Raw genomic sequence first — 227,663 nt, forward strand, 5'->3', positions numbered from 1 at the left:
CCCGACTCGAACGCCACGCGCAGCGGCTTGTTCGGTCCGAGCAGATGCTTCTGGCCGATGACCTCGTCGATGGTGCGCGGACGCAGTCGTTCGGCGAGGGGGACGTTGGCACGGGTTTCTTCAAACATGACGTTTTCGCGATAATGTCGGCTAAGTGACGCTGCGGCGAGGTTGCAATTGAGCTTGCAATGCGTGCTGCACGGCCTGCGCGCTGTTCGCGCCCTCAAACCGCGCCGCCGCGCCAGCCCTGCATTATGACAGCCGGCGCCGCCGCGCGAGGCACGGCCGGGCCAGTGGCGCGCGGCAAAGGTCGCCGTGAAACCGGGCCGGGCAAAGCGCCGGACGAGACACACGCGAGACACAGGCGAGACACACCACGCGCACGACGCGTCAGCCAGACAGCCGCGCCGCGCGTTGAAAAGCCAGCGCGCGCCGCCTGCCGGCCAGCACGACACCAGACATACGACACAGAGGACACGCTTTCCCATGACTCAAGACCCGCAAGCCGGCGCCGGCTCGACCTACGCGCCCAACGTGCCCGTGCCCGACGCGCGCCGCCAGTTCCGCACCGGCGACGCCTTCGCGCTGTGGTTCTCGCTCGGCATCGGCCTGCTGGTCGCGCAGGCGGGCGCCCTGCTCGTGCCCGGCCTCTCGCTGCCGCACGCGCTGCTCGCCATCGGCATCGGCAGCGTGATCGGCGTGGTGCTGCTCGCGCTCGCGGGCGTGATCGGCACCGACACCGGCCTCGCGGCCATGTCCTCGCTGCGCCCGACGCTCGGCATTCGCGGCGCGTCGATTCCGGCCGTCATCAACATGGTGCAGCTCGTGGGCTGGGGCTCGTTCGAGATCATCGTGATGCGCGATTCCGCCGACGCGCTCGCCAAACAGGCCTTCGGCCTCTCGATGCCGCTCGTCTGGACCGTGATCTTCGGTCTGCTGGCGACGCTGCTCGCAATCAGCGGTCCGCTCTCGTTCGTGCGCCGCTTCCTGCGCACGTGGGGCATCTGGCTGCTGCTCGCGGGCGCGGCGTGGCTCACGTGGAGCCTGCTCGCCCAGCACGACATCCACGCGCTGATGCAGCGTCCCGGCACGGGCGAGATGCCGTTCGGCAGCGCGATCGACCTCGTGGTGGCGATGCCGCTTTCGTGGCTGCCGCTGATCGCCGACTACACGCGTTTCGGCCGCAAGGCGGGTGAAACCTTCCGTGGCACGCTGTTCGGCTATGGCATCGCGAACCTGTGGTTCTACGCGCTCGGCGCGATCTACGGCCTCGCGGCGGGCGGCGGCGACGCGCTGCTGACCACGGCGCTCGCGCAGGCGGGCGGCGGTCTCGCGCTGCTGCTGGTGCTGATCGACGAAATCGACAACGCCTTCGCCGACATCCACTCGGCGGCCGTCTCGACCGGCACGTTCTGGACGCGCGGCAGCGTGCCCTGGCTGTCGGCGGCATTCGGCGCGATCTGCACGCTGATCGGCCTCGTGGTGCCGATGGCGAAGTACGAGAACTTCCTGCTGTTCATCGGCTCGGTGTTCGCGCCGCTGTTCGGCGTGGTGCTCGCCGATCACTTCATCGTGCGCCGCCGCCGCATCGACGCCAATGCGCTCGCCGATCTGAACGGCACGTATGGCTATTCGGGCGGCTGGCACGTGAGCGCGTTCATTGCGTGGGCGCTCGGCATCGGCGCGTATCACGCGCTCAATCAATGGCTGCCGAACCTGGGCGCGACGCTGCCCGCGCTCGTCGTGGGCGCGCTGTGCTATCTCGTGCTCGCGGGACGCCGACGCGCGGCTTACGCATAACGCCCGGCCCAACGCCCGCACCATAAAAAAACGCCACGCTTCGCAGCGTGGCGTTTTTGTTTTCAGCCCTTGAAAAGCGGCTTATTCGCAGTGGCCGCAGCCGCCGTGCGAGTGATCATGACCATGCGCGTGACCATGATCGTCGGTCGGCAGATGTTGCGCGGCCTGCGCCGTGATGCCCAGGCGCGACAGCAGCTTGCGGTCGGCTTCCGCCTGCGGGTTGCTCGTCGTCAGCAGTTGATCGCCGTAGAAAATCGAGTTCGCGCCCGCCATGAAGCACAGCGCCTGAAGCGCGTCGTCCATCTGCTCGCGGCCCGCCGAGAGACGCACCATCGCCGTCGGCATGGTGATGCGCGCGATCGCAATCGTGCGCACGAATTCGAACGGATCGATCGGCTCGGTGCCTTCGAGCGGCGTGCCCGTCACCTGCACCAGATTGTTGATGGGCACCGACTCCGGATACGGCTCCATGTTCGCGAGCTGCGCGATCAGGCCCGCGCGTTCGCGGCGCGATTCGCCCATGCCGACGATGCCGCCGCAACACACGTTGATGCCCGCGTCGCGCACGCGTTCGAGCGTCTCCAGACGGTCCTCGTAGGTGCGCGTCGAGATGATCTTGCCGTAGTACTCCGGCGAGGTGTCGAGGTTGTGGTTGTAGTAGTCGAGGCCCGCGTCGGCGAGCGCCTTCGCCTGGTGATCTTCGAGCATGCCGAGCGTCACGCAGGTTTCGAGGCCCATCGCCTTCACGCCGCGAATCATGTCCTTGATCGGCTCGAGATGGCGGTCCTTCGGATTGCGCCACGCCGCGCCCATGCAGAAGCGCGTCGCGCCGTTCGACTTGGCCACGCGTGCGGCGTCGAGCACGGCGTCGACGGCCATCAGCTTGCCGGCTTCGAGTTCGGTTTCGTAATGCGACGACTGCGGGCAGTACGCGCAATCTTCCTCGCAGCCGCCGGTCTTGATCGACAGCAGCGTGGAAAGCTGCACGGCGTTCGCGTCGAAATGCTCGCGGTGCACTTGCTGCGCGCGGAACATCAGGTCGTTGAAGGGCAGCTCGTAGAGCGCGGCGACGTCGGCGACCTTCCAGCGCGCGGCGGCTTCGGCGGCGGCGTGGGCGCTCGGCGCGGTGGCCTTGAGCGAAGTGATGTCGATGTGGGTTTGCGTCATGATGTCGGCGTCCTTGGTGACGTTTTGACTGTTGTAGCGGGACACGCGCTTATTGCGCGCTTATTGCGCGCTCATTGCCGCAGGTTGCGGCGCCAGCGCGGCGAGCTGTGCGAGCAGCGTGTCGATGTTCAGGTGTTCGGCGGCATCGTCGGCGCTCGCGCCGCGCATGTGCGGCACGACGCCCAGCAGCGGCGCGCCGAACTGGGCGGCGAGTCGCGTGCGCAATGCGTCGATGTTTTCTTCGGGGAACGTCATGTTCGGGTCGATGCGGTTGGCGACCCAGCCCGCGAGCTTGAGCCCGCGCGCGGCCACGGCTTCGGCGGTCAGCAGCGCGTGGCTGATGCAGCCGAGCCGCATGCCGACCACGAGCACGACCGGCAGATCCAGCGCGACCGCGAGATCGGCGGTGTCCTGCTCGTCGGTGAGCGGCACGCAAAAGCCGCCCACGCCTTCGACCACGACGGCGTCGGCGCGCGTGCACGCCTCGCGATGGCTGTCGACGATGCGCGCCATGTCGAGCGTCACGCCTTCGAGCGCGGCGGCGATGTGCGGCGCGGCCGGTTCCTTGAGCAGGAACGGCGTGCGGATCTCCGGCGGCAGCAGCACGCTCGCGGCGGCGTCGAGCTGATCGGCGTCTTCGTTGTGCCAGACGCCGTCGCGCTCATACGCGCCCGCGGCGATCGGCTTGAGCGCCGTGGCGCGCAGGCCCGCGTGCGTGAGACCGCGCAGGATCGCGGCGCTCACGAAGGTCTTGCCGATTTCCGTGTCGGTGCCGGTGACGAAAAGCGAAACGGTCGAGGCGTTCATGCGTGGTGCTCCAGGGCCGCGCGGCTCGCTTGCTCCAGCGCGGTGTTCAGACGATCGAGGTCGGCGTCCGAATGCGCGGCCGACAACGAAATACGCAGACGCGACGTGCCCTCGGGCACGGTTGGCGGACGGATCGCGGGCACCCAGAGGCCGTCGCGTTCGAGTTCCGCCTGCAGCGCGAGCGTGGCGTCGTTCGCGCCGATCACGAGCGGCTGCACGGCCGTCATCGAATCGACGGGCAGCCAGCAGGTCTGCTTGAGCATCGCGCGCGTGCGCCCGATCAGATGATTCAGATGCGCGCGGCGCGCATCGCCCTCTTCCCCGCCGATGATGCGCAGGCTCGCGGACACTGCATGCGCCACCGACGGCGACGACGCCGTCGTGAAGATATACGGACGCGCGCGCTGCACGAGCCATTCGATCACGGTGGCGTGCGCGCAGACGAACGCGCCCGACACGCCCGCGGCCTTGCCGAGCGTGCCGACCATCACGAGCTGCGGCGAGCGCAGCGCGGCTTCGGCGATCGCGCCGCGGCCTTGCGGACCGAGCACGCCGAAACCATGCGCGTCGTCGACCACGAGCCAGGCGTCGTGCCGTTCCGCGAGTTCGACCAGACGCGCGAGCGGCGCGACGTCGCCGTCCATGCTGAACACGGTGTCGCTCACGATCAGCTTCACGTTCGCGTCGGAGGCGTCGAGCATCGCGCCCAGCGCGTCGGTGTCGTTGTGCGGATAGATCTGGATCTCGGCGCGCGACAGGCGTGCGCCGTCGATCAGCGAGGCGTGGTTGAGCGCGTCGGAAAAGATCGTCGTGCCGCGGCCCGCGAGCGCGGTCAGCACGCCGAGATTCGCCATATAGCCGGTGCTGAAGTACAGCGCGCGCGGCGCGTCGACGAAACCGCCCACGAACGCGGCGAGATCGTCTTCGAGCTGCGCGTGCGCGCGCGAGTGGCCGCCGAGCAGATGCGAGCCGCCGCTGCCCGCGCCGTAGCGCTGCGCGCCTTCGGCCAGCGCGGCGACGAGTTGCGGATGCGCGGCGAGGCCCAGATAGTCGTTGCTCGCGAAGCCGATGGTCTCGCGGCCGTCGACCGTCATGTGCGCGTCGCACGGCGTGTCGATGGTGCGGCGGCGGCGGCGCAGGCCGCGCGCGTCGAGTTCGCGCAGGCCCTGTTCGAGCGTGTCGAGAAGCGGCATTACAGATCCTCCGCGACGGTCGCGTCGAACGTTTCGCGCGTGCGTTCGGCGAGATGCGCCTGCGTCTGCGCGTCGAGAATGTACGGCGGCATCACGTAGACCGTGGTGCCGATCGGACGCAGCAGCAGTTCGCGCTGCAACGCGTGCTCGAAGAAGCGGCGCGAGAAGGTGCGCGCGCGCGCGGGATCGTCGAGCTTCACGTCGAACGCGAGAATCGTGCCGCACTGACGCATATCGCGCACGAGCGGATGCGCTTCGAGCGGCGCGAACGCGTCGCGCAGTTGCTGCGATTTCTGCGCGTTCGTGGCGAGCACGTTGTCGCGCTCGAACAGATCGAGCGTCGCGAGCGCGGCGCGGCACGCGAGCGGATTGCCCGTGTACGAATGCGAATGCAGGAAGCCGCGCGTGGTGTCGTCGTCGTAGAAAGCGGCGTAGATCTCGTCGCGCGACAGCACGATCGAAAGCGGCAGATAACCGCCGCTGATGCCCTTCGAGAGCGTCAGCAGATCGGGCCAGATGCCCGCCTGTTCGCATGCGAAGAACGTGCCGGTGCGCCCGCACCCGACGGCGATTTCATCGGCGATCAGATGCACGTCGAAGCGGTCGCAGAGCGCGCGCAGGCCTTGCAGATAGAGCGGATCGTGCATCGCCATGCCGGCGGCGCACTGCACGAGTGGCTCGACGATCAGCGCGGCGATGCGGCCTTCGCGCTCGGCGAACAGGCGCTCGACGTCGGCGAGCGCGCGGCGCGCGACATCGGCGGCACTCTCGCCTTCGCGGGCCGTGCGCGCGTCCGGCGACGCCACCACGTGCGCGTGTGTCAGCAGCGGATCGTAAGCATCCCTGAAGAGTTTCACATCGGTCACGCCGAGCGCGCCGATCGTCTCGCCGTGATAGCTGTTGGCGAGGCAGACGAATTCGCGCTTGTCGATCGCGCCCCGATTGCGCCACGCGTGGAAGCTCATCTTCAGCGCGATCTCGACCGCCGACGCGCCATCCGAGGCGAAGAACGCATGGCCGAGCGCGCCGCCCGTGAGCGCGCTCAGGCGCTCGGCGAGTTCGACCGCCGGTTCGTGCGTGCAGCCCGCGAGCATCACGTGCTCAAGCGTATCCAGCTGCGCTTTGAGCGCGGCGTTGATGTCCGGATTGGCGTGGCCGAACAGGTTGACCCACCACGAACTGATGGCGTCGAGGTAGCGGCGGCCTTCGTGGTCGTAGAGCCACGGGCCTTCGCCACGCGAGACGGCGACGAGCGGCAGGCGCTCGTGGTGCTTCATCTGGGTGCACGGATGCCAGACGGCGCGCAGACTGCGCGCGATCCACGCATCGTTGGCAGTGCCTTGATGGAATGGGGTTGCGGAATTCAAGTACGGCTCCAGGGTACGACAGCGGGACCGAGATTAGCGCGTTCGCCCGCGCAATGCACTACCCCTCAAAACCCCGCCAGGCAAGGCTTCTAGCGGGGTTCGACGCGGTTCGCGACATCTGCGGCGGGATCGTTCTAAAAGCCCGTAAATGACCGTAGATGACGACGGCAAAGTCATGCGCGCTTATGCAAAAAAATCCGGGCGCGCGCGAGCGCAGTCGCGCGCTCCAACCAGGCGAAAGCGGGATTTTTTAGGGCGACATCGAAAGAGGCGACGTTGAGGTCCGCCGGCGCCGGAAAAAAAACGGGCGGCCTCGCGGGCCGCCCGATCCGGAACACACTGCAAACTGGGGAATGGCCCGCGCGCGCTGTCTGAGCGTTACGTGCAGGACTCAGCGGCTCGCGAGCGAATGCGACGGCTCGGCGGCGTTGTCCGTGGCGTTGGCGGCGACGGCATGCGCGTCGCCGCTGTCGTTCTGCGCCGTGGCGGCGGTGTCGTTCGCCCACACCACGTTGCCGTTGACCGCGTAGAGGCGGCACGGATCGCTGCTGTGCTGCTGGCAGTTCGCGACGGCGACGGCCATCGGGTTGTCGCCGCCTTCGGCCCACGACCACGCACCCGAGTCGGACACCGCGAACGCGCGGCTCGGATACTGCTTGAGGAAGTTGCGATAGCCGTCGCGGCCGGCCTGATCGAGGAACGGCACCGCGCCCACCGCGTCGATCGACGCATAGCCGCTCGCCTGCGGCGCGGCGGCCGTCGCCACGCGATACTGCACGGACGTGGGCATGCCCTGCTCGGCGAGGAAGGATTCGACCTTCGGCCACCAGACCTGCACGCCGTCGCGGTCGCCCACGAGGCGGTGCGCGTCGTTCTTGTACGCGCCGAAATCGATCAGCTTCGCGCTCGCCACGCTGCCGTTCTCGCTCGCCTGCGCCGTGCGGAAGGCCGCGAACATCTTCGTGACGAGGTCGGGCGACCACACGGAGTCGTTGTCGCCGTAGAGCCAGAGCGAGGCCACGCGGGCCTTGCCGCCGTAGTCGCCGAACGCCTGGGTCAGGTTGCCCTGCCAGCCGGTGCACGCGTCCTGGCGCAGACCGCCCGAGAAGTTGATGAGCGCGCGCACGCCTTTCGCGGCTTCGGTGCCGTAAGCCATGGTGGCGAGGCCGCCGTGCGAGGTGCCCGCGACCACGATATGGTTCGCGTCGACGAAAGGCTGCTTCGACATGTAATCGACCGCCGTGGCGACGTCCGACGCCTGGCCCATGCCGTTGCTCGCGACGTCGCAGCCGTCCTGTTCGTAGGTGCCGCCCGAACCGGCGAAGCCGCGGCGGTTCGGCGCGACGACCACGTAGCCGCGACGCACGAATTCGCGCGCGAACGACATCGGATCGCTGCGCGCCTGCAGACGCGGATCGCCTTGAATCTTGCCGTGATTGAACACCACCATCGGGAACGGGCCGGGACCTTCCGGGCGATACACGGTGGTTTCCAGCGTCACGCCGGGCTCGTCGACGACGGGGATCTGGATGATCTGCGCGTTCATGTCGGCGTGGACGACGGGGAGATACGCGTCGTCGAGCGCGAGGCGCGCCACTTTGGCGTTGCCGAGCGGGCCGCCCGCATTGGCGTGCTGAGCGGTCGTGGACGAGGGCGAAGGCGTGGCAGAGAGCGCCGATGTCGCATCGGCCAGCGAGGCGGCGTGAGCGTTCGACAGCGCGACCGACAGCACGCACGCCGTGCCGGTCACTGCCCATCCGGTAAGAAGCTTCCTGAACGCCATCTGCTGCACCTGCCCGCGAAAATTCCCGCCGTCAATCTGACTACCCGAGCGACTCACCCGCGACCTGCCCGCTTGCGCGAGACACAACAGGACACCGCTGCGCGTGGCCGGAGCCTTAAGCGCGTTCGTGACCCGTCGCGGGGAAGAAAACCGATCGGAAAACCTGTGCGGCACCGTTCTGTTGTCGACCAGACCCGCCGCCAGCGTTCGCCCGGGATGCCACGGCGAAGCGTCGAAAAAGTGCTTTTTCAACATTCGCTTACGTGGCGGACGAACACCGTGATTGCATCCTCGCACGACAAATAATTGTTGTGCAATTCAGTAGTAACCCGGCATAAGGCATGCCAGCGGCGCGCAAGCCTTGCTGCGCGGCGGCTGCGGGAATTTCGGCCGGTTTGCGGCGCGATGGAATAAAAAAATTTCGGGAAATTTCGCGTCGCGCGGCGCCAACAATCGCGTCGTTTTTACGTAAGTGCCTGTTTGCAAACGCGATATTTCAGGCGCTATGGCGCCGTCCTTGCCTGTCGGCGGATGCGCGGGCTGTCAGCGCCGGTCAGCGGAATTCATGCATCGGAGACGTCGCCGTCGACGTAGCGCCAACGGCCGTCCTCGCCGCGCGTGAAACGGCTCAGTTCATGCAGACGATGGCCGCGTCCGCCGCTCTTGTAGCGCGCGACGAATTCGACGCGCGCGTGCGTCTCGTCGACAGGCTCGTGACGTTTGATCGCCAGGCCAAGCCAGCGCGACGCGTCGGGCGCCTCGGCGTTGGCGTCGAGATCGGCGGGACAGGTCGCCGGGTCCCAGCTCGCGCGCAGCCAGGCGGTATCGCCGAGCACGTAGGCCGTGTAGCGCGAGCGCATCAGTTCGAGCGCCGTGGCGGGCAACTCGCCGCCGTCGATGAAGCGGCCGCAGCAGGCCGCGTAGCGCGGCGGCTTCGCGCCTGCCTTGAGGTTCGGCGCGGCACCGCCGCAAGGACAGTCGAGCGGACGCGCGGCGCGCGGGGAATCAGCGGTCATCGGGAAACATCCGTGGACGAAAACGAAAACAAAAACGCACCAAAGCAAAAGGCCGCTTCGCGCGGGCAAAGCGGCCTTTCGCATTTTTACCTGAACGGCGCGCCGCTCACCAGCATTCGCTGGCACGCACCGGTACTCGCCCGCACTTACCAGTCGAGCTCGGTGCCGTCGTACTGGAAGAAGCGTCCGTTGAAGACATCGCGCGCGGCGGCCGCTTCGGCCACCACTTCGCGCATGCCGGCCACGCTCGCGGCGGCGTCGATGGCTGCCTGCGCGCCGCCCATGTCCGTGCGCACCCAGCCCGGATGCAGTGCGACGCAGGTGGCGCGGCGCGTCTGCAGCGAGGTGATCTTCAGGACGTCGTTGAGCGCCGCTTTGCTCGCGCGATAGAGCCAGCCGGTCGTGCCGGTCGTCTGCGCGATGCTGCCCATGCGGCTCGACAGCACGCCGAGCACGCCATGCGCCGCATCGACGAGCGGCAGCAGGATCGGGATCAGTTGCATCGGCCCGCGCACGTTGGTGTTCATCACGTATTCGAAATCTTCGGCGGTGATCGCTTCCACGCCTTCGGTGCGCGGACCGTAGACGCCCGAGACGATCAGCGCCACATCGATCCGTTCGCCATCGAGCTTCCAGCCGAGCGCGGCGATGTCCTCGGGCTTCGCGATATCGACCGGATAAGTCTGCGCACCGAGCGCACGCAGGTCCGCGAGCGCGGTTTCGGAACGCGCCGTGGCCAGCACGCGCCAGCCGGCCCTGGCATATTGACGCGCGAATTCGAGACCCAGACCTCGCGACGCACCCACGATCAACGCTGTTTTCATCTCGTCACCTTCTCTCGTGTGCCGCGGCCTTTGCTGAAGCGCCGCGTGCGGGTGATGCCGCGCGCCGCCTCCCTGCGGCGCGCGTTCTGGCGTCAGCCTACAGGAGTTCGACGCCCATTGCCGTGGCTTCGCCCCCGCCGATGCACAGGCTCGCGACGCCGCGCGTCTTGCCGCGCGCGCGCAACGCACCGATCAGCGTCACGAGAATGCGCGCGCCCGACGCGCCGATCGGGTGGCCCAGCGCGCACGCACCGCCGTTCACGTTGACCTTCTCGTGCGGCAGATCGTGCGCCTTCATCGCGGCCATCGTGACCACGGCGAAGGCTTCGTTGATCTCGTAAAGATCGACGTCGGCGGCCTTCCAGCCGGTCTTTTCGAAGAGCTTCGCGATTGCGCCGACGGGCGCCGTGGTGAACTTCGACGGTTCCTGCGCGAAGGTCGTATGGCCGGTGACGCGCGCGAGCGGCGTGACGCCGAGGCGCTTCGCCGTCGACGCGCGCATCATCACGAGCGCGGCCGCGCCATCCGAAATCGACGACGAATTCGCCGCCGTCACGGTACCGGTCTTGCTGAACGCGGGCTTGAGCGTGGGGATCTTGTCGGGATTGGCCTTGAACGGCTGCTCGTCGCGCTCGACGAGCGTCTCGCCCGCGCGCGTGGCCACCTTCACCGGCGCGATTTCCCACGCGAACGCGCCGTCCTCGTTGGCGCGTTTCGCGCGCCTGAGCGACTCGATCGCGAACGCGTCCTGGCTCTCGCGCGAAAAGCCGTGCTCGCCCGCGCATTCCTCGGCGAAGGTGCCCATCAGGCGGCCTTTGTCGTAGGCGTCTTCGAGACCGTCGAGGAACATATGATCGAGCACCTGACCGTGGCCCATGCGCATGCCCGCGCGCGCCTTCGGCAGCAGATACGGCGCGTTGCTCATGCTCTCCATGCCGCCCGCGACGATCACGTCGGCGGAACCCGCCAGCAGCATGTCGTGGGCGAACATCGCCGCGCGCATGCCCGAGCCGCACATCTTGTTGACGGTGGTCGCGCCCGCCGCGAGTGGCAACCCGGCACCGAGCGACGCCTGGCGCGCCGGCGCCTGGCCCTGCCCCGCGGGCAGCACGCAGCCCATCACCACTTCGTCGATCTGCTCGGGCTTGAGGCCCGCGCGTTCGAGCGCGCCCGCTATCGCCGCCGCGCCCAGTTGCGGCGCCGTGAGCGAGGCGAAATCGCCCTGAAATCCGGCCATCGGCGTGCGCGCGGCCGCCACGATCACGACGGGGTCCTGTTGCGTCTCACTCATGTCTGTCTCCTGGGTTGAATGTCTCGATACGCTGATCAAGCGCGATCAGGCCGCGCACGCGGCGGCGTCGCTGCTGCCGGATGCGCATTCGAACAGTTGCGGATAGCGCGCGCGAAACCGAGCGCTCGCTTCGTACGGCAGGCAATCGGGCACCTCGCCCGCGAGCAGGCGCGACTTGCTGTCCTGCCACAGCGCCGGCTCGAAAAAATCGGCGTGATGCTCGAGGAAATAGCGCCGCACGCGCGGGTCGCCGAGCAGGAACGTGCGATACGTCTCCGGAAAAATATCGCGCGGACCGACCGGATACCACGGCTCGTCCGATAGTTCGTCTTCCTCATGACGCGGCGGCGGTACTGCGCGCACGTTGCAGTCGGTCAGATACTCGATCTCGTCGTAGTCGTAGAACACCACGCGACCGTGACGCGTCACGCCGAAATTCTTGTAGAGCATGTCGCCCGGAAAGATATTCGCGCGGATCAGATCCTTCACCGCGTTGCCGTATTCGCGGATGCCGTGCTCCACGTCCTCATCGCTGCCGTTCTGCAGCCAGAGATTCAGCGGCACCATGCGCCGCTCGATATACAGATGGCGAATGACGAGCTGGTCGCCCTCGTACTCGATCATCGACGGCGCGAGCGTTTCGAGTTCGCGCAGCAGCGCGTCGTCCAGCCGCGCGAGCGGCAGCGCGACGCTCGAATATTCGAGCGTATCGGCGAGCCGCCCGAGCCGGTCGTGACGCTTCACGAGCTGGTACTTCGCCTCGACCTGCTCGCGCGTGGTTTCCTTCGGCGCGGGAAAGCTGTCCTTGATGACCTTGAACACATACGGATACGAAGGCAGCGTGAACACGATCATCACCATGCCGCGGATGCCGGGCGCGACGATGAAACGGTCGCTCGAATGCCGCAGGTGTTGCAGCAGATCGCGATAGAACAGGTTTTTGCCCTGCTTTTGCAGGCCCAGCGACGTGTAGATCTCGCCCTTGGCCTTGCGCGGCATGATGCTGCGCAGAAACTCCACATAGGCCGACGGCACTTCCATGTCGACGAGAAAATACGAGTGCGCAAAGCTCATCATGATGAGCACGTCGTCGGTGCGCAGGAGCGCGGTGTCGAGCGCGAGCCGCCCGTCGCCGACATGACGGATCGGCACGACGAACGGCACGAGCGCGTCGCCGTTGATGATGCGCCCGACGATATACGCGGCCTGATTGCGGAAAAACAGCGAGGCCAGCACGTGAATCTGGAAGTTCGCTTTCGGCTCGACGTCGCCGAAGGTTTCGCGCATCGCGCGCATCGTGCATTCGACGTCGCGGCGCAGATCCTCGAACGGCGTGTCGAGCTGAAAATTCGTGACGATGCGTTCGAGCGTGCCGGCGAGGCCGTCTTTCAGCGGGTAATACGCGCGATACGTGGGCTTGGCGGCGGGTTCGTCGTTCTCGATGTACTCGGTCGAGATCGCGGGGCGCACGAAGATGAACGCGTTGTTGAAGTACGAACGATGCAGGATCTTGCAGCACACCGAGTTGAAGAACGTCTCGGCGCATTCGGGTTGCCGGTGCGTGGTGAGCAGGCCGATGTAGTGCAGCTTGATCTGCTCCCAGACATCGTCGTCGATATGTTCGGCGTCGTATTCGTCTTCGATCGTCACCACGCATTCGCGCACGCGCTCGTCGTAGGACGCGATGCGTTCGCGCGCGAGCTGCTGCAAACCCTGCCAGTCGCGCGCCTCGAAACACGCGCGCGCCCGCGCCGCCGCCGCACAGAAGCTGCGGTAGTGCCGATCGAAACCGTCGAGCAGGGTCTGCGCGACGTCGTAACCGATCTGCGACGAGAGCAGCTTGGGAAAATGTCTCATGGCGCGCTCGGTTCGGGGCGGACGATGCGGTCGACGCTCGGGCCGGCGCGGCTTACCGGTTCGCCGCCGCGGCGTTCTTTTCGAGCAGCACGCGCGCCTGCGCCTCGTACTGGGCGAGATCTTCGAGCGTGGCGTCGAGGTCGGCGCGCTGGCGTTCGAGGATCTCGCGATGGCGCACCACCGTGTCGAGAAAAGCCTGAAGCTGCGGGAGCGTGTCGGTCGGCGACTCGTAGAGATCGAGCAGCGCGCGGATTTCGTTGAGCGTGAAGCCGAGGCGCTTGCCGCGCAAGGTCAGCTTCAGGCGCGTGCGGTCGCGTCCGGAAAACACACGCTTGAGCCCGCTCGCGCCTTCGCGGCTGGGCGCCAGCAGGCCCTGGTCCTCGTAGAAACGGATCGCGCGCGGCGTCACGTCGAATTCGCGGGCGAGTTCGGTAATCGTGTAATGGGTCATGACTGGTGGGCGCCTCTGGCCGCCGGCCGGGTGCGTCGGCAAGGCGGCGTGTTCGTCGTTAGAATCGACGTTTACGTTATCGTCAACCTTCAGGTTTCGCAACCTTGCCGCGACGGCGAGAACCGCTCGCGAGCTGCCCGTGACAGACTCGCGCCGGGTCGGAGCGTCGACATTGTTCCGCGTACCGGAACACTCTCCCGGATTCTCTGCACAAATACCGCAATGCGGCGACAATGTGGAACGGACGGCGCTCGCCCGACGCCGCACCGCGCCGACTCGCACACATAAAAGACAGGAGTTGAGACCCCCATGAATGCGCTCGAACACCAGCTCGATTACCCCTTCAAGGACACGCTGCCCGAACCGGGCCACGCCTTCGAGGTCGCGCCCGGCGTGAAGTGGCTGCGCATGCCGCTGCCGTTCGCGCTCGATCACATCAATCTCTGGCTGCTGCGCGACGAGATCGACGGCCAGCAAGGCTGGACCGTGGTCGATTGCGGCATCACCAACGACACCATCAAGGCGCACTGGGAGCAGGTGTTCGAAAGTCAGCTCGACGGCCTGCCGGTGCTGCGCGTGATCGTCACGCACTGCCATCCGGACCATATCGGCCTCGCGCACTGGATCTGCGCGGGCGGCGACAAGGCGCGCTGGGACGTGCGCCTGTGGACCACGCTCGGCGAATACATGAGCGCGTGCGTGCTGGCCTCGGGCAACGGCTCGAACGCGGGCGGCGAAGGCGCGGCGCGCCATTTCGCGCGTCACGGCGTGAAGGACGAAGCGGCGCTCGACCAGTTGCGCAACCGCCGCAGCTATTACGCGAACCTCGTGCCGGCGCTGCCGGCGCAATACCGCCGTCTGCGCGAAGCCGACACCGTGTCGATCGGCGGGCGCGACTGGCGCGTCGTGACGGGCTTTGGCCATTCGCCCGAGCATTGCGCGCTGCTGTGCGAAGAGATCGGCGTGCTGATTTCCGGCGACATGGTGCTGCCGCGCATTTCCACGAATGTGTCCGTGTTCGATATGGAGCCGGAAGGCAATCCGCTCGGTCTCTACCTCGAATCGCTGGGCCGTTACGAGACGATGGCCGAAGACACGCTCGTGCTGCCCTCGCACGGCAAGCCGTTTCGCGGCGTGCGCACGCGCATCGGGCAACTGCGCGAGCATCACGACGCGCGTCTGGCCGAAGTGATGGAAGCCTGCGCGAGCGCGCCGCAAAGCGCGGCCGACATCGTCCCGCTGATGTTCAAGCGCGCACTCGACATCCACCAGATGACGTTCGCGATGGGCGAGGCGCTCGCGCATCTGCATCTGCTGTGGCTCGCGGGCAAGCTCACGCGCAGGACGGGCGAGGACGGCGTGATCCGCTTTTCGGCTTGATCGCGATGTGATCCTCTGCGAACGCGAATAAAAAAGGGCGGCTCATGCGAGCCGCCCTTTTTCGTTGCCATGCGCCTGGTGGCGCGGCAAAACTCAGTTGCCGCCGCCCGTGATCAGGTCGGCGCCCTTCGGACGCACGAACTTGAACGTCGACGCCGGCAGCGACGGGTTCTTCTCGATGTTGGAGAACGTGAGCAGCGTCACGTTGCCGAACACGTCGTGCAGTTCCATCGCTTCGAGATTGCCGTCGCGAAAGCCAATGCCCACGCTCTTGAACTGCGTGTCCTTCGACTTCGGAATCAGCTCCAGCCAGTCGATGCCGTTCTTCACGCCCGCGTCGGAAAGCGTGAAGTTCTTGTCGAGGTCGTTGCTGCCGAACAGGATGGCCGCCGGGCTCGCGCCGAGCGCGCCGCCGAGCTTGCGCTCGGTGACCTGGTTCAGGTCCTTGTCGTAGACGTAGAGGTTGTCGCCGTCCGATTGGAGTTGCTGCTGATACGGCTTTTCGTAATTCCAGATGAACTTGCCGGGACGCGAGAACACGAACGTGCCGCTCGACGTCTTGGCGTTGAGCGTGGCCGTGGCAACGGCGTCGCTCGTGCTCTTCGCGTTCGACGGCGCCTTGAGTTCGCGCTGCACGAAGCTGCCGCGCGCGGCGTGAACCTGCGAAACGAATTGCTTGAGCTGGTCGGTGCCGCCCGCGTAGGCGTGCGAGGCCATCGCGAGCGATGCGCCCAGCGCGACGGCGAGCGCGCGACCGGCGCGCGCGAATGTCAAACGAGTCGGTTGTCCTGCGAAAAACTGCATCTATCGTTCTCCAGTAGCGAAATGGATAGCGTGAAGGGCCGGTCGGCCTTTAGTCGGCGTCGCGCGTGGGCGCGAGAATCTCGCGATTGCCGCTCGACGACATCGACGAAACGAGTCCCGACTGCTCCATCTGTTCGAGCAGCCGCGCTGCCCGGTTATAGCCGATGCGCAGATGACGCTGCACGAGCGAGATCGACGCACGCTTGTTCTTGATGACCACCTCGACGGCCTGATCGTAGAGCGGATCGGACTCGTCGCCGGTGCCCGAAGCGGACGCCGAACCTTCGTCGCCCTCGCCCGCCACGCCGCCTTCGAGAATGCCCTCGATATAGTTCGGCTCGCCCTGCTCCTTGAGCTTGTCGACGACGCGATGCACCTCGTCGTCGGCGACGAATGCGCCGTGCACGCGCACCGGCAGGCCCGAGCCCGGCGGCAGATAGAGCATATCGCCCATGCCGAGCAGCGACTCCGCGCCCATCTGGTCGAGAATCGTGCGCGAGTCGATCTTCGACGACACCTGGAAGGCCATCCGCGTGGGCACGTTCGCCTTGATCAGCCCGGTGATGACGTCCACCGAAGGACGCTGCGTGGCGAGAATCAGGTGGATGCCGGCCGCGCGCGCCTTCTGCGCGATCCGCGCGATCAGTTCCTCGACCTTCTTGCCGACCACCATCATCAGGTCCGCGAGTTCGTCGATCACCACGACGATGTGCGGCAGCTTCTGGCACGGTTCCGGGTCGTCCGGCGTGAGGCTGAACGGGTTCGGAATCTTTTCCTCGCGCTTGTTCGCCTCTTCGATCTTGTTGTTGTAGCCCGCGAGATTGCGCACGCCCAGCTTGCTCATGAGCTTGTAGCGGCGCTCCATCTCGGCGACGGTCCAGTTCAGCGCGTTGCCGGCCTGGCGCATGTCGGTCACGACCGGACAGAGCAGATGCGGAATGCCTTCGTAGACGCTCATTTCGAGCATCTTCGGATCGATCAGGATCATGCGCACCTGTTCCGCGCTCGCCTTGTAGAGCAGCGAGAGGATCATCGCGTTGATGCCGACCGACTTGCCCGAGCCGGTCGTGCCGGCCACCAGCAAGTGCGGCATCTTGCCGAGATCGGCGCACACCGGCTTGCCGCCGATGTCCTTGCCGAGGCCCATGGTGAGCGCAGAAGGCGCGTCCGCGTAGACCGCCGAGCCGAGAATTTCCGACAGGCGCACGGTCTGGCGGCGCGAGTTCGGCAGTTCGAGCGCCATGCAGTTCTTGCCCGGAATCGTTTCGACCACGCGGATCGACACGAGCGAGAGCGAACGCGCGAGATCCTTGGCCAGATTGACGATCTGGCTGCCCTTCACGCCCGTGGCGGGCTCGATCTCGTAACGCGTGACGACGGGGCCCGGATAGGCGGCCACCACGGCCACGTCCACGCCGAAGTCCTTGAGCTTCTTCTCGATCAGGCGCGAGGTGAATTCGAGCGTGTCGTCGGAGATGGTTTCCTGGGTGGCGGGCGCGGCGTCGAGCAGCGAGATCGGCGGCAGCGTGGAGTCGCCCGGCAGATCGGTGAAGAGCGGCACCTGGCGCTCCTTCTCCACGCGCTCCGAGCGCTGCGGCGTGACCACGGGCGGCACGATCGTGACCGGCTCGTGCTCCTCGATCTTGACGCGGCCGCGCTCGACCTTGCCTTCGCGCTTGACGGCGGCAGCCTCGCCGAGCTTGCGGTCGCTGCGTTCCTCGCGGCGCAGCTTGGCGAGCGTGACGGCATTGATCAGCGCCTCGCCGACTTTCTCGGCCACCGAGAGCCACGAGAAACGGAAATACAGTGACAGACCGATGGCCAGCGCGATCAGCATCGCGAGCGTGCCGCCGGTGAAGCCGAGCGCGTTCGAGACCGCGCGGGCGACCGCGCCGCCCACGACGCCGCCGGGCGTCTGCGGCAATTGGACCTTGAGCGACCACATGCGCAGCGCCTCGATGCCGCAGCTCGACAGCATGACGAGCACGAACGCGAAGCCTTCGGCGACCCAGCTGATGTCGCGCGGTTTCTCGTCGTCATCGTCGCGCAGGGTTTCGTGGCGCGTGATGCGGCGGTAGTTCGCCGAAATCAGCCGCCCGAGCAGCACCAGCCACCAGTAGGCGGACAGGCCGAACAGCAGCAGCAGGATGTCCGAGGTGCGCGCGCCGACGCGCCCCGCCCAGTTCGAGATGTGGTCGACCTGGGCGGCGTGGGTCCAGCTCGGATCGTGGCGGCTGTAGCTGATGAGCGCCATCAGCAGGAACACGCCGAGCGCGACCTGCAGGATCCAGCGGATTTCGGTGAAAAGGCGCGACATGCGATGCGGCAATGCCTGCGCCTGCGCGGTAAAAGGTGCTTTGGCCATTGAATCCTGGTGATTCTCGATGCTTTGGCGTACCGGGCGCGCCGACAGGGGCGGCGGCGCGGACGCCGTCGTCCGATCCGGCCTATTGTAAACGCGATGTTTGAGCCCCGGCGGCGCGACGCTGTAAATGAGGGTAACTGACAACGCCGACCCGACGGCCGGCCGCCTCGCCTGGCCCCAAGGCTATCGCGCCGATCAGAAAGCTTCATGAAGCGGCGAACCGCCCCGACCTTTATAATTGCGGGCTGATGCCCAACTTACCTGCGTAAGCCCCGCCGCAACACCGGCGGCCGACCGCAAATCCGGCAGCAGCGCGGCGCCCCGCAACACGCGCCACGCAGCGCCCTCAACGGAATTCGATCATGTCCGCAACCAAACACGCCAAAGTCCTGATTCTCGGTTCCGGCCCCGCCGGCTACACGGCAGCCGTCTACGCCGCGCGCGCGAACCTCTCGCCGCTGCTCGTCACCGGCCTCGCCCAGGGCGGCCAGCTCATGACCACGACCGATGTGGAAAACTGGCCCGCGGACCCGAACGGCGTGCAAGGCCCCGAGCTGATGCAGCGCTTCCTGGAGCACGCGGAGCGCTTCAACACGGAAATCGTGTTCGATCACATCCACACGGCCAAGCTCGACGAAAAGCCCATCCGTCTGATCGGCGACTCGGGCGAGTACACCTGCGACTCGCTGATCATCGCGACCGGCGCGTCGGCGCAATACCTCGGCCTGCCGAGCGAAGAACTGTTCATGGGCCGCGGCGTCTCCGCCTGCGCAACCTGCGACGGCTTCTTCTACCGTAACCAGCACGTCGCCGTGATCGGCGGCGGCAACACGGCCGTCGAAGAAGCGCTGTACCTCTCGGGCATCGCGAAGAAGGTCACCGTGATCCACCGCCGCGACAAGTTCCGCGCCGAGCCGATCCTGATCGACCGTCTGCTGGAGAAGGAAAAGGAAGGCGTCGTCGACATCAAGTGGGACACCGTGCTCGACGAAGTGAAGGGCAACGAAGGCGGCGTGAACGGTCTGCGCATCAAGAACGTGAAGACCGGCGAAACCACCGACCTCGACCTGCAAGGCGTGTTCGTGGCGATCGGCCACAAGCCGAACACCGACATCTTCGAAGGCCAGCTCGAGATGAAGAACGGCTACATCATCACGAACGGCGGCCTGAACGGCAACGCCACCGGCACGAGCGTGGCCGGCGTGTTCGCGGCCGGCGACGTGCAGGATCACGTCTACCGCCAGGCCATCACCAGCGCGGGCACGGGCTGCATGGCCGCGCTCGACGCGCAGCGCTATCTCGAGACCATCAACGAGATCGCCCAGCCGCACGTGATGAGCGCCGAAGCCGACCGCTAAGTTGTCACCAAGGTTGTCCAGCGGCGTCATGTCGCTAAAATAGTGCCCGTCAGCCCGACGGCGCACCCAACGGGGGCCGCGGCCAGTCAGCCGGCGGCCCTTGTTTTTTGTCCCGTTTTTCTGGCGCTCCGCGTGAGCGCCCCGGCGTGCGCCGCTTCGGCCGTGCGTCCGTCGCTTTATCGTTGCCATCGAGCGCCTTTCGCCATGCCCAAGAACGTGCCCCATCCGGGCGAGCCCAAGCGCCCCGCCACGCCCCGTCCCGCCGCCGCGCCCGCGCCGGTGGCGAGCGATGCCTCACCCGACGCCTCCAAGACGCAGACCGGCTTCGCCGGCCTCGGCAGCCTGCGCGATGCGCTCAAGGTGCAGACGCGCCAGCGCGAGCAGCAACGCGTCGCCGTTCAGGCCGCGCGTGTAGAAGCCGCCGCGGACAGCGATCTCTTCCGCCGCGAGATCGGCCAGATCGCGCCGCTCAAGCAGCCGCCGCGCGCGCAGCCGCGCCGCAGCTCGCCCGTGCCGCTGCCGCTGCAAACCCAGCGCGACGAACAGGCCGTGCTGCACGAAGCCATCTCCGACGAGTTCGACCCCGAAGCCTTTCTCGACACCGACGACACGCTCTACTACCACCGCCCCGGCATCAGCGAGGAAGTGGTGAAGAAGCTGCGCCGCGGCACGTGGATCGTCCAGGCGCAGCTCGACCTGCACGGCATGCGCCGCGAGGAAGCGCGCGAGGCGCTGCAGGCGTTCATCCGCGAAGCCGGCAAGCGCGGGCTGCGCTGCGTGCGCGTGATTCATGGCAAGGGGCTGGGCTCGGCCGGCAAGGAGCCGGTGCTCAAGGGCAAGGTGCGCGCGTGGCTGGTACAGAAGGAAGAAGTGATTGCGTTCTGTCAGGCACGGCCGCACGACGGCGGCGCGGGCGCGGTGCTCGTGCTTTTGCAGCCGCATGGCGCCGGGCACGCGCATCATCATCCGCACGCCGGGTAGGCTGATCGATAGGCGCATGGCGGCGATGCCGCGCCCTACGCCATCCGGCTAGCTGTTGCGCGCGAGCGCGTTTCGTTATGGTCATCGGCGTGTCCGACCGATCCGCAACGTAACGCCACGCCACGCCGCAATGACCGCCAACGGCCTTCACGCCACCTCACGTCAACTCGTCTACGCGCTGCCCATTCTGATGGGCGGCGTGGAATACCTGTTGCGCGTCGCGCTCGGCCAGAGCGACAGCGACGCCTTCTTTCCCAGCTCGCTCGCGGCGGGCGGCATCGCCTTGTTCATCGCGTTGACGGATCTGACGTCGCTATCGGCATCCGAAACCGGCGCGGTGTCCGGCCGCCGCGGCTGGCTCGATCAACGGCTGGCTCAGGCGGGCGTCTGGGCCGCTGTCATCGGCACGGCCGGGTGGCTTTATCTTGTTTTAGCTTCGTTGAGCGAATCGGTAAAAGCCGTCATTCCCTCTCATCCATTCTGGTGGGCGATCGCCTACTATGGCGCAGGCGTAGTGCTGAACGAATGGAAAGCGAGAGCCACATGACCGATATTTTCCTGGGATACCTGAGAGAGTTTGGCGCCTTCGACACGTTGATGGCCGCCATCTGGGTCTTCGCGCGCGTCATGGGGCGCATCGCCGACTTCGACAAGGCCATCCGGCTGCGCGCGCGGCTGCAGCGCACGCTCGCGAGCGCCGACTCGCCCGCGAATGCCGAACTCGTCACGCTGCTCGCGCAACTCGCCGAACTCGAAGGCGCCTACACGCTTTCCAAAGCCACTGGCCGCAAGCTTCGGCAAATCGCGCAAAGCCATCGCGCTTACACCGCGCGACTCAGCGAAGGACTGCCCAGCACGTTTCATGAAATCGTCGAACGGCCGTTTATCGTGACCAGCTAGCCATCCAAAGAAAAAAGCCTCACGCGCATGCCACGCGTGAGGCTTTGTATCGGCGCTGCGGTAATGCTGTAGTCGCAGCGCCCCCGGGCAGCCGTACCGCTTTAAGCGATACGCTCTTCCGTCTTCGGGTCGAACAGCACCGCCTTCGAAACGTCGAACAGCAGGTCCATGTTATTGAGCGGCTGCGGATTCGCACCCGGGTGCACGCGGCTCACCACGCGCTTGCCGTTCACCTGCGCGAACACCAGCGTGTCCGGGCCGGTCGGCTCGATCACGTCCACCTTCACGGTGTGGCGTTGCAGTTCGTGACCGTGACCGTCGTGCGAGCTGCGCGCGTCGGTAATACGCTCCGGGCGCAGGCCCAGCACCACTTCCTGGCCAATGTAGCTGCGCAGCTTGTTCGCTTCGAACGGCAGGTTCAGCACGTTGCGCGCCACGCCCGTGTCGAGTTCGAGGCCCACGCCCGAGCCCTGCTCCACCAGCTTGCCGTTGATGAAGTTCATCGGCGGCGCGCCGATGAAGCCGGCCACGAACAGGTTCGAAGGCGAATCGTAGATGTCCTGGGGCGCGCCGAACTGCTGAACGATGCCGTCCTTCATCACCGCAATGCGGTCGCCGAGCGTCATGGCTTCGATCTGATCGTGCGTCACGTAGACGATCGTCTTGCCCACGCGCTGGTGCAGCAGCTTGATTTCCGAACGCATCTCGATACGCAGCTTGGCGTCGAGGTTCGACAGCGGCTCGTCGAACAGGAACATGATCGGGTCGCGCGCCAGTGCACGGCCCATCGCCACGCGCTGACGCTGGCCGCCCGAGAGCTGGCCCGGCTTGCGGTCGAGCAGATGCTGGATCTGCAGCATGTTCGACACGCGGTCGACGATCTGTGTCTGCTCGGCCTTCGGCACCTTGCGGATGTTCAGGCCGAACGAGATGTTCTCGCGCACCGTCATCGACGGATAGAGCGCGTACGACTGGAACACCATCGCAATGTCGCGATCCTTCGGCGAGAGGTTGTTCACCACCTTGCCGTCCATGCAGATCTCGCCCTTGGTCACGGTTTCGAGACCCGCGATCATGTTGAGCAGCGTCGATTTCCCGCAGCCCGAGCCGCCGACCAGAATCAGGAACTGGCCGTCTTCGATATCGATATTCACGCCCTTGAGGACGGGCACCCCGTTCGGGTAGGTCTTGTAGACGTCGCGAATGGAAAGGCTTGCCATGCTATGAATCCTTTTGATCACTGCGCGCTATCGCGCATGAGACCAGGGCCGGCGCCATCGCGCCCGCCCTGACCGACAGGTTTAACCCTTCACCGCGCCCGCCGTGAGACCGCGCACGAAGTAGCGGCCGGCGATCACGTAGACGAGCAGCGTGGGCAGCGCGGCGATGATCGCACCGGCCATGTCGACGTTGTATTCCTTCACGCCCGTGGAGGTGTTCACGAGATTGTTCAGCGCCACCGTGATCGGCATCGAATCGACGCCCGAGAACACGATACCGAACAGGAAGTCGTTCCAGATCTGCGTGAATTGCCAGATCAGGCACACCATGAAGATCGGCAGCGACAGCGGCATCATGATGCGCGTGAAAATCATGAAGAAACCGGCGCCGTCGATGCGCGCGGCCTTCACGAGTTCGGCCGGCACGCTCACGTAGAAGTTGCGGAAGAACATCGTGGTGAACGCGATGCCGTACACGACGTGCACCAGCACCAGCCCGCCGATCGTGTTCGACAGGCCGAAGAAGCCTTCGAGACGCGCCATCGGCAGCAGGATCGCCTGGAACGGAATGAAGCAGCCGACCAGCAGCATGGTGAACAGCGCGTCGGCGCCGCGAAAGCGCCAGTGCGTGAGCACGTAGCCATTGAACGCCCCGATGATCGACGAGATCAGCACGGCCGGAATCACCATCTTCACGGAGTTCATGAAGAACGGCTGCATGCCGTCGCAACGCACGCCCGTGCAGGCCTCGCTCCACGCCTTGACCCACGGCGCGAAGGTCGGGCTGGTCGGCAGCGTCAGCATGTTGCCCGTGTGGATCTGGTCGAGCGACTTGAACGACGTCGACAGCATCACGTACAGCGGGAACAGGAAGTACAACGCGAACAGGATCAGCGCCGCGTACACGAACACGCGGCTCAGCTTCATCTTAGGCTGCATTGCGCGTGCTCCTCGATTCCAGATACATCAGCGGCACGAGCACGGCCACGACGGTGGCGAGCATCATCATCGACGAGGCTGCGCCTACGCCGAGTTGCCCGCGGTTGAACGAAAACGTGTACATGAAGATGGCCGGCAGCGACGACGACGTGCCCGGACCGCCCGCGGTCAGCGCGACGACGAGGTCGAACGTCTTGATCGTGATGTGGCACAGGATCAGCAGCACCGAGAAGAACACCGGACGCATGCTCGGAATCACGATCCTGCGATAGATCGTGGGCAGCGTCGCGCCATCCACCTGGGCGGCCTTGAAGATTTCGCTGTCGACGCCGCGCAGGCCCGCGAGGAACAGCGCCATGCAAAAGCCCGTCGATTGCCAGACCGCGGCCACGACGATACAGAAGATGGCCTTGTCCGGGTCGTTGAGCCAGTCGAGCTGGAAGCTCGTCCAGCCCCACTGGTGCAGCACCTGCTGCAGACCCATGTCGGGATTGAAGATCCACTGCCATGCCGTCCCCGTCACGATGTACGAGAGCGCCATCGGATAGAGGAACACCGCGCGCAGCGCGCCTTCCTGGCGGATCTGCTGATCGAGCAGGATGGCGAGGAACAGGCCGAGTGCGACGCAGATGGCGATGAACGGAATGCCGAACCACGCGAGGTTCTGCGCCGATGTCCACCAGACGTCGTTGGCGAACAGTTCGCGGTAGCGTTCGAGGCCCGCGAAGTCGTAGCGCGGCATCAGTCGCGAATTCGACAGCGACAGATAGCCGGTGATCAGAATGAAGCCGTAGACGAAAACGATGCTGATCAGAATGCTGGGCGAAAGCACCAGCTTCGGGATCCAGCGGTCTGCGAGCGCCGCCATCGGCGACGCGCGGCGGGTAGCAGGCGTGGCCGCCTTGCCGTTGCCGCTAAGAGAAGCAGTCACTGCGCAACTCCTGTTACGGTGCGAAAGCGCGCGGGCTTTCACACGATGATGGGGTTCGGGCTGAACCGTCATGTCCAGGGTGTGCCACGCGGGCACACCCTGCTTGCTTCAGGACAGCCAGATGCGGCTGTCGTGCGCCTTTACTTCGTCTTCGCAGCCTTCGCGAGCGCTTCCACCGCGCTCTTCGAATCCTGGTTCGAGTTCATGAACTTCGTGACGACGTCGGTGATCGCGCCGGCCGTTGCGTCGGCTTGCGCCATGCCGTGTGCGAGCGACGGCACGTAGCCGCCGGCCTTGATGGCCGTCTGCTCATCCGCGTACGACTGCTTGCCGCAATCGTCGAACTTGCTCATATCCACGCCCAGACGGACCGGAATCGAACCCTTGTACAGGCTGAACTGCTCCTGGAACGCCGGGCTCATGATGGTCTTCGCGAGCGCGAGCTGGCCCGGCGTCGCCGCCTTCTGGCCCTTCTGCTGGAAGAACACGAACGAGTCGACGTTGAAGGTGTAGGCCTTCGAGGTGCCCGGCACCGGTGCGCAGATGTAGTCCGCGCCCGGCTTCTTGTTCGCGTTCGCGAACTCGCCCTTGGCCCAGTCGCCCATGAACTGCATGCCGGCCTTGCCGTTGATGACCATCGCCGTGGCGAGGTTCCAGTCGCGGCCCGTGCGGCCGTTATCCATGTACGACTCGATCTTGCGGACCGTGTCGAACACGCCGACCATCTGCGCCGACGTCAGCGTCTTCTGGTCCAGATCGACGATGGCCTTCTTGTAGAAGTCCGCGCCTTGCGAGAGAACCACGTCTTCCCACAGCGTCAGGTCTTGCCACGGCTGGCCGCCGGCTGCGACCGGCTGGATGCCCGCGGCCTTCAGCTTGTCGGCGACGGCGAAGAATTCCGGCCAGGTCGTCGGAGCCTTGGCGCCGACCTTGTCGAGCGCGGCCTTGTTGATCCACACCCAGTTCACGCGGTGCACCGAGAACGGTGCGGCGACATAGTGGCCGTCCGCGTGCATGATCTTGTCGATCTGCGGCGGCAGGTTGGCCTTCCAGTCACCCGCGACCGAGTCGATCGGGGCGAGCACGCCCTGTTCCGCCCATTCCTGGATCAGCGGGCCCTTGATCTGGGCCGCGCTCGGCGCGTTACCCGAAATCACCTGGGTCTTCAGCGCGGTCATCGCAGCTGCGCCCGCGCCGCCGGCCACCGCGAAGTCCTTCCACGTGTAGCCCTGCTTCTGCATGTCGTCCTTGAGCACGCCGACGGCCTTCGACTCGCCGCCCGACGTCCACCAGTGCAGCACTTCGATCGACTCGGCCGCCTGTGCCGTAGCCACGCCGCCCATCAGACCTGCGGCGCACAGGGCGCCCATGATCGCTCGGAATTTCATTGCTTATCTCCTCCAGACACCTGAACAAAAAACGGTTGGCCCCTGATGTCGCCAGGGTGCGTGTGGTTCAAACAGGCTTAAAACAGGCAAAACACGGGACGGACGGGCGCCGGAGTACCGCGCGCGCGTATTGTCTTTAGATGCGCGCGGGCCGCGGGCCGGTGTCCGGCCGCTGGACGCTCAAGAGATGAGTGGTTCGGATTGCAAAGACTGTCTCCTCTTTTGATTTTCACCGGCCGCGTCGCAGGGTTGGCGTGCGCGGCCAGTCGAGGCGCCGCACGCGTCACGCGGCCGAACATCCCACGGCCAGGCGTCTGTTGCCGCGCCCGGCTCGTACATGGACGAATCCATTGTCCGTTAACATGAGGGACGTTCCGTCCGCCCGCGAAAAACTGCTGTGCAAAACCACCGCAAACGCGCCGCAAACCCACATCGCGCCGCGCTTCCCAGCACTTTTTTCATCGAATGAACGTTACCTCTTGATTTGGATTGTAGTTAAACTACAATTCAGTGTCAAAAAAAATTTTATCGGACTACGGCCGCTCGACGGAGCCCGCCCGGCATGCCGCCGGCGCCCGCTTCACCCTTGTTCCGCGGCCCCCTCTGGACTGTGACGGAGACTATGCAATTCCCTACCGATTCGGGTTTCACGTTCGTGCTCTTCGGCGCCACCGGCGACCTGGCGATGCGCAAGATCCTGCCGGCGCTGTTCGAGGCGCACCGCTCGGGCATGCTCGGCGAGTCGGGCAAGATCGTGGGCGTCGCGCGCCATGAGGACGACCGCGCCCACTACCTTCAGTGGGTCGAGGAACACGTCAAGCCGCACGTCTCGAAGAACGGTCTGGACGAAGCCGCGTGGGCGAGCTTCCTCGAACGCATCGCCTACGTAAAGCTCGACCTCTCGCGCGCCGAAGACTTCACGCATCTGCGCGACGGCATCGCCGCGCTGCCCGGCATCCGCGTGTTCTATCTGGCCACGGGCCCGTCGCTGTTCGTGCCGATCTGCCGCGCGCTCGCCGCCGTGGGCCTGAACGAAAACGCGCGCATCGTGCTGGAAAAGCCGCTCGGTTACGACCTGAAGTCGTCGAATGCGATTAACGACGCGGTCGGCGAAATCTTCGCGGAAGAACAGATCTATCGCATCGACCACTATCTCGGCAAGGAGCCGGTGCAGAACCTGCTCGCGCTGCGTTTCGGCAATGCGCTGTTCGAACCGCTGTGGCGCCGCGAATGGGTCGAGAGCATCCAGATCACGATCGCCGAGGAACTGGGCGTGGAAGCGCGCGGCGACTTCTACGACAACACCGGCGCGCTGCGCGACATGGTGCAGAACCACTTGTTGCAGCTGCTTTCGATCGTTGCGATGGAGCCGCCGCATTCGATGGATTCCGACTCGGTGCGCGACGAAAAGCTGCGCGTGTTGCGCGCGCTCAAGCCCATCGATCCGAACGAGATCCAGAAGATGGCCGTGCGCGGCCAATATCACGCGGGGGTCATCCGCGGCACGCCGGTGCCGGCCTACGCGACCGAGAAAGGCGTGAAGCCCGACAGCCACACGGAAACCTTCGTGGCGCTCAAGGTCGAGATCGAAAACTGGCGCTGGGCGGGCGTGCCCTTCTTCCTGCGCACCGGCAAGCGTCTGGCCGACCGCGTCGCGGAGATCGTCGTGAACTTCCGTCCGGTGCCGCATTCGGCGCTCGGTCCCACGGCGCTGCGCCCCGGTTCGAACCGCCTCGTGATCCGCCTGCAGCCGAACGAAACGATCCGTCTGTACTGCCTCGCCAAGCAGCCTGGCGAAGGCATGAATCTCGCGAGCGTGCATCTGGATCTCGCGTTCGACCAGTTCTTCCGCGAAGGTCAGATGGAGGCGTATCAGCGTTTGCTGCTCGACGTGATCAACGGGCGCCTCGCGCTGTTCGTGCGCCGCGACGAGCAGGAAGCCGCATGGAAATGGGTCGAGCCGATCCTCAACGAGTGGACCGCGTCCACGCGCGCGCCCAAGCCGTACGCGGCGGGCACGTGGGGACCGGCGGCCGCGAGCGCGATGCTGGCGCAGCACGGCACCTGCTGGCTCGAGGAAGAGAATTGAGGCGAGTGAATTGAGGCAAGAGAATCGACGCGCGCGGCGCGGCCTTGCCGGGCCACGCGCAGGCAGGAACGCACAGATGAATGACCCCGCAGACCTACAAAAAAGCAGCCTGGAGGAGAAGTGATCGAGCTTCACGTATTCGACGACCCGCGCGTCCAATCCGACGCGCTGGCGCGAGCCGTGGGCGACGCGCTACATGCGTCGCTCAGCGCTCTGCAAGCGGCGCCCGGCACCGGTGCGCGCCGGGCGACGCTCGCTGTCTCGGGCGGCACGAGTCCGCGTCCGTTTCTCGAGACCCTGTCGACGCATCGCTTCGACTGGTCGCACATCGACGTCACGCTCGTGGACGACCGCTGGGTGCCGGAAACCGATTCGGCCAGTAACGCGCGCCTCGCGCACGAAACCCTGCTGAAGAACGAAGCCGCCAGCGCGCGCTTCCTGCCGCTCGTCGACGTGTCGCAGGATCTCGACGCGCACGTGGCCGCGCTCAACGCCGATCCGCAACGTCTGCTGCCCAACGTCGCCGTGCTCGGCATGGGCGAGGACGGCCACACGGCCTCGATCTTCGCCGACGCGCCCGAGTGGCACGAAGCCATCACCACGGCGCGCCCGTTCGTGGCCGTGCATCCGCAGGCCGCACCGCACGCGCGCATCTCGTGGTCGATGCAGGCGCTGCGCCAGGTGGACCGCCTGTTCCTGCTGATCGCGGGACAGCGCAAACTCGACGTGCTGCAGCAAGCAGCCGCGACAGAACAGAAAAACGCCATTTCGAAACTGGCGAACGACAAGGGAGTGAGACTCGATGTCTACTGGTGCGCCTAACAAATCCGCCCCTGGCGCGGGCCAGCACGCCGACGGAGCGCGGCTGCTCGCCGATATCGGCGGAACCAACGCGCGCTTCGCGCTGGAAACGGCTCCGGGCGAGATCGGCCAGGTGCGCGTCTATCCGTGCGCGCAGTATCCGGGCGTCGCCGAGGTCATCCAGCAATACCTGAAGGACACGAAGATCGGCCGCGTGAATCATGCGGCCATCGCCATCGCGAATCCGGTCGACGGCGACCAGGTGCGCATGACCAATCACGACTGGACCTTCTCGATCGAAGCCACCCGCCGTGCGCTCGGCTTCGACACGCTGCTGGTCGTGAACGACTTCACCGCGCTCGCGATGGCGCTGCCGGGTCTGACCGACGCGCAGCGCGTGCAGGTCGGCGGCGGCCAGCGTCGTCAGAACAGCGTGATTGGCCTGCTCGGTCCGGGCACGGGCCTTGGCGTCTCGGGCCTGATTCCCGCCGACGACCGCTGGATCGCGCTCGGCAGCGAAGGCGGTCACGCGAGCTTTTCGCCGCAGGACGAGCGCGAAGATGTCGTGCTGCAGTTCGCGCGCAAGAAGTGGCCACACGTGTCGTTCGAACGCGTGTGCGCGGGTCCCGGCATCGAGCTGATCTATCGTGCGCTCGCCGCGCGCGACAAGAAGAAAGTAGCCGCCGAACTCGACACGGCGGACGTCGTCACGCGCGCGCTCGAAGGCGACGAACTCGCGCTCGAAACGGTCGAGTGCTTCTGCGGCATTCTCGGCAGCTTCGCGGGCAACATCGCGATGACGCTGGGCTCGCTAGGCGGCATCTATATCGGCGGCGGCGTGGTGCCGCGTCTGGGCGAGCTGTTCATGCGCTCGTCGTTCCGCCAGCGCTTCGAGGCGAAGGGCCGCTTCGACACCTATCTCGCGAACGTGCCCACTTACGTGATCACGGCGGAATACCCGGCGTTTCTGGGCGTTTCCGCGATTCTCGCCGAGCAGTTGTCGAACCGCGCGGGCGGCGGCTCGTCGGCCGTGTTCGAGCGCATCCGCCAGATGCGCGACGCGCTCACGCCGGCCGAGCGCCGCGTGGCCGATCTCGCGCTGAATCATCCGCGCTCGATCATCAACGATCCGATCGTCGATATCGCGCGCAAGGCCGACGTGAGCCAGCCGACCGTGATCCGCTTCTGCCGCTCGCTGGGCTGCCAGGGTCTGTCCGATTTCAAGCTCAAGCTCGCGACCGGTCTGACCGGCACGATTCCGGTGAGCCACAGCCAGGTGCATCTGGGCGATACGGCGACGGACTTCGGCGCGAAGGTGCTCGACAACACCGTCTCGGCGATCCTGCAACTGCGCGAGCATCTGAATTTCGAGCACGTCGAACAGGCCATTTCACTGCTCAACGGCGCGCGCCGCATCGAGTTCTACGGGCTCGGCAACTCGCACATCGTCGCGCAGGACGCGCACTACAAGTTCTTCCGCTTCGGCATCCCGACCATTGCGTACGGCGATCTGTACATGCAGGCGGCGTCGGCGGCGCTACTCGGCAAGGGTGACGTGATCGTGGCCGTGTCGAAGTCGGGGCGCGCACCCGAACTGCTGCGCGTACTCGACGTGGCGATGCAGGCCGGCGCGAAGGTGATCGCGATCACGTCGAGCAACACGCCGCTCGCCAAGCGCGCGACCGTGGCGCTCGAAACCGATCACATCGAGATGCGCGAGTCGCAGCTTTCGATGATCTCGCGCATCCTGCATCTGCTGATGATCGACATTCTCGCGGTGGGCGTGGCGATTCGCCGTGCCTCGCCCGATAACGAGGTCAGCAGCACGGTGGCGCAGGCGCGCGAACACGCGGACGACGATGCGTCGGCGGTGCTCGACTGGCTCAGTCACGGGGCCTCGTCGTCGCCGCGCGAGTAATCGGCGCGGCCGGCGTGAATCGCGCACGCGCGCAGTGACGCGTAACAGTGACGTGCCACAGTGACGGGTAGCGAGCGCGATCGAAACAAAACGGGACGTCCATGGACGTCCCGTTTTGTTTTGCGGCTGTCTTACTTTCGAGCTTTTCGCAGCTTTCCGGCTTTCCACCTCTCCGGCACGCTCACACGCACCCGGTCCGCAGACGCAGGGGCTGTTAGTTGCGATTGTCCAACCTGATCGGCAACACGATCACTCCGCCGCCACACCCGGCGCAGGATGCGCGTGCCACTTCACGACGAGGCGGCGTCCGACCCACGTCAGCGCGCCGCACACGCCGATCGTGCAACCCATGCCGAACGGCGACACGCCCGGAAACCAGCCGACCACCGCGCTCGCCAGCGCGCCGAGCCCGAGCTGTGCCGCGCCGAACACGGCAGCCGCCGCGCCCGCGTTCTGCGGATAGCGGTACATCAGATCGGTCGCGCAGTTCGCGCCGAGCAAACCCACCACGCTGACCACGAAGAACAGGCCGGTCACGATCGACCACAGCCCGCCCCACCCCGTCACGCACATCAGCGTGACGAAGAACGACGCGACGACGCTCACCATCGACGCGATCGACACCATGCGCAGCGTGCCCATGCGACCGATGAACCGCGTGTTGAGGAAGTTGCCGAGCATGATGCCGAACACGTTCACGCCGAAGAACAGGCCGTAGTGCTGCGGCGAAACGTGGAAGTACTCGATATAGACGAAGGGCGTCGCCGAGATATAGGTGAACATCGACGCGAACGCCATGCCGCCGCACAGCATGTGCCCCCAGACGAGCGGATCGCGCAGCAGACGTCCGTACGCCGCGAACGAGCGCAGCACGGCGGCGCTTTCGCGCTTCTCGGGCGGCCAGGTTTCGGGCACGCGCAGCCACGCGGCCACCGCGCAGACCACGCCGAACAGCGTCAGCGCGACGAACACCACGCGCCAGCCGCCGATCAGCAGCAACTGTCCGCCGATCAGCGGCGCGAGCAGCGGCCCGACCGACGTGACGATGGCGACCATCGAAAGCACCTTGGCGGCGTCCGACGGCGCGTGGGCGTCGCGGGCGATCGCGCGCGCCAGCACCGAGGCCGCGCCCGCGCCGAGCGCCTGCAGGAAGCGCACGATGGTCAGCGAGCCGATCGAGAACGAGAGCCAGCACGCGACGCTCGCGAGCGTGAAGAGCGCGATGCCGCCGAGTAGCACGGGGCGGCGGCCGTAGGCGTCGGAGACCGGGCCGTACAGCAGCATGCCGATCGAGAAACCGGCCATGAAACTCGTGAGCGTGGCCGCCGCGGCGGAGGCCGTCACGCCGAACGACTGCGCGATGGCGGGCAGGCTCGGCAGGTACATGTCGGTGGCGAGCGGGCCGCAGGCGGCGAGCGCGCCGAGCAACAGGATCAACCGGCCATCGGGCCGGCTTCGCGTGGAATGGGACATGGGATCTGGCTGAAGCGGACCGCGCGCGTGGACGCGGTTTCGGTGTCATGGGCCGCGAGGTCCGACGTCGGCGCCGCGGCGGAGCACGCACGGGGCATGCGCTGAACGACGCGAAATCGACGTAAAAAACGGACGAATCAAACAGCGACGGAGCCGAAGCATTGTAACCGAGCCGCCATTCGCGGCCCTTTCCGTGACTTTCACGCGCCTTTCGTTCGCTTGCCTCGCGCCCGCTTGCTCGCGCTTTTCCGCCGATTGCCGTGCGCGATATCGCGGCCACGCCGCGCGAGCTTGCGCTAAGCTGCGCGCTTTGCGGGCGGCGCGGCGCCCGTCGTTGCGACGACATCGACGCTCGCCACGCCGTCCGCGTCCGCATGCTGTCTTTCTCTCTTCGCCGTCTATGACTGCCTTTCTGCTGATCTGGAGCCCCAAAAAGTGGCCCTGGCCCGAACTGCCCGACTTCGCGCGCCGCGTGCAGGCGGGCGAGGCCGTCGCCGATACCTGGGGCTGCGGCTTCGCGCGCGGCATCCGGCCCGGCGACCGCGTGTTCCTGCACCGCGTCGCGAGCGAGCCGCGCGGACTGTTCGGTTCGGGCTACGTGACGCGCGCGCCCTACGAGGTGCCCGATCCGGCGTACAAGCGCGGTTACCGGCTGTGCATCGACTTCGTCTACGACTGGCTCGTCGATGCCCACGAGCAGGTGGCGATCGGGCGCGACGCGCTGCGCGTGCATCCGTTTTCCGTGCAGACGTGGGATGCGCAAAGTTCGGGCACGGTCATCAAGCCGGTCGCCGAGGGACCGCTCGAAAAGCGCTGGGCCGAGCTGACCGGCAAACGGCCGATGCCCCCGACGGCCATCGCGGCGATGCACGCGTATGAGGCCTCACAAGCAGCGACGCAAAAACCGGCGCGCCTGACGGCGGCGAACGAGCGCCGCGCCGAATTGACGCAATCCGCCGCGCCACGCACCCGCTCACGCCAACCCCGCGCGCCCCGCACCACGCCGCGCCGCACGCCTTCGCGCTAGCGTTCCGCCGCGCGCCAGGCGCTGCCGCGCAGTGCCGCCGAGCCCCGCGCAGTCGCGCCCGCGCCACCCCGGCCGCGGTTCCGGCCCCCGGCCCGTTCGGCGCGACTCCGGTACAATTTCGGGAGAACCGCCCCCTCGCCCGCGCCGCGCGTGACGCATGCCACGCCCGCGACGCCGCCGGGGTCCGTCGACGACGCGCGAGACCACCCGGCCGCGCGATCCGCGCTCTACCACTCTCGCAGGTCCAGCACCCATGTCCAACACCACGAACCAGGCTCTCTTCGAACGCGCCCAGCGCACCATTCCGGGCGGCGTGAACTCGCCCGTGCGCGCATTCCGCTCGGTCGGCGGCACGCCGCGCTTCGTCGAGCGCGCACAAGGCGCGTATTTCTGGGATGCCGAAGGCAAGCGCTACATCGACTACATCGGTTCGTGGGGTCCGATGATCGTCGGCCACGTCCATCCTGAAGTGCTCGAAGCCGTGCAGCGCGTGCTCGCCAACGGCTTCTCGTTCGGCGCGCCGACCGAGGCCGAGATCGAGATCGCCGAGGAAATCTGCAAGATCGTGCCGTCGATGGAACAGGTGCGCATGGTGTCGAGCGGCACGGAAGCGACCATGAGCGCGCTGCGTCTCGCACGCGGCTTCACGAAGCGCGACCGCATCGTCAAGTTCGAAGGCTGCTACCACGGCCACGCCGACAGCCTGCTCGTGAAAGCCGGCTCGGGCCTGCTGACGTTCGGCAACCCCACATCGGCGGGCGTGCCGGTCGATACCGCGAAGCACACCACCGTGCTCGAATACAACAACGTCGCCGCGCTCGAAGAAGCGTTCAAGGCGTTCGGCGACGAGATCGCCGCCGTGATCATCGAGCCGGTCGCGGGCAACATGAACCTCGTGAAGGCCACGCCGGAATTCATCCACACGCTGCGCGCCCTGACGGCGAAGCACGGCAGCGTGCTGATTTTCGACGAAGTGATGTGCGGTTTCCGCGTCGGTCTGCGCGGCGCGCAGGCGCTCTACGGCGTGGAAGCCGACCTCGTCTGTCTGGGCAAGGTCATCGGCGGCGGCATGCCGGCGGCGGCGTTCGGCGGTCGTCGCGAAATCATGGATCACCTCGCGCCCAACGGCACCGTCTACCAGGCGGGCACGCTCTCGGGCAACCCGATCGCCGTCGCGGCGGGCCTGAAGACGCTGCAACTGATTCAGGCGCCCGGCTTCTACGAAGACCTGAGCGCGAAGACCGCGCGTCTCGCGCAAGGTCTCACGCAGGCCGCGCGCGAAGCGAACGTGCCGTTCGTCGCCGATTCCGTGGGCGCCATGTTCGGCCTCTATTTCGCCGAGAAGGTGCCCGGCAGCTTCGCCGAAGTCACGAAGAGCGACGTCGCGCGCTTCAACCGCTTCTTCCATCAGATGCTGGACGCGGGCGTGTACTTCGCGCCGTCGGCGTACGAAGCGGGCTTCGTGTCGAGTGTGCACGACGACGCGATCCTCGACGAAACGATTGCCGCCGCGCGCCGCGCCTTCGCCGCCGAAGCCGCGGCGAAGTAAGCGCCGCGCACGCGCCGACGCATAGGCCGACACACTAGCCGACGCACAAGCGACCACCCAGCCGAAGGCGGGGCGCACGCCCCGCCCGTCCAACCGACCGCCGCCGCGGAGAAAGCACGACGATGTTCTCGCAAGCCGATTTCGTCCACATGGAACGCGCGCTCGCCCTCGCGACGCGCGGCCTTTACACCACCGATCCGAACCCGCGCGTCGGCTGCGTGCTGGTCAAGGACGGCGCGGTGATCGGCGAAGGATTCACGCAGCCCGCCGGTTTCGATCACGCCGAAATCCAGGCGATGAAGGACGCCCGCACGCGCGGCCACGATCTGCGCGGCGCGACCGCCTATGTGACGCTCGAACCGTGCAGTCATTTCGGCCGCACGCCGCCGTGCGCGAATGCGCTGATCGAAGCGAAAGTCGCGCGCGTGATCGCGGCGATGGAAGATCCGAATCCGCTCGTGTCCGGGCGCGGCCTCTCGATCCTGCGCGACGCGGGCATCGACGTGCGCTGCGGCCTGCTCGCGAAGGAAGCGCGCGAGCTGAACATCGGTTTCGTCTCGCGCATGACGCGCAAGCGTCCGTGGGTGCGCATGAAAGTGGCCGCAACGCTCGACGGCCGCACCGGTCTGCCCTCGGGCGAAAGCCAGTGGATCACGGGCGAAGCCGCGCGCGCCGACGGTCACGCCTGGCGCGCGCGCGCCTCGGCCATTCTCACGGGCATCGGCACCGTGAAGGAAGACGATCCGCGCATGACCGTGCGCGCGATCGACACGCCGCGCCAACCCAAACGCGTGCTGATCGACAGCCGCCTCGACGCCTCGCCGCTCTCGCAGATCTTCGTGGGCGCGCCCACGCTCGTGTTCTGCTCGAAGCTCGACGCCGCCACCGAGGAACGCGCCGACGCGTTGCGCGCGCGCGGCGCGGAAATCGTCGCGCTCGGCAACGAGCACGGCAAGGTCGATCTGCCCGCGATGCTCACGGAACTCGCAGCGCGCGGCGTCAACGAGCTGCACGTGGAAGCGGGCTACAAGCTCAACGGATCGCTGCTGCGCGAAGGTTGCGTCGACGAACTGCTCGTCTATCTCGCGCCCTCGCTGCTCGGCACGCAGTCGCTCGGCATGGCCGATCTGGCCGCGCCCGCCTCGCTCGATGCGCGCACGCGTCTCGCGTTCCATAGCGTCGAGCGCGTCGGCGACGACCTGCGCGTGCTCGCGCGCGTCGTGCAACCCGAAGCGCACGACGAGCACGGCGAACCGGACACGCAGGACGCACAAGAAGGCGACGCATCATGATTCTCCCGAACACCCTGAACGAACAGCTAGAGGACAGCCAGATGTTTACCGGAATCGTCGCGGCCGTGGGCCGTATCGAATCGATCAAGCCGCTCGGCGGCGAAGCCGACGCGGGCGTGCGCCTGCGCGTCAACGCAGGCGGCCTCGGCCTCGACGACGTGCAGCTCGGCGACAGCATCGCCATCCAGGGCGCCTGCATGACCGTCATCGACAAATCGGCGACCACGTTCGACGTCGACGTGTCGCGCGAAAGCCTGAACCGCACCGTCGGTCTCGCCGACACGGGCGAAGTGAATCTGGAAAAGGCGCTGCGCGCGCACGACCGGCTCGGCGGCCACATCGTCTCGGGCCACGTGGACGGCCTCGGCACGGTCACGCGCTTCGCGCCCGTGGGCGAGTCGCACGAGCTGCGCATTCTCGCGCCCGTCGAGATCGGCCGCTACCTCGCCTACAAGGGCTCGGTCACCGTGAACGGCGTGAGCCTGACCGTGAATTCGGTCGACGATCGCGCGGACGGCTGCGAGTTCTCGATCAACCTGATCCCGCACACGGTGGAAGTCACCACGCTCAAGCATCTCGCGGCAGGCACGAAAGTAAATCTGGAGATCGATCTGATCGCGCGCTATGTGGAGCGCATGCTCTCGGCGGGCGTGTCGGCCAAGCCTTCAGCCTGAGGTAGATCGGCTCGATTCCGACACATTCGCGCACCACGACGGCGCGCGAATGTGTCGTGAATGCCACGACGAAAGCGCCCGCGCAAATGGGCCAGCAGAAATTCAGTAGCGCTGATAAACTTCATACCTTACTCGCACGTGCCGTCCGGCGCGTTGCGGTTTTCTCACCCGACTTCGAACAAGGAGGCAAAGATGGCAACGATTGAGTCCACTGCCGTGATGCTGCGAGTTCGGGTGATGTCGTCTCGCGCGACCCTCCTGCTTCCCGCACTGCCGTAGTCCGGCGCAATTCGCGCGGCCCGATTCCGCCGCGCCGTTTTTTCCGCGATTCAGCCTGTTTGCGTCCGGCTTTCAAGCCGGCGCGCGAGACGTTTTTCTCCGCGTCATCCGCTGCTCTTCGCGCTGGCTGCTTTGCGCCGCCCTTTTTCGCATTCTCGATGAAGTCTTCGCGCCACCCGGCACGAAGCGCCATCCCATGGCTGACCAAGACAATCAAAAAGTGACCGGCGGACAGACGTTCCGCCACGTACTCGGCTTCACGTTCCGGCACTGGATGCTCCAGCCGCTGCGCGTGAGCGCCGTCGCGCTGACCGCGCTGCTTGGCGCACTCGCCGACGTGTTCACGCCGCATTACGCGGGCCAGCTCGTCGACGCCCTCGCGCACGACGCCGCGGGCAGCAACGCCGCCGCGTGGCACGGGGCCGTCTTCGCGTTCTGGGCGCTCACCGCACTCGGACTTGGCGGCACGCTGATGCGCCAGGCCGCGTTCCAGAACATCATCGTCCTCACGCTGAAGATGATGAGCGGCGTCGCCACGCACGCCTTCCATCGCGTGCAGCGCTTCTCGACCGACTGGCACGCGAACAGCTTCGCGGGCTCGACCGTGCGCAAGATCACGCGCGGCATGTGGGCGCTCGATCTGCTCAACGACACGCTGCTCGTCGCGCTGTTTCCGTCGCTCGTGATGCTGGTCGGCTCGACCGCCCTGCTCGCGCTCCAGTGGCACGTGATGGGCCTCGTGGTCGGCCTCGGCTCGGCGATCTATCTGGCGATCACCGTGTCGCTCTCGCTGTTCTACGTCGCGCCGTCCGCGCGGCTCGCGAACCAGTGGGACACGAAGATGGGCGGCGCGCTCGCGGATGCGATCTCCTGCAACGCCGTCGTGAAGGCCTTCGGTGCGGAGACGCGCGAAGAGTCGCGGCTCGCGCGCGTGATCGCCAAGTGGGACAGCCGCACGCGCCGCACGTGGCGACGCGGCACTTTCAACGGCGGCGTGCAGGGCGCGCTGCTGGTGGCGATGCAGGCCGCCATTCTCGGCGCGGCGCTGCTGCTGTGGGCGCGCGGCCTCGCGAGCGTCGGCGACATCACGTTCGCGCTCACGCTGTTCTTCCTGCTGAAAGGCTATCTGCGCGACGTCGGCATGCACGTGCGCAATCTGCAACGTTCGGTCAACGACATGGAAGAACTCGTGATGCTCGATACGGAGCCGCTCGGCATCGAGGATGCACCCGGCGCACCGCCGATCGTGATCGACCGCGGCGACATCCGCTTCGAGAACATGACGTTCCGCTACGGCGCGCAGAACGCCGCGCTCTATTCGAACCTGACGCTGCGCATCGCGCCGGGCGAGCGTGTGGGCCTCGTCGGCCACTCGGGCTCCGGTAAAACGACGCTGATCAAGCTGATCCAGCGGCTCTACGACGTCTCGGAAGGCCGCATCACGATCGACGATCAGGACATCGCGCGCGTGCAGCAGGCCTCGCTGCGCTCGCAGATCGCCATCGTGCAGCAGGAACCGGTGCTGTTCCACCGCTCGCTCGCGGAGAACATCGCTTACGCGCGGCCGGGCGCGACGCACGCCGAGATCGTCCACGCCGCGCAGCAGGCGAGCGCGCACGATTTCATCATGGCGCTGCCGAACGGCTATGACACGCTGGTCGGCGAACGCGGCGTGAAGCTGTCGGGCGGCGAGCGTCAGCGCGTGGCGATCGCGCGCGCGTTCCTCGCGAATGCGCCGATCCTGATCTTCGACGAAGCCACGTCGAGCCTCGACAGCGAAAGCGAGCTGCTGATCCAGCAGGCCATGGAGCGGCTGATGGTCGGCCGCACGACCGTGGTGGTGGCGCACCGCCTTTCGACCGTGCGTGCGCTCGACCGGCTGCTGGTGCTGGAGCGCGGCCGCATTGTGGAGGAAGGCACGCACGATGCGCTCGTGCGGCGCGAAAACGGCCTGTATCGCCGGCTGTTCGAGCGCCAGGCGCTGGAGCTCACGAAGGGTCTCGCCGACGACGTGTTGCTGCGTTAAGCGTTTGCTCGACGGAGCGCGCCGTGTGTGTCACGGGGTCGCGGAGTCACGGCGCGGCGGCGCGCGCGTGCGGCTGGATGTTCGCGAGAATGTCGGCGAGCGCCTCGCGCGCGCACTCGGTGTCGTAGTGCGCCTGCAGCTCCATCCAGCTGCGCGCGTCGGTACCGAAATAGACCGCGAGCCGCACGGCCGTGTCGGCCGTGATGGCGCGCTTGCCGAGCACGATCTCGTTGATGCGCCGCGGCGGCACGCCGATAGCCTTGGCCAGCGCGTACTGGCTCACGCCGAGCGGCTTGAGCCAGTCCTCGTTGAGAATTTCGCCAGGCGTAGCGAGCGGGACTTCACGCGTCATGTTGATGTTCCTCAGTGATAGTCGACGATGCGGACCTGCGACGCTTCGCCCTGCGCGAAATCGAAACCGATGCGCCACTGCGCGTTGACGCGAATGCTGTACGACCCCGCCAGGTTGCCGTTGAACGGCTCCAGCCGGTGGCCGGGCGATGCGCGCAAAAACGACAGCGTGGTGGCGGCGTGGACTTGCTGGAGCTTGCGCACGGCCACCGTTTCGATGGCGGCGAAGCGCGGAATCCGGCGCCCGGCGAAAAGCGCTGCGGTGTCCCGACAGGCAAACGATGTAATGGCCATGATAGTAACGCCTTGCGTTAATAACGTCAAACGTTACCATTGTCGCGACGGCGCCACGCTGCGACCAGCTAGCCGTTCGGCCAATGCCTGCGCGAGCCTGATCCAGACGGGGCCGGGCGCCGGCAGCGCCAGCGCAGGCCCGCCCGCACCGCCCGGCGCCCCAAAACCCGTCGCGTCGTCCCCGTTCAGGGCGACGCGCCCGCCCGCGTGGCGTAAAATGTGCGCTTTCCAGCCAGATTCCCAACATGACGCTCTCCTCCACCCTTGAAATCATTGCCGAGCTCAAAGCCGGCAAGATGGTGATCCTCGTCGACGAAGAAGACCGGGAGAACGAGGGCGACCTCGTCATCGCAGCGGAATTCGTCACGCCGGAAGCCATCAACTTCATGGCGAAGTACGGCCGTGGGCTGATTTGTCTTACGCTCACGCAGGAACGCTGCAAGCTGCTCAACCTGCCGCTGATGACCCAACGCAACGGCACGCAATACGGCACGGCGTTCACGGTGAGCATCGAGGCGGCGGAAGGCGTCACCACGGGCATTTCGGCGGCCGACCGCGCGCGCACGATCCGCGCGGCCGTCGCGCACGACGCGAAGGCCGAGCACATCGTGCAGCCGGGCCATGTGTTCCCGATCATGGCCCAGCCGGGCGGCGTGCTCGTGCGCGCCGGCCACACGGAAGCGGGCTGCGACTTTACGGCGCTCGCGGGCCTCACGCCCGCCTCGGTCATCTGCGAAGTGATCAACGACGACGGCACGATGGCGCGCCTGCCCGACCTCATGGAGTTCGCGCAGGAGCACGGCATCAAGATCGGCACCATCGCCGACCTGATCCACTATCGCAGCCGCACGGAATCGATCGTCGAGCGCGTGGCCGAGCGCACCATGCAGACGGCACACGGCGCGTTCCGCGCGATCATGTACGTCGACCAGCCCACGGGCACGCCGCACATCGCGCTGGTGCGCGGCACGCCGAAGCCGGACATTGACACGCCGGTGCGCGTGCACGAGCCGCTGTCGATGCTCGATCTGCTGGAAACGGGCTCGTCCACGCATTCGTGGACGCTCGACGCCGCCATGCGCGAGATCGCCGAGCGCGATCTCGGCGTGATCGTCATGCTCAACTGCGGCGAGAGCAAGGAACATCTGGTCGACGTCTTCAAGGCGTTCGACCAGAAAGAGCGCGCGGAGGCGCTCGCACGCCGGCCGGTGGACTTCAAGACCTACGGCATCGGCGCGCAGATCCTGCGCGAACTCGGCGTGGGACGCATGCAGGTGCTTTCGAAGCCGCGCCGCCTCGGCAGCATGTCGGGCTACGGTCTCGAAGTCACCGGCTTCGTGCCCATGCCGGGCAGCAGCACGGAAGCGCCCTGCCCGCCGGAAACGGCCGACCGCGCCGCGCCATAAGCGCGGCTCGCATCCCTTCACGCGTCACCACGCTCAATCGAACCTACGGATACCACATGGAAATCGGACAATACCAACCGAACCTGGACGGCGACGGACTGCGCATCGGCATCGTCCAGTCGCGCTTCAATGAACCCGTCTGCAACGGCCTCGCCGACGCCTGCATCGAAGAACTCGAACGCCTCGGCGTCACGGGCGAAGACGTGCTGCTCGTCACCGTGCCGGGCGCACTGGAAATCCCGCTCGCGCTGCAAAAGCTCGCGGAAAGCGGCCAGTTCGACGCCCTGATCGCGCTCGGCGCGGTCGTGCGCGGCGAAACCTACCACTTCGAACTCGTTTCGAACGAAAGCGGCTCGGGTATCTCGCGCATCGCGCTGGACTTCGGCGTGCCGGTCGCGAACGCCGTCCTCACGACGGAAAACGACGAGCAGGCAGTCGCGCGCATGACCGAAAAGGGTCGTGACGCCGCGCGCGTCGCAGTGGAAATGGCGAACCTGACGGTGGCGCTGGAACAACTCGACGGCGGCGACGACGACGAGGACGAGGAAGACGAAGAGGAACAGCAATGAAGAGCGCGCGCCGCCGCTCCCGCGAACTGGCCACGCAGGGGTTGTATCAGTGGCTGCTGTCGGGGGTGCCCTCCGGCGAGATCGACGCGCAATTGCGCGGTTCGCAAGGCTACGACAAGGCCGACCACGAACATCTGGACGCCATCCTGCACGGCGTGATCCGCGAGTCGGAGGAACTCTCCGCTTTCGTCGCGCCGTGTCTGGACCGTCCGATCGAGCAGCTTTCGCCGGTCGAACGCGCGGTGCTGCTCGTGGCGACCTACGAGTTCAAGCATCACGTCGACATCCCCTATCGCGTCGTCATCAACGAAGCGGTCGAGCTCACCAAGACGTTTGGCGGCTCGGACGGCTACAAGTACGTGAACGGCGTGCTGGACAAGGTGGCGGCGCAACTGCGCGCCACCGAAATCCAGTCGGCCCGCAAGTCGTAAAAGTCGTCTCGCGGCGAGGCGTGGCGCGCGCCGCCGGAGTTTCCGGCAGCGCCGCCCGCCACACGCCGCGCTGTCTGCAAGTACTGGAATCACCCGCATGAACACCGTTGCCGAACCGCTGCTGCGGCTTGCCGCGCGCGTCGACGAGATCCAGCCGTTCTACGTCATGGAACTGGCGAAGGAAGCTGCGCAGCTCGAACGCGCCGGACGCGACATCATCCACATGGGTATCGGCGAGCCGGATTTCACGGCGCCCGAGCCTGTCGTCGAAGCGGCCGCGGCCGCGCTGCGCCGCGGCGTCACGCAATACACCAGCGCGCTCGGTCTGCACGCGCTGCGCGAATCGATCGCCGCGCATTATCAGCACGCTTATGGTCTGAGCGTCGATCCGGCACGGATCGTCGTGACGGCGGGCGCGTCGGCGGCGTTGCTGCTCGCCTGCACGGCGCTCGTCGACCGCGACGACGAAGTGCTGATGCCCGACCCGAGCTATCCGTGCAACCGCCATTTCGTGGCGGCCGCGGAAGGCAAGCCCGTGCTCGTGCCGAGCGGCCCCGACGCGCGCTTCCAGCTGACGGCCGCCGACGTCGAGCGTCTGTGGACCTCGCGCACGCGCGGCGTGCTGCTCGCTTCGCCGTCGAATCCCACCGGCACCTCGATCGAACCCGCCGAACTCGAACGCATCGTGAAAACGGTGCGCGCACGCGGCGGCTTCACGATCGTCGACGAGATCTATCAGGGCCTGAGCTATGACGCGCCGCCCGTCTCCGCCCTCTCTTTCGGCGACGACGTGGTCACGGTCAACAGCTTTTCGAAGTACTTCAACATGACCGGCTGGCGTCTGGGCTGGCTCGTCGTGCCGCCCACGCTGGTCGGCGCGTTCGAGAAACTTGCGCAGAACCTGTTCATCTGCGCCTCGACGCTCGCCCAGCACGCGGCGCTCGCCTGCTTCGAGCCCGACACGCTATCCATCTACGAAGCGCGCCGGCTGGAGTTCAAGCGCCGCCGCGACTTCATCGCGCCTGCGCTGGAATCGCTCGGTTTCACGGTGCCCGTGATGCCGGACGGCGCGTTCTACGTCTATGCCGACTGCACGAACGTCAATCATGCGGCCGCCGGCGACAGCGACGCGCTCACGCGCGCGATGCTGCACGACGCGGGAACGGTGATGGTGCCGGGCATGGACTTCGGCGTGGCCGCACCGCGTCAATATGTGCGTCTGTCTTATGCCACCGCGTACGAGCGGCTCGAGGAAGCGGTCGAGCGCCTGCACACGTTCTTCGGGCGCTGATCCGCGAAATCCGTAGACAGAAGATCTGAGCAAAATGTGAGCAGCAATGGAAAAAGGCACCCGAGGGTGCCTTTTTCGTTTTGTCCGGTCTTTCTCTTGCTGGCTGGAGCTTGGTGAAGCCGCCGGAGACTCGGCCTAAGCGCCGAGTTCAGGCTGAGCGTGCTTCTGGGCCGCCGTGGCGCTGGCGTCGTCCTGTTCGGACGAGCCCTTCACCGAGGTCTTTTCGACCATGGCGTGCTCGCCGTCGAGCGTCACGTGCAGACGCTTGTCGCCGTTGATGCTCGCCACCTTTTGCGGCGCAGGCGAGCTGGCCGTGGTGGTGACGGGCGCCTGCGGCGCGTTGATCGGCACGTTGCGGCCACGGGCCACGTCGCGCAGACGCACCCGCTCGGCCATGACCTTGGCGCCATAGCCGCCGTCGTCCTGCGAGGTCGAACCGACGTACAGACGCAGACCACCCGGCAGCGAACCGCCGCGCGCGATGCAGTCCTTCAACACCAGCGCGCCGACCTTGATGTTCGCGAGCGGATCGAGCGCCGCGCTCTGGCCGCCGAAGTACTGGAACTTGTCCGAGTGCACTTTCGACATGACCTGCATCAGGCCCTGCGCGCCCACGCCACTTTCGGCGTAAGGATTGAAGCCCGACTCGATGGCCATGACCGCGAGCAGCAGCAGCGGATCGAGACCCACTTCGTGCCCCGTGTCGAACGCCGCCTTGACGAGTTCGCCGACCGGCTCCTGCGCCACGCGATAGCGGCGCGAGATATAAGTCGCGACGAGCGCCTGTTCGCGCGCCGACACCAGCACGCGGTCGTCGCGTGCGTCGGGCGTGATGCGCTGCGACGGAATCATGCGCGCCAGCGAGCCCACGCTCGGCAGCGAACGCGGATCGAGGCCGTTGAGCGTGACCGCGTCGAGCGTGGCCATGCCGCCGCTCGAGACGCTATTGGTCACGTGCGCGACCGCGCCGTTCGAACCGGCAGGCGAGACGCTCGCGAGCGCCGCGCTGTTTGCGCCGTTATCGGGCACGAGTGCGGTCGGCAGGTTCGCGCCGTCGGCGGACTCGCCTTCTTCATTGGCGGGAGCGCCGGAAGGCGTGAACGACGGCAGCGGATTGCCCTGCAGCAGGCGTGCGGGACCGGCCTGCACGGCAGCGGTGACGAAGGGCATCATGCGCGCGGCCAGCGTACCGCGCCACGTGGGCAGCAGCCAGATGGCGAGCGCGAGCAGGACGGCGCAACCGCCCACAATGCTAAACAGGTGATGGCTAAGACGCGTGCCACGCCGCAGCAGCGCACGCAGGCCAAGAGCGAGACGCTCGTCGGCGCGCCACCACGATAACCAGGTATTCATCTACAGATCTCCCCATGTTGCATGATCCGGCGACCGAAGTCGGCGCGAGGCCGATGGCCAATCGCAGGATCAAGACGGCGCGCGCCCTGGCTGGTGCGGCAGCGACGTCGGGAAAAACGGCAACAAAGTACGCCGTTGGTGGAGCTCCTCCGGTACAGCGGGCACGCCTTGGGCGCGCATGGGAGCTCTCACGCGAACAGCCGGCGCGAAGGCGCGCCAGCGAGGACAACCAATCTAGACCGTGGGAAGCCGTGCAGGGAGTCGGCTAAACGGCGACGCGTTGCGTCTGAAGGACCGGGACGGTGGTTAAAAATTGCAAGCCCTGCAACCAGTGTGGACGGATTCTAGCAGGGATTTATAGACCGTCAACACTATAGAATGTCAAAGTTATAACTAATTGTAATAATGAACACCGTTCAATTCGTCAAGAACCGCGCGCCACGCGCTTCTCCAGCCAGTTGGCCGATCGGCTGACAGCGTGCGTCAGCTAACACAGGTAAAATCGACAATCGTTTTGCCCCTGCACTCGCCGCGCGCTGCGGCTCCGACCCTATCCTGATGAAATACAAAGACTTGCGCGACTTCGTCGGTCGCCTGGAGACGCTCGGCGAACTGCGCCGCGTACCGCAGGCCGTCTCTCCGGTACTGGAAATGACCGAGCTGTGCGACCGCGTACTGCGCGCCGGCGGCCCCGCCCTGTTATTCGAGAGCCGCGCGACCCATGCGTTCCCCGTTCTGGGCAATCTTTTCGGCACGCCGCGCCGCGTCGCGCTCGGCATGGGCATCGACGCGCCCGAGAGCGCCGGTGACGGCGCCGCGCTGGAGTCGCTGCGCGACGTGGGCCGCCTGCTCTCCGCGCTCAAGGAACCCGAGCCGCCGCGCGGCCTGAAAGACGCGGGCAAACTGCTCACGCTCGCCAAGGCCGTCTGGGACATGGCGCCGAAAACCGTGAGCGCGCCGCCCTGCCAGGAAATCGTCTGGGAAGGCAACGACGTCGATCTCGCGAAGCTGCCGATCCAGACCTGCTGGCCCGGCGACGCCGGTCCGCTCATCACGTGGGGCCTGACGGTCACGCGCGGCCCGAACAAGACGCGCCAGAACCTGGGCATCTACCGCCAGCAGCTCATCGGCCGCAACAAGCTGATCATGCGCTGGCTCGCGCATCGCGGCGGCGCGCTCGACTTCCGCGAATTCGCGTTACGCAATCCTGGCAAACCGTATCCCGTGGCCGTCGTGCTCGGCGCCGATCCGGCGACGATCCTCGGCGCGGTCACGCCGGTGCCCGACACGCTCTCCGAATACCAGTTCGCCGGACTGCTGCGCGGCGGCCGCACCGAACTCGCGAAGTGCCTGACGCCTGGTGTCGAGTCGTTGCAGGTGCCCGCGCGCGCGGAAATCGTGCTCGAAGGTTTCATCTATCCGCAAGAGGGCGCTCCGGCGCCCGCGCCCGCAGGCGCGCCGCCGCGTCCCTCGAAGAGTGCGAGCGCCGCTTACGAGCACGCGCTCGAAGGGCCCTACGGCGATCACACGGGTTACTACAACGAGCAGGAATGGTTTCCCGTTTTCACGGTCGAGCGCATCACCATGCGCCGCGACGCGATCTATCACTCTACGTATACAGGCAAGCCGCCCGACGAACCCGCCGTGCTCGGCGTCGCGCTCAATGAAGTGTTCGTGCCGCTGCTGCAAAAGCAGTTTCCCGAGATCACCGACTTCTATCTGCCGCCCGAGGGCTGCAGCTATCGCATGGCGATCGTGCAGATGAAGAAGAGCTATCCGGGGCACGCGAAGCGCGTGATGTTCGGCGTGTGGAGCTTCCTGCGGCAGTTCATGTATACGAAGTTCATCGTGGTCGTCGACGATGACGTGGATATTCGCGACTGGAAGGAAGTGATCTGGGCGATCACCACGCGCATCGATCCGGCGCGCGATACGGTGCTTGTCGAAAACACGCCGATCGACTATCTCGATTTCGCGTCGCCGATCGCGGGGCTCGGCTCGAAAATGGGCCTCGACGCCACCAATAAATGGCCCGGCGAAACGAACCGCGAGTGGGGCCGCGCAATCGAAATGACGCAGGACGTGAAGACGCGCGTCGATCGTCTTTACGAAGAGCTGGGGCTCGGCGGCGCGTGAAAAACCGCCGGCGATTCACGCGCGACAACGTGTGAATCGCAGCATGAATCGCTGCATGATCCGCGCTCGAGCCGCGCTTGCATCATCCGCGAGCCGCACCGCGACTTGCGTGACGTATGCCGCGCACGCGGCATGCATCTATATATAGAGTGCGCGCGCAACGCAGCGCCCGCGCGCCGACCTTGAAACGCGACGCCGACCGACGCCGCGCCTGACGCGCCGCAGCCCCACCCGGCCGCGGCGACTTCAACCCGAGGAGACACGAAGATGAGCCAGTCCGCATCCGAACGCCTGACCCAGCTGAAGGATCCCGCACTCTTCAAGACGCGCGCCTGGATCGACGGCGAATGGAGCGGCGGCGGCGCGACGTTCGCCGTGCTCGATCCCGCCGACAACGGCGAAATCGCGCGCGTGCCCGACTTCGGCGCCGACGAAGCGCGCCGCGCGGTCAACGCCGCGAACGCCGCGCTGCCCGCGTGGCGCGCGAAGACCGGCAAGGAGCGCGCGGCCGTGCTGCGCCGCTGGTTCGACCTCGTCATCGAACACGCCGACGACCTCGCCGCCATCATGACCGCCGAGCAAGGCAAGCCGCTCGCCGAAGCGCGCGGCGAAGTGCTGTACGGCGCCTCGTTTCTCGAATGGTTCGCCGAAGAAGCGAAGCGCGTGAACGGCGACGTGCTCGCGAGTCCCGCGAGCGACCGCAAGCTCGTCGTGCTCAAGCAGCCGATCGGCGTATGCGCCTCGATCACGCCCTGGAATTTCCCGATCGCGATGATCACGCGCAAGGTCGCGCCCGCGATCGCGGCGGGCTGCACGATCGTCGTGAAACCGGCCGAGCAGACGCCGCTGTGCGCGCTCGCGCTCGCCGAACTCGCGCAGCGCGCGGGCGTGCCGAAGGGCGTCTTCAACGTGATCACGGCCGACTCGGCGAACTCGATCGAAGTCGGCAAGGCGCTCTGCGAAAGCGATATCGTGCGTCATCTCTCGTTCACGGGATCGACGCCGGTCGGCCGCATTCTCATGCAGCAATGCGCGCCCACGGTGAAGAAAGTCGCGCTCGAACTCGGGGGCCACGCGCCCTTCATCGTGTTCGACGACGCCGATCTGGACGCCGCCGTTCAGGGCGCCGTGATCTCGAAATATCGCAACGCGGGCCAGACCTGCGTCTGCACCAACCGCTTCTACGTGCACGACAAGGTCTACGACGCGTTCGTCGACAAGCTCGCGGACGCTTCGCGCAAGATCAAGGTGGGCAACGGTTTCGAGGCGGGCGTGAGCCAGGGCCCGTTGATCGACGACGACGCCGTGGCCAAGGTCGCGCAGCATATCGACGACGCCACCTCGAAAGGCGCGAAACTCGTCGCCGGCGGCAAGGTCACGGAGGGCCGCTACGTCGAGCCGACCGTGCTCGCCGACGTCACGCGCGACATGCTGATCGCGCGCGAGGAAACCTTCGGCCCGGTCGCCGCCGTGTTCCGCTTCAGCGAGGAAGCCGAGGTCATCGCGCTCGCCAACGACACCGAATTCGGCCTCGCCTCGTACTTCTACAGCCGCGATCTCGGCCGCGTGTGGCGCGTGGCCGAAGCGCTCGAGTACGGCATGGTCGGCATCAACACGGGGCTGATCTCGAACGAAGTCGCGCCGTTCGGCGGCGTGAAGCAATCGGGACTCGGGCGCGAAGGCTCGAAGTACGGCATCGACGAATACGTCGAGCTGAAGTATCTGTGCATGGGCGTTTGAGCACGCGCTTCAAGCACAGGATGAGTACGTAATCTCGCTACGATCCGCCCGGCGTCCACGATGCGCCGGGCGCGCAGTACACCGCGCATCACGTGCGGTCGAACGACAACAACAACGGTTTTATGCCTCATTTTTCCCTGCTTTCCGACGGCTTTTTCCTTTCGCTGTCGCTCTGTCTCGACATCGGTCTCGTCAACGTCGCGATCATCTCGCTTACGCTTTCGCACGGCTTCCGGCCGGGCTTCTGGCTCGGGCTCGGCTCGTGTTTCGGCGATCTGATCTACGCCGCGCTCGCGCTCGCGGGCATGGCGGCGCTGCTGCAATTCGAATCGGTGCGCTGGGTCGTCTGGATCGGCGGCGCGGCCATCTTGCTGATGCTCACGTGGAAGATGGCGCGCGAGGCGCTCAACCCGGCTGCCGCGCCGCCCGTCGAGGGCGAAGCCGACAGCACCGCGCCGCGGCCCGATCCGTGGCGCAGCTTCGCGCGCGGCGTGCTGCTCGCCGTGTCGTCGCCGAGCGCGATTCTGTGGTTCGCGGCCGTGGGCGGCGCGCTGATCGCCAAGTCGGGCGCAACGAGCGGCGCCTCGGCGGCCGTGTTTCTGTCGGGCTTCTTTCTCGGCGGCCTGGGCTGGACGCTGTTCCTATGCGGCCTCGCGAGCCACGGGCGCAAGCGCGCCGGCACGGGCTTGCTGCGCGCGTGTCACGTGCTGTCGGCGCTGCTGTTCGCGTATTTTTCCTACAGCGTGATCGTGCACGGCTATCGCGATCTGATCGTGCCGCACGCGTCGTAGAACCGCAGACGCGACGCGCGGACGCAATCAGGCGTCACCAATGCAAACGGCGCAACGCGGCGTGAGCCGGCGTTGCGCCGTTGTGTGGTCAGTAACGACCTGAAAGCGTGCTGAATGGCCGCTTCAGTTGGCCATTTTAGTGTCGATACCAGCCGCCGTGGTAGCCACGATAGCCGCGGTAGTATCCGCCGCCGTGATGCCAGTACGGACGGCCATAGTAGCCATATCCAGGATAGCCGCCGACCACCACGGCGGGCGGCGGTGCGTAGACCACCGGCGGCGGTGCGTAGACGACAGGCGGGGGCGGCGGAGCGTACACCGGGGCGGCGTACACCGGATACGCCGGCGCAACAGGAATCCCGATCCCGATGCCCACCGAAACGTGCGCCTGGGCAGCACTGACGAACCCCACACCCAGCGCAGCGGCAACGATAAACGATACGGTCTTTTTCACTTCTCTTCTCCTGGCGGGCGACGAGAGCGTCGCTCCACATGACGGGCACTGCCCACAGAAGAACTGTATCGAAAACGTATTGCGTCAAAGGTAGCCATTTGTTGCAAATTGCAATTGCGGATAAGGAGGTCCTGGTGCGCGATCAAGGTATGAACGCGTATTTCGTCCTAAGAAAGCGCCTTGGCGCGCGGCATCGGGGCTTGCACGCCTTCGGGCGCCGTCGTCCGGTCAGACTTACCTGAATCGACGATCGTGCGCTGCGCGCCCCGGTAATGTTTGATTACAAATTGGCTGGCGACGCTAACGGCTCTCCAACCGCCGATGACTGCCCAAAACGACGATGCCCGGTCCGAAGACCGGGCATCGTCATGCATCGAAAACAGGACGCAACTGGGCGCATGGCGCCGCAGCCGCTCTATCCGACTTTCACGTAGGTGAATTCGCGTGAGACATTCGGCGGAACGTACGCGCCGCTGATCTGCACGCGTGGCGTGAGACGCTTCTTCTGATCCCACCAGCGACGACGCTGATAAGGCGTGAGAAATCGCAGATGCTTTCTGTAAGAGAAGATGCTCATTGTGAACTCCCGAATCGGACAACTGCCAGAACACAGCCAAATTGCGCGACAGCTACAGCTAAACCGGAGTCATTGAAGACAGTGTGCACAGGTTTGCGAACCGTGACCGCAGTGTTGCGAGATAGCCGCAGTCGTTGCACATATCGCCGGGGATCTGTTCGTCGCGTTCACCCCGTGCTGCATCGCGCCGTGCACGCCTGTCCTGACAGCAGGTTGCGTGCCACGTTCGAGTCCAATTCGGGTCTTTCTCTTACGGTGCCGTCGCGCCTTGCCGCTTTGCGGCCTGTCACGCCAATCAGGCTGCGTCGATGCGCCAGTTTTAACCGCCCTTGGCGGATTGTTTCGTACGAAAGCGAACATTGCGTGGCGCGTTACCGTCAGCCCACTGTAGCCGTTTACGCCGAACGTCGTCGGTATCGTGCTCGTAGAACGTAGGAAGCCGGTGCGCGCGGCCTCCGCGCCCGCATACTGACAAACCGTCAGCCGTGGTAATGTGGCAACGGCGCGCAGGTGCCATCCGCCAGGCGCGCGCTTCGGGATTCATCGACGAGAACGCACAATGATCAAAGTCAGCATCCTCTACCCGTTCCGCGAGGGCGGGCGCTTCGACAGCGAGTACTACGCCACGCATCACATGCCGCTCGCGGCACGCCTCTTCGGGGACGCGTGCAAGGGCTGGTCGATCGATATCGGCATCAACGCGGGGCCGCCGGGCACGCCGCCGCCGTATGTCGCGATCGGCCACTTCCTGTTCGAAACGCTGGACGCTTTTTACGAGGTGTTCAAGCAGCACAACAAGACGCTCGTCGACGATATTCCCAACTACTTCGACGGCGGTAATGGCACGATTCTGATCAGCGAAATCAAGGTTTCGGTCTGATCCGCGCGGCGGCCACACGCTCAGCGACCACCCGCTTGCGCCGCCCTTCGTTAATCCTCAAAAGAAGGAAACACCTCCGATGTTCGGCGATATCGCCCGCTTTCTGCTCAATACGATCTTTACGTTGTTCGGCGCCGCGCTGCTGATGCGCGCGTGGCTGCAATTTGTCCGTGTGCCGCCCTACAACCCGGTGACGCACGCGATCCAGCAAGCGACCAACTGGCTCGTCATGCCGCTGCGCCGCGTGATTCCGGGGGTGCGCGGCATCGACTGGGCCAGCATTGTCGCGGCGCTGATCGCCGCTGTCGTCTTCGTGCTGCTGATGGTCTGGCTCGCGGGCATCGATCCGCTCGGCCTGCTGCCCACGCTGCTGATCGTCGCGGTGCTCACGCTCGTCAAATGGGCGCTCAACCTGGTGATCTGGGTGACGATCCTGATGGCGCTGCTGTCGTGGCTCAATCCGCGCTCGCCGGCCATGCCCGTGCTGCTGCAGGTCACGGCGCCGTTCCTGAATCCGCTGCGCCGCATCCTGCCGAACTTCGGCGGACTCGACCTTTCGCCGATCCTGCTGTTCGTGATCGTGCAGGTGCTGCTGATGGTGGTCACGCGCGCGGCCGTCTCGCTCACGATGTTCGGGATTTGATCCACGCCGTTCCCGCGGCATCCGCCAGCGGGGCGCAATTGCGCTCCGGGGCGGATTCCGCGTAAAATGGCGCGCTCTGCGGGTGTCGTATAATGGTTATTACCCCAGCTTCCCAAGCTGGAGACGTGGGTTCGATTCCCATCGCCCGCTCCACGTTTTCCGAAGTTTTCTGTTGTTTTCGCATGTTCTCGCGCTTCGACTGAATGCGCGACTGAAAGCACAACGCACAGTCCACGGGCAAACCGCCCGGTCAGCCTGACCATCCCCCAAGACGTTCCCGGCGCTAACATGCGCGGCGCATATCGCGCTCGACGCATGCGGATTCCGCTTCGTTTTTATCCGCGCAAACGGTTGCGCAGTCTCGATTTCGGGCTTTCCGAACCGATCAAGCCGCAGACCTGACTTGCGGACTTAACTGCGGCCTCGCCGCGCGATGCGCTAGCATCACGCCTTGTCCACCCTGCGATGGATCCGCGATTTACCCTGCGCGACGCGCGCGGGCCAGCAACGATGCAACGATTTTTCATGTCCCGCCGCAGCGCCATTGCGCTGATCGTCCAGGCGCGCACCGCCGCGCTGGCTCACCACGAAGACCGCCTGCCGGCCGAAGTCGAGCGGCAGCAGGCGCTGGCCGGCGACCTCACGCGTCTGCTATTCGACGTGCGCGCCGGCCGCGTCAGCGAATTCGAACTCAAGGCGTCGTCGATGCACGTCACCGTGGCCTCGGACTGAGCACGCGCAGCCGCCGTTCCGGGCGGCGGAAGGCCGAAGCCGCGCTGCTATAATGCGCGGCGGCTTCGCACCGGGCGCCGCAAGACGCCCCGCCGCCCGACGTCCGGTCCAGCGAGCGCACGCGCGCCGCGCGTCCGGCGCAGAATGAACGAACCGCGTGAACGACGTGCGCGAACGAAGCGCGCCGCCCGAACATCGACGCTCGAACATCGCCTGTTACCCGCCGCCACGGTTGACCTGCGCGCCGCGACATTCGCCGCGCGAGGCGACCGATCGCGGCATCGAGCGCCGCGACACCCGCTGCCCTCACCTGCCCGTCCTCAAAGATGAACCACGAATCCAACGACGCAGCCCGCCCCGGCTGCACGCCGCCCGCCGAAGCGGACGAATCCGCCACGAAGCTGCCGCAGCACACGCCGACGCCCGACGGCGCCCATGACGACGCGCCCGCCATCGCAGCCGATGAAGACGGCGACGAAGGTGCCGACGAAGGTGCCGACGAAAGCGGCGAAGAAAGCGGCGAAGGCCTGCACCGCCGCCGCATCCGCAGCTTTGTCACGCGCGCCGGCCGCGTCTCGACGGGCCAGCGCCGCGCGCTCGACGAACTCGGTCCGCGCTACGTCGTGCCGTACACGCCCGCCCCCGCCGACTGGGACGCCACCTTCGGCCGCCACGCGCCGCGCGTGCTGGAAATCGGCTTCGGCATGGGCGCGAGCACGGCGGAAATTGCCGCGCTGCGTTCCGGCGATGACTTCCTCGGCGTCGAAGTCCACGAACCGGGCGTGGGCGCGCTGCTCAAGCTGATCGGCGAGCAGGAACTGACGAACATCCGCATCATCCAGCATGACGCCGTCGAGGTGCTCGAGCAGATGATCGCGCCCGACAGCCTCGACGGCGTGCACATCTTCTTCCCCGATCCGTGGCACAAGGCGCGCCATCACAAGCGCCGCCTGATTCAGCCGAAGTTCGTGCAGTTGCTCATCTCGCGCATGAAGCCCGGCGCGTATCTGCATTGCGCGACCGATTGGCAGAACTACGCCGAGCAGATGCTCGAAGTGCTCAGCGCCGAGCCCGCACTCGAAAACACGGCCGCCGATTACGCGCCGCGCCCCGACTATCGTCCGGTGACGAAGTTCGAGCGTCGCGGCCTGCGTCTCGGCCATGGCGTGTGGGATCTGGTGTTCAAGCGCCGCGCGGCCTGATCCGCCGGACACGCGCGATTTTTCTCGCGCAAATAAAAACGGGCACCCGAGGGTGCCCGTTTTTCATCGCGAGTGCGCCGCGCTCAATTCCAGTCGAGACCGCCGCCATAGCCGATCAGCAGAATCACGAGACCGAACGCAATGCGATACCACGCGAAGGCCGTGAAATCGTGCGAGGCGACATAGCGCAGCAGCCAGCGCACGCAGGCGAACGCGCTCACGAACGCGGCCAGAAAACCGACGCCGAAGAGGCCGAGCCAGTCGACCGACAAGGTCTGCCACGTCTTGTGCAGTTCGTAGAGCGTCGCGCCGAAAATCACCGGAATCGCGAGAAAGAACGAGAACTCGGTGGCGACGCGCCGTTCGAGACCGAACAGCATCGCGCCGATGATGGTCGAGCCCGAGCGCGACATGCCGGGAATCAGCGCGAAGCATTGCGCACAGCCGACCTTGAACGCGTCGAGCACGGTGATTTCGTCGAGGGAGTTCACGCGCGCGGGCGTCGCGGTGCTTGCCGTGGTCGCCCCGCTCGCGCCGTCCGCTGCGGCGACGCTCAAGCGCCCACCCGAAGCCGCCGCCGCGCGCCGCCGCCCTTCCACCCACAGAATGATCACGCCGCCCGCGACGAGCGCGAACGCCACCGGCACGGGCGAGAACAGCATCGACTTGATCGCCTTCTCGAACATCAGGCCGAGCACGACGGCCGGAATGGTCGCCACGATCACGTTGAGCGCGAAGCGGCGCGCGTCCGGCCGCGAAGGCAGACCGACGACGACGCTGCCGATCTTGCGGCGGAATTCCCAGCACACGGCGAGGATGGCGCCGAACTGGATCACCACGTCGAAGGTCTTTTCGAACTCGCCGTCGAAGCCGAGCACGCTGCCCACCACGATCAGGTGGCCGGTGCTCGACACCGGCAGAAACTCCGTGAGTCCCTCGACGATGCCCAGAATCAGGGCCTTGCAGGTTATCAGCCAGTCCATCCGTTCTCCTCGCCATTGAGTGCGCCGGACGGGCCGCCAGTCGAATTGTCGAAGCGCGCCCGCCGACGGCTGTGCGGCGGGCGTTTCGTCGCTTATTTCTCGACGATCTGCACGCGTATGCCGTTTGTAAGGATGGTGATTGTACCGGGTTCGTAGTTCACCCCGGCAAACTGGAGTTGATCCGGCTTGAAGGTGTAGACCGGATAGTTGGTCAGCAACTGCGTCGCCGCCAGCGCGGCCACCGCATTGACCTGCTGCGCGTAGCCGGCGGCGTTGCCCTGCATGTCGACGCTGTCGACCGACGGCGCGCGCAGCAGCACCGAGCGGCTCGCCGCGTCATAGACCATTTCGCTCGACAGCGTGAACGCGCCGTCGACCGGCTGCTGCATCAGCGGGCTGGCCAGATGCGCGTCGACACGAATGGCGACGCGGTTGCGGTCCGGCAGCAAGGTCACGACCGGATTCGTCAGCGCAACCTCGAAAAGCTGCTGCACCGAACGGTGATACGGGAACTTGCGCTGCACCGCTTCCTGCACCTGCTCGCGCGAAAACGTGTAGTGATCGGGGATGAACGGAAAGGTGCCGGTCGCGCAGGCGCCGAGCGACATGGCCGCGCCGGCAGCGGCGCAGGCCACAAGCAGAAAGGCTCGCCGCGTGGCGCGCGCGGCGCCGGGCGTGGAGGACGGGGCGCGCGGCGCGCGTCGGATCATGCGAAATCTCCTTGAGAGACGACTGGGTAACGGCTGGGTAACGGCGGGGTTACGACTGATACATCGCGCAGTCGTGACGGCATTCAGTGCGCGCCGGGCTGCGTGGCCGCTTCGAGCTGCGCGATCCAGACCAGCGCCTGTTCGCGCGTGTCGCCGCACATGTCCGCCTGCGGTTGCAGCCCGGAGCAGCAGGCGGGGCGCAGCGGCGAACCGAAGATCCGGCACTGCAGATCGTCGTCGAGCTGGATACAGGGCACGCCCGCCGGCTTGCCTTGGGGCATCCCCGGAATCGGGCTCGAAATGGACGGCGCGATACAGCATGCGCCACAACCGGGGCGGCACGCATGTTCGGACGGGGTGACGACAAGACCTGCGCTCAACTCGAATTCCTGAATTTCATAACTGTACGGGGCCAAAGCAAGGAAAACCGGCCGGAAAATCGTGTTCGCATTGTGCCATCGCAAGCTGCGACCTTTTTACACAAACGTCGGCGACGGCGCCCTCTTACACTGGATTCATCCGGCGCTGTAAGACGCCCCTCCGGGGACGCCATCCGGCGCGTCATACCCACGAGAATCTCGCATGAGCGACGCCGACCTGCTCTTCCGCCCCGACCTGCTCGCCAAATACGGCGCAAACGGCCCTCGGTATACGTCCTATCCGACCGCACTTCAGTTCCGCGACGATTTCAATCTCGACGATTACCGCCACGCCGCCGAAGATCCCGGCGCGACCGACACCGACCTCTCGCTCTACTTCCACATCCCCTTCTGCGACACCGTCTGCTTCTATTGCGGCTGCAACAAGGTTGCGACGAAAAACCGCGCCCGCGCGAAACCGTACCTGAAGCAACTGGTGCGCGAGATCGAAATGCAGGCCGCGCTGTTCGACACCAAACGCCCGGTCTCGCAGTTACATTGGGGCGGCGGCACGCCCACTTTCCTCTCGCTCGACGAAATGAGCGCGCTGATGGCCGCCACGCGCGAGCACTTCGCGCTGCGTCCGGACAGCGAAGGCGAATATTCGATCGAGATCGATCCGCGCGAAGCCTCGGCGCGGACCGTCGCGCACCTGCGCCAGCTCGGCTTCAATCGCCTGAGCCTCGGCGTGCAGGATTTCGATCCGATCGTGCAGGAAGCGGTCAATCGCGTGCAGCCGCTCGACATGACCGTCAACGTGATGAACGCCGCACGCGAGCACGGCTTCGAGTCGATCAGCGTCGACCTGATCTACGGTCTGCCGCACCAGACCGTGCAAAGCTTCCGGCGCACGCTCGACACCATTCTGATGCTCGCGCCCGACCGCCTGTCGGTGTTCGGTTATGCGCACATGCCGCAGCTCTTCAAGATGCAGCGGCAGATCGACGCCGCCGCGCTGCCCACGCCCGCCACGCGGCTCGCGCTGCTGCAACTCGTGGTCGAGCAGCTCACCGACGCGGGCTATGTCTACATCGGCATGGATCACTTCGCGCTGCCCACCGACGAACTCGCCCGCGCCCAGGCAACGCGCACGCTGCATCGTAATTTCCAGGGCTACAGCACGCGTGCGGACTGCGATCTGATCGGTTTCGGCGCTTCCTCGATCGGCAAGGTCGGCGACGTCTACGCGCAGAACGCCAAAGAGCTGCCGGCTTACGGCGCGGCCATCGACGCCGGCCGGCTGGCGATCTCGCGCGGCATCCGCCTCAGCGCCGACGACCGCCTGCGCCGCGACATCATCACCGAGCTGATGTGCAATCTGGAACTGCGTTTCGACGAATTCGAGGCCGCTTACGGCGTGCGCTTCCTGAGTGCCTTCGCGCCCGAACTGGAGCGCCTGCGCGGCTTCGAGGCCGACGGTCTGGTGGCGCGCAGCTCGAACCGGCTCGACGTGCTGCCCGCCGGGCGCATGTTCGTGCGCAACATCGCGATGGTGTTCGACCACTATCTGGGCACGCAGCCGATGGAGCGGTTTTCGCGCACGGTTTGAGGGCGATCTTGCCGCGCCTGACTACGCCTCACGTCAGCAAGTTGCCTGCGGCGCCGATTTGCGTCATAATTTACGGCTACTTCGCGTGTCTGTCCTGCAGACCCCCGAAAACTGCCTCGGTGGTGAAATTGGTAGACGCGCCGGACTCAAAATCCGGTTCCGAAAGGAGTGCCGGTTCGATTCCGGCCCGAGGCACCAGAATCCACGCACAAAGCCCCGCTCTCGCGGGGCTTTGTCGTTTCTGCGGCGGCGCGTTCAGCGCAGATTCGTCTGCGCCAGTTCCACGACCTCGTCGCCACGGCCGCTCAGCACCGCGCGCAGCATGTACAGACTGAAGCCCTTCGCCTGCGCCCATTGCAGCTTGGGCGGCATCGCGAGCTCGTGCTTCGTCGTCACCACGTCGACGAGCGCCGGGCCGTCGTGCGAGAACGCCGCGCGCAGCGCGTCGTCGAGCGCTTCCGAGGTTTCCACGCGCACGCTGAAAATCCCCGCGCCCCTGGCGATATCGGCGAAATTGGTCGCGATGAGATCCGTGCCCGTCTCCAGATAGCCGCCCGCCTTCATCTCCATTGCCACGAACCCGAGCGAGCTGTTGTTCAGGACAACGATCTTGATCGGCAAATCGAGCTGGCGCGCGGAAAGAATATCGCCCATCAGCATCGAGAGGCCGCCGTCGCCGGACAGCGAAATCACCTGGCGTCCGGCGTGCGCGGCCTGCGCGCCGAGCGCCTGCGGCATCGCGTTCGCCATCGAGCCGTGATTGAACGAGCCGTGCAGACGGCGGCGTCCGTTCATCGTCAGATAGCGCGCGGCCCAGAGCGTGGGCGTGCCGACATCGACGGCGAAGATCGCATCGGGCTCGGCGAGCGCATCGACGCGCGCGGCCACGTATTGCGGATGCAGCGGCTTGCCCGCGGGCGCCGGACGCGCGAGGTCGTCGAGACTCTTGCGCGCGTCGGCGTAATGCGCGCGCGCGCGCTCGAGAAAGCGGCGATCGGTCTTGCGCGTGAGCTTCGGCGCGAGCGCCCGCAAGGTCTCGCGCACATCGCCGACGAGGCCGAGCGTGAGCGGCGCGCGCTTGCCGAGCGCCGCGGCGTCGCGGTCGATCTGCACGATGTTCGCGTCGGCGGGATAGAAGTTCCGATACGGGAAGTCGGTGCCCAGCATCACCAGCGTGTCGCACGACATCATCGCGTGATAGCCCGAGCTGAAGCCAATCAGCCCGGTCATGCCCACGTCGAACGGGTTATCCCATTCGACGTATTGCTTGCCGCGCAGCGCATGCACGGTCGGTGCGCCGAGCGCATCGGCGAACGCCACCACTTCGTCGTGCGCGCCCTTGCAGCCGCTGCCGCACAGCAGCGTGACGGCGTCCGAGCGATTGAGCAGATCGGCGAGCCGGTCGATGTCCGCCGACGAGGGCAGCGTCGCGGGCCGCGACGTCTGCGCCCAGGTCGGATCCTCCTCGGGCGCGTCGAGCAGCGCCACGTCGCCCGGCAGCACGATCACCGCGACGCCCTTCTGGTCGATCGCCGTGCGCAGCGCCGTGTCGAGCACGCGGGGAAACTGCGAGGCGTTCGTCACGAGTTCGACGTAGTGCGCGCATTCGCGGAACAGTTCGGTCGGATGCGTTTCCTGAAAGTAGCCGAGGCCGATTTCCGTCGACGGAATGTGCGCGGCGATCGCGAGCACGGGCGCGCGGTTGCGGTGCGCGTCGTAGAGTCCGTTGATCAGATGCAGGTTGCCGGGACCGCAACTGCCCGCGCAGACCGCGAGCCGGCCGGTCGCGGCGGCTTCGGCGCCGGCCGCGAAGGCGGCCACTTCCTCGTGACGCGTGTGCATCCAGCGGATCGTGCCGAGTTTGCGCAAGCTGGCCGACAGCCCGTTCAGGCTGTCGCCGGTGACGCCCCAGATGCGTTCCACGCCGACTGCTTCGAGTGTCTTCGCCAGATGATCCGCGATCGTCTTCGCCATACTGTCCTCCGTATCGGTTGCCGCGCGCAGCGGCCAGCGCGCGGTGCCGGGCGCGCTACGCTCGAGAAAAGGGGGAATGTGAACGGGCCACGGAGGCCGCCGCGCGTGGCGCGACGCGTACCGGTTCATCGCGGTACGTTACGCCATCCGCGCAAAACACGTCGTTAAGCGAACAGCATCGCAAGCGAATTCGACAGTGGCTGCAAGGCGGTCGTCATCTTCGGGACCGCGTGAGAAAACGGCGCAGCGGCGCGCAGTCGCTAAAATGCTGCGGTTTGCAGCAGCCCTCAGCCGTTTTCCGCCGCCAGCGTCACGTCATGAATCTCGAAAGCATTCTCTTCACCCAGGGCTTCGGCTCGCGCCGCCAGTGCCGCTCGCTCGTCGCGGAAGGACGCGTCGCCGTCGCGGGCGCGCCGTGCGACGACCCGGGCGCCGACTTCGACACCGAAGGGCTCGTGTTCAGCGTCGACGGCGCCGAATGGCCGTTCCACGCGCAGGCGTATGTCGTGCTGAACAAGCCCGCGGGCTACGAATGCTCGCGCGATCCGCAGCATCATCTGAGCGTGTTTCACCTGCTGCCGCCGCCATTCGCCGCGCGCAACGTGCAGTGCGTGGGCCGGCTCGATCAGGACACGACCGGCCTCCTGCTGCTCTCCGACGACGGCCAGTTCGTGCACGCCTTCACGTCGCCGAAGCGCAAGGTGCCGAAGCTCTACATCGCGACCACGAAGCACCCGATCGACGACACGCAGTTGAACGCGCTGCGCGAAGGCGTGCTGCTGCACGGCGAGCGCGAGCCCAGCGCGGCGGTCTCGGCGCAGGCGCGCGGCGAGCACACGCTCGAACTGAGCGTGCTCGAAGGCAAATATCACCAGGTCAAGCGCATGGTGGCGGCGGCCGGCAACCGCGTGGAGGCGCTGCATCGCGAGCGGATCGGCGGCTACGCGCTGCCCGACGATCTCGCGCCGGGCACCTGGCGCTGGCTCGATGCCGCCGCGCTCGACGCACTGCGCAACAAGGGGTAAACCACAGGCGCGCCCGCGCCGCCCCGCCGCTCGGAGCGTTGCCCCGCATGGGCGCGCGAAACGGCCCCTTTTTTGCCGCGCCGCAGCATGCTGTTGCTGACAAAGCGCCCTATACTCGTTTAAACAACGATTACAAGTTGCAAGGAGGGGGCATCATGATCATCAACGGCACATACGACATTCCAATCGTGTTGATGCTTTTCGTGGGACTGGGGGCGATCCTGATCGGTGGCCTGCTGGCGTGGATGCATTTGCGGCATCGCTATCATCCGAACCTGATCGGCGCGCTGATCGGCGCCCTGTTCTGCTTCCTCCTGCTCGAGGCGCTGCCGGCCATCACGTGAACGGCACGCTTGCGCCATGCCGCCCGCCCGCTCACGGGCGCGGCGGTAGCGTGCGCAGGAACGCATCCACGTCGGGGTAACGCAGGCGCACGCGCAATTCGCGCTTCAGGCGCGCATTGTCGAGCCGCCGCGACTCCCGCATGAACGAGAGCAGGACCGGATCGAGCTCGCGCTCCGCCTGCGCGCGGCTGACGCGCGGCGCTCGCGCGAGGCCGAACGCATCGGCGACCCGGTCGAAATACGTCCCCATTTTCATTTCGCTATCGTCCGACGCGTGGATCACACGCGCCGAGCGTCCGTGCGTGGCGAGCCGCAGCATGATGGCCGCCAGATCGTCGGCGTGGATGTGGCTCGTGTAGACGTCGTCGGCGTCGAGCAGCGCCGGCGTGCGTTTCTCCAGCCGGGCGAGCGGCAGGCGCGTGGCCGCGTAAATGCCCGGAATGCGCGCGATGGTGGCGCTCAGCGCGCCGCGCGCCGTCGCCCGCCGCAGCAGCCGCTCGGCGGCCACGCGTCGCTTGGCGCGGGCGTTCGCGGGCCGCGGAGCGCGGGTTTCGTCGATGCGCGCGCCGCCGCAATCGCCGTAAACACCGGTCGTGCTCGCGTACACCAGCCGGGGCCGCGCAGGGGTCGCGCGAGAGGCTCGCCCGGTACGCTCGGGTACAATGGAGGTCGCTTGTCCGGCCGTTGCGGGCCGCGCCGCGGAACGTCGCCGCGCCTTGAGCGCCGCGATCAGGCGCCGCGTGCGCAGGTCGCCATCGCCGTCTTTCGGAGGCGGCGCGAGGTGCAGCACGACGTCCGCCAGCCCGGCAAGGCGCGCAAGACTCGCGCGTGCGTCCAGGTCGCCCGCCACGGGCGTGGCACCCGCGGCACGCAGGATGTCGGCGCGCTCGGCGCGACGCGCGAGCGCAAACACACGCGGGCGTGCGGGCCGCGCACGCAACTGGTCGACACAGCGCAGACCGACGTCGCCGCTGCCGACGATGAGAATGCGCGCACGGCGCAGATTTCGTGTGGCAATCATGGTGGAACCATTTTAGCCGCCGAGGCACGGATGCGAGGGCACCGCCCCACCCCACGCTCCGGATTACCGATCACAGACTGGCTTTCTCGAACATGGCATTCAACGTAACGCTCAAGCAAAGCGGCCGGACCTTCCAGGTCGAACCCGACGAACCCATCCTCAACGCGGCGCTGCGTCAAGGCGTCGGCTTGCCCTACGGCTGCAAGAACGGCGCCTGCGGCTCGTGCAAGGGCACGGTCTGCAGCGGCGACGTCGAGCAGCGCGCGCACGCGGCGTCGGCGCTGTCGAATGACGAGCGCACGCGCGGCATGGCGCTGTTCTGCTGCGCGACGGCGCAGACCGACCTCGAAATCGACATCCGCGAAGTAGCGGGCGTCGGCGACATGCAGGTGCGCAAGCTGCCCACCCGCATCGCCGCGATCGAGCGCAAGGCCGACGACGTCATCGTGCTCAGGCTGCAACTGCCCGCCAACGAGCGCCTCCAGTATCTGGCCGGCCAGTACCTCGAATTCATCCTCAAGGACGGCACGCGCCGCTGCTACTCGATGGCGAGCGCCCCGCACGAGGAAGGTCCGCTGGAACTGCACATCCGCCACATGCCCGGCGGCAAGTTCACCGACCACGTCTTCACGCAGATGAAAGAGCGCGACATCCTGCGCTTCGAAGCGCCGCTCGGCACCTTCTTCCTGCGCGAGGATTCGGACAAGCCCATCGTGCTGCTCGCGTCGGGCACCGGCTTCGCGCCGCTCAAGGCGATCGTCGAGCACGCGGTTCACAAGAACCTGAACCGCCCGATGACGCTCTACTGGGGCGCGCGCCAGAAGAAGGACCTGTATCTGCTGGAACTCGCCGAGCAGTGGGCGAAGGACATCCCGAACTTCCGCTTCGTGCCGGTGCTCTCCGAGCCCGCCGCGGAGGACGCCTGGACCGGCCGCACGGGCTTCGTGCACCGCGCCGTGATCGAGGATCTGGCCGATCTGTCCGGCCATCAGGTCTACGCGTGCGGCGCGCCGGTGATGGTCGAGTCGGCGCAGCGCGATTTCACGCAGCATCACGGCCTGCCCGAAGACGAGTTCTACGCGGACTCGTTCACGAGCGCCGCCGACCTCGCGAATCCGGTCTAAACGCCTGCCGATGCGCGCGTAACGGCTCGTTGCGCGCGCAATTCCGCGCAATCCGGCCCAATCCCGCGGGTCCGGCGGCCCGCCGCCGCGGCCGCCGTCACGAAAAATTCTTCGGCCGATCGGCGAGATTCGGCACATTGATGGTTTACATCGCCGTTCGGCTTGTCGTATTCTTGCGCCCATGAACCGCCTCCTGTCCGCTCTCCGACGTCGCCGCTCGCCCCACCTTTAGGGCCTGGCTTAGTTACGGACGCGCGTTGCATCGTTCAACGCACAGGAAAGTTCGAATCACGAAAGCCACGGCCAGTCCGTGGCTTTTTGTTTTTCTGCCGTTCCATTCACCTGTTCTCAACCCTTTTTGCAGCCCCAGCGCGGAGCCCGTTGCCATGAATTTTTCCGAGTACCCGATCGAGTCGCTGATGTACATCACCAACCGGCCCGAAATCGTTTTCACGCATGGCAAGGGGTCGTGGCTCTACGACAACGAAGGCAAGCGCTATCTCGACTTCATTCAGGGCTGGGCGGTCAACAGCCTCGGCCACTGCAACGACGGCATGATCGAAGCGATGGACAAGCAGGCGCGCCTGCTCATCAATCCGTCGCCGGCCTTCTACAACGAGCCGATGGCGCGTCTCGCGGGCCTGCTCACCGAGCATAGCTGCTTCGACAAGGTGTTCTTCGCCAACAGCGGCGCCGAAGCCAACGAAGGCGCGATCAAGCTCGCGCGCAAGTGGGGCAAAAAGCATCGCGACGGCGCGTTCGAGATCATCACTTTCGACCACAGCTTCCACGGCCGCACGATCGCGACGATGTCGGCGAGCGGCAAGCCGGGCTGGGACACGATCTACGCACCGCAGGTGCCGGGTTTCCCGAAGGCCGATCTGAACGACATCGCGTCGGTCGAGAAGCTCATCAACGCGAAGACGGTCGCCGTGATGCTCGAGCCGATCCAGGGCGAAGGCGGCGTGATCCCCGCTACGCGCGAATTCATGCAGCAGTTGCGCGCGCTCACGCAAAAGCACGGCATCCTGCTGATCGTCGATGAAGTGCAGACCGGCTGCGGCCGCGCGGGCACGCTGTTCGCCTACGAACTGTCGAACATCGAGCCGGACATCATGACGCTCGGCAAGGGCATCGGCGGCGGCGTGCCGCTCGCGGCGCTGCTCGCGAAAAAGGACGTCTGCGTGTTCGAAGCCGGCGATCAGGGCGGCACCTACAACGGCAATCCGGTGATGACGGCCGCCGGCTACTCGGTGATCTCGCAACTGGTCGCGCCGGGCTTCCTCGAAGGCGTGCGCGCGCGCGGCGAATATCTGCGCGAAAAGCTGCTCGAACTGTCGGCGGAACGCGGCTTCGAGGGCGAGCGCGGCGAAGGTCTGCTACGCGCGCTGATGCTCGGCAAGGACATCGGCCCGGCGATCGTCGACAAGGCGCGCGACATGCAGCCCGACGGCCTGCTGCTGAACGCGGCGCGCCCGAATCTGCTGCGCTTCATGCCGGCGCTGAACGTGACGACCGAGGAAATCGACCAGATGATGGCGATGCTGCGCACCATCCTCGACTCGCTGTAAATACACGCAGCCCAGCACGGAGCCCATGCGATGACCGTCACGATCCGCGCCTTCGCCGAAGCCGACACCGAAGCGGTGCTCGCGCTCTGGCGCGAGGCGTTTCCCGAGTACAACGATGCGAGCCGTCCGCATCGCGATCCGCGCCGCTCGATCGCGAACAAGCTCGGCACGCAGCCGGAGCTGTTCTTCGTGGCCATCCGGCGCGACGGCGAGGCAGACGGCGCGCTCGTCGGCTCGGCGATGGCGGGTTACGACGGACATCGCGGCTGGCTGTATTCGGTCGCGGTCGCGCCCGAGGCGCGTCGTCTCGGCCTCGGCACGCGGCTCGTGCGGCACGCCGAAAGCGCGCTGGCCGCGATGGGCTGCCTGAAGCTCAACCTTCAGGTGCTCACCGACAAGCCCGAGGTGCTCGCGTTCTACGACCGCCTCGGCTATCGCGCCGACGCCGTGATCAGTCTCGGCAAGCGTCTTGCCGTGCAGGAGTCCGAAGCGCTCGCCTGAGTACTGCTGAGGTCGCCGTCAGGACTGCCTTCGGCACAAAGAAAAAGCCGCATGGGTTTCGCAACCCATGCGGCTTTTGTCTTATCGGCGCCCGCGCGGAGCGCGTTCGTTCACTCGCCCACTTACTCGCCGAGATACGCCGCGCGCACCTTCGGATCGTCGAGCATCTGCTTGGCTTCGCCTTCCATCGTCACGAGACCGGAGTCCATCACGTAGCCGCGATTCGCCGCCTGCAGCGCGAGACGCGCGTTCTGCTCGACCAGCAGCACCGTGATGCCTTCCGACGAGATCGTGCGCACCACTTCGAAGATCTTCTCGACCATGATCGGCGAGAGACCCATCGACGGCTCGTCGAGCAACAGCAGCTTCGGACGGCTGATGATCGCGCGCGCCATCGCCAGCATCTGCTGCTCGCCGCCCGAGAGCGTGCCCGCGAGCTGCGTGGCGCGTTCCTTCAGGCGCGGGAAGAAGCCGAACATGCGCTCGACGTCCTTCTGGATGCCGTCCTTGTCGTTGCGCAGGTACGCGCCCATCTGCATGTTTTCGAGGATCGACATGCGCGCGAAGATGCCGCGGCCTTCCGGCACCATCGCGAGGCCGCGCTTGAGCAGTTCATACGCGGGCACGCCCTTGATCGACTGGCCCATGTACTCGATGTCGCCCGACGCGTACGGCTTCAGACCGGTGATGGCCTTCATCGTCGTGGTCTTGCCCGCGCCGTTCGCGCCGATCAGCGTGACGAGCTCGCCCGCGCGGACTTCCATGTCCACGCCCTTGACCGCCTGAATGCCGCCGTAGTTGACCTGCAGGCCCTTGATTTTCAGAACCGGTGTAGACATCAGTGAACCCCCGCACCCAGATACGCCTCGATCACCTTCGGGTCCTTCTGCACGTCTTGCGGCAGACCCTCGGCGATCACCTTGCCATAGTCGAGCACTGTCATCCGGTTGCACAGGCCCATCACCAGTTTCACGTCGTGCTCGATCAGCAGGATGGTCTTGCCATCGGCGCGGATCTTGTCGAGCAGGCGCGTGAGTTCGACCTTCTCGGTCGCGTTCATGCCGGCCGCCGGCTCGTCGAGCGCGAGCAGCTTCGGATCGGTTGCGAGCGCGCGCGCGATTTCCAGACGGCGCTGGTGGCCGTACGAGAGATTGCGCGACGTGTAGTCCGCGTATTGCGCGATGCCCACGTATTCGAGCAGTTCGAGCGCGCGTTCCTTGATCTCGCGTTCCTCCTTGCGCTCCGAAGGCGTCTGGAACACCGCGCCCAGCAGGCCGTGCTTCGTGCGCACGTGACGGCCGACCATCACGTTTTCGAGCGCTGTCATGCCGCCGAACAGACGGATGTTCTGGAAGGTACGCGCGATGCCCGCCTTCGCCACCTGATAGACGGCGGTCGGCGTATAGGCTTCGCCGTCGAGCTTGAACTCGCCCGAATCGGGCGTGTAGAGGCCGGTGATCACGTTGAAGAACGTGGTCTTGCCGGCGCCGTTCGGGCCGATCAGACCGTAGATCGTGCCTTCCTCGATCTGCAGGCCCACGTCGGAGAGCGCCTGCAGGCCGCCGAAGCGCTTGTTCACGCCCTTCACGGACAGGCGGATGGATTTATTGCTCATGTTCTGTTCCTCTCCTGTTCGCAATCAGGCGCGCACCGGCTTCTTGCTGCCGCGCTTGGCGATCTTCGCGATCTTGTCTTCGTGCTTCGGCGACGGCCACAGGCCTTCCGAGCGATACAGCATGATCACGACCATGGCGAGACCGTAAAGCAGCTGGCGAATCACTTCCGTATCGACGATTTCATGGCCGAACAGCATGTGCTGGAGCGGGCCCATCGTCGAGCGCAGGAACTCGGGGAAAATCGCGAGCAGCACGGCGCCGAGAATCACGCCGGGGATGTGGCCCATGCCGCCGAGCACCACGCAGGCGAGCACCACGACCGATTCCCAGAACGTGAACGATTCCGGCGACACGAAGCCCTGGAACGCACCGAACATCGCGCCCGACAGGCCGCCGAACGACGCGCCCATCGCGAACGCCAGCAGCTTCACGTTACGCGTGTTGATGCCCATCGCCTTGGCGGCGATTTCGTCTTCGCGGATCGCGGCCCATGCGCGGCCGATACGCGAGTGCTGCAGACGCGTACACACCCAGATCACGAGCAGCGCGCAGATCACGAAGGCGTAGTAATACATATAGACCGACGTGAACGTGAAGCCGAGGAACTCGTGCGGCTGCGCGAGATTGAAGCCGAACACGTGCAGCGGCGCGACGCCGGTAATGCCCTGCGGGCCGTTGGTGATGTTCACCGGACGGTCGAGGTTGTTCATGAAGATACGAACGATTTCCCCGAAGCCCAGCGTCACGATCGCGAGGTAGTCGCCGCGCAGACGCAGCGTCGGCGCGCCGAGCAGAATGCCCGCGATCGCTGCGAACGCCATCGCGCACGGAATCACGATCCAGTACGGCGTATGCAGGCCGCCCGGGAACATGCTGGCGATCCACGCGAACTGCGAGGTCAGGTGCGGCGACGTCAGCAGCGCGGCCGTGTAGGCGCCCACCGCGTAGAACGCGATATAGCCGAGATCCAGCAGGCCGGCGAAGCCCACCACCACGTTCAGGCCCAGCGCGAGCATCACGTAGAGCATCGCGAAGTCGAGCACGCGCACCCAGTAGTTGCCGCCCGTTGCGCCCACCACGAACGGCAGCGCGGCCACGACGATCGCGGTCACGATGCCGATCGCGTACGTGCGCGTCGTGTTCTTCTCGGGGATGAGCGTCGTCGACGGCTCGATCGGTTGAATTGAAGTCATGTTGATCTACTCCCTCTTATGCGCGATCCGCGACACGTTCGCCCAGCAGCCCCGACGGACGGAACACGAGCACCACGATCAGCACGACGAATGCGAACACGTCCTGATAGTTACTGCCGAACACCCCGCCGGTCAGATTGCCGATGTAACCCGCGCCGAGCTGCTCGATCAGACCGAGCACCACGCCGCCGACCATCGCGCCGCCGAGATTGCCGATACCGCCCAGCACCGCGGCCGTGAAGGCCTTCATGCCGGGGATGAAGCCCATGTAGAAGTGCGCGTTGCCGTACTCCGACGCGATCATCACGCCCGCCAGCGCCGCGAGCGCCGAGCCGATCATGAAGGTCGCCGAAATCACGAAGTTCGGGTTCACGCCCATCAGGCTCGCGTTAGCCGGGTTTTCGGCGATCGCACGCATTGCGCGGCCGAGCTTGGTCCGGTGCACGAGGATCAGCAGGCCCGCCATCACGAGGAACGCGACCACGATGATCACGATTTCGGTCGGCGAGATCACGGCGCCCACGCCGGTCTCGGACGGCTTGATGACGTTGATCGGATCGGTCGAGATGAGCTGCGGGAAGGCCAGCGGATTGCGGCCCCAGATGATCATCGCGAGCGTCTGCAGCAGGATCGAGACGCCGATCGCGGTGATCAGCGGCGCGAGACGCGGCGCGCGGCGCAGCGGCCGGTAGGCGACCCGTTCGATGGTGTACCCGACGAACGCGCAGACCACGGCGGCGATCACGAGCGCGATGCACAGCGTGGGGATGTTCCCGAGGCCGGGGAAGTGATTCTGCAGCACCGTAATCGCGGAGAGCGCCACCATCGCGCCGACCATGAGCACGTCGCCGTGCGCGAAATTGATGATGCCCAAAATCCCGTACACCATCGTGTAGCCCAGTGCAATGATGGCGTAGATGCTGCCAAGCACCAGCCCATTCAGGATCTGCTGGACGAAAATATCCATTTAATGCTCCTTAGCCCGTGCGACCGGATTCGCGCTGTCATCGGCCGGTGGGCGATGTTTTACGGAACCGCAACGACACTTTCGGGTACTGAAGTAAAAGACCGGTAACGGTTGGCCGCACCCGGTTCGCGTTGTCGCTGTGTTGCAGCGGCAGGCTCGCCGGAAGCGGATGCAAAAACGGCACCGTCGGATGGTTCGGTGCCGTCGGGTTCAACTACCTGTCACATTCGCTGCGACGCGTGCGCGGCCCGCCTTGAGGCCGGCTGCGCAAACGTCATACGTCATGACTCCCTGGATCGGGCCGAGAATCTCTGCCTCGCCACCGTTTACGGCAGCATCGGCCAGGACCTTTCGGACCGCGACAAAAACCGCTCTCGCGCCGCGGCTATCACATGCAACATGTGTGCCAGCCGCGAGTGCAACGAGCGCGTCTGCCGACCCTGACGACGTCGCGACGCGTGCTTCATTGCGTGCTGCGCCGTTCTGATCGTCGTGTCCCAACTGCGGACAAGCTTCCTCCGGGAGTGCAACGGTCATCGATGTCGCGCCCCTGCCCCGTCGTGCACCGCGGATGTGCCACGCCTTGCGCGGCGCAACCGCAGCCGCGACAGTTGCGGCAACAGCAAACTCGATTTGCATTAAACAGGTCTCCTGCGCCTTCCGAAATGCTTGCCTGATGGGCCTCGCGCTGACGTCCGGCCCTCAGAACGCGCGCATTGTAACTCCAATTATGCAGGCGGCAATATTGTTGAATCGGCAGGGTTTTCCTGCATTGCAACCATTTTCGAGAAGACACTCCAGAGACGGTTGCACCATGGGTTGCGCCGTATTTTCGTGCATCAGTTGCACCAAAAATCGGCAACACTCACATCAAGTGTTGCGACGGCCAGGCGCGGGGCCTTATCGGGCGGGCATCGGCTGCACCACGATGAACAATTAAATGGCGATTGAGTTCGCGCACGCATTTGGTGCGGATGCTGAAAAATCGTTATTGAGACATCGATTTATCGGGGTCAGATATCCGGCGACGACCCCGCCCCATAGCGAAAACACCTAGTCCAACCGGCCGTGGCGACGTGGTTCACCGCACACTTTTAATTATCGAACCCCATTTATTTACGGGGCGGATTGCGGCGGCGGGACATAAAAAAAGCGCGCCCAAGGGCGCGCTTCTTCATGCAGAGGCTGACTGAATAGTCAGACGCTCGCGGCGATCAGGCCACTTGCCCGAGCCCGCGCGGCAGCGGAAACGCGATGTTTTCCTCGATGCCTTCGAGCGCGCGCACGTTGCGCACGCCCAGTTCGTTCAAACGCTGGATGATCTTCTGCGCGAGCGCTTCGGGCGCCGACGCACCCGCCGTCAGGCCGATACGGCGCTTGCCTTCGAGCCAGGCCGGATCGATCTGGTCGGGCGCATCCACCATATAGGCGGGGATGCCGCGCTTTTCGGCCACTTCGCGCAGGCGATTCGAATTCGAGCTGTTCGGGCTGCCGACCACGATCACGACGTCGCACTGCGGCGCCATGAACTTCACCGCGTCCTGACGGTTTTGCGTGGCGTAGCAGATGTCCTGCTTCTTCGGCTCGCGAATGCCCGGGAAGCGCGCCTTGAGCGCCTCGATGATCTCGGCGGCGTCGTCGACCGACAGCGTGGTCTGCGTGACGAACGCGACGCGCGCCGGATCGCGCAGCGACAGCGCCTCGACGTCGGCGATGTCCTCGACGAGATACATGCCTTCGTGCGCCTGCCCCATGGTGCCTTCGACTTCCGGGTGGCCCTTGTGGCCGATCATCACGATGTCGAGGCCTTCGTCGCGCATCTTCGCGACTTCGACGTGCACCTTGGTCACGAGCGGACAGGTGGCGTCGTAGACGCGCAGCCCGCGCGCCTCGGCGTCGGTGCGCACGGCCTTCGACACGCCATGCGCGCTGAAGATGACGGTATTGCCGGACGGCACTTCATCGAGCTGTTCGATGAAGATCGCGCCTTTCTTGCGCAGGTCCTCGACCACGTACGCGTTGTGGACGATCTCATGGCGCACATAGATGGGCGCACCGTGGATCTGGATGGCGCGCTCGACGATCTCGATAGCGCGATCGACGCCGGCGCAAAAGCCGCGCGGCTGCGCGAGCAGGATTTCGGCTTCGGCGACTTCAGCGCGGTCGACGACAGTAGACGTGTCCGTGGAGGTCATGGGCTTTACAGGATTCCGATGATTTGCACTTCGAACGCAACCGCCTGGCCAGCGAGCGGATGGTTGAAATCGAACAGCGCGGAGGTCTCGTTCACTTCCTTGAGCACACCCGCGTAGCGGTTGCCGTCCGGTGCGTTGAATTCGATGAGATCGCCCGGATTGAACGACTCGCCAATCATGGCGTTGTCGCGCAGCGTCTTGAGCGAGATGCGCTGGATCAAGTCGGGGTTGCGCTGACCGAAGGCGATGCCGGGTTCTAGCTGAAAGGTGGAGTGGTGACCGACCTTCAAACCTTGCAGAATGTTTTCCAGCGGCGGCGCAAGCTGCCCGGCGCCCAGCAGCAGCGTGGCGGGCCGGTCGGCAAACGTGTTGACGATTTCGGTGCCGTCGGCGAGGGAAAGCCGGTAATTCAGCGTGACGTGGGAACCCGGTTTCACCTCGGAAATATCGATGATGCTCATGCGGTACTCGTTTCGTCTGGTCGCGCCCTCGGGCGCCGGTCGGTCGCGCGCAAGCGCGAGCGGAAAAGCCCCATTGTAAGCCACATAGTTCCTGGACGGACGCCACATGCGAGCGGCATCCACGTCCGCAACGAGGAGATTCAATTGGTGAAAATTGCCTGCGATACGCCCCTCTGGAACGACGGGACCAAGCCGAGGCGCCGCGCCATGCCGCGCGAGCGGCTGCGCGAAGCCGGTCCGGCGGCGCTCTCCGATCTGGAACTGGTTGCGCTGCTGCTCGGCTCTGGCCTGCCGGGCCATAACGTCTTCGACGTGGCGCGCGCCCTGCTCGATCACTTCAAATCCTTACGCGCGATGCTCGACGCGCCGCCCGAGGAGTTCGAAAGTGTGCGCGGCATCGGCCCGGCGAAGGCGGCCATCCTCATGGCCGTGGTCGAGCTGGCGCGGCGCGCGCTCGCCGAGCAGCTGGAAGAAAAACCGCTCGTCGACTCGCCCGGCGCCGTCGAAGACTACCTGCGACTGATGATCGGCAGCCGCTCGCAGGAGGTGTTCGTCTGCCTCTTTCTCGACGTGCGCCATCGCCTGATCCGTTACGAGGAAATCGCGCGCGGATCGCTCACGCACATGGCGGTGTATCCGCGCGAAATCGTACGGCGCGCGCTGATGCTCAATGCCGCGAGCCTGATCGTCGCGCACAACCACCCTTCCGGCGCGGTCCAGCCGAGCGCGAGCGACCGCCGCCTCACGCGGGTGCTGCGCGACACGCTGGCGCTCGTGGAGGTGCGCCTCGTCGATCACATGATCATCGGCGCGCGGGAGACGTTTTCTTTTGCTCGCCACGGACTAGACTGAAAGCCGGGCCGCCGAACGCCGCGACGCGCGACCAACCCGCACCCTAGCCGCACCCAACCCGCGCGCGTTCCGGCACGCTTTTATGCGTGTTTGCGGAAGGCGTCGGCGCCGCGACCGTCGTGCATCCGCACGACATGATCTGCAAATCGTGTTTGATTTTCCTGGGCTTTTTCTGCTAGACTCTCGGTTTGCCTATTTTCAACCCTGTTCCGAAGGCCCGTCAAGGCGTTCCGGGGGAAATATGGCCTGGGTTCGAGGTTGTCTCTCATCCATACGTGAGCGCGCTCTTATTCCGGCCATTTCTCGCCTGGGAAACTTAAGCGGCTCTCGAACTCAGAATTTCCGTAGGAGTGTACTCATGGCACGTGTCTGCCAAGTCACTGGGAAAGCGCCGATGAGCGGCAACAACGTTTCCCACGCTAACAACAAAACCAAGCGCCGTTTCCTCCCGAATCTGCAAAATCGCCGTTTCTGGGTTGAAAGCGAAAACCGTTGGGTGCGTCTGCGCATCTCGAACGCAGGCCTGCGCCTGATCGACAAGAACGGCATCGACTCCGTGCTCGCAGACCTGCGCGCACGCGGCGAACTGTAAGGAGTAAGTCATGGCCAAGGGTATCCGCGACAAGATCAAGCTCGAGTCGACCGCAGGCACGGGTCACTTTTACACGACCACGAAGAACAAGCGCAACATGCCGGAAAAAATGTCGATCAAGAAGTTCGACCCGGTTGTTCGCAAGCACGTCGAGTACAAGGAAACGAAGATCAAGTAAATCTTGATCCGAGCCTGACGAAGACATTCAAAGCCCCGCTCTCGAGCGGGGCTTTGTTATTTCTGCCCCGCTTTCGCAGCGGGTTTTTTTGTTTTCCCGGCGCGTCCGTTCACCATCGCGTAACGATCTTTTGATCTCTACCTACACGGTGTAGCTTTTCGTCGGCTCCCCTATCGGAGTATGCTTCCCGCTTCACTCGCCGCCGGCGGCGGCAGAAAGCGCAGAACAAGAGAGACGGAGAGGCAGCACCATGAATTTCGATGTAGCGATCGTCGGCAGCGGGCTGGCGGGATTGAGCGTGGCCCTGAATCTGGCCGAAACGCGCCGCGTGGTGATCATCGCCAAGCGCGCGATGACCGAAGGCGCGAGCGACCGCGCGCAAGGCGGCATCGCCGCGGTGCTCGATTCGGCGGACAGCGTCGAAAACCACGTCGACGACACGCTGGTCGCAGGCGGCGGCCTGTGCGACGAGGCGGCCACGCGCTATATCGTCGAGCATGGCCGCGAAGCGATCGAATGGCTGATCGGCCAGGACGTGCCGTTCACGAAGGACGCCGCCGCCGAACTCGGTTTCCACCTCACCCGCGAAGGCGGCCACAGCCATCGCCGCATCATTCACGCCGCCGACGCCACCGGCCACGCCGTGGTGCAAACGCTGCTCGAACGCGCGCGCCAGCATCCGAACATCACGATCCTCGAAGATCATCAGGCGATCGACGTGATCACCTCGGATCGTCTCGGCCTGCCGGGCCGCCGCTGCCACGGTCTCTACGCGCTCGACCTCAAGAACGACCGCACGGTCACAATCCAGGCGCCGCACACGGTGCTGGCGACGGGCGGCGCGGGCAAGGTCTATCTCTACACGACGAACCCCGACACCGCGACCGGCGACGGAATCGCGATGGCCTGGCGCGCGGGCTGCCGCGTGGCGAACATGGAGTTCATCCAGTTCCACCCGACCTGCCTGTTCCACCCGCACGCGAAGTCGTTCCTGATTTCCGAGGCCGTGCGCGGCGAAGGCGGCGTGCTGCGCCTGCCCGACGGCACACGTTTCATGCCCGAACACGACGCGCGCGCCGAACTCGCGCCGCGCGACATCGTGGCCCGCGCGATCGACTTCGAGATCAAGAAGCACGGCATCGACTGCGTGCATCTGGACATCAGCCATCAGCCGCCCGCGTTCCTCGAAGAGCACTTCCCGACCATCCTCGCGCGCTGCCGCGAGTTCGGCATCGACATCACGAAAGAGCCGATTCCGGTCGTGCCCGCCGCGCATTACACCTGCGGCGGCGTGGTCACCGACCTCGCGGGCCGCACCGATCTCGCGGGCCTCTACGCGGTCGGCGAAACCTCGTACACGGGGCTGCACGGCGCGAACCGCCTCGCGTCCAACTCGCTGCTCGAATGTCTCGTGATCGGTCGCTCGGCGGCGGAAGCGATCGAAGCCGAGGGCTTCGAAGCGGCCGCGCACGCCCCGCTGCCCGACTGGGACGAAAGCCGCGTGTCCGATTCCGACGAGGAAGTCGTGGTCGCGCACAACTGGGACGAGCTGCGCCGCCTGATGTGGAATTACGTCGGCATCGTGCGCACCGACAAGCGTCTGGAGCGCGCACAACACCGCATTTCCCTGCTGCGCGACGAAATCCAGGAGTACTACGCGAATTTCCGCGTGACGCGCGATCTGCTGGAACTGCGCAACCTCGTCGAAGTGGCCTCGCTGATCGTCGAGAGCGCGCGCTCGCGGCGCGAAAGCCGCGGTCTGCATTACAGCCGCGACTGGCCGAATTCGCTGCCGAAAGCGCTGCCGACCGTGCTCGCGCCCGAGCGCGTGCGCAACCGCAACGTCGCGTAAGTCGTCGCGCGAATAAAAAAGGCCGCCTCTCGCGAGGCGGCCTTTTTGCCTTTTTGCATCAGGAAGCGCGTGATGTATTGCGCTCAGACGATCCGCATCGAGTAGTCGGTCGCGCGCACGTCCTTCGTGAGCGCGCCGATCGACACGCGATCGACGCCGGTTTCGGCAATCGTGCGCACCGAATCGAAGTTCACACCGCCCGAGACTTCGAGCAGCGCGCGCCCCGCCGTGCGCTTGACCGCCTCGCGCATCATTTCGAACGAGAAGTTGTCGAGCAGCACCGAGGTCGCGCCGTGCGCGAGCGCCGTGTCGAGCTGGTCGAGCGTTTCGACTTCGATCTGGATGGGCACGCCCGCGTTCAGGGCGAGCGCCGCGTCCATCGCCGCGCCCACGCCGCCCGCCGCCGCGATGTGGTTTTCCTTGATCAGAATGCCGTCGTACAGCGCGAGGCGCTGATTCGCGCCGCCGCCCACGCGCACCGCGTACTTCTGCGCGAGCCGCAGACCCGGCAGCGTCTTGCGCGTGTCGAGAATGCGCGTTTGCGTGTGCGCGATGGCGTCCACGTAACGGCGCGTCGCGCTCGCCACGCCCGACAGCAGCTGCAGAAAGTTCATCGCATTGCGCTCGGCCGTGAGCAGCGCGCGCGCCGGTCCGCGCAACGAGCACACCACCGAGTTGGCCGCCATGCGCTCGCCTTCGCGATAGTGCCAGCGCACGTCGATGCGCGCATCGACCTGCTTCACCACGGCGTCGAACCACAGCACGCCGCACAGCACCGCCTCTTCGCGCACGATGATGCGCGCGTCGCGCATCTCGTCGGCGGGCACGAGGCGACCGGTCTGGTCGCCGGTGCCGACGTCTTCGTTCAGCGCATCCGCAACGTTGCGCGCGATCGCCGCGTCGAACGCCGCGCCGTACTGCGCGCGCACCCCGGGCAGCACGGACGACACCGCGTCCACGGCCAGCAATTCCAGTGCACCCATCACGCCGCTCCCACGTTCGAGAACAGCGCGCCGTCGCGCGCGAGATCGCCGCTCGCCTGCACGCGACGCTTGTGTTCCGCCGCGAACGCCAGCATGCGGTCGATCGGCAGACGCGCGCGCTCGCCGATGGCGGCGTCGACGAAAATTTCGTTATGGCCGCGTTCGAGCACGTCCGCGAGATTCGCGAGGCCGTTCATCGCCATCCACGGGCAATGCGCGCAGCTCTTGCAGGTCGCGCTGTTGCCGGCCGTAGGCGCTTCGATGAAAGTCTTGCCCGGCGCCGCGAGGCGCATTTTGTGCAGAATGCCCAGATCGGTCGCGACGATGAAACGCTGCGCGTCGAGCTTCACGGCGGCGTCGATCAGTTGCGTGGTCGAGCCGACCACGTCCGCGAGCGCGACCACGGCTTCGGGCGATTCCGGGTGAACGAGAATCTTCGCGTCGGGATATTCGGCGCGCAGCAGATCGAGTTCGATGCCCTTGAACTCGTCGTGCACGAGGCACGAGCCCTGCCACAGCAGCATGTCGGCGCCGGTCTTCTTCTGGATGTAGCTGCCCAGATGGCGGTCCGGCGCCCAGAGGATCTTTTCGCCCTTCGCGTGCAGATCGGCGACGATTTCGAGGCCGATCGACGAGGTGACCATCCAGTCCGCGCGCGCCTTCACGGCCGCGCTGGTGTTCGCGTACACGACCACGGTGCGGTCGGGATGCTGGTCGCAGAACGCCGAAAATTCGTCGACGGGACAGCCGAGGTCGAGCGAGCAGGTCGCGTCGAGGTCCGGCATGAGAATGCGCTTGTTCGGGCTCAGGATCTTCGCGGTCTCGCCCATGAAGCGCACGCCCGCGACGACCAGCGTCTGTGCGTCATGATCGCGACCGAAACGCGCCATTTCGAGCGAATCGGCCACGCAGCCGCCGGTTTCGTCCGCCAGTTCCTGCAATTCGGGATCGACGTAATAGTGCGCGACGAGCACCGCCTTCTCGCGCTTGAGCAACGCGCGAATGCGCTCCTTCAATGCAACGCGCTCCGCCGCCGACGGCGCGTCGGGCACCGTCGCCCACGCCTGCCCGACGCTGCACACCGCGCCTTGCGGCCGGTCGTACTCGACCGCTCTGATTGCCTGACTCATGATCTCCTCTACCGGCCGAAACGCGTGCTTTCGCCCTCGTTCCGGCCCCATGCCAGTTGCAGCCCTGCCGATCGCCACGGTACGCAACCCGCGCCAAGCACCGGTTTTTCCGCGGCCCAAAAAGAAAAACCCCGCCAGCGCGGGGTTTTGTGACGTACCTGAATTCTAATGGATTTTTCCGACGCTCACGCAGGCCGCATGGGCCGGGAGCGCGTATCCATCCACGAAATCAGGCGTAGCGGCGCAGGCGCGTCGCGAATTCCTGGAGTGCCTTGATGCCGCTTTGTTCGGCACGATGGCACCAATCCTGGAGCTGCGTGAGCAGTTGTTCGCGCGAGGCGCTCGAACGTTCCCAGATGGCCGCGAGTTCGTTACGCAGCTCGATGAACGTGCGCAGCTTCTGGCTGTTCGCGAAGATTTGCGGCAGCTGACGCTTTTGCGGCTCGTTCAGGCTGGCTTCTTCCTTGTCGAACCACTTGCGCGCGCCGCGCATGACCTTGTACTTCTCGCGCTCGCCGACTTCCTTCAGATGCGCCAGCTCCTGGCGATACGCCTGCTTCACGACCGTGGCGTAACGCGCCATGACTTCATAGCGGTTCGACAGCACGGCTTGCAGCGTTTCGTGGTCGGGCACGAGCTTGGTCTTGGTCAGACGCGGCGTGGGCGCGACCTTCTTGACCTTGGCGAGACCGACGGCCTGCATCATGCGGATGTACATCCAGCCGATGTCGAACTCGTACCACTTGCTCGACAGCTTCGCCGAGGTGGCGAAGGTGTGGTGATTGTTGTGCAGCTCTTCACCGCCGATGATGATGCCGAGCGGGAACAGGTTCGTGCTGGCGTCCGACGAATTGAAGTTGCGATAGCCCCAGAAGTGGCCGAGACCGTTCACGACGCCGGCGGCCCAGAACGGGATCCACGCCATCTGCACGGCCCAGACGGAAAGACCGACCAGACCGAACAGCGCCACGTCGATCACCATCATGATGCTCACGCCGAGGATCGGGAAGCGCGTGTAGACGTTGCGCTCCATCCAGTCGTTGGGCGTGCCGTGGCTGAAACGGCGCAGCGTTTCTTCGTTCTTCGCTTCGGCGCGATAGAGTTCGGCGCCTTCGAGCAGCACCTTCCAGATGCCGCGCGTTTGCGGGCTGTGCGGATCTTCCTCGGTCTCGCATTTGGCGTGGTGCTTGCGGTGAATCGCGGCCCACTGACCCGTCAGCATGCCCGTGGTCATCCACAGCCAGAAACGGAAGAAGTGACTCATGATCGGGTGCAGCTCGAGCGCACGGTGCGCCTGGCAGCGGTGCAGATACACCGTGACGCCGACGATCGTGATGTGAGTGGCCACCGCCGCGAACAGCAGGATCTGCCACCACGTGAAATGCAGCACGCCGTGCGCGAGGAAATCAAGCAAGGAATTCAACAAGGTTTGTACCCGTGAAACGTAGCGCGGCGGCCTTTCAGCCCGAAACCGCTGTCAAGAAAGTGAAAGCGTACAGCAGGAGGTTGGACGGCATTCTACTAGAACCGTTCCAAGTGTTTGTAACAAATGAAGATTTTTTTCTTTAACGGCCGCGGAGTCAACCGTCTTGAGGGCGCCAGAGGCGGTTTGCCGCACATTTCGCGCGCCCTTCCGACCCCTTCTTACCTTTCGCCGGCTGCCGCCTGGGGTTGATCCTGGGGCTGTTCCCCGCCAGGCGTCTCGTTCTGTCCCCGAACGGGCGGACCGGCCACCGGCATCGCGCCGCCGATGATGCGCACCTCGCGCTGCGCGAACGGGATCGAAATACCCGCCTCGTTGTACAGGCGCCAGATATTCATGTTCACCGCCGAACGCACGCTCGACGTGCCGTTGGCCGCGTCGGCGATCCAGAAACCGAGTTCGAGATTGATGCCGTCGCCGCCGAAACTCGCCAGATACGGCGTCGGGGCCGGATCGGTCAGCACGCGCTCGACGCCCTCGCCCGCCCGCGCGAGCAGCGCCATCGCCTGATCGAGATCGGTGTCGTAGGCGACCTGCACGGCCGCCTTGGAGTAGCCGCGCGTCAGATACGAGGACTGGTTCTGCACCACATCGGTGATCAGTTTTTCGTTCGGGATCAGCGTCTCCACGCCGTCGAGCCCGCGCACGACCGTGTAGCGCGTGCGGATCTGCGTGACCTTGCCCGCGAGTCCGCTCACGTTGATGGTGTCGCCCAGACGCAGCGAGCGGTCGATCAGAATGATGAAGCCCGATACGTAATTGCTCGCGATCTTCTGCAAGCCGAAGCCGAGGCCCACGCCGAGCGCGCCGCCGAACACGCCCAGCACCGTGATGTCGATGCCGACGATCGACAGGCTGAACAGAATGGCCGCGAACACCAGCAGCGCGCGGCCCACGCGCGCGAGCACGACGCGCAGATTGGCGTCGATGGTGGTCGCGCGCATCAGCCGGTCCTCGAGCGCCGCGCCCGCCCAGACCGCCACGACCATCGTCACGCAGACCCACAGCACGCCGTTGGACAGCGACAGCAGGCTCACATGCGCGGTGCCGATGCGAAAGCGCACGCTCTCCATCCACGTGAGCACGTCGTCCTGAATGCCGAGCACGGTGAACAGCATGCCGAGCCAGACGATCAGCGACACGAGTTTTTCGACGATGCCGAGCCACGCGTGCGTCTGGCCGTTGCGGCCGAACACGCGCCGCGCGAAGAAGAACGCGATATAGATGAGCCCGATGCCGAACAGCGGCACCAGCGCGAGATTGAGCAGCGACGTGTGGATGAAGTTGCTGGCGATCTCGCGCGCGATCCAGACGCAGCCGGCGCCGATCAGCGGGAAAAAGGCGCGCGACAGGCTCTCGGCGCCGAAACGCAGGCCTTCATAGCGATCCTGGCGGCGCGCTTCGAGCACGCGCCGCAGCAGCCGCGCGAGCAGCCACGCCAGCACGAGCGCGCCGATCAGCACGCCGGCCTGCCAGAGCATGACCGGCTGGCCGAAATCGCGGATCACGCCGCCCAGCATGTGCGAAAAAATGCGGTTTTCCATCATGGGTATGCAAATTCAAACGGCGCGGGGCCGCCCGATCGGAATCGGACGGCCCCGCGTTGCTACAGCTTCTGACACGTTCACCGCACTTCCAGCCCGCGGTGAGTTCAAGCGCTTATTCCTGCGTCGCGTCCGGCTCGGCGGCTGCGGGCTGCTGAGCCTTGGCGATCGCGTCGGCGGCTTCGGTCGCGGCAGCGGCCTCTTCCGGCGTGGTCGCGGCGGCGGCCTTTTTCGTCTTCGGCTGCGCGTCGCCGCGGCGCTCCAGCACGGCGGCGAAGAAGCCGTCCGTGGCGTGGCGATGCGGCCACAGCGAGAGGTAGTCGCCGGTATCGAGACCCACGCGCTGTTCCGCCAGCACGTCGCGCGCGCTGACCAGCACGAAGTCCGGATGCGCGTCGAGGAACTGCTTCACGACCGCTTCGTTCTCGGCTTCGAGAATGCTGCAGGTCGCGTAGACCAGACGGCCGCCGCGCTTGAGCAGACGCGCGGCGCTCGTGAGAATCGACAGTTGCTTGGGCGCGAGTTCGGCCACCGACTCGGGCGACTGGCGCCACTTGAGGTCGGGATTGCGGCGCAGCGTGCCCAGCCCCGAGCACGGCGCATCGACCAGCACGCGGTCGATCTTGCCGATCAGGCGCTTGATCTTGGCGTCGTGCTCGCTGTCGATCAGCACCGGATTGACGTTCGAGAGGCCGCTGCGCGCAAGGCGCGGCTTGAGCTTCGCGAGACGGCGATCGGAGATGTCGAACGCGTAGAGACGGCCCGACGAGCGCATCATCGCGCCGAGCGCCAGGGTCTTGCCGCCCGCGCCCGCACAGAAGTCCACCACCATCTCGCCGCGGCGCGGCGCGACCAGCGAGCACAGCAGCTGGCTGCCTTCGTCCTGCACTTCGAACCAGCCGTCCTTGAAGGCGTCGAGGCGCGACAGCGCGGGCTTGCCCGTCACGCGCACGCCGTTCGGCGCGAACGGCGTCTCGCCCGCCTCGATGCCGGCCGCGGCCAGCGCGCGCATCAGCTCGTCGCGGTTCGCCTTGATCGGATTCGAGCGCAGGTCGAGCGGCGCCGGATAGTTGAGCGCGGACGCCAGTTGCGCCATTTCGGCGGCGTCGAAACGCGATTCGAGCGCCTTCAGGATCCACTCGGGCAGATTGAGCTGCACGCGCTGCGGCAGGCTCGCCGGGTCGATCTTCGCGACGTGTTCGAGCCAGTTCGCCTCGGCGTCCGAGACGAACGGACGGATCGCCGAACGGCCGGCCGTGGCCATCAGGCCGAGCAGCGTGAGGCGGCGCGTCGGGCTGCCCGTGCCGCTTTCGGCCAGGTGCGCGAACTCCATGCGACGGCGCAGCACGGCGAACACGGCTTCGGCGATCACGCCGCGCTCACCGTGGCCGAGCTTCGGATGCTCGCGGAAAAAACGGCTCGTGATCGCGTCGGCGGGGCCGGCGAACTTGAGCACATCGGCGAGCAGCGTCTCGGTTTGTCCAATCAAAAATCCATGCAGCCTCATGCGCCCTCCCCGGCGTTGTGTGCTTGTGCTTCGTTTACATCGTCAAGGAAGAGCCATTGCGGCTCGGGCGGCGAGAGCGTCACACGTCCGCCGTCGAGCGCGAGGCGCCCTTCGACGAACCAGCGCACCGCGCGCGGATAAATAACATGTTCGGTCTTGAGCACGCGCGCGGCCAAAGCCGCAGCGTCGTCGCCCGCGCGCACCGGAATGCCCGATTGCGCGACGATCGGCCCATGATCCAGCGTGGGCGTGACGAAATGCACCGTGGCGCCGTGCACGCGGCAACCCGCGTCGAGCGCCTGCTGGTGCGTCTTGAGGCCCGGAAAGCTCGGCAGCAGCGACGGATGGATATTGAGCATCCGACCCGAATAATGCGTGACGAAACCTTCGGTGAGCACGCGCATGAAGCCCGCGAGCACGACGAGATCGGGTGCATAACCGTCGATGGTTTGCGCGAGCGCCGCGTCGAAGGCGGCGCGATCCGGATACTGGCGATGATCGACCACCGCCGTGGCAATGCCGTGTGACGCCGCGAACGCAAGGCCCGCGGCGTCAGGACGGTTGGCAATCACGGCGGCGATGCGCGCCGGCCAGGCTTCGTGCGCGCACGCGCGCACGATGGCTTCCATGTTGCTGCCCCGCCCCGAAATCAGGATGACGAGATTTTTCATCCGCGGATTTTATCATCGGGGACGACGCCCGACGCTCGGGCGGGAGCGATCGCCCTCGCGTGCGTTTATAATCTCCTGTTTAGTCGCGGCCCAGGCCGCACCACCGGTCATATCGAGCGCGCACGGCCCGCGCGCTTTTCGAGGTTCCTCCAGGTTCCGCTATCGTGAGAGTTTTCCGCGGTCTTCCCAACGCCGAAAGTCGCGCGCCCTGCGCGCTCACCATCGGCAATTTCGACGGTGTCCACCGCGGACATCAGGCGCTGCTCGCGCGCGTGCGCGAAGCCGCGAACGCGCGCGGCCTGCCGGTCTGCGTGATGACCTTCGAGCCGCATCCCCGCGAGTTCTTCAATCCCGCCAGCGCCCCGCCGCGCATCGCCATGCTGCGCGACAAGCTCGAAGCGCTGCGCGAGAACGGCGTGGACCGCGTGGTGGTCGAGCATTTCAACCACACCTTCGCGAGCCAGTCGCCGGACGCGTTCGTCGAACGCATCATCGTGGGCGGCCTGCACGCGCGCTGGATGATGATCGGCGACGACTTCCGCTACGGCGCGAAGCGTGCGGGCGATTTCGCCTCGCTGCAGCTCGCGGGCCGCGAACACGGCTTCGAAGTCGAACAGATGGCCACCGTCGCCGACCCGTCGGGCGTGCGCATTTCCAGCTCCGCCGTGCGCACGCAGCTCGCCGCCGGCGATCTGGACGCCGCGCGCGCCTCGCTCGGCCGGGGCTATGAAATCAGCGGACACGTCGTGCACGGCCTGAAGCTCGGCCGCGACCTCGGCTTTCCCACGCTGAATCTGCCGATCGGCCACAAGCGCCCCGCGCTCAAGGGCATTTTCGTCGTGCAGGTCCACGGTATCGCCGACCACCCGCTGCCGGGCGTCGCGAGCCTCGGCCTGCGGCCCACGGTCGACGACTCCGGCCGCGTGCTGCTCGAAGTGCATCTGCTCGACTGGCACGGCAGCGCATACGGCAAGCTCGTGCGCGTCGAGTTCCTGAAGAAGCTGCGCGACGAGGAGAAGTTCGCCGACCTCGAAACGCTCACCGCCGCGATCGCACGCGACGTAAGCAACGCCCGCGCATGGTTCGCCGCGGCGGGCACGGGCGCGGCCGGCGGCGCGTCCACCGGCTTCGCCACCTCGGCGACCGATCGAATTTGACCCGCGGCCCGCGCGCGTCTTGCCGAGCAAGGCACGCGTTTCGGGCCGCCCGCCCCCAGGCGCCGCCGTGCAGCACGCGTGCGGCGCCCGAGGCGACGGTTGCGCGGCATCGCCCGCAATGCTGACGCCATGCATCCCCCGAATTCCACGTGATCTCACCATGAGCGACAAGAAAGCATCCTCCGGCAAGCCGCAAAAGTCCGAATCGAAGTACCCCGTCAACCTGCTCGACACGCCGTTCCCCATGCGCGGCGACTTGCCCAAGCGCGAGCCGCAATGGGTCAAGGAGTGGGAAGAGCAAGGTATCTACAAGAAGATCCGCGCAGCCTCGAAGGGCCGCAAGAAGTTCATCCTGCACGACGGCCCGCCGTATGCGAACGGCGACATCCACCTCGGCCACGCGGTGAACAAGATCCTCAAGGACATGATCGTCAAGGCGCGCAATCTCGCGGGCTTCGACGCGGTCTACGTGCCGGGCTGGGACTGCCACGGCATGCCGATCGAAATCCAGATCGAAAAGCAGTTCGGCAAGTCGCTGCCCGCGCAGGAAGTGATGAAGAAGGCGCGCGAGTACGCGGCCGGCCAGATCGAAACGCAGAAGAAGGGCTTCAAGCGCCTCGGCGTGCTCGGCGACTGGGACAACCCGTACAAGACCATGAACTTCGCGAACGAGGCGGGCGAAATCCGCGCACTCGCGAAGATCATGGAGAAGGGTTATGTGTTCCGCGGCCTGAAGCCGGTCAACTGGTGTTTCGACTGCGGCTCGGCGCTCGCTGAAGCCGAAGTCGAGTACAAGGACAAGACCGATCCGACCATCGACGTGCTGTTCACGTTCGCGCAGCCCGCGGAAACGGCGGCCGCGTTCGGCCTCGCCGCGCTGCCGCGCGAGGAAGGCGGCATCGTCATCTGGACCACGACGCCCTGGACGATCCCGTCGAACCAGGCGCTCAACGTGCATCCGGAAATCGAGTACGCACTCGTCGACACGCAGCGCGGCCTGCTGATCCTCGCGAGCGAACGCGTCGAAGCCTGCATGAAGGACTTCGGCCTCGAAGGCACCGTCGTCGCCACCACGCAAGGCGAAAAGCTCGCGAACCTGCGCTTCAATCACCCGCTCGCCTCGGCGCATCCGGGCTACAAGCGCACCTCGCCGATCTATCTCGGCGACTACGTGACGACCGACACCGGCACGGGCATCGTGCACTCGGCGCCCGCCTACGGCGTGGAAGACTTCGTGTCGTGCAAGGCGCACGGCATGGTCGACTCCGACATCATCAGCCCGGTGATGGGCGACGGCCGCTACGTCGAATCGCTGCCGCTGTTCGGCGGTCTCTCGATCTGGGACGCGAATCCGAAGGTCGTCGAGGCGCTCGACGCCGCCGGCACCCTGCTGCGCAGCGAGAAATACCTGCACAGCTACATGCACTGCTGGCGCCACAAGACGCCCATCATCTACCGCGCGACCTCGCAGTGGTTCGCGGGCATGGACGTCACGCCGAACGACGGCGGCAAGACGCTGCGCGAAACCGCGCTCGAAGGCATCGAAGCCACGGCGTTCTATCCGTCGTGGGGCAAGCAACGCCTGTTCTCGATGATCGCCAACCGCCCGGACTGGACGCTTTCGCGCCAGCGCCAATGGGGCGTGCCGATGGCGTTCTTCGTGCACAAGGAAACCGGCGAACTGCATCCGCGCACGCCGGAGCTGCTCGAAGAAGTCGCGAAGCGCGTCGAAGTGTCGGGCATCGAAGCGTGGCAGACGCTCGACCCGCGCGAGCTGATCGGCGACGACGCGAACCTGTACGAAAAGAACCGCGACACGCTCGACGTGTGGTTCGACTCGGGCACGACGCATTGGCACGTGCTGCGCGGCTCGCACAAGGACGACCTGCAATTCCCGGCCGACCTCTATCTGGAAGGCTCGGACCAACATCGCGGCTGGTTCCATTCGTCGCTGCTGACGGCGTCGATGCTCGACGGCCGCCCGCCCTACAACGCGCTGCTCACGCACGGCTTCACCGTCGACGGCGAAGGCCGCAAGATGTCGAAGTCGCTCGGCAACGGCGTCGACCCGCATGAGGTGGCGAACCGTCTGGGCGCGGAAATCATCCGTCTGTGGATCGCGTCGACCGACTACTCGGGCGAACTGGCGATCTCGGAAGAAATCCTGAAGCGCGTGACGGAAGGCTATCGCCGTATCCGCAACACGCTGCGCTTCCTGCTCTCGAACCTGTCGGACTTCGACTTCGAGAAGCACGCGCTGCCCGCGGATCAATGGCTCGAAATCGACCGTTACGCCGTGGCGCTCACGCACACGCTGCAAAACGACGTGCTCTCGCACTACGACCGCTACGAGTTCCACCCGGTCGTGGCGAAGCTGCAGACGTTCTGCTCGGAAGATCTCGGCGGCTTCTATCTCGACGTGCTGAAGGACCGCCTCTACACGAGCGCGCCGGATTCGGCCGCGCGTCGCGGTGCGCAGACGGCGCTGCATCACATCACGCACAGCCTGCTGCGCATTCTCGCGCCGTTCCTCTCGTTCACGGCCGAGGAGGCGTGGAAGGTGTTCCAGCCGCAAAGCGAAACCATCTTCACGGAAACCTTCCATGCGTTCCCGGACATCGCCGGCGCGCAGGATCTGATCGTGAAGTGGTCGCTGCTGCGCGAAGTGCGCGGCAACGTCACGAAGGCGCTCGAAGAGGCGCGCGGCGCGAACCAGATCGGTTCGTCGCTGCAGGCCGAAGTGCGCATTCTCGCGAGCGGCGCGCGTTACGACGCCCTCACCTCGCTCGGCGACGACCTGAAGTTCGTGCTGATCACCTCGGCGGCGGAAGTCATCAAGGTCGAGAACGAAGCGGACGAAGGCGTCGAAGTCGTGACCTCGAAGTACCTCAAGTGCGAACGCTGCTGGCACTATCGCGACGACGTGGGCGCGAACGCCGAGCATCCGGGCCTGTGCGGCCGCTGCGTCGCCAATCTGTTCGGCAACGGCGAAACCCGGAGCGCCGCATAATGGCCAAGACCATGACGAAGCAAATGAAGTCGAATGGCGCGAGCGGCACGCTTGCGCCGTGGCTCGGCATCGCGGTGATCGTGATCCTCGCGGATCAGCTCACCAAGATCGCCATCGCCAAAGTGTTCGCATACGGCGAAGGCCGCGTGATCACGCCGTTCTTCAACCTCGTGCTGGTCTACAACAAGGGCGCGGCGTTCAGCTTCCTCGCGGCGGCCGGCGGCTGGCAGCGCTGGGCGTTCACGGCGCTGGGCGTCGTGGCCGCGCTGGTGATCGGCTATCTGCTCAAGCGTCACGCGGGCCAGCGCATGTTCTGCACGGCGCTTTCGCTCATTCTGGGCGGCGCGCTCGGCAACGTGCTCGACCGCCTGATGTACGGCCACGTGATCGACTTCCTGGACTTCCATCTGGGCCGCTCGCACTGGCCGGCGTTCAACGTCGCGGACAGCGCGATCTGCGTCGGCGCGGCCTTGCTGGTGTTCGACGAACTGCGGCGCGTGCGCGGCTCGCGCTAAAGCTCGACGCCAAGGCACGACGTCAAGATACGACACGATTCGGCGCGCCTCGCTGCGCCGCTTCGCGTCACGCTGCGTCACTGGAGAGAACCGACTTGAACACCTCCGCAGCCCATCCGGGCGAACTGGCCGGGCGCCATCTCGTGCTCGGCATGACGGGCGGCATCGCCTGCTACAAGATCGCCGAGCTCACGCGCCTGCTCGTCAAGGCGGGCGCGACCGTGCAGATCGTGATGACCGAGGCGGCCACGCAGTTCATCACGCCGGTGACCATGCAGGCGCTCTCGGGCCGCCCCGTCTACACGAGCCAGTGGGACGGCCGCGTGCCCAACAACATGGCGCACATCGACCTGTCGCGCGAGGCGGACGCCATCGTCATCGCGCCCGCTTCCACCGACTTCATCGCCAGGCTCGCCCACGGTTTGGCCGACGACCTGCTCTCGACGCTGTGCGTTGCGCGCGACTGTCCGCTGCTGGTCGTGCCCGCGATGAACCGGCAGATGTGGCAGAACCCGGCCACGCAGCGCAACGTCGCGCAGATCCGCGCCGACGGCATCGAAACGCTCGGCCCCGATTCCGGTCCGCAGGCTTGCGGCGAAGTCGGTGACGGGCGCATGCTGGAGCCGGAAGCCGTGTACGAGGCGATCGTCGCGTTCTTCACGCCCAAGCTGCTCGCGGGCCGCAAGCTGCTGATCACGGCCGGACCGACGTTCGAGCCGCTCGATCCGGTGCGCGGCATCACCAACCGTTCGAGCGGCAAGATGGGCTTCGCGCTCGCGCGCGCCGCGCAGCAGGCGGGCGCCGAGGTGCATCTGGTGGCCGGCCCGGTCGCGCTGGACACGCCGTGGGGCGTCTACCGCGAAGACGTGCAGACCGCGCAGCAGATGTACGACGCCGTGATGCACGCCGCGCCCGACGCCGACGTGTTCATCGGCGTGGCGGCGGTGGCCGACTGGCGCGTCGATCACGTCGCCGAGCACAAGATCAAGAAAACGGCCGAGCACCGCATGCCGACGTTCACGTTCGTCGAGAACCCGGACATCCTCGCCTCGGTCGCGGCCATGCCGAATGCGCCGTACTGCGTCGGTTTCGCTGCCGAAAGCGGCGACCTCGACGTGCACGGCGAAGAGAAGCGCGCGCGCAAGAAGGTGCCGCTGCTGATCGGCAATCTCGGCCCGCTCACCTTCGGTCAGGACGACAACGAAGTCGTGCTGTTCGAAGCCGCCGGCCGCACGCCGCTGCCGCGCGCGGCCAAGCTGGCGCTCGCGCAGACGCTCGTCGCCGAAATCGCGAAGCGTCTGCCGGCACCGGGCATCATCTCGTGATGCGTGCGCGCGGGCGCCGCCCGCGCGCCGCTTCGCGAACGTCATCGAGGAGCAGTACGCCATGACGCTGCTTTCCGTACTGGATCAATCGCCCGTCATCGCCGGGCACACCGCGGCGGACGCACTCGCCGCCACGCTCGACCTCGCGCAACTCGCCGACGAGCTCGGCTACACGCGCTACTGGTGCGCCGAGCACCACGGCCTGCTCGGCGTGTGCAATCCCTGCCCCGAAGTCCTGCTCGCGCGCATCGGCAGTCTGACGAAGCGCATCCGCATCGGCTCGGGCGGCGTCATGCTGCCCTACTACAGCGCGTTCAAGGTCGCCGAGCAATTCATGATGCTGGAGGCGCTGTTTCCCGGCCGCGTCGATCTGGGCGTCGGACGCGCGCCCGGCGGCGACATGCGCACCGCGCAGGCGGTCGCGGCGGGCGCCTACAATCGCGGCGACCAGTTCACGCAGCAGGTGCAGGATCTCGTCGGGCTGATGGACGGCACCCTGCCCGCCGATCACCTCGCGCACGGCGTCGTCCTGCAACCGCAAATCGAGACTCGCCCGCAACTCTGGGTGCTCGGTTCGAGCGATTTCGGCGGCCTGCTCGCGGCGCAACTGGGCCTGCGCTTCTCGTTCGCGCATTTCATCAACGCGCACTTCGGGCATCTGGTGTCCGAGGCGTATCACGATCGCTTCAAGGCAGGCCACGAAGCGAAACCGTACCTGGCCTGCGCCGTCTTCGTGATCTGCGCCGATACCGAAGCCGAGGCCGCCGACCTCGAAAAAGCCGTCGATCTGCGCCGCGTGCAGATGGCCTACGGTCTGAACGCGCCGATCCCGAGCCTCGAACAGGGGCGCGCCCAGGAATACGGCGAGCGCGAGCAACTCGTGATCGACCGCGAGAAGCCGCGCAGCATCATCGGCACGCCGGACAGCGTGACGGAGCGCCTGCTGGCGCTCAAAGACCGCTTCCGCGCCGACGAACTGATCGTGCTGACCGTCGCCGGCAGCTACAAGGCGCGTCAGCGCTCCTACGAACTTCTCGCCGAGGCCTTCGAACTGCCTCGCTCAAACTGACCTGAACGCCAACTCATGAAAATCGACGTCAAGATCCTCAACGAACGCATGCGCGACCAGTTGCCCCACTACGCCACGCCGGGCAGCGCGGGCCTCGACCTGCGCGCGTGCCTCGACGCGCCCGTCACGCTCGAACCGGGCGAAACGAAGCTGATCCCGACCGGCCTCGCGATTCATCTCGCCGATCCGGGCTATGCGGCGCTGATCCTGCCGCGCTCGGGCCTCGGCCACAAGCACGGCATCGTGCTCGGCAACCTCGTCGGCCTGATCGACTCCGACTACCAGGGCGAGCTGATGATCTCCACCTGGAATCGCGGCCACACGACCTTCACGCTGAACCCGCTGGAGCGTCTCGCGCAGCTCGTGATCGTGCCGGTCGTGCAGGCGCAGTTCAACGTCGTCGAGAGCTTCGAAGAGAGCGAGCGCGGCGAAGGCGGCTTCGGCAGCACGGGCAAGCACTAAGCTGCACGCGCCGCGCACGGCCATAAAAAAAGCACGCTTTCGAGCGTGCTTTTTTTGTTGTCCGGCGCGGGTCGTTTAGCGCGGTGCATCGGGCGAAGCCGCGAGCGGCGCACGACGTCGATACCAGAGCGCGTAGATCACGACCAGCGCGACGAGAAACGCGACGCCATATGCGAGCGTCATGCGGAATTCGCGCGTGAACGCCGTGCCCACCAGAATGCCGAGCATCAGGATCGCGCCCAGCACGCTCGTCAGCGGAAAGCCCCACATGCGGAATGCGAGCGGCGTCTTCGCGTTCTGCATGCGGAAGAAAATCTGCGTGACGAAGATCATCAGCCACGTGAACATCGCGCCGAACATGGCGATCGACATCATCAGCGTGAAGGCCGTTTGCGGCCAGAGCGCGTTGAGCACCGCCGACACCGCAATGCCGATGGTCGAGAGCGAGAGCGCCGCCGTCGGCACGCCCTGACGCGTGAGACGGCCGAACACGGCAGGCGCGTAGCCCGCGCGCGAGAGGCTGAACATCATGCGCGTGGTGATGTAGAGCTGGCTGTTCATGGCCGAGAGCGCCGCGACCAGCACGACGAAGTTGATCGCGCCCGCCGCGTACGGCACGCCGGTTTCGGCCATCACCTTCACGAACGGGCTTTCGTTGCCGCCCGCCTCGGTCCACGGCACGATCGCGAGCATCAGCGCGAGCGTCAGCAGATAGAACAGCACGAGGCGCAGCACGGTGGCGCGGAATGCGCGCGTGACGGCGCGCGCCGGATCCTGCGCCTCGGCCGCGGCGACCGCGATGGTCTCCACGCCCAGGTAGCTGAACAGCGACACGATGGTGCCCACCCACACGCCCCACCAGCCCTTCGGCAGCAGCCCGCCGTGCGACGTGTAGTTCGCGAAGCCCACGCCCGAACTCGCGGGCGCGTGCCACACGAACCAGGCGCCGAGCACGATGAAGGCCACGATCGCCGCGATTTTCAGGCTCGAAAACAGATATTCGATCGAGCCATACGCGCGCACGCTCATCGCATTCACGACGATCAGCGCCGCCGAAAATCCGACGATCCAGTACAGCCCCGGCACGTGCGGGAACCAGAATTTCATGTAGACGGCGATGGCCGCGACTTCGGTGCCGACCGCCAGCACATACGCCGACCAATACGCGTAGCGCACCACGAAACCCGCGAGCGGCCCGATGTAGTGCTCGGCGTAAGCGCCGAACGAACCCGAGGTGGGATGCGCGACCGTCATTTCGGCGAGCGCGCCCATCAGCAGCAAGGCGATCAGCGCGCCGATCGCATAGGAAATCAGCACGCCCGGACCGGCGAAACCGATCGCGAAACCGCTGCCGAGAAACAGCCCCGTGCCGACCGCGCCGCCGATGGCGATCATCGTCATCTGACCGGCGGACAGCCCGCGGCGCAAACCGCGCTCGCGTTCGACGATCGATTCGAACGCACCCTTTTTATCTGAACTCACCTTCACCCTCGACGGCATGCGGCCATTTCACCGGCAATGCGCGCAATTACGACGACGTTCGCAGAAATTACGCGCACAAAACAAAACGGCGCGGACCGTGAAGTCCGCGCCGTTCCGGCTGGCCTGAAGCGGAAACCGCTTATTCTACTTCGACCGCCTCCGGCGGACGCGGCGCAGGCTGCTCGTCGAACGTGAGCAACACCTTGTCGTCGGCGTCCACATCCACGGTCACGCGACCGCCACTCATGAGCTTGCCGAACAGCAGTTCGTCGGCGAGCGCCCGGCGGATCGTGTCCTGGATCAGGCGTTGCATCGGCCGCGCGCCCATCAGCGGGTCGAAGCCGTGCTTGGCCAGATGCTGGCGCAGCGCGTCCGTGAACAGCGCATCGACCTTCTTCTCGTGCAACTGGTCTTCGAGCTGCATGAGGAACTTGTCGACCACGCGCATGATGATTTCCTCATCGAGCGCACGGAAGCTGATCGTCGCATCCAGACGGTTACGGAACTCCGGCGTGAACAGGCGCTTGATGTCGGCCATTTCGTCGCCTTGTTCGCGGCGCGTCGTGAAACCGATCGTCGACTTGTTCATCGTGTCGGCGCCCGCATTCGTCGTCATGATGATGATGACGTTGCGGAAATCCGCCTTGCGGCCGTTGTTGTCCGTCAGCGTGCCGTGATCCATCACCTGCAGCAGCACGTTGAAGATGTCCGGGTGCGCCTTCTCGATTTCGTCGAGCAGCAGCACGCAGTGCGGCTTCTTCGTGACGGCTTCGGTGAGCAGACCGCCCTGGTCGAACCCGACATAGCCCGGCGGCGCGCCGATCAGACGGCTCACCGCGTGACGCTCCATGTACTCGGACATGTCGAAACGGATCAGCTCGATGCCGAGCGTGAACGCGAGCTGGCGCGCCACTTCGGTCTTGCCGACGCCGGTCGGACCCGAGAACAGGAACGAGCCGATCGGCTTGTCCGTCTTGCCGAGACCCGCGCGCGCCATCTTGATCGACGCCGACAGCGCGTCGATAGCCGGATCCTGGCCGAACACCACGGCCTTCAGATCGCGGTCGAGCGTCTGCAGCTTGCTGCGATCGTCCTGCGACACGCTTTGCGCCGGCACGCGCGCGATCTTCGAGATGATCTCTTCGATCTCGCTCTTGCCGATGGTCTTCTTCTGCTTCGACTTCGGCAGGATGCGTTGCGCCGCGCCCGCTTCGTCGATCACGTCGATCGCCTTGTCGGGCAGATGACGGTCGGTGATGAAGCGCGCGGACAACTCAGCCGCCGCATTGAGCGCGCCCGACGAATACTTCACGCCGTGGTGCTCCTCGAAGCGCGACTTCAGACCGCGCAGGATCGCCACCGTCTGCTCGACGGTCGGCTCGATCACGTCGACCTTCTGGAAACGACGCGACAGCGCCGCGTCCTTCTCGAAGATGCCGCGATATTCCGTGAAGGTGGTCGCGCCGATGCACTTGAGCGTGCCCGACGAGAGCGCCGGCTTCAGCAGATTCGAGGCGTCGAGCGTACCGCCCGATGCGGCGCCCGCGCCGATCAGCGTATGAATCTCGTCGATGAACAGGATCGCGTGCGGGCGTTCCTTCAGCTCCTTGAGCACCGTCTTCAGACGTTGCTCGAAGTCGCCGCGGTACTTCGTGCCCGCGAGCAGCGCGCCCATATCGAGCGAATACACCTGTGCGTCGGCGAGAATGTCCGGCACTTCGCCGCGCGTGATGCGCCAGGCGAGGCCTTCCGCGATCGCGGTCTTGCCGACGCCGGCTTCGCCCACGAGCAGCGGATTGTTCTTGCGACGGCGGCACAGCACCTGCACCACGCGCTCGACTTCCGACTCGCGCCCGATCAACGGATCGATGCGGCCGTCCTTCGCCATCTGGTTCAGGTTCTGCGTGAACTGCGCGAGCGGCGTTTCCTTCTGGCCTGCCGCGTCTTCGGCTTCCGCATTCGCGTCGCTGGCCTTGGCGGCTTCGCCGCTGCCGGTCTTCGCGATGCCATGCGAAATGAAGTTCACGACGTCCAGACGCGTGACGCCCTGCTGTTGCAGGTAGTACACCGCGTGCGAGTCTTTCTCGCCGAAGATCGCCACCAGCACGTTCGCGCCCGTCACTTCCTTCTTGCCGTTGGAAGTGGACTGAACGTGCATGATCGCGCGCTGGATCACGCGCTGGAACCCGAGCGTCGGCTGCGTATCGACGTCATCCGTGCCGGGAACCGTAGGGGTATTGTCATGAATGAAGTTGCGCAGGTTCTGTCGCAGGTCTTCAATATTCGCGGCGCACGCGCGCAACACTTCTGCCGCTGTCGGATTGTCCAACAGCGCCAGCAAGAGATGCTCGACCGTGATGAACTCGTGCCGCGCCTGACGTGCTTCCATGAACGCCATGTGCAGGCTGACTTCCAGTTCCTGGGCAATCATGCTTCCTCCATCACACACTGCAGCGGATGCCCGGCCTGCCGTGCGTGGGTAACGACTTGCTCAACCTTGGTCGACGCGATGTCCCGCGTATAGACCCCACAAACGCCCCTGCCCTCGCGATGAACCTTCAACATGATCTGCGTTGCGGTCTCGCGGTCCTTATTGAAATATTCCTGCACGACCATCACGACGAATTCCATCGGCGTGTAGTCGTCGTTCATCAGCACGACCTTGTACATGGAGGGCGGTTTGACCTTGTGCTCCTGCCGCTCCAGTACGGTTGAATCCTGCTTGTCCGGGATAATTGCCATACACCCATTCTAAACAACTCGGACAGGCCCGCAATCCTGCCGAAACCCGACCGGCCGTCCGGTGAAGCTGGCTCCGGCGCCCGCCACATGTGAGCAAAACCTGCGCCTTCCCCGTTCCGGGCCCGATCAACTCCGCCCAGGCGACTGCATGGGCGCCCGGCTGCGGGGCCGGTTCGATCCGCGCTTCGTTCCAACGTCGAAACCGCGGTTTGAATCACTGCCAGCAGCTTTCGGGCCACCGTCGAATCGAGTATCGCACAACCTGCGGCGTCAGGTGGTCGCCTACTGTCGGCGCCCGCACGCTCACTGTCAGATTCCACGCCACTCGATGTCAAACCTGCCTGACGCGCCGTGAGTCCCATGTGCGTCGATTATGCGACTTTTCAAGATGCACCGCTCACATGACCCCGCCGCGCGTCCGACTTCATGCGTCATCGATACTGATCGAAGACCGGACATTGTCCGACACGTTGCGATGCGGCGTTGTCTGTTGGCGGTGCAACCGATGCACCATGAAAAACGGGCACGAGCAGTTCGGGAGCATGACGCGCAACATCGCGTCGCAGCACGCAAGAAAAGCCGGAAAAACCCTGGAAATGCGATCTTTACAACGCGTCCGGCACGGTCTCAAAATATTCTTGACAGCAGAATAAAGAGCCTCAACAATCAAGCTGGCACTTTTTTCAACCGCCTTTAATTTCGAAAAAATGCCGTTGGTGAGCTTGTGAGGAGGGGGCGATTGCATAGCGATCGTTAAGCTTTTCGAACTGCTCGTGGTAGTGACATGAGTTACAGGGGAAGTTGGTATGGCAACCGGTACGGTCAAGTGGTTCAACGACGCGAAGGGTTTCGGATTCATCACGCCGGATGAAGGCGGCGAGGATCTGTTTGCTCACTTTTCGGCCATCCAGATGAATGGCTTCAAGACCCTCAAAGAAGGGCAGAAGGTGAGCTTCGAGGTCGTGCAAGGCCCGAAGGGCAAACAGGCATCGAACATTCAGGCAGCTGCCTGATACGTTCGGTACCCGTACCTTTTGGAAACCCGGCTTCGGCCGGGTTTCCTTTTTTCAGCGCCTGTTTTTGAGCTTTTTTGACACTCTTGCCGACTGGCTCACATGCTGCGCGCTTGTATCTCCATTCGCTTCTTCTTTCGCCTCTTCTTTCGCTTCGTCCTTCATTCGCACTCCGCATGTCATCGTTTCTTAACGATGCGCATGCTATACACCGCGCTCGCTGAACGCGGTCTCGCGCTGCATCGCGGCTCAGATCACGCGCAATGTGCCCATCATGCCGAGGTCCTCGTGTTCGAGGATGTGGCAATGGAACATGCGATCGCCCGCTTCATGCTGCACGGTCGCGATATGCACGATTTCCCCCGGCCTCACGTTGATCGTGTCGCGCCATGCAAGATAAGGCTCGGCGATGCGACGACCGTCGAACTCGCGCGACAACACCTGGAACTGCGTACCGTGCAGATGGAATGGATGATCCATGTCCGTGCCGTTCGCGATCGTCCAGTTTTCGACGTCGCCGCGCCGACTCGTGAGCGTCGCGCGGCCCGGCACGTAAGTCTCGCCGTTGATCATGAATTTCATGCCGAGCGGCATCGCGCGCGTCGACGCACCCGGCTGGTGCATCGCGTGCATGTCCATCGCTTCGCTGAAGCCCACCGACTTCTGCGCACGCGCGGGTCCGAGCGGCGCGATGGCGCGCAATGACGCAGGCAGCGCGGCAGACTTATCGGCGCCCGACGCATCGGCGCGCGACGCATCGGCGCCCGGAGCAAAGCGCACATCGGCGAGCACGACGTTCGGACCCGGCGGCAGGCTGCCGTGCGACATCGCCATTTTGTGACGGTCGTATTGCGTGGCCAGCCAACGCGCCTGCGACGCGCCCTGCCCCGCGCGCACGATCAGTTCGGCGCGCTCGCCCGGCGCGAGCACGAGCGCGGTGAGTCCGTCGCGCGGCGCGGCGAGCAGACCGCCATCGGTGCCGACTTGCGCAAACGCGCGCCCATCGTCGAAAGCGAGTTGCAGATAGCGCGCGCTGCACGCATTCCAGACGCGCCAGCGCTCGTCGCGCACGACCTCGATGCGCGGTTCGCGCGCGCCGTTGACGAGCACGAACTGGCCTTCGCGGCCATTCATCCAGTCCATCATGCTGTTGGGCGCGATGCTCGCATCGGCGGCGAGCTTGAGGTCGGAGACAAACAGATGACGCTCGGGCCACGCGACGAGCGGATCGTCGGCCGCGCGCACGACGATCGGGCCCGCGAGGCCGCGAAACACCTGCTCGGCGGTTTGCATGTGCGGATGCGGGTGATACCAGTAAGTGCCCGCGCTGCCCTTCGGCAAGGTAAAGCGATAGACGTGCTCGCCGCCCGGCGGGATCGGATTCGACGGATTGCCGTCCTGATCGGGCGGCACGGGCAAGCCGTGCCAGTGCATCGTGGTCGGTTGTTCGAGACGGTTGACGACGCGGATCTCGACGCGATCGCCCTCACGCAACGCGATCAGCGGACCGACCACCGGCCCCGACGTGTCGCCTTTGCCCGCCGCTGCGAGGCCGCCGTCGAACTGCCAGAACACGGTGTCGCGCTGACCTTGCACGAGCGCGCGCGCAACCGGTTGCGCGAGCAACGTTGCGCGGAACTCGCCAGGCGTGCGGCTTTCGTTGACGAGCGTGCGCAGGCTCGCGAGCGGCGCGCCGGCAGGCAGCGCATCGACGGGCGCGAGTTCGCTGCCTTGCATCGCGTCGTGCATGCCGGACATCGACGCCATGCCGTTCATTTTGCTCATGTCGTGCATCGGCATGCTGTCGTCGCCAGCGGCGAACGCGCTGCGCGAAAACCAGGCGGCGGCGGCGCTGGCCGCGCCCGACAAAAAATCTCTTCGTTTCATTGCTGCATTCCTCGTGCTCGATGGCGCGGCGCGCCGCATGAGCGGACCGCGCATAGGATCGTGCGCACCGCGCGCGGCGTGTGAGCTGCGCGGGTGCCAGGCGTATAACGCTTGGGGCGAACGTCGATCAGACGATCGGAGGAGGCAGAAGCGGCGCGTGCGTGATGCCCGCGCGCAAGCTCACGGCGACGAGGGGCGGCGCATGCGCGCCTGCGCCCCAGGCTTCGAAGCGCGCGGCGAGCGGCGGCGCGCCGCAGTGAACACCGCAGCCGGCCACGCAGCAACTGGCGTGACAATGCGATGAACCCTGATGCGCCGATGAAGACATGCAGCCCGCATCCGCGGCGTGCAATGCAGCCGACTGCGCGACAGACTGACCAACGTGCTGCGCGGCGTGCGTCATCGGCATGACCGCTGCGTGCTCGCACGCGCTCGCGCCGCGCATCGACAGAAGCGCGAAGGCGAACACGAGAAGGAGACGGCGCAGAAACGGCATCGGAAAAGGTGCGGCCAATGAGCGTGCGGGAACCGCTACATCATAGCGCAAGGCAATAAAAACCCCGGCGAACCGTCGGTGCGCCGGGGTGTCGTTCAGCGCGAGCGCTCAGACAGGACGCTCGCACAGAGCGCCCACAGAGAACGCCCACACCAGGCGCTCATCGATCATTCTGTTGAATTCTGGCGCTACGCCTTTGCTGGCGGCCCTTCGAATTTCAATGATGCGCAATTTCCCTCAGTTTTTCCCTCACTCGCGTTGAGATGCGTTGGTATCCGTAGCGCGCCTCAGACCTGAACAAACCTGAACATTCCGTCAGCAGCGAGAAGCGGCGTCGCTGTTGCTAGCGGCACGGCGGTCGCCCATCCCGCGCATCCTCACCGCTTCATGCCTTCGGCATCGAGTCGCCTGGTCCCGGTTTACCGCAAGGTGCGGTGTGCGGGCGCGTGCTAGGTATACGGCCCGCACAAACCGCCTGTGAGGTGGCATGGAGATGCTGTTTCGTGATTTGTACCTTGGCCCGGCCTCCAACTTCTGCAGCCGATTGCCCGAGGCGGCTTTCATCTTCTGGGGGAGCCTGCATGACGAACCCATTTACCTGAGGCTGCACCCTCAGCGCGAGGTGCGGTTGCTCCAGCATTACGCTACTGGCGAGCGGAGCGATGCGTCCGACGTGAATCAAGCCGACTGGGGTGAGCTTGTCGAGGCCATGCAGGAAGCCCGCGCCGCCTTCCTTTTGATGATGCCGCTGGCGGTGCTGGATCTCAGGGGGCGAGACGGACTGGATTGCGTGCTTGGTCGCTTTCGTCTGTCCGGTGGTGGCGCCGGGGTTCGAGATAGCAGCCCGGCGCAGGCGGTCTATCGGGCCGTGAAGGATGGCGATCTGGTTTTCCTGCCCGGCCCGCAAGCCCTGCGGGATTGCGTTCAGGCTATCCGGAGGCGGTGGGCGAGCGCACAACGTGACGCAGCACCCCGTCAACCCACCATTGCGGAGCAAGCCGAACCGCTCTACGGCAACAGGCCACGTATGCCGAGCGGTCTTGGCGACCCGACTCCGCTCGGCGATGCGCAAGCGTTCGACTACCGGCCCGATTTGCCGGATGGCGATGTCGTAGAGCTAGCGGGCGGCGAGGGCACGCCAGGAAACAATCAGACTCAGAACACGCAGTTCAAAGCCGTCGTAAAGGCATTGGGCTTAAATAAGGATCAGGCCCGGCAACTCCACGACGACATTAGTAAGCAAGGCCTCGGATATCACGAGATGCTGGAGCGGGGTCAAGATTTGTTCGGAGGTGGTGATGACTGATACTAAGGCAGAAATTACGAAGCGGCTTGCTGTGCTTGTCGGGCTTGAGGTGAGCTGGGTCAGCCACGCAGGCGACATGCTTACGATGCAATTCGGCCCGCAAAGGCGGCATACGCTCAGGGGCAGAGAGCGAGAGGATGGGGCTTGGGCGCTCCACGTGCAATGTGACTGGCGGATCGAGCGCGATGGGCGCGCCGCATCATCAAGGGAGGATCTGCGCGGTGCGGATGAAAAGGCACACGACACTGCCACGCGTTTGCACGGAATGCTCGTAGGCCAAGGCCCTATCAAGGTCGAGAAGTTGTCGGCATACGATACGGGCGGCATGGTCATTGTGCTTTCGCGTGGGTATCGTCTGGAGGTGGTGCCGGATGGAATCGAAGATGACGAGGACTGGCGTTTTTTTGCGCCAGGCATCGATGCTGCGCATCTGGTAATCGAGGGCGGCAAGGTTGCCGCCGAGTCGTTCGACTGAGATGCGATCAACCGCGAAGCGTGCGCGCCTTGTCGGACAGCTCGGCACTTTCGTCCAGCGGTACGGCCGCAAAGCACAAAAGCAGGGAGACCCAAACGACCGCCACTATGACAGGAAGGTCGAAAAGACGATGCGGGCGCTGCGCCCGGACGAGCTTTCCGAGCTGCTGTCTGGCGATGGCGACGAGGCCGAGCCGCCAGCGATCGGCGGCACGGTTGAGATTGACGAGTACCGGTAAGGCATGCGTATCGTTGCAGTCACGGTCTCGCCTTTGGCTGCGTCACGCGCACCACTGCAAAGTGCGTAGACCTTTCTAAGTGCGTAGCTATGCCCACATGCGCCGTTGCACCGACTCGCCGTTGATTGCGTAAGTGACGGTCAGGCCGTGTTCATACGTGCGAATGCCAATGCTCGAGGTGCGTTCGCCGCGGTCATTTGTCCACTGCCAGCCATACGAGAGCCCTGGCCGTAGCAGGGCCTCGCGATGCAACCGTCGCGCGTCGAGCGAATGCAGCCCGCTCGTCTTTGCCTTCGTGGCCGGCCGACTCGAGCCATACCTCGTTCCACCACGCATGACGCCTCCGCTGAATACGAAATCATCTGCGCGATTGCGCGCCGTACCAGCGGCTTTCTCAGTTTGTGGCGGACAGTCAGACGGTCGGTGAAGGATGACCTGACTCCAGGTGAAGCAGCCTGAAACAAACAACCCCGATAGACTTTTCATCTATCGGGGTTGTTGATCCGCGACGATATGCCCTGAAATTTGCCTACATATTGTCGATCATCACCTGCCCGAAGCCCGAGCACGACACCTGCGTCGCGCCTTCCATCAGCCGCGCGAAGTCGTACGTCACGCGCTTTTGCTGGATCGACTTTTCCATCGACGCGAGGATCAGATCCGCCGCCTCGAACCAGCCGAGGTGACGCAGCATCATTTCCGCCGAGAGAATTTCCGAGCCCGGATTCACATAGTCCTTGCCCGCGTATTTCGGCGCCGTGCCGTGCGTGGCTTCGAACATCGCCACCGAATCGGACAGATTCGCGCCCGGCGCGATGCCGATACCGCCGACCTGCGCCGCGAGTGCGTCCGAAATGTAGTCGCCGTTCAGGTTCAGCGTGGCGATCACGTCGTATTCGGCGGGACGCAGCAGGATCTGTTGCAGGAAGGCGTCGGCGATCACGTCCTTGATGACGATGTCGCCGCCCGTCTTCGGATTCTTGATCTTCATCCACGGGCCGCCGTCGATCAGTTCCGCCGCGAATTCCTTCTGCGCGAGCGCGTAACCGTAGTCGCGGAACGCGCCCTCGGTGAACTTCATGATGTTGCCCTTGTGCACGAGCGTCACCGAGCGGCGATCGTTGTCGATCGCGTACTGGATGGCCTTGCGCACGAGGCGCTCCGTGCCCTCGCGCGACACCGGCTTCACGCCAAGGCCCGAGCTGTCCGGGAAACGGATCTTCGAGACGCCCATCTCGTCGCGCAGGAACCGGATCAGCTTCTTCGCGCCTTCGGATTCGGCGGGCCATTCGATGCCCGCGTAGATGTCTTCCGAGTTCTCGCGGAAGATCACCATGTTGACCTTCTCCGGCGCGCGCACCGGCGACGGCACGCCCTTGAAATACTGCACCGGACGCAGACACACATAGAGGTCGAGCTGCTGGCGCAGCGCCACGTTCAGCGAGCGGATGCCGCCGCCCACCGGCGTCGTCAGCGGGCCCTTGATCGACACGACGTAGTCCTTCACCACGTCGAGCGTTTCCTCGGGCAGCCACACGTCGGGGCCGTACACGCGCGTGGCCTTCTCGCCCGCGTAGATTTCCATCCATTGAATCTTGCGCTGGCCGCCGTACGCCTTCTCCACCGCCGCGTCGACTACCTTCAGCATGACCGGCGTGATGTCGACGCCCGTGCCGTCGCCCTCGATGTACGGAATGATCGGCTGGTTGGAGACGTTGAGCGAGAAATCCGGATTGACGGTGATCTTCTCACCTTCCGCCGGGACCTTGATGTGCTGATACGGCATGATCAACTCCAGTAGGGGGATCGGTCTGGCGACCGCGAACAGGATCGAAAGCGCAGAATCGGTGAAATCATGACCGGCGGCTTCGCGCAATCGATGCGGCATGATGACGGCTCACGCTCGCGGCGCAGGGGTCTGGCCGTTATTCTAGCCCACGCTCCGAACGCCCGTGCCGCGCGCTACACCGGCCTTTTCCGGCGCCGGCGATGTTGCGGCGCAGCGGCGTTCGTTGGCGCGATGCATCCTTGTCTTATGTCTTATATAAGACTGAGCACAGAGCGGCGCAGCGTTTTGCTTTAAGATCTCGGCGCTTCTTTGCTTCATTTTTTTCGGCTTCCATCGACATGCGTTTGATCGCCCTCAATAAACCGTTCGGCACGATCTGCCAGTTCTCGCCGCACGAAACACGCGAGTCGCTGTCCGACTGGGTCAAGACGCCGAACGTCTATCCTGCGGGCCGTCTCGACGCCGACAGCGAAGGTCTGCTGCTGCTCACCGACGACGGCGCATTGCAGGCGCGCATCGCGGAACCGCGGCGCAAGCTCGTGAAACGCTATTGGGCGCAAGTGGAAGGCGCGCCCGGCGACGACGCGCTGGCCGCGCTCGAACGCGGCGTCGATCTCGGCGACTTCGTGACACAGCCGTGTCGCGCGAAAAAAATCGCCGACAGCGACGCCGATCTGTTGTGGGCGCGCACACCGCCCATCCGCTATCGCGCCGCGATTCCCACGACCTGGATCGAACTCGCGATCAGCGAAGGCAAGAATCGCCAGGTAAGGCGCATGACGGCGAAAGTGGGCTTTCCAACGCTGCGGCTCGTGCGCGTGGCGATCGGCTCGCTCGATATTTTTTCGCTCGGCATCGCGCCTGGCGAGAGTGTGGATGTGGCCACCGACGCGCCATGGCGTCGTTCGACGCCGCAGCGGAAGTGACCTGAAACAAGGCCAAAACGCGCACAAGTGGCTGTTGCGCAAGCACTTTTCCGTTTTGCTTCTGTTCTGCGCCCGCGCGACCGCCACGCCGCTTCTTTCATTTACAGCACGGCAGCGAGAAAACGCGAAGGAAATGAAAACTTCGCGTCAACCGCCTCGCAAGACCATGCGTTAAACCACGCAGATGCCGCCGAAGCTATCCGGCATTCAGCCTTCCAGGCTCGTGCAGCAATGCATGGTCCTGACCGCTGGCAGACGCGAATCGCGAATTTGTTCTGAATTTGCCGATCGAGACTGTCAACCGAAAGGTGGATGGCACGTTTACCGACCTGATCCCATTACCGGGTCACTTGGTTAATTAACTCAAGCTGAGGATTCACAAAATGAACAAACTGATCGCTGCTCTGGTCGCTGGCCTCTTCGCATCGGCTGCATTCGCACAAGCTTCGGCTCCGGAAGCTGCTTCGGCTGCTCCGGCAGCTGCTGCTTCGTCGGCACACAAGGCTTCGCACAAGAAGTCGCACAAGAAGTCGCACAAGAAGGCAGCAGCTAAGGCAGAAGCCGCTTCGGCAGCTTCGGAGTAAGCTAGCTGTAAGACGCATCGGAGAACGGCCCAACGTGCCGATCTTCACCGCGTTTGAAGGGCAGAGTGTCGCAAGGCGCTCTGCCTTTTTCTTTGCGCGCTCGCTTTACGCCGCACGTCGCGAGGCGGGTTTTTGACCCACGCTGACGTACTCGCGTAACATGCGCGAACTATTCTCAAGCAAGGAGCTGACTCGTGCGATTTTCCCTGCGCCCGCTGATCGCGCGTTGCGCGCTCGCCGCTGCATTGCCGCTCGCCGCCGCCGCGGCCTTCACGTTGTCCACGGCCGCGACCAGCACCGTCGCGCATGCCCAGCAGATGCCGGCCGGCGCGAAACAGCCCGGCGAATTTCCGCGCGTGAAGCTCACGGCGGGCATGTTCGTCATCGACGCCGCCGTGGCCGCAAACGATGCTGATCGCGAGCAAGGTCTCATGTATCGCACGACGCTCGCGCCCAACGAAGGCATGCTGTTCGTGTTCGGCGAGAACGCCGTGCACTGCTTCTGGATGAAGAACACGCTGATCCCGCTGTCGATCGCCTTCATGCGCGCCGACGGCACGATCACCGACATCGACGAGATGGACGCCGAAACGACCAACAACCACTGCCCGCGCAACAACGGCGTGTATGCGCTCGAAATGAGCAAGGGCTTCTTCTCGTCGAAGGGCATCAAGCCCGGCATGAAGATCCAGGGTCTGCCGCAGCCGTGATGCGCGGCGCGTAAGCGTCGTCCCCGGACCCCGAAACCGGCCCCGCCTCGCGCGCGGCCGGTTTTTTTGCGCCCGTTTTTTTTCGCGCGCTTGCTGGCTTTGACGCGGCTCATGCGCACCGCGCCGCCACCGCACCGAGCCCGCCCGCGCGCCGCGCCGCCGTGCTCCGGCGCTGTTTCTGCAAAAGCGGCGAGCAAGCGCTATCCTATTAATCCACCGCGCGGCACGGCTGCCGGCGTCCGGCTCGCCGGAACGCCCGCCCTGCCCGCGAATCGCCGGATAGCGCGCTGCCCGCGCCGCGCGCCGTCCGGCACTTTCCATGGCGCGTCATTCCTAGGAGATCACCGTGCCTCGCAAGACTCCCATCGAGCGCTATCGCAATATCGGCATTAGCGCTCACATCGATGCCGGCAAAACCACCACGACCGAACGCATCCTTTTCTACACCGGGGTGAATCACAAGCTCGGTGAAGTGCACGACGGCGCGGCGACCATGGACTGGATGGAGCAGGAACAGGAGCGCGGCATCACGATCACCTCGGCCGCGACCACTGCATTCTGGAAAGGCATGGCCGGCAATTATCCCGAGCACCGCATCAACATCATCGACACGCCGGGACACGTGGACTTCACGATCGAAGTCGAGCGCTCGATGCGCGTGCTCGACGGCGCGTGCATGGTGTACGACTCGGTCGGCGGCGTGCAGCCGCAGTCCGAAACCGTGTGGCGCCAGGCGAACAAGTACAAGGTGCCGCGCATTGCGTTCGTCAACAAGATGGACCGTGTCGGCGCGGACTTTTTCCGCGTGCAGCGGCAGATCGGCGAGCGCCTGAAGGGCGTGGCGGTGCCGATCCAGATTCCGGTCGGCGCGGAAGATCACTTCCAGGGCGTGGTCGATCTCGTGAAGATGAAGGCGATCGTCTGGGACGACGAGAGCCAGGGCGTGAAGTTCGAATACGCCGAGATCCCCGCGAATCTCCTCGAAACCGCGCAGGAATGGCGCGAAAAGATGGTCGAGGCCGCCGCCGAAGCCGACGAAGCGCTGCTCGAAAAATACCTCGACGATCACGAGAGCCTGACCGAAGAGGAAATCAAGGGCGCGCTGCGCAAGCGCACGATCGCCAACGAGATCGTGCCGATGCTGTGCGGCAGCGCGTTCAAGAACAAGGGCGTGCAGGCGATGCTCGACGCCGTGATCGACTATCTGCCCTCGCCCGTCGACGTGCCCGCGATTCTCGGCCACGACCTGCACGACAAGGAAATCGAGCGTCATCCGAGCGATGAGGAGCCGTTCTCCGCGCTCGCCTTCAAGATCATGACCGATCCGTTCGTCGGCCAGCTGATCTTCTTCCGCGTCTACTCGGGCGTGGTGGAATCGGGCGACACGGTGCTCAACGCGATCAAGGAAAAGCGCGAGCGTCTCGGCCGCATCCTGCAGATGCACGCGAACGAGCGCAAGGAAATCAAGGAAGTGCGCGCGGGCGACATCGCCGCCGCCGTCGGCCTGAAGGAAGCGACGACCGGCGACACGCTGTGCGATCCCGCGAATCCGATCGTGCTCGAACGCATGATTTTCCCGGAGCCGGTGATCTCGCAGGCCGTCGAGCCGAAGACCAAGGCCGACCAGGAAAAGATGGGCATCGCGCTCAACCGGCTCGCGCAGGAAGATCCGTCGTTCCGCGTGCAGACCGACGAGGAATCCGGCCAGACCATCATCTCGGGCATGGGCGAGCTGCACCTCGAAATTCTCGTCGACCGCATGCGCCGCGAGTTCGGCGTGGAAGCGACCGTCGGCAAGCCGCAGGTCGCGTATCGCGAGACCGTGAAAAACAAGGTCGAAGATGTCGAAGGCAAGTTCGTCAAGCAGTCGGGCGGGCGCGGCCAGTACGGCCACGCGGTCATCACGCTCGAACCGCAGGCGCCGGGCAAGGGCTACGAATTCGTCGACGCGATCAAGGGCGGCGTGATTCCGCGCGAATTCATTCCGGCCGTCGACAAGGGCATTCAGGAAACGCTCAAGGCGGGCGTGCTCGCGGGCTATCCGGTCGTCGACACGAAGGTCACGCTCACGTTCGGCTCCTACCACGACGTGGACTCGAACGAAAACGCCTTCCGCATGGCCGGTTCGATGGCCTTCAAGGAAGCGATGCGCAAGGCCAAGCCGATCCTGCTCGAACCGATGATGGCGGTGGAAGTGGAAACGCCCGAGGATTTCATGGGCAACGTGATGGGCGATCTGTCGAGCCGGCGCGGCATCGTGCAGGGCATGGAGGACATCGCGGGCGGCGGCGGCAAGATCGTGCGCGCCGAGGTGCCGCTCTCCGAAATGTTCGGCTACTCGACTTCGCTGCGCTCGCTCACGCAGGGCCGCGCCACCTACACGATGGAGTTCAAGCACTACTCGGAAACGCCGCAGAACGTGGCCGAAGCGGTGATCAACGCCAAGAAGTCGTAAGCGCCGGCCTGCATCGCCAGGCGGCATGAAACGCAAGCCCGTCCCGCAAAGGACGGGCTTTTTTCATGCGCGTGCGCGAAGTGAAAAACGCTTGCGCCGGATGCGTGCCCGGCGCATTTTTGTCCATGCCACAATGGGACGGCGAGAGCCACGCACGAACGAGGAGACACGACGATGAGCCACGATCACGACCATCCGCACGATCATTCGCACGACGACCCGCACGACCACGATCATCACGACGCTCCCGTCGACTGGCGCGAACACGGCGTGAAGGTGATCCGCGGCGATCAGCTCGACGCGAACACCGCGCAGACGCCCGGCATGAACCGCGCGGCCGCCATCAACGCGGCGCGCGTGGGCGCACAGAAAATCTGGGCGGGCACGGTGACGATCCATCCGAACGCGAAGACCGGCGCGCATCATCATGGCGCGCTCGAAAGCGTGATCTACGTGGTGCGCGGCCACGCGCGCATGCGCTGGGGCGAGCATCTGGAGTTCACCGCCGAAGCCGGTCCCGGCGACTTCATCTTCGTGCCGCCCTACGTGCCGCATCAGGAAATCAACGCGAGCACCGACGATCCGCTCGAATGCGTGCTCGTGCGCAGCGACAATGAAGCCGTGGTCGTGAATCTCGACATCGACGCGGTCGAACAACCGGAAGCCGTTTATTGGGTCGATCCGATCCATCGGAATCCTCACGATCATTAAACACCACCGCTCAGCCCAGATCATTCACGCATGACATCCGCCGCCTCGTCCGTCCACGCGAAAACACTGCGCCCGCGCCTGATCGTTCTCTACGCCGCGCTGATCGGCGCGAATCTCGCCGCCTGGGCCTGGGCGCTGATCGCGTTCCGCCACTATCCGCTGCTGCTCGGCACCGCGCTTCTCGCCTACGGTTTCGGCCTGCGCCACGCGGTGGACGCCGACCACATCGCCGCCATCGACGCCGTCACGCGCAAGCTCATGCAGCGCGGCCAGCGGCCCATCGGCGTGGGCCTCGCGTTCTCGCTCGGACACTCGACCATCGTGATCGCGGCGACGGTCGGCATCGCGCTCACGGCGCTCACGCTGCATGGCCGCTTCGAGCGCTTTCACGAGATCGGCTCGACCATCGGCACGCTGGTGTCGTCGGGATTTCTGCTGGTGCTCGCGGGCGTGAATCTCGTGATCCTGCGCGACGTGTGGCACCGTTATCGGCGCGCGCAGCAGGGCGAGGACGCCGCCGCGCTTGCCGCGCAGGCGCCCGCGCCCGCCGGTCTGTTCTCGCGCGCGCTGCGCCCGCTTTTTGCGCTCGTCACGAAAAGCTGGCACATGTATCCGGTCGGCGTGCTGTTCGGGCTCGGCTTCGACACGGCCACCGAAATCGGCCTGCTCGCCATCGCCGCCGCCGAAGCCGGCAAGGGCCTGCCGATGTACTCGATCCTCGTGTTCCCCGCGCTTTTCACGGCGGGCATGACGCTCGTCGATTCCACCGACAACGTGCTGATGGTCCACGCCTACGGCTGGGCCATGGACGATCCGAAACGCAAGCTCTACTACAACGCGAGCATCACCTTCGTCTCCGCGCTGGTGGCGATCGTGATCGGCGGCGTGGAAGCGCTCGGCCTGATCGCCGACAAGTTCGGCGCGAGCGGCGGCCTCTGGAACCTGGTCGCGGGTCTGAACGATCGCTTCGGCGAACTCGGCTACGCGATCGTCGCGCTGTTCATCGCCTGCTGGATCGGCTCGGTGCTGTTTCATCGCTGGCGACGGCCGGCCGCGGCGCGCTGAGCGCTGCGATCGCAAAGATTGCGGCGATTGCGGCGAACGCTGCAATCGCTTCGATATCCCCCCAACGCGCGCCAACGCCCTGCACGACGCCGCGATCTCGCGCAACCCCGCTGAACCCTGGCATCGTCCGCATCGCCATCAAAGGCCCGAAAACGCGTAAACTGGACCGAATCTGCTTCGTCGTCTGCCGTACCGCATGCCGCCGTCGCGTTGGCCGCTTCCGCTAACGCGCCCATTCACGGAATCGCACGGAAATCCGCACCGATGAAACGTCGTCCGCCGTCCCGCCTGTTCGCTTCATCAGATTTATCCGCTTCGTCCCTCGCGTCCGCCTTCGACTCGCTGCGCCCTCACGCCGACGCGCCCGGCAATCACGCCCTCGACGAATTCCAGTCCGGCCGCCTCACGCGCCGCGAACTGCTGCGCCATCTGAGCCTGCTCGGTCTCTCGGGGCTCGCCGTCACGGCGGGCGGTCTGCTCGCGCCGCGCGACGCCCATGCACAAAGCGCACAAGGTGCACAAGCCGCGAAGCCCGCCACGCCCGGCAACCAGACCATCCGCGTCGCGCACCTGATGCCCGCGGGCGCGGTCGATCCGCTTACCGTGACCGATGCAGGCGCGCTGTGCCTGCTGAACCAGACCGGCGAATTCCTCGCCAACGACGACGCCGAAGGCCGCCTGCAACCCGCCCTCGCGCTCTCGTGGCAGGCCAACGAGAAAGCCGACGTCTGGACCTTCAAGCTGCGCCCGAACGTGAAATTCCACGACGGCCAGCCATTCGGCGCGAAGGACGTGGTGGCCACCTTCGACCGGCTCGCCGATCCCGCAAGCGGCTCGGCGGCGCTGTCGGTGCTCAAGGGCGTACTCTCGAAGGGCGGCACGAAGCTCGTCGACGAGCACACCGTCGCGTTCCACCTCGACGCGCCGAACGGCAATTTCCCGTACTACGTCTCATCGGATAACTACAACGCCGTGCTGCTGCCCGCGAATTACGCGGGCAATTACGAAAAGAGCTTTATCGGCACCGGGCCGTTCAAGCTCGAAAAATACGAAACGCGACGCGGCGCGAGCTTCGTGCGCAACCCCGACTACTGGGGCGACAAGGCCCTGCCCGCGCGTGTGGCCTTCGCCTTCTACGCCGACGAACAGGCGCAGATCCTCGCGCTGCAAGGCCGTCAGGCCGACGTGATGGGCACCTTCACCGTGCAGGGCGGCATCGGCATCCTGAACAACCCCGACTTCAAGGTGATCGGCGTGCGTTCGAGCGCGCATCGCCAGATCCACATGCGCAACGACGTGCCCGCGTTCAGGGACAAACGCGTGCGCCAGGCGCTCGCCCTCTCGCTCGATCGCGACGTGATGGTGCGCGGGCTCTTCAAGGGCCGCGCCGTGGTGGGCAACGACAGCCCGTTCGCGCCGGTCTTCCCGTCGACGGGCACGAGCGTGCCGCAGCGCAAGCCCGATCTCGCGAAGGCACGCCAGTTGCTCGCGCAGGCGGGCGTGGGCAACGGGTTCGACATCACGCTCACGACCGAGAAGTACATGGAGATTCCCGACCTCGCCGTGGTCGTGCAGAACGCGGCGAAGGCGATCGGCGTGCGCATCGCGCTCAAGGTGGAAAGCCAGTCGCAGTATTACGGCGCGGGCACCTACGGCAAATCGGACTGGCTCGACGCGCCGATGGGCATCACCGACTACGGCCATCGCGGCGTGCCGAACGTGTTCCTCAACGCGCCGCTGACGAGCGGCGGCACGTGGAATGCGGCGCACTTCCGCAACGCGCAGTACGACAAGCTGGTCGCGCAGTTCGCCGCCACGCTCGACGTGGCCGCGCAAAAGCAGGTCGCCGCGCAGATCCAGACGCTCCTGCTCGACGAAACGCCGGTGATCATTCCGTACTTCTACGATCAGCTGATCGCGCAGCGCACCGCGCTGTCGGGCGTCCACTTCACGGCGCTCGCGCAGCTCTACTTCGACCGCGCGGTGCTGGCGGGCTGAAGCCGCTCGCGTTGCATCGAGTCGCTTCGTGTTGTTCTTCGTGTCGCTTCAAGTCGCGCCAGCCTCAAGATCAGGAGTCCGATGGCCACACCGCTGACGAGACCGCCCCGCATCGATCCGGACGCCGCGAACGCAGCAAACACCGCGCTTGCGCACGCGGCGCGCTCGACGAACGCGCTGCGCTTTCTCGCGACGCGCGCGGCGTGGGCGCTGTTCACGCTCTGGCTGCTGTCCGTGCTGGTGTTCGCGGGCGGCCAGTTGCTGCCCGGCGACATCGGCCGCGCCGTGCTCGGCCCGCTCGCCGACGCGCGCGCCGTCGCCGCGCTCAATCACGAACTCGGCGCCGACCGCCCGCTGCTCCAGCAATACGGCGCATGGATCGGCCATGCGCTGCGCGGCGACTTCGGCACCTCGTGGACCTACAGGCAAGCCGTCGCGCCCTTCGTCGGCGACGCGCTGCTGCAATCGGCGAAACTCGGCCTGCTCGCGTTCTTCGTGGTGGTGCCGCTCGGCATCGGCGGCGGCGTGTGGGCCGCGCTCAACGGCGGACGCTGGCTCGACCGCCTGATCAGCACGCTCGGCCTGTGCGCGAGCGCGGTGCCCGAATTCGTGTCGTCGATCGTGCTGATCCTGATCTTCGGCGTGTGGCTGCGCTGGCTGCCGATCGAAGCCGTCGCGCCGCCCGACTCGGGCGTGCTGCAGACGCTGCGCCATCTCGTGCTGCCGGTGCTGCCGCTCGTGCTCGTGTTCTTCGGCTACCTCGCGCGGATCGCGCGCGCGGGCATGCTCGACGCGCTCGACGCCGACTACACCCGCACCGCGATCCTCAAGGGCTTGCCGCGTCACACCGTGATCGTGCGCCACGTGCTGCGCAACGCGCTGCTGCCGAGCGTGACGGTGGCGGCCACGCAGCTCGGCTATCTGATCGGCGGACTCGTGGTGGTGGAGTCGCTGTTCCGCTATCCGGGCATCGGCTCGCTGATCTACAACGCCGCGAAAGCGAAGGACTTTCCGCTGCTCGAAGCGGGCGTCCTCGCGGTCGGCCTCGTCTATACGCTCGCGAATCTGCTCGCCGACGGTTTGCACGTGCTGCTCGATCCGCGTCTGCGCGCGAAGGGAGGCGCATGAATCGCCCGGCCTCCGACACCCTCGACGCGAACGCGCGCGAGCAAACACCGCCGGCGTCTTCGCGCGCCGCCGCCGTCGTACGTCTGCTGCTGCGCTCGCCCGCGTTCGTGATCGGCGCGCTGATCCTGCTTGCGTGGATCGTCTGCGCGCTCGCGGGCCAGTGGTTCGCGCCCTACGACGCCTACGCGTCCGACCCGCTCAGCTCGCTGATGCCGCCCGATCACGCGCACTGGTGCGGCACCGATCAACTGGGCCGCGATATCTGCTCGCGCGTGATCGTGGGCGCGCGCGACATCCTCACCATCGCGCCGCTCGCCACGCTCACCGGCACGCTCGCGGGCGCGGCGCTCGGGCTCGTCACCGGCTACTTCGAAGGCTGGATCGGCACGCTGGTCTCGCGCGCGCTCGACGCCGTGCTCGCGCTGCCGCTCGTGATCGTCGCGCTGCTCGTGCTCGCGGCCGTGGGTGCGTCCAATCTCGCGGTCGTGCTGGTGATCGGCGTGACCTTCGCGCCGCTGATCGCGCGCACCGTGCGCGCCGCCGTGCTCGCCGAGCGCCATCTCGACTACGTGGCGGCCGCCCGTTTGCGCGGCGACCGCGCGCCCTTCGTGATGTTCGCGGAGATCCTGCCGAACGTCTGGCCGCCGATCGTCGTGGAAGCGACCGTGCGGCTCGGCTATGCGATCTTCGCGGTGGCGACGCTGTCGTTTCTCGGCTTCGGCATCCAGCCGCCGTCGGCCGACTGGGGGCTCGCGCTCGCCGAATCCTACGCGCTGCTCGCAGGCGGCGCGTGGTGGACCGTGGCGTTCGACGCCGCCGCGATCGGCTCGCTGGTGGTCGCCGTGAACCTGATCGCGGACAGCCTGCGCGAGGTGCTCGAATCGTGAACCGGCCGGTTTATCCTCCCAATGCGCCGCTACATACGCCGCTAAATGCGCAGTCAAATGCGCCACCCGCACCCGCTCCCGCGCGCGCAGCCGGCGCCGCACGCGGCCCCGCACTCGCCACGTTCACCGCGCCGCGCGCGGACGACGCGCTCGCGCTCGTCGGCCTCACCGTCGCGTACCGCGTGCGCGGCAAGGACCGCGACGTGCTCACCGACGTCTCGCTGCGCATCAAGCGCGGCGAAGCCTATGGCCTCGTCGGCGAATCGGGCTGCGGCAAGTCGACGGTCGCGCTCGCGGCGCTGCGCTATCTCGCGCACAACGGCCGCGTGAAGGCAGGACGCATCGCTATCGCCGGCGAGGACGTGCTCACGCTCGACCGCGAAGGTCTGCGCGCGTTGCGCGCGCACAAGGTGTCGATGGTCTATCAGGATCCGGCGAGCGCGCTCAATCCGTCGCTGACCATCGCGCGCCAGTTGAGCGAAGCCTTCGAGGCCGCCGACGATGACATCGACCGCGCTGAGGCGCTCGCGCGCTCGCGCGCCATGCTCGAACGCGTGCGCATCGCCGACCCGGCGCGCGTGATGGCGAGCTGGCCGCATCAGCTCTCGGGCGGCATGCAGCAGCGCGTGGTGATCGCGATGGCGCTCGCCTCGAATCCGTCGCTGCTGATTCTCGACGAACCCACCACGGGCCTCGACGCCACCGTCGAAGCCGAGGTGCTCGCGCTGGTCGCGCAACTGCGCGCGGAACTCGGCATGGCCGTGCTGCTGATCAGCCACGATCTGGGCGTGATCGGGCGCATGTGCGAGCGCGTGGGCGTGCTTTACGCCGGGCGTCTCGTCGAAGAAGGCGCGACGCGCGACGTGTTCGAGCACGCGCGCCATCCGTACACGGTCGGGCTGCTACGCTGCCTGCCCGCGCCGGGGCGCACCAAGCGGCACGGCGCGCTCGACACGATCGCGGGCGAGCTGCCCGCGCCGGGCACGGTCGCGCGCGGCTGCGTGTACGCGCCGCGCTGCCGCCTCGCCGATGCGCGCTGCCACGATCAGGCGCCGCCGCCGCATCGCGTGCAGGCCGCGCACGGCGAGCAGATGTCGCGCTGCCACTATCACGAGCGCGCGAACGAACTGCCCGAAGGCGACCCGGCGAATGCGGCAAGTGCGGAGGAAGCGGCGATCGTTGAAGAAGCCTCCGCAACGATGCCGGCGCAACCGCCTGAGATCGCGCCGATCATTGCTCAGACAAACGATCCATCGGAAGAAAGCCCTGAAAAACCGGCGCGCGAGGCCGAAGTCGTGCTGCGCGCAAGCGGCATCTCGCGCACGTTCGGCCGTGGCGCAGGCGCGCTGCGCGTGCTTGACGACGTCTCGCTCGAACTGCGCGCAGGCGAAACGCTCGGGCTCGTCGGCGAGTCGGGCAGCGGCAAGTCCACGCTCGCGAAGCTGCTGCTCGGACTGCACGCGCCCGATCCCGGCGGCACGATCGAACTCGACGGCGCGCCGCTCGCGTCCGACGTCGCGCGACGCGATGCAAGTCAGCGGCGCGCGCTGCGCGTCGTGTTCCAGCATCCCGACGCCTCGCTGAACCGCGCGCTGCCGGTGCGCACGCTGGTCGGCCGGGCGCTCGCGCGCGCCGGGTCGCATGAGTCGCATGAGTCGCATGCGACCACGCAGGACGCCGCCGACGCGCGTATCGACACGCTGCTCGAAGCCGTGCGCGTGCCGCTGCGCTATCTCGCCGCCCGCGCGCGCCAGCTGTCGGGCGGCCTCAAACAGCGCGTGGCGATCGCGCAGGCCTTCGCGGGCGAGCCGCGCGTGGTGATCTGCGACGAACCCACCTCCGCGCTCGACGTCTCCGTGCAGGCCGCGATCCTCAACCTGCTCGCACGGCTGCAACGCGAACGCGGCGTGAGCTATCTGTTCATCTCGCACGATCTCGGCGTGGTGCGCTATCTCGCCGACCGCGTGATGGTGCTCTACGCGGGACGCGTGCTCGAAAGCGGCCCGGCCTCGGCCGTGTTCGACGGCCCGCGCCATCCGTACACGGAAACGCTGCTCGACGCGGCCGGCGGCACGCAGGGCGCCCGCCACGTAGACGAGGACAACGCCGATAAGGTTGCGCGCGAATCGACCGTCACGCAGAGCGGTGGCCACGGCTGCCTGTTCAGCGCGCGTTGCCCGCGCAAGATCGGCGCGATCTGCGACGAGGCGGCCCCGCCCTTCGACGATATCGGCGAAGGCCATCGCATCCGCTGCCACATTCCCGCCGATCAGCTTCGCGATCTGCAACGCGTCGGCGCGCCGGAGCCAGGCCAGGCCTGATCGCCGCAGCCCGCCCGCCGCACGAGATCGTTGCGCCGCCCACGGTCCGATCCATGCCGCGGACTGCCGCTTCCCTGCCCTTTCGCGTTTGATACGCAAACCGCGCGAACCGCGCCGCCGCGTTTCATCGCCGAAACGTTTTCAGCGATTTCGTCCCCGTATGCGCCACAGGGAAAACGTCAGGCCCAGACGGCGCGGCCTTCTGCGGACGATGGCACAGAACTCGCTATATCGAGACCAGGCATCCGGTCGCTTCTCCTCTTGCGACACGCCGCAGATCGCGGCGCGCCGTATCGGGCGAGCGAATGGGCAAACGAATCGCCGCACGCATGACACGCCTGTTATCCGCCGTCCCGCTCGCGGGCTCCGACGATCGGCAAGCAGTCCTGCGTAAATCGACGATTCATGCGCCCCGGACGTCGCGTGTACCGCACGCACCGGCGACACTGCATCGGCCACGAGCGCGATGCACGCCGCCGGCGCGAGGCGGCGTGGGAATGGCGGGGGTCGGCGCGCGCAGCGGTCGTCGAGACAGCATGCACAGCGGCGCGGCGTCAGACACAAAGGCACGAGGAGCGAAGCGCGAACGCGCTATCGCTTCCCGGGAGGAAATCATGAAAAACAGATTTTTTCATCAGTACTGCTATGGGTTCTGCCGCGGCCTCGCGGTGCTCGCCATCGGCGTAGTGGGCGTGAGCGCGCTTCTGCCGGCAGTCGGCGCACACGCGCAGGATAACAACGTGACCGCGCCGACGTGGGTCCTCGTCGCCGATGCGGCGCTGCCGGCAAGCGGCGGCGCGGTGACCGACTCGGGCATGCCCGCCGACGGCATGGCGCCCTTCGGCAACGGCGCGGCCGTCACGAGCGGCGGCAGCGCAGGCACCGGTAGCGCAGATACCAGCAGCAGCGCGGGCAACGCCGGCAGCGCCGCGCCCTCGCCGGGCGTGAGCCAGAGCGCCGATGCGATCGCCGCCGCCGACGCCGCAACGGTCTTCACGCCGAAGAACTGCTACGGCACCAACAGCATGAACGGCAACTGCGGCCAGGGCGGACGCGGCGGCGGCAACAGTTCGTCGGCATCCGCGAGTGCGGGTGGGGCGGGCGGGACGAGTTCGGGCAGCGCGGGCACCGGACGTGGCGGCAGCTCGGGCGTCGGCGGCGCGACCAGCGGGTCGAGCAACTCGGGCGGCGGCAAAGGCGGTGGCGGCAACAACGGTGGCGGCAACAACGGTGGCGGCAACAACGGCGGCGGCAACAACGGCGGCGGCAATAACGGCGGCGGTAACAACGGCGGCGGTAACAACGGCGGCGGCGGTAACAACGGCGGCGGCAATAACGGCGGCGGCTCCAGCGGCTGCGGTTGCGGCAGCGGCCACGGCGGGCCTTCGGGCGGCCATTCAGGCGGACCGTCGGGTGGACCGTCAGGTGGCTTCGGCGGCGGCTTTGGCGGCGGGTTCGGCAAAGGCGGCTTCGGCGGAGGATTCGGAGGCGGATTCGGCAAGGGTGGATCGTCGGGCGGCCCGGGCGGCGGGTACGGCGGCGGCCACGGTGGCGGCCATGGCGGCGGAAGTCATTGAACTCGCACGGCGGTGCAGACGCGCTGCCACAGCCACCCCGAATTGGCGCGACGGCCGGTCGCGCCATTCCAGGCAGCAACGGCGGCGGTCTCCCGGTCCCCCGGCCGGGAGCCGCCGCCGGTGGCCGGAAGCCGTGCACAGCGCGTGTATTCTGGCGACCCGGCCGCGTTTCTCGTGAGCTGTGCCCCTGGACACATCAGCAGGGCACAGCGCCACCCCTCTCCTCCCGTTACAACATCTCCAGCGCGCGCTTGCCGCGCGGCGGCTTGAAGTAGGCATCGAGCGCCGCGAGATCGGTCTCGCCTAGCTTCAGGTCGAGCGCCGCGCGGTTTTCCCGCACATGCTCGATGCGCGCCGCCTTCGGAATCGCACACACGCCGCTCGCACGCAGCACCCAAGCCAGCGCAACCTGCCACACGGATACGCCATGCCCCGCCGCGATATCGTCGAGCGGCGAGCGCTTCGGCAGCCGCGCGTGATCGACCGGGCTGTACGCCATCACCGGCATGCCGCGCGCGAGACTCCACGGCAGCAGATCGAACTCCGGCCCGCGCCGCGCGACGTTGTAGAGAATCTGATTGGCCGCGCACGCCGCGCCGCCGGGCAGCGCGACCAGTTCCTCCATATCGTCGACGTCGAAATTACTCACGCCCCAGTGCCGGATCTTGCCCGCGCGCACGAGCGCCTCGAAGCCCTCGACGGTTTCCTCGAGCGGCACGCCGCCGCGCCAGTGCAACAGATACAGGTCGATGCGATCGGTGCCGAGGCGCGCGAGACTCGCCTCGCAGGCGCGCTCCACGCCGCGCCGGCTCGCATTGTGCGGATACACCTTGCTGACGAGAAACACCTCGTCGCGCAGCCCGCGCAGCGCTTCGCCGACCAGTTCCTCGGTTGCGCCGTCGCCGTACATTTCGGCGGTGTCGATCAGCGTCATGCCGAGCGCGACGCCCTCGCGCAGCGCGGCGATCTCGTCGGCGCGGCGCGACGCGCGCTCGCCCATTTCCCACGTGCCCTGGCCCAGCTTCGCGATGCGCTCGCCGCCGGGCAGCGCGATGCTGGCGATATCGGTGCTCATGTGTTTTCCCCTCGCGATGCCTTGCGTCCAACGCCAGGTTCAGCGCGACGTCCGGCAAAGCGCCCAGTGTATCGCCGCGTGTCGCGACGGGCATGCGCACGCGCGTAACTCCGGCATTACCGCGCGGCGCCGCCTATGTCATAAAATTGCCGTTCGCCTTTCATGCCTGCCTCCCATGAACGCTCCCACGGAAGACCGCTGGCGCGGCCTGCGCCCGGACCCGGACAACGACACGCCGCTGTATCTGCAGCTCGCGCGCAAGCTCAGCGACGCGATCCACGAGAATCGCTGGAACGCCGGCGAGGCGCTGCCGTCCGAGCGCGTGCTCGCCGACGCGCTCGGCGTCTCGCGCATCACCGCGCGCAAAGCCATCGCGCTGCTGGTCGAGCAAGGGTTGATCCGCCGCACGCAAGGCGCGGGCAGCTTCATCACGCCGCGCTACGAAGATCCGCTCTCGCGCCTCACGAGCTTCAGCGAAATGCTGCGCCAGCGCGGTTTCACGCCCAGTTCGCGCTGGCTCTCGCGCGAGATCCAGCCCGCGAGCCGCGACGAGGTGATCCAGCTCGGCCTGTCGCCCGCCGCCGCCGTCACGCGTCTGAAGCGTCTGCGTCTCGCGGACGGCATCGTCATGGCCGTCGAAAACTCCACGTTTCCCGCCGCGCTGATTCCCGATCCGAACGCGATCGGCGACTCGCTCTACAGCTTTCTCGAACAGCGCGGACTGGCGATCGTGCGCGCGCTCCAGCATTTCCGCGCCGTGAACGCGAGCGAGGAAATCGCGCAGCAGATGAGCATCGCGCCCAACGAAGCGCTGCTGCTGATCACGCGCGTGGGCTACACCGCCGATCAGCGCGCCATCGAACTCACCGATACCTACTGCCGCAACGACTATTACGACTTCGTCGCGGAGTTGCGCAAGTAAGCGGCGGCTTGCCTGGGCTCGCCGATGCCTGACGTTGAGCCGATTCACGAGGTCCAGCGCGGCGCATCGGTGCCGATCGGCACGCAGGGCCGCGCATAGAACGCAGGCGTAAGTTCGAGCCGTTCGGCGGGCGCCACGGCGCGTACGCGGCCGAACGGCGTAGCCATTTCTTCCATGCAGTCCGCCACGTCGGCCGCGCTCACCTCGGGCGCGCGCTGGCCGTCGTCGAGCGTGCCCATCGTTTGCAGCCAGCGGCCCGTCTGCGCGAGCGAGACGCGCACGTGCCAGCTGCCGCCCTCTTTCGCGCGGCGCGCGAGCGCGGTCATCGCGGCGAACGCGGCGAGATAACCGGTGGCGTGATCGAGCGCCTGACACGGCAACGGACGCGGACTCGCGAACGGCGCGTGTTGCGACGATGACGCCGACGACGCCACGCTCTCGCTCCAGACGATGCCGCTCGCCGACTGCACGAGGCTGTCGAAGCCGCGCCGCTCGCGCCACGGACCGCGATGCGAATACGCGCAGATCGACACGCAGACGATCCCGGGCCGCTCGCGCGCCAGCGCCTCGGGCGAGAAACCGTGCGCCGCGAGCGCGCCGGGACGATAACCCTGCACGAATACATCGGCGTCGCGCACCAGCGCATGCAGTTGCGCGCGCCGCGCTTCGTCGCGCAGATCGAGCGTGGCCGAACGCTTGCCGCGTCCGTTGTCGATCACGAGCGGCGCGATGTTAGGCAGATGCGGACCGTTGATCAGCAAGACGTCGGCGCCATGATGCGCGAGCGTGCGCCCCGCGACCGGCCCCGCGATGATGCGCGTGAGATCGAGCACGCGCAGGCCGTCGAGCGGACGCGCGCCGGCGGTCCGCAACGCGTCGCGAGCATCGAGGTCCGCGTCGCCGATCCGCTCGATCTCGAACAGCGGCAAGCCCGCCACCGCGCGCGCCTGTTCGTGCGCGGCCCATTCGCGCGGCGTGCGCACGAGCGCGGCGCACAGCCCGGCTTCCGCCAGCGCCGCGTCGAGCGCCGCGCCGTCCCAGTCATTGCGGATCGCGCGCGCCACCTCGTCGCGCGACTCTCCGCAGCCGAGCACGCGCAGGATGCCGTGCAGGTGATGCGCGAAATTCGCGTGCAGCTGAATCCAGCGGCCATCGCGCGTTTCGAAGTAGCCGGTCACCGGATGGCGCAATTCGAACGGCGCGCCGCCATCGACGCTCAGATAGCGCTCGCTGCGAAACGCCGCGAGCGCGCGCCGCACGTCGATCGACACGCGCTGATCGGGTCCGCCGCGCAGCGCATGCAGACGCGCCGCCGCCAGCCCCGCCGCACCGATCGCGGCCGAAGCCAGCGTGCCGACGCGAAACACCGACGGCAAGCCCGGATCGTCGCCGTCGATATCGACGAAATCGAGCGCCGCGGCGGCCGCGCCGTCGTCGGGGTGAGCCAGCATCCAGAGATGATCGAGCGCGTCGCGGGGTGTCATGGCGGGAGTCCTTGTGCGGGAAATCGTTGACGGGAACGCTCCAAGGGTAAAAGCGCGCTGGCATGTCGATCAATCTTGATTATCATGATCAATATAGATCGATTTTTCCGGTTTCCCGACGCCCGCCACCATGTCCAGCTATATGACCGCGGCCGAAGCCGCCGCCGAACTCGGCATCAGCCGCGCCACGCTTTACGCCTATGTGAGCCGCGGGCTGCTCAGTTCCGCGCCCGCAGCGGGCGCAACCGCGCACGCCCCTCAAGCCGACAGCGCCGACGCAGCCGCCGCCAACGCACGCCGCTACGATGCCGCCGAAGTGCGCCGCCTCGCGCGCCGCAAGGCCGACGGCAAGCGCGCGGGCAAAGTCGCGCAGAAAGTGCTGGACTGGGGCGTGCCGGTGCTCGAATCGTCGATCACGCTGATCGCGGGCGGCCGGCTCTTCTATCGCGGCCAGGACGCCGTCGAACTGGCGCGCCACGCCTCGCTCGAAGAAGTCGCCGCGCTGCTGTGGGAATGCACGCCGCGCCGCGTGCTGGATGCGCCCGCCGCGCCCATCGCGGCGGCGCAATGGTCGGCGTGGCTCAAGCTCTGGAGCGGCCACTCGCCGCTCGAACGCGCGCTGGTGCTGCTGCCCGCCGCCGCCGCGCAGATGCCGCGCATCTGGGCGCAAGGCCGCGACGCGCAGCTCGACAATGCCGCCGTCCTCATGCGCCTGCTCGCGGCGGCGCTGATTTCGGCGGCGCCGTCGGGCGAGCCGCTGCATCGGCAGATCGCGCATGCGTGGGGCGTGCGCTCGCGCATCCAGGCCGACCTGCTGCGCGCGGCGCTGGTGCTCTGCGCCGATCACGAATTGAACGCCTCGACCTTCACGGTGCGCTGCATCACCTCGACCGGCACGCATCTGTTCGGCGCGGCGACGGGCGGGCTCGCGGCGCTCGCGGGGCCGCGCCACGGCGGCGAGACGGTGCGCGTCGCGGCGCTGTTCGAAGAAGCCGCGCACGCGGACGATCTGCATCGCTATCTGGCGCAGCGCCTCGCGCCCGACGAACGCGGCGTCACGCCCTCGCTGTCCGGTTTCGGGCATCCGCTCTATCCGGATGGCGATCCGCGCGCGCGACTGCTGCTCGACTGGCTCGCGCAGCGCGCCCCGGCGCGTTCGCCGATGGCGGAAGTCGACCTGCTCGCGCAGGCGGTGATGGAAACCACGGGCGCGCGGCCCACGCTCGATTACGCGCTCGCGGCCATCGAGCGCGTGCTGGCGCTGCCGCGCGGCGCGGCGTTCACGCTGTTCGCGGCCGGTCGCGTGACCGGTTGGATCGCGCACGCGCTCGAACAGAACGCCGATGGCCGCCTGATCCGGCCACGCGCGCGATACGTCGGCGAGCACGTGCCCGCATGAGGCGGGACGCTGGCGTGCGTGTCGTGCGTGTCATGTGCCCCGCCGCTTATTGCGCGGCGCGCGGGCTCCACGGCCAGCGAACCGAGCGCGAACGCAGCGCCTGCGTCACATACGCCGCCAGCCCGCGCGCCTCGCCCGCCCGCGCGACACCTTCGGCGTGCCATTGCGGCGAGCGCGCAGCCGATGCGCCGCCCAGCGCCAGCACGAAACGCGCGCCGTCGCGCCCCGCGCTCAGCCACACGCGCGTGCCCGCCGCGAGCCGGATCGACTCGCCCGCGCGCAGCCAGTAATCGTCGGCGTCGCCGCCCATCGTGAGCCAGAGTTCGCCCTCGCTCACCTGCAGTTGCATCGCCTGCGCGAGCCGCCAGCTTTCAGCGGGCTCGCCGTGCTCCAGTTCGAAAATCCGGATTTCGCGCATTGCCGTGCTCCTTGGGTGCGTTTTGTCGTCGGGCCTGGCTCGAATTCGCCAGATTGATGCCGTTTCCATCACACTGCGAAACGTCTTGAAGCCCCTGCCCGGTTGGAGCATTATTGCCCTCGGCATCTCGCCCACCCATGCACAGTTCCGAACAGTTCGTGCGGAACTGTGCAGTGAAAAAACCGGACACTTGCGCGCAGGCCGCTCATGAAACTCGAACTCGACCGCGCCAGCGACGTCCCGCTCACCGAGCAGATCGTCGCCGGCGTGCAAACGTGGATCCGCTCGCGTTCGGCGCATCCGGGCGCGCGCCTGCCGTCGATCCGCCAGCTCGCCGCCGACTACCGCATCAGCCGCTTTCCGGTGATCGAGGCCTACGACCGCCTCGTCTCGCTCGGTTATCTCGACTCGCGGCATGGTTCGGGCTTCTATGTGAGCGAGCACGCGCGGCTCGGGCTCGCGGGGCTCGGTTCCTGCGATCTCTCGAACGCCGCCGAGGAATCGGGCCATCTGCTCGCGCAACTGAATCTGCCGGGCGAGGCGCTCCAGCTCGACAGCGGCTCGGTGCCGCAAGCATGGCGCGACGTCGACGCCATCGGCCAGGCGATCCGCCACGTCTCGCGCACCGATCCGTCCAGTCTCGTCGACTACGGCTCGCCGCTCGGCGACGCCACGCTGCGCGAGCATCTGCGCAACCGCCTCGCGCCGCTCGGCATCGCCGCCGACACGCAGCAGATCCTCATCACCGAAGGCGCGAGCGAGGGTATCGACCTGCTGATGCGCTATCTGCTCAAGCCCGGCGACACCGTGTTCGTCGAAGATCCCGGCTACTACAACCTGTACGGACTGCTGAAACTGCACGGCGTACGGCTCGTCGGCATCACGCGCACGGCGAGCGGGCCCGATCTCGACCATCTGCACGCGATGCTCGCGCAGCACCGGCCGCGCGCGTTCTTCGTCAACACCGTGTTCCACAATCCGACCGGCACGACGATCTCGCCGCCCGTGGCGTTCCGGCTGCTGCAACTCGCGCGCGAGCACGGCTTCAGCATCGTCGAAGACGATATCTACGCCGATTTCCAGGCCGATCCGACCGACCGGCTCGCGGCGCTCGACCAGTTCGAACGCGTGATTTATGTGGGCGGACTGTCGAAAACGCTGTCGTCCTCGCTGCGCGTGGGGTACGTGGTCGCGAACCCGGCCGTCGTGCGCGATCTCGCCTCGATCAAGGCGCTCACGAGCATCAGCGGTTCGCGCTTCACGCAGGCCGTGGCGGCCACGCTGCTCGAACGCGGCGCGTACCGCAAGTATCTGGAGCGCCTGCGCCGCCGGCTGGGCGAGACGCTCGGCGCGGCCACGCGCTCGCTCGAAGAACACGGCTGGGAGCTGTTCACCGCGCCGTCCGCCGCGCGCGCCGCTCGGACTGTGCAAGCCGTGCAGGCCACCGGCCTCGCGCACACGCAGACGGGCGGCAAGTTCCTGTGGTCGCGCGTGCCGCATATCGACGACTCGGCGCGGCTCGCGGCCTGCGCCGAAGCGTTCGGCGTGAGCGTGTCGGCGGGCAGCCATTTCCGCCCGCACGGCGAGCCGTGTCCGTGGCTGCGCATCAACGCGGCGTTCGCGCTCGATCCACGCGCGCAGGCGTTCTTCGCGGCGGCGGCCAGGCTCGACGCCTAAGCACGCAACCTCGCGGCGGCCGCGCAGCACGCGACGAACGCGGCAATCGCGCCGCCCCTACGCGCGCCGTCGCGCCGCCTTCTCTACAATGGCGGCTGCCAGACACCGCCAGCGCCTCCGCCTTCGCCCATGTCCGACACGTCCACTGCCGCCTCGCCTTCCACGCCGTCCGCCCGCAAGCTCTCCGTGATGCTGTGGCTCGTCGCCACCGGCTTCTTCATGCAGACGCTCGACTCGACCATCGTCAACACGGCGCTGCCCGCGATGGCCGACAGCCTCGGCGAACTGCCCTTGCGCATGCAATCGGTCGTGATCGCCTACTCGCTGACGATGGCGGTGATGATCCCCGTGTCCGGCTGGCTCGCGGACAAGCTCGGCACGCGCCGCGTGTTCATGGGCGCGATCTTCGTGTTCACGATCGGCTCGCTGCTCTGCGCGAGCGCGCACACGCTGAACCAGCTCGTGCTCTCGCGCATCGCGCAGGGCGTGGGCGGCGCGATGCTGCTGCCGGTCGGACGCCTCGCCGTGCTGCGCACCTTTCCCGCCGAACGCTACCTGCCCGCGCTCTCGTTCGTGGCGATCCCGGGCCTGATCGGCCCGCTGATCGGCCCGACGCTCGGCGGCTGGCTCGTGCAGATCGCCTCGTGGCACTGGATCTTCCTGATCAACGTGCCGGTGGGCGTGATCGGCTGCCTGTTCACCTTCATCTTCATGCCCGACAGCCGCAACGCCGACACGCCGAAGTTCGACCTGCCCGGCTATCTGCTGCTGGTCGTCGGCATGGTGACGATCTCGTTCGCGCTCGACGGCCGCTCCGAGCTGGGCATTCCGCAAGCGACCGTGCTGGTGCTGCTGATCGTCTCGCTGGCCGCCTTCGTCGCCTACGGGCTGCACGCGCAACGCTCGCCGCGGCCGATCTTCTCGCTCGATCTGTTCAGGATCCACACCTTCAGCGTGGGGCTGCTCGGCAACCTGTTCGCGCGGATCGGCAGCGGCGCGATGCCGTATCTGATTCCGCTGCTGCTGCAAGTCGCGCTCGGCTACACGCCGTTCGAGGCGGGCCTGATGATGCTGCCGGTCGCGGCGGCGGGCATGTTCTCGAAGCGCCTCGTCACCTATCTGATCACGCGCTACGGCTACCGCCGCGTGCTGGTGATCAACACGGTGCTGGTCGGCCTGATGATGGCGAGCTTCGCGCTCTCGACGCCGCACGAGCCGCTGTGGCTGCGCCTCGTGCAACTGGCCGTGTTCGGCGCCGTCAATTCGATGCAATTCACCGCAATGAACACGCTCACGCTCAAAGACCTCGGCATGGGCGGCGCGAGCAGCGGCAACAGCCTGTTCTCGCTCGTGCAGATGCTCTCGATGAGCCTCGGCGTGACGGTCGCGGGCGCGCTGCTCACGACCTTCACGGGGCTGATCGCGCACATGACCGCGTCCAACGTGATTCCGGCGTTCCACGCCACGTTCGTGTGCGTGGGCATCATCACGGCGTGCTCGTCGTGGATCTTCGGCCAGCTCTCCGACGACGTGCGCCACGCCGCGAAAAAGACCGATCCGTCCGAGCGCACCTGAGCGGCGAAAGTCGGGCGAACGCGCGGCGATGGCTCGCGCGTTCGCGGCCTGAAAACACCGCCTGAAAAACCCGCCTGAAACCCCGCTCAAATCCGCTACGGAAAAACCCGCGACCGCCGCGCACCAGGCCGGTGCACGACGCGCTCCGCGCGGTGCGCGCATTGGCCGCAAAGGCGCGTCGCCAGTGCCTGAGCGGCCGCCACAACGTCCTCGCCGACTATCCGTAAAACGCCGATATCCCGTGCGCATGGCCCGACCGGCTGTGTGTCGGGACTCGCATACTTTTTGCACGGCTATCCTGTAATGTAAACTTGACGTTCGCGCGCGCGGTCCTGTGCCGGCCAAGGCGCGCGTCACCCAGGCCTATGAACAGCATGATCGACCTCGATCCCCCCGGCTATCAGTCGCGACCCGTCGCGGGCGAAGAAGGCGCCCGGCGCACCGTACTCTACGGCGGATACACCGTGTTCAGCGTGTTCCAGCCGGTGTTTTCGGTCGCCCACCGCCGCGCGATCGGCTATCACGCGTCGCTGCGCGCGCACGACGAGCACGGCCAGCAGGTGCCGTCGCAGGAAGTGTTCACGCAGGCCGCGCGCCGCGGCGATCTGCTCGAACTGGGACGGCTCGCGGAATCGCTGCATCTGGGCAACTTCAACGCCTTCGACTCGCACGACGAATGGCTCTTCCTGAGCCTGCACCCCGCCGCGCTAATGGACACGAGCTACGGCGACGCCCTGCTCGCCGGCATCAAGGCGCTCGGGCTGCAACCGCAGCGCGTGGTGCTGGAAGTATCGGAACAGGCGGGCGGCGAGAACTCGCGTTTCGCGGAGATCATCGACGGGCTGCGCAAGGCGGGGTTCGTGATCGCGCTCGACGGCTTCGGCGCCAAGCATTCGAACATCGACCGTGTCTGGCAGCTACGTCCCGACATCGTCACGCTCGACCGCAGCCTGCTCGCACAGGCGAGCCGCCACGCACACATCGAGCGCGTACTGCCGGGGCTGGTGTCGATGCTGCACGAGTCCGGCCAACTGGTGCTGGTCGGCGGACTCTCGACCGAGCGCGATGCGCTGATCGCGCTGGAAAGCAACGCCGATTTCGTGCAGGGCGCGTACTTCGCGCGGCCCGACGTCGAACCCGTGCCGCCCGTCACGGCGGCGCGTCTGATGGACGATCTGTCGGCGCGTCTGCGCGAGCGCGTGAGCGCGCGCGAGCGGGCGCAGTCGGCGCGCCTCGCGCCGTACGTGAGCGCGCTGCAGGCGGCTGCGGCCCAACTGGCCGCGGACGCCAGCATGAGCGACGCCACGCTGCCGCTGCTCGGTCTCGGCGAGACGGCGCGCTGCTTCCTGCTGGACGCCTCGGGCCGCCAGATCGGCGACAACGTGCTGCCCGACGGCCGCACCTCGCAGCGCGCCAAGCGCTTCCGTCCGCTGCTGCATTCGGAGGGCGCGAGCTGGGAGCGCCGGCCCTACTTCATCGCCGCGATGAAAGCGCCCGGCAGCGTGCAGTTCACGCCGCCCTATCTGTCGATCAACGAGGCGCACCTGTGCGTGACCGCCTCGATCGCCGCGCAGACGTCGCAGGGCTTGCAGGTGCTCTGCGTCGACATCAACTGGGAAGCCGCACAGCGCGTCTAGGCGATGGCGAGCGGGCGCGCGATCAACGTCGGCCCTTCCTGCATCGACGATGACACCGATGACGCCGCCGCGAGCGTTTGCGCCGCGCGCATGCTGGCGTGCAGATGCATCTGCATCGATATCGACGCTCCGTTCGCCATGAAACGCGCCAGCAGCGTGCGAACGGCCTGCGCGCCGTAAGTCTGGAAATCGCGATTGGCCGCGCTGAAGTCCGCGCCCCGCGCCGCCACACACACGACCGGCGTGGCCCGTCCGTTCTCGTCCTCCCGCACATGCAGCCACGCCGCCAGCGCGCCGTCGTGCGCGACCAGCGCGACGCCCGGCGCGCCATCGAGCACGAGCGTTTCGGCGTGCAGCGCGCGCACCTCCGTCGCCTCGGCGGCCTGCGTGAGCGCGGTCGCGGTCACGCCAAGCAGATCCAGCAAGCCCGCGCGATCCTGCGCGTGCAGCATCTCGCGCAAGCGGTCGACCGCGAGCGCGTGACGCGCCGTATCGGCGGGCGCGGACTGCGGCGCCTGCACGCGCGCGAGTCGAACGCGCGCACGATGGACGATCTGGCGGCAATGCGCGAGGGCGCAGCCCGTCAGCGCCGCGATCTCCGCGTAGTCGCAGTCGAACGCCTCGCGCAGCACGAACACCACTTGTTCGAGCGGCCCAAGCCGGTCGAGCATCAGCAACAGTCCATCCGAGAGACGCGCCGCGCGCAGCCCGGTTTCCTCGGCGGACGGCGCCGTATCGTCGAGCCAGGGCGCCAGCCAGGCCGCGTCGCGCTCGCCCGCGCGCTCGCGGCGCAGCTTGCGCAGCCGGTCGATGGCGAGACGCACCGTCACTGTGGCGAGCCACGCCTGCGGCGTGCGGACCGCCGCGGCGTCGCCGGCGCGCCAGCGGAACCAGGCGTCCTGCACCACGTCCTCGGCCTCCGCACGGCTGCCGAGCACGCGCGCCGCCAACGCCAGCAAGCGCGCCCGCTCCTTCGCGAACACGCCCGCGCGGCGGGCTTCGTTCCAGGTCTCGTTGCTCGGTGCGCCGTCTGATACGGCGCGTATTTCGGCGCCGGCTTCTTCGCTGGCTTCTTCGTGGATTTCGTCGCTCATCTGCGTCATTCGCTCCGCTCCTTCGCGCTCCGGCTTCGCCGTGCTTCCCGCCATCCAGACGACCGGCCACGCGCCGATGTGACAGCCGCACGCAAAAAAATCCTCGTCACGCGCCGCGCGCGGCGCGCGTCTTGTCGACAACGGCGCGCCTCGATGACACCGCCGCGCCGGCCCACTTTTTCCGCGAGGATTTCCATGCAGCCCATCGATTCGCATCATGCAGCAAACGCGCCACGCGCGCTCAATCTCGTGCCGACAGTCATCGAAACGTCGAGCCGCGGCGAGCGCGCCTACGACATCTATTCGCGCCTGCTGCGCGAACGCATCGTGTTTCTCGTCGGGCCGGTCAACGAACAGAGCGCGAGCGTGGTCGTCGCGCAACTGCTGTTTCTCGAAGCCGAGCAGCCCGAAAAAGACATCAGTCTCTACATCAATTCGCCGGGCGGTTCGGTCTACGACGGCATGGCGATCTACGACACGATGCAGTTCATCAAGCCCGATGTGTCCACGCTCTGCACGGGCTTCGCCGCCAGCATGGGCTCGTTTCTGCTCGCGGCGGGCACGCATGGAAAACGCTTCGCACTCCCGAACGCACGCATCATGATCCACCAGCCTTCGGGCGGCGGACAAGGCACGGCGTCCGATATCGAATTGCAGGCACGCGAGGTGATTTTTCAGCGCGAGCGGCTCAACGCGATGCTCGCCGCGAACACGGGCCGCGAACTCGCGCAGATCGAACGCGACACCGACCGCGACAACTTCATGTCGGCGCAGGCGGCAGCCGATTACGGCCTGATCGACCGCGTGATCGCCTCGCGCGACCAGCAAGTGCCGCGCTGATCGACGCGCTGATCGACGCGCATTACGACACCAGTCGCTGCGCGAGCCACGCGGCGATCACGCCTTTGTATTCGGCGACCAGCAGCTTGCGGTCCTTTGGTTTGGCCGCCGCGTAAAGCGGGTTGAGGCTCTTGATGACCTGCAGCATGACCTCGGCGATGCGATACGCCTCGTCGGACGAAAGATCGGCATTATAGCGGCGAAACAGCCCGGCAAAACGCTGACGCAGCTTGTTGCGCGCGGCGTCGTCGCGACGAAAGCCGAGCGGCACCGACAGCAGCGGCAGGTAGGCCGGAAACGAAGTCATCAGATCGACCATCATGTCGAAAAGCCGCTCGGCCAGTTGCGCGAGCGGCAATTCGGCTTCCGCCTGTTCCTCGATGAGCGCGGTCCAGCGCGCGTCCATGTCGTCGCCGTAACGCAGGCGCAAGGCAAGCGCGAGCGCTTCCTTGTTCGGAAAGTACTGATATGCCGCGCCGATCGACACGCCGGCCTGCTGCGCGATCTGCGTCATGGTGGCCGCCTCGAAGCCGCGTTCGGCGAACGCGTCGGCCGCCGCCTCGAGCAGCGCATCTACGGTGCGCGCCGCGCGCTCCTGACGCGGCACGCGCCGTGTCCCCTCTTTTTTCAGGTCTTCCGCCATATCTGAGGCCATCCTCATATTCGTGTATCATATGTGAGTCCATCCTCACATATTGGTGTCCCATGACGCAAGCCCTTTCTCTCGACCCGCGCAAGACTGCGCTCGTGATGATCGATCTCCAGCACGGCATCGTGAGCCGCGCGGTCGCGCCCCACAGCGGCGCCCAGGTGGTCGAAAAAGCCAAGGTTCTCGCCGACGCGCTACGCGCGCAAGGCGGCACGGTGGTCTGGGTGCACGTGCTGCTCAACGAACTGCTGGCGCTGCCCGCCGACAACTCGATGCACAAGCCGGGCACGCCGCCCGCGCCGGCCATCGCGTCCGAACTCGTGCCCGAGATCGGCCAGCAGGACGGCGACGTGGTGATCGCCAAGCGCCAATGGGGCGCGTTCCACGGCACCAACCTCGAACAGCAGCTGCGTCGCCGCGGCATCGACACGATCGTGCTGGGCGGCATCGCCACCAACTTCGGCGTCGAGTCCACCGCGCGCGCGGCCTTCGATCAGGGCTTCAAGCTCGTGTTCGTCGAAGACGCCACGTCGGGCCTGAACGAAGAAATGCACCGCTTCTCGTTCGAAAAACTGTTCGGCTTCATGGGCCACGTGCGCACGACGCAGGAAACCATCGCCGCGATGACGGGCGCATAAGGCCCACGTCTGGCCACGTCCGGCACGCGCAAACAAAAAAGCCCTCGATGCGAATCGAGGGCTTTTTTTGTGCCGTTCTGCGCGAACGGCACGGGAACCAACGTGGGCGCTGGCCTTATGCGAAGTTCTTCGCAGCGAAGTCCCAGTTCACGATGTTCCAGAACGCTTCGACGAACTTCGGACGTGCGTTGCGGTAGTCGATGTAGTAAGCGTGTTCCCACACGTCGATCGTGATCAGCGCGGTTGCGTCGGTCGTGAGCGGCGTAGCGGCGTTGCTGGTCGACACGATGTCGAGCGAGCCGTCTGCCTTCTTCACAAGCCACGTCCAGCCCGAACCGAAGTTGCCGACTGCAGCCTTCGTGAAGGCTTCCTTGAACGCGTCGTAGGAGCCCCACTTCGCGTTGATGGCGTCGCCGAGCGCGCCCGTCGGTGCGCCGCCGCCCTGGGGCGACAGGCTGTTCCAGAAGAACGTGTGATTCCAGATCTGAGCCGCGTTGTTGAACACGCCGCCCGACGACTTCTTGACGATCTCTTCGAGCGAGAGCTTTTCGAACTCGGTGCCCGGGATCAGGTTGTTCAGGTTCGTGACGTAAGCCTGGTGATGCTTGCCGTAGTGGTATTCAAGCGTCTCTTCCGACATGGTCGGTGCGAGGGCGTTCTTCGCGAACGGCAGCGGCGGGAGCGTAAATGACATGATGCGGTTCCTTCGTCGTGTTATGGGGAGTTCTGCGTAATAACCGGCATGGAGCACTCGATTGTAGGCGAGTTGGAATAACCCCGCAAACGAGCGGACATTATGCCGAACATCGGCTGCACAAGGCTTTCAAGGGCTTTCGCGCATAGCGAGCACACCTCGCGCGCACCTGCGCGGACGACGCGGCTCCCCGGTTCGGAAGCGTCGCGCGACATGAGCGGATGCGCTGCTCATCCGCACGAACAGGGCGTTGCGGCATCGTCGGCGCAGGCTGCGGTTTGCTGTCTGCAAGCGCTTGTGACGTTTGACGAACATCCTTCGCGCACCGCATGCGCCGACCCGCCTGTTCGCGCAAGCTGCGCGCCTGGATCCTCGATCCTTCCGATCAATTACCCAGAATCACGCGCAATCACACGCACACTCGCGCGCCGGCGGCCCAGCGTGAGTCGTTCAGAAACCTTCAGCGAGACGCGGCTGCACGTCGGCGAGCGCGACATCGGCGCTGCCCTGCGCGAGATGCACGGTGAGCCGTTTGCCCGGTTTGAGCGCGGCGGGCGCGAGCACGGCCGCGCCGCTTTGCGCGTCGAGCACCGCCGCATAGCCACGCTCCAGCGTGCGCTGGGGGCTCAGCACTTCGAGACGCGCCGCGAGTTCGGACACGCGCGCCGACGCCCGCTCGCGCTCGCGTGCGAACGCGCCGTCGAGACGGCGCGCCAGCATGTCGAGCCGCGCGCGATGCGCAGCCGGATCGGGCCGCGTGCGCTGCCAGCGCATCTGCACGACGTTGAAACTCGCGCGCGCCTGCGCCGTTGCGCGCGAACCCGCCGACGCGAGCCGGATCGACAACTGGCGCAAATGCGTGCGCTGCTGCGCAAGCCGCTCGCCGGGCGAGACGAGACGCCGCGCGAGCCAGTCGAGTTGCTGCGCGCGGCGCTCCATCAAGCGGCCGAAGCCGCGCGCGAGCGTGGCATGGCGCTGATCGAGTTCACGCAGCAGCAGCACGCGCTGCGGGCTCACGAGTTCGGCGGCGGCCGTGGGCGTGGGCGCGCGCACGTCGGCGGCGAAATCGGCGATCGTGAAATCGGTTTCGTGACCCACGCCGCTCACCACGGGAATCGCGCTCGCGGCGATGGCGCGCGCGAGCGTCTCGTCGTTGAACGACCAGAGATCCTCGATCGAGCCGCCGCCACGGCATAGCACGATCACGTCGACTTCGTTGCGCGCGTTCGCGGCGTCGAGCATCGCGGTGAGCTTTTCCGCCGATCCCGCGCCCTGCACCGGCGCCGGATAGACGATCACCGGCACGTGCGGCGCACGGCGGCACAGCGTGGTGAGCACGTCGCGCAGCGCGGCGGCCTGCATCGACGTGATGACGCCGATTGCGCGCGGATGCGTGGGCAAGTCGCGCTTGCGGTCGGCATCGAAAAGACCTTCGGCTTCGAGCTGCGCCTTCAGGCGCAAGAACGCTTCGTACAGCCGCCCCTGCCCCGTGCGCCGGACCGCCTCGACATTCAGTTGCAGCTCGCCGCGCGGCTCGTACATCGTGACGAGCGCGCGCACCTCGATGCGGTCGCCTTCGCGCGGCGTGAATTCGGCGTATTGCGCGCGTCCGCGGAACATCACGCAGCGGATCTGCGCCTGCGCGTCCTTGATCGAGAAGTACCAGTGGCCGCTCGCGGCGCGCGTGAAGTTCGACACTTCGCCCGAAATCCAGGCGAGCGGAAACGAGCGCTCGAGCATCGAGGCGATGGCGCGATTGAGCGCCGAAACCGGGACGACGACGTCGCCGCCCGCAGCGGAGGAAAAACGATCGGATGGCATACGCGAAGGTGAATGAGCAGCAAGAAAAACCACTGCCGGGGCAGCAAGCATAGCGGCTGCGCGGACCCGGCGCGCGCAGGCGCGCATCGAGCCCCGTCGAGCGGGCCGGCGGACAGACGATAGACCGTGACGGGGGCCGCAGTCCAGCAGGAAACGCTCCCAGCGTACAAGGGCCGCGAAGTGTCCACATCGACGCGGTCGGGCGACGTGGCCGCAGCGACGCCCTTCGAAACCCGGGTGAAATCATTCATCCCATTGATTTATATGGATTTTTTATAACCCAAATACCGGCTCACACCGATAAGATGGCCGTCAAACGGGCCTTCGAGGCCGCGCGCAGGGCATTTCTCCACAAAGTTATCCACAAGCGCCGAATGCGCCGTTTTTTGCAATGCCGACGCCTTGCGCCGCGCCGCGTCCGGCCGCCTCCCAACTTGCCGCGTGGCGGCCTCCCGCGCTAGAGTGCCGGGTTCACGGCGCCCCTCCGCGGTCCGTTGCGGCGCGGCCGTTGTTGCGTGGATGTTGCGTGGATGTTGCACCGTTGGTCGTGCCCGTCGTCCGCGACGCCGCCGTTATCGTTTGTTTTGCCGTTGTTTTGCCGTTTTGCAATTTTTCCCCGCCGGGCGCCTGGATTGACGCGCTCGCGCCGAACCGGAGATCCGTCCCGATGCCAGCCTCGTTCACCTGCCCGCCGCACGCGCACGGCGCCGTCCGGCCCGCCAGCGGCTGCGCGCGCTCATGAGCGGCCCGTTCGCCGATCTGAAGGCGCGCGTCGAGACGGATCTCGCGCAAGCCTGGCAACATCGCGGCAAGCTCGCCTGGGCGCTCACGCCGCTGGCCGCCGTCTTCGCCGCCGTGAGCGGCGCGCGCCGCGCGGCCTTCGCGGCCGGCTGGCTCAAGCGCGTGCGCGTGGGCGTGCCGGTCGTGGTGGTCGGCAACGTGACGGTGGGGGGCACCGGCAAGACGCCCACGGTGATCGCGCTCGTCGAGGCGCTGCGCGCCGCCGGCTACACGCCTGGCGTGGTGTCGCGCGGCTACGGCGCGAAAATCGACCGCCCGACGCCCGTGAACGCCGACACGCCCGCCCGTGCCTGCGGCGACGAACCGCTGCTGATCGCGCGCCGCACCGGCGTGCCGGTGTGGGTGTCGCCGGACCGCGTCGGCGCCGCCCAGGCGCTGTGCACCGCGCACGCCGACGTCGACGTGATCGTCAGCGACGACGGCCTGCAGCATTACCGCCTCGCGCGCGACTTCGAACTCGTGGTGTTCGACCATCGCCTCGGCGGCAACGGTTTCCTGCTGCCCGCCGGGCCGCTGCGCGAACCGCTCTCGCGCCACCGCGACGCCACGCTCGTCAACAATCCGTTCACGCGCACGCTGCCCGACTGGCCCAACACCTTCGCGCTCAAGCTCGAACCAGGCGACGCGTGGCATCTGGCCAATCCGGGCCTGCGCCGTCCGCTCGCCCAATTCGCGCAAGTGGCCGGCCAGCCGCCGCTGCGGCTTGTCGCGGCGGCCGGCATCGGCTCGCCCGAGCGCTTTTTCGCGACGCTGCGCGCGGCCGGTCTCGCCCCGCACACGCTGCCGCTGCCCGATCATTACGACTACGCGAGCAACCCGTTCGCCGACGTCGCCGCCGACGCGATCCTGGTCACCGAAAAGGATGCAGTAAAATTGGGGGCCTGGAACGACGCGCGCATCTGGGTTGTACCCGTGGAAGCCGCGCTCGATCATCGTCTTATTACCCTGGTTGTGGAGAAACTCCGTGGACGCCCGTCTGCTTGAAATCCTGGTCTGCCCGATCTGCAAGGGCCCGCTCAGCTACGACCGCGCCGCGCAGGAGTTGATCTGCAGCGCCGACAAGCTTGCCTATCCGATCCGCGACGGCATCCCCGTCATGCTCGTCGACGAGGCGCGCCAGACCGTCGAAGGCACGCCCGTCGATCCGAACGCGGCCTGACATGAGCGCCGCTCAACCCTTCATCGCCGTCGTGCCGGCGCGGCTCGCGTCGACGCGGCTGCCGAACAAGCCGCTCGCCGACATCGGCGGCAAGCCCATGGTCGTGCGCGTCGCCGAGCGCGCCCGCGCGGCCGGCGCGCAGCAGGTGCTGATCGCCTCCGACGCCCAGACGGTGCTCGACGCCGCACGCGAACATGGCTTCGAAGCCGTGCTCACGCGCGCCGACCACCCCTCGGGCACCGACCGCCTCGCCGAAGTCGCCGAACACTACGGCTGGAGCGACGAGACGATCGTGGTCAATGTTCAGGGCGATGAACCGCTGATCGACCCGCAGCTGATCTGCGACGTGGCGTCGCACCTGGCGGCGCATCCGGACTGCGCGATCGCCACCGCGGCTCACCCGATCACCGCGCCCGACGAAATCTTCAGCCCGAACGTCGTGAAGGTCGTGCTCGACGCACGCGGCGTGGCGCTCTACTTCTCGCGCGCGCCGATTCCCTGGGCGCGCGACGCCTGGCAGCCGCACTGGTCGCCGGCCCGTCTCGATCTGGCCGCAATGCCCGCCCCGCCTGCACCGGCCACGGTTTATCGGCATATCGGCCTGTATGCGTATCGCGCCAAATTCCTGCGCACCTACCCGACGCTCGCGCACTCGCCGATCGAGCAGGTCGAATCGCTCGAACAGTTGCGCGCGATGTGGCACGGCGAGCGCATCGCGGTGCGCGTGACGCCCGAGGCGCCCGCGCCCGGTGTCGACACGCCCGCCGACCTCGCCCGCGTACAGGCGTTATTCCGACCTTAATAACGGTCGTAGTCCGAAAAACCCGTGGCATAATCAATTGTTTGCGCGAGCCGTCCAAGCCTTTGTGCGTGCGGGTTTGCCCGCTTTTCTTCCGTTGCTGCCCGCCTCCGCAGCGCCGTTCCCGATCCACTTCGGGCACGTTGCCGCGCGGGGCCAGGCGTCACCCCGCATGCCCCGGCCATGATCTCTTGACCGGCGAGCACGGCGCGAGCAAACGGAAGGAGACGCACGACGCCGCCGATGCCGCCCACGAGGGCAGCCGCCGCGCCGCAAGAATTCACACAGATCGGAGAAATTGGAAATGCGTTTGATCCTGTTGGGCGCCCCCGGCGCGGGCAAGGGAACCCAGGCAAACTTCATCAAGGAAAAGTTTGGCATTCCGCAGATCTCGACCGGCGACATGCTGCGCGCCGCCGTGAAAGCGGGCACGCCGCTCGGCCTCGAAGCGAAGCGTTTCATGGATGCGGGCGAACTCGTCACCGACGAGCTCATCATCAATCTCGTGAAGGAACGCCTGAAGGAAGACGACTGCAAGAACGGTTATCTGTTCGACGGTTTCCCGCGCACGCTGCCGCAAGCCGAAGCCATGAAGCAAGCCGGCGTCGCCATCGACTACGTGCTGGAGATCGACGTGCCGTTCGACGAGATCATCGTGCGCATGAGCGGCCGCCGCATGCACCCGGCATCGGGCCGCACGTACCACACGAAGTTCAACCCGCCGAAGCAGGACATGGTCGACGACGTCACCGGCGAGCCGCTCGTGCAGCGCGACGACGACAAGGAAGAGACCGTGCGCAAGCGTCTCGACGTGTACACGGCGCAAACCAAGCCGCTGATCGCCTACTACAGCGAATGGGCGCAGCGCGGTGAAGAAAACGGTCTGAAAGCGCCGCAGTACCGCGCGATCTCGGGTCTGGGCAGCGTCGACGAAATCCGCAATCGCGTGTTCGACGCACTGAAGTAAGAACGTCCCTTGCCGGCCATGCCGGGCGAGGCCCGGCGCAAGCCGGCCTCCCCTCTGGCCGGCCCTGTCTCCTCCTCTGCACGTTTTCGCCGATGAGTCGCGGGCTGGCCCGCACATAACAATCATCGAAGACACATCGAGCAGCCAGGAGGCAGACACATGCAAATCCGCGACAACGTATTCCTGATCACCGGCGGCGCTTCGGGCCTCGGTGCGGCCACCGCACGCCTGATCGCGGCGGAAGGCGGCAAGGTCGCGCTCGCCGACCTCAACGAGGAAGCGGGCCAAGCGCTCGCGAAAGAACTCGGCGGCGCGTTCGTTAAGTGCAACGTCGCGAGCGAGGAAGACGGCGCGCGAGCCGTGGCCGCGGCCACCGCGCTCGGCACGCTGCGCGGCCTCGTCAACTGCGCGGGCATCGCGCCCGCGATCAAGACCGTCGGCAAGGACGGGCCGCATCCGCTCGATGCGTTCAGCAAGACCATTTCGGTCAACCTGATCGGCACCTTCAACATGATCCGCCTTGCGGCGGCCGCCATCGCGCAGACCGCGCCCAACGCAGGCGGCGAGCGCGGCGTGATCGTCAATACGGCGTCGGTCGCGGCCTACGACGGGCAGATCGGCCAGGCGGCCTATGCGGCGTCGAAGGGCGGCGTCGTCGCCATGACGCTGCCGGTCGCGCGCGATCTGTCGCGCAGCGGCATCCGCGTGATGACGATTGCGCCCGGCATCTTCGAAACGCCGATGCTGCTCGGCATGCCGCAGGACGTGCAGGACGCGCTCGGCGCGATGGTGCCGTTCCCGCCTCGCCTCGGCAAACCCGACGAGTACGCCATGCTGGTCAAGCAGATCGTCGAGAATCCGATGCTCAACGGCGAAGTGATCCGCCTCGACGGTGCGATCCGCATGCAGCCGAAGTGAACGCACGCCGTGCGCTTTTTTACACGGTGAAGTAAAAAAAGCCCGCGAATTCGCGGGCTTTTTTGCGTTGAACTGCGCGTCTCAGTCGTTGTCGAGCGTGCGCTGACGCAATTCCTGCAATTGCGATTCGACGACCGTGGCGTCTTCGGCGTCCGGGCGCTCGTCGAGATAATGTTCGAGATCTTCGAGCGCAGGACGCAGATAGTCGAGCCGCGCGTAGGCGAAACCGCGGTCGCGCACTTCCTCGATGCTGTACGGCAGCAGGATCACGAGCCGTTGCTGGATGCCGAGCAGGCGCTCCCAGCGCTCGGTCTGCAAATACACCGACTTCAGATTGCGCAGCATGCGCGCCACGATCTCGCGCCGCGTGGCCGGTTCGAGCAGCATGCGCAGCGCGCGCGCCACCGAATCGCCCGCGCTCGCCACATAGGGCTCGAGCATCTCGACCATGTCCGACTCGGTGAGCGCGCGGCCCGTGGTCGGGTCGAGCATGGCGTCGCCGTCGGGCAGCGAGACGCGCAGCAGGAAATGCCCCGGAAACGACACGCCCTGCACCGGCAGCCCGAGCTGGCCCGCAATCTCCAGATAGATCACCGCGAGGGAGATCGGAATGCCGCGCCGGCGGCGCAGCACGACGTGCAGATGGCTGTTGTCGGGATCGAAAAAGTCGTTCAGATTGGCCGCGAAACCCATCTCGCGGAAGAACACGCGGTTGAGCAGCGCGACCTGCTGGCGCACGTCGGCACCCTCGGGCATGCGCTTGCTGATGCGCAGCGCCAGCTCGTCGATTTCGGCCAGCGTGCCCTGCAGATCGAGGTCCGGGTAGGCGTCCTGCGCGATCGACAGCGCCGCTTCGGTAAGCGGCAGGCTGTCGTCTTCGGCAACGAGCGTGCTGAAATAATCCAGCACCCGCGTGTTCATCGTCATCACTTCGTGCGCCTCTTGAAGTATGCGTATTTGAAGCCCATCAGCCACAGCATACCGAAATATAGCGCCGCAAACAGAACCAGGCAGGCTGCGAGCAAAGCGATGCGCGCGAGCGGTTCGTGCCGCAGGCCGATCCAGTCGTAGCTGATCGAGCACCAGTGCATCGCCCCTGCCAGCACGAGGCATGCCCCGAGCAGTTGCACGAAGAACGTCGTCCAGCCCGACGACGGCATATAGATGCCGCGGCGGCGCAGGCCGATAAAGAGCAGCAGCGCGTTCATGCAGGCGCCGAGGCCCACCGAGAGCGTCAGCCCCGCGTGCGAGAAGATCGGCACGAAGATGTAATTGCTGATCTGCGTGGCGATCAGCACGCCCACGCCGATCTTCACCGGCGTCTTGATGTCCTGGCGCGCATAAAAACCGGGCGCGAGGATCTTGATCAGAATGAGGCCGACGAGACCCACGCCGTACGCGGCGAGCGCGCGGCCCGTCATGATGACCGAAGTGGCGTCGAACTTGCCGTAGTGGAACAGCGTGGCCGTGAGCGGCTCGGCGAAGAAAAACAGCGCAACCGCCGACGGCGCGGCCAGCAGGAACGTCACGCGCAGGCCCCAGTCGAGCAGCGCGGAATATTCGTGCGGATCGGCGTCGACGTGCGCTTTCGAGAGGCTCGGCAGCAGGATCGTGCCGAGCGCCACGCCCAGCAGGGCCGTGGGAAATTCCATCAGGCGGTCGGCGTAATTGATCCACGAGACCGCGCCCGGACCGAGCCGCGAGGCGATATTCGTATTGATGATCAGGCTGATCTGCGCGACCGAGACCGCGAACATGGCGGGCATCATCTTCGCGAGCACGCGCTTGACGCCGCGATGCGCGAGCGCCTTGAGCGGATTCAGGCCGATGCGCGGCATCATGTCGATGCGCTTCAAACCCGGCAACTGCACGATGAACTGCAGCACGCCGCCCACGATCACCGCCCACGCGAGCGCGTAGACCGGCTGCTTCATGTGCGGCGCGAACGCCACCGCCGCCGTGATGAACGACACGTTGAGCAGCACCGGCGCGAACGCGGGCAGCGAGAACTGCTTGTACGTGTTCAACACGCCCGAGGCCAGCGACGTCAGCGAAATGAACACGATGTACGGGAACATGATGCGCGTCATCACGACGGCAAGCTGATACGCCTGGCCGTCGCTCTTGAGGCCCGAGGCGACCACGGTCACCACGAACGACGCGCCGACAATGCCGAGCAGCGAGAGCACGGCGAGCACCCACGCGAGCACCGTCGAGGTGGCGTCGACGAGCGCGCGCGTGGCGTCGTGGCCTTGCTGGTTCTTGAACTCCGCGAGGATCGGCACGAAAGCCTGCGAAAACGCGCCTTCGGCCGAGATGCGGCGCAGCAGGTTGGGAATGCGGAACGCGACGTAGAAGGCGTCGGTGTACTGACTCGCGCCGAAAGCTCGGGCGATCAGCGTTTCGCGGGCCAGTCCGGTCACGCGCGACAGCAGCGTGAAGCCGCTGACCGTCAGCAGGGCTCGGAATAGATTCATGGGGCGCTTATTATACGGGTGCCGTCAGTCACGCCGGCGATGCGCGGCGTCAAGGATGCCACGGCGCGATCCGACACCATGGCGAGCCCATTCTGACCGCTGTGCGGGCGCAGCGTTCGCCGCAATCCCGTCGATTTCTGCGCTCGGCGCGCCGGATTTTCCGCCGCCTTTCCCGGCTCACCGACCGGTCCCGTCGCCCGCCCATCGACGCGCGATTGCCATGCCTCTGATTTCGTTGCTATAATTCGCGGTTTCGGGTTGCGTCAGCGATTCGAAAAGAAACTCGCGCGCCTTGGAAAGGAAGCGCAAAGCAGCGGTTCGATCCGCCCCCTTTGCGGTTTGGCACAAGAGGCGCAGCTGGCAAAGCTGTTCTGCCGGCAAATACCGTTTTGCGTGACGAATTCCCCTCGGGGTTTTCCTCGGCGCAAATCCAGGCACAGAGCGCTGCATTATCCGGTCGAACACCGGCGCACGCTCCTGAAACATCAGGAACCAACATGGCAAATACCGCACAAGCACGCAAGCGCGCCCGTCAGGCGACCAAGCAAAACGCCCACAACTCGGCACTGCGCTCGAAGTTCCGCACCGCAATCAAGGCTGTTCGCAAGGCAATCGACGCCGGCGACAAGGCAGCGGCTGCTGAAATCCTGAAGGCATCGGGCAAGACGCTGGACATCATTGCGGACAAGAAGATCGTCCACAAGAACAAGGCAGCTCGTCATAAGAGCCGTCTGGCTGCTGCCATCAAGGCAATGGCCTGAGCGATTCGGGAGCTTCCCGTTTCCGCTGAATGAAAAACCCGCTTCGGCGGGTTTTTTGTTGTCCGTACGTTTCGCGTCGCCCTTTCGCCCATCCACTTCGCGCGGGCGCAAAAAAACCCGCCGCGGCGGGTTTTTAGGTTGGGCGGCGCAAGCGCGCGAGCATGACGCTCAGCGACCGGTGCCCTGCTGCGTGGCGTGATCGTGCGGCAGTTCGCAGGCCTCGGTCACCACGAGGTCGTTGTCCTTGGCGAAATTCAGCACGAAGTTGAAGGCCATCGGCTCGATGTCTTTCAGACGCGAATCGAGCACCACCACCTTGAGATCGCCGATCATGGTCGGCCGCACATAGAGCGAGTAGCGCAGATAGGCGTTCGGGCCGCGCGCATTGGCCGACGCTTTCGGGCCGAAGCTCGACATCACGCCCGCCAGACGCTCCGACCAGTCGCTCGGTCGAAACTTCTTCCCCTTGCTGGTAATGCCTTGAATGAAGTATTCGGTAGGAGCGTCGTCGGCCATGTAAGGGTCCTGTGTAACTGCGCGGCGCCGCGTACGTCGTGCGGCTGAAACAAGGGCACGAGCGCGCCGCCGTCCGCGCTGTTCGCGCTGCTTTCGCGGGTCTCCAGCCCCGGACGGTTCGCCCGATGGCCGCGCGCAAGGACAGTCCGATGGAAAGGGGAGCCGCCGACCGCGCATGGCGACCCGCGCGGCGTCTCGCATTCGCCAGACGTCTGGGGCCCACGCACAGGCCGCTCCCGCGGGCCTTGCGTGATACGCCGAAAGCCCGCCGTCGTGCCTGAGAAATCGACAAGATTATAGCGCAGCAGCTCTTTTGACGCACCGCACACAAGGGGCTTGACACCGTGTCGCGGCGCGGCGATCGGCCGATGCGACACCCTCGCCGCCCGCCGGCCGGCGGTTTTGGGCGACTCGTCAAATTGCGCAAAATCCTTTATGCTGCATTGACTTACCACCAACCGCAGCGGCGTCGCCGGCCCAATCCTGCAGTTCGAGGCCGGATCGGGCGCCGTTTTCGTTTCATGACCTCCCGGACCATACGCCATTACCTCCAGTTCAAGGATTTCTCCCTTGACGATTATGAATATGTGCTGGAGCGCGCGCGCATCCTGAAGCGCAAGTTCAAGAACTACGAGACCTATCATCCGCTGCACGACCGCACGCTCGCGATGATCTTCGAGAAGAACTCCACGCGCACGCGTCTGTCCTTCGAAGCAGGCATCTTCCAGCTGGGCGGCCACGCCGTGTTCATGAACACGCGCGACACGCAGCTCGGTCGCGGCGAGCCGATCGAAGACTCGGCGCAGGTCATCTCGCGCATGGTCGACATCATCATGATCCGCACGTTCGGCCAGGACATCATCCGCCGCTTCGCCGAAAGCTCGCGCGTGCCGGTCATCAACGGTCTGACGAACGAATATCACCCCTGCCAGGTGCTGGCCGACATCTTCACGTTCTACGAGCTGCGCGGTCCGATCCGCGACAAGACCGTGGCGTGGGTCGGCGACGCCAACAACATGCTGTACACGTGGATCGAAGCCGCGGAAATCCTCGGCTTCAAGCTGCGCATTTCGACGCCGCCGGGCTATCAGCTCGATCCGGCACTCGTCGCGGCGGAAAGCAAGCCGTTCTTCGAAGTGTTCGACGATCCGAACGACGCCTGCACGGGCGCCGATCTGGTGACCACCGACGTGTGGACCAGCATGGGCTTCGAGGCCGAAAACGAAGTGCGCAAGAAAGCCTTCGCCGACTGGTGCGTGGACGCCGACATGATGGCCCGCGCCAACGCCGACGCCCTCTTCATGCACTGCCTGCCCGCGCACCGCGGCGAGGAAGTCAGCGCCGAAGTGATCGACGGCCCGCAGAGCGTGGTCTGGGACGAGGCGGAAAACCGCCTGCACGTCCAGAAGGCGCTGATGGAATTCCTGCTGCTCGGCCGCCTGAACCACTAAGCGCCACGGCCGGTCTCCCGGCGCGCGCCGCAGCGAAAGCGCGGCGCGCGGCCCGTTTGGTGTCAAAATACTGTTTTCCGCGCGTCGGGGCCGCCGATGCGCACAGATCTCACCCGTTACGGATTCACCATGAGCGATATCAAGAAAGTCGTGCTCGCCTACTCCGGCGGCCTCGATACCTCCGTCATCCTGAAGTGGCTGCAGGACAACTACGACGCCGAAGTCGTCACGTTCACGGCCGACATCGGCCAGGGCGAGGAACTCGAGCCGGCGCGCAAGAAGGCGCTTCAGCTGGGCATCAAGCAGGAAAACATCTTCATCGACGACCTCCGCGAAGAGTTCGTCCGTGATTTCGTGTTCCCGATGTTCCGCGCCAACGCGCTGTACGAAGGCGAATATCTGCTCGGCACCTCGATCGCGCGTCCGCTGATCGCCAAGCGTCAGATCGAAATCGCCCGCGCGACCGGCGCGCAAGCCGTCTCGCACGGCGCGACCGGCAAGGGCAACGACCAGGTTCGCTTCGAACTCGGCTACTACGCGCTCGAACCGGGTATCAAGGTCATCGCGCCGTGGCGTGAATGGGATCTGCTGTCGCGCGAAAAGCTGCTCGCCTACGCCGAAAACGCCGGCATCCCCATTGACATGAAGCATCGTCAGGGCGGCGCGCCCTACTCGATGGACGCGAACCTGCTGCACATCTCGTTCGAAGGCCGTCACCTCGAAGATCCGAAGGCGGAAGCCGAGGAAGACATGTGGCGCTGGACGGTGTCGCCGGAACAGGCACCGGATGCGGCCGAATTCGTCGACATCGAGTACGAGCACGGCGACCCGGTCGCGATCAACGGCAAGCGCATGACGCCCGCCGAGATCCTCACGGAACTGAACCGCCTCGGCGGCAAGCACGGCATCGGCCGTCTGGATCTGGTCGAAAACCGCTACGTCGGCATGAAGTCGCGCGGCTGCTATGAAACGCCGGGCGGCACGATCATGCTCAAGGCGCACCGTGGCATCGAATCGATCACGCTCGACCGCGAAGTCGCGCACCTGAAGGACGACCTGCTCGCCCGCTACGCCTCGCTGGTCTACAACGGTTACTGGTGGGCGCCGGAGCGTCAGGCGCTGCAAGTGCTGATCGACCACACGCAGAAGAACGTCAACGGCTGGGTGCGCGTGAAGCTCTACAAGGGCGGCGTCTCGGTCGTCGCGCGCGACTCGAAGGACACGCTGTTCGACAAGACCATCGCGACCTTCGACGACGACGGCGGCGCCTACAACCAGGCCGACGCCGGCGGCTTCATCAAGCTGAACGCGCTGCGCATGCGCATCGCCGAAAACGCACGCCGTCAACGCGGCAAGTAAGCGGTTTCCGCTTCGCTCGCGTTAGTCGCGAGATTCGCGTCATGAAAAAACCGCCCTTCGGGGCGGTTTTTTTTCGTCCTCAACTCGCGCGTGCCAGCGGTTATTCCACGCTTATTCCACGCTCATTGCACCGTTTCACCGAGACGCCGCGCAAGCGACTTCAGCAACGGCGCGACGCGTTCGCGGAACACCTCCGGTCCCATCGACGAGGCCGGACCGCTGCAACTGAGCACCAGCCAGCGCCGCTCGCGCGGCTCGCGAAACGGCACCGCCACGGCGTTGACGTCCTCGTGCCAGTCGCGAAACGAATAGCAGACGCCTTCTTTGCCGAAGGTGTCGATCTCACGCTTCGCGGCTTCCACCAGCGCCGCGCCCTCCGCGCCCGCGGCCTTTTCCAGCTCGGCGAACAGCGCCGCGCGCACGTCGAGCGGCTGCACCGCGAGGTACGCGCGCCCCATCGAACTCGTCAGCATCGACAGCCGCGAGCCGGACGCGAGGCCGAGCGTCAGCGCCGTTTCGCTGCGGATGGTCTCCAGATAGATGACGTCGAGGCCGTCGCGGCAGCCGAGCGACACCGCCGCGCCCACTTCCCGCGCGAACGCGCGCAGATGAGGCCGCGCAAGTTCGAGCGTGTCGGTGCCGGAAAGCAGCGCGAAGCCCAATGACAGCACACCCGCGTCGAGCGCATATTTGCCCAGCGACTCGTCGAAACGCAGATAGCCGAGCACCGTCAGCGTGTACGCAAGCCGGTTGACGGTGGCCTTGGGCAGACCCGTGCGCTCGACGAAATCGCGATTGCCGAGCAGCGTCTCGCCGGGCCGGAAGGCGCGCAGCAATTCGAGCCCGCGTGCGAGCGCCACGACGAACTTGCGCTCGTCGATCGGCCCCGACGCCAGCGTGGTCGCAAACGATGACGAGCTGTTCATTTCAGATGCAGACATAAGCGGGCTAGTGATACACTAAAGTCAATTTGCAAAACATTGTTCCGCTTAGCGGAACCTAAGTCAAGCGCAAATTGCCCATTTCAAGGTTACGAGAGTAAGAAGGAGAGACACCATGGCCGCAAACGCCCAGTTCCATTGGGAAGATCCGCTGCTGCTCGACCAGCAGCTCACCGAAGACGAACGCATGGTGCGCGACGCCGCGGCAGCCTACGCGCAGGACAAGCTCGCGCCGCGCGTGGTGGAAGCGTTCCGTCACGAAAAAACGGACGCCGCGATCTTCCGCGAGATGGGCGAAATCGGCCTGCTCGGCCCGACCATTCCGGAGCAATACGGCGGCCCGGGCCTCAACTATGTCGCCTATGGCCTGATCGCACGCGAAGTCGAACGCATCGACTCGGGCTATCGCTCGATGATGTCGGTGCAATCGTCGCTCGTGATGGTGCCGATCCACGAATTCGGCACGGAAGCGCAAAAGCAGAAGTATCTGCCGAAGCTCGCGACCGGCGAATGGATCGGCTGCTTCGGCCTCACCGAGCCGAACCACGGTTCCGATCCGGGCAGCATGGTCACGCGCGCGAAGAAGGTCAACGGCGGCTACTCGCTCTCGGGCGCGAAGATGTGGATCACGAATTCGCCGATCGCCGACGTGTTCGTGGTCTGGGCCAAGCTCGAGGAAGACGGCAAGGACGACATCCGCGGCTTCATTCTGGAGAAAGGCTGGAAAGGTCTCTCGGCACCCGCGATCCACGGCAAGGTGGGCCTGCGCGCCTCGATCACGGGCGAAATCGTGCTCGACGAAGTGTTCGTGCCGGAAGAGAACATCATGCCGGGCGTGAAGGGCCTGCGCGGACCGTTCACCTGCCTGAACTCGGCTCGCTACGGCATCGCCTGGGGCGCGCTGGGCGCGGCGGAGTCGTGCTGGCACACCGCCCGTCAGTACGTGCTCGACCGCAAGCAGTTCGGCCGCCCGCTCGCCGCGAACCAGCTGATCCAGAAAAAACTCGCCGACATGCAGACGGAAATCACGCTCGGCCTGCAAGGCTGCCTGCGTCTGGGCCGCATGAAGGACGAAGGCACGGCGGCGGTCGAGATCACGTCGATCATGAAGCGCAACTCGTGCGGCAAGTCGCTCGACATCGCGCGTCTCGCGCGCGACATGCTCGGCGGCAACGGCATCTCGGACGAGTTCGGCGTGGCGCGCCACCTCGTGAACCTCGAAGTCGTGAACACCTACGAGGGCACGCACGACATCCACGCGCTGATTCTCGGCCGCGCGCAGACGGGCATTCAGGCGTTTTTCTAAACGCTGCTTCGAAGCCGGTGCGCACTGCGCACTGACTCGCGCGCATAAAAAACGCCGCACGGTCATCAGACGTGCGGCGTTTTTCGTTGGCGGCGATGCGGCCGCGCTTACTTGTTCGGCTGCGGCGTGAGACGCAGATACGGACGCAGCGCCTTGTAGCCCTTCGGAAATTTCTGCTTGATGACTTCCTCGTCCTTCAGCGACGGCACGATCACCACGTCGTCGCCCTGCTTCCAGTTGCCGGGCGTGGCGACCTGATAGTTGTCCGTGAGCTGAAGCGAGTCGATCACGCGCAGGATTTCGTCGAAGTTACGACCCGTACTCGCCGGATAGGTGATGATGAGGCGCACTTTCTTCTTCGGATCGATCACGAACAGCGAGCGCACGGTGAGCGTTTCGTTCGCGTTCGGATGGATCATGTCGTAGAGCGTGGAGACCGTGCGGTCGCCGTCCGCGAGGATCGGGAAACCGACGCTGGCCGCCTGGGTCTCGTTGATGTCCTTGATCCACTCGTTGTGCGACTCGGCGCTATCGACCGACAGCGCGATCGTCTTCACATTGCGCTTCTCGAACTCGTCCTTGAGCTTCGCCGTCAGGCCAAGCTCGGTCGTGCACACCGGCGTGAAATCGGCCGGATGCGAGAACAGCACGCCCCAGCTGTCGCCGAGCCAATCGTGAAACTTGATGCGACCCACGCTCGAATCCTGCTCGAAGTCGGGTGCGATATCGCCAAGACGTAGACTCATGGTGCGGTTTCCTTTGAACATGGTGAGGCGGCGCGAGGCTCGAACCGCCAGGTTGATCAAGAGATTTCGAGACATTGAAGCATACAGGGCGATGTCGCGCGCCCGAACGAACATCGGGTCAGACTGGTATGAGTTTTTGTAATTTTGAGCCGAGTCAGGGAAACTTTACGTGCCAGATCAAATCCATGATCATTCGTCATCTACGTTTCGTGTGCGTCATGCGCAACGCGAACACACCGTACGCGCAGGCCGATCGGCCTGCCGTCAGGTCTTCTGAAGGCCTTCGCAGGGTCTTTGCGGTGTGCTCGCAGGAACGAATCGTGCGAATTCGGGCGTCGTGGCGGCGCGTCACGCTTGCCAGCGCCCGTATCTTTGTTACGATTCACGCGTAATGTGACACGATGGGAGCCAGTCAATGTCAGAGGTCAATAAGGAGAGGCTGATGTCCGATATCAAAACCGTCCTCGCGGATGCCGAGGACCTGCTCAAGCAAGCAGCGAGCGCCACCGGCGAACGCGCTTCGGAGCTGCGTGAAACGGCCCTCTCGCGCCTGAAACAGGCCAAGGAAAAAGCGGCCGACGTTCAGGTCGTGGTGGTCGAGAAAGGCAAGAAGGCGGCACGCGCCACCGACGATTACGTCCACGAACATCCGTGGACGTCGATCGGCATCGCCGCAGGTGTGGGCGTGCTGGTCGGTTTGTTGATCAACCGCAAGTAAAAGACAACGAACACAGCACGGTCACGCGGGTTGCCAGCGAGCGGCTTAAGTCTGCACATCCAAAGCGTCCGGAGATGCTCCGGCACACGGCGGATGCGAACCTGACGGCCTCTCGCTTTGCTCCACGCTCGCACGGCTCGACGCCCGCAGCGATATCTTCTCGACCGCGCCAGCGCTTCCCGCGCATTCGTTAGCCGGCAGGCCGGTGCAGTGCACCGGCCTGTCTTTTCTGGGCGCAATCTTTGCGTCACGCCGGTTGCGTAGCCGCCTGGCTTTCAGTCGGCGCGCCGCCGCCCCAGTCAGCGGCGTACGTCCCTACGCCGGAGCACCCGCCCTTGCCATGACAGACACTCAATCGCAGCGACACGAACATGGACCGGTGCGCCGTCTTCTCGGCTCCGCGTTCGCGATCATCCAGACGCGGCTCGAGCTGATCGGCATCGAGCTGGCCGAAGAAAAGGAGCGCCTGCTCGGCGTGCTGTTCCTCGGGCTGGCCGCGATGATGCTCGCCACCATGGCGCTGATCGCCCTGACCGCGCTGATCGCCATCGCGTTCTGGGACACCTGGCGCTGGCAGGCACTGGCCGGCATCACGCTCGTGTATGCGCTCGCGGCACTCGTCTGTGCGCTCAAGGCGCGTCAGGGCCTCCGCACCGCGCCGATGGTGTTTCAGGCGACGCTCGAAGAATTCGAGAAGGACCGCGAGATCCTTCGCAAACCATAGATTCACGTTCGCCTGCGCTCGTTCGCGTTCGTTCGAGTTCGTCCACTACCCGCCGCAAATCGAAGCCGCAAATCGAAGCCATGAGCCAACCTCGACCGGATAACGCCTTTCGCCCCTCGCGCGCACGTGGCCGCGACCTGTCTACGCCGCAGTTGCGTGCGCTGCGCAAAGAACTGCTGATCGTGCGCGCCAGCGTCGAGCGCGCCGAGATGGCCGAGTCGCTCGTCGAGCTGCGCGAAGCCGTCACGCACTTCAGCTGGCTGCGCTTTCTCGTGCCGGGCTTTGCCGGATCCAGTGGCGGCGCAAGCGCTGCCGGCCTGGGCGCCGGGATCGGCGGACTGCTCAAGCAGTATCCGCTGCTGAGTTCGCTCGCCTCGCTCGTGCTCGCCAAGCCGCTGCGCGAAAGCGTGGCCTCGGCCGCACGCCCCGTCGTCAAGTGGGGCGGCCTCGCCTTCACGGCGTGGGAAGCCTGGCGCATCTGGCAGCAGGTGCGCCGTCAGCGCAGCGCGCCGCAAGGCGGCTCGCGCCGCTATGCCTCGGAAGAAGACGATCTGACGGGCTGAGGCCCAATCAGACCGGTGCGCGATCGGCGAGCACTCAGCATGTGAGATCCACGTGCATCCGCCTGCCATCTGCGTGCGCTCATCGATCCCTCCAGCAATCCCGCACGACCGTCGCACCCGCGTTTGCCCCGGCGACGCGGTTACCGCGCGTGCCGGCCGCATCCAGCAGGAACGTTCCACACGCGTCGTCGCGCATTGGCCCGCTCTCGACCGGCGCGGCGGCGATGGCGTACGCGCCGATCGCATCGTCGGCGGGCAATAACGTGAGCCGATAGACCGCGCGCCCCGCGGGCGGCGCCTGATCCATGCCCGCAGGCAGCGCAGCTACCGATGGACTCTGTGCATCGACGAACTGCGCGGCGCGATAGAGCGCCGCCGCCGCGTCGATCCGATGCCCGCGCGCGATCTGATTGCGCCAGCCCGGCACCGCGAACGCCGCGACAATCGCCGCTGCGGCAAGCGCGATCATCATCTCGAGCAATGTGAACGCGCGACCGTTGCGTGTCATCTCCCCTCCTCTCTTCGCGTCCTCAGAATGGCCGCGTCACGATACGCCGCCAATGTTGTTCGACTCGCGTGCCATCGAACACGACCTGCATCTGCAACCAGCTCTGCGCGTTCTCGGTGGCACCGTAGCCGCGTGCCGTGACGAGATACGCGCGCGCCTCGGGCCGCGTCGCGATGCGCCACGGTTCGACCAGGCATTGCGGCGGCCGCACCGAAGCTGGCCATGACGCAATGGGCGTGGCCGCTTGCGCTGCAAAGGTGTCGCTACGCTTCCAGCCAGCGGGCTCGCCCGATTGCGCAGGGGTCGCGCTCGCGGCAGCCGTTCCGTCGATCAGCGTCCGCGTGCAGGCGATGAGCGCGGCATCGGCGGCATGAAACGCCTGCAAATGGTCGGCCATGCCCGCCGCGCTGCGCGCCTCGAACAGCGACGACTCGAACCATGCCGCCGACGTGACGAGCATCGTCGACACGATCACGAGGACGACGGGAAGCGCCACACCGCGCTCGCGCACAGAGCGCCCAACGCAGCCGTTTGCGTCGCGCATCATGAAGACGATCCCGAAAGCACGTTGCGCACGGCCACGTGCCGCCAGAACGCCTGGCGCGCGCGCCCGTCTGTTGCGGCGACACTGGCACCGTCGCAATCGACATAGCGCGTGCGACGCGCCAGCGGCGCGCCACGCACGAGCACGCACAGATCGACCGCGATCACCGAATTCCACTGTTCGCGCGCAAGCGCCGAGGCGTCGAGCGCCTGTGCCGCACCGGCAAGCCAGTAGCGCAACCGCAGACGTTCGACGCCTTCCACCAACGGTTGCGCGGTCCCAACCTTCCCCGAGCCTTCGCAGTAAAGCTCGGGCTCGCCCGTCGAACTGCTCGCCTTCGCGTGAAAGCGGTTGAGCACTTCGCTGCCGTTGGCGCCGACGGCCTGGCCGAGGCAATCGGTGATCTGTCCGTTCGCCGACAGCCACGTGGATTCGCCATCGCCCTGGTAACGCAGCGCAAGTCCGTCCGAGCGATTGGACAGCACTTCGCAGGACGGATTGGCGTCCGTGCCCGCGACTCTCCCTCCTGCGCAGCCGAACAGCGGCGGCCCGGCGAGCCCGTCTGAAGCATCGGCGGACACGAAGCCCGCCATCTGAATCTGCTCGCCGATCAGCATGAGCGCGTTCACGCCCGCTTCGTGGATGCGCGCCGCGTCGGTGCTCCACGCGAATGCCTGGCGCTGCGAACGATACGCGGCCAGCGCACCCGCCATCACGACGAGACTCAACGCGACCGCAATCGTAAATTCGAGCAGCGTGTGGCCACCCGTCATCCGTCTGCGCTTGGGCCGGATCGCGCGCTTCATTTCGCGAACGCCAGCGACAGACAGCCGCGCGGCGCTTGCACGCCAACGCTGCCCTCGCATCCCGCAGCGGCCTGTTGCGAATCGGGCGCGGCTTCGTCGCGCTGGGCCGTCCACATGAGCGTTGCAAGCGATGCCGCGCCGCCCGCGCTCGTCACCGTGACGCGCGCATCGGGCAACAGCGTGGAAGCGCGCGACTTCCAGAGCTCGGACGCAGGCGCACCAGTCTGCGCGGCTTCGGCGAGCGCGTCAGCCAGAAACGCCGCCCGCGTGCGCGCCGCCGACGCCGCCGCGTGCCGCGCGAGTCCAAGCTGCGCATTCAGCAGCCCGAGCCCGCACATCGTCACGAGCGCCATTGCGATAACGACTTCGAGCAAGGCCACGCCACGCGTCGATCCACGCGGGCCTCGATGGACGGTCCGCCCGCTCATGACGCCGCGCCGCACGCACCCTCGCTCACACGCGCACGACCGCCCGCCGCCACCCGCAGGCAACGGCGCCAGGCGGCGCTGCGCGTCGACGCCGTCGTCACGCGCGGCGCGATGTCGAAATTACGCAGGCTGCCGATGGTCTGCCCCGCCGGCGGCGTGAAAGTCAGCGCGGTAAGCGTGGAAGCAATGGCGATCTCGTCGAGCGCCGGCTGTGCGCGCAGCAGCACGTTCGCGCCCGCCTGCTCCGCCACGACCGCCCAGCCGCACGACCAGTCCGCGAGTCCGGACGGGCAGGCTTTACCCGTGGCGAGGCAACGGCGCGCCGCGTCGATCCGGCACACGGTAATGCGCGTCTTGCGCCGGATCGCCTCGCTGCGCGCATAGGAGAAAGTGCCGAGCAAAGCGTTCGCGCGCGCATCGACCTGGTCGCGCATGCGCCACGCCGCGAACGTAGGCACGGCCGCGGTGACGCAGATCGCGAACAGCACGATCACGGCCATGGTTTCGAGCAAAGTGAAGCCGGCACATTTCATCTGCAATCCTGATTTTTCGGGGATTGCAATCACTCTAGAGGCGAAACGAAACCGGAACAATTAGCCGAACGGCTAGCTGTTGCGCACGCGTCTGGCTCGCGACAATGCAAGCATCACGAACCACAGCGGCAACAAAAGGGAGAAAGCGATGCGAGTAACGGCAGGCGTTACAGCGAGGCGGGCAATACGGGTCAGGCGCGCGCGTTCAGCGCTTTTTCGGCGGCGTGGCGGCACCGCTCGCGCGGCGGAATTCCTCGATCACATCCTCGAATTCGGAGACGTCCTCGAAGCGCCGGTACACAGACGCAAACCGCACGAACGCGACCTTGTCGAGTTCGCGCAACTCGCCCATCACAAGCTCGCCGAGGCGCTCGCTGCGCACCTCGCGCTCGCCGCTGCCGAGCAGTTGATATTCGATACGGGCGACCGCCGCGTCGATGGCGTCGGCCGCAACGGGCCGCTTGCGCAGCGCCAGTTGCATGCTCGCCATGATCTTGCGGCGGTCGAATTCCGTGCGGCTGCCGTCCTTCTTGACGATCGCCGGCATCGCCAGCTCGACCCGCTCGTACGTCGTGAAACGCTTGTCGCAGGCCGGGCAGCGGCGGCGGCGCCGGATCGCGGCGCCGTCCTCGGACACGCGAGAGTCGACCACTTGCGTGTCTTCATGCCGGCAGAAGGGGCAGCGCATACTGGCTTAACGCAGGGCTTAACGGTAGACCGGGAAACGCTTCGTCAGCTCCGAGACCTGCGCCTTCACGCGCTCGATCGTCGCTGCGTCTTCCGGGTTGTCCAGCACATCGGCGATCAGATTGCCGACCTGCTCGGCTTCCTTCACGCCGAAGCCGCGCGTGGTCATCGCCGGCGAGCCCAGACGGATACCGCTCGTCACGAACGGCTTTTCCGGATCGTTCGGGATCGCGTTCTTGTTCACGGTGATGTGCGCCGCGCCCAGCACCGCTTCCGCAGCCTTGCCGGTGATGTTCTTCGCGCGCAGATCGACCAGCATCACGTGGCTTTCCGTGCGCCCCGAGACGATACGCAGACCGCGCTTGACCAGCGTTTCAGCCAGCACGCGCGCGTTCTCGACCACTTGCTGCTGATAGGTCTTGAACTCCGGCGTCGCGGCTTCCTTGAACGCCACGGCCTTGCCCGCGATCACGTGCATCAGCGGACCGCCCTGAATGCCCGGGAAGATCGCCGAGTTGATGGCCTTTTCGTGCTCGGCCTTCATCAGGATCACGCCGCCGCGCGGGCCGCGCAGGCTCTTGTGCGTGGTCGTGGTGACGAAGTCGGCGAACGGCACCGGGTTCGGGTAGACGCCCGCGGCGATCAGGCCCGCGTAGTGCGCCATGTCGACCATGAAGTACGCGCCGACGGCCTTGGCGACCTTGGCGATGCGCTCGAAGTCGATGCGCAGCGCGAACGCCGACGCGCCCGCGATGATCAGCTTCGGCTTCGTTTCGTGCGCGCGCTTTTCGAGCGCGTCGTAGTCGATGTCTTCGTTGGCATCGAGCCCGTAGCTCACGACGTTGAACCACTTGCCGCTCATGTTGAGCGCCATGCCGTGCGTGAGGTGGCCGCCTTCGGCGAGGCTCATGCCCATGATGGTGTCGCCCGGCTTCAGGACGGCGAAGAACACGCCCTGGTTGGCCTGCGAGCCGGAGTTCGGCTGGACGTTGGCGGCTTCGGCGCCGAACAGCGCCTTGACGCGGTCGATCGCGAGCTGCTCGACGATATCGACGTTTTCGCAGCCGCCGTAATAACGCTTACCGGGATAGCCTTCGGCGTATTTGTTGGTGAGCTGCGAACCCTGCGCGGCCATGACGGCGGGCGAGGTGTAGTTTTCCGACGCGATGAGCTCGATGTGCTCTTCCTGGCGGCGGTTCTCGAGTTCGATCGCGGCGAAGAGTTCGGGATCGACGTTGGCGATGGTGCTTTCGGCTCTGTCAAACATACGGGTTCCGTTAAGTGTGTTCAGGTTGACCGGGTCTCGCGCGGAACGCGTAGCGGGTACGCGGCGCTGCTGGCGAAGTGGCCAGCCTTGACGTGGCGGAAGAAGGTGCCGCACACGCGAGGCAGGACAGCCCGTGCAGCGCTCATTGAAGCGCGCGGATCTCGGCTGCCCAGGCGAACGGCAAAACGGCACCCTGCGCTTCACGGTGGGTCGTTCCACCTTGAGTTCCTGATCGAGCCGCGCCAGACGCAGCATGACGCGCGCTTGTTACAGCGGCCTTTACAGCGCCTTTTTCGGCATCGCGTGCAGCAAAACATACACGCGCCGCCATTCAGGAACCCTATCGCCAGTCACGCAGGGATTGAGCGCGTAAGTGTATTGGAACGGCCCGGAATAGGCAACCGAGGCGACCCGCGCGCGGGCGTCGGCGACGGTGGTGAGGCGTATCGCGGTTATCGCGCGCAGGCGGCCGCGCAGACAGGCGCAAAGCCGGTCGCGGCATGGCGCCGACATGCCGACACGGGGCTGGCGCGCGTTCTGACCCTTCCTTGCCGCAGCGCCGCAATGGAAGTAGGCTTTCCCCTTTCTTCGCCTACCACCGACCAGGGAGCAACCATGATCGTTTTCGTCACCGGCGCATCTGCGGGATTCGGCGCCGCCATCGCGCGGGCCTTCGTCAAGGGCGGCCATCGCGTCGTCGCCACGGCACGCCGCAAGGACCGCCTCGACGCGCTGGCCGCCGAACTCGGCGACGCGCTTCTGCCCTTCGAACTCGACGTGCGCGACCGCGCCGCCGTCGAAGCCGCGCCCGCCGCGCTGCCGCCCGAATTCGCCGACGTTGACGTGCTCGTCAACAACGCGGGCCTCGCGCTCGGCGTGGAGCCGGCGCAAAAGGCCGACCTCGACGAATGGGAGACCATGATCGAGACCAATTGCACCGGTCTGGTGCAGGTCACGCATGCCTTCCTGCCCGGCATGGTGGCGCGCAACCGCGGCCATGTCTTCAATCTGGGCTCGGTGGCGGGCCGCTGGCCGTACCCGGGCGGCAACGTCTACGGCGCGACCAAGGCTTTCGTGCGCCAGTTCAGCCTGAACCTGCGCGCCGACCTCGCCGGCACCGCGCTGCGCGTGACCGACATCGAGCCCGGCCTGTGCGGCGGCACCGAGTTCTCGAACGTGCGCTACCGCGGCGACGACGCCAAAGCCGCCAATGTTTACAAGGACGTACAGCCGCTCACGGCTGAAGATATCGCCGACTCCGTCTACTGGATCGCCACACGCCCCGCGCATATCAATATCAATACGATCGAGCTCATGCCGGTCGCGCAATCGTTCGCCGGACTGAGTATCCACCGCGGATAAATTTGCTTTCAATTTTCCTGCGTATGTCAGTCGTCCGAACGGCGTTCGCGCCGCACGTTCCGGTAGAATGCGCGGCATGGAAATCTCCACCAGCAAGCCGGGTACGGCCCCAAGTTCGGAGGCCGCGTCCGGTTTTAGATGGCCGATACGCGTCTACTACGAAGACACCGACGCCGGCGGCATCGTGTTCTACGCGAACTACCTGAAGTTCTTCGAACGCGCGCGCACCGAATGGCTGCGAGCCTGCGGCGTTGATCAACGCAGGCTTGCCGAGGAAACCGGCGCCCTCTTCGTCGTGCGCAGCACCGCGCTCGACTACCGGGTGCCCGCCCGTCTCGACGACGTCGTGACGATCGTGAGCCGCCTCGACAAGCTCGGCCGCGCGTCAGTCGATTTCATGCAGGAAGCGTGGCGCGGCGACACCTTGCTGGCCACGGGCAAGATCCGCGTTGGCTGCGTGGCGAGCGTCGACGGCACCATGCGCGCGACCGCCATTCCCGACCACGTTCACGAGGCTTTGGAGCGTGGCATGAAGAAAGTCTTACCAACCGTGTCAACGGCATCCGCTTAATTGCCGTTGATACGACGCCAGTGAACTCGCGCGGGTCTTTGCAGGACCAAGCTGGGTTCGGCCGCGACGGCGCGCTGCCTTGCCGTTTGCCTTCGGGAAGCTTCGCGTTGACTTGCAGCCGCTCGCCCCTTCCGGGACGTTACAACGAACCTCTATGAACACTACACAAGATCTGTCGATCATTTCACTCGTTCTTAATGCGAGCATACTGGCACAGGCGGTGATGGGACTTCTCCTGTTGCTGTCTCTGATCTCCTGGACCTTCATCTTCCGCAAGTGGTTCGCCATCCGCCGCGCACGCCGGCAGACCGAGCGCTTCGAACGCGACTTCTGGTCGGGCGGCGACCTGCAGGCGCTCTACCAGAGCGCAGCGAACAACCGCCACACGATCGGCGCGCTCGAGCGTATCTTCGAGTCGGGCATGCGCGAATTCCTGAAGGCCAAAGAGAAGCGTCTGAACGATCCGAGCCTCGTGCTCGACGGCGCCCGCCGCGCCATGCGCGCGGCCTTCCAGCGCGAAATGGACGCGCTCGAGGCGAATCTCTCGTTCCTCGCCTCGGTCGGCTCGGTCAGCCCGTACATCGGTCTGTTCGGCACCGTGTGGGGGATCATGAATGCGTTCCGCGGTCTCGCGAACGTGCAGCAGGCCACGCTCGCGAACGTCGCGCCCGGCATCGCCGAAGCGCTGACGGCCACCGCCATCGGTCTGTTCGCCGCGATTCCGGCCGTCGTTGCGTACAACAGCTACGCGCACGACATCGACCGTCTGGCGATCCGCTTCGAAACCTTCATCGAAGAGTTTTCGAACATCCTGCAGCGTCAGGCCCACTAATCTTCACGAAGCAAGGAGTCGAAGATGGGAGGCTCAGTCCGTTCGAGCATGCGAGGCAGCCGCTCGCGCCGCGCGATGGCCGACATCAATGTCGTGCCGTACATCGACGTGATGCTGGTGCTGCTCGTGATCTTTATGGTGACCGCGCCGCTGGTGGCGCCGTCCATTGTCAATCTGCCGACCGTCGGCGGCGCGTCGCAGCAGCAGCAGGTTCCGCCCGTCGTGGTCAATATCCGGCCCGACGGCAATCTGAGCGTCAAATATAAGGACGACTCGGGCGCCACGCAGCAGGAAACCATGTCGCGCGCCGACCTCAACGGCTTCGTCGCCGACCGCGAGCAGAGTCATCCCGACCAGCCCGTCGTGATCGCCGCCGACAAGTCCGTGAAGTACGAGACGGTGATGAACGTCATGTCCGATCTGAAGGCGCATGGCGTCAAGCGTGTCGGACTGCTCGTCAAATCGCAATGACCGGCAAGAAAGACACTTATCCATTGCAGCCTCCGCGCGAGCGTGGCACGGGACGTGCTATAGCGCTCGCCGTGGTCATGCACGTGCTGCTCGGTTTCTTCCTCTACCACGGCATCCACTGGCAGAACAGCACGCCGGCGGGTGAAGAGGCGGAGCTCTGGACCGAGGTGCCGGACCTGTCGACGCCGAAGCCGCTGCCGCCGCCCGCGCCGGTGGCCCCTGCCCCGCCGCCGCCGCAGACGGAAGACGCCGACATCGCGCTGCAGCAGCAAAAGCGCAAGCAGCAGGAAGCGGCGCGCGAGGCGCAACTGGCCGAGCAGCAGCGCATCAAGCAGCAGCAGGAAGCCGATGCGAAGCGCCAGCAGCAACTGGCCGCCCAGCAGGCGGCGCAGCTCGCCGCGCAGCAAAAGGCCGCGAAGCTCAAGCAACAGCAGCAGCAGCAGGAACAGCAGCAGCAGGCCGCCGAGAAGCTCAAGCAGCAGCAACAGCAGCAGGACGCGCTGAAGAAGCAGCAGGAAGAAGAGCAGCAGCAGAAACAGGCGAAGCTCGACGCCCAGAAGAAGGCCGACGCCGAGAAGGCCGCCAAGGCCAAGGCGCAAGCCGACGCCCAGGCCAAGAAGCTCGACGCCGAGCGGCGCGCGCGCATCGCGCAGATGCAAGGCTCGATGGGCGGCGGCGAAGGCACGAGCGGCAACGGTCTCGCGAAGAGCGGCACCGGCAGCGGTTCGGGCGGCAATGCAGCCACGCCGGGTTATGCCGACAAGGTGCGCCGCCGCGTGCGTCCGAATATCGTCTGGGCCGGCGACACGTCGGGTCTCGAGACGGAAATCGCGGTGCGCTGCTCGCCGAGCGGCACGCTGCTCTCGGCAACGGTCACGCGCAGCAGCGGCAATGCGTCCTGGGACGACGCCGCGTTGCGCGCGGTCCAGCGCTCGGACCCGATGCCGCAGGACACCGACGGCAAGACGCCGTCGAGCTTCAAGATTACCTTGCGCCCGGCGGGTTGACGGCGCAAGTCAGAGTGCAAAAACGCTGGCGCGCGGCGGCAGGCAGGAACGATTCGATGCTTTTCGGGTCTGTCTGCTGTCGCGCGGTGTGACAAATATCGCTTTTTCAGGAAACATCACAGCATGAGTCTGATGACGAAAATTGGCCTGCGTACCCTCGTCGCTTCCTGCCTGATCGCAGTGGGCGGCGCCGCGAACGCCCAACTCAACGTCCTCGTCACCGGCGTGGGCTCCACCCAGTTTCCGATCGCCACGGCGACCTTCGCGGGCGAAGCCAATTCGCCGCAGCAGGTCGCCGCGATCGTGCGCGCCGACCTCGCGCGCAGCGGCAAATTCACGAACGTCGACGCCGGCAGCGCGCCGGTCTCGGAAACCGACTCGGTCGACCTCGGCGGCTGGAAGGCCAAGGGCGCCAACGCGTTCGTCGCGGGCAGCGTCAACAAGCTGCCGAACGGCCAGTACGAAGTGCGCTTCAAGCTCTACGACACCGTCAAGGGCGAAAGCCTCGGCGGCCTCGTGCTGCAAAGCCCGCCCGCGGGCCTGCGCATGAGCGCGCACAAGGTCGCAGACTACATCTATCAGAAGCTGATGGGCGACCGCGGCGTGTTCGCCACGCGTCTGTCGTACGTGATCCGCACGGGCGGCCGCTATCAGTTGCAGATTTCGGACTCCGACGGACAGGACGCGCACATCGCGCTCTCCAGCCCCGAGCCGATCATCTCGCCGGCCTGGTCGCCCGACGGCACCAAGGTCGCTTACGTTTCTTTCGAAAAGAAAAAGCCCATCGTCTACGTGCATGACCTGCCTACGGGGCGGCGCGTCATCATCTCGGACCAAAAGGGCAACAACTCGGCACCGGCCTGGTCGCCGGACGGCCGCACGCTCGCCGTCGCGCTGTCGCGCACGGGCAACACGCAGATCTTCGCCGTCAATGCCGACGGCTCCGGTTTGCGCCGCCTGACGCAAGGCACGACCATCGACACCGAACCCACCTTCTCTCCTGACGGACGCTCGATTTACTTCACGAGCGACCGCGGCGGCCAGCCGCAAATCTACAGGATGTCCGCACAGGGTGAGAGCGCAGGCGCAGCACAACGCGTGACGTTCACCGGCAGCTATAACACGAGCCCGCGGGTCAGCCCCGACGGCAAACAGCTGGCGTACATCTCACGCACGGGCGGCGGATTTAAGCTGTACATTCAAGATCTGCAGTCCGGCGTCGCAACCGCGCTCACCGACACGACACATGACGAATCGCCCAGCTTCGCGGCGAACGGTCAGTACATTCTTTACGCCACTCAGGTGAACGGCCGTGGCGTGCTGGCTGCTGTATCGACCGACGGTCGTACGCGGCAAATCCTGTCCGTTCAGGGCGGCAGCGTACGCGAGCCGTCCTGGGGTCCTTTTATGCAATAACACTTCAGGAGAGCAAAAATGATGTCGAACAAATTCCGCCTGGCGCTGGCCGTCTTGATGATCGGTGCACTGGCCGCGTGTAAGTCGGCTCCGAAGACCGACGAAAACGCGAACGCCGGCTCGATGAGCACGCAGCCGAACCCGAACGCCGTCGCGCAAGTGAACGTCGACCCGCTGAACGATCCGAACAGCCCGCTCGCCAAGCGCAGCGTGTACTTCGACTTCGACAGCTACGCAGTCAAGGACGACTACCAGAGCGTGATCCAGGCTCACGCCCAGTACCTCAAGACGCACCCGGAACGTCACGTCCTGATCCAGGGCAACACCGACGAGCGCGGCACGAGCGAGTACAACCTGGCACTCGGCCAGAAGCGTGCTGAAGCTGTCCGCAAGGCGCTGTCGCTGATGGGCGTGCCCGATTCGCAGATGGAAGCTGTGAGCCTGGGCAAGGAAAAGCCGGTCGCGCAAGGTCACGACGAAGCCTCGTGGGCGCAAAACCGTCGTGCCGACCTCGTGTACCAACAGTAATCTGAGCATTGGATGAAGGGGCGTATGTCGCACCGTTTCTCCCCGCTGCGGGTAGCCGCAGCCGCCTGCGTGGCCGGCGTCGCCTTTGCGGCGATTCCGGCCCACGCGGGTCTCTTCGATGACGATCAGGCGCGCCAGGCGATTCTCGACCTGCGCGCCAAGACCGACAATCTGTCGAGCCAGTTGTCCGCCGCACAGCGCACGATTCTCGATCAGTCCAACCACATCGACCAGCTCAACCAGCAGGTCGCCACGTTGCGCGGACAGACCGAGGATCTGGCGAACGAGCTCACGACCCTGACGAAGCAACAGAAGGACTACTACACGGATCTCGATACGCGTCTCAAGAAGTTCGAGCCGCAGCAAGAGACCGTGGACGGCGTGCAGGGTACCGTTCAGCCGGGCGAAATGGATGCGTTCAACTCCGCTTCCCAGCAGTTCCGCAACGGTGACTTCAAGCAGGCCGCTTCGTCGTTCCGCAGCTTCATCTCCAAGTATCCGCAGAGCCCGTATCAGCCTACGGCGCAGTACTGGCTCGGCAACGCGCTGTATGCGTTGAAGGACTACAAGGGGTCGACGGCGACGTGGCAGGGCGTGGTCAAGAACTATCCGCAACATCCGCGCGCAGCCGAGTCGCTGCTGGCGATCGCGAACAATCAGATGGAGCAGGGGCAAAAGGCTGCGGCCAAGCGCACGCTCGAACAGATCGTTTCGCAATACGGCAGTTCGGAAGTTGCCCAGACGGCACAGAGCAAGCTGTCACAGCTCAAGTAAGCGCCGCTGGATCGATGTAGCGTGAAGCGAATGCGGCCGTCGTTGCGATGTCGACGACCACCGGTTCGCCAAACGCGCCTCTCGCACTCCCCGAAAAGCCCGGAATACGCTGTATTCCGGGCTTTTTCTTTTGGGATGTCTTGCTTATGCGCTCCCGAGCGCCGAATGAACGCTCGGCTCAGGGTTGACACGTATAGGATGTCTGCTATAATCCCGCTTCTTTCGGGTCGTTAGCTCAGCTGGTAGAGCAGCGGACTTTTAATCCGTTGGTCACAGGTTCGAATCCCGTACGGCCTACCAAAGCTTGAAACAAGAAGCCCAGTCCTCGCGACTGGGCTTTTTGCTTTGGCGCGCCGCTTTCTGATGGCGGCGGCCTGCGTTCCCCGGCAAGCCTCGCGCAACTCAGCGTGTATACTTCCCTACCCCGCCGTTCCCCCGCCGCACAGGCCACGTCAACATGAAGTTCTCGACTCTCGCCTGCGTCATGCTCGCGCTGCTCTGGATCAGTCTGCGCGTCCAGGCCCAAGTTCAAGCCCCGCCCGAAGACTACGAATATCTGCGCCGAATGAAGGTGCCCGACGCCGTGGTGAACTGCGTCGCCGCGCTCGATCAGTGGGTGCATGGCGCACCGCGCTACGATTCGCTGATGGTCCCCGACCGCCGCGCGCTCACCGCGAAAGTCGAAAGCCCGGTGCCCGCGGGTGCGCTGCCTGACGGCGCGTCGAGCCCGGTACCGCAGGCCTCGCCCATCGACACGCTGATTCACCTGCGCGGCTTCGCGAAACTGCGCGGCAAGTACGCATGGGTGCCCGTCAAGGCGACGTGCGGCATCTGGCGTACGCACGTGGTCGATGTCGCGCTCGCGCCGCACGGCACGCACGGCGGCGATTCGCCGATCCACTAACGCGCCTCATCAGTTGCGCGATCCACGCGAATCAAACGATTCGCAAGATTCGCACGCATCGCGCACCGCCGCTCTCAGCGCTTGTCGCCCGCCGCGGCGCGCTTGCACATCGCCTCGTTAAACAGAATCGCCTTGCCGACGCTGCGATAGTTATCGGCGTCGCAGGGCGGCAGTTCATCCGTGCCATTCTGGATCGCGACGGTTTGCGCGAGCGTCGCGACGCACTGCGCGCTCTGCCCAAGGTGATACTGCGCGAGCGCGAGATCGCTGCGCGCGCTGTCCCGCTCGATCCAGTTCATGAACGTCTGGCACTCGCCGACCAGCGAACCCAGCGCCGCGCTCGCGCCCGCGTAATCCTTCTTCGCATACAGCGCACGCGCCGACTTCAGACGCGTTGCGCGCGCCGCATCGCGGCACGCCTCGGGCGGCTTGCGGTATTCGCCCTGGAAGTCCGCGCGCATGCCGCAGAACGAGCGGCACGCGTCCGAATCGCCGGTATCGAGTTTCAGTTGGCCGTTCGCGCCCGTCATGCTGATCCGGCAGGTGGTCTCGCCATCGGTCGCGACGCCGGTGCGGCCCACGATCTTGCCGTCGACCTGGCATTCGTGGCAATTCCCGCCCAGCGTCTCGATGCTGAAGCGGCCGTTCTTCACGCTCAGCGAGCCGTGGCCGCTGCCGCCCTCGACGAAGATGTAGTCGCCTGCTTCGACGGCAGGCGCGGCCTGCACCGCCGACGCGCCGAACACCGCACACAGTCCCGCGACGCATGCAGCAACGCACGCCGCGCCCTGTGCGCGCCGAACCCACGCACGCGTCCATGCGAGTCGCGACATCGCCCTTCTCCCTGTTTCGAGCCTGAGATTTCCCGGCGATGCGCGGCGAGCACGCCCCGCGCCGGACGAAGCGAGATCATCCCATAGTCGCGCCATCGCACGAACGGACCGTGCCGCGCCCATGAAAAAAGCCCGCGCGCATCACGCGCACGGGCTTTTTCGTCGAGCCTCAGCGGCTCTGGATGAGCGTCGCGAGACGCGCGCTCATCGGCTCAAGTCGGCAACAACTTAGTCGGCCTTGATGCCTTCGACCTGGATCTGCAGCGTCGTGGCCATCTTGAAGCCATACGCCTGGCCGTAGTTCACGCCGTAGTCCGAACGATCGAACGTGGCGGTCGCGTCGGCGCCGCACACTTCACGCTTGAGCATCGGGTTCTGGAAGCACTTGAACGAATCGATCTTCAGGTTCAGCGGCTTGGTCACGCCGTGCAGCGTGAACGTGCCGATCACTTCGACGGGCTTGTCGCCGTCGTACTTGATCGACGTGCCCTTGTAGACGGCCGTCGGGTACTTGGCTGCGTCGAGCATTTCCGCCGAGCTGACGTGCTTGTCGAGCGCCTTGTTGCCCGTGTCGATCGACGATGCGTCGATGGTCACGTCGACCGTGCCGGTCTTCGCAGCCGGGTCGAGCACGACCGTGCCCGAGCTCTTCGTGAACTTGCCGCGCCACACCGAGACGCCGCCGAAGTGGTCGGTCTCGAAGCTCGGGTACGTGTGCGTCGGGTCGAGGTTGTAGGTGGTCGGCGCAGCGACGGCGGGCGTGGCGATGGCGGCGGCGAGTGCAGCGGCGGCAGCCGCGGCGAAGATCGTGTTCTTCATGTGAGCGTGTGTCCTGATGCTGGGGTTAAGACGAAGCGAATGCGATTTGCGATGAAAACGGTCAGCCGGTGCGCGTCAATGCGCGGCGGCCACGATGTGAAACTTGATCTGCACGTCGTCGGCGACGATCGAGGTGTCTTTCCACTCGCCCGTGCCGATGTTGTACGCGAGGCGCTTGATGGGCAGCGCGCCGTCGAACACCTGGTTCGCGCCGTCCTTGTGGTACTGCACCGGCACGACGACGTCGGTCGTCTTGCCCTTGATCGTGAGCTTGCCCGCGACCGAATACGCGCCGTTCGCGCCGGCCTTGATCTGCGTGGAGACGAAGGTCGCGTGCGGGAATTTGCCTGCGTCGAACCACTCGTCGCCGGCCACTTCCTTGTTGTAGTCGGGCGAGCCGAGGTCGAAGCTCGCGACCTCGACGTCGAGCTTCGCGCTCGATGCGGCGGCGTTGGCCGGATCGAAATGCACGTCGGCGCTGAAGTGGTTGAACTTGCCTTCGACCGGCACGTTCATCTGCTTGAACACGGCCGAGACGGTGCTCTTGCCGGCTTCGGGCGCCGCATCCGCGTTCAGGGCGAACGAAGCGGTGAAGGCCGCGCCGGCGGCGAGCGCCGCGCCGAGCGCGACGACGGAGGCTTTCTGGACGAGACGGTGGATCATGATCGGTTCGCTATTTACGCTGGAAGCGGTGAAAAAGACGTCGAAAAGGGACGCGGCGCGCGAGGCGCGGCGCACGGGGTGTTCAATCGCGCGGCGTGCCGAACGGCAGCATGCGCGCGAGGATGTTCTGCCGGTCGAGCAACTGATGCTTCACGACCGCGAGCACGTGCAGCGCCACCACGGCCAGCAGCGTGTAGTTCAGCGACACGTGCACGAGGCGCAGCGTGCCCTTGAGCGCGGTGTCCGGATCGATCAGCGTGGGCAGCGGCCAGATGCCGAGATACACGACCTGAATGCCGGCCGCCGAGCTGTACAGATAGCCGGTCACGGGGATCGCCACCATCAGCACGTAAAGCAGGAAGTGGCCGAGATGCGCGAGCCCCTTCTCCCACGCGGGCGTCGAGGCGGGCAGCGCGGGCGCGGCGTGCGTCGCGCGCCAGATCAGGCGCACCAGCACGAGCACAAGCACGGTCACGCCGATCCACTTGTGCCACGAAAAATAGCGCAGCTTGGTGGGCGTGATGCCGGGAATGTCGGTCATGATCCAGCCGAGCGCGAAGCCCCAGACGATCAGCACGGCGACCAGCCAGTGCAGCAGCATGGCGACGCCGCTGTAGCGGCCGGCGGACTTGACGGTTCGATTCATCGGCATGGTTATCCTTGATGGGGAACGCGCACTTTACCCCGATGCGAGCTATTCAAACAATCGTCTAAAATGGATCGTTACCATCCAATTTTTCGATAGATCGCCCATGGACCGCTCTCCGAGCCTCGAACAACTGCGCGCGCTGATCGCGGTGGCGGAAACCGGCAGCTTCTCGGCGGCGGCCCGCCAGCTCGACCGCGCGCAGTCGGTGGTGAGCTACACGATCGCGAATCTGGAGGCGCTGCTGGGCGTGGCGCTGTTCGAGCGCGGCAAGCGCAAGCCCGAACTCACGGCGGCGGGCCGCGCGATTCTCGCCGACGCGCGCCGCCTCGACCTGCTGATGGGCCAGCTTAACGCCAAGGCGGCCGGGTTGCAGCGCGGACTGGAAGGCGAAGTTTCGGTGGCCGTGGACGTGATGTTTCCGTCGGGACGGCTGGTGCAGGCGCTGCAGGCCTTCGCGCGCGAATTCCCCACCGTCGCGCTGAATTTGACGATGGAGGCGCTCGGCGGCGTGCTCAAGCTCGTGCTCGACGGCGACTGCGCGTTCGGCATCAGCGGGCCGAACCAGAACTGGCCGCACGTGATCGAGGCGCGCGCGATCGGCACCGTCGAACTCGTGATGGTGGCCGCGCCCTGTCATCCGCTCGCGCAGGCCGCGCAGCCCGTGCGCATTTCCGACGCGCGCGAACACACGCAACTCGTGCTCACCGACCGCAGCCGCCTGACGGTCGGGCAGACCTTCGGCGTGTACAGCAACCGCGCGTGGAAGCTCGGCGACCTCGGCGCGAAGCACCGCCTGCTGCTCGCGGGCCTGGGCTGGGGTTCGATGCCGCTCCATCTGGTGGAAGCCGATCTCGAAGCGGGCCGCCTCGTGCGCATCGCGCTCGCGGACCGCAGCTCGGTGAATTACAACGTCACGCTGATCCACCGCACCGACACGGGCGCCGGTCCCGCGACCCTGTGGCTCTGCGAATATCTGACGAACGGCACGCCGCCGCAGGCGCCGCTACCCGATGCGCCCTGACATCGTCGGCGGCATACGCTGACAGCGTCGGCTGAAGTCGCGCGCAGACTTCGCCGCCCGCCCAGTTGCGCCGATACAACCCGCCCGCCCACCTGACAAAGCTTCACAAACCCGCCTGAGCCGCGCCACGCGGCGCGCCGCGGCCATTACTGCGCGTCGGACGACGCACCGGGCGCGGCAATTCACTCATCCGCGCATTTTTCGAGAAAGACCCTCGTGCCATGATCGCGCCGCTCCAGAAGCCGGCGGCGCGCGACCTCGCGCCGCGACGGTCCGCGCGGTGCCGTGTTCCACCACGCGCGTCGTTCGACCTTGCTCGATACGTCACATGGATAACTTCGTCTACTGCCTGGTTTCGAATCTCGCCCTGCTTGCCGCCGTGCAACTGGTCTGCTGGTTTATCCGCGCGATGCGCCCGGACCTGAGCGTGCGCGGCGCGCGCGTGTTTGTCGGCATGATGGTGCTCGCGTGCGCCTTCGACGCCGCACTCACCTTCCTCGTGTTCGCCGATGCGGGCGGCCCGTGGCGCGAGCGTCATCCGGTCGAAGCCTTCTTCCCGCGCGCGGCCGCTTACGTGTTGAGCGCGCTGTTCGCGCTTGTTGCCGGCGGTCTGGCTAGCCGGCGCGCGGCTGATCGCAACGCTGAGCGCAACGCTGAGCGCAGCAATGAACGCAGCAATAAGCGCAGCAACGAGCGCAACGCCGCGCGCGACGGCCTCGTGATCGAAACGTCGCCCTACAGCAAATCCACCTTGCCGATGTAGGCCGCGCTCCCGACGCCCTACTTCGACGCCTTCTTGCCCTTGCCCGCCGCCATATCCGCGCGTTCCGCCACTCGCACCGCCTGTGCGTTTTTCGCGGATTTCGCGCTCTGCGCCGCCGGCGGCACCACGCCGGACCAGCCCGGCAGATAACGCGCGTCCGGATCGTGCGCGTGGGCGAGCGCCTCGCTGAGCGCATCGTCGAAGTCCTTGCGCACGCGCGCCGCCGACACCTTGCTGCGCAGATAGTCAGCCCAGAGGAATTCGCTGAACGGCGTGGTGTCCTTGGCGTAGCCGCCTGCCATGCGCAGCTCGCCCGCGAGGCTGCGGTACGGATCGTCGGCGAGACCGAGCAGCTGCTTCGGCAGATTCCCGTAATCGCAGCGCTCGCCGGACGCGTCGAACGGATGCACCCACTGGTTGTGCTCCATCATCCGCCAGAAGATCGTGGCGTCGAGCCACGACAGATCCTTGAGCACCGTGACCTTCACGCTCGGCACGCCCTCGTGCAGCCACGCGAGCCCGAGATGGTGATGATCGACCACGTAGTGACGCCCCTTCGGCCCGAGCACGGCCGGAAACCAGTGCGAATCGATCGCCGCCGCGCGGCCTTTCTTGTCGAGCGACGCCCAGTGCTCGCGCTTGGCGTTGACCTCGCGAAAGCCGACGGTAAGCTGCGTCGGACGCAGTTCGTCGAGCTTGACGTCGATGAGATGCAGATCCGTGTTCTGCAGGTTCATGGCTGGGCTCCTGATCGGGCGTGCTGAGGTGACGGGGTGCGGCGAACGGGCGTCGCGCAACGATACAACCGAACCGATATGCAGTGCGCATGAATCGAGGCGACGAGCCGCGCGGCCTGCGTCGGGTCAACCCCGACCGAGCCGGGCACGCAGGATGCACGCGATCGCCACTTCGCCTATAAATGCACGGATATGACGCGAAGGCGCGGCGCCCGGCCGGTTTATCGCCTTTTCGTTCAAGCGTCGGCGTCACCGACCGTTTCGCAGTCTTGCCTCAATGTCGTCGCAGGTTTGTTTCAGGCAGTCGCATCAACTCGCAGTGCTCTGCAGTTCGCGCGTCTTTCCGGCTCAATCATCGACTCAAGCGAGGGCATCTTGGATCTCGAAACCATCCGCGTATTCATCATGACCCGAGGCATCGACTTCGGGACCAAGGTGCTGGCGGCGATCGTGCTGTGGATCGTCGGGCGCTGGGTCATCAACCTGATCGCCGGCTTCCTGCGCAAACTGCTCAGCCGCAACGAACGCGTCGACCCCACGCTCGCGCACTACCTCAGCTCGATTCTCGCCGGCGTGCTCAACCTGCTGCTGGTGCTCGCGATCCTGCAGGTGTTCGGCGTGCAGACCACCTCGTTCGCGGCGCTGCTTGCCGGTCTCGGCCTCGCCATCGGCACCGCGTGGGGCGGCCTGCTCGCGCATTTCGCGGCGGGCGTGTTCATGCAGGTGCTGCGTCCGTTCAAGGTCGGCGACTTCGTGACGGCGGGCGGCGTGACCGGCACCGTCAAGGAGCTGGGCATCTTCGGCACGACCATCATCTCGCCGGACAACGTGATCAACATCGTCGGCAACAACAAGATCTTCTCGGACACCATCTCGAACTACAGCGCGACGCCCGTGCGCCGCGTCGAGCTGACCGCGAAGATCGCCAACGGCGTCGATCCCGTCGATGCCGCCAACCGGCTGCGCGCGGCCCTCGCGAAAATCCCGAACGTCGCGCAGGAACCCGCGCCCGACGTCGAGATTCTCTCGTTCACGCCCGAAGGTCCGTTGCTCGCGGTGCGTCCGTACACCAACAACGACACCTACTGGCAAGTGTATTTCGACACCAACCGCGCGATCGTCGAGACCTTCCGCGACGCGGGCTATCCGACGCCGGAAACGCCGTCGATCATCCGGCGCATCGGCACGCAGGGCGCGTAAGGCGTCCGCGCAAAGAAAAACGGCATCGTCCTCGCGGGCGATGCCGTTTTTGCGTGAAACGCCGCTCAACGACGTTCCGTGACCTTCAATTGCCGTCAGTGGCCATTCGGCCCGCGCACGGCATTGCCGCCGCTGTTCTTGCGCATCATCTTCCAGAGGCCGCCGAGCACGACCGGCACGATCGCCGCGCCGATACCCACCAGCACGATGATGTTGAGGTACTGGCGGATGAACGGAATGTTGCCGAAGAAATAGCCGAGCAGCACGAGCAGCAGCACCCAGAACAGCGCGCCCGCGACGTTGAAGAGCTGGAAGCGTTGCATGCTCATCTGCGAGACGCCCGCGACGAACGGCGCGAACGTGCGCACGACCGGAATGAAGCGCGCGAGCACGATGGTCTTGCCGCCGTGACGCTCGTAGAAGTTATGGGTCTTTTGCAGCGCGGCGCGGTCGAGGAAGCGTTCCAGCCCGCGTATGCGCGTATTGAACACCGCCGGTCCGATCGCCCGGCCGATCATGTAGTTGAGCGTGTTGCCCGTGACCGCCGCGACGATCAGGAGCACGAGCAGCAGGCCGAGATTCATCTCGTGCGTGGCTGCGAACGCGCCGCCGATAAACAGCAGCGAATCGCCCGGCAGGAACGGCAGCACGACGAGCCCGGTTTCGCAGAATACGATCAGGAACAGAACCGCATAGACCCAGGCACCGTACTGGTGGATGAAGACTCCGAGAAACTTGTCGATGTGCAAGACAAGATTGACGAACTGCAGCAGCGTATCCAAAAGTGTCCCTTATTGGTCGAGGACGGAGCGCTTGCAGGAAGCGCCCTCGCCCGGTGTTGCGCGAGAAGGAAAATTGACCGCGCCATGATACAGAAAGTGCCCCGCCGTCACGAAAAATTCCCGTGAACGGCGGCAAAAATGCGTCCAATAGATCGCATATTGGCGCTTAACGGACACTTAAGGGGCGCGAGTCGCACGCCAGGCCGGCGCGTCGCGACTCGCTATAATTGCGCGCATGTCTTCGAATTCCGATCCCACCGGCGCCGCCGCGCCCGACGCTCCCGCCTCCGCCGACGCCCAGGAGGCCAACGCGGCCAACGCAGCCACCGCGGCGCCCGAATCCGCCTCGCGCGGCCCGCGGCCCGCGCGCGCGATCCAGGCGCTGCCCGATCAGCTGATCAGCCAGATCGCCGCCGGCGAAGTGGTCGAGCGCCCCGCCTCGGTCGTGAAGGAACTGCTCGAAAACGCGCTGGACGCGGGCGCGAGCACGCTGCGCATTCTGCTCGACGAAGGCGGCGTCAAACGCATCTCGATCGCCGACGACGGCTGCGGCATTCCCGAAGGCGAATTGCCGCTCGCGCTGATGCGCCACGCCACCAGCAAGATCCGCTCGCTCGCGGAACTCGAAAGCGTCGCGACGCTCGGGTTTCGCGGCGAAGCGCTGGCCTCGATCGCCTCGGTCGCCGAAATGTCGATCACGAGCCGCACCGCGCAGGACGCGCACGCCGTCAAGATCGACGCGCATACGGGTGCGATCTCGCCCGCCGCGGGCGGCCAGGGCACGACCATCGAAGTGCGCGAGCTGTACTTCAATACGCCCGCGCGCCGTAAATTCCTCAAGAGCGAGCAGACCGAACTCGGTCATTGCCTGGAAATGATCCGCCGCAGCGCGCTCGCGCGTCCGGACGTGGCGATCTCGGTGCTGCACAACGGCCGCGCCGTCGAGCACTGGAATGCAAGCGATCCGGGCACGCGCGTCTCGAAGATTCTCGGCGAGACCTTCGCCACCGCGCATCTGCCGCTCGACGAGCGCGCGGGTCCGCTCGCCGTCTACGGCTGCGCGGGTCTGCCGACGGCGAGCCGCAATCGCGCCGATCAACAGTACTTCTTCGTGAACGGCCGCTTCGTGCGCGACAAGCTGCTCACGCACGCGGTGCGCGCGGCCTACGAGGACGTGCTGCACGGCGACCGTTATCCGTCGTATGTGCTGTTCCTCGACCTGCCGCCCGAGGCCGTCGACGTGAACGTGCATCCGTCGAAGATCGAGGTGCGTTTCCGCGATTCGCGCTCGATTCACCAGTTCGTGTTCCATGCCGTGCAGCGCGCGCTCGCGCGGCACGCGGGCGCGTCGCCGGAAACCACGGCGGGCGGCCATGCCGCGATGATCGAACCGCGCGCGATTCCGGGCGCGGGCGTGCTCGGCGGATCGGTGGGGCTCAGTTCCGGTGCGTCGGGGTCGGCGGGGGTGTCGTCAGGATCGACGGGATCGCTCGGCGACGGCGCGGGCCGCTTCGGCACCGCGAGCGTCGCGAGCAGCTTCGGCGGTTCGTCGAGCGCGTTCGGCGGCGCGGGTAGCGCCGGCAGCGGCCGCTCGTCGGGCTTCGGCGGCGGCTCGGGCGCTAGCTCAGGCAGCGGTTCGAGCAGCGGCAACACCTGGCTGCGCCAGTCGCGCATGCAACAAGGCTCGCTGCCCGTCGCGCAGCCGCTCGCGCTGTACGACGCGCTGTTCGGCCGCAAGGACGTCGGCGCCGGGCAAGGCTCGACCGTCACGCAAGCCGATGGTGCAGCCGACGGCGCCCGCTTCGACAGCGCCGCGCAACCGGCCTTCGATGCCCGCGACGACCATCCGCTCGGCTTCGCGCTCGGCCAGGTCCACGGCATCTACGTGCTCGCGCAGAACGCGCGCGGCCTCGTGATCGTCGACATGCACGCGGCGCACGAACGCATTCTCTACGAGCAGTTCAAGACGGCGCTGGCCGAGCGCTCGCTCGCCGTGCAGCCGCTCCTGATCCCGATTTCGATGCAGGCCGATCCCGTGGAAACCGGCACCGTCGAAGAAGAAAAGGCCACGCTCGAAGCGCTGGGCTTCGATCTCGCGGTGCTCTCGCCCACCTCGATCGCGATCCGCGCCGTGCCCGCGCTGCTCAAGGACGCCGATCTCCAGGCGCTCGCGCGCGCCGTGCTCACCGACCTGCACGCCTACGGCGGCTCGCGCGTGCTCACCGAGCGTCAGCACGAAATGCTCGGCACGCTCGCCTGCCATCACGCGGTGCGCGCCAACCGGCGTCTCACGCTCGACGAGATGAACGCGCTGCTGCGCCAGATGGAAACCACCGAACGCGCCGACCAGTGCAATCACGGCCGCCCGACGTGGTATCAGCTCACGCTCGCGGACCTCGACCGCCTGTTCATGCGCGGCCAGTAAGCGAGCTTCGATGAGCATGACGCAACACGCACTCCCTACGCCGGTCGCCTGCCTGCTCGGGCCGACCGCTTCCGGCAAGACCGCCGCCGCACTCCGCTATGCAGCGCAAATGGCCGCGCAGGGCCGCACGGTCGAGATCGTCAGCGTCGATTCGGCGCTCGTCTATCGCGAGATGGATATCGGCACCGCGAAACCGAGCGCGGAAGAACGCGCGGCGGCGCCGCATCATCTGATCGATATCGTCGATCCGGCCGATGCCTATTCCGCCGCCAACTTTCGCGCCGACGCGCTGCGCGTAACGGGCGAGATCGTCGCGCGGGGCAACGTGCCGCTGCTCGTGGGCGGCACGATGCTCTACTACAAGGCGCTCACACAAGGTCTGAACGATCTGCCGGGCGCCGATCCCGCCGTGCGCGCGCAACTCGACGCCGAGGCCGCCCGCGACGGCTGGCCCGCGCTGCACGCGCGCCTCGCGCAAATCGATCCGGCCACGGCCGCGCGCCTCGCGCCGAACGACTCGCAGCGCATCCAGCGCGCGCTCGAAATCTGGATGCTGTCCGGGCAGCCGATGTCGGCGCTGCTGGCCGCGCCGTCGAGCCGCGACGACGAGGCCGCGCGCTACCGCTTCGTGCCCGTCGCGCTCGAACCGTCGGATCGCGCGGTGCTGCACCGACGCATCGAGCAGCGCTTCGACGCGATGCTCGCGGCGGGTCTGATCGACGAGGTGAAGGCGCTGCGCGCACGCGGCGACCTCGACGCGAATCTGCCGTCGATGCGCTGCGTCGGCTATCGGCAGGCGTGGGAGTATCTCGACGGCGACATCGACTACGACACGATGCGCGACAAGGGCGTGTTCGCCACGCGTCAGCTCTGCAAGCGCCAGCTCACGTGGCTGCGCGCGATGCCGGAGCGCATCGTCGTCGATTGCTGCGCGGCGGACGCCACCGCGCAGGCCGTGTCGGCGATCGAGCGGATTCACGCCTAGGCCGCTTCGCCCCCCACTTTTCCGTTGTGCATCACAGCATCGCGCGCGGCGCCTGCCGCGCGTGCGTGCACACGCCCGCTCTCACGCACGCCCCGCCCTTGCGCGCCGCAGCGCGCCACCAAAACCCGCGCGTGTCGTCTTGACTTTCCTTCGCCCGAATACGATCATTCGTTCATCAATCGGGCAAATGCTCTGCCTTTCCCGCCCGTCGATTCGAACACCCAAACCAGCCAGACGCGCACGCTCAATGCGCGCACATCGCCCTAGACAGGCGAACACGGAGACACCTTATGGCCAGCGAACGCAGCGACGCGAACGTGATCCTGCACATCGGCGCCGGATCGTTTCACCGCGCGCATCAGGCGTGGTATCTGCACCGCGTCAATCTCGCGCGCCAGCCGGACGAGCCGCAGTGGACGCTGAGCGTCGGCAACATCCGCGCCGATATGAACCCCGTCATGGACGCGCTCGCGGCGCAGCACGGCGTCTACACGCTGGAAACCGTCACGCCGCAGGGCGAGCGCGCCTACGAGCAGATCCGCTCGATCACGCGCGTGCTGCCGTGGTCGGCGGACCTCGCGAGCCTGATCGACGCGGGCGCGGACCCGGCCTGCAAGATCATCGCGTTCACCGTGACCGAAGGCGGTTATTACCTCGACGAGCACGACCGTCTCGACACCGCCAATCCCGATCTCGCCGCCGATCTGAACGGTGCGCGCACCACGATCTACGGCGCGCTGGCCGCGATCCTCGACGCGCGCAGGACGCGCGGCGGCGGCCCGGTCACGCTGCAAACCTGCGACAACCTGCGCAGCAACGGCAAGCGCTTTCACGCGGGCATGCGCGAATTTCTCGCGCTGCGCGGCGAGACCGCCCTGCGCGAATGGTTCGACGCGAACACCGCCTGTCCCGATTCGATGGTCGACCGCATCACGCCGCGTCCGACGCCCGACGTGCGCGAGCGCGTGAAGGCCGCCACCGGCGTCGACGACGCCTGCCCGGTGATGGGCGAGGCTTTCATCCAGTGGGTGATCGAGGATCACTTCTGCGCGGGCCGCCCCGCGTGGGAGCGCGCGGGCGCGGAGATGGTGGAATCGGTGATGCCTTACGAGGAAGCGAAGATCCGCATTCTCAACGCGACGCATAGCTGCATCGCGTGGGCGGGCACGCTGGTCGGTCTGTCGTATATCCACGAAGGCACGAACGACGCCGATATCCGCGCATTCGCGCACGCCTACGTGAGCGAGGACGTGATTCCCTGCCTCACGCCGAGCCCGCTCGACCTCGAAAAGTATCGCGACGTGGTGCTCGAACGCTTCAGCAATCCGTATATCCAGGACACCAACCAGCGCGTGGCCGCCGACGGCTTCTCGAAGATCCCCGGCTTCATCGCGCCGACGATCGCGCAACGCATCGCCGCAGGCGCGACGCCTGCCGCCACCGCCGTGCTGCCCGCGCTGTTCCTGCGCTTCCTGCAACGCTGGAACAAGGGCGTGCTGCCGTATCAGTATCAGGACGGCGTGATGGACGGCGTGGCCGTGGCGAAGCTGTTCGAAGCCGCCGATCCGCTTGCCGCGTTCGCCGCCGACAAGCTGCTCTGGGGCAGCCTCGCGGGCGGCGCGCCGCTCGAAGGCGCGCTGCGCGAAGCGCTCGCGCGCGTCGATGCGTGGCTCGCCCGGCGCGGGTCCGCGGCTTGATCGCGCGCTTGTCGCGCTTGTCGCCGCTCGTCGCTGCTCCCGACACTCCGCTTTCGCGCGCGGCCGCCGCCGCGCCGTTGTTCCACCCGCGCGTCCCCGGGTCGCCGCGCATGGCGCCGCCGTGCGCGCGCGGCTAAAGTAGCGCCTCCACCTCTGAACCTGCGCGCGCCATGTCCACGTATCTCGGCATCGACCTCGGCACCTCCGAAGTGAAAGTCCTGCTGCTCGCGCCCGATGGCCGCGCGATCGGCACCGCGGGCTCGCCGTTCACGGTTTCGCGTCCGCAGCCGCGCTGGGCCGAACAGCATCCCGACGACTGGTGGGACGGCACGCGCCGCGCGCTCGCCGCGCTGCGCGCGCAGCATCCGCACGAATTCGCGCAGGTGCGCGGCATCGGCCTCTCGGGGCAGATGCACGGCGCGGTGCTGCTCGACCGCCACGACGCCGTGCTGCGTCCCGCGATCCTCTGGAACGACATGCGCGCCGTCGACGAGTGCGCCGAACTCACCGCGCGCGCGCCGCAACTGCATCGCGTGGCGGGCAATCTGGCGATGCCAGGCTTCACCGCGCCCAAGCTGCTGTGGGTCGCGCGCCACGAGCCCGAGCTGTTTCGCCGGACCGCCTGCGTGCTGCTGCCGAAGGACTGGCTGCGCCTGAAACTCACGGGCGGCAAAGTCTCCGATCCGTCCGACGCAGCCGGCACGCTCTGGCTCGACGTCGCGAAGCGCGACTGGTCCGACGCCCTGCTCGACGCCTGCAACATGACGCGCGCGCAGATGCCCGCGCTCGCCGAAGGCAGCGCGCCGTCCGGCACGCTGCTGCCCGAGGTCGCGCGCGAGTTCGGGCTGCGCGAGGACGTGGTGGTGGCGGCCGGCGGCGGCGACAACGCCACGAGCGCGATCGGCATCGGCGCGGTGCAGCCCGGCGACGGCTTCGTCTCGCTCGGCACCTCGGGCGTGCTGTGCGTGATCGGCGACCGCTTCGCGCCCAATCCGGCCTCGGCCGTGCACGCGTTCTGCCACGCGATTCCGGACCGCTGGCATCAGATGAGCGTGGTGCTCTCGGCGGCGAGCTGCCTGCGCTGGGTCTGCAAGCTCACGGGCACGCACGAGCCCGAACTGCTCGCCGAAGTCGAAAAGCTCGACGCGCGCACGCTCGCCCAGGCGCCGCTCTTTCTGCCCTACCTCTCGGGCGAGCGCACGCCGCACAACGATCCGTACGCGCAGGGCGTGTTCTTCGGCATGACGCACGCGACCGACCGCGCGCTGCTCGGCTACGCCGTGCTCGAAGGCGTGACGCTCGCGCTCACCGACGGCCTCGACGCGCTCGCCTCGGCAGGCACCACGGTCGGCCCGCTGTCGATGCTCGGCGGCGGCGCGCGCAGCGCCTACTGGGCGCAACTCGTCGCCGACGCCTTCAACACGCCCACGCGCCAGCACGGCGGCGGCGAAACCGGCGCGGCGCTCGGCGCGGCTCGGCTCGGCTGGCTCGCGGCGGGCGGCTCGTTCGACGAGGTGCTGACCAAGGCGCCCGTGGCCGCCGAATACGCGCCCGACGCCTCGCGCCACGCGGCGCTGCGCGAGCGGCTCGACGCGTATCGCGCGCTGTACCGGCACGTGCGTCCGCTGTTCGATCCGTCGCGCGAAAGGTTGGCGTAAGAACGGCGGCGTATCCAGTACACTTCGCGCGCTCGCGCCGTTTTGACGTCAGCGCGCAAAGACCGAACCGCCCGACCACGTCCCGACACGTCCGCAGAAACCCGCTCCGAAGCGAAGACCACCGTGCCCAAGTCCACCGAAAAACTCGATCTCGCCACCCGCGCCGCGTGGCTCTACTACGTGGCCGGCAACACCCAGAACGAGATCGCCGAAAAGCTCCAGGTCTCGCGCCCGGTCGCGCAGCGGCTCGTCGCCTATGCGGTCGAGAAGAACCTGATCCGCGTGCGCGTCGATCATCGGCTGGCCGACTGCCTCGCGCTCGCCGACCGGCTCTCGAAGCGCTACGGCCTCTCGGTGTGCGAGATCGTGCCCATCGACGGCGACACCCAGGACGCGATCGACCGCAAGCTCGCCGTGGCAGGCGCGCAGGTGATGGAGCGCTATCTCGCCGAGGAGCGGCCGATGGTCGTGGCCGTGAGCAGCGGGCGCACGCTCAAGGCCGCCGTCGATCAGATCGCGCAGCTCGACCGTCCGCAGCACCGGCTCGTTTCGATGGTCGGCGCGATCGCGCAGGACGGCTCGTCGAATCGTTACGACGTGGCGCTGCACATCTCCGAGAAGACCGGCGGCAAGCACTTCCTGCTGCCCGCGCCGCTGATCGCCGACAACGAGGCCGAGCGCGCGCAATGGTGCAATCACCGGCTCTATCGCATCGTCGAGGGGCTGTCGAGCGAGGCCGATGTGGCCTTCGTCGGCATCGGCAATATCGGCGAGCACTGCCCGCTCTACGAGGACGGCTTCCTGACGCTCGACGAAGTGCACGGGCTGATGGAACTGGGCGCGATCGCCGAAATGCTCGGCTTGCCGATCGACGCGAACGGCAAGCGCGTGGAATCGGCCACGGGCCGCCGCGTGACCAGCCTGTATCTGGATTCGCCGCCGAAGCGCCCGACCATCGGCTTCGCGGGCGGCGAACGCAAGCGCGACGCCGTGATCGCCGCGCTCAAGGGCGGCTGGCTCTCGGGCCTCGTCACCGACGAGAACTGCGCGCGCGCGGCGCTCGACGGCGCGGACTGAGCGCTTGGTTTAGCGCGTGTTTTAGCGCTTACTTCTCCGGGAAGGTTTCGGCGAGCGCGTTGCGGATCGCCGTCGCGTTCGGATAGCGCGCGTGTTGCGTGCGGCCGTCGCGGAAACCGCATTGGCACTGCCCGATGAACGGCGCGCTCGCGTCGCTCTGCAAGCCCACGAACACCGCGCCCTGCGCCGCCGTGCCGGTCAGCTTGTAGACGTAGCCGTCGTAGGCGTCGCCGCCGTAATCCTCGTGCTGCTGCGGCGTCTTCACGAGCACGACGAGACTGCGGCTGTGCGCCGTGTGATCCGCGTGTGCGAAAAACACCGACGCAATCTGCGGAATGCCGCCGTCTTCCTCGTAGCGGTCGAACAGCTGGTCGTGCCAGACGTGATCGGCGTCCTGGTAGATCAGGTGCGCGTCGAGCGTGTAAGGCCGTGTGCTGTCGGTCTGGCCGGGGCGCTTCGAGGTATTGTCCGTGAAGTAGACCCACGCGCCTGGCATGACCGGGCTTGCGTCGATGATCGGCGGCTGCAGCTCGTGCTGGCTGTCGAGCCGCGAATCGACCTGCTGCACCACCGCGACGGGCACGTCGGCGGCATGGGCGCTCAGGGTGGTCAGGGCGGACAATGAAAGCGAAGCGGCAAGCGCACTCGCGATCGACACAGTCGACACGATCTTACGAATCATGATGGCACGCGGTCGGGGTTCGGACGCAGGATGATAGCGCCCGATTTCGTTTGTTCGCCTGCATGCGTGCAAAAAACGTGGGCAAAAAAAGCCCGCTCGAAAGCGGGCGTCCCTCGTTGGGGCAAGGCAACCTCAGACTACGACGACGACAACAAACTTCTCCACCTACATTCAAGCGAACACTCAGGCGGCCAGTTCCTGCGCGAAACGCCGCTCGAACGCCTGACCGTTCGCATCGAACAGATGGCAATGATCGGCGGGCGCGCCCACTTTCAGCGCTTCGCCACGCTCGTGCCGTTCGAGCGGCGGAATGCGTGCGATCAAACCGTCGGGCGCGGCCGCGCATTCGGCGTAAAGATAGGCCGCGTCGCCGAGCGATTCGACCGTCATCGCCTTCGCGCTCACGCCGTCCTCCGTCACGCCCACGTGCAGATGCTCGGGCCGGATGCCCACGGTCACCTTGTCGCCTTCGCGCGCGCCGCGCGGCTCCACCGCGACCTTCTGCGTTTCGCCGCTGTCGTAACGCACGACGATGCCGTCGCTCGCGACCTGCGCGATCGTGCCTTCGAGAAAGTTCATCTTCGGCGAGCCGATGAAACCCGCGACGAAGCGGTTCGCCGGCGCGTGATAGAGCCGGTTCGGCGTGCCGACCTGCTCGACGTTGCCCGCCGAGAGCACGACGATCTTGTCCGCGAGCGTCATCGCCTCGACCTGATCGTGCGTCACGTAGATCATCGTGGTCTTCAGTTCGTCGTGCAGGCGCGCGAATTCGAGGCGCATCTTCACGCGCAGCGCGGCGTCGAGGTTCGAGAGCGGTTCGTCGAACAGAAACACCTTGGGCTTGCGCGTGATCGCGCGCCCGATCGCCACGCGCTGACGCTGACCGCCCGAAAGCTGCTTGGGCTTGCGATCGAGCAGATGGTCGATGTGCAGGATCTTCGCGGCGTTCTTCACGGCCGCGTCGATCTCGGGCTTCTTCGCGCCCGCGAGCTTGAGGCCGAACGCCATGTTGTCGTACAGCGTCATGTGCGGATAAAGCGCATACGACTGGAACACCATCGCGATGCCGCGCTTGGCGGGCGGCACGTCGTTCATGCGCGTGCCGTCGATCGTCAGGTCGCCGCCACTGATGTCTTCGAGACCGGCGATCATCCGCATCAGCGTGGTCTTGCCGCAGCCGCTCGGGCCGACGAACACGACGAACTCGCCATCACCGATATCGAGGTTCACGTCGCGCAGCACTTCGGTTTCGTCGTAGCGCTTGAGCACGTTTCTCAGGATCACGCTTGCCATGATGTGTCTCCATTCGTTGCGGCGGCCGGGGCTTCATCGCACCCGCCGCGATTGCACTCTTGATTCGTTTGCCGGAACACGCGCACGCTCACTGCGCGCCCGCTTCCGCCTTCTGGATCCAGTCCGCCACGAGCGCGGGCAACGCGCGCATGTCATCGAAAATCTCCCGTGCGCCGACTTCGCGCAACGCCAGCGCGTGCGCCTCGCCGCCCACGTGCGCGCCGCCCACGAAGCCGAGCACGGTCATGCCCGCCGCGCGCGCCGCGCTCACGCCCGCCACGCTGTCCTCGATCACGAGGCACGCCGCCGACGCGACGTTCATGCCGCGCGCCGCCGCGAGGTACACGTCGGGCGCGGGCTTCGGTTTCGCGACCGTATCGGCGCAATAGAGCCGCTCGCCGAAAAAGCGCGCGAGGCCGTTGCGTTCGAGCACGCGGCGCACCACCGCCGTGTAGCTGTTGCTCGCGCAGCCCTTGGGCAGTTCGATGGCGTCGAGCGCCGCCGCCACGCCCGGAAAGAGCGGCGCGTCGGCGGCTTCGGTTTCGGCCACCGCGCGGATCGCATCGACATCGGCGCCGCTCAGCGTGCGCGCGAGCGCTTCGCCGGCGCCCGCCAGCACGCGCTCGATGCGCTGGCCGAGCAGCGGCATCAGCACGGGCGCGACGTTCGTGCCGGGCCAGCGCGCTTCGAGTTCGCGCACCAGCACGCGCGCGGCCACGGCTTCGCTGTCGATCAGCACGCCGTCACAGTCGCAGATGAGCGCCTGGATCGTCATCGTGTTTTGCGGGTTCGTCATGACGTTTGCGGTTCGGTTTCGATTATTTGACCGCGCCGAACGTGAGGCCGCGCACCAGTTGCTTCTGCGAGAGCCAGCCGACGATCAGCACCGGCGCGACCGCCAGCAGCGAAGCCGCCGAGAGCTTGGCCCAGAACAGCCCTTCCGGACTCGAATACGACGCGATGAACACCGTGAGCGGCGCCGCGTTCGAACTCGACAGGTTGATGCTCCAGAAGGCTTCGTTCCACGACAGAATGATCAGCAGCAGCGCGGTGGATGCGAGGCCGGGCACCGACATCGGCATCAGCAGATAGACGATTTCCTGCCACGTGGCCGCGCCGTCCATGCGTCCGGCTTCGAGAATGTCGCGCGGAATCTCGTTGAAGTAGGTGTACGACATCCACACCGCGATCGGCAGATTGATCAGCGTGTAGACGATCACGAGTCCGCTCACGCTGTCGAGCAGGCCGGTGTTCTTCCAAAGCAGATAGATCGGCACCAGCACGCCGACCGACGGCATCATCTTGGTCGAGAGCATCCACAGCAGGATTTTCTGCGTGCGGTGATTCGGGAAGAACGCCATCGCGTAGGCGGCGGGCACGGCGAGAATCAGGCAGACGATCGTCACGCCCGCCGAGATCAGCACCGAATTCCATGCGAACGCAAAGTAGTTGCTGCGCGCGAACACCTCGCGGAAGCTGTCGAGCGTCGGCATGAAGAACAGCGACGGAACGTAAGCCTGCTGCTCGGTCTTGAACGCGGTGATCGTCATCCAGAAGATCGGGAAGAACAGCGCGAGCGCGATAACCCACGCGAGCAGCCCCGGCACCACGCGGCCGAGCAATTGCAGCGGCGAGGCGCGATTGACCGCGTGCGGCGAATTGGGCGCGCTGGCGGGCGTAGCGGTAACCTGGCTCATTTTTCGTACTCCCCTTTGAGGTTGCGGGCGAGCATGCGCACGAGGAAGAACGACACGATGTTCGCGAGCACGACGGCCAGAATGCCGCCCGCCGAGGCGATGCCCACGTCGAACTGCTGCAGGCCCATCGAGTAGATCAGGTACGTGAGATTGGTGGTCGCGTTGCCGGGACCGCCGCCCGTGGTCGTGTAGATCTCGGCGAAGATCGACAGCAGGAAGATGGTTTCCATCATCACCACCACGGCGATCGCGCGTCGCAGATGCGGCAGCGTGATGTAGAAGAACATCGAGATCGCGCCCGCGCCGTCGATCTTCGCGGCTTCCTTCTGTTCCTGGTCGAGCGACTGGATCGCCGTGAAGAGAATCAGGAACGCGAACGGCAGCCATTGCCACGCCACGATCATGATGACCGCGAACAGCGGATACACCGCGAACCAGTCGATCGGCGTGAGGCCGACCGCGCGCATCGCCACGGCCACGAGGCCGTAGACCGGATGCAGGATCATGTTCTTCCAGATCAGCGCGCTCACCGTCGGCATCACGAAGAACGGCGCGATGGCAAACAGGCGCGCGATGCCCTGGCCGATGAACTTGCGGTCGAACAGCACCGCCATCAGCACGCCGCCGATCACGGTAATCGCGAGCACCGAGACGATCAGCACGATCGTGTGGACGATCGACGGGATGAACGCCGGATCGGTGGCGAGAAACTTGTAGTTGTCGAGGCCGGCGAAACCCTTGAGGTCGGGATTCAGCAGGTTGTAGCGCGTGAACGAATACCAGATCGTCATCGCGAGCGGAATCGTCATCCAGAGCAGCAGGACGGCGACCGAAGGCGAGACCAGCCAGCGCGACGCCGAGCGGCGCTGTTCCACCTGTTGCACGTTCGGTTTGGGTGCGCGCGTTCGATTGAATAGAGGCATGTGGAGATGGAGATGACGCATGAGGACCACCCTTCTCTGTAGCGCGCCGCGCGGGGGCACGGCACCACATCTGCAGCGCGAGGCGGCCCGTCGTGGGCGCGCCTCGCGGCGTTACTGCGCGGCGTTACTTCTGATACCCGGCCTGCGCCACGGCGCGATCGGCGGCGGCGTTGCCCGCGCTGAGCGCCTGATCGACGCTCATCTGACCGGCGACGGCGCCGGAGATGCTCTGACCGACCACGGTGCCGAACGACTGGAACTCAGGAATCCCGACGAACTGCACACCCGTGTACGGCACCGGCTTCAAGGTCGGGTGATTCGGATCGGCGGTCTGGATCGCCTTCAGCACGAACTCCGAGAACGGCGCGGCCTGCTTGTACTCCGGACGCTGATAGGTCGAGATGCGCGTACCCGACGGCACCGACGCCCAGCCCTCGTCCTTCGCCACGAGCTCGACGTATTGCTTCGAGGTCGCCCATTCGATGAACTTGCGCGCCGAGTCCTGCGACTTCGACGACTTCGGCACCGCCAGCGCCCACGACCAGAGCCAGTGCGCGCCGTTCGGCGTGACGGCGGTCGGCGCGGCCGCGAAGCCGATCTTGTCGGCGACCTGCGACTGCGACTTGTTGTACAGAATGCCCGCGGCCACCGTCGCGTCGATCCACATCGCGCACTTGCCCGACGACATCAGCGTGAGGTTTTCGTTGAAGCCGTTCGAGCTTGCTCCCGGAGGGCCGTCCTTCTTCAGCATGTCGACGTAGAAGCCCACCGCCTTCTTCCACTCGGGCGTGGTGAGCTGCGCGTGCCACTTCTCGTCGAACCAGCGGCCGCCGAAGGTGTTCACCACCGTCGTCACATAGGCCATGTTCTCGCCCCAGCCGGCCTTGCCGCGCAGACAGATGCCGTAGGTGCCGGACGCCTTGTCGGTGAGCTTGTCGGCGAAGTCCTTGATCTGGTCGTAAGTCGGCTGATCGGGCATCTTGAGGCCCTTCGCGGCGAACAGATCCTTGCGGTAGTACGTCATCGAGCTTTCGACGTAGAACGGCAGCGCGTACAGCGTGCCGTTGTACGAAAGGCCGTCGCGCGCGGTCTTGACCACGTCGTCGATGTCGTAGGAGGCGGGCAGGTTCGTCATCGGCGCGAGCCAGCCGCGCTTGCCCCACTGCGGCGCTTCATAGGTGCCGATCATCATCACGTCGAACTGGCCGCTGTTGGTCGTGATGTCGGTCGTGGCGCGCTGGCGCAGCACGTTTTCCTCGAGGATCACCCAGTTCAGCTTGATGCCCGGATTGGCTTTTTCGAAGGCCGGCGAGAGCTTCTTCAGCTCGAGCATGTCCGGGTTGTTCAACATCGCGATCGTCACGGTCTGCGCGTGGGCCGCGCCCGCGGCAGCGATCATTGCACCCGCGCTCATGGCACGCAGCACGGTCTTCAAAACGGGTTTCATGACGTTGTCTCCTTGTTTGTTACGTTATGCGTCGTAGTGCGTTGCGTGTTGCAATCTTGATGCGACGTGACGTCGTGCTGCCGGGTCCTGCGTTGCTGCGTGTCGCGGCGGTTCAGCTCATCCAGTTGCCGCCGTCGACGTTGAGCGTCTGCGCGGTGATGTAATCGGCGTCGGCGGACGCGAGAAAGAGCGCCGCGCCCGTGAGGTCGCCAGGCAGGCCCATGCGGCCGAGCGGCACCGCCTCGCCCACGAGCCGCTTCTTCTCGCCCAGCGGCCGATGCTCGTAGCGCGCGAACAGCGCGTCCACCTGCTCCCACATCGGCGTATCCACCACGCCCGGCGCGATGCCGTTCACGTTGATCCGGTGCGGTGCGAGCGCGAGCGCCGCCGACTGCGTATAGCTCAGCACCGCCGCCTTGGTCGCGCAGTAGTGCGAAACCAGCGCTTCGCCGCGGCGCCCGGCCTGCGACGACATATTGATGATCTTGCCGCCCTGCCCCTGTTCGACCATGCGGCGCGCGACGGCCTGCATCAGAAAGAACATGCCCTTCACGTTCACCGCGAAGAGCCGGTCGTAGACGTCCCAGGATTCGTCGAGCAGCGGGCGCATGTCGAACAGCGCCGCGTTATTGAAAAGAATGTCGATGCGGCCGAAGCGCTCGACCGCCGTGAGCACGATGCGCTCGATGTCCTCGCGGCGCGTGACGTCCGCGCTCAGCGTGAGCACGCGTTCGGGATGCGCGGCGGCCAGTTCGACGGCGATGGCGTCGGCGGGCTTCACGTCGACCAGCACGCAGCGCGCGCCTTCGTCCAGATAGCGCTGCGCGACCGCTTCGCCGATACCGCTCGCCGCGCCGGTCAGCACCGCCACCTTGTCCTGCAAACGTCCAGCCGCCGGGTTTGCGGAATGTGCCACAGGGTTGTCTCCGAGTTCGTCCGTGCCGCCGGCGCGCGCTGATGAACACTCGCCCGACACATGAACATTTGCTCTATTAGTGGTCGAATGATCGGATACGGACGCGGACATGTCAAGGCGGACAAACGCTTGGCCGTCGGATTTCGATGGTGCGCCGCGCAAGCCGGCGCGCCGCGAACCCGACTCTGCGGCATCGGCCGTCCGGCTGACTCGCCATCCCGCGTGATACGTTATATCATCTCGCCTTCACGGATTTTCACCATTTGGCCCTTCCGGTCGTGCTTTCCGTCTTTAATCGGCCTCGCCTCTCGTCCAAGGATAGAACCATGCTCGCAATTTCCGGCGCGAAGCTGCGCACGCGCAGCCGCCTCGCGCAGGCCGCCGCCACGCTGACGTTCACCACCCTCGCCGCCGTCGCGGGCCTGCTCGGCCCGGCGCGCGCGGCGCAGGCCGACACCGCCATCCCCGTGGTGGCGGCGGAGAACTTCTATGGCGACGTCGTCAAGCAGATCGGCGGCGCGAACGTGAGCGTGACGAGCATCCTGAGCAATCCGGATCAGGACCCGCACCTGTTCGAAGCGAGCCCGAAGACGGCGCGCGCGCTCCAGCACGCGCGCGTGGTGGTCTACAACGGCGCCGACTACGACCCGTGGATGAGCAAGCTGCTCGGCGCGACCCAGGGCGGCCAGCGCGCGACCATCGTCGCGGCGGACCTCGTCGGCAAGAAGGCGGGCGACAATCCGCACCTCTGGTACGACCCGCAAACGATGCCCGCCGTGGCGCGCGCGGTGAGCGCGGCGCTCGGCGCGGCGGACCCCGCGCACAAGAGCGTGTACGATGCGAACCTGGCCACGTTCCTCGGCTCGCTCAAGCCGATCGACGCGAAGGTCGCCGCGCTGCGCGCGCAGTACAAGGGCGTGCCGGTGACGGCCACCGAGCCGGTGTTCGGCTATATGTCGGATGCGATCGGTCTCGACATGCGTAATCTGCGCTTCCAGCTCGCCGCGATGAACGACACCGAGGCGAGCGCGTCGGACATCGCCGCTTTCGAGCGCGATCTGCGCGAGCGCCGCGTGCACGTGCTGATCTACAACAGCCAGGCGACCGAAGCGCTCACGCGGCGCATGCTCGGCCTCGCGCAGCAATCGAAGGTGCCGACGGTGAGCGTGACCGAGACGCAGCCCGCGGGCGTGAATTTCCAGCAGTGGATGCTGACGCAGCTCGACGCGCTCGGCAAGGCGCTCGCGCAGCACTAAACACGAAGTACTCAGGGAACAGAAGCAATGACAGAGGCCGCGCCCTCTCCGCAACACGCACAGGACGTGCATCACCACCGCGCGCCGCAGCCGGTGCTCACGCTCGCGGGCGTGACGCTCACGCTCGGCGAACGCACGATCCTGCGCGACGCCAACTTCGCCGTGAACCAGGGCGAATTCATCGGCGTGCTCGGACCGAACGGCGCGGGCAAGACCACGCTGATGCGCGCGATCCTCGGCCTCGTGCCCGCCTCGCGCGGCGCGATCCGCGTGCTCGGCGAACCGGTCGCGCGCGGCAATCCGAAGATCGGCTACATGCCGCAGACGCGCACGGCGCTCGCGAGCCGCCGCGTGCGCGGCCGCGACTTCGTGGCGATGGCCGCCGACGGGCACCGCTGGGGCCTGCCGCGCGCCGACGCCGCCACGCGCGCCGACGTCGCCCGCGTGCTCGACCTCGTGGGCGCGACGAAGCTCGCCGACCGGCCGCTTTCCGAACTCTCGGGCGGCGAGCGCCAGCGCCTGCTGCTCGCGCAATGCCTGCTCGGCGACCCGAAACTGCTGCTGCTCGACGAGCCGCTCATCAGCCTCGACCCGCACCATCAGCGCGGCGTGGTCGAACTCGTGCGGCGCGTGCAGCGCGAACTGGGCATCGCCGTACTGTTCTCGGCGCACGAACTCAATCCGCTCCTCAACGCGCTCGACCGCGTGCTGTATCTGGGCAACGGCGTGGCGGCGCTCGGCAGCGTGGACGAAGTGATCACCGCGCCCGTGCTCTCGCGCCTCTACGGCTCGCCGATCGAGGTGATGCGCATGAAGGGCCGCATTTTCGTGATGTCCGGCGACGTGGAAGTCGAAAAACACGACCACGAACACGAGCACGATCATGGCCACGACCACGGCCATTCGCACGGCGCGCACGGCCACGCACACGCCCACAACAACAACGACGCACACGGCCACTCGCACGATGCTTGAATACGATTTCATGGTGAACGCCTTCGCGGCGTCGGGCATCGTCGCCGTGCTTGCGGGCATCGTCGGCTATTTTCTGGTGATGCGCGGACAAACCTTCGCGGGCCACGCGCTCTCGCACGTCGGCTTCACGGGCGCGACCGGCGCCGTCCTGCTGGGCGTCTCACCGATGTGGGGCATGGTGGGCTTCACGCTCGCGGCGGGCGTCTCGATGGGCGCGCTCGGCGAAAAACTCGCGGGCCGCGACGTGGCGATCGGCGTGATTCTCTCGCTCGCGCTCGGCTTCGGCCTGCTGTTCCTGCACTTCTTCACGTCCTACGCCACGCAGGTCACGGCGCTGCTGTTCGGCAACGTGCTCGGCGTGAACCGCGACACGCTCGGCGTGCTCGCGGCGCTCGCGGTGGCGAGCCTCGGGGCGCTCGCGGCCATCATGCGTCCGCTGCTGTTCGCCTCGCTGCAGCCGGAGCTTGCGGAAGCGAAAGGCGTGTCGCTGCGTCTCGTGTCGATGCTGTTTCTCGGCATCGCCGCGCTCGCCGTGGCTGCGTGCACGCAGATCGTCGGCGTGCTGCTGGTGTTCACGCTGATGGTCGGCCCCGCCGCCGCCGCGCAGAACCTCACGACGCGGCTCTCGGCGGGCCTCGTGCTCGCCGCGCTGCTCGCGCTCGCGCAGGCGTGGATCGGCGTCGCGCTCGCCTATTACACCGACTGGCCGACGAGCTTCTGGATCACCGCGCTCGCCGCGCTCGTCTATGGCGCGAGCCTGATCGGCAAGCGGCAGTCGTAAGCGGCGCCGCGCGCACTCCAACGAAAAAAGGCGTTGTACCCGCGAGGGACAACGCCTTTTTTATCGCCTTCGGTGGCACGCCAGGCGTAGCTGATGCCGCTACACGGCCTCGCCGTCGCCCATGATGAAACGCAGCCGCCGCGACTCCTCGGCGTCCGCGAGCAGCGCCTCGAAACGCTGATCGGCGAGCCGCGTGAGCGCCGCGCTGGCATCGGGCGTGGCGACGTCGAGATCGCGCAGGATCTGCTGATCGCCGCCCGCCTCGCTGTTCAGATGCAGATAGCGCTCGCGCAGCTCGCGCGCACAGGTGGCGCGCGCCATGTGCTCCTGCGCCTCCATGCTCAGATCGAGCGCGGGCTGCGCCCATGCGAAGCCGCGCAGCGGCAGACGGCTCGGCACGCTCTTGTGGCGCACGCCCGTGGTGCCGACGCTCAGCATGCGCACCGGCGCGCCGCGCCGCTGGGCCTGGACGAGCGCGTGCGCGTCGGGGCAATTGGCTGCGAGGCCGCCGTCCACGTGCCAGTCGTCGTCGAGCATCACGGCGGGGAAATGCGCGGGCGCCGCCGAGGTCGCGCGCGCGGCGGCGAGCAGCGAACAGGCATCCGCTTCGTCGCCCGCGAGACCGCGGCTGCGCAGCAGACGGATCTCGCCGAGCGACCAGCTCACGGTCGTCAGCATGAGCGGCTTGTCGAGTTCGGAGAGCGGCGTGTGCGCGCGGCCGTCGAGACACGCGACGATCGCGCGTTCGAGCGGCTCGGCCGCGTACACCTTCTTGCTGAAGAGTTTCTGGAGCGTGCGCAGCGAGAGCTTTGGAAAAATCGACGGCCCCCACTGCGCGAGCATCGCGTGCAGTTCGCGCGCACTGACACCCGCCGCCAGCCCCGCCGCGAGAATGCCGCCGACCGAGGTGCCCGCGATCAGGTCGAAACGCGCGCCGATCGGACCGTCGCCGAACTTGCCGCTTTCCTCGATGCGCGCGAGCAGGCGCGCCGTGTAGAGGCCGCGAAAACCGCCGCCCGACAGGCTCAGCACGCGGCAGCAGGCGGGCGCGGGGGTGAGGCGGCCGCCAGGCACGCGGAACTGGTCGTCCAGCGGATCCAAGGGCTTATTCCTCGAGCAGCGACACCACGCTCACCTGCAGCTTGCGCAGTTCGCGGTGGTACGCCTCTTCGGGCTCGACGAGCGTGCAGCCGTTCGCGACGGCCGTGGCGATCACCATGCGCGTGTCCTGACCGACCGCATGGCGCTTGCCGCCCTTCTCGATTTCGAGCGGCTGATGGCCGCGCCACTGTTCCCACTCGGCGGCCTCGGCCTGGTCGAACGGCAGCAGCACCGAGCCGTCGTCGACGAGCGCCGCCAGCCGCGCTTCGAGCGCCTTCCTGAAGGCGGCGCGGCGCGGCTCGCTCGTCTTGTGCTGCGCGATCACCTGGCGCGCGGCGGCCACGCTGATCACGCTGAGGTTGATGTCGCGCGCCTTCACGCCGCTTTCCATCCATTTGCGCGACGCGGTGTCTTCGATACACATGTCGATGAGCGTATTCGTGCCCAACAGGAATCTCGGCATGGACGGCCTTTGTCTCGTAATGCCCCGAATGTCGATCGGTTGTTGTAATGAGGTGCGTGCGGCGCGAAACCGCGGCCGCTCAACGCGGCACGCGGTAGTGATCTTCGGCGTCGATCGACACGTCGCGCGGCAGCTTGCCCGTGGCCGGCACCGAGGGCAGCCCGGCGAACACTTCCGCCACGGTGCGGTCGCTGACCGTGTTGGACATCAGCGCGACCGCCTGATCGAGACCGAGGATGATGAACGGCTCCTGGCCCTGGTTGACGATCTCCACCGAGCCCGACTTCACGCGCTTGAGCACGCTCGAATAATTGGTCTTGAACGCGGAAATGGGCGTGCCGGCCGCGTTGATGTCGGTGGCGCCGACGCGCGCGGCGATCGCCTTCACGGCCGCCTGGAAATCGACCATGCGGCGCTCGACGGTTTCCTTGCCGGCTTCCGGTTCGACTCGCAGTGCTCGCATGATCGTGGCTCCAAAAAATAAGAACTAACAGGTTCAACCTGACCAGATTCTAGTACCAACCTGACCAGATTTCCAAGTTTTGCAACGGGGTCGAATCCTCAGAAGCCGGACGCAAAAAAAGGCCGCGACGCGTTGCGTGACGGCCCTTGCGCTTTTGCGCGATCTCGATCCGTACGCCTTACTTCAGCAGCACGCTCGCGTGATGCGCGAGATGGTCCTCGATGAAGCTCTGGATGAAGAAGTAACCGTGATCGTAGTCTTCGTGACGGCGCAGCGTGAGCGGCTGGCCCGCCGCCGCGCAGGCGGCCTCGAACACGTCCGGGTTCAACTGGTTCGCGAGGAACGCGTCGGCGAGACCCTGATCGACCAGAATGCCCGCCTCGAACTGGTGCGCGGCCTTCGCCACGAGTTCGCTCGCGTCGTACTGCTTCCACGCTTCGCGGTCGTCGCCGAGATAGCCGCTGAAGGCTTTCTCGCCCCACGGGCAGCGCGTGGGCGCGGCGATCGGCGCGAACGCCGACACCGAGCGATAGATATCCGGATTGCGCAGCGCGAGCGTCAGCGCGCCGTGACCGCCCATCGAGTGGCCGAAGATGCCGAGGCGTTCGCCGTCGATCGGCAGATGTTCGGTGACCGCCGCGCGCAGCTCGTCGCGCACGTACGAATACATGCGCCAGTGCGTCGACCACGGCTCGCGCGTGGCGTCGACGTAGAAACCCGCGCCCACGCCGAAGTCCCACGCATCGGCTTCGCCGGGCACGTTCGCGCCGCGCGGGCTGGTGTCGGGCGCAATCAGCGCGATGCCGTGCTGCGCGGCGAAGCGCTGCGCGCCCGCCTTGATCGGGAATGTTTCCTCGGTGCAGGTCAGGCCTGCGAGATAAAAGAGCGCGGGCACCTTCGCGTTGCGCGCCTGCGGCGGCAGATAGACCGAAAAGCGCATCGGCAGGCCGATGGTTTCCGACTCGTGCTTGTAGATGCGTTGCACGCCGCCGTAGCAGGCGTGTTCTTCAATCAGGATCAGCATCCCGTTTTTCCTCCGCTCTCAGTCAGGAACTGGCCGGTGCGAACCAGCTTCGCACCCGGCCATATAAATCGATAAAGCGCGCGTAGCGCTGCGCAAGCGCGGCGTCCTCGCGCGGCTGCGCGACGCGCGCCGATGCGGGCGCGAGCGCCGCGAGTTCGTCCATGCGCCAGTGTCCGCACGCGACGCCGCCGAGCAGCGCCGCGCCGCGCGTGGCCGCGTTCGGACAGTCGATGGCGTGCAGTTCGGCGCCGAGCGCGTCGGCGAGCAGTTGCCGCCAGCGCGGATCGACGGAACCGCCGCCCGCGAGTTTGAGCGAGGCGAGCGGCGCGGGCTGGACCTGCGCTTCGCGCAAGGCGTCGAGCCCCGCGCGCAACGCAAACGCCACGCCCTCGAACGCCGCGCGCATGAGCGTGCCGCGCGTATCGCCGAGTCCCGCGCCGAGCCAGCCGCCGCGCGCCGACGGATCGAGCCACGGCGAACGCTCTCCGCTCAGATACGGCAGGAACGCGAGCGTGGACGACGCGGGCGCGGCAAACGCCTCGTCATACGCGGCGCGCCAATCGTAGACCAGCCAGCCACGCGCCGCTTCGAGCGCCACCCCCACGTTCTGCATCGCGGCCATCGCATACCAGCCGCCCGACGCCGAACGATAGCGATGAATGCCGCGCCGCGCAGGCGGCTCGCTGCGCGCCGTCACGAGAATCTGGCCGCCCGTGCCGGTGGTGACGAGCGCGTCGCCGTCCTCGTGCAGACCGCTGCCGAGCGCCGCGCACGGTGTGTCGCCCGCGCCGGTCGCGAGCACGATGCCCACCGGCAGGCCGAGCGCGCGCGCCGCGTCGGCGCTGAGCGTGCCGCTCGCCGCGCCCGACGCCGCCAGCGGCGCGAACCAGTGCGACGGCAAACCGAGACGCTCGATCAACGCGCGATCCCACTGGCCGTCGGGTGCGGCAAGCGCGGTCGCGCAGGCATCGGACGGATCGGCGACGAAGGCCTCCGGCGCGCCGCCTGCGAGCGCCGCGCGCAGCCAGTCCTTCGGTTGCAGCGCCCAGCGCGCGGCGTCGGCGACGACGCGCTCGTGCTGCATCGTCCAGCGCAGCAGCGGGCCCGCCATGCCGGGCGCGACGGGATTGGGCTGCGGATGCGCGTCGCTGTCGGGCCAGGCGTCGAGCAGATCGTGCGCGCGCGTGTCGGGCCACAGCATCGCGGGACGCAGCGCCTGACCGCGCGCATCGGTGAGCACGACGCCGTGCATCTGCCCGGAAAAACCGATCGCCCGCACCGCCGCGCGCTCCGCTTCGGGCAGCTTCGCGCAGGCCTGCACGAGCGCGTCCCACCAGCGCCGCACGTCGATTTCGGCCCAGCCGGGCTGCGGCGTTTCGAGCGCATAGGCGATGCTCGCCACGCAGCGCTCCGCGCCTTCGTCATCGACGATCGCGACTTTGAGGGAACCGGTGCCGAGGTCGATGCCGAGAAAACGCGCGGACGATGCGTGCATGCGAAGCGTCTGGAAAGAAGAGGAAGGGCTGGCCGCGAACCGCAGACGGCGAAACGAAACGGGCCGAATGGCGGCTGGTGTAACGGCTCATGATACCGGCGCGAGGGTCAGGCGGCGAGCACGTGACGAGCATGCCGTGAAATCACGCGAAACCCGCAAAATGCCCGCGCTCGCGGGTAAACCCACCCGCACCGCGCGCAATGCAAAACGGCTCACATGCGGAAAGCGAAATAGAGATCATAACCACGCCGCCATGCGTGCGCGCATCCGGCCGGCGTCAGCCGCGCCGCGACAGCGTCGCTTTTCGCTGCGTCGAACGCGTCCGGCGCGACGCACGCCGTCACTGCGCGCGCGCCGCCGAACGCCGCAAACCGCCTGAAACATGGGACGAACGGCGCATGCGCGCGTCGCGGCCACCTCGACGCGACGCGCCCCGGCCTCGCCGCGCGCGCCATCGCGTTCATGCGCCGCGCACGATCGCGCCCTCGTGGCGCGCGCCGCGCGGCCCGCGCGCATATCGCCCCCGGAAAGCACGGAATAGTCCCCAGCGGTCTTGTTGCATATTTTTTGCGCGCATACCTTGGAGTCCATATTCCCAAACGAAGACGGAGAGAGACGACATGCATCCCCAGGGTATGGAACGGGAGCAGGCCCAGTCCCGACAGCGTGGCGGCGCCCAGGTTCACCCGTGCGACGAACGTCTGCCGTTCGGCCAGTTGCTGACGCTCGGCATCCAGCACGTGCTCGTGATGTACGCGGGCGCGGTGGCGGTGCCGCTCATCATCGGCGGCGCCATCGGTCTGCCGAAAGATCAGGTGGCCTTTCTCATCAGCGCCGACCTGTTCGCGTGCGGCATCGCCACGCTGATCCAGACGCTCGGCCTGTGGATCTTCGGCATCCGCCTGCCCGTCATCATGGGCTGCACGTTCGCCTCGGTCGGCCCGATGATCGCCATCGGCACGAATCCGTCGCTCGGCATCCTCGACATCTTCGGCTCGACCATCGCGGCGGGCGCGATCGGCATCGTCATCGCGCCGATGATCGGCAAGCTGCTGCGCTTCTTCCCGCCCGTCGTGGTGGGCACGGTGATCGCGGTGATCGGCCTCTCGCTGATGGAAGTGGGCATCAACTGGGCGGCCGGCGGCGTGGGCAATCCGAATTACGGCGACCCGGTCTATCTCGGCCTCTCGCTGCTCGTGCTGATGCTGATCCTGCTGATCAACAAGTTCGGCCGCGGCTTCATCGCCAATATCTCGGTGCTGCTCGGCATCGTGGCGGGCTTCGCGATCGCGCTGGCGCTCGGCCGCGTGAACCTCGACGGCATCACGCACGCGCCGTGGGTCGGCTTCGTGATGCCGTTCCACTTCGGCATGCCGAAATTCCACGTGCTGCCGATCGCGACGATGGTGATCGTGATGTTCGTCACCTTCATCGAATCGACCGGCATGTTCCTCGCGGTGGGCGACATGGTCGAGCGTCCCGTCGATCAGGCGACGCTCGTACGCGGCCTGCGCGTGGACGGTCTGGGCACGATGATCGGCGGCATCTTCAACTCGTTTCCGCACACCTCGTTCTCGCAGAACGTCGGGCTGATCGGCGTGACGGGCGTGAAAAGCCGCTACGTCTGCGCGATGGGCGGCGTGATCCTCGTGCTGCTCGGCCTCTTTCCGAAGATGGCGCAGATGGTCGCCTCGGTGCCCGCCTTCGTGCTCGGCGGCGCGGGCATCGTGATGTTCGGCATGGTGGCCGCGAACGGCATCAAGGTGCTGGCGAAGGTGGATTTCGTGAAGAACCAGCACAACCTGTTCATCGTCGCGGTGAGCGTGGGCTTCGGGCTCGTGCCGGTGGTCTCGCCGCACTTCTTCGCGCAACTGCCGCCCGCGCTCTCGCCGATCCTGCATAGCGGCATCCTGCTCGCCTCGGTGTGCGCGGTGGTGCTCAACCTGATCTTCAACGGCGTGAAGAGCGAACGCGCCGCCGGCCGCGACATCCTCCGCGCCGGGCACGATTTCGACGGCAGCCATGCGCACGACGCGCCTGGCGGCCCGGAAGCCGGTCACGACATGCCGCGCAGCGCGGCACACTGAGTCGACGCGAGAGGTGCTCCGGCCGCCTGCGCGAGACGCATCGGCCGGGGTCTTTTGCTGGTTTGACGCCACGGGAAACCGTGGCGTTTTTTTTCGTGACGTCGTGAGCGAACGCGCTCACGACGACCGTCGGCACTACGACAGCACTACTGATCTTCCCGGCTGATGCCCGCCGTGATGCGCGCGAGATCCGCCTGGTCGAAGGCGATATTCGACGTATCGCCGCGATCGTCCAGAATCTTGCGGGCGATCGCATCGGAAACCGGCGCGACGATCGAGAAGTGATCGCCCTCGGCGACCTTGAATACGTGCAGCGGAATCTTGTGGTTTTGCGCCACCGTCTGCACGGCATCGAACTCATGCCAGTAGTTCGACTCGCCTTCGAAATAGAACGTGGGCGATTTGATCGACGTGACGAACGTCATCGGCGAGCGCAGGCGGAATTCGTCGGGACGCGTCTGATCGAACGGCACCGCCACCTGCATCTCGCCCGCGTCGATGCGCAACTTCAGATCCGGCACGCCACCCAGCGAAAAAACCGCGCGGAAGCGATCGTTCAGTTCGCTCGCGAGCAGCGCGCGCGTGCCACCGGTGCTGTGGCCGACGAGATAGATGCGCTGGGGGTCGACATAAGGCTGCGCGGCCAGCCACGCGCGCGCCGATTCGATATCGTCGATCTCGCCGTAGAACATCTCGTACGCGCCGGGATTGTCGTTCTCGCCACGGAAGCTCGGCATCATCGTCACGATGCCGGCCTTGCGAAAGGCTGCGCCGCTCTGGTCGTTCGCGCGCGGCTGGGGCGTCCAGAAAAGCTGATCCGTCGGGCCGCCGATGCCGCCATAGCCGCCCACAACCCAGATCACGGCCGGATGACGCTTGCCGTCGTGCGGATCCGGCGTGACGTAGGCTGCGAGCTTGCCGTCCCTGGCCGGATAGCGGATCAGATCCAGCACGCCGGCCGGTGGCCTGGCGGGCGTCCCGTCGGGCTGGAACGAGTGGTCGACGATATGCGTCTGGAACTGCGAGCGCGCGCTTTCAAGACTGCTGCTGCTCACTTCATAGGGGTCTTTCGCCTGACACGCGGCGAGCACGAGCGCCGCCGCGACGCCGGCGAAACGTCGAAGATTCATGGTCATGATGCGTAAGCGAGAAGCGCCGCCGCCGTCATCGAACAACGCGCGGCGGCATCGGAAAATTCACGGGAAACCGGGCGAACAACGCCGGCGATCAGATCCAGCGGATCAGCTTGAAGAAGTTCCAGCGCTCGGCTTCGCGCTTCACTTCCTTGCGGTAAACGGCGTAGTTCGCGACCTGCGCGCAGATCAACGCCACGGCCAGTCCGGCCATGCGCGCGATCATGTCGGCGGCACGGTCGCCGGGCACGAACATCATGAGCACGGCGGCGATGACACAGGCGGCGCAAGTGAGCCCCAAGGTCGCGATCGCGGTACGCCACAGGCCGCAGACGAGGAAGTAGATCGGCCCGAAGAAGAACGCGAAGAAGTTACCGCCGATCTTGATGCGCTGGAGAAAGGGAATCTGCTTGAATGCGGCCTTGTAGGCGGGCGAACCCGGCGCGCCATGCGCATCAAAGAATTCGAAGCGATCGACCCAGCGTTTGGGCAGGCCGTGGTAGGTCGAGGAAGTCGGTTCGGTTTGCATCAGTTGCCTCACTAGCTGAAAAAATTCGTTGCCGGCCTTTGCCTTGCGATTCTTTGCCTTACTTCTGGTCGGTCCATGCTAGTGACAGCAAATCGTAATAAAAATAGGATAATTACTAAATTGTCCTTAGGTTGATTGAGAAATCTCCTGGCGGCGGTGCGCTGCTTCGCCCCGCTTTTAAGACGCATCGCGCAAAAAAAACGCCACGGTCACCCGTGGCGTTTTCACTTCAGGACGCACTGAAGCGTCGCTGAAATATCGCTCAACCCGCCGACACAGCCGACGCCGCCGGAGCCGAAGCCGCCGCCGGCGCGCTGGCCGAGCCGTAATCGGCCGGCGCATCCGGCGCGCGCGGCGTTTCGCCCGCGTGCTGGATCCAGCCGCCGCCGAGCGCGCGATACAGATCGACGAGATTCGTCATGCGTGCGAGGCGTGCGCTGATCAGCGTCTGCTGCGACGTGTACAGGCTCGTCTGCGCGGTCAGGACCGGCAGATAGCTGTCCACGCCGTTCTTGTAGCGCAGTTCCGACAGCGACAGCGAACGCTGGTTCGCGAAGGTGTTGCGCTCGAGCGCCGCGATCTGCTGATCGTAGGTGCCGCGCGCCGCCAGTCCGTCCGCCACTTCGCGGAACGCCGACTGGATCGCCTTCTCGTAGTTCGCGATCTCGATCCGCTTTTGCACGTTGGCCAGTTGCAGATTCGCGATATTCGAACCGCCCTCGAAGATCGGCAGCGTGACCTGCGGCACGAAACTCCATGCCGCCGTGCCCGCCTTGAACAGACCGCCGAGCGACAGGCTTTCGGTGCCGAACGCCGCCGTCAGCGAGATCTTCGGGAAGAAGGCCGCGCGCGCCGCGCCGATGTTGGCGTTCGCGGCGAGCAGCGTCTGCTCCGCTTCCATGATGTCCGGACGGCGCGTGAGCATGTCCGACGTCAGTCCGGCGGGGATGTCTGCGAGCAGATCCTGGCCGTCGAGCGGCAGGCCTTGCGGCATCTCCGCCGGCAGCGGCTCGCCGATCAGCAGCACGAGCGCATTCTCGGCCTGCGCGCGGGCGCGCAGTTGCGCCTGCAGGTTGGCCTGCGCCGTTTCGACCACGGTCTGCGCCTGACGCAGATCGAGTTCGGTGCCGGTGCCGTTGTCGAACTGCGCCTTCGTGATGTTGTACGAGTCCTGCGCCGTCTTCAGCGTTTCCTGCGTGACCTTCAGCAGGTCGTCGTCGGAAAGCATCGTCAGGTACTGGTCCGCGACTTCCGACACCAGCGTGATTTCCGCCGCCTTGCGCGCATACGCCGTCGACAGATACTGCGCAAGCGCCTGGTCCTTCAGGCTGCGAATGCGGCCCCAGAAGTCGATTTCCCAGGACGCCTGCAGGCCCACGTTGTAGACGCTGTACGGATTGGTCGGATAGCTCGTCGCCAGGTCCTGCGGCAGGCGCGTGCGCGTGTCCGTGCCCACGCCGTTGATGGCGGGGAACAGCTCGGCGCGCGTGATCTGATACTGCGCACGCGACGCTTCCACGTTGAGCACCGAGACACGGAGGTCGCGGTTGTTCTTCAGCGCGATTTCGACCAGTTGCTGCAGACGCGGATCGACGAAGAAGTCGCGCCAGCCGATGTCGGTCGCCGCCGCGCCGTTGGCGCTGCGGCTGCTCTTCGCGGTGGTGCCCTCGCCGCCTTCGCCGGCCTGGCCGGCTTCGGTGCCGGGCTGCGTCGCGTAGACGCCGCCCTGCGGGAAGGTCTGCGACACCGGCGCATCCGGCCGGTGGTACCACGGCGCCATCGTGCAACCTGCCAGTAGCGCAGCGGCCCCTGCAATTACGGATAGTTTATGCATCTCAATGTCCTTCCTTACCCGGGCCGCCGTTGTCACCACCGCTGCCGCCGTTGCCGCCGTTGCCGCCGTTGCCGCCCGCGCCACCGGCGTTATCGTCGTCATGGTCGTGCGCGTGGTGCTCTTCGTAGTGCTGGAGCGCGACGTCGGCGTCTTCCTTCTCGCCTGCGAACTTCGCGCGGATCACGACGAAGAACATCGGGATCATGAAGATCGCGAGGAACGTGGCCGTGACCATACCGCCGATCACGCCCGTGCCGATCGCGTGCTGCGATGCCGAACCCGCGCCGTTACTGATCGCGAGCGGCAGCACGCCGAGAATGAACGCCATCGACGTCATCAGGATCGGGCGCAGACGCAGTCGGGAGGCTTCGAGCGCCGCCTCGATCGGTCCCATCTTGCCGTCGGCCTGCAGGTCGCGGGCGAATTCCACGATCAGAATCGCGTTTTTCGCCGACAGACCCACGGTGGTCAACAGACCCACCTGGAAGAACACGTCGTTTTCCAGACCGCGCAGCGTGACCGCCAGCAGCGCGCCGAGCACGCCGAGCGGCACCACCATGATGACCGCGAACGGAATCGACCAGCTTTCGTACAGCGCCGCAAGACACAGGAACACGACGAGGATCGAGATGCCGTACAGGATAGGCGCCTGCGAACCCGACTGACGTTCCTGGAACGACAGACCGGTCCATTCGTAGCCGATGCCCGCGGGCAGCTTCAACGCGATCTGCTCCATGGCCGTCATGGCCTGGCCCGTCGACTTGCCCGCGCTCGCCTGACCCTGGATTTCCACCGCCGAGATACCGTTGTAACGCTCGAGCTTCGGCGAACCGTAGGTCCACTCGCCGCTGGCGAACGAATTGAACGGCACCATCCCGCCCGCGCTGTTGCGCACGTACCAGCTGTTCAGATCGTTCGGCGTCATGCGGAACGGCGCGTCCGACATCACGTAGACCTTCTTGATCCGGCCGTCGACGTCGAGGAAGTTGTTCACGTACGACGACGCCCAGCCGATCGAGAACGTCTGGTCGACCGACGCCGCCGTCACACCGAGCGCTTCAGCCTTCTCGCGATCGATGTTGATCTTGTACTGCGGCGTGTCGTTCAGACCGTTCGGACGCACGAGGGCGAGCGACGGATCCTTCGCAGCCATGCCGAGCAGCATGTTGCGCGCTTCCATCAGCTTTTCGTGGCCCACGCCGCCGCGATCCTGGAGTTCGAAGTCGAAGCCCGAGGCCGTGCCGAGTTCAGGAATCGACGGCGGATTCACCGGAATCACCATCGCGTCCTTGTAGCCCGCATAGTGCGCGAACACGCGGCCCACCAGCGCCTGGACCTTCTGGTCCGCGTGCTGACGTTCCTTGTAGTCCTTCATGCGCACGAACACGAGACCCGAGTTCTGGCCGCGACCGGCGAAGCTGAAGCCGTTCACCGTGAACGTCGACTCGACGATCGACTTCTCGTCGTTGAGCAGATAGTTCTGGATGTTGGCCAGCGTGCGCGCCGTGGTTTCCTGCGTCGAGCCCGAAGGCGTCTGCACGATCACGAACATCGTGCCCTGGTCTTCATCGGGCAGGAACGACTTCGGCAGGCGCACGAACAGCAGGCCAACCGCGACGATCACCGCGAGATAGATGATGAGCCAGCGGCCCGAGCGCTTGATCACGTGATAGACGCCGCTGTGATACTTGTCGCGGCTCTTTTCGAACGTGCGGTTGAACCAGCCGAAGAAGCCCTTCTTCTCTTCGTGATGACCCTTCGGGATGGGCTTGAGGATGGTCGCGCACAGCGCGGGCGTCAGAATCAACGCCACCAGCACGGACAACACCATCGCGGCCACGATCGTCAGCGAGAACTGACGGTAGATCGCGCCCACCGAACCGCCCGAGAACGCCACCGGCACGAACACCGCGGAGAGCACGAGCGCCACGCCCACGAGTGCGCCGGTGATCTGGCCCATCGCCTTGCGGGTGGCTTCCTTCGGCCCCAAGCCCTCTTCCACCATCACCCGTTCGACGTTTTCCACCACCACGATCGCATCGTCCACCAGCAGACCGATTGCGAGCACGAGGCCGAACATCGACAGCGTGTTGATCGAGAAGCCCACCGCCGCCATGATCGCGAACGTACCCAGCAGCACCACCGGCACGGCGATCGTCGGAATCAACGTCGCGCGCAGGTTCTGCAGGAACAGGTACATCACGAGGAACACCAGCACGATGCCTTCCAGCAGCGTCTTGATGACTTCCTCGATCGACAGGCGCACGAACGGCGTCGTGTCGTACGGGTACTTCACGACGAGACCGTGCGGGAAGTACTTCGAGAGGTCGTCGATCTTCTGGCGCACCAGCTTCGCGGTTTGCAGCGCATTCGCGCCCGTGGCGAGCTGAATACCCAGACCGGCGGTCGGCGCACCGTTGTACTTCGTGTCGAAGTTGTAGTTTTCGCCGCCCAGACCGATACGCGCCACGTCCTTCAGACGCACCTGCGAGCCGTCCTGGTTCACCTTCAGCAGGATGTTGCCGAACTCTTCAGGCGTGTGCAGCAGCGTCGATTCGGTGATGGTCGCCTGGAACGACTGACCCGCCACCGACGGCGTGCCGCCCAGCTGACCGCCCGCGATCTGCACGTTCTGCGCCGTGATCGCCGCCGTCACGTCCGAAGGCGTGAGCTGGAAGTTGGTGAGCTTGTTCGGATCGAGCCAGACGCGCATCGCGTACTGCGAGCCGAACAGCGTGACCGTACCCACGCCGTCGATACGGCTGATCGGGTCTTCCACGTTCGACGCCACGTAGTTCGCGAGGTCGTACTTGGTCATGCTGCCGTCTTCGGAGACGAACGCCATCACCAGCAGGAAGCTGCTGCTCGACTTCGTGACCTTGATGCCGAGCTGCTGCACCACCTGCGGCAGAATCGGCGTGGCGAGCTGCAGCTTGTTCTGCACCTGCACCTGCGCGATGTCCGGGTTGGTGCCCGCCGCGAAAGTCAGCGTAATGGTGGCCGTGCCCGAGTCATCGGACGTGGACGACAGATACAGCAGGTGGTCGAGACCGCTCATCTGCTGCTCGATCACCTGGGTGACCGTGTCTTCCACCGTCTTGGCCGACGCGCCCGGGTAGGTCGCGCTGATCTGGATGGACGGCGGCGCGATGGTCGGATACTGCGCGACCGGCAGCGTGAACACCGACGCCACACCCGCCAGCATCAGGATGATGGCGACCACCCAGGCAAAAATCGGGCGGTCGATAAAGAACTTTGCCATGAAGCAGGCTCCCTGTTATTGCGCAGCGGAAGCAGCGGGGGCGGAGGCAGCGGACGCGCCCGATGCGGCGCTGGCGCTGGCGTTGCCCGAAGCCGTCGCTTCGTCGGCCGACGGCGCGCCCGGCGGCGGCGGCGGCGGCAGATGCGCGTCGACCGGTTTGACCTCGGCGCCCGGCTTGACCTTCTCGGTGCCTTGCACGATCACGCGGTCGCCCGCATTGATGCCGCTTTCGACGATCCAGTCCTGGCCTTGCGAGCCCGACGTCACGATCGGACGCAGTTCGACCTTGTTGTCCTTGTTGACGACGAGCACCGTCGCCTGACCCTTCTGGTCGTGCAGCACGCCGATTTGCGGCACGAGGAAGGCGCGTTCGTTGGTGCCTTCGTCGATGCGCGCGCGCACGAACATGCCCGGCAGCAGCACGTGATCCGGATTCGAGAACAGCGCGCGGATCGTCACCGAGCCGGTGGTCTGGTCGACCGTGACGTCGGTGAACTGGAGCTTGCCCTGTTGCGCGTAGGTGCGGCCGTCTTCGAGCACGAGCGAAACCTTGGCGGCGTCCGGACCGTTGGTCTTCAGACGGCCTTCCTGGATTTCGCGGCGCAGTTTCAGACCGTCGAGGCTCGACTGCGTGAGATCGACGTACATCGGGTCCATCTGCTGCACGGTGGACAGCAGCGTGGCGGCGCTCGCCTGCACGTAGGCGCCCGGCGTGACCTGCGAGATGCCGACCTTGCCCGTGATGGGCGAGACGACGTCCGTATAGCCGAGGTTGATCTGCGCGGTGTCGACCGCGGCCTTGCCCGCCGCGACGTCGGCGGCGGCCTGGCCCTGCGCGGACACGGCGTTGTCGTAATCCTGCTTGCTCACCGCGTTGGCCTGCACCAGCACCTTGTAGCGCGTGACGAGCGCGTTCTGCGTGACGAGGTTCGCCTGCGCCTTGGCGAGCGTGGCCTTGGCGTTATTGAGCGTGGCGATGTACGGCGCCGGATCGATCTTGTACAGGCGCTGGCCTGCCTTCACGACGCTGCCTTCGGTGAACTCGCGGCGCAGCACGATGCCGTCGACCCGTGCGCGCACTTGCGCGACGAGGAAGGCATTGGTGCGGCCCGGCAGTTCGGACACGACCGGCACGGCGGTGGGCTGGAGGGTGACGATACCCACTTCGGGAGTTTGCGGCGGCGGCGCCGACTGCTTTTGCCCGCACGCTGCAAGCACGATTGCAGCCGTCGCGAAGCTGATTAGGCGGAATGGAACCCGTTCGACGCGCATGGAGCGACCTCTGTCTATAACTGACGATTAAAAGCGTGCGGCGTCCTCGCGAGCGGGAGCAAGCAGGAGGACAACATCGCACGCCAGCATCTGGCAATACCTGACGGATGACCCGGTACTTCAGGAAAAAAGCGCGATACCGGTCAGCTACATCCGTCCGGACGGTTCTTCAGCGCGCCGCCGCGTCGGGCGCCGCGCATGGGGGTTTCTACGACCACCAAAGGGCCAGTGACGGATATTACCGGACATCACCACTTGAGGTACCCAGGTGGTGGGGTGCTATTATAGATACATTCGCGAACGAATGTAAAAGAACGAATCATTCCCGATGAACGGTTCGTCAAGAGCGTTTTGCGCATGACATCTATATTACAAATCAATACGTTGCCGATTGCGCCCCTTTGCATCTCTTGCCGAATAGTCCTTCGGTTTTCAGGGCTTTTGTTCGCGTAAAGCGCCCTTATTAACTCCTTACCACAGCCCTTACGCCGGTATTCCAACGATCATGGCCCGACGCACGAAAGAGGAAGCGCTGGAGACGCGCAACCGCATTCTCGACGCCGCCGAACACGTCTTTTTTGAAAAAGGCGTTTCGCGCACATCGCTTGCCGACATTGCGCAGGCCGCCGGCGTGACGCGCGGCGCGATCTACTGGCATTTCGAGAACAAGGGCGATCTGTTCACGGCGATGTTCGACCGTGTGATCCTGCCGCTCGACGAACTCAAGGCCGCCTCGGTCGATCCGGGCGAGCCCGACCCGCTCGGGCGCATCAAGGATCTGTGCACGCTCTGTCTGTGCGATACGGCCAGCGACGCGCGCCGCCGCCGCGTGTTCGAGATCCTGTTTCTGAAGTGCGAATTCGTCGAGGAAATGGGCCCGGTGATGGCGCGCCATCAGGGCAATATGCGCGAGGGGCTGATGCGCATCGAGGAAGGCTTGCGCAACGCGATGTCCAAGGGCCAGCTGCCCGCCGACCTCGACGCGCCGCGCGCCGCGCGCGTGCTGCATTCGTTCATCACGGGCGCGCTGCGCGACATGGCGATCCTGCCCGACGCGTTCGACGTGGCGAGCAATGCCGAACGCCTCGTCGAAGCGGTGTTCGACGCGCTGCGTTTCAGTCCGGCGCTGCGCGTGACGGCCGCACCCGCGTAATCGCGCGCGGGCGTTTTCGTTCGATATCGTTGTCCTGGCGAGAGCGGCGGTCGCCGCCCTCTTCGTCTCGGCGCTGACTCGCCGCTGATCGCTTACGCCGCCACGCGCGCCTTGCGCGCACGCTGATTCGACACGTAGATGTTGTCGCGCGGCAACGGCGCGCCCTCGGCCAGCGCCGCCAGCCAGGCGTCGGTGCTCGCGACCGCGGCGAAGCGCGACTGCATCACCACGCTGAACACGCGATGGATCTCCGCGGCGCTCGCCGCACCCGCCGAATTCTCATACGGCACCGCCCCCGTCGCATCCTCCAGAAACTCGACCGCGAGCCCCGCGTGCGTGGCGTCGAAGGCCGTCGAGGCGTCGCAGTTGTGCGTCATGTAGCCGACGATCGTGAGCGTGTCGATCCCGCGCGCGGCCAGCCACGCGCCCAGATCGGTGCCCGCGAAGGCGCTCGGCAGCGACTTCTCGACGTAGTGATCGCGCTCACGCGACGCCACCACGTCGTGCAGTTCGGCGCCCGCGCTGCCGCGCGCGAACAGCGGCGACTCCGCAGGCGCGAAGTTCTGCACGACGACGACCGGCACGCCCGCGGTACGCGCGGCATCAATGGCGCGGCCGATGTTGGCGAGCGAGGTGTGGACGTCCGGATATTCGATCGGCAGATCGCCGCTCACATATTCGTTTTGCACGTCGATGACGACGAGCGCGCGGCGCGGTTGTGCGGACATGGTGAGGCCTCCTGATTCGAGCAGTGTGAGCGAAGGTTCGCGAAGGTTCGAAAGAATTCGCGATGGTTTGGAATGCTTGGGATCAACATCGCCGGGCCTGGCGGCACAACGACGATGGCGCATTGTTGCGTGGCGTCGCAAACGCGCACAGTGGCCCGAATGACAAGTTTCGCTAGAATCGGGCCAAACATCGGCGGCATGTTCAGGTCGCGCCGATCTCCCCGAACGTCCCCAAAAGCGAGTTAGCGATGTCCACCGCCGCCGCCGTTCTGCCCGAGCCGTCCGATTCCGCGCCCGCGCCCTCCATTCGCCCGACGACGTCCACGTCCACGTCAGCGCGCCGCATCGCCGTGGTCGCCTTCGACCGCATCATCCCGTTCCATCTGTCGGTGCCCTGCATCGTGTTCGGCGAGGACCGCGCCGAAGGCGGCGTGCCGCCGTTCGAACTGCGCGTGTGCGCAGCGGAAAGCGGCCCGCTCGCGACCACGGCGGGCTTCACGCTCGGCGCGACGCACGGCCTCGACGCGCTCGCCGACGCCGACGTCGTCATCGTGCCGAGTTGGCGCGATACCGAGGAAGCGCCGCCCGAGGCGCTCTGCGCCGCCTTGCGCGACGCCCGCGCGCGCGGCGCGGTGCTGGTCGGCCTGTGCCTCGGCGCTTTCGTGCTCGCACACGCGGGTCTGCTCGACGGCCGTCCGGCCACCACGCACTGGGCCGCCGCCGACGCCTTCGCACGCCGCTTCCCGCGCGTGCGCTTCGATCCGCACGTCCTTTACGTCGACGACGGCGACATCCTCACTTCGGCGGGCACGGCGGCGGGACTCGACTGCTGCCTGCATCTGCTGCGCCGCCTCGCGGGCACCGACGCGGCCAACTACGTCGCGCGCCGCCTCGTGGTCCCGCCGCATCGGCAAGGCAATCAGGCGCAATACGTGCAGCAGCCCGTCGCGGCGCGCGGGCGCGGCGACCGGCTGTCGGGTCTGCTCGACTGGGTCCGCGCGAATCTGGACACGCCCCACACGCTCGACACGCTGGCCGAACGCGCGCTGATGAGCCGCCGCACCTTCACCCGCCAGTTCCGCCTGACGACGGGCGCGACCGTGGGCGCGTGGCTGCTCGGCGAGCGTCTCGCGCGTGCGCAGCAGTTGCTCGAAAGCACCGATCAGCCGATCGACGCCGTCGCCCAGCGCGCGGGCTTCGGCTCGGCGGCGTCGCTGCGACAGCATTTCGTGCAGGCGTTCAGCACCTCGCCGTCGGCATGGCGGCGCGAGTTCCGGGGTCAGTGAACGAAGGACGGGAAGCGGATGGTGCGCCGGCGCGCGGCGTGAGCATGCCGGCGCCGGAACGCCGCGACGACTGCGGGCGTCAGCCGCCCGTGAAGAAGCGCGCCGCGTAGAGCAGCAACGCGACGAAGAAGATCATCGCCGCCCACGCCCAGCTCGGCATGGCGTGCGGCGCGGGTTCGTGATGGAGCGTGCTTGCCGCACGGCCCGAGAGTGTGCCGCCCGCATGCGGCAGCAGATGCGCGCGCCGCGCGACCGCCGCGAGATTGATCGGCCGCAGGAATACGTGCTGACGGCGCGGTTCCTTGCCGCGCGCGCGATTGGGCGCCCGGCCGTGCTTGGCGGCGACCACCGCGCAGAATTCCGTGAAAAATTCGTCGGCCAGATCGTGCAGCGCGTGCTCCATCTGGCGCGGCGGCAATTCGCCGAGCGGACCGGTCAGCGTCGCCCACACCGAATAATCGATGCGCGTGCTCGGCGGCTTGCCCGCGGCCACCTCCTCCTCGCGCAGCGCCACGTCGATCTGGCCGCGCATCGAACCGATGCCCTCGGCGCGCGCCCGAAAACTCAGCACGCGGCGCGGCGTGAGCGGCACGGTCGCCACGTCGCTGGCGATATGCGCGCGCACTTCATAGCGCGCGCGCAGCGGCCCGAGCGGCACCGTCAGCGTGAGCGCATACTCGCCCGCGCCCAGTCGCCGGAACATTTCGCAATGCTCAAGGCTCGCGCGCACCAGCGCGGCGTCCTGCAGCGCCTGCCAGACGGCAAGCGGCTCGAGCGGAATCCTCAGTGCGTCGTTCAGTTCCATGGCGGCTCCCCGGTCGCGTTTCGAGAAGGTCGTAGGTCGTAATCGTGTGTGTCGTAGGCGGTATTTGCGCGCGGATCAGGAGGTCTGGTCGATGCGGTCGACGCGTTCGGCGTCGAAGGCCAGATAGCCCCCAATTTCGCGCACGGTGTCGTGCGGCGCTTCGTAACTCCAGGCGGCGTCGTCGATGCGTCCGTCTTCGGTGCGCAAGTGGTAGTAGACCGCCTCGCCCTTGTGCGGGCACGCGCTCGTGCGCACGGAACGTTCGAGGCGCGCCATGTTCACGTCGGCGCGCGGGAAATACCAGGTATCGATAGCGCCGGGTTCGGAGAGCGTGAGCGCGGCCAGCGTGTCGGCGATCGTGATCCCGCCGTGTATCACGCGCACGCGATGACGATTTACGACGATCTCGATGCGATGGCCGGCATCCGGTTCGACCGTCATGGTCCGCTCCCTGATCGATGGGCGGCGCAGCCGGTGCGGCGCGCAGCCTCTTCCGGCAACGCGTGCCGGTCGTTGTGGATGGCTTCAGGCTCCCTGGGGGCTCGCGGCGCGGCGGGCCCGTCACTTCATTATCGGCGAAACTTGCCGCACTTGCGCGACTTCCCGCGCAGGGCGGCCGGCGCGCTGCGTCGGCTGGCGCACACTGGCCTGGCGTCGGCGCAACACCGCCTCGCCCTTCCTGCGCGCGGTCGGGCACGATGCACCCGAAACGAACGCAAAACTCGAACGCAAAACGGCCCGCGCCTTCCCGCGCGGGCCGTCTTGCAACACGCTGCAAGAGCCGGCGGACTTCCCCGCGCGTTACCAGACGAACGCGGCGCGCGCGCTGCCGTTCGAGCCGACAGTCACCGTGCTGGTCTTCTCGACGCCGTTATGGCTCGCGTGCACCGTGTAGCGGCCCGGGCGCACCCGCACCAGCATGTACGGCCCGCGCGACGTGGTGTCGAGCACGCTCGCGCCGTGGGCGTTCGTGAGCTGCACGCGCACGTCGGCGAGGAACTCGGCGTTACGGCCCGTGAAGCGCAGCGACAGCGGCCACGAGCGTTGCGCCGCCTGCAGCGCCTTCGACTCGTCTTGACCGACGCCGCCCGAGACATACGAGACGTCGCCTTGCTGCTGCACTTGCGGCATGCCGCCGCCGTTGGTGTTGCCGGCGCTCGAATCGTCGGACGACGAGCCGCCGACCGTGGCGTTGCCCTGCGTGCCGTTCATGTCTGACGAGCCCGCGTTGCCGCCTGGCGGCATGGCTTGCTGCGCTGCCGCATTGCCCGCGTAGCCGAGTGCCAGGGTGGCCGCGAGCGCGGCGGCCGACAGGACGGGGCGTGCGTTTCGGAACATCTTCATCGTGACGACTCCTTGGAAGTTTCTCCGGTATGGCGGATAGCGCAAAGCGCGTGCCCATGAGAACAGGTATAGGAGATCGGCCGATGACATGACGCATGTCTGTGCACAAAAAGCGCACAAACCGCGCGCACAAAAGAAAACTGCCGCCGGGCACAAGCTCCGGCGGCAGTGGAAAAGCGGTCCGGCAATCCCGGTAGACGAAGCGTAAAGCGCGTCGGACCGCTGGAGCGAATCGTGACGACGGTTGCCGCGCCTAGCCGAGATCGACCGGCACGAAGATCTGCGCGTCGTCGCGCTGGATCAGCAGCGCGATGCTGTTGCCCGCCTGCGCGATCATCTGCTTGAGCTGTTCGGCGCTGCCGACCGGACGGCCGTTCACGGCAAGGATCACGTCGCCGGGCTGGATGCCCGCGTTTTCCGCCGCGCCGCCCGCCTGCTCGACGAGCAGGCCGTGATCGACCGAATCGTTGCTCTTCTCTTCCGGCGTCAGCGGACGCACGGCCACGCCCAGGCGCCCCTGCATCTGCGACTGCGGCGTATCGTTCGACGCCACCTTGGCGTCGGAGAGCGTGCCGATGGTCGCGTTCAGATCCTTGGTGGTCTTGTCGCGCCAGATCTGGACGTCGGCCTTGGTGCCCGGCTTCATGCCCGCGATCAGCGACGGCAGGTCCGACGAATCGCCGATCTGCTCGCCGTTCACCGCCACGATCACGTCGCCCGGCTTCAGGCCCGCCTTGGCGGCCGGGCCGTTCGCGTCCACCGAGCTGACGAGCGCGCCGTGCGGCTTGTCCATGCCGAACGAATTGGCGAGCGTCTGGTTCATCGACTGCACCGCGACGCCGAGGCGTCCGCGGCTCACATGGCCGGTCTTGACGAGGTCGTCCTTGACCTTCATCGCTTCGGTGATCGGGATCGCGAACGACAGGCCCTGGAAGCCGCCCGTCTGCGAATAGATCATCGAGTTGATGCCGATGACTTCGCCCTGCAGATTGAACAGCGGGCCGCCCGAATTGCCGGGGTTCACCGGCACGTCGGTCTGGATGAACGGCGTGTAGTTCTCGTCCGGCAGCGAGCGCGACTTCGCGCTGATGATGCCCGAGGTCACGGTGTTGTCGAAGCCGTACGGCGAGCCGATCGCCACCACCCACTGGCCGACCTTGCTCTGGCGCGGATCGCCGATCTTCACGGTCGGCAGATCCTTGGCGTCGATCTTGAGCACGGCCACGTCGGACTGCTTGTCCGCGCCCACGACCTTCGCCTTGAATTCGCGCTTGTCGGTGAGCTTGACCGTCACCACGTTCGCGCCGTCCACGACGTGCGCGTTGGTGAGGATGTAGCCGTCCTGGCTGATGATGAAGCCCGAACCGAGGCTCGTGCTCGGCGTGTCGGGCTGCGCGCCGCCGCCGCTGCCGTCGCCGCCCATGCCGGGCATGCCGCCGTAGAAGTGCTTGAAGAACTGATAGAACGGATCGCTCGGATCGATCGGCAGTTGCTGCGCGCCGCCACCGGCGCCGCCGCGCATCGCCGTCTGCTTGACGACGTGCTTCGCGCTGATGTTCACGACCGCCGGACCGTAGGTTTCGACAAGGCCCGAGAAGTCGGGAATGCCGGTCTTGGCCGCGGCCTCGGCGGGCATCATCGCGGCCTGTGCCGGCGTGATGACCTGCGGCGGCGGCACGTCGCGGCGACCGGCAACGTAACCGGCCGACAACGCCACGGCCACGGCGATCGCCACGGCACTACGGGTAAAGACTTTGGTATTCATAGCGGACTCCTTGCGCGGGATGCTGTCACGACGTAACGAAGATTAAGCGGCGTCGCTTAAAGGAGTCTTAATTTGGGAACTCATGCGCAAAGCCCCGTCCGGAGGGGCTTTGCGGGCGCGCGAGGCGAATAAGGGGCGAATTGAAAGCTCGATTAAAGCTTCGCCGGCACGTCGATGCGCAATGATTCAAACGCCCCCGCGCAATCCTTGCGCGCGCATCGATCGGAGGAAAGCGGGCCGACGCGCGGCATGCGGCCCGCGCGCCCGATCAGAAGCGCAGATCGACCTGCAAACCGCCCGCCGGCGAGTCGCCGAGCGAGATGGTCGCGCCGTGCTGATCGGCGATCCGCCGGACGATCGCCAGCCCGAGTCCGGTGCCCGCGACATCGGTGCGCGCGCGGTTCGCGCCCGCGCCCACGCGATAGAAACGGTCGAACACGCGCGCGCGTTCGTCGACGGGAATGCCCGGCCCGCTATCCGCGATCCGCACGAGCGGATGGCCGTCGTCGAGCAGCAGGCTCACGTCGACGCGGCCGCCCGCGGGCGTGTATTTCGTGGCGTTGTCGAGCAGATTGTTGAACATCACGCGCAGCGCGTCGGCGTCGCCGTCCACGTGCGCATCGGCGCTTTCCTCGATGCCGAGATCCACGCCGCGCTGCTGCGCGAGCGGCGCGTAGTTGAGCACGCAGTCGTCGAGCAAGGCGTGCAGGTCGACGCTGCGCGCGCGCGCATGGCCGTCCGGTTCCGAGCGCGCGAGCGCGAGCAGTTGCTCCGCGAGACGCGTCGCGCGCGTGACGCCCGCCTGCAGATCGCCGAGCGCTTCGCGGCGCGCGTCGTCGTCCTTTGCGCGCGCAACCAGTTGCGCCTGAATCTGCACCGCCGCGAGCGGCGTGCGCAGTTCGTGCGCGGCATCGGCGACGAAGGCCTTCTGCGTGTCGAGCGCGTGCGCGAGCCGTTCGAGCAGCGCGTTGAGCGCATGCACGAGCGGCATCACTTCGCGCGGCAGACGCTCCTCGGGCAGCGGATCGAGCGCCTCGGGATGCCGCGTGTCGAGCGCGCGCGCGACGCGCGACAGCGGCTTGAGGCCGCGCCCCACCACCATCCACACGGCGAGACCGAGAAACGGCAGCAGCACGATCAGCGGCCAGAGCGTGCGTAGCGCGACGTTCGCCGCGAGCCGGTTGCGCACCGACACCGGCTGCGCGAGCTGCACGACGTTGTCGCCGACGATCGCGCCGTACACGCGCCAGTCGCCGCGATCGGTCTTTTCAGTCGAGAAGCCGAGCTCCGCGCGCGGCGCGAGCGGCGCGCGCGGATGCGAGTAGTACATCAGCACGCCGTTGCGATTCCAGATCTGCAGGACGATGCCTTCGGTGCCGGTATCGCGCGATGACAGAATCTCGTTGAAGGGCTCGGACGGCAGCGCCGAAGCGATTTCCTGAAGCTGGTAATCGAACAGTTCGTTGGCTTCCGCGAGCGCCTGGCGGTAGATCAGCCAGCCCGCGAGGCTCACGCCCGCGACCACGATCGCGAGCAGCCAGAACAGCAGTTGTCGTCGAATCGAACTCATTGGTGCGCGTTCGTCCTCACGCGTCTTTCGCGATCATGTAGCCGAGGCCGCGCACGTTGCGGATGAGATCGGCGCCGAGTTTCTTGCGCAGCGCGTGGATGTAGACCTCGACCGTGTTGCTGCCGATTTCCTCCCCCCAGCCGTACATCTTCTCTTCGAGCTGGCTTTTCGAGAGCACCGCGCCGGGCCGCGCGAGCAGCGCTTCGAGCAGCGCGAATTCGCGCGCCGACAGCGCCACGGGCGTGCCGTCCTGCGTGACCTGGTGCGAGGCCGGATCGAGCGTGATCGAACCGTGTCGGATGGTGGATTCGCTGCGGCCCGACTGACGGCGGATCAGCGCACGCATGCGCGCGCCGAGTTCGTCGAGATCGAACGGCTTGATGAGGTAATCGTCGGCGCCGGCGTCGAGCCCTTTCACGCGGTCGGCGATGGCGTCGCGCGCCGTGAGGATCAGCACCGGCAGCGCCGTGCCGCGCGCGCGCAGCGTGCGCAGCACGTCGAGGCCGTCGCGCTTGGGCAGCCCGAGATCGAGCAGCATCAGGTCGTAGCTTTCGCCACTCGCGGCCGAGAGCGCGGCTTCGCCGTCCTCGACCCAATCGACCGCAAAGCCCTCGCCGCGCAGCGCCTTGCGCACGCCTTCGGCGATCATGCGGTCATCTTCGACTAGCAGTATGCGCATCGTAGTGAAATAACGAAGCGGCGCGCGTGGCGCCGCGTTGCAGGATAACGATGGTGCATTCTAGCGCGGCGCCGACAGCACCACGCCGATGTGGCGTGCGAATGGTTCGCCCTGTGCGCTCAAAGATTCGTACGCGCGATCTGCTTGCATCTCGCCTGCTTCGTCATTACTTCTCGATGACATGCGTCCGTATCGCGTTTTTATTGCGCCTTTCGCCCCTGCTTTCATCACTTTTGTCGCCGATGATGCGCGCGCACCGCACGAGGTCTTTACAATGGGCGCTTTTGCGGCGCGCGGCGCCGCGATGCTGATGCGCCGTTCAGCCGGCTTTGCGCCCGAGCGCGAAGCCCGCGCGACGGCCGCGCGCATCGCCACCGCTTCGCGCCCCTGAATCCGCGTCCGCGCGCAAACCGGCGAAGCCGCCCTCGAAGGCGCTCGCCGCGCGCGCGGCCCTGCACTGCCCGCCACTGCCCGCACTCGCCAACGCATTTCATGCCGCCCGTTTCGTCGTCCCCGCGCTCTCTTCGCTCCCTTCGCCGCTTCTGGCGCCTGCCGTCGCGTCAAGCCGCCAGCCTCGCCTCCGCAGGCACGCCTGCACGGGCGCGCGCCCGCACCGCCGGCCGCACGCTCTCTCTCACGCTCGTCTGCGCCGCGCTGAGCGCCGCGTTCTGCGCCGCGCCCGCCGCCTACGCGCAGCCGACCGAGGGCCGCACGCCGACCGTCAACGTCAGCACCGTGCTGCCGCCTTCGGTCATGACGGGGCTCGAACGCGCGCACGTGCCGCTTTCGTCGATGAGCGTGGTGATCGAAAAAGTCGGCGACCGCTCGCCGAGCGTGGCCGTCAACGCCGGCCAGCCGATGATGCCCGCCTCGACGATGAAGCTCGTCACCACCTGGAGCGGCCTCGCGATGCTCGGCGCCGACTACCGCTGGAAGACCTCGGCCTACACCGACGGCGAAGTCGATGCGAGCGGCACGCTGCACGGCAATCTCTACATCAAGGGCACCGGCGATCCGAAACTCGTGCCCGAAGAACTGATCGACCTCGTGCAGAAGATCCGCGCGTCGGGCATCACGCGCATCGAAGGCGCGCTCGTGCTCGACAAGAGCGAGTTCGATCCGTCCACGCGCGACCTGCCCTCGTTCGACGGCGACGACAGCGCGCCCTATAACGTCGGCCCCGATCCGCTGATGTACGCGTTCAAGTCGGTGTCGTTCACGTTCTCGCCGTCGCGCGAAGGCGTCTCGATCGACGTGGTGCCGCCGGTCGCGCAATGGCAGATCGACAACCAGATTCAGGAGCGCCCCGGCGCGTGCCGCGGCATGCTGCCGAGCCCGCAGGTCACGCCCGGCGCGAACGGCGTCGTCACCGCCAGCTTCGACGGCAACTACGCGATGCGCTGCGGCGCGCGCACGCTCAACATGGCCGCGCCCGTCGATCACTCGACGTTCTTCGCCGACGGCTTCCTCGCGCTCTGGCAACAGGCGGGCGGCAGCTTCTCGGGCGCGACGCACGAAGGCGTCGTGCCGCCGCGCGCGCGCCTCGTGGCCGTGCACCAGAGCCCGCCGCTCGGCGACGTCGTGCACGACATCAACAAGTTCAGCAACAACGTGATGGCGCGCAATCTGTTCCTCACGCTCGGCGCGGTCGAGGGCAAGCCGCCTTCAACCACGGCGAAGGCCGCGTCGGCGGTGACGAACTTCCTGCACCGCAACGGCCTTGCGATGCCCGAACTCGTGCTCGACAACGGCTGCGGCCTGTCGCGCGAAGAGCACATCAGCGCGCTCTCGCTCGCGAACCTGCTGCAGACGGCCAACGCGAGCCCGGTCGCGCAGGTCTTTATCGACTCGCTGCCGGTCGCGGGCGTGGACGGCACGATGCGCAACCGCCTGACCAACGCGGGCGTGGGCGGCAACGCGCACATCAAGACCGGCACGCTGCGCGACGTGCGCGCGATCGCGGGCTACGTGGCCGCCGAGAACGGTTCGAGCTGGATCGTCGTGAGCCTGATCAACGATCCGCGCGCGGAAGGCGCGCGCGCCGCTCACGATGCGCTGCTCGAATGGGTCTACAAGGGCATGCCCGAGGAGCATCCGGTGTATGTCGATCCGCATCCGCGCAAGGCGTCGAAGGCGTCGCGCGCGGGCCACGGCGTGAGAGTCGAGCGGATCAGCGAATCGGTCGGCCGCAAGCCGGCGGAAAAGGCGCCGGAAAAAGCATCGGAAAAGGCGTCGCCCAAAGCCTCGGCGAAGGCGCCTGCGAAGACGTCGGCCAAGGCGTCCGGCAAGGCCACGAAGAAGCATCACGCCGCGCATTGAGCGTGACACTCGCACACGCGGACGGCACGTCGTCATGACGTTTCGTCCGCTGTGCTGAGCGCCTGGGCTCGCGCGTTTCTGGCGCGTTTCTGGCTCGTTTCTGGCGCGTTTATGGGCACGGCTTCTGTGCGCTCGCATCCGCCTCCGCGAACGCGCGCCGCCCGGCCGCTTTTGCCGCGTTTCACCCTCGCCCCAAGCGCCCCCCGCGCATGCCGATCCGGCGCGCCACCTCCCCGCATCGCACGCCGCGCAAGGCTCGCCCGGCGGGCCGCCTCGAAGATTTCCTCTAGCAAAGCCCCGAGCGTCGCGCGTCGCGGACGTGTACTCTGACGGGCAAAGTCCGGTAGCGCGTCAGCGTATGCATCGCGCACCGGCAGCCGCGCGCACGCCCTCTTGCACCGGGAAGGGCACGCGACGGCGCTCTGGAGACGAGACACACAACAACGCGGCGCCAGCGCCGCACACGGGACGAGGAGGACGACGTTCGTGCAGTTCGACGCGCAATGGCTGCTGCTCGCGCTCGCGCCCGTATTTCTCGCCTGCATCGGCTGGGAAGCCTGGCATCTCGCCCGCACGCGCCCCGACACGGCCCTCTACAGCTGGCCCGACACGCTCTGCAACGCCGCGCTCGCGCTCATGCACCAGGGCGCAGACAAGCTCGCGTGGCTCGTCGCGATTCCCGTTTACGCCTGGGTCTGGCGCCACGGGCGTCTGACAGACTGGCAGCCCGGCTGGCGCGCCTGGCTCGCGCTGTTCGTCGCCCAGGACCTGCTCTACTACGTGTTTCACCGCGCGAGCCATCGCGTGCGCTGGCTGTGGGCCGCGCACGTCGTCCATCATTCGTCGGGACGCCTCAATCTTTCCACCGCCTTCCGTCAGAGCCTGATGTATCCCGTCGCGGGCATGTGGCTGTTCTGGATTCCGCTCGCCGTGATCGGCTTCACGCCGATGCAGATCGTCGGCATCGTGCTCGTCAATCTCGCGTTTCAGTTCTTCGTGCATACGCAGGCGATCGGCAAGCTCGGCTGGCTCGAATACGTGTTCAACACGCCGTCGATGCACCGCGTCCATCACGCGCGCAACGAACGTTACATCGACCGCAATTACGCCGGCGTGCTGGCGATCTGGGACCGTCTGTTCGGCAGCTACGTCGAAGAAGATGCGCTCGAACCGCCCGTGTACGGCATCGTCAAGCCGCTCGATACCTACAACCCGCTGAAGGCGAGCTTTCACGAATGGATCGCGATGGCGCGCGACTGCGCGCGCATGCCGGACTGGCGCACGCGGCTTGCTGCGCTGTTCGCGCCGCCCGATTGGTGCGCGCGCCACGACCTCGCGCTTGCGCCGCAGGCCTCGCAGGCGGCCGTGACGGAAAACAACACCAGGGGTGAGTGCGGGTCGCGCGAACCTTAGGAGATTGCGTAGGCTGTCGGCCAGAGAACGGGGAACGAAGTACACAAGCCAGATCCGCACCGGCAGTTTGCATTGAAGCAGTGGCCATCAAGCCACACACCGAGGAGATGAAGTGAATATGAAGCACCAAGGAACGAGACACCGTACGCTGCTGCGCGCCTCCCAGATCGCTCTCGCGAGCGCCGCTTTCGCCCTCCTCGCCGCGTGCGGCGGCGGCAGTGGCGACAACAACAGCAGCGCCAGCACAACGCCGGCGGGCGGCGTGAAACTGCAGGTCGTGTCGTTCGGCGACAGCCTCTCCGACGTCGGCACCTACTCGCCGCAAATCCTGCCGGGCTTCGGCGGCGGCAAGTTCACGACGAACCCTGGCGAGATCTGGGTGCAGAAGATCGCGGAATACTACGGCGGCACCATCACGCCGGCCTACGAAGGCGGCTTCGGCCTCGCGCTCACCGCCACGGGCGGCATGGGCTACGCGCAGGGCGGCTCGGACGTCAGCGCGGCCTTCCCCGAAGGCGAAGGCTGGGCGCCGAACAACGCGGCGGCGACCACCGTGCCGGTCGAGACCCAGGTCAGCAATTACCTGAGCGCCTACAAGAGCTTCAACGACGGCCAGCTCGTGCTGATCAACGGCGGCGCGAACGACATCTTCCAGTACGCGACGACGGCGAACCTGCAGGCGCTCGGCGCGGCGCTGCAAACCGATTTCCCGGCGCTCGTGGCGGCCGGCACGCTGCCGAACACGCAGGCGGGCCAGGTGCAGTTCATCGCCGGCTACCTGAAGCAGAACAACGCGCAGGTCTACCAGGCGGCCGTGGCAATGGCCACGCAGGTGCAGACCATTCTGCAGGCGGGCGGCAAGCACGTCGTCTTCATGACCGTGCCCGATATCGGCCAGACGCCGCTCGGCGTAGCGGCGAATGCGCAGTCGGCCGGCGCGGCTGCGCTGCTGACCGGCATCACGGCGGCCTACAACGGCATCGTCGAAACGGCGCTCGCGTCGGCCATCAGCTCGAAGGCGGTGATTCTCGCCGATGCGTTCACGTGGCTCGACACCGTCGTGCTGCCGAACGCCCAGGCGAACGGCTTCACGGTCACCAACACCGGCACGGCCTGTAACCTGACGCTGATGGCGCAGAACGCCACCGCCTACGCGCAGAAGTATCCGCAAGTGCTGCAAAACGGCATGACGGCCGCGGAATACGGCGCGCAGTTCCAGTCGTCGCTGTTCTGCTCGCCGCAGAGCTACACGGTGGCGAACGCGGACCAGACCTACGTGTTCGCCGACACGGTCCACCCGAGCACGCACACGCACGCGCTGTTCGCGCAGTACGTCGAGCAGACGATCGCGGCTTCGGGGCTCGGGAAGTGAGCTTGCAGCCCTGCGCTGTTGCGCTGCGCTGCGTAAGGGCGAAAAAAGCCCGGCCTGGAAAGGCCGGGCTTTTTGTTTGGATCGGCGTAAGCCGCGATGAGCGCCTACGTGCCGGTAGCCTCCGCCTCGGGCCACAAACGCGGAAACAGCCAGCGAAAAAGCGAGAGCGGCAAAGCCAGTTCGAGCGGACCGCGCGGCGTGGGCGAATCCACGATCCCGATCTTGAGCAGTTCAGCCAGCAAGCGATCGGCCGTGCGCGGCGCGAGGCCGGTCATCGCCTTGAAACGCGCGCGATCGATGGAATCGACCGTTCCGAGCATGGCGAGCGGCATGGCGGCTTCCGCGCGAAGGAAGCGCGTGTCGGCGGACTGCGCGAGGGCCGCGAGCATCTGCGCGAGCCGCATTTCGAACGCGCCGAGATCGAGCATGCCGCGCATGAATGCGATCTGATCGAGACAGATATCGAGAAAGTAGTCGATGAACTGCACAAGACCAGCCTCGCTGAGATTGCCGCGTCCATCGAGATCGCCCTTGCGCGGCTGATCGGCTTCGACGAGCGCGGCGTAATACTGCGGCTGCGAGCGCGCAAAACCGCGCATCGGCGACCACAAGCCATGCGTCAGGCCAAGTCCGGCGAGCCCAACATGGGTATGCAGCCGCGCAACCCGACCGTTACCGTCGAGAAACGGATGAATCCACGTTAAACGATGATGCGCGGCGCCCAAAGCGATCAACGCCGTTTCACCGGCGCGCGCGTATTGATATCCGGCTTGCCACGCGCCCATAAAGGCGGGAATCGCGGCGGGATCGGGCGGGATATGGCGTCCGACCTGAACGCCCTGATTACGCCACTCTCCCGGATCGACGGCGATCAGGCGGTCTTCGTCGTCCTTTTGCTGAAGATCGTCAGGGTGAAGCTGCGCGTGCAGATGGCGATGGATCGCGCGGATCGTGTCCGGCGCGAAGTGGCGCGCGGAATCGAAATGTGGCCATGCCGCCTCGCTCCAGCGCTCGGTTTCGATATGCGCCAGCGCAATGCGCTGCCGCCGCGCCTCATCCGGCTTGCTGGAAAAATCGCGTTGCATCGCCTGCTCGATCAGCAACGGCTCGGTATGCTGCCCTTCGATCTTGTTGGTGTAGTACGAATTCATCGGCCGCAGCGCCTCGCGCAGCAAGGCACGCAACCGGGGCATGCCCTGCGCCGCGAGTCCCGCCGATTCAGCGATGACTTGCGCCGCGCGCGGGCGTAACGCGTCGAGCCGATGCTCGCCGGGCATAAGCGGCTGCATCTGGTGAGGCTGGTCGTAGGCGTAGCGGCTGGCGGTCGGATGCATGAGACGAAGCGGTGACGTGGCGCGTGTCGTGGCGACTATCAGAGATGCATTCTATCCGCAGAAATCCTTTAACCACAATGAGATAGCACCACCATGGCGACTGTCGTGGCGACTAATTCCGCAACCGCCTGCGCCCCCGCCCCACCCTACTCCTGCGCCTCGAACGCCGCCGCCGCGCGACCGAGCCGGTCGTTCACGGCGATCCATTCGATTGTCTCCGGCAGCTTCTCGATGAGAATGCGCGAGACATTCGCCCGATCGAGCGCGCGCAGCAAGCCATACAGCTCGCGCGCATAAGCCTGCGGTTCTTCGGGCGCGGCCACGAAATGCACGTTGGCCGCCTGCGCCCACGCACCCGCGCGCGAGGCACGCGCCACCAGCGCCACCGTCTCGCCCGCGGCGCGCGCGGCGGCGAGCTGCGGCTCCAGCGCCTCGAACGGCTGCAGCGCCAGCGGCGTGCGCGGCGCGTAATGCGCCTTGAGCGTGCCCGACGCGCGCGGTGCCGTGGCGTCCGATCCATCAGGCAGACGCGGCGCCTCGCCGAGCACGCGCGCGATATCGTGCGGGCTCACATGGCCAGGACGCAGCAGCGCCGGGAAGCCACGCGACAAATCGAGAATCGTCGATTCGATGCCCACGTCGCACGCGCCGCCGTCGAGCACATGCACCGTCGCGCCGAACTCGTCGCGCACGTGCTGCGCCGTGGTCGGGCTCACATGGCCGAAGCGGTTCGCGGACGGCGCCGCGACGCCGCCATGCCCGCCGCGCCGCGCCGAAAACGCCGCCAGCAGCTTCTGCGCGACCGGATGCGACGGGCAGCGCAGCCCCACCGAATCCTGACCGCCGCTCACCGCGTCGGGAATGCGTGCGTGACGCTTGACGATCAGCGTGAGCGGACCCGGCCAGAAGGCGTCGACGAGCTTTTGCGCGGCTTCCGGCCACTCGGCGGCCCAGTACTGCGGATCGCCGCCCGGCGGCAGATGCACGATCACCGGATGGTTGGCGGGACGCCCCTTCGCGGCGTAAATACGCGCGACGGCTTCCGGGCTCGCCGCGTCGCCGCCGAGGCCGTAGACGGTCTCGGTCGGAAACGCGACCAGTTCGCCCGCATCGAGCAGCGCGGCGGCGTGCTCGATGTCGGCGTCGGTCAACGGCGAAGCCACGGATGAAGCGGCGGAATGCGGCTGTTCGGACATGATGCGCGGCGTCCTCAGCTCGTGACGATATGCAGCAGACGCGCGCAATCGCGTGCGGCCGTGCGGGCTTCGTCGAGCGTCGGCGCGGTGAAGTTCACGTGGCCCATCTTGCGGCCCGGGCGCGCGTCTTCCTTGCCGTACAGATGCAGACGCGCGGCAGGCATCGCCGCGACCTGGTCCCACGGCGGCGTGACGGGCGCGGCGCCCTTCTGCGCCTTCGCCTCGCCGGCGCCGGCCGGGAACCACACATCGCCGAGAATGTTGAGCATCACGGCCGGCGAGTGCTGGCGCGTGTCGCCGAGCGGCATGCCGGTCATCGCGCGCACCTGCTGCTCGAACTGGCTCGTCGCACAGGCATCGGTCGTGTAGTGGCCCGAGTTGTGCGGACGCGGCGCCATTTCATTGGCGACCAGCGAACCGTCTTCGAGGATGAAAAACTCCACGCACAGCACGCCCACGTAGCCGAGCTTCGCCGCAATCTGCAGCGCCGCCTGCTGCGCCTGCTTGATGAGCGCTTCGCTCGCGTCCGGCGCGGGCACGATCGTGTGCGACAGCACGCCGTTGCGGTGCGTGTTCTGCGCGAGCGGATAGACCACGGCCGCGCCGTTCGCGCCGCGCGCGATCAGCGCGCTGACTTCGAACTTGAGCGGCAGGCGCTTTTCCAGCACGCACGGCACGCCGCCGAGCGACGCATGCGCCTCGCGCACTTCGTCGGCGTTCGTCACGCGGATCTGGCCCTTGCCGTCGTAACCCATGCGCGCGGTTTTCAGGATGCCGGGCAGCACGGCGGCGATCGTGGTGTCGTCGAGGGCGGCGAGCGCCTGCGACGATTCGATCACCACGTGCGGCGCGACCGGCACGCCCGACGCCGCGATAAAGCGCTTCTCGGCGATGCGGTCCTGCGCGACGGCCACGCAACGTCCGGCCGGGCTCACGAAGGTCGATTTGGCGAGCGCGTCGAGGCTCGCGGCGGGCACGTTCTCGAACTCGGTCGAGATGGCCGCGCACAGGCGCGCGAGTTCGGTCAGTGCGGCTTCGTCGTCGTAGGCCGCGCAGATATGGCGGTCGGCGACCGCGCCTGCGGGGCTGGTCGCGTCCGGGTCGAGCACGGCGACGCGATAGCCCATCGCCTGAGCGGCAAAGCAGAACATGCGGCCAAGCTGGCCGCCACCCACCATGCCCAGCCAGGCGCCGGGCAGGATCGGTGAAACCGGAGAATTGTCAGGAGTCATCTTCGTGGTCGGTCGCGGCTGGCCGCGGCGCGTGGGGATACGTCGCGCGGTCCAGACCGGGGTTTAACGTCGAAGGCAGGACGCGGTGCCGGCCTTCGACGGTGTCGCTTCAGGCGGCGTCCGATGGGTCAACTCAACTCGAAACAACAGCAAGTGACATCGATCGTCGCCAAACTGGCGCTTAACGCACCACGCTTAGAGCGCCGGCAGCACCATCGCATGCGCCGCTTCGTTCTGGCGCACGCGGAACGCCGCGAGCTTGTTCGCGTATTCCGGATCGGTCACGCTCAGCATCGAGACGGCGAACAGCGCCGCATTGGCCGCGCCCGCTTCGCCGATGGCGAAGGTCGCGACCGGCACGCCCTTGGGCATCTGCACGATCGAATGGAGCGAGTCCACGCCCTTCAGATACTTGCTGACCGCCGGCACGCCGAGCACGGGCACCGTGGTCTTGGCCGCCAGCATGCCCGGCAGATGCGCCGCGCCGCCCGCGCCCGCGATGATCGCGCGCAGGCCGCGCTCGCGCGCTTTCTCTGCGTACTCGAACATCTCGTCGGGCATGCGGTGCGCCGAGACGACCTTGGCCTCGTACGCCACGCCGAACTCCTGCAGGATCGCGACCGCGTGCTTCATCGTTTCCCAGTCGGAGCTGGAGCCCATCAACACGCCGACGAGGGGCGCCGCATGCTGGTGAGCCGTCTGAACTTCGCTCATTGTGCTTCCTTTTTCCTTCTATTCACTGCGATGGCGGCCTTTTCCGACCGCCAGTCGCCTACACCATCCGCTTTTCAGGCCAGCTTCTGGCCGGTCAGGCGCTCGAGCGCTTCCTGATACTTGGCCGAGGTCTTTTCGATGACTTCTTCGGGCAGCTTCGGCGCCGGCGGCTCTTTCGCCCAGTCCTGGGTTTCGAGCCAGTCGCGCACGAACTGCTTGTCGAACGACGGCGGGTTCGAGCCCACCTGGTACTGGTCGGCGGGCCAGAAACGCGACGAGTCGGCGGTGAGCGCCTCGTCCATCAGGAACAGCTGGCCGTTGGTGTCCAGACCGAATTCGAACTTGGTGTCGGCGATGATGATGCCGCGCGTGGCCGCGTAATCGGCGGCTTCCTTGTACAGCTTGATCGAGATTTCCTTGATCGTGCGCGAGAGTTCGGTGCCGATGCGGCGCTCCATCTCGTCGTACGTGATGTTCTCGTCGTGATGGCCCATTTCGGCCTTCGCGGCCGGCGTGAAGATCGGCTCGGGCAGCTTCTGCGCGTTTTGCAGGCCCGGCGGCAGTTCGACGCCGCACACGGCGCCCGTTGCCTGATAGTCCTTCCAGCCGCTGCCGGCCAGATAACCGCGCACCACGGCTTCGACGAGGATCGGTTCGAGACGCTTCACCACCACGGCGCGGCCCTTGACCTGCTCGACTTCGTCGGCGGCCACCACGGTTTCGGGCGCGACGCCCGTGAGGTGGTTCGGCACGACGTGCTTGAGCTTCTCGAACCAGAAGTCGGCCATCTGGTTGAGCACCTCGCCCTTGCGCGGAATCGGCTCGCCCATGATGACGTCGAACGCCGACAGACGGTCGGTGGTGACGATCAGCAACTTGTCGTCGCCCACGGCGTAGTTGTCGCGGACCTTGCCGCGGCCCAGAAGCGGCAGCGAGCGGAGCGTGGATTCGTAGAGGGTAGACATCGTCGTGATTCGCTAAAAGAACAATCGAAACGGAAGCGGGACCGGCGCGGACGGCCGGAATCCGGAAAGTAATGCGAGGGTAAACCAAAAACCGCTAAAAAGCTCATCGCCGTTCCCCCGAAACTGGCGGAAACGGCGACGTTTCAACTCGCTGCAGGCGCGTTCCGGGCCAGCCGGCGCGCCTGGCGCGACCACCGCTTAGCGGACGATCTGCGCGAGTTCGCCCGACTTGTACTTCTCGGCGATCTTGTCGAGCGAGACCGGCTTGATCTTGCCGGCCTGGCCTTCGCAGCCGAACGCGAGGAAGCGGTCCACGCAGACCTTCTTCGCGGCTTCGCGAGCCGGCTTCAGGTAGTCGCGCGGGTCGAACTTCGACGGATTTTCGTACATATAGCGACGGATCGCGCCCGTGATCGCCAGACGCAGGTCGGTGTCGATGTTGATCTTGCGCACGCCGTGACGAATGCCTTCCTGGATCTCCTCCACCGGCACGCCGTACGTTTCCTTCATGTCGCCGCCGAATTCGCGGATCTCGGCCAGCAGTTCCTGCGGCACCGACGACGAACCGTGCATCACGAGGTGCGTGTTCGGAATGCGTGCGTGAATTTCCTTGATGCGCTGGATCGACAGGATGTCGCCCGTGGGCTTCTTGGAGAACTTGTACGCGCCGTGCGAGGTGCCGATGGCGATCGCCAGCGCGTCGCACTGCGTGAGCTTCACGAAGTCGGCGGCCTGCTCCGGATCGGTCAGGAGCTGCTCGCGCGTCATGGTGCCTTCGGCGCCGTGACCGTCTTCCTTGTCGCCCTTCATGGTTTCCAGCGAACCGAGCACGCCCAGCTCCGCTTCCACCGTGACGCCGATCGAGTGTGCCATTTCCACGACTTTACGCGACACATCGACGTTGTATTCGTACGAGGCAACCGTCTTGCCGTCGGCTTCGAGCGAGCCGTCCATCATCACGCTGGTGAAGCCGCTGCGGATGGCTGCCATGCAGACCGCCGGCGACTGGCCGTGATCCTGGTGCATCACGACCGGAATATGCGGATACGACTCGACCGCAGCTTCGATCAGATGACGCAGAAACGGCTCGCCCGCGTATTTGCGTGCGCCCGCCGAGGCTTGCATGATCACCGGCGAACCGACCTGGCTTGCCGCTTCCATGATCGCCTGGACCTGCTCCAGGTTGTTCACGTTGAACGCCGGCAAACCGTAGCCGTGCTCGGCCGCGTGGTCGAGCAATTGACGCATTGAAACGAGAGGCATTGTCCTACTCCTTTGATTTGAAACGAATTGCTTCGTGCCGCCGGCCGTCTTGCGCAGCCGGTCGTGGGCGGCCTGGCAGCCGCCGCCCCGCGTGTCGCGACGCGGGCTCAATGCCGTGATTTTATCGCGAAGACACTGCAATTCCCGCGCCGATCGCGTAACTGGCATGAAATTGGCGTATCGGAACGTCAGATCGGCGAGAAGATGCAAAAAGAATTGACAGCCCGCGCGCCGCCCCACCGGCGCGCAGACTGCAATTTCGGGGAAAATGCGGGGATTTTGCTGCGATTTAGCGCTTATCCAGCACCTATCTAACGCCGATCTGATACCAATGTGATACCAGTCGGCGCCTGTGCAATTTTTTATTTTTCGCGCCTCGGGAACGGCGCGGCATCGGTGAAAAACCGATGGAAACCGCGCAATCCCGAAAATAAAGCGAAAAAAATGGCGGCGGATTTACAGCACGTCGCCGACGCGCACGATCTTCAGCGTGTTCGTGCCGCCCGGCTGACCCATCGGCTCGCCGACCGTCAGCACGACCATGTCGCCGCGCGCCGCGTAGCCCTTGCTCACGACCACTTCGATCGCTTGCTGGAGCGCCGTGTCGCGGTCGCTGCTGGTGTCCAGATGCAGCGGCGTGACGTTACGGTACAGCGACATCGCGCGCTCGCTGCCCACGCGCGGCGTGAGCGCGAAGATCGGCACGTGGGTCCAGTGACGCGACATCCACAGCGCCGTCGAGCCCGACTCCGTGAGCGCGACAATCGCCTTCGCGCCCAGATGGTAGGCCGTGAACAGCGCGCCCATGGCGATCGACTGGTCGATGCGCGTGAAGGTGCGGTCGAGGAAATCCTTGTCGAGCTCGCTGTGCTCGGACTTCTCGGCTTCCACGCAGATCGCGGCCATGGTTTCGATGGTCTGCACCGGATACTTGCCCGCCGCCGATTCGGCCGAGAGCATCACCGCATCCGTGCCGTCGAGCACGGCGTTGGCGACGTCCGAGACTTCGGCGCGCGTGGGCACCGGCGCGTGGATCATCGACTCCATCATCTGCGTGGCCGTGATCACGAGCTTGTTCGACTCGCGCGCCATGCGGATCATGCGCTTTTGCAGCGCCGGCACCGCGGCGTTGCCGACTTCCACGGCCAGGTCGCCGCGCGCGACCATGATGCCGTCCGACGAATCGAGAATCTCCTGCAGCGCCGGAATGGCTTCCGCGCGCTCGATCTTCGCGATCATCTTCGGCTTCACGCCGTAGGGCGCGCCCGCGATATTCGCGAGCTGGCGTGCCATTTCCATGTCGGTGGCGTTCTTCGGGAACGACACGGCGACGAAATCCACCGCCAGCGACATCGCCGTGCGGATATCTTCCATGTCTTTCGCCGTCAGCGCGGGCGCCGTGAGGCCGCCGCCCTGGCGGTTGATGCCCTTGTTGTTCGACAGGTCGCCGCCGACCTTCACGGTCGTGTGGATCTCGCTGCCGATCACACGCGCGACGTCGAGCACGATCAGGCCGTCGTTGAGCAGCAGCACGTCGCCCGGCTTCAGGTCGCGCGGCAGGTCCTTGTAATCGAGACCGACGCGCTCGTCGTTACCGAGTTCGCACTCGGCGTCGAGGATGAAGGGCTGACCCGGCTCGAGCGTCGTCTTGCCGTTCTCGAACTTGCCGACGCGGATCTTCGGGCCTTGCAGATCGGCCATGATCGCGACTTCACGGCCGGCCTGACGGGCGCACTCCCGCACGGTTTCGGCACGCTGACGGTGGTCGTCGGCGGTGCCGTGCGAGAAGTTGAGGCGCACCACGTCCAATCCCGCATGGATCATTTTCAGCAGGACGTCCGGCGTGCTGGAAGCCGGACCGATGGTGGCGACAATCTTGGTGGCGCGATGCATGAGTCTCCTCGTCTGGAAAGGATCGCTGGAAAAACCGTTGCTGCGAGAAGAGCTGGCCGGCTGCGCCGCGAGGGCGGGCATGCCGGGACGCGCACCGGTCGGAGCCGGCGTCGCTTTCTTTGACGACGCCGCTGCCGTCGCAGGGACGGTGGCGGCGCGATTCATGTTCATTTGCCCGGCGGACGTGGCTGTGCGTCCGGCGGGGGGAGTCGGTTCGCTCACCGGCGTCGCGCGCGATTCAGCGGTCGGCGCTGACGACGGTTCGAGAGCGGCATCGGTTGCGGGCGTCGCGCCCGCCCGCACCGTGCTGGCGAGGGGCGTGCCCCCCGCTTTCGTCGGTTTCTGTCTGGCGGCGGCCCCGGTTGCGACGCGCGGCTTCTGCGCGTTGGCACGAGGAAGCTTGTTGGCGGCCTTCCCGGCCGGGGCGCGCGGCGCCATTTAGCCAGCCGCCCGGGTTTCGAGCACTTCCACCGCCGGCAGCTTCTTGCCTTCCAGGAACTCCAGGAAAGCGCCGCCGCCGGTCGAGATGTAGCTGACCTTGTCGGCGATGTTGTACTTCGCGATGGCCGCGAGCGTGTCGCCGCCGCCGGCGATCGAGAACGCGCCCGAGCTGGCGATCGCGTCCGCGAGCGTCTTCGTGCCGTTGCCGAACTGGTCGAACTCGAACACGCCGACCGGGCCGTTCCAGACGATCGTGCCGGCCTGCGCGAGCTGCGCGGCGAGCGCGTTGGCCGTGACCGGGCCGATGTCGAGGATCATGTCGTCGTCGGCGACGTCCGCGACGTTCTTCGTTTCGGCCTTGGCCGTCGGCGAGAACGCCTTGGCGGTCACGACGTCGGTCGGGATCGGCACCGAAGCGCCACGGGCGCGCGCGGCGTCGATGATCGCCTTGGCGTCGTCGACGAGATCGACTTCCGCGAGCGACTTGCCGATCTTCAGGCCGGCGGCCAGCATGAACGTGTTGGCGATGCCGCCGCCGACGATCAGCTGATCGACCTTTTCGGCCAGCGACTTGAGGATGGTGAGCTTGGTCGAGACCTTCGAACCGGCGACGATCGCCACCAGCGGGCGCTTGGGCGCGCCGAGCGCCTTGCCGAGCGCGTCGAGTTCGGCGGCCAGCAGCGGGCCTGCGCAGGCGATGCCCGCGTACTTCGCGATGCCGTAGGTGGTGGCTTCGGCGCGGTGCGCGGTGCCGAACGCGTCGTTCACGTAGATGTCGCAGAGCTTCGCCATCTTTTGCGACAGCTCGTCGGAATTCTTCTTCTCGCCCTTGTTGACGCGGCAGTTTTCGAGCAGCACGACGTTGCCCGGCTCGACGTTCACGCCGTTTTCCACCCAGTTCGCGACCAGCGGCACGTCGCGGCCGAGCAGTTCGGCCAGACGCTTCGCGACTGGCGCGAGCGAGTCTTCGGGCTTGAATTCGCCTTCGGTCGGGCGGCCCAGATGGGACGTGACCATGACAGCGGCGCCCGCATCCAGCGCGGCCTTGATGGCCGGCACGGAGGCGCGCACGCGGGTGTCTTCGGTGATGTTGCCGTGGTCGTCCTGCGGCACGTTCAGGTCGGCGCGGATGAACACCCGCTTGCCCTTGAGCTTGCCTTCGGAGATCAGATCGGAAAGACGCAGAACCTTGTTCATGGACATGTCATCTTGATGGTGGGAAGGCGGTGACAAGACGATGCAGGTCCGCGGGCCGTCGAAGCGGGGCTTCGGGCAGCCAGGGCGGCTAAGGCGCGACGGGCGCGGCGCGGGATCCGCGCGGCTGCCGTCTCCAGGCGCCGCCGCGGGTCGCTTGCTCGGCGCTCGGCACGAGCCGGCATCGAATTGCGAGATCGGTATTTTAGCCGATAGCCAGGACGATCCGGGCGTGCATCGGCGAATCTCCCGTATTTGGGAGAACGCTGAGCGCGCCGCCGCGACGGACGGCCCGGCGCATCGGCAGAGCACGCGGGGCATCGGCGGATGCTGCGCCGCAACATCCGCGCTCACATGTCCACCGGATGATTTTTTTCGCGGATTCTTCGTGCGAATCGTGGTCTGCACAAGCTGGGTACGGGCCGAAAACGGGTCGAAAACGGGTCGAAATCACGCCGAAAGCCCGTCGCAAGCGCCAGCGGGCGCGCTGGCGGGCGTTAAATGACGTTAAAATAAATCTCTTTGCCACCCGCCGGCTTCGCGCGCGCGGAGCACGATGTGCGACGCGATCATCACGCTGGCGCGCAAACAGGGTTCGGGCTTCCCGCGATCGGCGAGCGGCAAGCGCTATTCGGCACGCTTGAACGGGGTGTCCGGCAAGAACGAGAATTACGTGCACGGGTTCGCGAAGGTCTGACGCGAAGGTCTAACGCTGTCGCGCCAGATCCCACGAAGCCGCGCCCCCACTGCTACACAGAGAATTATCCTCATGAGCGAACTCAAGGAAATGCCGCTGGTCGAGCTGAAAGCCAAGGACCTGCCGGCCTATTGCCCGAATCCGTCGATGCCGCGCTGGAGCAACCATCCGCGCGTCTTTATCGACGTGACGCACGGCGAAGCGAAGTGCCCGTATTGCAGCACGCGCTACAAGCTGAAGGAAGGCGAGGTCGTGCACGGCCACTGAGGCCCGCGCATGGCGGCGGCGCGGGTCGCGTCGCCCAGGTCTTGACCCGGACCTCGACGCACGCGGCCGACGTTTGGGATTCCTCGCGGTTTTTCGCCACGCGCCCCAACCTTCGGACGCCGCTCGCCGCCAGCCCCGTCTTATCGCACAATGACGCCGGACCGCGCCGCGCCCCGATTTCACCGGGCGCCGCAGCGGCGCCGGCGTTCACACTCATCGACGCGCTCGACGCGTCGTTTTTTTAACCGCGCTACGCGCGCCTGGCCCGTTTGCCGGTTTCGATCGGCACGGCCCGCGCTCGCAGCCTTTGTAATTTCCGGACTCTGACTCCCGATGCGCCGCGCGCTGGTAATCGCACCGAACTGGATCGGTGACGCACTGATGGCGCAGCCGCTCTTTTCGCGGCTCGTAAAACTGCACCCGCGCATTCAGATCGATGCGCTTGCGCCTAGCTGGGTTGCGCCCGTACTCGAGCGCATGCCCGAGATCCGCGACGTCTACGCCACCGACCTCGCCCACGGCAAGCTCCAGATGCTGCGCCGCTGGCAGCTCGCGGGCGATCTGCGCGCGGAGCGCTACGACGTCGCCTACGTGCTGCCGAATTCGCTCAAGTCCTCGCTGATCCCGTGGCTCGCGAACATTCCGCTGCGCATCGGCTACACGGGCGAGAGCCGCTACGGCTTCCTGAACGTGCGCCACGCGAATCCGCCCAAGGACACGCGCCCGCCGATGGTCAAGCACTACGCGGCGCTCGCTTACGCGCCCGGCGCGAATCCGCCCGACGATCTGCCGCTGCCGCGTCTGGAATCGGATCCGAACGAAGCCTCGCGGGTTTCCGCGCGTTTCAATCTGGATACGCGCGTGCCGCTGCTGGTGTTCTGCCCCGGCGCGGAATACGGCCCCGCCAAGCGCTGGCCGCCCGAGCATTTCGCGGCGCTCGCACGCATGGTCGGCCAGTCGTTCCCGTACACGCAGATCATCGCGCTCGGCTCGCCCAAGGACTCGCCGCTCGCACAGGCGATCGCCGACCAGGCGCCGAATGTCCGCAATCTGTGCGGCCAGACGGCGCTCGGCGAAGCCTGCGCGCTGATCTCGCGCGCCAGCGCCGTCGTCACCAACGATTCGGGTCTGATGCACGTGGCCGCCGCGCTGCGCCGCCCGCTGGTGGCGATCTACGGTTCGACGGATCCGCGCCACACGCCGCCCTTGTCCGAGCTCGCAAAGGTACAATGGCTGCATCTCGATTGCAGCCCCTGCTTTGCGCGCGAGTGTCCGCTCGGGCATCTGAACTGCCTGCGCGAACTGAGCCCCGAACAGGTCTTCGACGATTTGCGCGGCATGCTGGTCGCCCAGCGCTGAACCCCGCGCCGCGTTCGCCTCGGGCGCAACGCGCCGCGTGTGTGCGGCACGCCACCGACGCCGCGCCCCGCCGGCGCGCCCAATTCAGGTATTGCGCCGGTGCGCGCGGCGCGTCGAAGCCAACGCCAACCCGCGCGTGAAGCGCATCAGATCAACGAGCCATGCCACGTTTTGCCCACATCTTCGAAGCCGCCGCTGACACGCTCAACGCCTACTACCAGGCTGTCGCCGAGGTCAACATCGACGCGTTGATGGGCCTGTGGATCGACGAGGAGTTCGTGAGCTGCATTACCGCCGAGGGCGCGCATCTGCACGGTCTGCCGGACATCCGCGCGGGCCTCGCGGCGGAGCTGGAAGCCGCGCCGGTGTCGATCGAACCGCTCGACATCCGC

210 protein-coding genes, 3 tRNA genes, 1 pseudogene and 1 riboswitch (2 of these 215 running past the window's edge) are annotated in these 227,663 nt (G+C 66.3%); of the genes and pseudogenes, 112 read left to right on the forward strand and 102 right to left on the reverse strand.

The genetic code is table 11. The annotated features are described in order from the left end of the window. Positions 1–128: the 5' end (the start) of a replication-associated recombination protein A gene (locus tag G5S35_RS10840; RefSeq protein ID WP_065058173.1), read on the reverse strand. The gene continues 1,204 nt to the left of window position 1, outside the view; 128 of the gene's 1,332 nt are visible here — the first part of the coding sequence; the start codon lies at positions 126–128; the stop codon falls past the left edge of the window. 358 nt (positions 129–486) lie between these two features. Between G5S35_RS10840 and cytX the strand changes: the two genes are divergently transcribed. Then, entirely contained in the window at positions 487–1,800 is a 1,314-nt protein-coding gene (gene cytX / locus G5S35_RS10845; protein ID WP_183038293.1) for a putative hydroxymethylpyrimidine transporter CytX, read from the forward strand. 81 nt (positions 1,801–1,881) lie between these two features. Here the strand turns inward: cytX and bioB are convergent, their stop codons facing one another. From bioB to G5S35_RS10895, 10 genes are all read right to left on the reverse strand, one after another. Beyond that, a complete protein-coding gene (gene bioB / locus G5S35_RS10850) occupies positions 1,882–2,967 on the reverse strand; it encodes a biotin synthase BioB (RefSeq protein ID WP_065058302.1) in 1,086 nt (361 codons plus the stop codon). A gap of 60 nt (positions 2,968–3,027) precedes the next feature. Beyond that, the gene (bioD, locus tag G5S35_RS10855) at positions 3,028–3,774 is read right to left on the reverse strand and encodes a dethiobiotin synthase (RefSeq protein WP_065058171.1); all 747 of its coding nucleotides are present in this window, start codon (positions 3,772–3,774) and stop codon (positions 3,028–3,030) included. After that, positions 3,771–4,967: an 8-amino-7-oxononanoate synthase gene (gene bioF, locus G5S35_RS10860; protein WP_110327964.1), complete on the reverse strand. Its 1,197-nt coding sequence runs from the start codon at positions 4,965–4,967 to the stop codon at positions 3,771–3,773. Before bioF ends, bioD begins: the two co-directional genes overlap by 4 nt. Then, the gene (bioA, locus tag G5S35_RS10865) at positions 4,967–6,334 is read right to left on the reverse strand and encodes an adenosylmethionine--8-amino-7-oxononanoate transaminase (protein WP_183038294.1); all 1,368 of its coding nucleotides are present in this window, start codon (positions 6,332–6,334) and stop codon (positions 4,967–4,969) included. The genes bioF and bioA overlap by 1 nt, the downstream gene beginning before the upstream one ends. A 391-nt stretch (positions 6,335–6,725) precedes the next feature. After that, positions 6,726–8,117: a dienelactone hydrolase family protein gene (locus G5S35_RS10870; protein ID WP_124260775.1), complete on the reverse strand. Its 1,392-nt coding sequence runs from the start codon at positions 8,115–8,117 to the stop codon at positions 6,726–6,728. Positions 8,118–8,680: 563 nt separating this feature from the next. Continuing rightward, on the reverse strand, positions 8,681–9,133 hold the full coding sequence (locus tag G5S35_RS10875; RefSeq protein WP_183038295.1) for a YchJ family protein: 453 nt from the start codon (positions 9,131–9,133) through the stop codon (positions 8,681–8,683). A gap of 146 nt (positions 9,134–9,279) precedes the next feature. Then, on the reverse strand, positions 9,280–9,957 hold the full coding sequence (locus G5S35_RS10880; RefSeq protein ID WP_065058166.1) for an SDR family oxidoreductase: 678 nt from the start codon (positions 9,955–9,957) through the stop codon (positions 9,280–9,282). 97 nt (positions 9,958–10,054) lie between these two features. Further along, positions 10,055–11,248, reverse strand: coding sequence for an acetyl-CoA C-acetyltransferase (locus tag G5S35_RS10885; RefSeq protein WP_110327961.1), 1,194 nt, complete (start codon positions 11,246–11,248; stop codon positions 10,055–10,057). A 45-nt stretch (positions 11,249–11,293) separates the two neighbouring features. Continuing rightward, positions 11,294–13,105 (reverse strand): bifunctional isocitrate dehydrogenase kinase/phosphatase, encoded by a 1,812-nt coding sequence (gene aceK, locus G5S35_RS10890; RefSeq protein WP_183038296.1) that lies wholly within the window; start codon positions 13,103–13,105, stop codon positions 11,294–11,296. Between the two features lie 52 nt (positions 13,106–13,157). Beyond that, positions 13,158–13,556: a MerR family transcriptional regulator gene (locus G5S35_RS10895; RefSeq protein ID WP_065058163.1), complete on the reverse strand. Its 399-nt coding sequence runs from the start codon at positions 13,554–13,556 to the stop codon at positions 13,158–13,160. 309 nt (positions 13,557–13,865) lie between these two features. Here G5S35_RS10895 and G5S35_RS10900 point away from each other — a divergent pair, with 309 nt between their 5' ends. Then, positions 13,866–14,936 (forward strand): MBL fold metallo-hydrolase, encoded by a 1,071-nt coding sequence (locus G5S35_RS10900; protein ID WP_065058162.1) that lies wholly within the window; start codon positions 13,866–13,868, stop codon positions 14,934–14,936. A gap of 93 nt (positions 14,937–15,029) precedes the next feature. Here the strand turns inward: G5S35_RS10900 and lolA are convergent, their stop codons facing one another. Then, on the reverse strand, positions 15,030–15,740 hold the full coding sequence (gene lolA / locus G5S35_RS10905; RefSeq protein ID WP_080180360.1) for an outer membrane lipoprotein chaperone LolA: 711 nt from the start codon (positions 15,738–15,740) through the stop codon (positions 15,030–15,032). A gap of 49 nt (positions 15,741–15,789) precedes the next feature. Continuing rightward, a complete protein-coding gene (locus G5S35_RS10910) occupies positions 15,790–18,105 on the reverse strand; it encodes a DNA translocase FtsK (protein WP_074983980.1) in 2,316 nt (771 codons plus the stop codon). 362 nt (positions 18,106–18,467) lie between these two features. On the opposite strand from G5S35_RS10910, the gene trxB reads away from it, so the two are divergent. The 4 genes from trxB (at position 18,468) to G5S35_RS10930 (ending at position 21,344) form a co-directional block, all read left to right on the forward strand. Further along, positions 18,468–19,463, forward strand: a complete 996-nt coding sequence (gene trxB, locus G5S35_RS10915) for a thioredoxin-disulfide reductase (RefSeq protein WP_065058159.1) — start codon at positions 18,468–18,470, stop codon at positions 19,461–19,463. 204 nt (positions 19,464–19,667) lie between these two features. Next, positions 19,668–20,444, forward strand: coding sequence for a Smr/MutS family protein (locus G5S35_RS10920; protein WP_176080778.1), 777 nt, complete (start codon positions 19,668–19,670; stop codon positions 20,442–20,444). 130 nt (positions 20,445–20,574) lie between these two features. Then, entirely contained in the window at positions 20,575–20,991 is a 417-nt protein-coding gene (locus tag G5S35_RS10925) for a hypothetical protein (RefSeq protein WP_183038297.1), read from the forward strand. Continuing rightward, positions 20,988–21,344, forward strand: a complete 357-nt coding sequence (locus G5S35_RS10930; protein WP_183038298.1) for a hypothetical protein — start codon at positions 20,988–20,990, stop codon at positions 21,342–21,344. The genes G5S35_RS10925 and G5S35_RS10930 overlap by 4 nt, the downstream gene beginning before the upstream one ends. A 101-nt stretch (positions 21,345–21,445) precedes the next feature. Here the strand turns inward: G5S35_RS10930 and G5S35_RS10935 are convergent, their stop codons facing one another. The 4 genes from G5S35_RS10935 to G5S35_RS10950 all read right to left on the reverse strand — a co-directional run bounded on the left by G5S35_RS10935 (position 21,446) and on the right by G5S35_RS10950 (position 25,822). After that, positions 21,446–22,564: an ABC transporter ATP-binding protein gene (locus G5S35_RS10935; protein WP_065058155.1), complete on the reverse strand. Its 1,119-nt coding sequence runs from the start codon at positions 22,562–22,564 to the stop codon at positions 21,446–21,448. A gap of 81 nt (positions 22,565–22,645) precedes the next feature. After that, the gene (locus G5S35_RS10940) at positions 22,646–23,503 is read right to left on the reverse strand and encodes a carbohydrate ABC transporter permease (RefSeq protein WP_173816816.1); all 858 of its coding nucleotides are present in this window, start codon (positions 23,501–23,503) and stop codon (positions 22,646–22,648) included. Further along, the gene (locus G5S35_RS10945; protein ID WP_065058153.1) at positions 23,493–24,434 is read right to left on the reverse strand and encodes a carbohydrate ABC transporter permease; all 942 of its coding nucleotides are present in this window, start codon (positions 24,432–24,434) and stop codon (positions 23,493–23,495) included. Before G5S35_RS10945 ends, G5S35_RS10940 begins: the two co-directional genes overlap by 11 nt. 140 nt (positions 24,435–24,574) lie before the next feature. Continuing rightward, positions 24,575–25,822 carry an ABC transporter substrate-binding protein gene (locus G5S35_RS10950; protein WP_065058152.1) on the reverse strand — a complete coding sequence of 416 codons (1,248 nt, stop codon included), beginning with the start codon at positions 25,820–25,822 and terminating at the stop codon, positions 24,575–24,577. A 622-nt stretch (positions 25,823–26,444) separates the two neighbouring features. Here G5S35_RS10950 and zwf point away from each other — a divergent pair. The 3 genes from zwf (at position 26,445) to G5S35_RS10965 (ending at position 30,630) form a co-directional block, all read left to right on the forward strand. Continuing rightward, the gene (zwf, locus tag G5S35_RS10955) at positions 26,445–27,911 is read left to right on the forward strand and encodes a glucose-6-phosphate dehydrogenase (RefSeq protein ID WP_065058151.1); all 1,467 of its coding nucleotides are present in this window, start codon (positions 26,445–26,447) and stop codon (positions 27,909–27,911) included. 120 nt (positions 27,912–28,031) lie between these two features. Next, complete coding sequence (pgl, locus tag G5S35_RS10960) at positions 28,032–28,733, forward strand: 6-phosphogluconolactonase (protein ID WP_183038299.1); 702 nt, start codon at positions 28,032–28,034, stop codon at positions 28,731–28,733. Further along, entirely contained in the window at positions 28,714–30,630 is a 1,917-nt protein-coding gene (locus tag G5S35_RS10965; protein WP_183038300.1) for a bifunctional transcriptional regulator/glucokinase, read from the forward strand. The genes pgl and G5S35_RS10965 overlap by 20 nt, the downstream gene beginning before the upstream one ends. A 249-nt stretch (positions 30,631–30,879) precedes the next feature. Here the strand turns inward: G5S35_RS10965 and G5S35_RS10970 are convergent, their stop codons facing one another. After that, positions 30,880–32,103, reverse strand: coding sequence for a Bcr/CflA family multidrug efflux MFS transporter (locus tag G5S35_RS10970; protein WP_065058148.1), 1,224 nt, complete (start codon positions 32,101–32,103; stop codon positions 30,880–30,882). 400 nt (positions 32,104–32,503) lie between these two features. Here G5S35_RS10970 and G5S35_RS10975 point away from each other — a divergent pair, with 400 nt between their 5' ends. From G5S35_RS10975 to G5S35_RS10995, 5 genes are all read left to right on the forward strand, one after another. After that, entirely contained in the window at positions 32,504–33,130 is a 627-nt protein-coding gene (locus G5S35_RS10975) for a hypothetical protein (RefSeq protein ID WP_124260770.1), read from the forward strand. 253 nt (positions 33,131–33,383) lie between these two features. After that, positions 33,384–34,679, forward strand: coding sequence for a glutamate-1-semialdehyde 2,1-aminomutase (hemL, locus tag G5S35_RS10980; protein WP_065058147.1), 1,296 nt, complete (start codon positions 33,384–33,386; stop codon positions 34,677–34,679). A 122-nt stretch (positions 34,680–34,801) separates the two neighbouring features. Then, positions 34,802–35,971, forward strand: a complete 1,170-nt coding sequence (ribD, locus tag G5S35_RS10985; RefSeq protein WP_065058146.1) for a bifunctional diaminohydroxyphosphoribosylaminopyrimidine deaminase/5-amino-6-(5-phosphoribosylamino)uracil reductase RibD — start codon at positions 34,802–34,804, stop codon at positions 35,969–35,971. 41 nt (positions 35,972–36,012) lie between these two features. Next, complete coding sequence (locus tag G5S35_RS10990) at positions 36,013–36,645, forward strand: riboflavin synthase (RefSeq protein ID WP_124260804.1); 633 nt, start codon at positions 36,013–36,015, stop codon at positions 36,643–36,645. Between the two features lie 475 nt (positions 36,646–37,120). Continuing rightward, entirely contained in the window at positions 37,121–38,950 is a 1,830-nt protein-coding gene (locus G5S35_RS10995) for an ABC transporter ATP-binding protein (RefSeq protein ID WP_065058144.1), read from the forward strand. Positions 38,951–38,996: 46 nt separating this feature from the next. Here the strand turns inward: G5S35_RS10995 and G5S35_RS11000 are convergent, their stop codons facing one another. Then, positions 38,997–39,302, reverse strand: a complete 306-nt coding sequence (locus tag G5S35_RS11000) for a HigA family addiction module antitoxin (protein WP_183038301.1) — start codon at positions 39,300–39,302, stop codon at positions 38,997–38,999. A gap of 11 nt (positions 39,303–39,313) precedes the next feature. Continuing rightward, the gene (locus G5S35_RS11005) at positions 39,314–39,595 is read right to left on the reverse strand and encodes a type II toxin-antitoxin system RelE/ParE family toxin (protein ID WP_110327953.1); all 282 of its coding nucleotides are present in this window, start codon (positions 39,593–39,595) and stop codon (positions 39,314–39,316) included. Positions 39,596–39,840: 245 nt separating this feature from the next. Here G5S35_RS11005 and ribBA point away from each other — a divergent pair, with 245 nt between their 5' ends. From ribBA to G5S35_RS11025, 4 genes are all read left to right on the forward strand, one after another. Further along, positions 39,841–41,001 (forward strand): bifunctional 3,4-dihydroxy-2-butanone-4-phosphate synthase/GTP cyclohydrolase II, encoded by a 1,161-nt coding sequence (gene ribBA, locus G5S35_RS11010; protein WP_065058141.1) that lies wholly within the window; start codon positions 39,841–39,843, stop codon positions 40,999–41,001. Positions 41,002–41,057: 56 nt separating this feature from the next. After that, positions 41,058–41,570: a 6,7-dimethyl-8-ribityllumazine synthase gene (gene ribH, locus G5S35_RS11015; protein ID WP_065058140.1), complete on the forward strand. Its 513-nt coding sequence runs from the start codon at positions 41,058–41,060 to the stop codon at positions 41,568–41,570. After that, a complete protein-coding gene (gene nusB, locus G5S35_RS11020) occupies positions 41,567–42,001 on the forward strand; it encodes a transcription antitermination factor NusB (RefSeq protein ID WP_065058139.1) in 435 nt (144 codons plus the stop codon). Before ribH ends, nusB begins: the two co-directional genes overlap by 4 nt. A 97-nt stretch (positions 42,002–42,098) precedes the next feature. Next, positions 42,099–43,292, forward strand: a complete 1,194-nt coding sequence (locus tag G5S35_RS11025) for a pyridoxal phosphate-dependent aminotransferase (protein WP_065058138.1) — start codon at positions 42,099–42,101, stop codon at positions 43,290–43,292. A 135-nt stretch (positions 43,293–43,427) separates the two neighbouring features. On the opposite strand, the gene G5S35_RS11030 is transcribed toward G5S35_RS11025, so the two are convergent. Next, positions 43,428–44,645, reverse strand: a complete 1,218-nt coding sequence (locus G5S35_RS11030) for a transglycosylase SLT domain-containing protein (protein WP_065058137.1) — start codon at positions 44,643–44,645, stop codon at positions 43,428–43,430. A 558-nt stretch (positions 44,646–45,203) separates the two neighbouring features. On the opposite strand from G5S35_RS11030, the gene G5S35_RS11035 reads away from it, so the two are divergent. The 3 genes from G5S35_RS11035 to G5S35_RS11045 all read left to right on the forward strand — a co-directional run bounded on the left by G5S35_RS11035 (position 45,204) and on the right by G5S35_RS11045 (position 49,312). Next, entirely contained in the window at positions 45,204–46,781 is a 1,578-nt protein-coding gene (locus G5S35_RS11035) for a UbiD family decarboxylase (protein ID WP_065058136.1), read from the forward strand. 267 nt (positions 46,782–47,048) lie between these two features. Then, positions 47,049–48,521 (forward strand): NAD-dependent succinate-semialdehyde dehydrogenase, encoded by a 1,473-nt coding sequence (locus G5S35_RS11040; RefSeq protein ID WP_074983997.1) that lies wholly within the window; start codon positions 47,049–47,051, stop codon positions 48,519–48,521. A gap of 122 nt (positions 48,522–48,643) precedes the next feature. Next, on the forward strand, positions 48,644–49,312 hold the full coding sequence (locus tag G5S35_RS11045) for a LysE family translocator (protein WP_065058301.1): 669 nt from the start codon (positions 48,644–48,646) through the stop codon (positions 49,310–49,312). A gap of 136 nt (positions 49,313–49,448) precedes the next feature. Here G5S35_RS11045 and G5S35_RS11050 read toward each other — a convergent pair whose 3' ends face one another. Continuing rightward, positions 49,449–49,766: a hypothetical protein gene (locus tag G5S35_RS11050; RefSeq protein ID WP_074983998.1), complete on the reverse strand. Its 318-nt coding sequence runs from the start codon at positions 49,764–49,766 to the stop codon at positions 49,449–49,451. A gap of 1,136 nt (positions 49,767–50,902) precedes the next feature. Here G5S35_RS11050 and G5S35_RS11055 point away from each other — a divergent pair. The 5 genes from G5S35_RS11055 (at position 50,903) to trmB (ending at position 53,800) form a co-directional block, all read left to right on the forward strand. After that, positions 50,903–51,223 carry an EthD family reductase gene (locus G5S35_RS11055; RefSeq protein ID WP_065058134.1) on the forward strand — a complete coding sequence of 107 codons (321 nt, stop codon included), beginning with the start codon at positions 50,903–50,905 and terminating at the stop codon, positions 51,221–51,223. Positions 51,224–51,302: 79 nt separating this feature from the next. Continuing rightward, on the forward strand, positions 51,303–51,866 hold the full coding sequence (locus tag G5S35_RS11060) for a YggT family protein (RefSeq protein WP_065058133.1): 564 nt from the start codon (positions 51,303–51,305) through the stop codon (positions 51,864–51,866). Between the two features lie 78 nt (positions 51,867–51,944). Next, positions 51,945–52,019 (forward strand) — tRNA-Gly (locus G5S35_RS11065). A gap of 372 nt (positions 52,020–52,391) precedes the next feature. Then, complete coding sequence (locus tag G5S35_RS11070) at positions 52,392–52,598, forward strand: hypothetical protein (protein ID WP_074984000.1); 207 nt, start codon at positions 52,392–52,394, stop codon at positions 52,596–52,598. Positions 52,599–52,924: 326 nt separating this feature from the next. Then, positions 52,925–53,800: a tRNA (guanosine(46)-N7)-methyltransferase TrmB gene (trmB, locus tag G5S35_RS11075; RefSeq protein ID WP_237181282.1), complete on the forward strand. Its 876-nt coding sequence runs from the start codon at positions 52,925–52,927 to the stop codon at positions 53,798–53,800. Positions 53,801–53,883: 83 nt separating this feature from the next. On the opposite strand, the gene G5S35_RS11080 is transcribed toward trmB, so the two are convergent. The 3 genes from G5S35_RS11080 to G5S35_RS11090 form a co-directional block, all read right to left on the reverse strand. Further along, entirely contained in the window at positions 53,884–54,783 is a 900-nt protein-coding gene (locus G5S35_RS11080; RefSeq protein ID WP_074984001.1) for an undecaprenyl-diphosphate phosphatase, read from the reverse strand. A 92-nt stretch (positions 54,784–54,875) separates the two neighbouring features. Then, positions 54,876–55,493 (reverse strand): DUF1439 domain-containing protein, encoded by a 618-nt coding sequence (locus G5S35_RS11085; RefSeq protein ID WP_074984003.1) that lies wholly within the window; start codon positions 55,491–55,493, stop codon positions 54,876–54,878. 83 nt (positions 55,494–55,576) lie between these two features. Beyond that, positions 55,577–55,873 carry a YkgJ family cysteine cluster protein gene (locus G5S35_RS11090; protein ID WP_065058129.1) on the reverse strand — a complete coding sequence of 99 codons (297 nt, stop codon included), beginning with the start codon at positions 55,871–55,873 and terminating at the stop codon, positions 55,577–55,579. Positions 55,874–56,075: 202 nt separating this feature from the next. Here G5S35_RS11090 and hemN point away from each other — a divergent pair, with 202 nt between their 5' ends. Both hemN and G5S35_RS11100 read left to right on the forward strand, forming a co-directional pair. Beyond that, positions 56,076–57,461, forward strand: coding sequence for an oxygen-independent coproporphyrinogen III oxidase (gene hemN / locus G5S35_RS11095; protein WP_065058128.1), 1,386 nt, complete (start codon positions 56,076–56,078; stop codon positions 57,459–57,461). 113 nt (positions 57,462–57,574) lie between these two features. Next, positions 57,575–57,659, forward strand: a tRNA-Leu gene (locus G5S35_RS11100). 57 nt (positions 57,660–57,716) lie between these two features. Here the strand turns inward: G5S35_RS11100 and poxB are convergent. Continuing rightward, positions 57,717–59,435: a ubiquinone-dependent pyruvate dehydrogenase gene (gene poxB / locus G5S35_RS11105; RefSeq protein ID WP_074984007.1), complete on the reverse strand. Its 1,719-nt coding sequence runs from the start codon at positions 59,433–59,435 to the stop codon at positions 57,717–57,719. A 317-nt stretch (positions 59,436–59,752) separates the two neighbouring features. Between poxB and G5S35_RS11110 the strand changes: the two genes are divergently transcribed. Both G5S35_RS11110 and G5S35_RS11115 read left to right on the forward strand, forming a co-directional pair. Then, a complete protein-coding gene (locus tag G5S35_RS11110) occupies positions 59,753–60,460 on the forward strand; it encodes a pseudouridine synthase (RefSeq protein WP_065058127.1) in 708 nt (235 codons plus the stop codon). Positions 60,461–60,615: 155 nt separating this feature from the next. Then, positions 60,616–60,804 (forward strand): hypothetical protein, encoded by a 189-nt coding sequence (locus tag G5S35_RS11115; protein ID WP_065058126.1) that lies wholly within the window; start codon positions 60,616–60,618, stop codon positions 60,802–60,804. A 31-nt stretch (positions 60,805–60,835) separates the two neighbouring features. Here G5S35_RS11115 and G5S35_RS11120 read toward each other — a convergent pair whose 3' ends face one another. Further along, positions 60,836–61,825, reverse strand: a complete 990-nt coding sequence (locus G5S35_RS11120; protein ID WP_183038302.1) for an NAD-dependent epimerase/dehydratase family protein — start codon at positions 61,823–61,825, stop codon at positions 60,836–60,838. Between the two features lie 92 nt (positions 61,826–61,917). On the opposite strand from G5S35_RS11120, the gene G5S35_RS11125 reads away from it, so the two are divergent. From G5S35_RS11125 to G5S35_RS11135, 3 genes are all read left to right on the forward strand, one after another. Continuing rightward, positions 61,918–62,949, forward strand: a complete 1,032-nt coding sequence (locus G5S35_RS11125) for a CDP-6-deoxy-delta-3,4-glucoseen reductase (protein WP_183038303.1) — start codon at positions 61,918–61,920, stop codon at positions 62,947–62,949. Between the two features lie 386 nt (positions 62,950–63,335). Next, a complete protein-coding gene (locus G5S35_RS11130; RefSeq protein ID WP_065058123.1) occupies positions 63,336–64,520 on the forward strand; it encodes an acetylornithine transaminase in 1,185 nt (394 codons plus the stop codon). Positions 64,521–64,550: 30 nt separating this feature from the next. Further along, positions 64,551–65,021, forward strand: coding sequence for a GNAT family acetyltransferase (locus G5S35_RS11135; RefSeq protein ID WP_065058122.1), 471 nt, complete (start codon positions 64,551–64,553; stop codon positions 65,019–65,021). Between the two features lie 122 nt (positions 65,022–65,143). Here the strand turns inward: G5S35_RS11135 and G5S35_RS11140 are convergent, their stop codons facing one another. The 6 genes from G5S35_RS11140 to G5S35_RS11165 form a co-directional block, all read right to left on the reverse strand. After that, positions 65,144–65,860: an ABC transporter ATP-binding protein gene (locus G5S35_RS11140; protein ID WP_065058121.1), complete on the reverse strand. Its 717-nt coding sequence runs from the start codon at positions 65,858–65,860 to the stop codon at positions 65,144–65,146. Continuing rightward, a complete protein-coding gene (locus G5S35_RS11145) occupies positions 65,860–66,636 on the reverse strand; it encodes an ABC transporter ATP-binding protein (RefSeq protein WP_065058120.1) in 777 nt (258 codons plus the stop codon). The genes G5S35_RS11140 and G5S35_RS11145 overlap by 1 nt, the downstream gene beginning before the upstream one ends. Before the next feature lie 24 nt (positions 66,637–66,660). After that, positions 66,661–67,830: an ABC transporter permease subunit gene (locus G5S35_RS11150; protein WP_065058119.1), complete on the reverse strand. Its 1,170-nt coding sequence runs from the start codon at positions 67,828–67,830 to the stop codon at positions 66,661–66,663. Between the two features lie 16 nt (positions 67,831–67,846). Next, on the reverse strand, positions 67,847–68,797 hold the full coding sequence (locus tag G5S35_RS11155; RefSeq protein WP_065058118.1) for a branched-chain amino acid ABC transporter permease: 951 nt from the start codon (positions 68,795–68,797) through the stop codon (positions 67,847–67,849). Positions 68,798–70,011: 1,214 nt separating this feature from the next. Beyond that, complete coding sequence (gene ispH / locus G5S35_RS11160) at positions 70,012–70,992, reverse strand: 4-hydroxy-3-methylbut-2-enyl diphosphate reductase (RefSeq protein WP_065058117.1); 981 nt, start codon at positions 70,990–70,992, stop codon at positions 70,012–70,014. Positions 70,993–70,997: 5 nt separating this feature from the next. Further along, on the reverse strand, positions 70,998–71,453 hold the full coding sequence (locus G5S35_RS11165) for an FKBP-type peptidyl-prolyl cis-trans isomerase (protein WP_065058298.1): 456 nt from the start codon (positions 71,451–71,453) through the stop codon (positions 70,998–71,000). A 144-nt stretch (positions 71,454–71,597) separates the two neighbouring features. On the opposite strand from G5S35_RS11165, the gene radC reads away from it, so the two are divergent. The 4 genes from radC (at position 71,598) to nadB (ending at position 74,927) form a co-directional block, all read left to right on the forward strand. Next, positions 71,598–72,305 carry a RadC family protein gene (gene radC / locus G5S35_RS11170; RefSeq protein ID WP_420874514.1) on the forward strand — a complete coding sequence of 236 codons (708 nt, stop codon included), beginning with the start codon at positions 71,598–71,600 and terminating at the stop codon, positions 72,303–72,305. A gap of 358 nt (positions 72,306–72,663) precedes the next feature. After that, positions 72,664–72,897, forward strand: a complete 234-nt coding sequence (gene rpmB, locus G5S35_RS11175) for a 50S ribosomal protein L28 (protein WP_027794135.1) — start codon at positions 72,664–72,666, stop codon at positions 72,895–72,897. Positions 72,898–72,907: 10 nt separating this feature from the next. After that, positions 72,908–73,075, forward strand: coding sequence for a 50S ribosomal protein L33 (gene rpmG / locus G5S35_RS11180; RefSeq protein WP_027817504.1), 168 nt, complete (start codon positions 72,908–72,910; stop codon positions 73,073–73,075). A gap of 250 nt (positions 73,076–73,325) precedes the next feature. Then, entirely contained in the window at positions 73,326–74,927 is a 1,602-nt protein-coding gene (gene nadB, locus G5S35_RS11185) for an L-aspartate oxidase (RefSeq protein WP_065058116.1), read from the forward strand. Positions 74,928–75,010: 83 nt separating this feature from the next. Here nadB and nadC read toward each other — a convergent pair whose 3' ends face one another. From nadC to purN, 6 genes are all read right to left on the reverse strand, one after another. Further along, positions 75,011–75,910 (reverse strand): carboxylating nicotinate-nucleotide diphosphorylase, encoded by a 900-nt coding sequence (gene nadC, locus G5S35_RS11190; protein ID WP_183038304.1) that lies wholly within the window; start codon positions 75,908–75,910, stop codon positions 75,011–75,013. Then, the gene (nadA, locus tag G5S35_RS11195) at positions 75,910–77,040 is read right to left on the reverse strand and encodes a quinolinate synthase NadA (RefSeq protein WP_074984013.1); all 1,131 of its coding nucleotides are present in this window, start codon (positions 77,038–77,040) and stop codon (positions 75,910–75,912) included. The genes nadC and nadA overlap by 1 nt, the downstream gene beginning before the upstream one ends. Before the next feature lie 229 nt (positions 77,041–77,269). Then, complete coding sequence (locus G5S35_RS11200) at positions 77,270–78,466, reverse strand: DesA family fatty acid desaturase (RefSeq protein ID WP_065065186.1); 1,197 nt, start codon at positions 78,464–78,466, stop codon at positions 77,270–77,272. 218 nt (positions 78,467–78,684) lie between these two features. Continuing rightward, the gene (locus G5S35_RS11205; protein ID WP_080180371.1) at positions 78,685–80,067 is read right to left on the reverse strand and encodes a mechanosensitive ion channel family protein; all 1,383 of its coding nucleotides are present in this window, start codon (positions 80,065–80,067) and stop codon (positions 78,685–78,687) included. A 115-nt stretch (positions 80,068–80,182) separates the two neighbouring features. Next, positions 80,183–81,574: an RsmB/NOP family class I SAM-dependent RNA methyltransferase gene (locus G5S35_RS11210; protein ID WP_065065188.1), complete on the reverse strand. Its 1,392-nt coding sequence runs from the start codon at positions 81,572–81,574 to the stop codon at positions 80,183–80,185. Further along, positions 81,571–82,245: a phosphoribosylglycinamide formyltransferase gene (purN, locus tag G5S35_RS11215; RefSeq protein ID WP_065065189.1), complete on the reverse strand. Its 675-nt coding sequence runs from the start codon at positions 82,243–82,245 to the stop codon at positions 81,571–81,573. Before purN ends, G5S35_RS11210 begins: the two co-directional genes overlap by 4 nt. A gap of 164 nt (positions 82,246–82,409) precedes the next feature. On the opposite strand from purN, the gene G5S35_RS11220 reads away from it, so the two are divergent. The 6 genes from G5S35_RS11220 to dut all read left to right on the forward strand — a co-directional run bounded on the left by G5S35_RS11220 (position 82,410) and on the right by dut (position 89,783). Continuing rightward, complete coding sequence (locus G5S35_RS11220) at positions 82,410–83,402, forward strand: bifunctional riboflavin kinase/FAD synthetase (protein ID WP_065065190.1); 993 nt, start codon at positions 82,410–82,412, stop codon at positions 83,400–83,402. Between the two features lie 160 nt (positions 83,403–83,562). Then, positions 83,563–86,412, forward strand: a complete 2,850-nt coding sequence (gene ileS / locus G5S35_RS11225; RefSeq protein ID WP_074984015.1) for an isoleucine--tRNA ligase — start codon at positions 83,563–83,565, stop codon at positions 86,410–86,412. Continuing rightward, positions 86,412–86,927, forward strand: a complete 516-nt coding sequence (gene lspA, locus G5S35_RS11230; RefSeq protein WP_074984016.1) for a signal peptidase II — start codon at positions 86,412–86,414, stop codon at positions 86,925–86,927. The genes ileS and lspA overlap by 1 nt, the downstream gene beginning before the upstream one ends. A 152-nt stretch (positions 86,928–87,079) precedes the next feature. Beyond that, the gene (gene coaBC / locus G5S35_RS11235) at positions 87,080–88,252 is read left to right on the forward strand and encodes a bifunctional phosphopantothenoylcysteine decarboxylase/phosphopantothenate--cysteine ligase CoaBC (protein ID WP_237181375.1); all 1,173 of its coding nucleotides are present in this window, start codon (positions 87,080–87,082) and stop codon (positions 88,250–88,252) included. Between the two features lie 61 nt (positions 88,253–88,313). Then, a complete protein-coding gene (locus G5S35_RS11240) occupies positions 88,314–89,321 on the forward strand; it encodes an LLM class flavin-dependent oxidoreductase (protein ID WP_065065193.1) in 1,008 nt (335 codons plus the stop codon). Positions 89,322–89,336: 15 nt separating this feature from the next. Next, entirely contained in the window at positions 89,337–89,783 is a 447-nt protein-coding gene (gene dut, locus G5S35_RS11245; protein WP_065065194.1) for a dUTP diphosphatase, read from the forward strand. Positions 89,784–89,858: 75 nt separating this feature from the next. Here dut and G5S35_RS11250 read toward each other — a convergent pair whose 3' ends face one another. The 3 genes from G5S35_RS11250 to clpS form a co-directional block, all read right to left on the reverse strand. Further along, positions 89,859–91,265, reverse strand: a complete 1,407-nt coding sequence (locus G5S35_RS11250; RefSeq protein WP_237181283.1) for an amino acid permease — start codon at positions 91,263–91,265, stop codon at positions 89,859–89,861. Between the two features lie 139 nt (positions 91,266–91,404). Then, positions 91,405–93,696, reverse strand: coding sequence for an ATP-dependent Clp protease ATP-binding subunit ClpA (gene clpA / locus G5S35_RS11255; protein WP_065065196.1), 2,292 nt, complete (start codon positions 93,694–93,696; stop codon positions 91,405–91,407). Further along, positions 93,693–94,007, reverse strand: a complete 315-nt coding sequence (clpS, locus tag G5S35_RS11260) for an ATP-dependent Clp protease adapter ClpS (RefSeq protein WP_027817520.1) — start codon at positions 94,005–94,007, stop codon at positions 93,693–93,695. Before clpS ends, clpA begins: the two co-directional genes overlap by 4 nt. Before the next feature lie 806 nt (positions 94,008–94,813). Here clpS and cspD point away from each other — a divergent pair. Next, entirely contained in the window at positions 94,814–95,020 is a 207-nt protein-coding gene (gene cspD / locus G5S35_RS11265; RefSeq protein ID WP_017776809.1) for a cold shock domain-containing protein CspD, read from the forward strand. Between the two features lie 249 nt (positions 95,021–95,269). Here the strand turns inward: cspD and G5S35_RS11270 are convergent, their stop codons facing one another. Next, the gene (locus tag G5S35_RS11270; RefSeq protein WP_237181284.1) at positions 95,270–96,805 is read right to left on the reverse strand and encodes a multicopper oxidase family protein; all 1,536 of its coding nucleotides are present in this window, start codon (positions 96,803–96,805) and stop codon (positions 95,270–95,272) included. Between G5S35_RS11270 and G5S35_RS39415 the strand changes: the two genes are divergently transcribed. The 4 genes from G5S35_RS39415 to G5S35_RS11290 all read left to right on the forward strand — a co-directional run bounded on the left by G5S35_RS39415 (position 96,768) and on the right by G5S35_RS11290 (position 99,422). Continuing rightward, a complete protein-coding gene (locus tag G5S35_RS39415; RefSeq protein ID WP_237181285.1) occupies positions 96,768–97,211 on the forward strand; it encodes a hypothetical protein in 444 nt (147 codons plus the stop codon). The two genes, G5S35_RS11270 and G5S35_RS39415, sit on opposite strands and share 38 nt — an antisense overlap. 679 nt (positions 97,212–97,890) lie before the next feature. Further along, on the forward strand, positions 97,891–98,709 hold the full coding sequence (locus G5S35_RS11280) for a hypothetical protein (protein WP_183038305.1): 819 nt from the start codon (positions 97,891–97,893) through the stop codon (positions 98,707–98,709). Beyond that, positions 98,702–99,184, forward strand: coding sequence for a hypothetical protein (locus G5S35_RS11285; protein ID WP_074984025.1), 483 nt, complete (start codon positions 98,702–98,704; stop codon positions 99,182–99,184). The genes G5S35_RS11280 and G5S35_RS11285 overlap by 8 nt, the downstream gene beginning before the upstream one ends. A 1-nt stretch (position 99,185) precedes the next feature. Then, complete coding sequence (locus G5S35_RS11290; RefSeq protein ID WP_183038306.1) at positions 99,186–99,422, forward strand: hypothetical protein; 237 nt, start codon at positions 99,186–99,188, stop codon at positions 99,420–99,422. 529 nt (positions 99,423–99,951) lie between these two features. On the opposite strand, the gene icd is transcribed toward G5S35_RS11290, so the two are convergent. Then, positions 99,952–101,208, reverse strand: coding sequence for an NADP-dependent isocitrate dehydrogenase (gene icd, locus G5S35_RS11295; protein WP_065065245.1), 1,257 nt, complete (start codon positions 101,206–101,208; stop codon positions 99,952–99,954). Between the two features lie 341 nt (positions 101,209–101,549). Between icd and G5S35_RS11300 the strand changes: the two genes are divergently transcribed. From G5S35_RS11300 to G5S35_RS11355, 12 genes are all read left to right on the forward strand, one after another. Continuing rightward, complete coding sequence (locus tag G5S35_RS11300) at positions 101,550–102,137, forward strand: pseudouridine synthase (RefSeq protein ID WP_065065201.1); 588 nt, start codon at positions 101,550–101,552, stop codon at positions 102,135–102,137. Between the two features lie 27 nt (positions 102,138–102,164). Continuing rightward, positions 102,165–102,416: a hypothetical protein gene (locus G5S35_RS11305; RefSeq protein WP_124260754.1), complete on the forward strand. Its 252-nt coding sequence runs from the start codon at positions 102,165–102,167 to the stop codon at positions 102,414–102,416. Positions 102,417–102,520: 104 nt separating this feature from the next. Continuing rightward, positions 102,521–102,721, forward strand: a complete 201-nt coding sequence (locus G5S35_RS11310; protein WP_027817526.1) for a hypothetical protein — start codon at positions 102,521–102,523, stop codon at positions 102,719–102,721. Positions 102,722–102,915: 194 nt separating this feature from the next. Next, positions 102,916–103,431 (forward strand): DUF192 domain-containing protein, encoded by a 516-nt coding sequence (locus G5S35_RS11315; protein WP_065065202.1) that lies wholly within the window; start codon positions 102,916–102,918, stop codon positions 103,429–103,431. A 346-nt stretch (positions 103,432–103,777) separates the two neighbouring features. Then, a complete protein-coding gene (gene fusA / locus G5S35_RS11320; RefSeq protein WP_065065203.1) occupies positions 103,778–105,886 on the forward strand; it encodes an elongation factor G in 2,109 nt (702 codons plus the stop codon). A 174-nt stretch (positions 105,887–106,060) separates the two neighbouring features. After that, positions 106,061–106,597 carry a cupin domain-containing protein gene (locus tag G5S35_RS11325; protein WP_065065204.1) on the forward strand — a complete coding sequence of 179 codons (537 nt, stop codon included), beginning with the start codon at positions 106,061–106,063 and terminating at the stop codon, positions 106,595–106,597. Positions 106,598–106,627: 30 nt separating this feature from the next. Further along, complete coding sequence (locus G5S35_RS11330) at positions 106,628–107,662, forward strand: HoxN/HupN/NixA family nickel/cobalt transporter (RefSeq protein WP_183038307.1); 1,035 nt, start codon at positions 106,628–106,630, stop codon at positions 107,660–107,662. Between the two features lie 264 nt (positions 107,663–107,926). Further along, the gene (locus G5S35_RS11335) at positions 107,927–109,660 is read left to right on the forward strand and encodes an ABC transporter substrate-binding protein (RefSeq protein WP_176080754.1); all 1,734 of its coding nucleotides are present in this window, start codon (positions 107,927–107,929) and stop codon (positions 109,658–109,660) included. Positions 109,661–109,741: 81 nt separating this feature from the next. Further along, on the forward strand, positions 109,742–110,788 hold the full coding sequence (locus tag G5S35_RS11340; RefSeq protein ID WP_065065207.1) for an ABC transporter permease: 1,047 nt from the start codon (positions 109,742–109,744) through the stop codon (positions 110,786–110,788). Then, on the forward strand, positions 110,785–111,675 hold the full coding sequence (locus tag G5S35_RS11345) for an ABC transporter permease (protein WP_065065208.1): 891 nt from the start codon (positions 110,785–110,787) through the stop codon (positions 111,673–111,675). The genes G5S35_RS11340 and G5S35_RS11345 overlap by 4 nt, the downstream gene beginning before the upstream one ends. Next, positions 111,672–113,996 carry a dipeptide ABC transporter ATP-binding protein gene (locus tag G5S35_RS11350; RefSeq protein ID WP_183038308.1) on the forward strand — a complete coding sequence of 775 codons (2,325 nt, stop codon included), beginning with the start codon at positions 111,672–111,674 and terminating at the stop codon, positions 113,994–113,996. Before G5S35_RS11345 ends, G5S35_RS11350 begins: the two co-directional genes overlap by 4 nt. A 614-nt stretch (positions 113,997–114,610) precedes the next feature. Beyond that, positions 114,611–115,573 (forward strand): hypothetical protein, encoded by a 963-nt coding sequence (locus G5S35_RS11355; protein ID WP_183038309.1) that lies wholly within the window; start codon positions 114,611–114,613, stop codon positions 115,571–115,573. A gap of 229 nt (positions 115,574–115,802) precedes the next feature. Here the strand turns inward: G5S35_RS11355 and G5S35_RS11360 are convergent, their stop codons facing one another. Next, positions 115,803–116,648: an aldo/keto reductase gene (locus tag G5S35_RS11360; protein WP_065065211.1), complete on the reverse strand. Its 846-nt coding sequence runs from the start codon at positions 116,646–116,648 to the stop codon at positions 115,803–115,805. A gap of 175 nt (positions 116,649–116,823) precedes the next feature. Between G5S35_RS11360 and G5S35_RS11365 the strand changes: the two genes are divergently transcribed. Beyond that, on the forward strand, positions 116,824–117,570 hold the full coding sequence (locus G5S35_RS11365; protein ID WP_074986242.1) for a GntR family transcriptional regulator: 747 nt from the start codon (positions 116,824–116,826) through the stop codon (positions 117,568–117,570). Between the two features lie 44 nt (positions 117,571–117,614). Here G5S35_RS11365 and G5S35_RS11370 read toward each other — a convergent pair whose 3' ends face one another. Then, positions 117,615–119,054, reverse strand: a complete 1,440-nt coding sequence (locus G5S35_RS11370) for a CoA transferase (protein WP_183038310.1) — start codon at positions 119,052–119,054, stop codon at positions 117,615–117,617. A 130-nt stretch (positions 119,055–119,184) separates the two neighbouring features. Between G5S35_RS11370 and G5S35_RS11375 the strand changes: the two genes are divergently transcribed. Continuing rightward, complete coding sequence (locus G5S35_RS11375; RefSeq protein WP_074986245.1) at positions 119,185–120,453, forward strand: citrate synthase family protein; 1,269 nt, start codon at positions 119,185–119,187, stop codon at positions 120,451–120,453. 46 nt (positions 120,454–120,499) lie between these two features. Here G5S35_RS11375 and G5S35_RS11380 read toward each other — a convergent pair whose 3' ends face one another. Beyond that, entirely contained in the window at positions 120,500–120,871 is a 372-nt protein-coding gene (locus G5S35_RS11380) for a DUF2917 domain-containing protein (RefSeq protein ID WP_074986247.1), read from the reverse strand. Positions 120,872–121,078: 207 nt separating this feature from the next. Between G5S35_RS11380 and G5S35_RS11385 the strand changes: the two genes are divergently transcribed. From G5S35_RS11385 to G5S35_RS11395, 3 genes are all read left to right on the forward strand, one after another. Beyond that, on the forward strand, positions 121,079–122,548 hold the full coding sequence (locus tag G5S35_RS11385) for an aminotransferase-like domain-containing protein (RefSeq protein ID WP_074986249.1): 1,470 nt from the start codon (positions 121,079–121,081) through the stop codon (positions 122,546–122,548). Between the two features lie 129 nt (positions 122,549–122,677). Beyond that, positions 122,678–124,123 (forward strand): multidrug transporter subunit MdtD, encoded by a 1,446-nt coding sequence (gene mdtD, locus G5S35_RS11390; RefSeq protein ID WP_183038311.1) that lies wholly within the window; start codon positions 122,678–122,680, stop codon positions 124,121–124,123. A gap of 365 nt (positions 124,124–124,488) precedes the next feature. Continuing rightward, positions 124,489–125,760, forward strand: coding sequence for an EAL domain-containing protein (locus tag G5S35_RS11395; protein WP_183038312.1), 1,272 nt, complete (start codon positions 124,489–124,491; stop codon positions 125,758–125,760). Here the strand turns inward: G5S35_RS11395 and G5S35_RS11400 are convergent. After that, a complete protein-coding gene (locus G5S35_RS11400) occupies positions 125,757–126,863 on the reverse strand; it encodes a sigma-70 family RNA polymerase sigma factor (protein WP_237181286.1) in 1,107 nt (368 codons plus the stop codon). The genes G5S35_RS11395 and G5S35_RS11400 overlap by 4 nt on opposite strands. Positions 126,864–127,049: 186 nt before the next feature. On the opposite strand from G5S35_RS11400, the gene clpP reads away from it, so the two are divergent. Beyond that, positions 127,050–127,694, forward strand: coding sequence for an ATP-dependent Clp endopeptidase proteolytic subunit ClpP (gene clpP, locus G5S35_RS11405; protein ID WP_065065220.1), 645 nt, complete (start codon positions 127,050–127,052; stop codon positions 127,692–127,694). A gap of 22 nt (positions 127,695–127,716) precedes the next feature. Here the strand turns inward: clpP and G5S35_RS11410 are convergent, their stop codons facing one another. Next, the gene (locus tag G5S35_RS11410) at positions 127,717–128,349 is read right to left on the reverse strand and encodes a TetR/AcrR family transcriptional regulator (protein ID WP_237181287.1); all 633 of its coding nucleotides are present in this window, start codon (positions 128,347–128,349) and stop codon (positions 127,717–127,719) included. A 50-nt stretch (positions 128,350–128,399) separates the two neighbouring features. Here G5S35_RS11410 and G5S35_RS11415 point away from each other — a divergent pair, with 50 nt between their 5' ends. Further along, positions 128,400–128,981 (forward strand): isochorismatase family protein, encoded by a 582-nt coding sequence (locus tag G5S35_RS11415; RefSeq protein ID WP_065065222.1) that lies wholly within the window; start codon positions 128,400–128,402, stop codon positions 128,979–128,981. Between the two features lie 115 nt (positions 128,982–129,096). Here G5S35_RS11415 and sodB read toward each other — a convergent pair whose 3' ends face one another. Further along, positions 129,097–129,675, reverse strand: a complete 579-nt coding sequence (sodB, locus tag G5S35_RS11420; protein ID WP_065065223.1) for a superoxide dismutase [Fe] — start codon at positions 129,673–129,675, stop codon at positions 129,097–129,099. Positions 129,676–130,125: 450 nt separating this feature from the next. After that, positions 130,126–131,496 (reverse strand): exodeoxyribonuclease VII large subunit, encoded by a 1,371-nt coding sequence (gene xseA / locus G5S35_RS11425; RefSeq protein ID WP_074986254.1) that lies wholly within the window; start codon positions 131,494–131,496, stop codon positions 130,126–130,128. A 738-nt stretch (positions 131,497–132,234) separates the two neighbouring features. Between xseA and lpxK the strand changes: the two genes are divergently transcribed. From lpxK to G5S35_RS11450, 5 genes are all read left to right on the forward strand, one after another. Then, entirely contained in the window at positions 132,235–133,281 is a 1,047-nt protein-coding gene (gene lpxK, locus G5S35_RS11430; RefSeq protein ID WP_065065226.1) for a tetraacyldisaccharide 4'-kinase, read from the forward strand. Beyond that, on the forward strand, positions 133,262–133,456 hold the full coding sequence (locus G5S35_RS11435) for a Trm112 family protein (protein WP_065065227.1): 195 nt from the start codon (positions 133,262–133,264) through the stop codon (positions 133,454–133,456). The genes lpxK and G5S35_RS11435 overlap by 20 nt, the downstream gene beginning before the upstream one ends. Before the next feature lies 1 nt (position 133,457). Further along, complete coding sequence (gene kdsB, locus G5S35_RS11440; protein WP_065065228.1) at positions 133,458–134,258, forward strand: 3-deoxy-manno-octulosonate cytidylyltransferase; 801 nt, start codon at positions 133,458–133,460, stop codon at positions 134,256–134,258. Positions 134,259–134,559: 301 nt separating this feature from the next. Then, complete coding sequence (gene adk, locus G5S35_RS11445) at positions 134,560–135,222, forward strand: adenylate kinase (protein ID WP_065065229.1); 663 nt, start codon at positions 134,560–134,562, stop codon at positions 135,220–135,222. A gap of 159 nt (positions 135,223–135,381) precedes the next feature. Then, positions 135,382–136,140 (forward strand): 3-hydroxyacyl-CoA dehydrogenase, encoded by a 759-nt coding sequence (locus G5S35_RS11450; protein WP_065065230.1) that lies wholly within the window; start codon positions 135,382–135,384, stop codon positions 136,138–136,140. A gap of 81 nt (positions 136,141–136,221) precedes the next feature. On the opposite strand, the gene G5S35_RS11455 is transcribed toward G5S35_RS11450, so the two are convergent. Continuing rightward, on the reverse strand, positions 136,222–137,067 hold the full coding sequence (locus G5S35_RS11455; protein WP_065065231.1) for a SirB1 family protein: 846 nt from the start codon (positions 137,065–137,067) through the stop codon (positions 136,222–136,224). Continuing rightward, positions 137,067–138,617 (reverse strand): murein biosynthesis integral membrane protein MurJ, encoded by a 1,551-nt coding sequence (murJ, locus tag G5S35_RS11460; RefSeq protein ID WP_065065232.1) that lies wholly within the window; start codon positions 138,615–138,617, stop codon positions 137,067–137,069. The genes G5S35_RS11455 and murJ overlap by 1 nt, the downstream gene beginning before the upstream one ends. 497 nt (positions 138,618–139,114) lie before the next feature. Here murJ and rpsT point away from each other — a divergent pair, with 497 nt between their 5' ends. Further along, complete coding sequence (gene rpsT, locus G5S35_RS11465; protein ID WP_065065233.1) at positions 139,115–139,378, forward strand: 30S ribosomal protein S20; 264 nt, start codon at positions 139,115–139,117, stop codon at positions 139,376–139,378. A 168-nt stretch (positions 139,379–139,546) separates the two neighbouring features. On the opposite strand, the gene G5S35_RS11470 is transcribed toward rpsT, so the two are convergent. Continuing rightward, entirely contained in the window at positions 139,547–139,894 is a 348-nt protein-coding gene (locus G5S35_RS11470) for a DUF3579 domain-containing protein (RefSeq protein WP_065065234.1), read from the reverse strand. Positions 139,895–140,415: 521 nt separating this feature from the next. Here G5S35_RS11470 and argF point away from each other — a divergent pair. After that, complete coding sequence (argF, locus tag G5S35_RS11475) at positions 140,416–141,345, forward strand: ornithine carbamoyltransferase (RefSeq protein WP_065065235.1); 930 nt, start codon at positions 140,416–140,418, stop codon at positions 141,343–141,345. A gap of 129 nt (positions 141,346–141,474) precedes the next feature. Further along, positions 141,475–142,704, forward strand: coding sequence for an argininosuccinate synthase (locus G5S35_RS11480; protein ID WP_065065236.1), 1,230 nt, complete (start codon positions 141,475–141,477; stop codon positions 142,702–142,704). A gap of 122 nt (positions 142,705–142,826) precedes the next feature. Here G5S35_RS11480 and G5S35_RS11485 read toward each other — a convergent pair whose 3' ends face one another. After that, positions 142,827–143,630, reverse strand: coding sequence for an IclR family transcriptional regulator (locus G5S35_RS11485; protein WP_110327927.1), 804 nt, complete (start codon positions 143,628–143,630; stop codon positions 142,827–142,829). Between the two features lie 130 nt (positions 143,631–143,760). Here G5S35_RS11485 and G5S35_RS11490 point away from each other — a divergent pair, with 130 nt between their 5' ends. Beyond that, positions 143,761–144,951, forward strand: coding sequence for an acyl-CoA dehydrogenase (locus G5S35_RS11490; RefSeq protein WP_065065238.1), 1,191 nt, complete (start codon positions 143,761–143,763; stop codon positions 144,949–144,951). A gap of 107 nt (positions 144,952–145,058) precedes the next feature. Here the strand turns inward: G5S35_RS11490 and G5S35_RS11495 are convergent, their stop codons facing one another. After that, positions 145,059–145,697: a peroxiredoxin gene (locus G5S35_RS11495; protein WP_065065246.1), complete on the reverse strand. Its 639-nt coding sequence runs from the start codon at positions 145,695–145,697 to the stop codon at positions 145,059–145,061. A gap of 415 nt (positions 145,698–146,112) precedes the next feature. Between G5S35_RS11495 and G5S35_RS11500 the strand changes: the two genes are divergently transcribed. The 3 genes from G5S35_RS11500 to G5S35_RS11510 all read left to right on the forward strand — a co-directional run bounded on the left by G5S35_RS11500 (position 146,113) and on the right by G5S35_RS11510 (position 147,702). Continuing rightward, a complete protein-coding gene (locus tag G5S35_RS11500; RefSeq protein WP_027817793.1) occupies positions 146,113–146,415 on the forward strand; it encodes an ElaB/YgaM/YqjD family protein in 303 nt (100 codons plus the stop codon). A 340-nt stretch (positions 146,416–146,755) separates the two neighbouring features. Then, positions 146,756–147,139: a phage holin family protein gene (locus G5S35_RS11505; protein WP_065065239.1), complete on the forward strand. Its 384-nt coding sequence runs from the start codon at positions 146,756–146,758 to the stop codon at positions 147,137–147,139. Positions 147,140–147,219: 80 nt separating this feature from the next. Further along, positions 147,220–147,702, forward strand: coding sequence for a DUF3318 domain-containing protein (locus tag G5S35_RS11510; RefSeq protein WP_074986261.1), 483 nt, complete (start codon positions 147,220–147,222; stop codon positions 147,700–147,702). 79 nt (positions 147,703–147,781) lie between these two features. On the opposite strand, the gene G5S35_RS11515 is transcribed toward G5S35_RS11510, so the two are convergent. From G5S35_RS11515 to glyA, 7 genes are all read right to left on the reverse strand, one after another. Beyond that, positions 147,782–148,210 (reverse strand): type IV pilin protein, encoded by a 429-nt coding sequence (locus G5S35_RS11515; protein WP_183038313.1) that lies wholly within the window; start codon positions 148,208–148,210, stop codon positions 147,782–147,784. A 22-nt stretch (positions 148,211–148,232) separates the two neighbouring features. Further along, the gene (locus tag G5S35_RS11520; protein WP_231957764.1) at positions 148,233–148,706 is read right to left on the reverse strand and encodes a pilus assembly PilX family protein; all 474 of its coding nucleotides are present in this window, start codon (positions 148,704–148,706) and stop codon (positions 148,233–148,235) included. 47 nt (positions 148,707–148,753) lie between these two features. Next, complete coding sequence (locus tag G5S35_RS11525) at positions 148,754–149,560, reverse strand: PilW family protein (RefSeq protein WP_080180365.1); 807 nt, start codon at positions 149,558–149,560, stop codon at positions 148,754–148,756. Further along, positions 149,557–149,934, reverse strand: coding sequence for a hypothetical protein (locus G5S35_RS11530; protein ID WP_183038314.1), 378 nt, complete (start codon positions 149,932–149,934; stop codon positions 149,557–149,559). The genes G5S35_RS11525 and G5S35_RS11530 overlap by 4 nt, the downstream gene beginning before the upstream one ends. Before the next feature lie 50 nt (positions 149,935–149,984). After that, positions 149,985–150,521 carry a GspH/FimT family pseudopilin gene (locus G5S35_RS11535; protein ID WP_065065248.1) on the reverse strand — a complete coding sequence of 179 codons (537 nt, stop codon included), beginning with the start codon at positions 150,519–150,521 and terminating at the stop codon, positions 149,985–149,987. 205 nt (positions 150,522–150,726) lie between these two features. Beyond that, entirely contained in the window at positions 150,727–151,209 is a 483-nt protein-coding gene (gene nrdR / locus G5S35_RS11540; protein ID WP_028220157.1) for a transcriptional regulator NrdR, read from the reverse strand. A gap of 18 nt (positions 151,210–151,227) precedes the next feature. After that, positions 151,228–152,475: a serine hydroxymethyltransferase gene (gene glyA / locus G5S35_RS11545; protein ID WP_124263255.1), complete on the reverse strand. Its 1,248-nt coding sequence runs from the start codon at positions 152,473–152,475 to the stop codon at positions 151,228–151,230. 160 nt (positions 152,476–152,635) lie between these two features. Continuing rightward, a riboswitch (ZMP/ZTP riboswitch) is annotated at positions 152,636–152,839 on the reverse strand. Positions 152,840–153,090: 251 nt separating this feature from the next. Here glyA and ydfG point away from each other — a divergent pair. The 10 genes from ydfG (at position 153,091) to G5S35_RS11595 (ending at position 160,340) form a co-directional block, all read left to right on the forward strand. Continuing rightward, entirely contained in the window at positions 153,091–153,837 is a 747-nt protein-coding gene (gene ydfG / locus G5S35_RS11550) for a bifunctional NADP-dependent 3-hydroxy acid dehydrogenase/3-hydroxypropionate dehydrogenase YdfG (RefSeq protein WP_176081761.1), read from the forward strand. 67 nt (positions 153,838–153,904) lie between these two features. Further along, the gene (gene ybgC, locus G5S35_RS11555) at positions 153,905–154,408 is read left to right on the forward strand and encodes a tol-pal system-associated acyl-CoA thioesterase (protein WP_065059252.1); all 504 of its coding nucleotides are present in this window, start codon (positions 153,905–153,907) and stop codon (positions 154,406–154,408) included. 154 nt (positions 154,409–154,562) lie between these two features. Next, positions 154,563–155,240 (forward strand): protein TolQ, encoded by a 678-nt coding sequence (gene tolQ / locus G5S35_RS11560; protein ID WP_027817805.1) that lies wholly within the window; start codon positions 154,563–154,565, stop codon positions 155,238–155,240. 24 nt (positions 155,241–155,264) lie between these two features. Next, on the forward strand, positions 155,265–155,711 hold the full coding sequence (tolR, locus tag G5S35_RS11565) for a protein TolR (protein ID WP_065059253.1): 447 nt from the start codon (positions 155,265–155,267) through the stop codon (positions 155,709–155,711). Further along, positions 155,708–156,718: a cell envelope integrity protein TolA gene (gene tolA / locus G5S35_RS11570; RefSeq protein WP_065059254.1), complete on the forward strand. Its 1,011-nt coding sequence runs from the start codon at positions 155,708–155,710 to the stop codon at positions 156,716–156,718. Before tolR ends, tolA begins: the two co-directional genes overlap by 4 nt. Before the next feature lie 123 nt (positions 156,719–156,841). Further along, the gene (gene tolB / locus G5S35_RS11575; protein ID WP_065059255.1) at positions 156,842–158,134 is read left to right on the forward strand and encodes a Tol-Pal system beta propeller repeat protein TolB; all 1,293 of its coding nucleotides are present in this window, start codon (positions 156,842–156,844) and stop codon (positions 158,132–158,134) included. 18 nt (positions 158,135–158,152) lie between these two features. After that, complete coding sequence (pal, locus tag G5S35_RS11580) at positions 158,153–158,662, forward strand: peptidoglycan-associated lipoprotein Pal (protein ID WP_065059256.1); 510 nt, start codon at positions 158,153–158,155, stop codon at positions 158,660–158,662. Positions 158,663–158,686: 24 nt separating this feature from the next. Then, a complete protein-coding gene (ybgF, locus tag G5S35_RS11585) occupies positions 158,687–159,436 on the forward strand; it encodes a tol-pal system protein YbgF (protein WP_065059257.1) in 750 nt (249 codons plus the stop codon). Positions 159,437–159,660: 224 nt separating this feature from the next. After that, positions 159,661–159,736: transfer RNA gene (locus G5S35_RS11590), tRNA-Lys, on the forward strand. A gap of 157 nt (positions 159,737–159,893) precedes the next feature. Beyond that, positions 159,894–160,340: a BspC domain-containing protein gene (locus G5S35_RS11595; protein WP_237181288.1), complete on the forward strand. Its 447-nt coding sequence runs from the start codon at positions 159,894–159,896 to the stop codon at positions 160,338–160,340. Positions 160,341–160,414: 74 nt separating this feature from the next. Here G5S35_RS11595 and G5S35_RS11600 read toward each other — a convergent pair whose 3' ends face one another. The 4 genes from G5S35_RS11600 to G5S35_RS11615 all read right to left on the reverse strand — a co-directional run bounded on the left by G5S35_RS11600 (position 160,415) and on the right by G5S35_RS11615 (position 163,301). Beyond that, complete coding sequence (locus G5S35_RS11600; protein WP_237181289.1) at positions 160,415–161,173, reverse strand: hypothetical protein; 759 nt, start codon at positions 161,171–161,173, stop codon at positions 160,415–160,417. Between the two features lie 228 nt (positions 161,174–161,401). Then, the gene (locus G5S35_RS11605) at positions 161,402–161,992 is read right to left on the reverse strand and encodes a YceI family protein (protein WP_065059258.1); all 591 of its coding nucleotides are present in this window, start codon (positions 161,990–161,992) and stop codon (positions 161,402–161,404) included. A 75-nt stretch (positions 161,993–162,067) separates the two neighbouring features. Further along, positions 162,068–162,655 (reverse strand): YceI family protein, encoded by a 588-nt coding sequence (locus G5S35_RS11610; RefSeq protein WP_074986791.1) that lies wholly within the window; start codon positions 162,653–162,655, stop codon positions 162,068–162,070. 82 nt (positions 162,656–162,737) lie between these two features. Next, positions 162,738–163,301 (reverse strand): cytochrome b, encoded by a 564-nt coding sequence (locus tag G5S35_RS11615; RefSeq protein ID WP_074986792.1) that lies wholly within the window; start codon positions 163,299–163,301, stop codon positions 162,738–162,740. 106 nt (positions 163,302–163,407) lie between these two features. Between G5S35_RS11615 and G5S35_RS11620 the strand changes: the two genes are divergently transcribed. Next, complete coding sequence (locus G5S35_RS11620; protein WP_065059259.1) at positions 163,408–164,325, forward strand: LysR family transcriptional regulator; 918 nt, start codon at positions 163,408–163,410, stop codon at positions 164,323–164,325. A gap of 328 nt (positions 164,326–164,653) precedes the next feature. Then, positions 164,654–165,088, forward strand: a complete 435-nt coding sequence (locus G5S35_RS11625) for a hypothetical protein (protein WP_065059260.1) — start codon at positions 164,654–164,656, stop codon at positions 165,086–165,088. A gap of 122 nt (positions 165,089–165,210) precedes the next feature. On the opposite strand, the pseudogene G5S35_RS11630 reads toward G5S35_RS11625, so the two are convergent. After that, a pseudogene (locus G5S35_RS11630) lies at positions 165,211–165,825 on the reverse strand (ParB-like protein); the annotation flags it as partial. A 375-nt stretch (positions 165,826–166,200) separates the two neighbouring features. On the opposite strand from G5S35_RS11630, the gene G5S35_RS11635 reads away from it, so the two are divergent. After that, on the forward strand, positions 166,201–167,025 hold the full coding sequence (locus G5S35_RS11635; protein ID WP_065059261.1) for a mechanosensitive ion channel family protein: 825 nt from the start codon (positions 166,201–166,203) through the stop codon (positions 167,023–167,025). A gap of 95 nt (positions 167,026–167,120) precedes the next feature. Here G5S35_RS11635 and G5S35_RS11640 read toward each other — a convergent pair whose 3' ends face one another. Then, the gene (locus G5S35_RS11640) at positions 167,121–167,807 is read right to left on the reverse strand and encodes a DedA family protein (protein ID WP_065059262.1); all 687 of its coding nucleotides are present in this window, start codon (positions 167,805–167,807) and stop codon (positions 167,121–167,123) included. A 235-nt stretch (positions 167,808–168,042) separates the two neighbouring features. On the opposite strand from G5S35_RS11640, the gene mutL reads away from it, so the two are divergent. From mutL to G5S35_RS11665, 5 genes are all read left to right on the forward strand, one after another. After that, positions 168,043–170,232, forward strand: a complete 2,190-nt coding sequence (gene mutL, locus G5S35_RS11645; RefSeq protein WP_074986730.1) for a DNA mismatch repair endonuclease MutL — start codon at positions 168,043–168,045, stop codon at positions 170,230–170,232. Positions 170,233–170,248: 16 nt separating this feature from the next. Continuing rightward, positions 170,249–171,217, forward strand: coding sequence for a tRNA (adenosine(37)-N6)-dimethylallyltransferase MiaA (gene miaA / locus G5S35_RS11650; RefSeq protein ID WP_375790444.1), 969 nt, complete (start codon positions 170,249–170,251; stop codon positions 171,215–171,217). A 290-nt stretch (positions 171,218–171,507) separates the two neighbouring features. Beyond that, positions 171,508–172,914, forward strand: a complete 1,407-nt coding sequence (gene dalD / locus G5S35_RS11655) for a D-arabinitol 4-dehydrogenase (RefSeq protein WP_183038315.1) — start codon at positions 171,508–171,510, stop codon at positions 172,912–172,914. Positions 172,915–173,084: 170 nt separating this feature from the next. After that, complete coding sequence (gene xylB / locus G5S35_RS11660) at positions 173,085–174,572, forward strand: xylulokinase (RefSeq protein ID WP_074986733.1); 1,488 nt, start codon at positions 173,085–173,087, stop codon at positions 174,570–174,572. Positions 174,573–174,695: 123 nt separating this feature from the next. Beyond that, a complete protein-coding gene (locus G5S35_RS11665; RefSeq protein WP_065059267.1) occupies positions 174,696–175,649 on the forward strand; it encodes a sugar-binding transcriptional regulator in 954 nt (317 codons plus the stop codon). A 28-nt stretch (positions 175,650–175,677) separates the two neighbouring features. On the opposite strand, the gene G5S35_RS11670 is transcribed toward G5S35_RS11665, so the two are convergent. The 7 genes from G5S35_RS11670 to G5S35_RS11700 form a co-directional block, all read right to left on the reverse strand. Continuing rightward, positions 175,678–176,331 (reverse strand): hypothetical protein, encoded by a 654-nt coding sequence (locus tag G5S35_RS11670; protein ID WP_074986734.1) that lies wholly within the window; start codon positions 176,329–176,331, stop codon positions 175,678–175,680. A gap of 183 nt (positions 176,332–176,514) precedes the next feature. Further along, positions 176,515–177,624, reverse strand: coding sequence for an ABC transporter ATP-binding protein (locus G5S35_RS11675; RefSeq protein WP_074986735.1), 1,110 nt, complete (start codon positions 177,622–177,624; stop codon positions 176,515–176,517). 88 nt (positions 177,625–177,712) lie between these two features. After that, entirely contained in the window at positions 177,713–178,420 is a 708-nt protein-coding gene (locus tag G5S35_RS11680) for an HAD family hydrolase (protein ID WP_065059270.1), read from the reverse strand. 22 nt (positions 178,421–178,442) lie between these two features. Continuing rightward, the gene (locus G5S35_RS11685) at positions 178,443–179,321 is read right to left on the reverse strand and encodes a carbohydrate ABC transporter permease (RefSeq protein WP_065059271.1); all 879 of its coding nucleotides are present in this window, start codon (positions 179,319–179,321) and stop codon (positions 178,443–178,445) included. Continuing rightward, the gene (locus G5S35_RS11690; protein WP_065059272.1) at positions 179,318–180,265 is read right to left on the reverse strand and encodes a carbohydrate ABC transporter permease; all 948 of its coding nucleotides are present in this window, start codon (positions 180,263–180,265) and stop codon (positions 179,318–179,320) included. Before G5S35_RS11690 ends, G5S35_RS11685 begins: the two co-directional genes overlap by 4 nt. A 103-nt stretch (positions 180,266–180,368) precedes the next feature. Next, positions 180,369–181,691, reverse strand: coding sequence for an ABC transporter substrate-binding protein (locus tag G5S35_RS11695; protein WP_065059273.1), 1,323 nt, complete (start codon positions 181,689–181,691; stop codon positions 180,369–180,371). Between the two features lie 112 nt (positions 181,692–181,803). Continuing rightward, positions 181,804–182,607, reverse strand: a complete 804-nt coding sequence (locus G5S35_RS11700) for an L-iditol 2-dehydrogenase (RefSeq protein ID WP_074986737.1) — start codon at positions 182,605–182,607, stop codon at positions 181,804–181,806. Positions 182,608–182,933: 326 nt separating this feature from the next. Here G5S35_RS11700 and G5S35_RS11705 point away from each other — a divergent pair, with 326 nt between their 5' ends. Genes G5S35_RS11705 through G5S35_RS11715 form a run of 3 tightly spaced genes read left to right on the forward strand, consistent with a single transcriptional unit; the run spans position 182,934 to position 185,619 of the window. After that, entirely contained in the window at positions 182,934–183,863 is a 930-nt protein-coding gene (locus G5S35_RS11705; protein WP_183038316.1) for a metal ABC transporter solute-binding protein, read from the forward strand. A gap of 27 nt (positions 183,864–183,890) precedes the next feature. Then, positions 183,891–184,838: an ABC transporter ATP-binding protein gene (locus G5S35_RS11710; RefSeq protein WP_110328860.1), complete on the forward strand. Its 948-nt coding sequence runs from the start codon at positions 183,891–183,893 to the stop codon at positions 184,836–184,838. After that, on the forward strand, positions 184,831–185,619 hold the full coding sequence (locus tag G5S35_RS11715; protein ID WP_065059275.1) for a metal ABC transporter permease: 789 nt from the start codon (positions 184,831–184,833) through the stop codon (positions 185,617–185,619). The genes G5S35_RS11710 and G5S35_RS11715 overlap by 8 nt, the downstream gene beginning before the upstream one ends. Positions 185,620–185,718: 99 nt before the next feature. Here G5S35_RS11715 and G5S35_RS11720 read toward each other — a convergent pair whose 3' ends face one another. The 6 genes from G5S35_RS11720 to G5S35_RS11745 form a co-directional block, all read right to left on the reverse strand. Next, a complete protein-coding gene (locus tag G5S35_RS11720) occupies positions 185,719–186,720 on the reverse strand; it encodes a CBASS cGAMP-activated phospholipase (protein WP_065059276.1) in 1,002 nt (333 codons plus the stop codon). A 4-nt stretch (positions 186,721–186,724) separates the two neighbouring features. Beyond that, positions 186,725–187,183: a PIN domain-containing protein gene (locus G5S35_RS11725; protein WP_065059277.1), complete on the reverse strand. Its 459-nt coding sequence runs from the start codon at positions 187,181–187,183 to the stop codon at positions 186,725–186,727. Positions 187,184–187,262: 79 nt separating this feature from the next. Continuing rightward, positions 187,263–187,646, reverse strand: coding sequence for a hypothetical protein (locus tag G5S35_RS11730; RefSeq protein ID WP_065059278.1), 384 nt, complete (start codon positions 187,644–187,646; stop codon positions 187,263–187,265). 178 nt (positions 187,647–187,824) lie between these two features. Continuing rightward, entirely contained in the window at positions 187,825–188,670 is an 846-nt protein-coding gene (gene fghA, locus G5S35_RS11735; RefSeq protein WP_183038317.1) for an S-formylglutathione hydrolase, read from the reverse strand. Between the two features lie 22 nt (positions 188,671–188,692). After that, the gene (locus G5S35_RS11740; RefSeq protein WP_183038318.1) at positions 188,693–190,165 is read right to left on the reverse strand and encodes a xylulokinase; all 1,473 of its coding nucleotides are present in this window, start codon (positions 190,163–190,165) and stop codon (positions 188,693–188,695) included. Between the two features lie 212 nt (positions 190,166–190,377). Then, the gene (locus G5S35_RS11745) at positions 190,378–190,629 is read right to left on the reverse strand and encodes a hypothetical protein (protein WP_074986741.1); all 252 of its coding nucleotides are present in this window, start codon (positions 190,627–190,629) and stop codon (positions 190,378–190,380) included. A gap of 156 nt (positions 190,630–190,785) precedes the next feature. On the opposite strand from G5S35_RS11745, the gene G5S35_RS11750 reads away from it, so the two are divergent. Continuing rightward, complete coding sequence (locus G5S35_RS11750; protein WP_237181290.1) at positions 190,786–192,252, forward strand: nucleobase:cation symporter-2 family protein; 1,467 nt, start codon at positions 190,786–190,788, stop codon at positions 192,250–192,252. Between the two features lie 146 nt (positions 192,253–192,398). Here G5S35_RS11750 and G5S35_RS11755 read toward each other — a convergent pair whose 3' ends face one another. The 5 genes from G5S35_RS11755 to G5S35_RS11775 all read right to left on the reverse strand — a co-directional run bounded on the left by G5S35_RS11755 (position 192,399) and on the right by G5S35_RS11775 (position 200,282). Then, entirely contained in the window at positions 192,399–193,382 is a 984-nt protein-coding gene (locus G5S35_RS11755; RefSeq protein ID WP_202034986.1) for an alpha/beta hydrolase family protein, read from the reverse strand. Between the two features lie 97 nt (positions 193,383–193,479). Continuing rightward, positions 193,480–193,914 (reverse strand): DUF2628 domain-containing protein, encoded by a 435-nt coding sequence (locus tag G5S35_RS11760; RefSeq protein ID WP_065059284.1) that lies wholly within the window; start codon positions 193,912–193,914, stop codon positions 193,480–193,482. A gap of 262 nt (positions 193,915–194,176) precedes the next feature. Next, positions 194,177–195,748: an efflux transporter outer membrane subunit gene (locus G5S35_RS11765; protein ID WP_065059285.1), complete on the reverse strand. Its 1,572-nt coding sequence runs from the start codon at positions 195,746–195,748 to the stop codon at positions 194,177–194,179. Position 195,749: 1 nt separating this feature from the next. Continuing rightward, on the reverse strand, positions 195,750–199,010 hold the full coding sequence (locus tag G5S35_RS11770; RefSeq protein WP_183038319.1) for an efflux RND transporter permease subunit: 3,261 nt from the start codon (positions 199,008–199,010) through the stop codon (positions 195,750–195,752). Between the two features lie 15 nt (positions 199,011–199,025). After that, the gene (locus tag G5S35_RS11775; RefSeq protein WP_074986745.1) at positions 199,026–200,282 is read right to left on the reverse strand and encodes an efflux RND transporter periplasmic adaptor subunit; all 1,257 of its coding nucleotides are present in this window, start codon (positions 200,280–200,282) and stop codon (positions 199,026–199,028) included. A 505-nt stretch (positions 200,283–200,787) separates the two neighbouring features. Between G5S35_RS11775 and G5S35_RS11780 the strand changes: the two genes are divergently transcribed. Then, positions 200,788–201,435, forward strand: a complete 648-nt coding sequence (locus G5S35_RS11780) for a TetR family transcriptional regulator (RefSeq protein ID WP_065059288.1) — start codon at positions 200,788–200,790, stop codon at positions 201,433–201,435. Positions 201,436–201,527: 92 nt separating this feature from the next. Here the strand turns inward: G5S35_RS11780 and G5S35_RS11785 are convergent, their stop codons facing one another. After that, complete coding sequence (locus tag G5S35_RS11785; RefSeq protein WP_183038320.1) at positions 201,528–202,163, reverse strand: cysteine hydrolase family protein; 636 nt, start codon at positions 202,161–202,163, stop codon at positions 201,528–201,530. Positions 202,164–202,411: 248 nt separating this feature from the next. Between G5S35_RS11785 and G5S35_RS11790 the strand changes: the two genes are divergently transcribed. Continuing rightward, positions 202,412–203,449, forward strand: coding sequence for a helix-turn-helix domain-containing protein (locus tag G5S35_RS11790; protein WP_183038321.1), 1,038 nt, complete (start codon positions 202,412–202,414; stop codon positions 203,447–203,449). A 79-nt stretch (positions 203,450–203,528) separates the two neighbouring features. Here G5S35_RS11790 and G5S35_RS11795 read toward each other — a convergent pair whose 3' ends face one another. The 6 genes from G5S35_RS11795 to G5S35_RS11820 all read right to left on the reverse strand — a co-directional run bounded on the left by G5S35_RS11795 (position 203,529) and on the right by G5S35_RS11820 (position 209,612). Next, positions 203,529–204,254, reverse strand: a complete 726-nt coding sequence (locus G5S35_RS11795) for an SRPBCC family protein (RefSeq protein ID WP_065059290.1) — start codon at positions 204,252–204,254, stop codon at positions 203,529–203,531. Positions 204,255–204,329: 75 nt separating this feature from the next. Continuing rightward, entirely contained in the window at positions 204,330–204,695 is a 366-nt protein-coding gene (locus G5S35_RS11800) for a DUF427 domain-containing protein (RefSeq protein ID WP_065059291.1), read from the reverse strand. 360 nt (positions 204,696–205,055) lie between these two features. Next, complete coding sequence (locus G5S35_RS11805) at positions 205,056–205,598, reverse strand: peptidase associated/transthyretin-like domain-containing protein (protein ID WP_065059292.1); 543 nt, start codon at positions 205,596–205,598, stop codon at positions 205,056–205,058. A 253-nt stretch (positions 205,599–205,851) separates the two neighbouring features. Continuing rightward, positions 205,852–207,363, reverse strand: coding sequence for a DegQ family serine endoprotease (locus G5S35_RS11810; protein WP_065059293.1), 1,512 nt, complete (start codon positions 207,361–207,363; stop codon positions 205,852–205,854). Between the two features lie 268 nt (positions 207,364–207,631). Beyond that, a complete protein-coding gene (locus G5S35_RS11815) occupies positions 207,632–208,933 on the reverse strand; it encodes an ATP-binding protein (protein WP_065059294.1) in 1,302 nt (433 codons plus the stop codon). Between the two features lie 16 nt (positions 208,934–208,949). Next, the gene (locus tag G5S35_RS11820) at positions 208,950–209,612 is read right to left on the reverse strand and encodes a response regulator (RefSeq protein ID WP_065059295.1); all 663 of its coding nucleotides are present in this window, start codon (positions 209,610–209,612) and stop codon (positions 208,950–208,952) included. 88 nt (positions 209,613–209,700) lie between these two features. On the opposite strand from G5S35_RS11820, the gene G5S35_RS11825 reads away from it, so the two are divergent. The 4 genes from G5S35_RS11825 (at position 209,701) to G5S35_RS11840 (ending at position 214,716) form a co-directional block, all read left to right on the forward strand. After that, the gene (locus G5S35_RS11825; protein ID WP_124263254.1) at positions 209,701–210,003 is read left to right on the forward strand and encodes a hypothetical protein; all 303 of its coding nucleotides are present in this window, start codon (positions 209,701–209,703) and stop codon (positions 210,001–210,003) included. 101 nt (positions 210,004–210,104) lie between these two features. Beyond that, positions 210,105–211,931 (forward strand): D-alanyl-D-alanine carboxypeptidase/D-alanyl-D-alanine endopeptidase, encoded by a 1,827-nt coding sequence (gene dacB / locus G5S35_RS11830; RefSeq protein ID WP_124260728.1) that lies wholly within the window; start codon positions 210,105–210,107, stop codon positions 211,929–211,931. Positions 211,932–212,417: 486 nt separating this feature from the next. Continuing rightward, positions 212,418–213,344, forward strand: a complete 927-nt coding sequence (locus tag G5S35_RS11835) for a sterol desaturase family protein (protein ID WP_065059297.1) — start codon at positions 212,418–212,420, stop codon at positions 213,342–213,344. 118 nt (positions 213,345–213,462) lie between these two features. Then, complete coding sequence (locus G5S35_RS11840; protein ID WP_065059298.1) at positions 213,463–214,716, forward strand: SGNH/GDSL hydrolase family protein; 1,254 nt, start codon at positions 213,463–213,465, stop codon at positions 214,714–214,716. A 104-nt stretch (positions 214,717–214,820) separates the two neighbouring features. Here G5S35_RS11840 and G5S35_RS11845 read toward each other — a convergent pair whose 3' ends face one another. The 7 genes from G5S35_RS11845 to pyk form a co-directional block, all read right to left on the reverse strand. Then, positions 214,821–216,050: a Fic family protein gene (locus G5S35_RS11845; RefSeq protein ID WP_074986746.1), complete on the reverse strand. Its 1,230-nt coding sequence runs from the start codon at positions 216,048–216,050 to the stop codon at positions 214,821–214,823. A 146-nt stretch (positions 216,051–216,196) separates the two neighbouring features. Then, positions 216,197–217,246 carry an L-threonylcarbamoyladenylate synthase gene (locus tag G5S35_RS11850; RefSeq protein WP_065059299.1) on the reverse strand — a complete coding sequence of 350 codons (1,050 nt, stop codon included), beginning with the start codon at positions 217,244–217,246 and terminating at the stop codon, positions 216,197–216,199. 14 nt (positions 217,247–217,260) lie between these two features. Then, a complete protein-coding gene (locus G5S35_RS11855; RefSeq protein ID WP_183038322.1) occupies positions 217,261–218,478 on the reverse strand; it encodes a 5-(carboxyamino)imidazole ribonucleotide synthase in 1,218 nt (405 codons plus the stop codon). A 195-nt stretch (positions 218,479–218,673) separates the two neighbouring features. Beyond that, positions 218,674–219,192: a 5-(carboxyamino)imidazole ribonucleotide mutase gene (gene purE / locus G5S35_RS11860; protein ID WP_065059301.1), complete on the reverse strand. Its 519-nt coding sequence runs from the start codon at positions 219,190–219,192 to the stop codon at positions 218,674–218,676. A gap of 74 nt (positions 219,193–219,266) precedes the next feature. Beyond that, a complete protein-coding gene (locus G5S35_RS11865; protein ID WP_065059302.1) occupies positions 219,267–220,157 on the reverse strand; it encodes a phosphoribosylaminoimidazolesuccinocarboxamide synthase in 891 nt (296 codons plus the stop codon). A gap of 198 nt (positions 220,158–220,355) precedes the next feature. After that, on the reverse strand, positions 220,356–221,420 hold the full coding sequence (fba, locus tag G5S35_RS11870) for a class II fructose-bisphosphate aldolase (RefSeq protein ID WP_028217828.1): 1,065 nt from the start codon (positions 221,418–221,420) through the stop codon (positions 220,356–220,358). Between the two features lie 456 nt (positions 221,421–221,876). Continuing rightward, positions 221,877–223,313, reverse strand: coding sequence for a pyruvate kinase (gene pyk / locus G5S35_RS11875; protein WP_110328849.1), 1,437 nt, complete (start codon positions 223,311–223,313; stop codon positions 221,877–221,879). Between pyk and G5S35_RS11880 the strand changes: the two genes are divergently transcribed. Continuing rightward, positions 223,312–223,755, forward strand: a complete 444-nt coding sequence (locus G5S35_RS11880; RefSeq protein WP_110328848.1) for a hypothetical protein — start codon at positions 223,312–223,314, stop codon at positions 223,753–223,755. The genes pyk and G5S35_RS11880 overlap by 2 nt on opposite strands. Here the strand turns inward: G5S35_RS11880 and G5S35_RS11885 are convergent. Then, positions 223,752–224,951: a phosphoglycerate kinase gene (locus tag G5S35_RS11885; protein ID WP_065059305.1), complete on the reverse strand. Its 1,200-nt coding sequence runs from the start codon at positions 224,949–224,951 to the stop codon at positions 223,752–223,754. The two genes, G5S35_RS11880 and G5S35_RS11885, sit on opposite strands and share 4 nt — an antisense overlap. Before the next feature lie 553 nt (positions 224,952–225,504). Here G5S35_RS11885 and G5S35_RS11890 point away from each other — a divergent pair. The 4 genes from G5S35_RS11890 to G5S35_RS11905 form a co-directional block, all read left to right on the forward strand. Next, positions 225,505–225,645, forward strand: coding sequence for a hypothetical protein (locus G5S35_RS11890; RefSeq protein ID WP_156773690.1), 141 nt, complete (start codon positions 225,505–225,507; stop codon positions 225,643–225,645). 72 nt (positions 225,646–225,717) lie between these two features. Then, positions 225,718–225,912: a zinc-finger domain-containing protein gene (locus G5S35_RS11895; RefSeq protein WP_065059306.1), complete on the forward strand. Its 195-nt coding sequence runs from the start codon at positions 225,718–225,720 to the stop codon at positions 225,910–225,912. 333 nt (positions 225,913–226,245) lie between these two features. Further along, a complete protein-coding gene (gene waaF, locus G5S35_RS11900) occupies positions 226,246–227,271 on the forward strand; it encodes a lipopolysaccharide heptosyltransferase II (protein WP_065059307.1) in 1,026 nt (341 codons plus the stop codon). 161 nt (positions 227,272–227,432) lie between these two features. Next, positions 227,433–227,663, forward strand: partial view of a nuclear transport factor 2 family protein gene (locus tag G5S35_RS11905; RefSeq protein ID WP_065059308.1) — the 5' portion only. 216 nt of this gene lie beyond the right edge of the window; 231 of the gene's 447 nt are visible here — the first part of the coding sequence; its start codon is at positions 227,433–227,435; the stop codon falls past the right edge of the window.

Origin of the sequence: Paraburkholderia tropica (assembly GCF_014171495.1) — a bacterium.
GTDB classification, from domain to species: Bacteria; Pseudomonadota; Gammaproteobacteria; order Burkholderiales; family Burkholderiaceae; genus Paraburkholderia; species Paraburkholderia tropica.

Coding starts and splice junctions, on each gene's coding strand:
- ileS (WP_074984015.1), top strand. CDS start 83,563: ATGAGCGACAAGAAAGCATCCTCCGGCAAGCCGCAAAAGTCCGAATCG.
- dalD (WP_183038315.1), top strand. CDS start 171,508: ATGGCCAGCGAACGCAGCGACGCGAACGTGATCCTGCACATCGGCGCC.
- G5S35_RS11760 (WP_065059284.1), bottom strand. CDS start 193,914: ATGCAAACCGAACCGACTTCCTCGACCTACCACGGCCTGCCCAAACGC.
- G5S35_RS11130 (WP_065058123.1), top strand. CDS start 63,336: ATGAATTTTTCCGAGTACCCGATCGAGTCGCTGATGTACATCACCAAC.
- waaF (WP_065059307.1), top strand. CDS start 226,246: ATGCGCCGCGCGCTGGTAATCGCACCGAACTGGATCGGTGACGCACTG.
- G5S35_RS10910 (WP_074983980.1), bottom strand. CDS start 18,105: ATGGCCAAAGCACCTTTTACCGCGCAGGCGCAGGCATTGCCGCATCGC.
- G5S35_RS11610 (WP_074986791.1), bottom strand. CDS start 162,655: ATGATCCACCGTCTCGTCCAGAAAGCCTCCGTCGTCGCGCTCGGCGCG.
- G5S35_RS11135 (WP_065058122.1), top strand. CDS start 64,551: ATGACCGTCACGATCCGCGCCTTCGCCGAAGCCGACACCGAAGCGGTG.
- G5S35_RS11620 (WP_065059259.1), top strand. CDS start 163,408: ATGGACCGCTCTCCGAGCCTCGAACAACTGCGCGCGCTGATCGCGGTG.
- clpA (WP_065065196.1), bottom strand. CDS start 93,696: ATGATTGCCCAGGAACTGGAAGTCAGCCTGCACATGGCGTTCATGGAA.
- G5S35_RS11300 (WP_065065201.1), top strand. CDS start 101,550: ATGCGTTTGATCGCCCTCAATAAACCGTTCGGCACGATCTGCCAGTTC.
- G5S35_RS11765 (WP_065059285.1), bottom strand. CDS start 195,748: ATGCATAAACTATCCGTAATTGCAGGGGCCGCTGCGCTACTGGCAGGT.
- G5S35_RS10935 (WP_065058155.1), bottom strand. CDS start 22,564: ATGGCAAGCCTTTCCATTCGCGACGTCTACAAGACCTACCCGAACGGG.
- hemL (WP_065058147.1), top strand. CDS start 33,384: ATGTCCAACACCACGAACCAGGCTCTCTTCGAACGCGCCCAGCGCACC.
- G5S35_RS11850 (WP_065059299.1), bottom strand. CDS start 217,246: ATGTCCGAACAGCCGCATTCCGCCGCTTCATCCGTGGCTTCGCCGTTG.
- G5S35_RS11070 (WP_074984000.1), top strand. CDS start 52,392: ATGTCCCGCCGCAGCGCCATTGCGCTGATCGTCCAGGCGCGCACCGCC.
- G5S35_RS11055 (WP_065058134.1), top strand. CDS start 50,903: ATGATCAAAGTCAGCATCCTCTACCCGTTCCGCGAGGGCGGGCGCTTC.
- G5S35_RS11380 (WP_074986247.1), bottom strand. CDS start 120,871: ATGCGCGAAATCCGGATTTTCGAACTGGAGCACGGCGAGCCCGCTGAA.
- lpxK (WP_065065226.1), top strand. CDS start 132,235: ATGAGCGGCCCGTTCGCCGATCTGAAGGCGCGCGTCGAGACGGATCTC.
- G5S35_RS11360 (WP_065065211.1), bottom strand. CDS start 116,648: ATGAGCACCGATATCGCCAGCATCGCGCTGCCCGGCGGCGAGCGCATC.
- ribH (WP_065058140.1), top strand. CDS start 41,058: ATGGAAATCGGACAATACCAACCGAACCTGGACGGCGACGGACTGCGC.
- G5S35_RS11145 (WP_065058120.1), bottom strand. CDS start 66,636: ATGAGCAATAAATCCATCCGCCTGTCCGTGAAGGGCGTGAACAAGCGC.
- nadB (WP_065058116.1), top strand. CDS start 73,326: ATGAATTTCGATGTAGCGATCGTCGGCAGCGGGCTGGCGGGATTGAGC.
- G5S35_RS11895 (WP_065059306.1), top strand. CDS start 225,718: ATGAGCGAACTCAAGGAAATGCCGCTGGTCGAGCTGAAAGCCAAGGAC.
- G5S35_RS11855 (WP_183038322.1), bottom strand. CDS start 218,478: ATGACTCCTGACAATTCTCCGGTTTCACCGATCCTGCCCGGCGCCTGG.
- dut (WP_065065194.1), top strand. CDS start 89,337: ATGAAAATCGACGTCAAGATCCTCAACGAACGCATGCGCGACCAGTTG.
- G5S35_RS11410 (WP_237181287.1), bottom strand. CDS start 128,349: ATGGCCTCAGATATGGCGGAAGACCTGAAAAAAGAGGGGACACGGCGC.
- miaA (WP_375790444.1), top strand. CDS start 170,249: ATGACGCAACACGCACTCCCTACGCCGGTCGCCTGCCTGCTCGGGCCG.
- G5S35_RS11490 (WP_065065238.1), top strand. CDS start 143,761: ATGGCCGCAAACGCCCAGTTCCATTGGGAAGATCCGCTGCTGCTCGAC.
- G5S35_RS11535 (WP_065065248.1), bottom strand. CDS start 150,521: ATGAAATGTGCCGGCTTCACTTTGCTCGAAACCATGGCCGTGATCGTG.
- G5S35_RS11770 (WP_183038319.1), bottom strand. CDS start 199,010: ATGGCAAAGTTCTTTATCGACCGCCCGATTTTTGCCTGGGTGGTCGCC.
- G5S35_RS11820 (WP_065059295.1), bottom strand. CDS start 209,612: ATGCGCATACTGCTAGTCGAAGATGACCGCATGATCGCCGAAGGCGTG.
- G5S35_RS11040 (WP_074983997.1), top strand. CDS start 47,049: ATGAGCCAGTCCGCATCCGAACGCCTGACCCAGCTGAAGGATCCCGCA.
- G5S35_RS11840 (WP_065059298.1), top strand. CDS start 213,463: ATGAAGCACCAAGGAACGAGACACCGTACGCTGCTGCGCGCCTCCCAG.
- G5S35_RS11080 (WP_074984001.1), bottom strand. CDS start 54,783: ATGGACTGGCTGATAACCTGCAAGGCCCTGATTCTGGGCATCGTCGAG.
- G5S35_RS11110 (WP_065058127.1), top strand. CDS start 59,753: ATGAATCTCGAAAGCATTCTCTTCACCCAGGGCTTCGGCTCGCGCCGC.
- adk (WP_065065229.1), top strand. CDS start 134,560: ATGCGTTTGATCCTGTTGGGCGCCCCCGGCGCGGGCAAGGGAACCCAG.
- glyA (WP_124263255.1), bottom strand. CDS start 152,475: ATGTTTGACAGAGCCGAAAGCACCATCGCCAACGTCGATCCCGAACTC.
- G5S35_RS10950 (WP_065058152.1), bottom strand. CDS start 25,822: ATGAAATTCCGAGCGATCATGGGCGCCCTGTGCGCCGCAGGTCTGATG.
- G5S35_RS10930 (WP_183038298.1), top strand. CDS start 20,988: ATGACCGATATTTTCCTGGGATACCTGAGAGAGTTTGGCGCCTTCGAC.
- G5S35_RS11595 (WP_237181288.1), top strand. CDS start 159,894: ATGAAGTTCTCGACTCTCGCCTGCGTCATGCTCGCGCTGCTCTGGATC.
- G5S35_RS11810 (WP_065059293.1), bottom strand. CDS start 207,363: ATGAATACCAAAGTCTTTACCCGTAGTGCCGTGGCGATCGCCGTGGCC.
- ybgF (WP_065059257.1), top strand. CDS start 158,687: ATGTCGCACCGTTTCTCCCCGCTGCGGGTAGCCGCAGCCGCCTGCGTG.
- G5S35_RS11370 (WP_183038310.1), bottom strand. CDS start 119,054: ATGACACCCCGCGACGCGCTCGATCATCTCTGGATGCTGGCTCACCCC.
- cspD (WP_017776809.1), top strand. CDS start 94,814: ATGGCAACCGGTACGGTCAAGTGGTTCAACGACGCGAAGGGTTTCGGA.
- G5S35_RS11695 (WP_065059273.1), bottom strand. CDS start 181,691: ATGAAACCCGTTTTGAAGACCGTGCTGCGTGCCATGAGCGCGGGTGCA.
- G5S35_RS11395 (WP_183038312.1), top strand. CDS start 124,489: ATGAACAGCATGATCGACCTCGATCCCCCCGGCTATCAGTCGCGACCC.
- G5S35_RS11450 (WP_065065230.1), top strand. CDS start 135,382: ATGCAAATCCGCGACAACGTATTCCTGATCACCGGCGGCGCTTCGGGC.
- tolA (WP_065059254.1), top strand. CDS start 155,708: ATGACCGGCAAGAAAGACACTTATCCATTGCAGCCTCCGCGCGAGCGT.
- G5S35_RS11415 (WP_065065222.1), top strand. CDS start 128,400: ATGACGCAAGCCCTTTCTCTCGACCCGCGCAAGACTGCGCTCGTGATG.
- purE (WP_065059301.1), bottom strand. CDS start 219,192: ATGAGCGAAGTTCAGACGGCTCACCAGCATGCGGCGCCCCTCGTCGGC.
- G5S35_RS11205 (WP_080180371.1), bottom strand. CDS start 80,067: ATGGAAAACCGCATTTTTTCGCACATGCTGGGCGGCGTGATCCGCGAT.
- G5S35_RS11085 (WP_074984003.1), bottom strand. CDS start 55,493: ATGATCCGACGCGCGCCGCGCGCCCCGTCCTCCACGCCCGGCGCCGCG.
- G5S35_RS11845 (WP_074986746.1), bottom strand. CDS start 216,050: ATGCATCCGACCGCCAGCCGCTACGCCTACGACCAGCCTCACCAGATG.
- G5S35_RS11335 (WP_176080754.1), top strand. CDS start 107,927: ATGAAACGTCGTCCGCCGTCCCGCCTGTTCGCTTCATCAGATTTATCC.
- G5S35_RS11325 (WP_065065204.1), top strand. CDS start 106,061: ATGAGCCACGATCACGACCATCCGCACGATCATTCGCACGACGACCCG.
- G5S35_RS11060 (WP_065058133.1), top strand. CDS start 51,303: ATGTTCGGCGATATCGCCCGCTTTCTGCTCAATACGATCTTTACGTTG.
- G5S35_RS11785 (WP_183038320.1), bottom strand. CDS start 202,163: ATGTCCGCACAACCGCGCCGCGCGCTCGTCGTCATCGACGTGCAAAAC.
- G5S35_RS11120 (WP_183038302.1), bottom strand. CDS start 61,825: ATGATTGCCACACGAAATCTGCGCCGTGCGCGCATTCTCATCGTCGGC.
- aceK (WP_183038296.1), bottom strand. CDS start 13,105: ATGAGACATTTTCCCAAGCTGCTCTCGTCGCAGATCGGTTACGACGTC.
- G5S35_RS10940 (WP_173816816.1), bottom strand. CDS start 23,503: ATGCAGCCTAAGATGAAGCTGAGCCGCGTGTTCGTGTACGCGGCGCTG.
- G5S35_RS11400 (WP_237181286.1), bottom strand. CDS start 126,863: ATGACGCAGATGAGCGACGAAATCCACGAAGAAGCCAGCGAAGAAGCC.
- G5S35_RS10880 (WP_065058166.1), bottom strand. CDS start 9,957: ATGAAAACAGCGTTGATCGTGGGTGCGTCGCGAGGTCTGGGTCTCGAA.
- trmB (WP_237181282.1), top strand. CDS start 52,925: ATGAACCACGAATCCAACGACGCAGCCCGCCCCGGCTGCACGCCGCCC.
- G5S35_RS11140 (WP_065058121.1), bottom strand. CDS start 65,860: ATGTCTACACCGGTTCTGAAAATCAAGGGCCTGCAGGTCAACTACGGC.
- G5S35_RS10870 (WP_124260775.1), bottom strand. CDS start 8,117: ATGGCGTTCAGGAAGCTTCTTACCGGATGGGCAGTGACCGGCACGGCG.
- mdtD (WP_183038311.1), top strand. CDS start 122,678: ATGTCCGACACGTCCACTGCCGCCTCGCCTTCCACGCCGTCCGCCCGC.
- G5S35_RS11890 (WP_156773690.1), top strand. CDS start 225,505: ATGTGCGACGCGATCATCACGCTGGCGCGCAAACAGGGTTCGGGCTTC.
- G5S35_RS11705 (WP_183038316.1), top strand. CDS start 182,934: ATGCTCGCAATTTCCGGCGCGAAGCTGCGCACGCGCAGCCGCCTCGCG.
- tolR (WP_065059253.1), top strand. CDS start 155,265: ATGGGAGGCTCAGTCCGTTCGAGCATGCGAGGCAGCCGCTCGCGCCGC.
- G5S35_RS11500 (WP_027817793.1), top strand. CDS start 146,113: ATGTCAGAGGTCAATAAGGAGAGGCTGATGTCCGATATCAAAACCGTC.
- G5S35_RS11330 (WP_183038307.1), top strand. CDS start 106,628: ATGACATCCGCCGCCTCGTCCGTCCACGCGAAAACACTGCGCCCGCGC.
- rpmG (WP_027817504.1), top strand. CDS start 72,908: ATGGCCAAGGGTATCCGCGACAAGATCAAGCTCGAGTCGACCGCAGGC.
- G5S35_RS11375 (WP_074986245.1), top strand. CDS start 119,185: ATGTCCAGCTATATGACCGCGGCCGAAGCCGCCGCCGAACTCGGCATC.
- rpmB (WP_027794135.1), top strand. CDS start 72,664: ATGGCACGTGTCTGCCAAGTCACTGGGAAAGCGCCGATGAGCGGCAAC.
- G5S35_RS11615 (WP_074986792.1), bottom strand. CDS start 163,301: ATGAATCGAACCGTCAAGTCCGCCGGCCGCTACAGCGGCGTCGCCATG.
- G5S35_RS11685 (WP_065059271.1), bottom strand. CDS start 179,321: ATGAGCCAGGTTACCGCTACGCCCGCCAGCGCGCCCAATTCGCCGCAC.
- G5S35_RS11680 (WP_065059270.1), bottom strand. CDS start 178,420: ATGACGAACCCGCAAAACACGATGACGATCCAGGCGCTCATCTGCGAC.
- murJ (WP_065065232.1), bottom strand. CDS start 138,617: ATGAATCTATTCCGAGCCCTGCTGACGGTCAGCGGCTTCACGCTGCTG.
- G5S35_RS11505 (WP_065065239.1), top strand. CDS start 146,756: ATGACAGACACTCAATCGCAGCGACACGAACATGGACCGGTGCGCCGT.
- G5S35_RS11605 (WP_065059258.1), bottom strand. CDS start 161,992: ATGAAGAACACGATCTTCGCCGCGGCTGCCGCCGCTGCACTCGCCGCC.
- G5S35_RS11210 (WP_065065188.1), bottom strand. CDS start 81,574: ATGAGGCTGCATGGATTTTTGATTGGACAAACCGAGACGCTGCTCGCC.
- pal (WP_065059256.1), top strand. CDS start 158,153: ATGATGTCGAACAAATTCCGCCTGGCGCTGGCCGTCTTGATGATCGGT.
- G5S35_RS11775 (WP_074986745.1), bottom strand. CDS start 200,282: ATGCGCGTCGAACGGGTTCCATTCCGCCTAATCAGCTTCGCGACGGCT.
- G5S35_RS11470 (WP_065065234.1), bottom strand. CDS start 139,894: ATGGCCGACGACGCTCCTACCGAATACTTCATTCAAGGCATTACCAGC.
- G5S35_RS11355 (WP_183038309.1), top strand. CDS start 114,611: ATGAAAAACAGATTTTTTCATCAGTACTGCTATGGGTTCTGCCGCGGC.
- dacB (WP_124260728.1), top strand. CDS start 210,105: ATGCCGCCCGTTTCGTCGTCCCCGCGCTCTCTTCGCTCCCTTCGCCGC.
- G5S35_RS11365 (WP_074986242.1), top strand. CDS start 116,824: ATGAACGCTCCCACGGAAGACCGCTGGCGCGGCCTGCGCCCGGACCCG.
- hemN (WP_065058128.1), top strand. CDS start 56,076: ATGAGCGACGCCGACCTGCTCTTCCGCCCCGACCTGCTCGCCAAATAC.
- tolQ (WP_027817805.1), top strand. CDS start 154,563: ATGAACACTACACAAGATCTGTCGATCATTTCACTCGTTCTTAATGCG.
- sodB (WP_065065223.1), bottom strand. CDS start 129,675: ATGTCATTTACGCTCCCGCCGCTGCCGTTCGCGAAGAACGCCCTCGCA.
- G5S35_RS11125 (WP_183038303.1), top strand. CDS start 61,918: ATGGCATTCAACGTAACGCTCAAGCAAAGCGGCCGGACCTTCCAGGTC.
- zwf (WP_065058151.1), top strand. CDS start 26,445: ATGCAATTCCCTACCGATTCGGGTTTCACGTTCGTGCTCTTCGGCGCC.
- G5S35_RS11880 (WP_110328848.1), top strand. CDS start 223,312: ATGAGTCTCCTCGTCTGGAAAGGATCGCTGGAAAAACCGTTGCTGCGA.
- G5S35_RS11740 (WP_183038318.1), bottom strand. CDS start 190,165: ATGCACGCATCGTCCGCGCGTTTTCTCGGCATCGACCTCGGCACCGGT.
- G5S35_RS11270 (WP_237181284.1), bottom strand. CDS start 96,805: ATGAGCAAAATGAACGGCATGGCGTCGATGTCCGGCATGCACGACGCG.
- G5S35_RS11795 (WP_065059290.1), bottom strand. CDS start 204,254: ATGGAACTGAACGACGCACTGAGGATTCCGCTCGAGCCGCTTGCCGTC.
- G5S35_RS11165 (WP_065058298.1), bottom strand. CDS start 71,453: ATGAGCATCATCGATATTTCCGAGGTGAAACCGGGTTCCCACGTCACG.
- nrdR (WP_028220157.1), bottom strand. CDS start 151,209: ATGCGCTGCCCCTTCTGCCGGCATGAAGACACGCAAGTGGTCGACTCT.
- G5S35_RS11290 (WP_183038306.1), top strand. CDS start 99,186: ATGCGATCAACCGCGAAGCGTGCGCGCCTTGTCGGACAGCTCGGCACT.
- G5S35_RS11625 (WP_065059260.1), top strand. CDS start 164,654: ATGGATAACTTCGTCTACTGCCTGGTTTCGAATCTCGCCCTGCTTGCC.
- G5S35_RS10885 (WP_110327961.1), bottom strand. CDS start 11,248: ATGAGTGAGACGCAACAGGACCCCGTCGTGATCGTGGCGGCCGCGCGC.
- lolA (WP_080180360.1), bottom strand. CDS start 15,740: ATGCAGTTTTTCGCAGGACAACCGACTCGTTTGACATTCGCGCGCGCC.
- G5S35_RS11340 (WP_065065207.1), top strand. CDS start 109,742: ATGGCCACACCGCTGACGAGACCGCCCCGCATCGATCCGGACGCCGCG.
- nadC (WP_183038304.1), bottom strand. CDS start 75,910: ATGGGTGCACTGGAATTGCTGGCCGTGGACGCGGTGTCGTCCGTGCTG.
- G5S35_RS10990 (WP_124260804.1), top strand. CDS start 36,013: ATGTTTACCGGAATCGTCGCGGCCGTGGGCCGTATCGAATCGATCAAG.
- fghA (WP_183038317.1), bottom strand. CDS start 188,670: ATGCTGATCCTGATTGAAGAACACGCCTGCTACGGCGGCGTGCAACGC.
- G5S35_RS11495 (WP_065065246.1), bottom strand. CDS start 145,697: ATGAGTCTACGTCTTGGCGATATCGCACCCGACTTCGAGCAGGATTCG.
- poxB (WP_074984007.1), bottom strand. CDS start 59,435: ATGGCGAAGACGATCGCGGATCATCTGGCGAAGACACTCGAAGCAGTC.
- G5S35_RS39415 (WP_237181285.1), top strand. CDS start 96,768: ATGCCGGACATCGACGCCATGCCGTTCATTTTGCTCATGTCGTGCATC.
- G5S35_RS10965 (WP_183038300.1), top strand. CDS start 28,714: ATGTCTACTGGTGCGCCTAACAAATCCGCCCCTGGCGCGGGCCAGCAC.
- clpP (WP_065065220.1), top strand. CDS start 127,050: ATGCAGCCCATCGATTCGCATCATGCAGCAAACGCGCCACGCGCGCTC.
- nadA (WP_074984013.1), bottom strand. CDS start 77,040: ATGAGTCAGGCAATCAGAGCGGTCGAGTACGACCGGCCGCAAGGCGCG.
- bioB (WP_065058302.1), bottom strand. CDS start 2,967: ATGACGCAAACCCACATCGACATCACTTCGCTCAAGGCCACCGCGCCG.
- xseA (WP_074986254.1), bottom strand. CDS start 131,496: ATGCCATCCGATCGTTTTTCCTCCGCTGCGGGCGGCGACGTCGTCGTC.
- G5S35_RS10900 (WP_065058162.1), top strand. CDS start 13,866: ATGAATGCGCTCGAACACCAGCTCGATTACCCCTTCAAGGACACGCTG.
- G5S35_RS11510 (WP_074986261.1), top strand. CDS start 147,220: ATGAGCCAACCTCGACCGGATAACGCCTTTCGCCCCTCGCGCGCACGT.
- ribBA (WP_065058141.1), top strand. CDS start 39,841: ATGACGCTCTCCTCCACCCTTGAAATCATTGCCGAGCTCAAAGCCGGC.
- G5S35_RS10925 (WP_183038297.1), top strand. CDS start 20,575: ATGACCGCCAACGGCCTTCACGCCACCTCACGTCAACTCGTCTACGCG.
- G5S35_RS11790 (WP_183038321.1), top strand. CDS start 202,412: ATGTCCACCGCCGCCGCCGTTCTGCCCGAGCCGTCCGATTCCGCGCCC.
- icd (WP_065065245.1), bottom strand. CDS start 101,208: ATGCCGTATCAGCACATCAAGGTCCCGGCGGAAGGTGAGAAGATCACC.
- G5S35_RS11600 (WP_237181289.1), bottom strand. CDS start 161,173: ATGTCGCGACTCGCATGGACGCGTGCGTGGGTTCGGCGCGCACAGGGC.
- G5S35_RS11865 (WP_065059302.1), bottom strand. CDS start 220,157: ATGTCTACCCTCTACGAATCCACGCTCCGCTCGCTGCCGCTTCTGGGC.
- clpS (WP_027817520.1), bottom strand. CDS start 94,007: ATGGCAATTATCCCGGACAAGCAGGATTCAACCGTACTGGAGCGGCAG.
- argF (WP_065065235.1), top strand. CDS start 140,416: ATGACCTCCCGGACCATACGCCATTACCTCCAGTTCAAGGATTTCTCC.
- ispH (WP_065058117.1), bottom strand. CDS start 70,992: ATGACCTCCACGGACACGTCTACTGTCGTCGACCGCGCTGAAGTCGCC.
- G5S35_RS11730 (WP_065059278.1), bottom strand. CDS start 187,646: ATGCGAGCACTGCGAGTCGAACCGGAAGCCGGCAAGGAAACCGTCGAG.
- G5S35_RS11000 (WP_183038301.1), bottom strand. CDS start 39,302: ATGACGCGTGAAGTCCCGCTCGCTACGCCTGGCGAAATTCTCAACGAG.
- ydfG (WP_176081761.1), top strand. CDS start 153,091: ATGATCGTTTTCGTCACCGGCGCATCTGCGGGATTCGGCGCCGCCATC.
- G5S35_RS11780 (WP_065059288.1), top strand. CDS start 200,788: ATGGCCCGACGCACGAAAGAGGAAGCGCTGGAGACGCGCAACCGCATT.
- G5S35_RS10975 (WP_124260770.1), top strand. CDS start 32,504: ATGACTGCCTTTCTGCTGATCTGGAGCCCCAAAAAGTGGCCCTGGCCC.
- G5S35_RS11310 (WP_027817526.1), top strand. CDS start 102,521: ATGAACAAACTGATCGCTGCTCTGGTCGCTGGCCTCTTCGCATCGGCT.
- G5S35_RS11030 (WP_065058137.1), bottom strand. CDS start 44,645: ATGAATACCTGGTTATCGTGGTGGCGCGCCGACGAGCGTCTCGCTCTT.
- G5S35_RS11815 (WP_065059294.1), bottom strand. CDS start 208,933: ATGAGTTCGATTCGACGACAACTGCTGTTCTGGCTGCTCGCGATCGTG.
- xylB (WP_074986733.1), top strand. CDS start 173,085: ATGTCCACGTATCTCGGCATCGACCTCGGCACCTCCGAAGTGAAAGTC.
- G5S35_RS11805 (WP_065059292.1), bottom strand. CDS start 205,598: ATGAAGATGTTCCGAAACGCACGCCCCGTCCTGTCGGCCGCCGCGCTC.
- cytX (WP_183038293.1), top strand. CDS start 487: ATGACTCAAGACCCGCAAGCCGGCGCCGGCTCGACCTACGCGCCCAAC.
- G5S35_RS11485 (WP_110327927.1), bottom strand. CDS start 143,630: ATGAACAGCTCGTCATCGTTTGCGACCACGCTGGCGTCGGGGCCGATC.
- G5S35_RS11825 (WP_124263254.1), top strand. CDS start 209,701: ATGTGGCGTGCGAATGGTTCGCCCTGTGCGCTCAAAGATTCGTACGCG.
- rpsT (WP_065065233.1), top strand. CDS start 139,115: ATGGCAAATACCGCACAAGCACGCAAGCGCGCCCGTCAGGCGACCAAG.
- G5S35_RS11480 (WP_065065236.1), top strand. CDS start 141,475: ATGAGCGATATCAAGAAAGTCGTGCTCGCCTACTCCGGCGGCCTCGAT.
- fba (WP_028217828.1), bottom strand. CDS start 221,420: ATGCCTCTCGTTTCAATGCGTCAATTGCTCGACCACGCGGCCGAGCAC.
- G5S35_RS11005 (WP_110327953.1), bottom strand. CDS start 39,595: ATGGCCATTACATCGTTTGCCTGTCGGGACACCGCAGCGCTTTTCGCC.
- G5S35_RS11385 (WP_074986249.1), top strand. CDS start 121,079: ATGAAACTCGAACTCGACCGCGCCAGCGACGTCCCGCTCACCGAGCAG.
- G5S35_RS11690 (WP_065059272.1), bottom strand. CDS start 180,265: ATGCGTCATCTCCATCTCCACATGCCTCTATTCAATCGAACGCGCGCA.
- G5S35_RS10995 (WP_065058144.1), top strand. CDS start 37,121: ATGGCTGACCAAGACAATCAAAAAGTGACCGGCGGACAGACGTTCCGC.
- G5S35_RS11885 (WP_065059305.1), bottom strand. CDS start 224,951: ATGAACAAGGTTCTGCGTCTTTCCGATCTGATCTCCGAAGGCAAGCTC.
- bioF (WP_110327964.1), bottom strand. CDS start 4,967: ATGCCGCTTCTCGACACGCTCGAACAGGGCCTGCGCGAACTCGACGCG.
- G5S35_RS11285 (WP_074984025.1), top strand. CDS start 98,702: ATGACTGATACTAAGGCAGAAATTACGAAGCGGCTTGCTGTGCTTGTC.
- G5S35_RS11280 (WP_183038305.1), top strand. CDS start 97,891: ATGGAGATGCTGTTTCGTGATTTGTACCTTGGCCCGGCCTCCAACTTC.
- kdsB (WP_065065228.1), top strand. CDS start 133,458: ATGAGCGCCGCTCAACCCTTCATCGCCGTCGTGCCGGCGCGGCTCGCG.
- G5S35_RS11750 (WP_237181290.1), top strand. CDS start 190,786: ATGCATCCCCAGGGTATGGAACGGGAGCAGGCCCAGTCCCGACAGCGT.
- G5S35_RS11725 (WP_065059277.1), bottom strand. CDS start 187,183: ATGCCGAGATTCCTGTTGGGCACGAATACGCTCATCGACATGTGTATC.
- G5S35_RS11345 (WP_065065208.1), top strand. CDS start 110,785: ATGAATCGCCCGGCCTCCGACACCCTCGACGCGAACGCGCGCGAGCAA.
- G5S35_RS11045 (WP_065058301.1), top strand. CDS start 48,644: ATGCCTCATTTTTCCCTGCTTTCCGACGGCTTTTTCCTTTCGCTGTCG.
- bioD (WP_065058171.1), bottom strand. CDS start 3,774: ATGAACGCCTCGACCGTTTCGCTTTTCGTCACCGGCACCGACACGGAA.
- ybgC (WP_065059252.1), top strand. CDS start 153,905: ATGCGCGGCATGGAAATCTCCACCAGCAAGCCGGGTACGGCCCCAAGT.
- G5S35_RS11745 (WP_074986741.1), bottom strand. CDS start 190,629: ATGAACGCGATGGCGCGCGCGGCGAGGCCGGGGCGCGTCGCGTCGAGG.
- G5S35_RS11455 (WP_065065231.1), bottom strand. CDS start 137,067: ATGACGATGAACACGCGGGTGCTGGATTATTTCAGCACGCTCGTTGCC.
- pyk (WP_110328849.1), bottom strand. CDS start 223,313: ATGCATCGCGCCACCAAGATTGTCGCCACCATCGGTCCGGCTTCCAGC.
- G5S35_RS11710 (WP_110328860.1), top strand. CDS start 183,891: ATGACAGAGGCCGCGCCCTCTCCGCAACACGCACAGGACGTGCATCAC.
- G5S35_RS11715 (WP_065059275.1), top strand. CDS start 184,831: ATGCTTGAATACGATTTCATGGTGAACGCCTTCGCGGCGTCGGGCATC.
- G5S35_RS11240 (WP_065065193.1), top strand. CDS start 88,314: ATGACGCTGCTTTCCGTACTGGATCAATCGCCCGTCATCGCCGGGCAC.
- mutL (WP_074986730.1), top strand. CDS start 168,043: ATGTCTTCGAATTCCGATCCCACCGGCGCCGCCGCGCCCGACGCTCCC.
- G5S35_RS11525 (WP_080180365.1), bottom strand. CDS start 149,560: ATGAAGCGCGCGATCCGGCCCAAGCGCAGACGGATGACGGGTGGCCAC.
- lspA (WP_074984016.1), top strand. CDS start 86,412: ATGGCCAAGACCATGACGAAGCAAATGAAGTCGAATGGCGCGAGCGGC.
- coaBC (WP_237181375.1), top strand. CDS start 87,080: ATGACGGGCGGCATCGCCTGCTACAAGATCGCCGAGCTCACGCGCCTG.
- G5S35_RS11675 (WP_074986735.1), bottom strand. CDS start 177,624: ATGGCAAGCGTGATCCTGAGAAACGTGCTCAAGCGCTACGACGAAACC.
- ribD (WP_065058146.1), top strand. CDS start 34,802: ATGTTCTCGCAAGCCGATTTCGTCCACATGGAACGCGCGCTCGCCCTC.
- purN (WP_065065189.1), bottom strand. CDS start 82,245: ATGAAAAATCTCGTCATCCTGATTTCGGGGCGGGGCAGCAACATGGAA.
- G5S35_RS11150 (WP_065058119.1), bottom strand. CDS start 67,830: ATGACTTCAATTCAACCGATCGAGCCGTCGACGACGCTCATCCCCGAG.
- G5S35_RS10875 (WP_183038295.1), bottom strand. CDS start 9,133: ATGACCGCTGATTCCCCGCGCGCCGCGCGTCCGCTCGACTGTCCTTGC.
- nusB (WP_065058139.1), top strand. CDS start 41,567: ATGAAGAGCGCGCGCCGCCGCTCCCGCGAACTGGCCACGCAGGGGTTG.
- tolB (WP_065059255.1), top strand. CDS start 156,842: ATGAGTCTGATGACGAAAATTGGCCTGCGTACCCTCGTCGCTTCCTGC.
- G5S35_RS11515 (WP_183038313.1), bottom strand. CDS start 148,210: ATGACACGCAACGGTCGCGCGTTCACATTGCTCGAGATGATGATCGCG.
- G5S35_RS11800 (WP_065059291.1), bottom strand. CDS start 204,695: ATGACGGTCGAACCGGATGCCGGCCATCGCATCGAGATCGTCGTAAAT.
- trxB (WP_065058159.1), top strand. CDS start 18,468: ATGTCCGCAACCAAACACGCCAAAGTCCTGATTCTCGGTTCCGGCCCC.
- G5S35_RS10970 (WP_065058148.1), bottom strand. CDS start 32,103: ATGTCCCATTCCACGCGAAGCCGGCCCGATGGCCGGTTGATCCTGTTG.
- G5S35_RS11155 (WP_065058118.1), bottom strand. CDS start 68,797: ATGGATATTTTCGTCCAGCAGATCCTGAATGGGCTGGTGCTTGGCAGC.
- G5S35_RS10920 (WP_176080778.1), top strand. CDS start 19,668: ATGCCCAAGAACGTGCCCCATCCGGGCGAGCCCAAGCGCCCCGCCACG.
- G5S35_RS11115 (WP_065058126.1), top strand. CDS start 60,616: ATGATCATCAACGGCACATACGACATTCCAATCGTGTTGATGCTTTTC.
- G5S35_RS11755 (WP_202034986.1), bottom strand. CDS start 193,382: ATGAATCTTCGACGTTTCGCCGGCGTCGCGGCGGCGCTCGTGCTCGCC.
- G5S35_RS11025 (WP_065058138.1), top strand. CDS start 42,099: ATGAACACCGTTGCCGAACCGCTGCTGCGGCTTGCCGCGCGCGTCGAC.
- G5S35_RS11035 (WP_065058136.1), top strand. CDS start 45,204: ATGAAATACAAAGACTTGCGCGACTTCGTCGGTCGCCTGGAGACGCTC.
- G5S35_RS10895 (WP_065058163.1), bottom strand. CDS start 13,556: ATGACCCATTACACGATTACCGAACTCGCCCGCGAATTCGACGTGACG.
- G5S35_RS11670 (WP_074986734.1), bottom strand. CDS start 176,331: ATGATTCGTAAGATCGTGTCGACTGTGTCGATCGCGAGTGCGCTTGCC.